Origin of the sequence: Agromyces sp. NPDC127015 (assembly GCF_042725165.1) — a bacterium.
Taxonomy (GTDB): domain Bacteria; phylum Actinomycetota; class Actinomycetes; order Actinomycetales; family Microbacteriaceae; genus Agromyces; species Agromyces chromiiresistens.
Genome location: NZ_JBHXDI010000004.1, coordinates 129,984 through 359,455, shown reverse-complemented (window position 1 = coordinate 359,455; position 229,472 = coordinate 129,984). Strand labels below are relative to the sequence as shown.

Below are 229,472 nucleotides of genomic sequence, written 5' to 3'. Positions count from 1 at the left end.
CGAATTCCGAGATGTACTCCGAGAGGTTGGGATGCGGAAGGAAGACGATGCCCAGCTTCCTGGACTCAGCGAACTCGTGGAGCGCAGGATCATGCAGGAGAGCCGTCCAGGCTCGTGCGAACTCGCTTTGCATGAATCCGTCTACGCGCTGGTGGCGTTGCGACCGGACGTCGAGCGGGCGGGAGAGGTACTTCCGCCAGGTCGGCGCGATGAGCAGGTTGCGAATCTCCGACTCGAGCAGAGCCTCGCTCCGCCGCTTCAGCGCATCGAATCGCGGCAGCCCCGTGAGGCGTACCTCACGGGTCGAATAGCGGTATGGCCCCACCCCGGTCAAGGCGCCGTACTCGTCCGGAGTCGAGGCGACGAACGTATCGATCGGCTTCGGGTTCAACCAGTTCGAGAGGTCTCCCTTGATGACGCCGTGCTGAAGGAAGGTGAATCGCCACCGTGGCGGTCCGTATCGGGTTCCGAACGGACTCACGATCGGCGCATCGGCATGACTCGATATGAGCTCCGAGGCCATGAGCATGAGTATCCGATATCGTCGGCTCCCGTACGGGACGAGCCGGAAGCCGTCGTCCTTCAGGCGGGACCACGTCGTCGTGTCTCGGCTCACGACGAACCAGGCGTTGATCTCAGGGTGTTCGACGCGCAGCCATCGGTAGAACTCCTCGGCGCTGTCATTGGCATCCCACTCGCGATCCATGAGTGCCCACGCATCGTAGAACCTGCGTCTGTTCCACGGCGCGCGGAGTTCGAGCGATACCAGCGTGTCGCTGAGTGAGCGCTTCCGGAGCGCGTGACGTATGCGCCGGAGTCCGTCACGGATGGAGCGGGCGACGAGTCGGGTCGCCGATGATTCGACGCGGAACTTCTTCGGCGTACGGTTGATACGCCGGCGCCGCAACGCGATGATCGCGTCGTTGCGAAGCTTGAAGAGCGATCCCGGGGATTCGAACGAGAAGATGGGCCGGGTTCGACCGTCCAGGTCGATCCGGATGACGTCGTGCGCACTGACCCAGAGGACCCGCTCAGTGAAGAACTCGCGGCCGAAGAGGACGACGCGACGCTCAGTCGCGTGCCGCGGGTGAACGATCGTTCGCTGGATCCGGACGAGCTCCGAGGGTCGGTCACCGCGGTAGCGGTAGCGCAGGCGGACGAGCCCGCGAGCGTCATCCGCCGCGTCCGCGTAGATGGGTGAGACGGCAGCCGCGTCGAATCCGTGCGCCAGCGCCCACTTGATTTCGGGATCGAAGTGCATCAGATCGAAGCCGAGCACGGTCTCCTGCTCGACGTTCGCCATCGTCTCGGCAACATCGAGGAGGAACTGCTCGAGCACGGCCGTCGATGTTGCACGCGACGCGGCATGCTCGGCGGCTTCCACCTTCGTGAGCCAGAGCAGATCGTAGACGATGAGCGTCTGGAGCCACCTCGGCACTCGTCCATTCGTGCGAACGGCCTCGCGCACGAGGGGCAGATAGCCGAACCGCGCTACCGTCGCGTATGTCCGCTCGTCGCTGCTCGCCCCCTGGACGCTCGAGCTGCCGTCCGCCCGTCGGCGATAGTGGTAGTGCGCGCCTGCAGCGAGTCCGACCAGTGGTCTGTCGAGTGTGAGGAGGTACTCCGCGACGAACTTCCCGTCCTCGAATCGGGTGCGCAGCCGGTCGTCGAATGACAACTCGTGTCGCCGAATCCGTTCCAACCGGAAGAAGCTGAGCGGCGCCTGTCCGTGGATGAAGTTCGGCTGCGTCTCGAGATCGGTGATCGAGTCGCCGATCATGAATCGGAACGCATTGGGGTGGTTGTCCACGCGCGTTCCGGCGGCCTCGTGCCACATGATGGTGTGGCCGGCGAAGAATTCGCAGTCATGGGCGTCTTCTCGGGCTATGACTGCGGCGATCTGCTCGAAGTATGCCTGATCCAGCACGTCATCGGGGTCGACGAATGTCACCCATTCGCCCGAGGCGATCTCAATGCCGGCATTGCGGGCCGCCCCCTGACCTTGATTGGGCTGCGTCAGGACGGTGACATTCGAATGGAGCTGCGCGAAGCGGCGACAGGCCGCGAGAGACCCATCGGTGGATCCGTCGTCGACGAGGACGACGTCGATGCCGCTGAACCCGATCGACTGGTCAACGAGCGATTCGAAGAACTCCTGCAGATAGGGTTCGACGTTGTACACGGCGCTGACCAGTGAGAATTTCGGGGACATTCGGCTCCTAAGCTGTCGACACCGAATCATCGGGGCCGCAGTGATGCTAACGCATGTTCGCCGGTCGCTTCGGACCTGCGAGCAGTGTGCGAACCTCATCTCGGAGGATCGACGCGGCGGACCCGGGGTCGGGCCCCAGATAGTCGCGACAGAGGCGCTCGCGTGCGGCGAAATGGCGGTCCGGCCCGAGGAGTGCTTCGATTCCGGCATGAAGGCCAGGGTGGCCGGAGCTCAGGACGACGCCGCCGGTAGCGAGCGGAAGTGTCTGCGCGTCACTGTCCGATGCTGACATCGCGATGGCGTACGGCTTCGCGGACGCGAGGAAGTCGGTGAGCACACTCGATACGTCGGTGATCAGCGCATCGGCGTCGTTGAAGCACTCCACGAGGTCAAGTCGTGCGGACTCCACCGAGAGGCGGTGACCCGTGCCGGTGCGGTCCCGATGGTTCCGGAGGAGTCCGTCGATGGTGCGGACGTCCTCCGCCGTCTTCGCCACGCGAAGCGCGTGCGGGTGAGGGCGGAAATGCACCGTCACGCCGGCAGCAAGCAGTTCCTCCACGATCGCCCGCCCATACCCCAACGACGAAACGGCCGTGTCGGCGTTGAATCCGGCCCACGTCGGCGCGTACAGCACGACCGTCGGATGATCGCGCGCCTCCTCGACGCGCACGACGTCGGCGAGCTGCGGACGCCCGACGATCCGGAAGTAGTCCGTCGTCGTCTCCACGGCGTGATCGGCGAATCGGCGAGCAGCAGCTGGTCCGGCGACGAAGTTGCGATCGTACTGACGTAGGGATGGGGCGTAACTGGGGGCCTTGTCACTGTCGCCGTGGTTGAGCTGGACGTGCCACAGATTCGAGAATCGAGTGCAATTGGTGTTGCTCGGAGCATTGTTCACATAGAAGATCGCGATCAGTGACGGCACGATGAGATCGTCCAATTCATCATGTCGCTCCAGCAGGACGACCGGTGGACCGCCGGGGCCGGCGGCGGTCGCCGCATCGTCGAATCCCTCCTGATTGCGAACGACGATGACGAACGGTTCGCCGATGCCCACCAGTTCATCCATCCACATCGTCAGCTGGTAGGCGGTACCCGTCGGCGCGTCCCAGTGCACCGCGAACTTCGGGGCGAGCCGTTGCAGCTCGGGGCGGAAGCGCTCGCGAGCCTCGGCCTGGCGTCGACGGGCGAGGAATGCGGCGCCCAGTTGGCCGGCGGACAGCAGCAGGCTCGCACCGCCGAGCACCAGCGCGAGCACCGCGACCATCGGCCAGCTCACCCCGAGGATGGTCGCGAGGGCGCACAGCAGTCCGACTCGAGCCGAGGCGATGACGGGCCACGTCCGGGGGCGGGGTGTGCTGCAGCCATCGAGTCCGGCCGCGAACGGGCGCAGGCTCGCGGCGCTCCGGAACGCGGCCGTTTCGAGCGCCAGCGCGAGGACGGCTACCGCGATCGAGGTGAGCTCCGGTCGCGTCGATGCCACGCCGAGCACGCCAGCGAGGACGACGATGCGCGGGACCGTCATGCTGCGGAGCTCCAGCTCCGAGAGGAAGCCGCCGATCGCCAGGATCGTGCTGCAGGTGACCAGCCCGACCAGCGCGGCCCCGGTGACCGAAGGATGGAGCCGGGAGGAACTCAGCGCGGCGACGGCGGAGACGCCGGCGAGCAGTGTGGCGGCGACCCGCAACGTTCGCAGACGCGACGCACGCTTCAGGCGCTCCGGGAGGCGGATGACGTAGCCACCTCGGCTCCGCCGAACGGAATCTGTCATGTCGTCGCTCGAGGCTCCAGTTCGAATACGCTGACGCCGGATGGCGTGGGACGCCGGCCAGTTGACTCGAACCCCAAGCATCCGCGATCGGGCGCAGAAGTTCAGCCGAAGAGGAAGTCTGCCGACTTCTCCAACTCGCGTTCCAACAGCGGTACGAGCGTAGTCGAGTACGAGGCGGTCATGTGGTCGTCGTCGCGATACGCCGTGACGTTTCCGACGATCGGTTCGCAGCGGGACGAGCAGAAGCCGTCCGCGACGTCGACCTCGACGAACGATTCCGGCAGATCCGGCATCGAACGTGACGGAGATTCGGCCGCATACACCCTGCTCCGCTCGAGTCCACACTCCGCAGGCGCTGCTGCGTGCTGCTCGAGGCACTCGGGAATACGCCATGGGAACCGTGGCGTGTCGCGCACACCCACGACGCGGATCCCGGCGTGATCGAGCGCCTTCCACGCCTCGACCTGCCCCGCGATGACGAGTTCGGCCTGATCGAGGTACGTCTTCGTGGAGACGGTGAACACGGCGTCGGGCTGCAGCCGGATGATCTCGTCGATCGCCGCCTTGTTCCATGCCACGCAGCTCGCGTTCGGATTCTTCTCATCGAGACTGAGACGGCATCCGTCCTTGTCAATGATCGTCAACCGCCAGTGGTGGCGCTCCGCGAGCGTGGTCATCGCGTCCGCCCATTGCTGCGTGTGGGATCCGCCTGCCATGACGATCTCGAGCGGTGAGTCGGCGTCACCTCGTGGTGCGCACGTCTTCACGATGGCGAATTCGGCCGTGTCGCGGTAGTTCTGGATGCACTTCTCCTGGTACACCTCGGGGAGATCGTCGAAGGCGATCGACGCATCGGGCGCGGGGTCGACCTTCTCGGGGGTCGAGGCGCCGTCCGTGAGTACGAGCGCTCCGGGATAGTCCGAGCCGGTTTCGGAGACGGCGGTGAGGGTCTCGCTCTGCGACTGCTGAACAGCGGCGGCACCGGTCGTGACGATGAGCGTGAGGGTCGCTGCGGCCCCGAGCGCGAGAATCGGATAACGCTTCCGAGGCCGCCGGTTCGCGACCTCGAGCACCGGTTCGGAGACGAATCGCTGGGTCAGCCAGGCGAGCAGGATCGCGGCAGCGAGCACGAACGCGCCCCCGAGGATGCCGACGCCGTCGTAGCCACGGACCGCGAGGTACGCGATGAGGATCGGCCAGTGCCAGAGATAGAGCGGGTACGAGATCCGCGCGAGCCAGCGGACCGGCGGAGTGGCGAGCGCGCGATCGACGCCAAGGCGCGTCGGGCTGCCCGAGCAGACGATGATGAGTGCGGCTCCGGCGACCGGGATGAGTGCGGCCGGGCCCGGGAATTGCTGCGCACCGTCCAGCACGAAGCCCGAAGCGATGATCAGAGCGGCCCCGGTCCAACCGAGTGCGACCCGCCAAGCGGTCGAGAACCGGTTCACGTGGCTGAAGGCGATCGCGAGCAACGCGCCAGCACCGAGTTCCCAGAACCTCGTGAATGAGTCGAAATAGGCGACAGCGGGTTCCGACGCGTTGAGGGACCACGCGTAAATGAAGGAGGCGACCGTCATCAGCAACACGATCCCCGCGACGAGATGCGTCGTCCACGACCGCCGGCCGCCGACACGGAGAACGAGAGCGAGGAGCAGTGGCCAGACGAGGAAGAACTGACCCTGCACCGACAGCGACCAGAAGTGCTGGACGGGACTCGTCGACGGCCCGGCCGCCCCGTAGGCGAGCTGCGAGGAGATCAGTTCCCAGTTCTCGTAGTACAGGGCCGAGGCCACGATCTCGTGTCCCGTCTGCGTCCAAGTCGATGCGGGGAGGACGGCGAGGGTCATCACGACCGTCGCGGTGAGCACCAGCAGAGCCGGCGGAGTCAACCGCATGACCATTCGCTCGTATCGGCGCCGGAGGTTCTGAGGACGCCCGGAGACATGACTCCTCAGCATCGCGAGCGTCAGGAGGAACCCCGAGACGAAGAGGAAGACATCGACGCCGCCCGACACGCGTCCCCGACCAAAGAGATGGAAGAGCACGACGAGGATGAGGGCGAGGCCGCGGATGCCTTCGATTTCGTCGATGCGGCGATGGGCGGTGTTGGACATCTGGGTCGTGTGATCCTCGGTCTTGGAATCGGGGGCAATCGAGTCTAAGAGCTGATCGGAGTGCGCTCGACCAGCGGGAGGAACCGACACCGCGGGCCGAGGGGCCCACCGACCGGCCGACCCCTCGATAGTGTGGGACCACGCCGACGAGAGGACCACGCACGGATGTTCGTGACGATCGACAACACCCCGCGCGACTACGCCTGGGGCTCGCGCACCGCGATCGCCGAATACCGCGGGCGCGCTGCGTCGGGTGACCCCGAGGCCGAGCTCTGGCTCGGTGCGCACGCCGGCTCGCCGTCGAAGATCGTCGATGCGGCATCCGTCGGCCACGCCGACCTCGCCGACTGGATCGCCGCCGACCCGGTGACCGCGCTGGGGCCCGAGCTCGCCGCTCAGGGTGCGAGACTGCCGTTCCTGCTCAAGGTGCTTGCCGCGGGTGCACCGCTGTCGCTGCAGGCGCACCCGACGCCTGCGCAGGCGCGTGCCGGCTTCGCGCGGGAGGAGGCCGAGGGCGTCGCGATCGACGCCTACGACCGCAACTACAAGGACGGGTTCCACAAGCCCGAGCTCATCGTCGCGGTGAGCGAGACGTTCGACGCCCTCTCGGGCTTCCGTCCGCTCGAAGAGGTGCAGGGCGTGCTCGCGGTGCTGCGTGCCGCCGACGCCGCATCGGCCGACCCGCAGCCGGGCGCGCTCGACCTGCTCGCAGCGCACCTCGCCGAACCCGAGCCGCTGCGGGCGACCGTCGAATGGCTGCTTCGCGACGGCCGCGGCGGCGACTCGGGCGAGGCGAGCTGGGTGATCGAGCGCGTCGTCGCGCTCGCCGCATCGACCGAGGCGGCGGCGTCACCGTATGCCCGGTCCTTCGAGACGGTCGGCGTGCTCGCCGAAGCTTACCCGGGCGACCCCGGCATCGTCATCTCGCTGTTGCTCAACCGCGTGCGGTTGCGGGCCGGAGAGTCGCTGTACCTCGCCGCCGGCAACATCCATGCCTACCTCGACGGCCTCGGCATCGAGCTCATGGCCGCGAGCGACAACGTGCTGCGCGGTGGGCTCACGCCCAAGCACATCGACGTCGCCGAGCTCGTCGACGTGCTCGACTTCACGCCGATGGCGCCGCCCCGGCTCGCCGCCGTCGACGTCTCGGCCGACGTGAGCGCGTACCGCCCCGGCGTTGCCGATTTCGAGCTGTACCGCGCGGAGCCGGGCGCGGGCGCATCGACGCTCGAGCTGCACGGCCCTGCCATCGTGCTCGCGGAGGCAGGGGCGCTCGACCTCTCGGGAGCGCGGAGCCGGACGCCGCTCGAGCGCGGTCGGGCTCTCTACGCAACCCCCGACGAGGTCGCGCTGCGCATCTCGGGTGCCGGGGTTGCCTGGGTCGCCACAGTCGGGCGATCCGCGCCGTCGGACGCCTGACCCCGCGAACCACGTCGACGATGGCGGGCAGCGATGGGCCATCATGGACGGGTGAAGGGAATCATCCTCGCCGGAGGATCGGGCAGTCGTCTTCACCCGATCACGCTCGGCGTCTCGAAACAGCTCGTGCCGGTCTACGACAAGCCGATGGTGTACTACCCACTGTCGACCCTGATCCTCGCGGGCATCCGCGAGGTGCTGGTCATCACCACGCCGCACGATGCCGCCCAGTTCCACCGCCTGCTGGCCGACGGGTCGCAGTTCGGCATCTCGATCGAGTATGCCGTGCAGGACGAACCGCGAGGCCTCGCGCAGGCGTTCACGATCGGGGCCGACTTCATCGGCGACGACGACGTCGCCCTCGTACTCGGCGACAATATCTTCTACGGCCCCGGCCTGGGCTCGCAGCTCGCACGGTTCGCCGGCCTCGACGGCGGCGCGGTCTTCGCCTACTGGGTTGCCGACCCCACGGCGTACGGCGTCGTCGAGTTCGACGCCGACGGTCGCGCCATCTCGCTCGAGGAGAAGCCTGTGGTGCCCAAGAGCAACTACGCGGTTCCGGGTCTCTACTTCTTCGACAGCTCGGTCGTCGAGGTCGCCGCGGGGCTCGTGCCCTCGGCCAGGGGGGAGCTCGAGATCACCGACGTCAACGCGCATTATCTTCGCCAGGGGCGCCTCGCCGTCGAGGTGCTGCCGCGCGGCACGGCCTGGCTCGACACCGGCACGCCCGACTCGCTGAACGACGCGAGCGACTTCGTGCGCACGATCGAACGGCGGCAGGGGCTGAAGGTGGGCGTGCCCGAGGAGGTCGCCTGGCGGCGCGGATTCCTCTCGGACGATGGGCTGCGCGAGCGCGCCGAGCCACTCGTGAAGTCGGGGTACGGCGCCTACTTGCTCGACGTGCTCGAACGGGGGCGCTGAGATGTCGATCCTCCTCGTGACCGGCGGCGCCGGCTTCATCGGATCGAACTTCGTGCGCCACGTGCTCGAGAGCACCGACCGATCGGTGATCGTGCTCGACAAGCTCACCTACGCGGGCGATCTCGGCGCGCTCGACGGCCTGCCGTCCGACCGGTACGAGTTCGTGCGGGGCGATATCGCCGATGCGGCACTCGTCGACGGACTGGCCGATCGGCTCGGCGCCGATGACGCCATCGTGCATTTCGCCGCGGAGTCGCACAACGACAACTCGCTGGCCGACCCGGCACCCTTCCTCGAGACGAACGTCGTCGGCACCTACACTCTGATCGAGGCGGCCCGTCGCCGCGGACTCCGGTTCCATCACGTGAGCACCGACGAGGTCTACGGCGACCTCGAACTCGACGCACCGGGCCGCTTCACCGAGGCGACGCCGTACAACCCCTCGAGTCCCTACTCATCGACGAAGGCCGCCTCCGACCTGCTCGTGCGCGCGTGGGTGCGCAGTTTCGGGCTCCGGGCCACGATCAGCAACTGCTCGAACAACTACGGGCCCTACCAGCACGTCGAGAAGTTCATCCCGCGCCAGATCACCAACCTGCTGCGCGGCGATCGGCCGAAGGTCTACGGCTCGGGTGAGAACGTGCGCGACTGGATCCACACCGACGACCATTCGTCAGCGGTGCTCGCGATCCTCGAGCGCGGGGCGATCGGCGAGACCTACCTCATCGGTGCCGACGGCGAGCGTTCGAACCGCGAGGTCGTCGAGTTGCTGCTGACGGCGTTCGGGCGCCGGCCCGACGAGTTCGACTTCGTCGGTGAGCGGCCCGGGCACGACCTCCGCTACGCGATCGACTCGACCAAGCTGCGCGAGGAGCTCGGCTGGCGGCCCGAGCGGGTCGACTTCGAGAAGGGGCTGCACGCGACCGTCGAATGGTATCGGGCGCACGAGACGTGGTGGGGCCCCCAGAAGGAGCGCACCGAGGCCGCGTACGCGAAAGTCGGCCGTTGAGCGGCGACGCGCTCCGCGTCGCGGAGACCGAGATCCCCGGGCTGCTCGTGCTCGACCTGCCCGTGCACGCCGACGCCAGAGGCTGGTTCAAGGAGAACTGGCAGCGCGAGAAGATGCTCGCCCTCGGGCTGCCAGACTTCCGACCGGTGCAGCAGAACGTGTCGTACAACGTCGCGGCGGGCACCACCCGCGGCATCCATGCCGAACCGTGGGACAAGCTCGTCTCGATCGCCTCGGGCCGGGCGTACTGCGTCTGGGTCGACCTGCGCGAGGGTCCGACCTTCGGGCGTAGGGTCGCACTCGAGCTCGGACCCGAGCGTGCGGTGTTCGTGCCGCGAGGCGTCGGCAACTCCTACCAGACGCTCGTGCCCGATACCGCGTACAGCTACCTCGTCAACGAGCACTGGCGCCCCGACGCCGCGTACACCTTCGTGAACCTCGCCGACGAGTCGCTTGCGATCGACTGGCCCTTCCCGCTCGACGAGGTCGAGCTCTCACCCGCCGATCGCGGTCACCCCGCCCTCCGAGACGTCGATCCGCTGCCGGCGCGCCGCGTCGTCGTGATCGGCGGCGACGGGCAACTCGGACGTGCGCTGCGGATCGAGCTGCCCGGGGCGCGCTTCGTCACGCGGCGCGAACTCGACCTCGGGGTGCCCGGTGCGATCGAGGCCCACGACTGGTCGGATGCTGCGGCCATCGTCGTCGCCGCGGCGTACACGGCCGTCGACGAGGCGGAGACGCCGGATGGGCGGCGCGCCGCCTGGCGGATCAACGCCGAGGCCGTTGCGGAGGCCGCCGACGTCGCCGAACGGCTGCGAGTGCCGCTGGTCACTGTCTCGAGCGACTACGTCTTCGATGGAGTGCGGACACGGCACGACGTCGATGAGGGCGTGGCTCCGCTCGGTGTGTACGGGCAGACGAAGGCGGCCGGCGAGTTCGCCGCCCGCCGCTGCGCACGTCACTACATCGTGCGGACGAGCTGGGTCGTCGGCGAGGGGGCGAACTTCGTGCGCACGATGGCGTCGCTCGCGGAACGGGGCGTCGATCCCTCGGTCGTCGACGACCAGTTCGGACGGCTCACGTTCGCGGGGGACCTCGCCGGCGGCATCCGGCACCTGCTCCAGACGCGGGCGCCGTACGGCACCTACCAGCTGAGCAACGGGGGCGCGCCGCAGAGCTGGTTCGAGATCGCGCGCGCGGTGTTCGAGATGCTCGGCCACGACCCGGACCGCGTGCGGCCCGTCTCGGGCGAAGAGTACGGGCGCGGACTCGCCGCAGCACCCCGCCCCCGGCACAGCACGCTCGACCTCGCGAAGATCGAGGCGACGGGGTTCCGCGTGCGTGATGCGAGAAAGGCGTTGCGCGAGTACCTCGGCGAGGGCCGAACGCCGTGACGCGAGCCGCAGGACCCCGCGGCGACCCCTCGGACTCAGCTCGCGACGCGCATGCCGAACAGGCGTCGGTAGGCCGTCGGGGTGGTCTGCAGCACCTTGACGAAATGGTGTCGCATGACGGCAGCGGTGCCGAAGCCGGTCTCGCGGGCGATCTCCTCGAGGTTGAGATCGCTCTCTTCGAGCAGCTGCTGCGCCCGCAGCAGTCGCTGACGGTTGAGCCATGCGTTCGGCGTCGTGCCGGTCTCGGCCCGGAATCGGCGGGCGAACGTGCGGGGCGACATCAGCGCCCTGCGCGCGAGCAGGTCGACGGTGAGGTCCTCGTCGAGGTGCTCGAGCATCCACGCGGTGATCGTGGCGAACGAGTCGCTGCGGCACTCGACCACCGGCGTCTGGATGAACTGCGACTGGCCGCCGTCGCGCTGCGGTGGCACCACCATGCGGCGGGCGATGATGTTCGCGGCGCTCGCCCCGAGCTCGGTGCGCACGACGTGCAGCGCGGCATCGATGCCGGCGGCCGTTCCAGCGCCGGTGACGACCTTGCCGTCTTGCACGAAGAGCACGTCGGGGTCGACCTCGGTGTCGGGGAAGTCGGCGGCGAGGCGGTCGGAGTACATCCAGTGGGTCGTGGCGCGGCGGCCGGCGAGCACGCCCGCCTTGCCGAGCATGAAGGCGCCCGAGCAGACGCTCAGCACCCAGGCGCCGCGGGCGACGGCGTCGCGGAGCACCTCGGCGATGCGCTCGTCGACCGGCTGGTCGATGAGCGCGGCCGGCACCGCGACGAGGTCGGCGGTGCGAGCGAAGTCGAGGCCCTCGTGCACCACGAGGTCGAAGCCGAGCTTCGTCGACACCGTGCCGGGGTCGGCGGCGACGACGTGGAAGTCGAAGACCGGTCCGCCGTGCTCGGATCGGTCGATGCCGAACACCTCGCAGATCACGCCGAACTCGAACGGCGCCATCTGGGGAACGGCGAGACAGGCGATGGAGCGGAGCATGCTGACCTCCGGTTGTCGGCGAGCCGATGGCAGGAATGGGATGATCTGTGTCAACTCTGCCACTGTCGGCAGGATCTTGCAATCCATACATTAACTGCCATGTCCATCATCATGATCCTCCTCATCGCCGTCCTCGTCGCGCTCGCCGTGTGGGGTGTCGTCGCCACCGTCGCGGGGCTCGGCCGCGACGGCTACGGCAGGCCCGAGATCCGGGACCGGGTACGGCACGTCGAGCGGCTCGGATGACCCGGGGCCTCGAGCCGTCCAGCCGCCACCCCTCGGCCCTGGCCTGCCGGGGTCTCGAGGCGCTCGCCGCGCTCGCTCCTCGGCCCGCTCGACGCCCCCGTTAGGATCGTGTGGGCGCCGGAGACACCGCCGCCGGAGAGGCGGAACATGAGCTGGCTGGTCACCGGGGGAGCAGGCTACATCGGTGCGCACGTCGTGCGGGCGTTCGCGGCGAAGGGCATCGACACGGTGGTCGTCGACGACCTGTCGTCGGGCCGGCGCGGCTTCGTCGCCGACGGCACGCCCTTCGTGCAGGGCTCGATCCTCGACGGACGCCTCCTCGAGTCCACCCTCGAGCGCTACGACGTGCGCGGCGTCGTGCACCTCGCCGGCTTCAAGTACGCCGGCGTCTCGGTGCAGCGCCCCCTTCACACGTACCAGCAGAACGTCACGGGCACGTCCACCCTGCTGGCGGCAATGGAGTCGAAGGACGTCTCGCGGATCGTGTTCTCGTCGAGCGCGGCCGTCTACGGCACGCCCGACGTCGACCTCGTCACGGAGTCGACCCCGAAGCATCCCGAATCGCCCTATGGCGAGTCCAAGCTCATCGGCGAGTGGCTCCTCGCCGACCAGGGCCGCGCGGCGGGGCTCGCGCACACGAGCCTGCGCTACTTCAACGTCGTCGGCTCGGGCACCCCCGAGATCTTCGACCCGAGCCCGCACAACCTCTTCCCGCTGGTGTTCGACGCGCTGCTCGACGGTCGTACGCCCCGCATCAACGGCGACGACTACCCGACGCCCGACGGAACATGCGTGCGCGACTACATCCACGTCGCCGACCTCGCCGAGGCGCACGTCGCGGCCGCACAGCGGCTCGACGCCGGCGAGCCGATCGAGCCGGTCTACAACCTGGGCTCGGGCGACGGCGTCTCGGTCGGGGAGATCATGCGCACCGTCGCCGACGTGACCGGCATCGAGTTCGCGCCCGAGATCGCGCCGCGCCGCGCCGGCGACCCGGCCCGCATCGTCGCCTCGGGCGAGCTCGCCGCCCGCGACCTCGACTGGAGGATGCGCCACACGCTCGCCGAGATGGTGCGCACGGCGTGGGAGGCTCGCCGCGCCGCTGCGTGAGCCGACGATTCATAACGTCTCCCCAACACACCGGCGTGTCGCGTGCCGCGTGAAGCCTCGACAGGTGATTGAGGGTTACCATCTGCGACTTGACTCGCGGGAATTACATGGGTGTAATTGTTCATGACACACCCTTCGGGTGGTCGGTACAACTGGGTGGGAGACGATATGGCGAGTCCTGAATATCGTTCTGGAGTACCTGACGATTGGTTCGTCGATCCGGTCAGGCTGGGAGTACCCGGTGTGCGCCCGGCGGTCGATGACGACAATCCGTTGGCGTGGCAGAGCGACGCATTGTGCGCGCAGACCGATCCCGAGGCGTTCTTCCCTGAGAAGGGCGGATCGACGAGGGACGCGAAGAAGATCTGCACCGGCTGCGAGGTCCGCGCCGAATGCCTTGAATACGCGCTCGGCAACGATGAGCGGTTCGGCATCTGGGGCGGGCTCTCCGAGCGCGAGCGGCGCAAGCTGCGCAAGCGAGCGGTGTGAGTCGCGGGGCCTGCTTCGGCAGGCCCCGCACTCGTCTTCGCCGGTTTCGAGGCGCGCCCGGGGGAGTCTCCCGACGAGCGGCGTGCGCCGCTTAGGCTGACTGCGATGTTCCCCAGAGTCACCGCCGTCCTCGTCGTGCACCACGGCGGCGACCACCTCCGTCAGACGCTCGAGGCGATCCGCTCCCAGGAGCGCGGCCCCGACGCGCTCGTCGTCGTACTCACCGAGGCCGACACCGTCGCGCGCGAGCAGATCGCGAAGATCTCGCCCACCCACCTCGTCGACCTCTCCCAGCGTCTCTCCTTCGGCGAAGCAGTGCGCGCTGCCGATCGCGTGCTCGACGAGCCCGACTCCGATGGCGACGCCCTCTGGCTGCTCGCCGAGGACAGCGCGCCCGCGCCAGATGCCCTGGCCCGCCTCGTGGCGACCCTCGAGACGGCCAAGTCGGTGGCGATCGCCGGGCCCAAGCTCGTCGAATGGCACGAGCCCGACCGCATCGCCCGCTTCGGCCGCTCCATCACGCGCCTCGGTCGCAGCGTCACCCTCGTCGCCGACGAACTCGACCAGGGGCAGCACGACGGCATGAGCGACGTGCTCGGGCTCGACCCGGCGGCGATCCTCGTGCGGCACTCGGTGTGGCGCACGCTCGGCGGCTTCGACCCGGGCCTGCCCACCGTCGACGACGCGCTCGACCTGTCGATCCGGGCCCGCCTCGCCGGGCATCGCGTCGAGGTCGTACCCGAGGCGAAGGTGCGATTCGCGGGCGCCGGCGTCGCCGGGCCCGAGACGGGCCCGAAGGCGCGGACGACGCGCCGGCGCGTCCGCAACACCCGCGCGGCGCAACTGCACCGGCGGCTCGTCTACGCGCCCCTCCTCCTCGCTCCGCTGCACTGGCTGACCTTCCTGCCGCTTGCGGTGCTCCGCTCGATCCGGCTGCTCCTCGTGAAGGCGCCCGGCGCCATCCCCGGCGAGTTCGCGGCTGCGGTGACGACGATGTTCTCGGGCGCCCGCGTGCCGCGTGCCCGCCGCAGGCTGAAGTCCGCCCGCACGGTCGGCTGGTCGGCGATCGCGCCGCTGCGCATGCAGCCCGACGAGATGCGCCGCCGCCGGCAGCACGCCGCGGAGGCCCGCCGCGAACGCGCGCGCGGGCGCAAGCACGAGCTCCAGTTCCTCGGCACGGGCGGTGGTTGGGTCCTGCTCGCCTCGATCGTCGCGTCGATCGCGCTGTTCTCCTGGCTCTTCGGCGCGGGCGGCGTGAGCGGAGGCGGCCTCGAGCCGCTCTCGAACGGCCTCGACGCACTCTGGCGCAACGCCGCCTACGGCTGGCGCGACATCGGCCCCGGATTCATGGGCGGCGCCGACCCGTTCGCCGGGGCGCTCGCCGTGCTCGGATCCGTGACCTTCTGGGCGCCGTCGACCGCGCTCCTGTTGCTGTGGCTCCTCGCGATCCCGGCGGCGGCGCTCGGCGCCTGGTTCGCGGCATCGCGACTGACCGAGCGCGGGTCGCTCCGGGCGGTCGCCGCATTGATGTGGGCGTTCGCCCCGCCGTTCCTGATCGCCCTCGGCGACGGGCGCCCCGGGGCCGTCCTCGCACACGTGCTGCTGGCATGGCTTGCGTTCGCGGCGTTCGGCGCCGCGACCTCGTGGGCGGCTGCCGCGACCGCATCGCTCCTGTTCGCCGCGGTCATCGCCGCGGCGCCGAGCCTCGCGCCGGCGCTGCTCATCGCCTGGATCGTCGCGCTCGCCGTGAGCGGGCGGGCCGCCGTCCGGCTCGTGGGCCTGCCCATCCCCGCGATCGTGCTCGCCGCGCCGCTCGTGATCGGGCAGATCGACCGGGGCAATCCGCTCGGCCTGCTCGCCGACCCCGGGCTGCCGACCGAGAGCACCGTGCCGTCGGTGTGGCAGCTCGCCCTCGGCCTGCCCGACGGCTCGTGGGGAGGCTGGAACAGCTTCTTCGCGACCACGAGCGTCGATTTCCGCATCGCCGTCAGCGCGCTCGTGCTGCCGCTCGTGATCGTCGCGCTCACCGCGGTGCTCGCGCCGGCCCTCCGCTCCGCCGTGCTCGCGCTCGGGACGGCGCTGCTCGGCTTCGCGACCGCCCTGCTCGCGACGCACCTCGCACTGTCGAGCTCGGGTGCGACCGCTGTGCCGCTGTGGTCGGGTGCCGGCCTCAGCCTCGCCTGGATCGGGCTCGTGCTCGCCGCCGTCGTCGCGCTCGACGCGCTGCGACGAGGCCGTGCGCTCGTTGCATGGGTCGTGCTCGCCGCCGTCGTCGCCGCCGTCGTGCCGACGGCGATCGACCTCGCCACGGGCACGGTCGCCGTACGGCCCGCCGCGGTGCGCACGCTGCCGGCGTTCGTCGGTGCCGAAGCCGAGAACGACTCCCGCGTCACGACGCTCCGCATGACGCCCGACGCCGACGGCAGCCTCCGCGCGACGCTCGAGCGCGGCGCGGGCACCACGCTCGACGAGCAGTCGACCCTCGACGCCACCGCACTGACGCTCTCGGCCGATGAGGAGCAGCTCGCCGAGATCGCGGGCAACCTCGCGTCGCGGAGTGGCTTCGACCCAGAGGCCGCGGTGCGCGAGTTCGGCGCTTCGTTCGTGCTGCTCGACGACCCCGAGGTCGACGACCGCGCCGCGGTCGCCACCGCCGAGCGAGCGCGTACCGCGCTCGACGGCAACGCGGCGCTCGTGGCCGTGGGCGAGACCGACTTCGGCACGCTCTGGCGGTTCACGTCGGCAGAACCGGATGCCTCGGCGGCGCAGATCCCGCCGGAGGCGAGCAGCTGGCTGGTCGGCGCGGTCGCCGTCGTGCAGCTCATCGTGCTCGGAGCGACGCTGCTGCTCTCGATTCCGACGGGTGCCGGCCGCGAAGCCGACCGGAGTACGCAGCGTCGACCCGCGCGGCGCCCGCTGATCCGTGCACGCAAGCCGAAGCCGGTCGCGGCAGCGGGCGGGGCGGAAGATGCGAGCGGCATCGTCGCCGCCGGATCCGACGACGAGATGACGTCGCCACCGGGGAGCGGATCGCTCGAGCCGGCCCCGAAGACCGAGCCCGTCGACGACGAGCCGCAGGCAGCGGCCTTCGACGACGAGCATCCCACGACGGCAACCGACGAGGTCGAGCCGCCCGCCGGGGCGACCGACGGCGGCGAGTCCGAGGCATCCGAACCGCCGCGAACCGAATCCGAGCCCGACGTGACCGAAGGAGACGACGATGGCCGCTGAGCGCTACTTCAGCCGCCGGCTCGCCCGGATCGGCGCACGCGGCCTCGCCCTCGTGATCGCGGCCGGCATCGCCGTCGGCGCTCTCGCGGCGGCCGCGCTGGTGCCGTGGCCGGAGCACCGCATCACGCCGCCGTCGCTCGTCGTGAAGCCTGCCGAGACGGGACAGCTGCGGGTGTGCCCCGGCCCGCTGCTCTCGCTCGGCGACGACCCCGATGAGGCGACGACCGCGAGCTCGGTCGGGACGACCTCCGTGACGCACGGCGCCGTCCCCGACGATGCCGAGGTCGCCGAGACCCCACTCGCCGCCCCCGAGAATCCCCGTGCCGACCGCGACGGCACCCCGCTCGCGCTGACCACCGAGGCCGGTGCGGTCGAGGCGGGCATGCTCGCCGGTGCGCAGGGGCAGCAGGTCTCGCGCGACACGATCGCCGGATACGCCGTGGCCGCCTGCGACGAAGTCGTCACCGAGGCGTGGCTCGTCGGCGGCGCCACCGACGTCGGGCGCTCGGGGCTCGTGCTGCTCTCGAACCCGACCGCCGTCGCGTCGACCGTCGATGTCCGCGTGATCGGCGAGGGCGGCGCGGTCGACGCGCCGTCGGGTCTCGGCATCACGGTGCCGGCCGGCGAACAGCGCGTCGTCTCGCTGGCCGGGCTCGCCCCGAACCTCGCCTCGCCCGTCGTGCACGTCACGAGCACCGGCGGTGGGATCGCCGCGTCGCTCGAGCACACCGTCGTCGAGGGGCTCACGCCGGCGGGCGTCGAACTCGTCGGGCCGACCGCGACGCCCGCCGAGGTCCAGATCATCCCCGGCTTCACCGTGCCGGTCGACGGCGGCGTCGACGCGACGGACGACCACGCCGAGGGCGACGCCTTCCCGGCAGTGAGGCTCCTCGCGACCGGCGACGATCCCGTGCAGGTCTCGATCGACATCGCTCCCGAGTCGGGCGGTGGAGGCGGAAGCATCGATGCGACGCTCGAGCCGGGGATCGTCAGCGACGTACCGCTCGGCGACCTCGATGCGGGGGAGTACACCATCGCGCTCGAGGCCGACGGGCCGATCGTCGCCGCCGCGCGCGCGACGACCGGCTCCCCGCAGGCGCAGACCGATCCCGACGGCGACGACCGTGAGGCATCCGTCGACCTCGCCTGGACCGCGGCGACGCTGCCGCTGCTCGACACGGCGGTCATCGCGGTTCCGCGCGGGCCGAACCCGGTGCTGCACCTCGCGAACCCCGGCGACGACGAGGTCGAGGCGATGCTCACGGTCGACGGCGACGAGCGTGAGGTGCGGATCGCCCCGGGTACGACCGAGGCGATCGAGGTCGAGGCACGCGGTGTCGTCGAACTCGCCGGGACGGCCGGATTGCACGCGACCGTGGCGTATTCGGGCGAACGGGCGCTGTCCTCGTTCCCGGTGCGCCCCCCGGGGCCGCTCGACTCGCCGTTGCGGGTGTTCCCCCACTAGCTGCCGCACGGGGGTCTCGATCAGCGCTTCGCGCCTCTCGACCACCGAGAGGTCAGAAGTGGCGGTACCGCCCGGGGGCGAGCTCCCACGGGTCGCGCCCGAGGAAGTCGGCGATCGCGCGGAACACGCAACTCTCGACGAGGAGCTTCTCGTCTTTGTCCTCACCCTCCTGCAACCGCAGGAACCGCACGATCGGCAACCGGAAGAAGACGATGCGCCGCTCGTCGTGGTAGACCTTCCACCGGTCGATGTGATCATCGTGGATGGCCTCGGCCGGCGCCTGGGCGACCTCGAAGACCACCCCCTCGAGCTCGGGCCACAGACCCCGCAGGTACGACACCGTCGTCGCGACCGTGAGCTCGAACTCGTCGACCCGGTTCGTGAGCATCGGGAGGTGCGGACCGGTCACCGGTGAGCGCATGCCGCGCCCGTGGCGGTCGCGGGCGAGCCGCCTCGGAGAGCGCGGTGCGGCGACACGACGAGAGCGGGGCATACCCTCCATCGTAATGGCGGGGGTCGTCGCTAATCTTGATCTGCCATGAGACGTTGTTCGCGCACCGCATGCGCCGCCGAGGCGGTCGCGACCCTGACCTTCGACTACGCCGATTCGATGGCCGTGCTCGGGCCGCTCGCGACCGTGCCAGAGCCGCACGGCTACGACCTGTGCGCCCGCCACGCCGAGCGCACGTCGGCACCGGTCGGCTGGCAGGTCGTGCGGCACGTCTCGCTCGGTGAGGTAGGTTTCAAGGCATGAATCCCGCTGCACCCTCCGGCGCTCGCGCGCGCCTCGACGCGATCGTGAAGGCCTACGACGTCCGCGGAATCGTGGGCGAGGGGCTGACTGAAGAGACCGTCGAGGCTCTCGGCGCGGCCTTCGTCGACGAGGTCGCCGCTGCAGGTAGCCGGATCGTCGTCGGCCATGACATGCGTGACTCCTCGCCCGGGTTCGCGGCGGCGTTCGCAGCGGGTGCCTCGGTACGCGGAGCCGACGTCGTCTCGATTGGGCTGTGCTCGACCGACGAGAGCTACTTCGCATCCGGTTCGTTCGACGCCCCGGCGGCGATGTTCACGGCCAGCCACAACCCCGCCGCCTACAACGGCATCAAGTTCTCCCGCGCCGGCGCGCAGGGCATCTCGCTCGACACCGGACTCGCCGCGATCCGCGATCGCGCCGCCGACTACCTCGAGGACGGCATCCCCACGGCTGAGACCGCCGGCGTCGTGAGCCAGGCCGATGTGCTCGCCGACTACGCGGCCTACCTGCGGTCGCTCGTCGACCTGTCGAGTGTTCGCCCGCTGAAGATCGTCGTCGACGCCGGCAACGGCATGGGCGGACTCACCGTGCCCGCCGTGCTCGGCGAGGCCGCCGGCCTGCCTGCGCTGCCGCTCGAGATCGTGCCCCTGTACTTCGAGCTCGACGGCACCTTCCCGAACCACGAGGCGAACCCGCTCGAGCCCGCGAACCTCGTCGACCTCCAGCGCGCCGTGGTCGAGCACGGCGCCGACCTCGGACTCGCGTTCGACGGCGACGCCGACCGGTGCTTCGTCGTCGACGAGCAGGGTGGCGCGGTCAGTCCCTCAGCCGTCGCAGCGATCGTCGCACTGCGCGAGATCGCACGCGTCACCGCGGCGGGCGAGACCGGGGTGAACGTCATCCACAACCTCATCACGTCGCGCTTCGTGCCCGAGACGATCGAGGCGGCCGGGGCGATCCCCGTGCGTACGCGCGTCGGGCACTCGCTCATCAAGGACCAGATGAAGGCGACCGGGGCGGTGTTCGGCGGCGAGCACTCGGCCCACTACTACTTCCGCGACTTCTGGGGCGCCGACAACGGCATGCTCGCCGCGATGCACGTGCTCGCCGAGTTCGGGGCGCAGTCGGCACCGCTGTCGGAGGTCGCCGCCCGCTTCACGCCGTACTCGCTCTCGGGCGAGATCAACTCGGTCGTCGACGACGTGCCCTCGGCCTACACGCGCGTGGTCGAGGCGTTCACCGGCCGCGGCGAGTTCGACGAGCTCGACGGCCTGACCGTCACGGGCGTCACGGCGGGAGACGAGCCGTTCTGGTGGTTCAACGTGCGCCCCTCGAACACTGAGCCGCTCCTGCGCCTCAACGTCGAGGGCGGCGACGAGCCGACCATGGCTGCTATCCGCGACGAGGTGCTCGCGCTCATCCGCGTCGAGTAGGTTCCCAGATCGTGGTGCCGGTGCCCGCTCGCTTCAGGTCCCGTCGGCGACGATCTCAAGGCGCGCACCGCGCAGTCCGACGACGAGCCGGAGCGGGAGCGCGATTTCGCGCGAACCGATCACCCCGGTAAGTCGAAATGTCCCGGGCCGCATTCGCGGGAACCCGATCCGGAGGACGGTTTCGCCGGACTCGCCGGAGGCGAACTCGATCTCGCCGGTCACGTCGGTCGAGGCGGAGGCGGTGAGCATCGGCCCGATAAGAGGTACGCGCGCGGCTCGGCGCCACCGTGGAACGTCCTCGTCGGGCCTCGCCTGCGCCGTTGCCACACCGACGACGGTCGTTGCACCGAAGACCGCGAGTGGTGGAACGACCGGTATCACGACATCGAACCGACCGAACGTTCTCGTCACGTCGGCCGAAGCCGCGTTCAGCGATACATGGTCGAGGATCTGCTCGGGGTCGCCAAGACTGATCATGAGGACACCGCGATCGTCGAATTGTGCGATCGCGGCGCGGCCATCGATCACCGCGGGCGCGGAGCTCAGGCTCCCGGCGACGGTTCTGTGATTGATGTGGGCTGCGAGCGACGTACGCGCGTTCACGCTCCACTCACCGTTCTGCATCGGCTTGCCGAGGATCGAACTGCGCGGATCGATGGCCGACGAGAACCGCAACTCGAGCGTCAGCCTGCCTTCGGAGTCGACACGACGCAGCCGCTCGACCTCCGTCGTCAGCAGCCAGACGGCCTTCGTGGCCTCGTCGCGCACACCGAGCTCGACGGAGGCGCGCGCGACGTCGTCTTCGGCATCTCGGAGCTCGGCGGGGAGAGCGGCCTCGAGTTCGGGCGGAAGATCTCGGACGACTCGGCCGTTGGCCCCAACCCGGAGGCGGGGGCCCGCGAGCTCTCTGCCGGCCCACGACGCGCTGCCGGTGAGCATGAGCCTCCCGTCCTGCCACGCCAGACGTTCGATCGTCGCTCGGCCGGACACACCGGCATCCACCGTCGCCAACATGCGTGCAAGATCGACCCTGCCGTCGGCGATGAGGAAGGTCTTCGCGCGTTCATCCACCGTCAGTTCGCGCTCGAGCTCCGGTGTGAGCAGGGAGTCCACGTATCTCCTCGCCATGGCGTCCGCCGTCGCGACGTCGGCCGGGTCGTCGATGCTCACCTTGGTCAACACGAAGCCGAGGATGCGTGCTCGGTACTGCACGAGCAGGAGCGCGTCGCGAAGCGGGTGGAGCCGCGGCTCCTGAAGCGTCGTCCTGATTCGATCGATGAGCTCGGAGAGCCGGTGCCAGTACTCGATACGGTCATCCTGGTACTCATCGGCCGAGGAGTTCGCGCCCGTCCAGACCCAGTGATAGAAAGCGGTGTCGGCGAGGACGGATACCGTCTTCGCTTTCGCATACACGTCCAGATTGAAGTGGATGTCCTCCCAGATCCGCCGACCGCCTTCGGGAAATCTGATGCGGTGTTCCTCGAGGAGCGCTCGCCGATACATCTTGTGCGGGGTCATCGGCATCAGTGCGACCGGCACCAGCGGGTCCATCGCGTTTCCGCGGTTCTCGGTGAAGACCGTCATCGCCCAGCCCAGGAGGTGGGTACGCGATTCCTTCCCGTTCACGACATCGGCGCCGTGCGCCTTCGCGAGTTCGTATCCGGCCTCAAGGGCATGTGGTCCCAATTCGTCATCGTGGTCGAGGAAGAGGACGTACTCGCCGCGCGCATGTTCCAGCGCCGTGTTGCGCGGGCGGGACGGCCAGCCCGACGGCGCGATGCGGTATGCCGACATGTGGTCGCGTTCACCGGTGATGCCTTGCAGGCGGAGCCAGGTGTCGTCGGGCGAACCGTCGTCGACGAAGATCACCTCGAACTCACGCTCAGGCATCGACTGCGCGTCGAGCGAGGAGACCAGGCGGTCGAGGCCCGGCCCGGAGCGGAACGTCGGCACGATGACGGTGACCTTCAGCATGCGGCTCCTCCAAGGGGTCGTCCTCACACGATCGGGGGCCGTCTCGTGCATCCGCATGCAAGGCTAGCGGGCCTGCGAGAATGGTCGGCATGAGCATCGAGCCCGCCACCATCGCCCTCCCGTTCAAGGTCGCCGACCTCTCGCTCGCCGAGGCGGGGCGACACCAGCTCCGGCTCGCCGAGAACGAGATGCCGGGGCTCATGGCGCTGCGCGCCGAGTTCGGCGCCGCGAAGCCGCTCGCCGGCGCGCGAATCGCGGGCAGCCTGCACATGACCGTGCAGACCGCGGTGCTCATCGAGACGCTCGTCGCACTCGGGGCGCAGGTGCGCTGGGCGAGCTGCAACATCTTCTCGACGCAGGACGAGGCGGCCGCCGCGGTCGTCGTCGGACCAGACGGCACGATCGACGAGCCCAAGGGCGTGCCGGTCTACGCGTGGAAGGGTGAGACCCTCGACGAGTACTGGTGGTGCACCGACCGCATCTTCGACTGGAGCGCCGAGGCGACGGCGGCCGGCGCCGACTGGATCGGGCCCAACATGATCCTCGACGATGGCGGCGACGCCACGCTGCTCGTGCACCGCGGTCGCGACGTCGAGGCCGCGGGCGCCGTGCCCGAGGCATCCCCGGGCGACAGCGCGGAGTACCGCGTGGTGCTCGACACCCTGCGCCGCTCGCTCGAGCTCAGCCCCGACCGCTGGACCCGTATCGCCGCCGAGCTCAAGGGCGTCACCGAAGAGACGACGACCGGCGTGCACCGGCTCTACGAGCTGCACGCCGCCGGCGGGCTGCTCTTCCCGGCGATCAACGTCAACGACTCGGTCACGAAGTCGAAATTCGACAACAAGTACGGCATCCGCCACTCGCTGCCCGACGGGCTCAACCGGGCCACCGACGTGCTCATGGGCGGCAAGGTCGCGTTCGTCGTCGGCTACGGCGACGTCGGCAAGGGCGCCGCCGAGGCGCTGCGCGGCCAGGGCGCGCGCGTCATCGTGAGCGAGGTCGACCCGATCTGCGCGTTGCAGGCCGCGATGGACGGCTACCAGGTCGCCCGCGTCGAGGACGCGGTCGGCGAGGTCGACATCTTCGTCACGTGCACGGGCAACAAGGACGTCATCCGCCTCGAGCACATGCTCGCGATGAAGCACCTCGCGATCGTCGCGAACGTGGGCCACTTCGACAACGAGATCGACATGGCCGCGCTCGAGTCGCTCGCGGGCGCCGAGAAGGTCGAGATCAAGCCCCAGGTGCACGAGTGGCGGCTGCCGACCGGCCGCTCGATCCTCGTGCTGAGCGAGGGACGCCTCATGAACCTCGGCAACGCCACCGGCCATCCCTCGTTCGTCATGTCGAACTCGTTCGCCAACCAGGTGCTCGCCCAGATCGAACTGTGGACCCGTCCCGACGCGTACCCGGTCGGCGTGTACGTGCTGCCGAAGCACCTCGACGAGAAGGTCGCCCGCCTGCACCTCGACTCGCTCGGCGTGCAGCTCACGACGCTGAGCCCCGAGCAGGCCGCCTACATCGGCGTGCCGGTCGAGGGCCCGTACAAGGTCGACCACTACCGGTACTGAGCGCGCGCATCCGCTCGTCGGCGAGCCGGCGGGCGGCGTGCGGCGCCACGCCGGAGTCCGACGTGCGTGCGGCGCGGATGCCTCGTGGCCGACGTCAGCGCTCGGGGAACCCGGCCGGGCGTGACGTGAGCACGGGCGCGAGTGCGGCGATGCGCGCATCTTCGAGCGAGAGCGCCGCGGCGTCGCGTTCGCGGCGGAGCGCGGCGACCCCGGCGAGGAAGAGCTCGGGCGGCGCGGCCGGCACCGGCGACACGTAGGGGGAGACCTCGGCGGCGAGCGACGCGGCGACGCGTGCGCGGCTCTCGGGCACGAGGTGCTCGACGTTCGCGAAGAACGACGCGACGCGTCGCGCGAGCGGGTCGGGCAGTCGTGCGACGTCGGCGGTCGTCGCCCACGCCGCGAGCTGCACCGGCACGCCGAAGGCGTTCGACGGCGGCGCAGGCACCCGCTCGACCTGCGAGTGGGTGCCGGCGAGGATGTCGCCGAGCCGCTTCGACGACGGATTGAGGAAGCCGACGAGCAGCGCGAGCCCGCCGAACGTCATGTAGATCTCGACGACGCCGACGAGCGCGCGGATGAACGCGTGCCGGAATCCGCTCGCGCCGCCGTCGTCGCGGACGACCCGGAGTCCGAGCGCGAGCTTGCCGAGGGAACGCCCGCTGGCCGCCGTCTCGACCGCCGTCGGCACGATCACGATGACGGTCACGATGCCCGCGATCATCGCCGCGCGCAGCGCCGCCTCGTCGGCGCCGAGGCTCGCGACGATCCAGAGCAGCCCGAGGATGAGCGCGATGCTCACGAGCACGTCGATCGCCGCACCGCCGGCGCGCATGAGCACGCTCGCGGGGCGCACGTCGAGCGAGACCGCCTCGCCGGTGAGCACGCCGTCGTCCTGGAACCGGCCGACCCGCACGAAGGCGGCCCCCTGGGGTGCCGTGCCGGTCGGAGACGCCATGGGTAGTATTCAAGCAGATGGACCTCGAAGCCCTCGCCGCCGCACGCCACGACGACTGGCAGCGGCTCGACGCGCTCGCGCGCGGATCGCGGCGCTTGTCCGGCCCCGAGACCGATGAGCTCATCGAGCGGTACCAGGCCGCGGCATCCGACCTGTCGCTCGTGAAGTCGACGGCGGGCTCGACCGCCCTCGGCGACCGTCTCTCGCTGAGCCTCTCGCGGTCGCGCCTGCGCTTCACGGCCGCGCCCGAGAATCCGCTGCGCCGGCTCGCCCGATTCGTCGCGGCCGACCTGCCTGCCGCCCTCTACCGGCTTCGCTGGCTGACGCTCGCGGTCGCCCTCGCGACGTTCGTGATCGCCGGGCTCTACACGTGGTGGATCATGGGCGATCCGCGCGTGCTCGCCTCGCTCGGCTCTGAGCGCGAGCTCCGCCAGATCGCGGAGGAGGGTTTCGTCGCATACTACTCCGAGCACCCGGCCGGCTCGTTCGCGGGATCGGTGTGGTCGAACAACTGGTGGGTCGCCGCACAGTGCGTCGCGTTCGGCATCCTCGGGGTGTGGGTGCCCTGGGTGATCATGCAGAACGCGCAGAACCTCGGCATCAACGCCGCCATCATGTTCACGTACGACGAGGGCGACACCTTCTTCCTCTACATCGCGCCGCACGGCCTGCTCGAGCTCACGTGCGTGTTCATCGCGGCGGCGGCGGGACTGCGCATCTTCTGGGCGTGGGTCGCACCGGGGCCGAGGCCGCGGGGCGTCGCGCTCGCCGAGGACGCGCGGGCGCTGTTCACGGTCGCGATCGGGCTCGTGTTCTTCCTCTTCGTCGCCGGCGTCATCGAGGGCTTCGTCACCCCGGCGCCGTGGCCGTGGCCCGTGAAGATCGGCATCGGCGCACTCGCGCTCGGCGCGCTCCTCTTCTACATGCTCGTCGTCGGTCGCCGTGCGTGGCGGGCCGGCGCGACCGGCGACCTCGTGGATTTCGAGGCGGGCGCGACCCGCATCGTCGCCGGCTGACGCGCGACCTCCGCCCAGGTCCGTTCCTTCAGCCTCCTCGGGTCGGGAGGCTGCCTCATCGGGTCGGGAGGGCGAGCACGACGAAGGCGGATGCCTCGGGGGCATCCGCCTTCGTGCGATCGCGGCCGTACGGCCGGGCGAACCTACGCCGTGAGGCGCGTCGGCCGGTCGAAGACCGCCTTGTAGATGATGCCGGCGAGCAGCGCACCGACGATCGGTGCGACGATCGACGCCCAGAGCTGGCTCAGGGCGAGCTGGCCGCCGAAGATCGCGGTCGCGATCGAGCGGGCCGGGTTGAACGAGCCGTTGGTGACGTACCCGGCGACGAGCACGAGCACCGTGAGGGTGAGGCCGATCGCGAGCGGGGCGAGGTTCGACGCGGCGCGGCCGGCCGAGGTGACGCCGAGGATCACGAACAGGAACACCGCGGTCGCGACGATCTCGGCGATGAAGAACGACACGAGGCCGAACCCGCCCGGGGAGAGCTCGTCGTAGCCGGTCGACACGCCCTGGAAGATCGCCATGTCGAACTTCGGCCCCGTGGAGAGGATGCCGAGCAGCACGACCGAGCCGAGGATGCCGCCGACGATCTGCGCGACGATGTAGCCGAGCGTGTCGCGCCAGGCGAACCGGCCGGCGATCGCGAGCCCGAGCGTGACGGCCGGGTTGAAGTGGCCGCCCGAGATCGGGCCGAAGGCGTAGATGCCCACGACGACGGAGAGGCCGAGGCCGAAGGCGACGCCGAGCAGGCCCACGCCGTCGGCCGCCGAGAAGATCGCCGTGCCGATCACGCCGAAGACGAGGATGAAGGTGCCGAGGAGCTCGGCGGTGAGCTTCTTGCCGGTCGAGGGTGCATCGACGGCGGGTGCTGTGTCGGACATCTGAGTGCCTTTCGTTGGGACCGGCTCGGCGGATCGAGCGGTCGGCGGACGCGGCGCACGGCCTCGACGGCGCCTTCCAGAGCGTAGCGACCCCGAACTCGTCGGCGCGTGAACCTCGGGCGAATGTCTCGAATCGAGTCGTCGTGCGACAGCGTGCGTCGCATCGCCTCAGAGCTGCCCGGAGGCCTTCAGGTCGAGGTAGCGGTCGGCGAGGGCCGGCGGCAGCTCGAGCGGCGACGCCGACACGGTCTGCCCGCCGAGCCTGCGGATCGCGGCGGCCACGCGTTCGCCGTCGTCGAGTCCGCGCTGGGCGGCCGCGGCCCGGTACACGGCGTCGAGGTCGTCGTGGAGACGGCCGGCCTCGATGAGCGCGGGGTCGGCGACCGACGCCACGACGACCGTGTGCCGCGACGTGAGCTGCGGCAGCATCGAGAGCAGACCGCGTGAGCTGCCGGGGGAGTCCGCGGCGGTGAGCAGCACGACGAGCGCGCGCCGGCTCGTGACCTGGCGGACGAGCCCCGGCACGAGCGACCAGTCGGCCTCGAGCAGCTCGGCGTCGATGCCCGCCATCGTGTCGACCATGCGGGCGAGCAGGTCGGGTCCGGTCGCGCCGTGCACGCGCCCGCGGAGACGCCGGTCGGTCGCGAGGAAGTCGACGCGGTCGCCCGCGTGCGTGGCGAGCGCGGCCAGCAGCAGGGATGCCTCGTAGGCGGTGTCGAGGCGAGGTTCGTCGGCGATCCGCGCGGCGGCGGTGCGTGAGGTGTCGGCGACGATGACGATGCGCCGATCGCGTTCGGGACGCCACGTGCGCACCATCAGCCGGGCGTTGCCCGGCACCTCGGGGTCGATGTGGCGCGCGGTCGCGCGCCAGTCGATCGAGCGCACGTCGTCGCCGCGCACGTACTCGCGGATCGAGTCGAACTCGGTGCCCTGGCCGCGGATCAGCAGCGGTGTGCGACCGTCGAGCTCCCGCAGGCGCGTGAGCCGCGACGGCAGGTGCACCCGCGAATGGAACGGCGGCAGCACCCGCACCCGGCCGGGTGCCGCGAGGGTCGCCTGGCGGGCCCAGAGCCCGAGCGGCCCGGCCGAACGGATCGTGACCTGCGCCGTCCGCCGGTCGCCCCGGCGCACCGGCACGAGCCGCAGGGTCATGCGGCGGCGCTCGGCGGGCGGGATGACGAGGCGAGTGCGGTTCGCACCGTCGACGCCGGCCGACGGCTCCCACCCGTCGCGCACGGTGGCGCGCATGGTCCGGCCGCCGAGATTCTGCACCACGAGCACCGAGGCGACCGGTTCACCGAGGCGGACGCGCTCGGGCAGCTCGCGCGCGAACGCCACCCGTCGCGGCGACGCCGCGATCGAGAGGTCGACGGCGCCGGCGCCGACCACGACGAACAGCCAGCCGACGAGCGCGAGCCAGGCCTCGGGCGCGCCGGTGAGCCCCGCGATCACCACGGGGACGACCCCGAGGGCGACGAGCAGGACGAAGCGGCCGGTCAGCGCCATCGGAACGGCTCCATCGTGATCGGCGTCGGGTGCACCCGCCCCGCGTTCAGAGCGGCACCTGCACCTGCTGCACGATGCCGCGCAGCACCTGGTCGACCGACACGCCCTCGAGCTCGGCCTCGGGGCGCAGCTGGACGCGATGGCGCCAGACCGGCAGCAGCATCGCCTGCACGTGATCGGGCGTGAGCGAGTCGTGGCCGGTGAGCCAGGCCCAGGCCTTCGCCGCCGCGAGCAGTCCGGTCGTGCCGCGCGGGCTCACGCCGAGCCGCATCGACGGGCTTCGGCGGGTCGCCCGGGCGAGGTCCACGAGGTAGGCGAGCACGTCGTCGGAGACGCGCACGGCGGCCGCGGCGGAGCGGGCACGGGCGAGCTCGGCGGCGCCGAGCACCGGCTCGACGCCGGCAGCGGCGAGGTCGTGCGGGTCGAACCCGTCGGCGTGCCGGCGCAGCAGCGAGATCTCGGCGTCGCGCTCGGGCACGTCGAGCACGAGCTTCAGCAGGAAGCGGTCGAGCTGTGCCTCGGGGAGGGCGTACGTGCCCTCGTACTCGATCGGGTTCTGGGTCGCGGCGACCATGAACGGATCGGGCAGCGGCCGGGTGATGCCGTCGGCCGAGACCTGGCGCTCCTCCATCGCCTCGAGCAGCGCCGACTGCGTCTTCGGCGGCGTTCGGTTGATCTCGTCGGCGAGCAGGATGTTCGTGAACACCGGTCCCTCGCGGAACGCGAACTCCCCGGTGCGCGGGTCGTAGGCGAGCGAGCCGGTCACGTCGCCCGGCATGAGGTCTGGCGTGAACTGCAGGCGACGCGTGTCGAGCTCCAGCGTGCGGCTGAGCGTGCGCACGAGCAGCGTCTTCGCGACGCCCGGCACGCCCTCGAGGAGGACGTGCCCACGCGTGAGGAGGGCGATGATGAGGCCGGTCACCGCGCCGTCCTGCCCGACGACGGCCTTGCCGACCTCGACGCGGACCCGGTTGAGGGCGGCGCGCAGCTCGGCGTCGGGCGAGGCCGCGGGCGCGACGGGTGCGGCTGGCGCAGCCGGGGTGGCGGGTGCCGCCGTGGCTTCGCGCGGGATCGGGTCGTTCGCGATCGGGTCGGTCATGGTCGCCTTCCTGGTCCGGTCTCGGGTGCGAGTCTCGCACGTACGTCTGCTTCGAGGTCGCCGAGCTCGCCCGCGAGGCGCACGAGGTCCGCGTCGCCGACGGGCTGCGCGTCGACGAGCAGCTGCCGCACGGCCACGGGGTCGCGCCCCGTCGATGCGGCGACCGCCTCGGCGAGGCTCGCGACGTCGACCGCGCGCGGGAGCCGCAACGCCTGCGCGAGCCGGCCGATGGAGCCGATGCGCAACTGGTCGAGTGCGTGCAGCCTCGCCGTGTTCCGCGCGTACAGGCGCGCGCGGCCCTCGCTGGTCTCGCCGGCGGGCACCTGCACGGGCAGGTTCTCCGCGACGAGCGGTCCGAACCGGCGACCGCGCCACACTCCTGCGGCGATCGTGAGGATGACGGCGAGGGCGAGCACGGGCGAGACCCAGCCGGGCGTGAGCTCGGCGATGGTGGGCGCTTCGCCTGCGGCGGCGTCCGTCGGCCCGGGCAGGTACCAGGCGAGGCGCTCGGACGCACCCGTCAGGCCGATCGCGAGCGCCGCATTGCCGTGCTCGGTGATGCGGCCGTTCTCGAACGACGTCGTCGCAGGGACGAGCGTGATCTCACCGCCCCGCCCCTCACCGGTGACGACGGCGAATGCGTCGCCCTCGTCGCGGAAGCATCCCTGCCATCCGTCGGCCGCCGCGTCGTCGTCGACCCTGAGCAGCCCCTGCCCGTCCGACAGCGAACCGGCCCGGCGCGCGGCGGGCACGTCGCAGGCGACGTCGTCGAGCGGCCCGCTCGCGAAGCCCGCGAGCCGGACGCCGGGCGCGAGCGCCTCGAGCGCGACGAAGTCGGGGGCGACGACGACGAGCCGGTCGGCGTACAGCCCGAGCTTCGAGTAGCGGTCGGCCGTGAGCACGCCGAGCTCGTCGTACACGAGCACCGTCGATCCGGACTTCGCCGCGTCCAGTGCGAGGTCGTAGCTGTCGACGGGAGTCACGTCGACGCCGTGTCCGCGCAGGACTTCGACGAGCGCCTTCGCGCCGCCGGGCGCCGCATTGTCGGAACCGAGGAGCGGGCCGCCGCCGCGGGCCGTGCCGCCGATGAGGTTGATCGCGAGCACCCCGAGCGCGACGAGGGCGGCGAAGACGATCCAGATGCGCCGGCGACGCAGTGTGGCGCGGATCGTGGGGGTGAGCGCGGTGGCTCCGGCCGGTGCAGCGGGGTCGTCCGGCGCGGTGGGGGGCGGCGCCTCGAGGGACGTCGTGGCGGGCGGGCTCATCGCACCGCCTCCGCCTCGACGTCCGCCGCTCCCGTCGGGCGCGTTTCGGCGATGCGGCGCTCGAGGCGGGTGAGCTCGTCGTAGCCGACGACGTCGCCCGTGCCGTCCGAGTAGCGGACGTCGTCGAACGCGGCTGCCGCGGAGGCGAGGGACCCGGCCTCGGAGGGGAAGGGTCGGGCCGCGGCATCCGCGAAGGCGCCGGCCGTCGTGCCGGGATGGACCTGGACCAGATCGCGGTCGACGATGCCGCGTACGAGCGCACGGAATCGCTCCTCGATCGCGCGCGGCCAGTCGCCGGCGCGGGCCGCGGCGTCGGCGGCCGCGCGGATCTCGCCGAGGTCGCGCACGTCGTGGTCGTCGAAGAGCGGCAGGGGGATGCGGCGTGCGCGTCGCAGGCGCGGCAGCCCGAACACGAGGAAGGCGACGACGACGAGCGCGACGACCACGAGCACCACGATGAGCGTGACGACTGGCGCGGGGACGCCGCCGGCTCCGCCGAGGAGGTCGGCGATCCAGTCGCGGATCGCCTGCATCGCGAGATCGAATGCCGTGGGCTTCGCGTTCTGGTACTCGGGTTTCTGCAGTTCGTCCTCGAGCCACCGGCGCGCCTCGGGCGCGTCGGGATCGAGCGGGGTCGCGAGGAGCACGATCAGCGCGGGGTCCAGGTCTCGCCAGCCGAGGCGTCGGGCACGGGGCCGTCGTGATGCGTCGCCGCCGGACCGGACATGGTCGGAGTGGCATACGGATCGCCGGTGGGCCGGCCCGCGTCGCGGTCCTCCACGTGGCGCGCGAGTTCGAGGTCGAGGCCCTCCCGGCGCATCCGCAGGTCGATGTAGATGACCGCGACGAGCGCCGCCTGCACGACGGCCGTGATCGCGCTGATCACGATCGTGAGCACGAGCGAGACGACGACGGTGGCGATCATGATGCCGATCGAGGCGCCCGAGCCGGTCGGGTCGATGACCCCCGCGAGGATCGTGCCGATCAGCGAGACCGGCTGCGTGACGAGCTGGCTCGCGAAGTAGAGGATGACCGCGACGAGGAGCAGCGTGCCGAACGTCCGCCAGAAGTAGCCGGTCGTCAGCCGCCACGAACGGCGCACGGCCTGTGCGACGCCGGCGCGCTCGAGCACGATCGCGCTCGGCACGACGGCGAGCTTCGTCGTGAGCCACGCTGAGAGGACGAGGAACCCGAGCCCGCCGACGAGCCCGATCACGAGTCCGCCGATGGCGCCGGCCGGGCCGCCCGTGATCGCGGTGCCCGCGACCGCCGCGGCCGCGATGAGGGCGACGAAGCCGATCACGGCCAGCAGTACCGCGCCCGTGACGATCGCCGTCCAGCCGAGCAGCGGGCCGAACCGGCGAGCGGCCCGTCGCCAGAGCGCACCGAACGCGAGGCGTTCGCCGATCGTGCCGCTCGCGACCTCGACGACCATGACGCCCTGCAGGAACGCGCTCGCGACGAGCGTGATCGCGATGGGTACGAGCATGAGGAGCAGGAACCCTCCGACCGCACCGGACGCGAGGGCGTCGGCGTCGTCGGAGGTCGCCGCGCTCTCGACGCGGTTGAAGATCAGGATCATGAACGGGACGATCACGGCGAGCGTCGCGACGACCGTGACGAGCTGCACGATGAGTCCGGAGCCGAAGGTCGCGGCCGGGTTGCGCCGCAACGTCTGGAACGGCGCCCACAGCAGGGTGCCGAACCCGAGCGGCCTCAGCGGCAGGAGCCCGGGCTTCGGCGGCGGCGCCCACCCCGGCATGGGCGGCGGGAATCCTCCGGCGGGCGGCAACCCGCCGTGGGGCGGGTACGGGGCGGGAGCCGGGTACGAACCCGGAGCCGGGTACGCGGGCGGCGGGTAGTCGCCGCCCGGAGGGACGGGGGCGACGGGCGGCGGGTACGCGGGCGGCGGGTAGTGCCCGGGTGGCGGATTCCCCCCGGCGGGTGGCACCGCCGTGGGCGGGACCGGTGGCTGGGCACCGTTCGCGCCACCCGGCGCCTGCCAGTCGTGATCCGACACGTCTACGCGCTCCTTCCGGCGGGGTGCCCCCATGCTCGCACATTCGGCCGATGCGCACGCCTGACCGGTTACGCTGGGGGACACCGGATTCCGCCGGGCGATCGGCTGCTGACAGGAACGAACGGGATGACTCCACGCGTACTCGTCGTCGACGACGACACGGCCCTCGCCGAGATGATCGGCATCGTGCTGCGCACCGAGGGCTTCGAGCCCGTCTTCTGCGCTGAGGGCGGCGCCGCGGTCGCCGCGTTCCGTGAGCACAAGCCCGACCTGGTGCTGCTCGACCTCATGCTGCCCGGCATGGACGGGATCGAGGTCTGCGGCCGGATCCGCGCGGAGTCGGGCACTCCGATCATCATGCTCACCGCGAAGAGCGACACGGCCGACGTGGTCAAGGGCCTCGAGACCGGCGCCGACGACTACATGGTGAAGCCGTTCAATCCGAAGGAGCTCGTCGCCCGCATCCGAACGCGGCTGCGGCCCACGCCCGAGACGGCGTCGGCGACGCTGCCGATCGGCGACCTCGTGATCGACGCGGCCGGCCACGAGGTGCGCCGCGGCGACACCCGCATCAACCTGACCCCGCTCGAGTTCGACCTGCTGCTGACGCTCGCCTCGAAACCTCAGCAGGTGTTCACGCGCGAGATGCTGCTCGAGCAGGTGTGGGGCTACCACTACAAGGCCGACACCCGCCTCGTGAACGTGCATGTGCAGCGGCTGCGTGCCAAGGTCGAGCACGACCCCGACAACCCCCGGATCGTGATGACGGTCCGCGGCGTCGGCTACCGCGCCGGCGCCACCACCTGAGGCCGGGCGACGGGCGGATGACGGAGGCCCACGCGGCGACGCCCTTCGCCGGATCGTGGCGCGAGCAACCGAGGCGGCTCGCGGCACTGTGGCGACGCTCCCTGCAGTTCCGCACGGTCGCGATCACCCTCGCCCTCTCATCCCTCGCCATCTTCGTGATCGGCCTCTACATCTCGTTCAGCGTCGCCTCGAACCTCTTCCAGAACCAGCTCGACGAGTCGCTCGGCGCTTCGAACAACGCGACCACCGCGGCGCAGCGCATCCTCAACTCGTCCGACGCGAGCGATCGAGCATCGTTGCAGACCCTGATGAGTTCGACGGCGCGCACGGTGCAGTCGGTGTCGGGGTCGACCGTGTTCGCCTATTTCCGGATCGATGACGAGCCGAGCCGGAATGCACCGCCCGACCGCGGTGCCCGCGTGCTCAACGGGGTCATCACGCCCGAACTCATGCAACGCGTCGCCGACAATCCCGAGGGCCAGTTCTGGCAGTCGGTCGCATTCGAGAACGAAGCCGGCGGCGACGACCCCGGCGTCGTGGTCGGCTCGACCATCACCGTGCCCCAGGCCGGCCGCTACGGGCTCTACATCGGCTACAACTTCGCCGACGCGCAGCAGACGCTCGCCTTCATGCAGACCGTCGGCACCATCGGGGCGGTCGCCCTGCTCGCCCTGCTCAGCGCGATCACGCTGCTGGTCGTCCGCTGGGTCATCGAACCGATCCGCTCCGCCGCGGCCACGAGCCGCCGACTCGCGGCGGGCGATCTCGGGGTGCGCATGCCCTCGAAGGGCGAAGACGAGCTGGCCACCCTCGCCGCCTCGTTCAACGGCATGGCCGACAGCCTTCAGGCCCGCATCCGCGAGCTCGCCGAGCTCTCGGTCATGCAGCAGCGATTCGTCTCCGACGTCTCGCACGAGCTGCGAACCCCGCTCACGACGATCCGGCTGGCGGGCGACGTGCTGTACGGCCAGCGCGGCGACTTCGCGGGGCCGACCTCGCGCACCGTCGAGCTGTTGCACACGCAGACCGACCGGTTCGAGACGCTCCTCGGCGACCTGCTCGAGATCAGTCGCTATGACGCCGGCTCGGTCGAGCTCACGACCCAGCCGACGAACCTCGTGCACCTCGCGGGCGACGCGATCGAGTCGATGCACGAACTCGCGCGCGAGCACGGCTCGGAGCTCCGGCTCGTCGCGCCCGGCGGGCACCTCGACGCCGACGTCGACCCGCGCCGGATCCGGCGCATCGTGCGCAACCTGCTCGGCAACGCGATCGAGCACGGCGAGGGCAAGCCGATCGTGGTCGCCGTCGACAGCAACGAGTCGGCGGTCGCGTTGTCGGTGCGCGACTACGGACTGGGAATGACCGAGGCGGAGAGCGCCCGCGTGTTCGACCGCTTCTGGCGCGCCGACCCGAGCCGCACCCGCACGATCGGCGGCACCGGGCTCGGGCTCGCGATCTCGCTCGAGGACGCCGTCGCCCACGGCGGCGTGCTCGACGTCTGGTCGAAGCCGGGCGCCGGCAGCGTGTTCCGACTCACCCTGCCGCGCACGCGCGACGCCGAGGCGGTGGTGTCGCCGCTGCCGCTCGAACCCGACGACGTCGACGCGACCGGACCGCCGCCCACGGGCGTCGTGACCGCGGTCGACCTGGATGCCTCGGACGGAGGTCGACACGGTGCGTAGACGCCCGCTCGCAGCATCCCTCGCGCTGCTCGTCACGGCCCTGCTGACGGGCTGCGTGGCCTTGCCGACGTCGGGTCCGGTGGGAGTCGGCAATCCCGACCCGATCGAGGAGTCGCTCGAACTCGACACGTTCGTGCGCCCTCCGCAGCCGGGCGATTCGCCCGAGGACATCGTTCAGGGTTTCATCGAGGCCGCGGCGAGCCCGCGCAACAACTACGCGGCGGCAAGCCAGTACCTGACGGACGAGTTCGCGGCGGACTGGCGTCCCGAGGCGGGGGCCACCATCGATGTGGGCGCCGAGCGCTCGATCGACGCACCCGATGTGCCCGACGGCGCGACCGAGTCGGAGGTCTCGGTCACGGCGACGCCCGCCGCAGCGCTCACGGCCACCGGGCAGTACGAGCTGCCCGAGACGACCGCCGAGGCGACGCTGCCGTACCGTCTCGTCACCGTCGACGGCGAGTGGCGCATCGCCGAGGCGCCGCAGGGCCTGCTGATCGACGAACTCACCTTCAGCGAGGTGTACCGCTCCTACGAGCTCTACTTCTACTCGGCCGACTTCCGCTACCTCGTGCCCGACCTGCGCTGGTTCGCACGCACCGATGCGGCGCAGACGAACGTCGTGCGGGCACTGCTCGCCGGACCGGCCGAATGGCTGCTCCCCGGAGTGAAGACCTCGTTCCCGGAGGGCACGGCGCTCGAGCAGAGTTCGGTGCCGATCGCGAACGGCACCGCGAGCGTCGACCTGTCCGGGGCGCAGTTCGAGGACACGCGCACGGTGCAGCGCATGCAGGAGCAGCTCGACGCGACCCTCGTCGGCAGCGTGCGAGACGTCAGCGACGTCGCCCTGTCGATCGACGGGGCGCCGCAGGACCCGCCGCCGCTCGCCGACCCGCCGATCCAGAATCCCGCGGTCGATCCGCGACCCGTCGTGTACGACGGCACGAGCTTCGGCCACCTGGCCTCGTCGAACGACGAGATCGAGCCGATCGACGGCGTCTCGCCCCAGGTCGAGGGACTCGCACCCGACGGAGCCGCGGTCGGCGCCGGCGGAACGTCGGTCGCGGTGCGGAACGATGCGGGGGTCTCCCTCGTGCGGGCGGGCGAGGAACTCGCCGAGCTCGACCCCCGCCCCGGCCTCATCGTGCCGGCGATCGACCCGCAGGGGGTCGTGTGGTCGGTGCCGGCGGCCGCGCCGGGCGAGCTGGTCGCGTACCCGCCGTCGGGCGACCCGATCCCGCTCGCCGTGCCGTGGGTCGGCTCGACGATCGCCGCGCTCGAGGTGTCGCGCGACGGCACGCGCATCATCGCGCTGCTCGGCGACGGCACACGCGCCCGGTTCGTCGCCGCGTCGATCGAGCGCGACGAGAACGGACTGCCGGTCGCGCTCGGCAAGACCGTGCTGCGACTCGCGAGCATCGCAGGCACGCCGCGCGACGTCGCCTGGCTCGATGCGAACCGGGTCGCCGCCCTCGTCGAGCTCCCGGGCGGCGACATCCGCGTGCTCGTGCAGGACCTCGGCGGCGTGCCCGACGACACCGCCGGTCCGGCCGACGGCCGTTCGCTCGACGCCGGCAACGGCGAGCGGAGCCTGCGCGTGCTCACCTCCGGCGGGGCCCTCGAGGTGCCGAGCGGCGTCACCTGGCAGGAGCAGGCGACCGGCCTCGGTTTCGTGTCGGTGCAGATGCCCGACTGAGCCGACCCGTCCTCCCCAGGCGCCGGCTGCCGACATCGTCCGCGTGCGGCTCGGCCCGCGGCCCCGACGCTCGTGATCCGGGACAGTCTGGTCGCATGAACGCCAGGCTTCGCACGCTCACCGCACTCGCCGCGGCCGCCGGGGGAGCCGTGCTTGACGCGCTCGCCGTGCTCGCGCCCGTCGTCTGCGCCGGGTGCGGACGGCCCGACCGGAGCGTCTGCGGCGAATGCCGCGTGCAGCTCGCCGGATCGCCGCGGGCGGTCCTCCGGGAAGGCCCAGAGGGCGCGTTCGCCGTGCACGCGGCGCTCGAGTACGAGGGGGTCGCGGCCGCGGTGATCGGCGCCTTCAAGGACGGCGGACGGACCGATGCCGCGCCCGTGCTCGCGACCGCCCTCGGCGATGCGATACGAGCGGCGCTCGACGCGGTCGCACCCCATCGGCCCGGCGGCGAGGTCGGCCACGCCGCGGCGAGCGGTCGAGACTCGAGCACGCCGATCGAGATCGCCGTCGTCCCGTCGACGCGACGCGCGATGCGCGAGCGCGGCTACGCCCCGGTCGAGTTGCTGCTCGCCCGGTGCGGCCTGCGCCCGGCCCGGGTGCTGCGACTCGCTCGCGAACGCGCCGACCAGGCGGCGCTCGGGGCCGACGCGCGACGCGCGAACGCCGCCGGGGGCCTCACCGCCGACCGTCCGCTCGACGACCGCTCGTTCCTGCTCGTCGACGACGTCCTGACGACGGGCGCGACCATGGCGGAGGCCGCCCGCGCGCTGCGTGCGGCAGGGGCGTCGACCGTCGGCGCGGCCGTGCTCGCCGAGACCCCGCTCCGCCATGTTCGGCTCTCGGCGAACTCGACGGAAACACTCCGTGACTTTGCCGGGCGGGCGGGCTACGGTGGCAGGACAGGCGTGGTCGATCCACCCTTCAGAACCGGGTGACACGCCGGTGAACGGAGGTCGTCATGGAACTGAACATCGTCGGACGAAACCTGGGGATCACGGACCGTTTCCGCGCCTATGCGACGGAGAAGTCCGAGAAGGTCACGCATTTGACCGACCGCGCCATCTCCCTCGACGTGAAGCTCAGCCGTCACAACGAGAAGAACGGCAACCCCGGGCTCGATCGCGTCGAGCTCACGCTCTTCGGCAAGGGGCCCGTCGTGCGGGCCGAGGCCGACGGCACCGACAAGTACGCGGCGTTCGACGTCGCACTCGGGCGATTGCTCGAGCGGATCCGCCGCGCGAAGGACCGGCGCAAGGTGCATCGCGGCGGCAACCACCGGCACACCTCGCTCCGCGAGGCGGCCGAGGCCGGCTTCAACGGGGTCGGCGTCCAGGCGGCCGGCGTCGAGGTGCTCGAACAGGTGCGCACCGGCAGCATCCCGGTGGTCGAGACGACCGACGAGATGGGCGACGACGAGGTCTACACGCCCGTCGTGATCCGTCGCAAGGTGTTCGCGTCGGCACCGATGACCGTCGACGAGGCGCTCTACTTCATGGAACTCGTCGGACACGACTTCTACCTCTTCATCGACTCCGAGACGAGCCGGCCGAGCGTGGTCTACCGCCGCAAGGGCTGGGACTACGGCGTCATCGGCCTCGACGAGCACGGCGAGGGTGCGATCGACACCCCCGTGACGAGCGGGCGCGAGCCCGTGGCATCCTGATCGGAACAGGCTTCGCCGACGACCCCGCCACCGCATCCGAGGATGCGGTGGCGGGGTCGCTCAGGTCGCGGCCCACTAGCATGGCTATGATGACCGCTGCACAGGCGGCAACGGGCGCCGAGGCCACCCGAGGCCTGCACCCGATGATGCGGCGCCGATGAAACAACAGGAGAACATTCGTGGCTTCGATTCTTGAAAAGGTCCTCCGCGTCGGCGAGGGTCGAACCCTCAAGCGGCTCGAGAACTACGCGGCGGCGGTCAACGCACTCGAAGAGGGCTTCAAGGCGCTCAGCGATGACGAGCTGAAGCACGAGACGGTCGAGCTGCGCGAGCGCTACGCGAGCGGCGAGTCGCTCGACGACCTGCTGCCCGAGGCCTTCGCAGCCGTGCGCGAGGCGAGCCGGCGGACCCTCGGCCTCCGCCACTTCGACGTGCAGCTCATGGGCGGCGCCGCCCTGCACCTCGGCAACATCGCCGAGATGAAGACCGGTGAGGGCAAGACCCTCGTCGCGACGACCGCGGCCTACCTCAACGCGCTCACCAGCCGCGGCGTGCACGTCATCACGGTCAACGACTTCCTCGCGAGCTACCAGTCCGAGCTGATGGGTCGCGTCTTCCGCGCCCTCGGCATGACGACGGGCTGCATCGTGGCCGGCCAGACGCCGCAGGTGCGACGCGAGCAGTACGCGGCCGACATCACCTACGGCACGAACAACGAGTTCGGCTTCGACTACCTGCGCGACAACATGGCCTGGCAGGCCTCCGACATGGTGCAGCGCGGCCACCACTTCGCGATCGTCGACGAGGTCGACTCGATCCTCATCGACGAGGCGCGTACGCCGCTCATCATCTCTGGCCCCGCGTCGGGCGAGGCGAACCGCTGGTTCGCGGAGTTCGCGCGCCTCGCCGACCGCCTCGTCGCGGGCGAGGACTACGAGGTCGACGAGAAGAAGCGCACCGTCGGCGTGCTCGAGCCCGGGATCGAGAAGGTCGAGGACTACCTCGGCATCGACAACCTGTACGAGTCGGCGAACACGCCGCTCATCTCGTTCCTCAACAACTCGATCAAGGCCAACGCGCTGTTCAAGCGCGACAAGGACTACGTGGTGATGAACGGCGAGGTGCTCATCGTCGACGAGCACACCGGCCGCATCCTCGTCGGCCGTCGCTACAACGAGGGCATCCACCAGGCGATCGAGGCGAAGGAGGGCGTACAGGTCAAGGCCGAGAACCAGACGCTCGCGACCGTCACGCTGCAGAACTACTTCCGCCTGTACGACAAGCTCTCCGGCATGACCGGTACCGCCGAGACCGAGGCGGCCGAGTTCATGTCGACGTACAAGCTCGGGGTCGTGCCGATCCCGACGAACAAGCCGATGGTGCGCATCGACCAGCCCGACCTCGTCTACAAGAACGAGGAGGCGAAGTTCGCGCAGGTCGTCGAGGACATCGTGGAGCGCCACAAGAAGGGCCAGCCCGTGCTCGTCGGCACGACGAGCGTCGAGAAGAGCGAGTACCTCTCGCGCCTGCTCGCGAAGAAGGGCGTGCGGCACGAGGTGCTGAACGCGAAGAACCACGCCCGTGAGGCGGCGATCGTCTCGCAGGCGGGCCGGCTCGGTGCGGTCACCGTCGCGACGAACATGGCCGGCCGCGGCACCGACATCATGCTCGGCGGCAATGCCGAGTTCATCGCCGTGCAGCAGATGCACGAGAAGGGGCTCTCGCCCGCCGAGACGCCCGACGAGTACGAAGCCGCCTGGGACGACGTGTTCGAGGCCGTGAAGGCCGAGGTCGCGGTCGAGGCCGAGAAGGTGCTGGCCGCCGGCGGTCTCTACGTGCTCGGCACCGAGCGCCACGAATCGCGCCGCATCGACAACCAGCTGCGCGGTCGATCGGGCCGTCAGGGCGACCCGGGCGAGAGCCGGTTCTACCTGTCGCTCACCGACGACCTCATGCGCCTCTTCAACGCGGGTGCCGCAGAGAGCCTCATGTCGCGCGGGGTGCCCGACGACGTCGCGATCGAGTCGAAGGTCGTGACGCGAGCGATTCGTTCGGCGCAGTCGCAGGTCGAGGCGCGCAACGCCGAGATCCGCAAGAACGTCCTCAAGTACGATGACGTGCTGAACCGCCAGCGCGAAGCGATCTACTCCGACCGCCGCCACATCCTCGAGGGCGACGACCTGCACGAGCGCACCCAGAAGTTCCTCGACGACGTCATCGACGAGGTGCTCGACCAGCACACCGCCGACGGCAACCCCGACGAGTGGGACTTCGACGCGCTGTGGGCCGAGCTCAAGACGCTCTACCCGATCGGCATCACGATCGACGAGGTCGTCGCCGAGGCCGGCGAGAAGGGCCGCGTGAACCGCGAGTTCGTGCGTCGCGAGATCATCTCCGACGCGAAGCTCGCCTACCAGCGCCGCGAGCAGCAGCTGGGCAGCCCCGCGATGCGAGAGCTCGAGCGCCGCGTCGTGCTCTCGGTGATCGACCGTCGCTGGCGCGACCACCTCTACGAGATGGACTACCTGAAGGACGGCATCGGGCTCCGTGCGATGGCCCAGCGCGACCCGCTGGTCGAGTACCAGCGCGAGGGCTACGCGATGTTCCAGCAGATGATGGGCTCGATCCGCGAGGAGACGGTCGGCTTCCTGTTCAACCTCGAGGTCGAGGTCGCCCCGCAGGCCGGAGCCGGCGCGGCGACCACGATCGAGGCCAAGGGACTCGCGCGCGAGTCGACGCCCGACGAGAAGCTCAGCTACACCGCGCCGAGCGACTCGGGCGGCGTCGAGGTGCGCAACCAGCGCGGCCAGGTGCAGCAGGCGGCGACGCAGCGCGCCCGTCGCGCCGTCGCCGAGAGCCAGTCGCCCCAGCAGGCCGTCGAGGGCGGAGAGCGCGGGGCGTTCGGCCAGCGGTCGGGCGGCGAGGCGCCGCAGAACCGCGCCGAGCGTCGTGCGCAGGAGCGCAAGGGTCGCTGAGCTCGGCGTGACCGACCCGATCGCCGTCGTCTCCGCGGGGAGGCTGCGCGGCACCCGCTCCGGCGGGGTCGCGCGCTTCCTCGGGGTGCCGTACGCAGCAGCGCCGTTCGGCGACCGCCGCTTCGCGGCCCCCGAGCCGCATGCGGGATGGGCGGGCGAACGGGATGCCTCGTCGCCCGGCGCCACCGCGCCGCAGGCGCCCTACGGCGGCGGCCTCGAGCGGGTGCTGCCCTCGATCGAGGTCGACGGCAGTGAGATCCTCAACCTGAACGTGTGGTCGCCGGATGTCTTCGGCTCGGGCGCCGTCGCCGATGCGCCCGGGTCGAGTCCGGTGATGGTGTGGGTGCACGGCGGCGCCCTGACACGCGGTGCGAACGCGCTCGACAGCTACGACGGAGCACCGTTCGCGCGCGACGGCATCGTCTTCGTCTCGGTGAACTACCGGCTCGGGTCCGAGGGGTTCTCGGTGCTCGACGGCGCACCGCTCGACCTCGGGCTCCTCGACGTCATCGCGGCGCTGCGCTGGGTGCGTCGTGAGATCTCGGCCTTCGGCGGCGACCCGGCCCGCGTCACCGTCGCGGGGCAGTCGGCCGGTGCGTCGCTCATCGCCGCCGTGCTCGCCCATCCCGAGGCATCCGGCCTCGTCGACCGGGCCATCCTGCAGAGCGGGCCGCTCGCGGCGCGACCGCGGGAGAAGGCCGGCCGCATCACACGGCTCATCGCCGCGGACCTCGGCATCGCCTCGACGCGAGACGCGTTCGCGGCGGTCGCGCCGAGCGACCTCGTGGCCGCGCAGCAGCGGGTGACGCAGGGAACGACCCCCGTCACGGGCGGGCCCGGGTTCGCGATCGCGATCGGCGACGGGCTGCCCGATCCCGAGCAGGCGCTCGTGGCCGGCTCGGCCGACGAGGTTCCGATGCTCATCGGGTGCACCGCTGAGGAGGCCCGGTTGTGGCTGCATCCGACGGGTCTCGTCGCGCGGATCGGCCGCCGGCATCTGCTCGCCGCGCGTCTCGCCTTCCGCATCCCTGCCGGCACGATGCGCCGTTACCGTCGCAACCGGCCCGGCATCGGACGGGGCGACCTGTTCGGCGTGCTCGCCACCGACCTCCTGCTGCGGTTGCCGATCAACCGGCTCGCCGACGCCCGGCTCGACCGCGGTGCCGCGACGTGGGTGTACGAGTTCGGCTGGCGGAGCCCGCGACTCGAGCTGGGCGCCGCGCACTGCATGGAACTGCCCGCCGTGTTCGACCGGCTCGACGCGCCCGACGCGTCGGCGCTGTCCGGGGGAGCGGCCCCGGTGTCCCTCGCGGTCGAGATGCACGGCGCATGGGTGTCGTTCTGCCGTGACGGCGACCCGGGGTGGGAGCGGTGGAGCCGCGAACGGCCGGTGCGCACCTTCGACGCTGAGACCCGCACCGTGCTCGCTCCGCGAGAGGACGAACGCGCCTCCTGGTCGTGACGACCGCGCACGCGGGGCGTCGCACGATCGCATGGCGATGACCCGGTGGTGCGGCGCACCCGAGATGCGCGGCGCACCGAAGCATGCGGCACCGGCTCGCGTGCTGGGCCCCGGCCGACGGATCGGGTGGTGCTAGAGCACGCCGATGGCGCTCGCGCGCCAGCGCTGGTCGAGCCCTTCGAGTCGGATCGCGACGGCGCGCGAGCGCGCCCGCTGGTGCACCATCACGACTGCCTCGACCACACCGTCGGCGGGTTCGCAGATATGCACGTTGCCGACCGAGAAGGCCGGGCGCTGGGGCGACTGGCCCTTCACGCGGCGGGCCCTGGCTGCGAGGACGACGCGCTTCGAGAGGTTGCGGTAGACCTCGTCGGTCACCCACCGGGCCAGCTGCTCGAGGTCGCGCGCCCCGGCGAGCGACTCGATCACGCAGTGCGTGAGATTGCGCAGCAGCTGCTCGGGGTCGGGCAGCTGGTCGCGCCGAGCCCGTTGCCGGGCGAAGTACTCGTCTTCGTCGTCGAGGTGGCGGGCTGCAGCGCCCTGCACGGCCGTCGTTCGGGCGGCGGCATCGCGTACGGTCATCTTCGCTCCAGTAGGGCTGGCGGTCGCGAGCCTCGCAGCGTCGCGACGGGAACCACCCCCACTCGGGGGACACGGTGGATTCCTGAAGCGAATGTAAGCATGCCTGCCGAAGGTGTCAAGAGAATTCTCCGGCTGTGGAGAACTCCGCGCGTCGTCGTCGTCGTCGAGGTACCGTCGCGGGTATGCGCTGGGACCAGCTGTTCGCCGACCTCGAGGGTCAGCTCGATCGCGAGCACCTCGACGAGCAGCGCGCGCTCGAGCTCGAGGAAGAACGGCTCCGCCTCGGCCGGCTGACCCTGCGCGACCGTATCGCGGCGCTCACGCGCTCGTCCGAGTCCGCCGCCGAGTCGGTCGTGCGCATCGAACTGCAGGGCGGCGGCGTCGTCGGCCTGCGGCCGCTCGCATTCGGGCGCGACTGGCTGAGCGCGGAGACCCGGCACCACGGCCGGGTACCCGACCAGGTGGTCGTGCCGTTCACGGCGATCGCCGCGATCCTTCCGGGTCGCGAGCAACTCGAGCCGAGCCTTGCTGCGGTACCGGAGGCTTCGGTGCGCCTCGCCGAGCGGATCGGGCTGCCGTTCGTGCTGCGCGACCTCTCGCGCCGCAGGACGGCCGTGCAGCTGACGACGGTCGACGGCATCGCGCACGGCACGATCGACCGCGTCGCACGCGACCACCTCGACCTCGCGCTCCACGAGCCGGGCGCTCCGCGTCGTGAGCGCGACGTGCACGGCTACCGGATCGTGCCCCTGGCGCGCCTGCTGCTGGTCCGGTTCGACTGATCGGCCGGGCGGCGCGGGGAGCTCGCCCGTGCCCGCTCCGCCCCTTGGCAGCTCCGCGCCGGGCCGGCGGGCGGTCGCGCCGGCCTTGCAGGGCGCGGGCGGATCAGTCGACCGGGCGGATGCGACCGGCTCGCACGCCGGAGAGCTCGGTGATGTTGGCGAACTCGCCCTCGTTCCACGCGACGTCGACGCGCGTCGCTTCGTACCGCAGCTCGATCCACACCTCGAGCTGGGCGCGCTCGATGCGCCACGGACCCGAGCTGCCCACGCGGATCGCGGGGAGCTCGCCGCTGCGGATGAGCGCGTCGACCGTCGCCACGTCGACGGCGAGGATCTCTGCCGCGTCGGCGATCGTGAGGAAGCGGCCGATCGCGTCGCCCGAACCTGGTGAGGTCATGTCTCGATTATCGACCCGTCGCGTCGACCGCAGGCGGCGCCGCGGCCGTTGTGGATAACTTCGGGACGAACTTCGCGGATGGGGTGACGATGGTGTCCGGCGCATGCGCGCCGGGAGGAGGAGCGAGACCAGATGACCGGTCGCAACCGACGTGAACGCGGCGCCGTTCGACTCGACCCGAGGCTGCTCATCGGGATCGTGCTCGTCGCCGGCTCGACCATCGGCGTCTGGGCGCTCGTCGACGGCCTCGACGACACCGTCGACGTCTACGTGGCACGGGAGACCCTCACACCGGGCGCCGAGCTCGAGCTCGATCGGCTGGACGTCGAGTCGGTCCGCCTCGGCACGGCCGAAGCAGGCTATCTCCGGGTCGACGACACCGACGACGGGCTCGTCGTCACCCGCACCGTCGGCAAGGGCGAGCTCGTGCCCGCCGCAGCCGTCGGCGATGCCGACGCCACCGGGCTCTCCGTCGTCGTGGTGCCGAGTCGAGGCACCCTCGCACGCGGTCTCGACGCAGGGTCGAGGGTCGACGTGTGGTCGGCGCGCGCGAAGGACCGCGGCGGATTCGAGGCGCCCAAGGTGCTCGTCGCCGACGCCGAGATCGCGGGCATCGTCGAGGACGACGGCATGGTCTCGTCGGGCGGGGCCTCGGTCGAGGTCCTCGTCCCGAGCGACCGGGTCGCCGCCGTGCTCGAGGCGCTCGCCACCGGCGATGCCATCGACCTCGTCGCATCCGGCTCGGGCGACTGAGATGGCGCGGATCGCACTCGCGCTCGACGCCGCGACCGAGGAACGGTTGCTCGCCGACCTCGTCGAGCACGGGCACACGGTCGTCGCGCGGCTCGTCGGCTGGCGCGACCTCGTCGACAGCCTCGACGTCCTCGCGCCCGAGGCGGTCGTCGTCGGCGCCGGGCGGGGCACGCTGAACGCCGAGCTCCTGCGTGCCTGCGACGAGCGCGGCATCCGGCTCGTCGCCGTCGCGGGCGATGACGCGGAGCGGGCGCAGGCGGCCGCCCTCGGCGTGCACGAGATCGCCGGCCGCGGCGCCGGATGGCCCGAGATCGAGCCGCTCGTCGCCGGGGCGGCACCGCTGCCGTCGCGGTTCGACTCCGGTTCCGCGGCACGGCCGGAGGCTGCGGTCATCGCCGTGTGGGGCCCGGCCGGCGCGCCCGGGCGCACGACGATCGCCGTCAACATCGCCGCGGAGCTCGCCGCGGCCGGCCATCGCGTCGCGCTCATCGACGCCGATCCGTACGGGGGTGCGGTCGCACCCGCGCTCGGCCTCCTCGACGAGACACCCGGGTTCGCCGCCGCGTGCCGCCTCGCCGGCGCCGGTTCGCTCGACCGGACCGAGCTCGAGCGCGTCGCGCAGCGTTACACCTCGCCGCGCGCGTCGTTCGACGTGTACTCGGGACTCGTCGGGCCCAACCGATGGCCCGAGCTCGCGCATGCGCGCGTGAGCTCGGCGCTCGAGGCGATGCGCGGGCAGTTCGAGTACCTCGTGGTCGACACCGGGTTCAGCCTCGAACGCGACGAGGAGCTCACGAGCGACCAGTTCGCGCCGCGACGCAATGCCGCGACGTTCGCGGTCCTCGAGGCGGCCGACCGTGTCGTCGCCGTCGGCCTCGCCGATCCCGTGGGCCTGTCGCGACTCCTCCGCGGCCACGGCGAACTGGTCGCGCTCGTCGACCCCGAGCGTGTCGACGTGATCGTGAACCGGGTCCGCCAGAGCGCCCTCGGCATCGATGCCCACGCCCAGGTGCGGCAGACCCTGCAGCGGTTCGCCGGCATCGACACGGCCACCCTGCTGCCGCATGACGGACGCGCCGCCGATGCGGCGATCCTCGGTGCACGCACCCTGCGCGACGCCGCGGGCCGGGCACCGCTGCGTGCGGCGCTCCGCGATTACGTGCTGCGTGCGATCCTCCCCGAGCCGGCGCCGCGTCGGCGAGGGTTCGCGCTGCCGGTGCTCCGCCGGGCCGAGCTCGGGTGAGGCCTGCGGCCCCGCTGCGTCGCGCGCCGCGAGCTCCGCCGCCGAGCGGCCAGGCCGATCGATCACGGCTCCGCCGGCTGCGTGGCGACGAGGCATCCGCGCACTACGCTGGGTCTGTGTCGACCCTCAGTGATCTCGTCCTCGCCCAGGGCCGCAGCAGTCAGGCCGACGTCGACTGGCTGCACATGCTCGTCGGCGACCTGCAGCTGCTCGCCGATCTCGCCTTCGCCGACATCGTGCTCTGGGTGCCGTCGGGCGACGACGACTTCGTCGCCGTCGCGCACTCGCGGCCGTCGAGCGCGGCGACGCTCTTCTACCGCGACTTCGTCGGCCAGGAGATCAAGCCGCAATGGCGCGACCTCGTGACGGCGGCGTTCGCGACCGCGACGATCGCCGACTCCTCAGCGCCCGACTGGTACGAGGAGATGCCGACCCGGGTTCGGGCCGTGCCCGTCATGCGACGCCTCACCGACACGGGGACCGCCATCGCCCCCGAGCCGGTGGCGGTCATCACCCGGCACACCAACCTCGGCGCGACGCGCACCCCGAGCCGGCAGGAGCTCACGTTCAACGAGTGCGCCGAAGAGCTCTTCCAGATGATCGCGTCGGGCGACTTCCCCGACCTCGGGGCGCCCACGGGCCCGCGACGGGGCGCGCCGCGGGCGTCCGACGGGCTGATCCGCCTCGACGTCGACGGCGTGACGACGTTCGCGAGCCCGAATGCGCTCTCGGCGTTCAACCGCATGGGCTTCGACGACGAGCTCGAGGGCGAGTCGCTCGCCGAGGTGACGACCGGACTCCTCGGCGGCAAGCTCGTGGTCGACGAGTCGCTGCCGCTCGTGGTCACCGGCCGCGCACCCTGGCGCACCGACGTCGAGTCCCGCGGGGTGACGGTGTCGCTCCGGGCGATCCCGATCCGCCGGCGCGGCGAGCGCATCGGTGCGATCGTGCTCACGCGCGACGTCACCGAACTGCGCCACCAGGAGCAGGAGCTCATCACGAAGGACGCGACGATCCGCGAGATCCACCACCGCGTCAAGAACAACCTGCAGACGGTCGCGTCGCTGCTGCGCATCCAGGCGCGTCGCACGCACTCCGACGAGGCGCGCGAGGCGCTCACGCAGGCGATGCGCCGCGTCGGGGCGATCGCCGTCGTGCACGACACGCTGTCGACCGGCCTCAGCCAGAACGTCGACTTCGACGAGGTGTTCGACCGGGCGCTGCTGCTCGTCGCCGAGGTCGCGTCGGCGCACAACACGACCGCGCACCCCAAGCGGCAGGGCTCGTTCGGCGTGCTGCCGAGCGAGTACGCGACGCCGCTCGCGCTCGCGCTCACCGAGCTCGTCACGAACGCGGTCGAGCACGGACTCGCGGGGCAGGAGGGCGATGTGGAGATCATCGCGAACCGCTCCGACACGATGCTCACCGTGCAGGTGCGCGACACGGGCGCCGGCCTGCCCGAGGGCAAGGTCGGCGAAGGTCTCGGCACGCAGATCGTGCGCACGCTCATCCAGGGCGAGCTCGGCGGCACGATCGACTGGCACACGGTCGTCGGCCGCGGCACCGAGGTGACGATCGACGTTCCGCTGCGCTGGATCACCCAGGCGTAGCGGGCGGCACCGACGCGGCGACAGGCCCGTCGTACCGTCGCGGCACTCGCACGCCGGTCAGGACGCGCTCGCGGAGACCGGCCCGACCGGCGTCCGAGCCTCTGAAGCGATGGTGCGCCGGGTGCGCGCGCGCTCGACGGCGCGGAGCGCGCGGGGTCTCAGCCCGCGCGGCGCGCGCGAGCGGCGCGGCGCTTGAGGGCGCGACGCTCGTCTTCGGAGAGGCCACCCCACACGCCCGAGTCCTGACCGGTCTCGAGGGCGTACTGCAGGCAGATCTCGGTGACGGTGCAGCGGGCGCAGACGGCCTTGGCCTTCTCGATCTGGTCGACGGCGGGGCCGGTGTTGCCGACCGGGAAGAAGAGTTCCGGGTCTGCGGTGAGGCAGGCGGCCTTGTCGCGCCAATCCATGGAGATGCTCCTTGCGGGTGTTCGTTCGCAGACGTGCGTGATTGCACGTGCCCGTTCGGGCTGCTGCAGGGGGAAAGTCGAATCTCGGGAAGTAGGATCATGACTGATCGGCTCACCACCCTGTGAGCATCAATTCGACCTTGTAAATGGTCGCATAGCCCCGAGTCCGAATCAATAGCCATGAATGGGATAACCCTGTGAATCGACGCGACGACCGGCCCGACGCGACAGGCGGCGTCCCGTCCGCGGCATCCTCGTCGGCCGTTGCCGACGGCGGGGCCCGCACCGCGCTCGTCGTCGTGAGCGCGCTGCTGTTCGCCGAGGCCCTGCTCGTCGCGGGCCTGCTGGGCTGGCTCGTGGTCGACCTCTTCTCGCTCGAGCCGTCGTCGATGGCGACGGCGATCGCGCTCATCGTGCTCGTCGCGATCGGTGCGATCTGGGTGTGGGCGGTCGCCGTCGCGTCGCTGCGTCGGGCCCCGTGGTCGCGTGCAGCGGCCATCGTGTGGCAGATCCTGCAGCTGTCGGTGGCCGTGGGGGCGTTCCAGGGCCTGTTCGCGCGGCCCGACGTCGGCTGGCTGCTGCTCGTGCCGGCCGTGACCGTGATCGGGCTCTTGCTGTGGACGCCCGTGCGCATCGCCTACTCGCGCCCCGAGGACCGCCCCGTCGAGGAGGCGCCACCCGGAGCCTGAGGCCGCGGGAGGCCGCCGACGCGGTGGGTCCGGCCCGGAGACACGGGAGCCCGGTCGCACGCGCGACCGGGCTCCTGGCGGATCAGGCGACGGACTCAGCCGTCGAGGCCGAGCTCGCGGCGCACGCGTGCCACGTGCCCCGTCGCCTTCACGTTGTACATGGCGCGCTGGATGCGGCCGTCCTCGTCGATGATGAAGGTCGAGCGGATCGAGCCGACGACGATCTTGCCGTAGAGCGACTTCTCGCCCCACACGCCGTACTGCTGCTGCACCGCGAGGTCGGGGTCGGAGAGGAGGGTGAAGTTCAGGCGGTCGCGCTCGGCGAAGCGGGCGAGCTTCGCGGCGTCGTCCTTCGAGACGCCGATCACCCGGATGCCGGCGCTCTTGAAGGAGTTGAGGCTGTCGCGGAAGTCGCACGCCTCGGTCGTGCAGCCGGGGGTCATCGCCTCCGGGTAGAAGTAGAGGACGACCTTCGACCCGCGCAGCGACGAGAGCGTGACGGGGTCGCCGTGCTGGTCGTCGAGCGTGAAGTCGGGGGCGAGGTCGCCAGGGCCAAGTCGTGCATCGGTCATGCCTTCCATCGTAGGCAGCCTTCGATGTGCGGATGCCTCGGCCGCTGCCGAGCGACCGCCGGAGCAGGTCAGGCGAAGGTCTCGAGCAGGCGCTGCAGCGAGTCGAGGCGGGCACGGCCCGTGTCGCCGAGCTCGCCGGCGTCGACGGCTTCGACGATCGCGCAGTCGGGCGCATCGGGCAGGTGCGTGCAGCCGCGCGGGCAGCGCTCCGCGATGCGCGCGAGGTCGGTGAACGCGCCGAGGATGTTCGCCGGATCGACGTGCCCGAGCCCGAACGAGCGCACTCCGGGGGTGTCGATCGCCCAGCCGGTGCGACCGTCGTGCTCGATGCGCAGCGACACCGTCGACGACGACGTGTGCCGTCCGCGGCCGGTCACCACGTTCACGTGCCCCGTCGCACGGTGCGCGCTCGGAACGAGCGCGTTCACGAGGGTCGACTTGCCGACGCCCGAGTGGCCGACGAACACCGTGCGATGGCCGACGAGCGCGTCGGCGATCTCGTCGAGCGGCATCGCGTCGGCACGCGAGCGGAACACGGGCAGGTCGAGCCCTGCGAAGTTCGCGAGGAACGCACCAGGATCGGCGAGGTCGGTCTTCGTCATGCAGAGCAGCGGCCGGATGCCGGCGTCGAAGGCGGCCACGAGGTACCGGTCGATGAGGCGGATACGGGGCTCGGGGTCGGCGGCGGCCACCACGATGAGCATCTGGTCGGCGTTCGCGACGATCACGCGCTCGACCTCGTCGGTGTCGTCGGCGCTGCGGCGCAGCAGCGTGGTGCGCTCCTGCACGCGCACGATGCGAGCGAGCGTGCCCTCGGAACCCGAGACATCGCCGACGAGATCGACCCGGTCGCCCGTGACGACCGACTTGCGGCGGAGCTCCGATGCGCGGGCGGCCGTCAGCTCGTGCTCGTCGGGTCCGCCGTCGTCGACGAGCACGGTGTAGCGCCCACGGTCGACGCCGAGCACGGTGCCGGTCACCGCGTCGGCGTGCTCCGGTCGCACCTTGGTGCGCGGGCGCGAGCCCCGGCGGTTGGGGCGCACGCGAACGTCGGACTCGTCGAACTCGGGCTCGTCGTCGTCATCGTCGGTGCTCCACCACGTCATGCCAGCAGCTGCTCCCAGAGCTCGGTGAACTGGGGCAGCGTCTTCGACGTCGAACCGATGTCGTCGACGACGACATCGTCGACGGCCAGCCCGACGATCGCGCCGGCGGTCGCCATGCGGTGGTCGGCGTAGGCGTGCCAGACTCCACCGTGGAGCTCGGCCGGCTCGACGCGCAGTCCGTCGTCGAGCTCGGTGAAGCGCCCGCCGAGGGCGTTGAGCTCCGCCGCGAGGGCCGCGAGGCGGTCGGTCTCGTGGTGGCGGATGTGGCCGATGCCCGTGAACGTCGACGGCTCGCCGGCGAAGGCGGCGAGGGCGACGAGGTTGGGCACGAGCTCGCCGGCCTCCGAGAGGTCGAGATCGACGCCGCGGATGCCGCGACCCGCGCCGTCGGCGGCCTTCGGTGCGTGCACGGTGAGCCGGTCGCCGTCGCGCTCGACGCGAGCCCCGAAGCGGGGGAGCAGCTCGGCCAGCTGCGCACCGACCTGCGTGGTCTCGCTCGGCCAGCCCGTGATCGTGACGGAACCGCCGGCCACGAGCGCCGCGACCAGGAAGGGGGCGGCGTTCGAGAGGTCGGGCTCGATGTCGACGTCGACGGCGTGGATCGGACCGGCGGCCACGGTCCAACGGCCGGTCTCGGGACTTTCGACCGCCACGCCGCGTGCCGCGAGGGTCGCGATCGTCATCTCGATGTGTGGCATGCTCGGCAGGCGGTCGCCGACGTGGCGCAGGTCGAGTCCGTCGTCGAACCGCGCTGCGGACAGCAGGAGACCGGAGACGAACTGGCTGGACGCCGACGCGTCGATCTCGAGGGAGCCCCCGGCGACGCGGCCCGTGCCGTGCACGGTGAACGGCAGGGTGCCCCGACGGTCGTCGTCGAGATCGACGCCGAGGCCCGTGAGTCCCTCGATCACGCCCGACATCGGTCGCTTGCGTGCGTACTCGTCGCCGTCGAAGGTCGTCGGGCCGAGCGCGAGCGCCGCGACCGGCGGAAGGAAGCGCATGACCGTGCCCGCCAGGCCGCAGTCGATCGTCGTCGAGCCGACCAGTTCCTCGGCGGGCGTCACCCGAAGGTCGTCGCCGAAGCCGCCGTGCCCGGGAGCGCGCTCGAATCGCGTGCCGAGTGCGCGCAGGCCCTCGATCATGAGCTCGCTGTCGCGCGACCAGAGCGGGGCGCGCAGGGTGGACGGGCCGTCGGCGAGGGCGGCGAGCACGAGCTCGCGGTTCGTGAGCGACTTCGAGCCGGGCAGCGCCAGTGCCGCGGTCAACGGGGCGGTCGCGCGCGGCGCGCGCCACGAGGCATCCGCATCGGTCTGTTTCATGTCGCCGTACGGGTCGAACTCGGGTTCGGAATACCTCGAAATCTGCATCGGTTATCAACAGTAGCGTCGCAGGGCCAGGGGAGCGCGACGCGGAAGGAGATGGTGCGCGTGTCGCTTGCCGTGCTCGAGCGCCCGACGAGGGCGGTCGCCGACGATCTAGGATTGCTCGTGATGACTGCCGACGAGATCGACCAGGCGCCCAGCGGTTCGGAAGCCCCCGAAGAGGCCCGACCGCTCGGCGAACTCTTCGAAGAGCAGGCGCTGCCGTTCCTCGACCAGCTCTACGCTGCTGCGTTGCGCATGACGAAGAACCCGGCCGACGCGCAGGACCTGGTGCAGGAGACCTTCGTCAAGGCCTACGCGGCGTTCGCGCAGTTCAAGCAGGGCACGAACCTGAAGGCGTGGCTCTACCGCATCCTCACCAACACCTTCATCAACAGCTACCGCAAGAAGCAGCGCGAGCCCTACCAGGGCACCATCGACGAGCTTGAGGACTGGCAGCTCGGCGGCGCCGAGTCGACGACCGCGCGGTCGAGCCGCTCGGCCGAGGCCGAGGCGATCGACCACCTGCCCGACAGCGCCGTGAAGGACGCGCTGCAGGCCCTGCCCGAGGACTTCCGGCTGGCCGTCTACTTCGCCGACGTCGAGGGATTCTCGTACCAGGAGATCGCCGACATGATGAACACCCCCATCGGGACCGTGATGAGCCGCCTGCACCGTGGCCGGCGGCTGCTGCGCGAGTCCCTCGCCGACTACGCCCGCGAACAGGGATTCGCCGCGGCCGAGAAGGCGCCGAAACCTGCGAGGAGCACGAAATGACCGACTGCGGTTGCGAGAAGGCCCGGGCCGAGCTCGAGGAGTTCCTGCACAACGAGCTGCAGGCCGCCGACGCGGTCGACATCCGCGAGCACGTCGAGAACTGCGTCGACTGCCAGGCGGAGCTGCGCGTGGGCGTCGCGATCACCGAGGTCGTGCAGCGCGCGTGCCGCGAGAGCGCGCCCGACGAGTTGCGGGTGCAGGTGCTGACGAAGATCCGGTTGTACCAGTCGACCCACACGGTGACCGTCGCCGAGTAGCGCGGGTTCAACCGTTCGTTCGATGTGCGACGGGTCTCGTCGCCCGTAGCGTCGGGGTGTGATCGAAACTCGTGCCCGTCGTCGCGTGCCCACGTGGCTGCGCGTCCTCATCCCCGTCGTCCTCATCCTCGTCTGGTTCGCCGCGTTCGGCGCCGGCGGCTCGTCGTTCGGCTCGCTGAGCAAGCTGTCGGTCAACGACCAGAGCCAGTTCCTGCCGTCCTCCGCCGAGGCGACCGAGGTCGACGCCCTGCAGGAGGCGTTCCGCGACACCGAGACGATCCCGGCGATCGTGGTCGTCGCGACCGACGACGGCACCGACCTCGACGACGCGCAGCTCGCCGCCGTCGACGACCTGCGCTCGGCGTTCGCCGACGTGCCGGGCGTCATCGATGACGAGGTATCGCCCGCGATCGCCTCAGACGACGGCGAGGCGGTCGAGATCGTCGTGCCGATCGAGTCGGGCGAGGGGGCCGAGCGCGCGTCGGACGTCGTCGGCGAGCTCCGCGCCGCCGTCGACGACGTGCCGATCGAGGGGGCGACGGTCGCCGTCGCCGGGCCGGCCGGCTTCAGCGCCGACATCGCGGGCGCCTTCAGCGGCATCGACGGCCTGCTGCTCGCGGTCGCGCTCGCCGCCGTCTTCGTCATCCTCATCGTGGTCTACCGCTCGCCGCTCCTGCCGCTCATCGTGCTGTTCACGAGCATGTCGGCCCTTTGCGCGGCCGTGCTCACGGTCGTCTCGCTCGCGAAGGCCGACGTCATCGTGCTCTCGGGGCAGACGCAGGGCATCCTCTTCATCCTCGTGATCGGCGCCGCGACCGACTATGCGCTGCTGTACATCGCGCGGTATCGCGAGACGCTCGCCCGGTACGAGCGCAAGTGGGATGCCACGTGGGCGGCGCTGCGCGGATCGTGGGAGCCGATCGTGGCGAGCGGCGGCACGGTCATCGTCGGCCTGCTCATCCTGCTCGTGAGCGAGCTGAACTCGAACAAGGCGCTCGGCCCCATCGCCGCGATCGGCATCGTGTTCGCGCTGCTGTCGGCCCTCACCCTGCTGCCGGCTCTCCTCCTCTGGGCCGGCCGTGCGGCGTTCTGGCCGCGCAGGGTCGCGCACGCGGGCGATCCCGACGCCGACCTCGCGCACGCGAAGCACGCGGCGGGCGTCGTGCACGATGCATCCGCCCCCGACGAGCGCGACCTGCCCGACCGCGGCCTGTGGGCCGGTGTCGGCCGCCTCGTCTCCCGCCGGCCGCGCACCGTCTGGATCGTGTCCGTGCTCGCGCTCGCCGGCATGTCGCTCGGCCTCGCCCAGCTCGACGCCGACGGCGTGCCGTCGAGCGAGTTCGTGCTCGGTGAATCGCAGGCGCGCGACGGGCAGGCGACGATCGGTGAGCACTTCCCGGCCGGGTCTGGCACCCCGGCGGTCATCATCGGACCGGAGGACGAGCTGCAGGCGATGGCCGACGTGGCGCTCGCGACCCCCGGCGTCGACTCGGTGTCGGTGGTCTCCGCCGATTCGCCGTCGGGCTCGGCACCCGTCACCGGGGACGGCGTGCAGGCGTTCGGCCCGCCTGGAACCCCCGCGCCGGCGCCCACCGTCGTGGACGGCCGCGTCCTCGTGCAGGCCACCCTGTCGGACGCCTCGGACTCGCTCGAGGCCGAGGCGACCGTCGCCTCGTTGCGCGACGCGCTCGACGAGGTCGGCACCGACGCGCTCGTCGGCGGCCAGACGGCGGTCGCGCTCGACACGAACGACGCGGCGATCGCCGATCGCACGCTCGTCATCCCGCTCGTGCTCGCGGCGATCCTCGTGATCCTCATGCTGCTGCTGCGCTCGATCGTGGCGCCGCTCATCCTCATCGGCAGCGTCGTGCTGTCGTTCGCCGCCGCGCTCGGCGCCTCGGCGCTCGTGTTCGAGCACGTCTTCCATTTCCCTGGCGCAGACCCGTCGGTGCCGCTCTTCGGATTCGTGTTCCTCGTCGCGCTCGGGGTGGACTACAACATCTTCCTGATGACGCGCGTGCGCGAGGAGTCGCTGCGGTTCGGCACGCGGCCCGGCATCATCCGCGGGCTGCGGCTCACGGGCGGCGTGATCACCTCGGCCGGGCTCGTGCTCGCCGCGACCTTCGCGGCGCTCGGGGTACTGCCGATCCTGTTCCTCGTGCAGATCTCGTTCATCGTCGCGTTCGGCGTGCTGCTCGACACGTTCCTCGTGCGCACGCTGCTCGTGCCGGCGCTCGCCTACGACCTCGGTCGCGCGATCTGGTGGCCGAGTCGCCTCGCGCGCGGCGAGCTCTGACCTCGATCCGACGCGAATACGACGAAGCGGGATGCCGTGGAGGCATCCCGCTTCGTCGTACCGGCCGATCGGCTAGAGCGTGGTGGCCCGGCGCACCAGCTCGGCCTGCTCGGCCGCGTGGCGCTTGGCCGACCCGGTCGCGGGCGACGCCGCGGGCTGTCGGGCGACGACCTCGACGGGGCGCGGCCCGAGCTTGTTCGTCTCGATGATGAAGTACGGCCAGGCGCCCTGGTTCTCGGGCTCGTCCTGCGCCCACATGAGCTCGGCGTCGGGGTAGGCGTCGACGACGGCCTTCAGCTCGACGGCCGGCAGCGGGTAGAGCTGCTCGACGCGGACGACGGCGACCTCGGTGTTCTGCTGCTTGTCGAGCTCGGCGATCAGGTCGTAGTAGATCTTGCCCGAGACGAAGACGACGCGCTTGACCTTCGAGCGATCGGTGATGCGCGCATCGTCGATCACCGGCTCGAACTTGCCCTGCGTGAAGTCGTCGACCGGGCTCGTCGCACCGCGCAGGCGCAGCATCGCCTTGGGCGTGAAGACCACGAGGGGCTTCCGCGGACGGGCGTACGCCTGCCGGCGCAGCAGGTGGAAGTACGATGCGGGCGTCGAGGGGCGCGCGACCGTCATGTTGTTCTCGGCGCAGAGCTGCAGGTAGCGCTCGATGCGGGCGCTCGAGTGGTCGGGGCCCTGGCCCTCGTAGCCGTGGGGGAGCAGCAGCACGACGCTCGAGCGCTGGCCCCACTTCTGCTCGGCCGAGGAGATGAACTCGTCGATGATGGTCTGCGCGCCGTTCGCGAAGTCGCCGAACTGCGCCTCCCACAGGACGAGCGCGTCGGCCCGCTCGACCGAGTAGCCGTACTCGAAGCCCATGGCCGCGTACTCGCTGAGGAGCGAGTCGTAGATCCAGAAGCGGGCCTGGTTCTCGGCGAGGTTCTGCAGCGGCAGCCACTCCTGGCCGTTCACGCGGTCGTGGAGCACCGCATGGCGCTGCACGAACGTGCCGCGGCGGGCGTCCTGGCCGGCGAAGCGCACCGGCGTGCCCTCGACGAGCAGCGATCCGAGCGCGAGCAGCTCGCCGAAGCCCCAGTCGATGTTGCCGTTGCGGCTCATGTCGTGGCGCTTCTGCAGCAGCTGCTGGATCTTCGGATGCACCGTGAACCCGGCGGGCTTGTTGTTGAAGGCGTCGCCGATGGCGTGCACGACCTCGAGCGAGACGCCGGTGGTCTCGAGCTCGCCGGTGGCGGGCTCGGGCGGGTGCACCTGTGCGGTCGCGCCGACCACGTCGATCGCGCCCGTCTGCACCGCGTGCGTCTCGGCGAAGGCGCGCTCCATGCGGTCCTGGAAGTCGCGGTGCGCCTCTTCGTACTCGGCCTCGGTGATGTCGCCGCGACCGACGAGCGCCTCGGTGTAGAGCTTGCGGACGCTGCGCTTGGCCTCGATCAGGTTGTACATGAGCGGCTGCGTCATCGAGGGGTCGTCGCCCTCGTTGTGGCCGCGGCGGCGGTAGCAGACGAGGTCGATGACGACATCGCGCTTGAACTCCTGGCGGTATCGGAACGCGAGCTCGGCCACCCGCACGACGGCCTCGGGATCGTCGCCGTTCACGTGGAAGATGGGCGCCTGGATGGTCTTGGCGACGTCGGTCGAGTAGATCGACGAGCGGGCGTCGCCCGGCACCGTCGTGAAGCCGACCTGGTTGTTGATGTTGACGTGGATGGTGCCGCCGGTGCGGTAGCCGCGCAGCTGCGACATCTGCATCGTCTCGACGACGACGCCCTGGCCGGCCATGGCTGCGTCGCCGTGCACGAGGATCGGCAGGGTCGAGAAGGTGCCGATCGGCTTGCGGTCCTGCTTCGCGCGCACGATGCCCTCGAGCACGCCGTCGACGGCCTCGAGGTGCGAGGGGTTCGCCGCGAGCGAGACGGGCACCTGGTGTCCGTCGTCGGCGGTGAAGGTGCCCTCGGTGCCGAGGTGGTACTTCACGTCGCCGGAGCCGTGCGCCGACGCCGTGCCCTCGAACTCGCGGAACACCTGGCCGTACGTCTTGCCGGCGATGTTGGTGAGCACGTTGAGCCGCCCGCGGTGGGCCATGCCGATGGCGACCTCGTCGAGGCCCTCTTTCGCGGCACCCTGGAGGATCTCGTCGAGGAGGGCGATGACGGACTCGCCGCCCTCGAGGCTGAATCGCTTCTGGCCGACGTACTTCGTCTGCAGGAAGGTCTCGAACGCCTCGGCCTCGTTGAGCTTGCGCAGGATGCGCATCTGCTCGTCGTGCGTCGGCTTCTCGTACGGGCGCTCGACCTCGTTCTGGATCCACTGGCGCTGCACCGGGTCCTGGATGTGCATGTACTCGATGCCGATGGTGCGGCAGTACGAGTCGCGCAGGACGCCGAGGATGTCGCGCAGCAGCGCCTTGCGCTTGGCGCCGAAGCCGCCGGTGACGAACTCGCGGTCGAGGTCCCAGAAGGTGAGCCCGTGGGTCGCGATGTCGAGGTCGGGGTGCGAGCGCTGCACGTACTCGAGCGGGTCGGTGTCGGCCATCATGTGACCGCGGACGCGGAACGAGTTGATGAGCTCCTGCACGCGGGCGGTCTTGTCGATCGCGCTCGCGACGTCGACGGCGATGTCGGGCGCCCATCGGATGGGCTCGTAGGGGAGGCGGAGCGCGGCGAAGATGCCCTCGTAGAAGTCGCGCTGGCCGATCAGCAGCTCGTGGACCTTCTTCAGGAACTCGCCCGAGCCGGCGCCCTGGATGACCCGGTGGTCGTAGGTCGACGTGAGGGTGATGGTCTTGCCGATCGCGAGGTTGGCGAGCGTCTTCTCGCTCGCGCCCTGGAATTCGGCCGGGTACTCGAGGGCGCCCGCACCGATGATGCAGCCCTGGCCCTTCATGAGGCGGGGCACCGAGTGCACGGTGCCGATGCCGCCGGGGTTCGTGAGCGAGATCGTGGCGCCCGAGAAGTCGTCGGCCTTGAGCTTGTTCTGGCGGGCCCGCGAGACGAGGTCTTCGTAGGCGGTCAGGTACTCGTTGAACGTCATCGTCTCGGCGCGCTTGATCGCGGGCACGAGGAGCGCACGGGTGCCGTCGGGCTTCGGGATGTCGATCGCGATGCCGAGGCCGATGTGCGCGGGCTTCACGAGGCTCGGCTTGCCGTCGACCTCGGAGTAGTAGACGTTCTGGCTCGGGAAGTCCTTGAGCGCCTGGATGAGCGCCCAGCCGATGAGGTGGGTGAAGCTGATCTTGCCGCCGCGGGTGCGCCGCAGGTGGTTGTTGATCACGATGCGGTTGTCGATCATGAGCTTCGCCGGCACGGTGCGCACGCTCGTCGCGGTCGGCACGGTGAGCGACGCGTCCATGTTCGCGGCGAGGGCCTTCGGCATGCCCTTGAGGGTGACGACCTGGTCTTCCTCGGGGGCCTCGGCGACGACCGGCTGCGGGCTCGTGACGGGCACGTCGGCCGGAACCGGCTGGGTGCGCGGCGCGACAGAGGTGGTCCGTGCCGCGGGGGTCTGGCCGATCACGGGGATCGGCGCGGTCGCCGGCGCGGGCTGCGCAGGGGCATCGGCGGCGGGGGCCGCCGGCTCGGCGCCCGTCTGGGTCGGCGCATCCGGCTGCGCGGAAGCGGCCGGTCCGGCCGGCGCGGGCGCTTCGGCTCCGACGCCGTTCGACGCGGCACCGCCGTCGGTCTGCACGCGGTGGTACTGCTCGAGCACCGGCCACCAGGTCTTGTCGACCGATTCGGGGTCGGCGAGGTACTTCTCGTACATCTCGTCGACGAGCCACTCATTGGCCCCGTATTCGCCCGACGCCGTCTCGTCGGCTCCCGCCCCGGTCAATTGGCTCGACACAGCCTCTCGCCCACTCTCTCCGTTGATGCTGGTTTGCGGAGATCGACCCGGCCGCGCACGCGAACGTGGCCGATCACCCACACAAGCCTAAACCCCGCGCGCGGCGCCCGGCGCACGTCGTCGCGCGCCGCCTACGCTGGGGGCATGGAGTTCTACCGAACCGCGCCGACGCACGACCTCACCTACTCCGACGTGTTCCTCGTTCCGAGCCGCTCGGGGGTCACGAGCCGGCTCGACGTCTCGCTCGCACCCGACGACGGTTCCGGTGCGTCGGTGCCGATCGTGTCGGCCAACATGAACTCCATCACTGGGCCCCGCCTCGCCGCGACGCTCGCCCGCCGCGGCGGCATCGGGGTCCTCCCGCAGGACCTCCACCTGCAAGACCTGGCGGAGTCGATCCGATGGGTGAAGGCGCAGTCGCCGGCGTTCGACACGCCGCACTCGTTCGCGCCGGGCACGACGGTCGCGGAGGCGCTCGAGGCGATTCCGCCCGTCGACGGCCACGGCATCGTGCTGCACGACGAGAGGGGCGATTATGCGGGATGCCTCGTGGCCACGCGTCTCGCGACCGCCCTTCCCGACGCCCGGCTCGGCGACCTCGTGCACGGCGGCATCCCGTCGCTCGACGCCGAGGACGTCGACACCCCGCGTCGCGCGTTCGATCTCATGGTCGATGCCGACCTCGAGTTCGCCCCCGTGCTGCAGCACGGCCGGGTGGTCGGCACGCTGAGCCGGCGCAGCGCCCTGCGCGGAACGATCTACTCGCCGAACGTCGATGCCGACGGTCGGCTCCGGGTCGCCGCCGCGGTCGGCATCAACGGCGACGTCGCGGCGAAGGCGACGGCGCTCGCCGCGGCCGGGGTCGACATGCTCGTCGTCGACACCGCGCACGGGCACCAGGAGGGCATGGTGCGCGCGGTGTCGATCGTGCGCGATCTCGACCTGGGGCTGCCGATCGTCGCGGGCAACATCGTCACCGAGGGCGCGGTCGCCGACCTCGTCGAGGCGGGCGCCGACGTGCTGAAGGTCGGTGTCGGACCGGGCGCGATGTGCACGACGCGCATGATGACGGCCGTCGGCCGCCCGCAGTTCTCGGCGGTGCTCGAGACGGCCGAGGCGGCCCGCGAGCTCGGCGCGCGGGTCTGGGCCGACGGCGGCGTGCGCTATCCGCGCGACGTGGCGCTCGCGCTCGCCGCGGGCGCCTCGTCGGTCATGATCGGCTCGTGGTTCGCCGGCACGATCGAGGCGCCCGGCACGCTCCGGCGCGACACGTCGGGTCGCCTGTTCAAGGAGAGCTGGGGCATGGCGTCGACGAAGGCGGTGCGCGAGCGGTTCGACCGGCTCTCCGCGTACGACCTCGCCCGCAAGGAGCTCTTCGCCGAGGGGATCTCGTCGTCGTCGATCTACCTCGATCCCCTGCGCCCGTCGCTCGAGGACCTGCTCGACATGATCACCTCGGGCGTGCGCAGCTCGTTCACCTACGCCGGCGCCCGCACGCTCGACGAGTTCCGCGAGCGCGCGCTCGTCGGCATCCAGTCGGCGGCCGGCTACGAGGAGGGCAAGGCGCTGCCGGTCAGCTGGTAGGCCGCTGCGCCGCGCTTCGGTGCGGTTCGCCCGGGATACCCGCGTCGTCGCCGATATACTGGATCGACAATGGACGATCCTCCCTCTGCGACTACGCCCGGCCATAGACCCTCGCCCGTGACCGTTCGGGGAGGTCGCGTTGTCTGAGTGGATACTCCTCGGCATCGGATTCCTCCTCACGATCGGCACGGGCTTGTTCGTTGCGAGCGAGTTCGCACTCGTCAATCTCGATCGCGCCGACCTCGAGGCTCGCCGCGAGCGCGGCGAGAGCCGGCTCGGCATGACGATCGCCGCGCTGAAGATCACCTCGACCCACCTGTCGAGCGCACAGCTCGGCATCACCCTCACGACGCTGCTCACCGGCTACACGATGGAGCCTGCGATCTCGTCGCTGCTCGCAGGTCCGCTCACGGCGGCCGGGCTGCCCGAGGCACTCGTCCGGCCGGTCGGGGCGACCACCGCGGTCGTGGTCGCGACGCTGCTGTCGATGGTGCTCGGCGAGCTCGTCCCGAAGAACTTCGCGCTCGCCCTCCCGCTCGCCACTGCGAAGCTGGTGATCCCGTTCCAGGCGGCGTTCACCTGGGTGTTCCGGCCGGCCGTGGTCCTGCTCAACGGCAGCGCGAACGCGCTCCTCCGGGCGATCGGCATCGAGCCGAAGGAGGAGCTCTCGGGGGCGCGCTCGGCCGAGGAGCTGTCGTCGCTCGTCCGGCGCTCCGCAAGCGCCGGGCTGCTCGAAGCGGACACCGCCACGCTGCTCGGTCGCACGTTGAGGTTCGCCGACCACGACGCATCCGACGTCATGACGCCGAGGCCCAGGGTCGCCGCCGTGCAGCGCCTCGAGCCCGCCGAGGCCGTGCTCGAGCTGGCCCGGCAGACCGGGTTCTCGCGCTTCCCCGTCTACGACGAGAATCTCGACGACATCGTCGGCGTGGTGCACGTCAAGCAGGCCGTCGCGGTGCCGCGCGAGCGGCGGAGCGACGTGCCGGCCTCGGCCCTCCAGTCCGACGCGCTGCGGGTGCCCGAGACGATCAAGCTCGACGCGCTGCTCGGCGAGCTCCGCGGACGCGGATTCCAGATGGCGGTCGTGGTCGACGAGTACGGCGGGACCGCGGGCGTCGCGACACTCGAGGACCTCGTGGAGGAGCTCGTCGGCGAGGTGGCCGACGAGCACGACCGCACACGCGCGGGCATCGTGCGCCGCGGCGACGTCGTGAGCTTCCCGGGCATCCTGCGTCCCGACGAGCTCGAGGAACGCACCGGCATCCACGTGCCCGAGAACGGCGACTACGAGACCGTCGCCGGATTCGTGATGTCGGCGCTCGGGCGGCTGCCCGTCGTCGGCGACGAGGTGACGATCGACGAGGGCACGCTCGTCGTGCAACGGCTCGACGGCCGGCGCATCGACCGGTTGCGGTTCGTGCCGAAGCCCGTGCCCGCCGAGCCCGGCGACGACGAGGAGGCGGGTCGATGAGCGACTGGATCGGAATCGTCTGGCTCGTGGTGCTCCTCATCGCGAACGCCTTCTTCGTCGGCGCGGAGTTCGCCGTCATCTCGGCGCGCCGCTCGCAGATCGAGCCGCTCGCCGACGGGGGGCGACGCAGCGCCAAGACGGCGCTCTGGGCCATGGAGCACGCGACGCTCATGCTCGCGATGAGCCAGCTCGGCATCACGGTCTGCTCGCTGCTCATCCTGAACGTCTCGGAGCCCGCGATCCACCACCTGCTCGAGGTGCCGCTGCACCTCACCGGGTGGTCGGAGGAGGTCGTGGCGACGGTCGCGTTCGTGGTGACGCTCGTGCTCGTCTCGTACCTGCACGTCGTGTTCGGCGAGATGGTGCCGAAGAACCTCTCCTTCTCGGTGCCCGACAAGGCGGTGCTCCTGCTCGCGCCGCCGCTCGTGTTCCTGGCGCGCATCTTCAAGCCGATCATCGTCGCGCTCAACGCGACGGCGAACGGGGTGCTGCGGCTGTTCGGCGTCCAGCCGAAGAACGAGGCCAACTCGACGTTCACGCTCGAGGAGGTGCAGACGATCGTCGACCAGTCGCGCCGCGAGGGCGTGCTCGACGATGCGAGCGGCACGCTCACTGCGGCGTTCGAGTTCACCGCGAAGCGCGTGAAGGACGTCGCGGTGCCGGTGTCGGCACTCGTGAGCCTCCCGCCGGGGGCGACGCCCGGCGACGTCGAGCGGGCGGTCGCCCGCCGCGGGTTCTCGCGGTATCCGATCCTCGATGCCGACGGCGAGCCCGACGGCTACGTGCACCTGAAAGACGTGATCGACCTCGACGACGACGAGTTCGACGATCCGATCCCGGCCAAGCGGGTGCGCCGGCTCGTGTCGATCTTCGACGGCACCGACCTCGAGGACGCACTCGCCACGATGCGGCGCCTCGGCACGCACGTCGCCCGCACCTTCGAGGAGGACGGCGCGACCAGCGGCGTGATCTTCCTCGAGGACATCATCGAGGAGCTCGTCGGCGAGGTGCAGGACGCGACTCGGCGCGGATAGGGGCGCGGGCGTCTCGACACGTCGCACCGTCCCCTCCTCGATCGCGATCGGAGGCGTAGACTTGGCTCGGCCCGAGGAACCCGAGGAAAGATCATGTTCGAGAAGATCATGGCGTCTGCGGTGCTGCCCGCCGCGGACATCGCCCGTTCGCGGCAATGGTGGCACGACGTGCTGGGCCGCGACCCGCTGATGGAGGACGACGAGTCGCTCTTCTACGAGATCGGCGGCGTCGTGGTGATGGTCTACCGCACCGACTACGCCGGTACCGCGCAGAACACCGCGTTCAACCTGTTCACCGACGATCTCGACCGCGACATGACGGCGCTGCGGACGCTGGGGGTCGTCTTCCACGACTACGACCTTCCCGGGCTCACGACCGTCGACGGCGTCGCCGACCTCGACGGCGAGCGTGCCGCCTGGTTCAGCGACAGCGAGGGGAACATCTTCGCCCTCGGCGAGATGTCGCCGGAGCGGAGCGAGGCGGCGGCGCGACTGCGGGAGGCGATGACGCGCGGCGCGTGATGGCGCCCGTCACCATTCGCCGTCGTTGAGCTCGGGCCGAGCCCGCAGGTACTGGCTCGGCCACATCGAGGTGCCCGCACCGAGTTCGTGCGCGGCCCGCATCGCGAAATGCGGGTCGCGCATCATGGCCTTGCCGAGCATCACCGCGTCGGCGCGGCCCTCCGCCACGAGCGCCTCGGCCTGCGCGGCGTTCGTGATGCGGCCGACGGCCGACACCGGGGCATCCGATCGTTCGCCGACGTACTCGGCGAACCGGGCCTGGTACCCGGGGCCGACGGGGATGTCGGCCGAGGCGACGAGGCCGCCGGTCGAGACGTCGAAGAAGTCGGCGCCGGCCTCCTCGGCCCAGCGGGCGACCTGCGCGGTCTGCGCCTCGTCCCAGCCGCCCGGGGTCCAGTCGGTTGCCGAGAATCGCACGAAGAGCGGCATCGCCTCGCCGATCTCGGCGCGGACCGCGCGCACGACCTCGAGCAACAGCCGGGCGCGGTTCTCGAGGGTTCCGCCCCACTCGTCGGTGCGCCCGTTCGACAGGGGCGAGAGGAACTGGTGCACGAGGTAGCCGTGGGCGGCGTGCACCTCGACGAGGTCGAAGCCCGCGCGAACGGCGCGCGCGGCGGCTCGACGGAAGTCGTCGACGACGCCCGCGATGCCGGCCGCGTCGAGGGCGACCGGCTCGCGCAGCCCGTCGAAGGCGATCGCCGATGCCGACACCGTCGTCCAGCCGCCCTCGTCGAGCGGCTGCGAGCCCCGGCGGCGCATGGGCTCGGGCCAGACCGAGGCCTTGCGGCCCGCGTGCGCGAGCTGCAGACCCGCAGCCGCGCCCTGCGACCGGATGAACCGGGTGATGCGCGCCCACGCCTCGACGTGCTCGTCGCCCCAGATGCCCGTGTCGTGATCGGAGATCCGTCCCTCGGGACTCACCGCCGTGGCCTCGGCCATGACGAGCCCGGCGCCGCCGGCCGCCATCGCGCCGAGGTGCACGAGATGCCAGTCGCCGGGCGCGCCGTCGCGGCCCGTGACCGAGTACTGGCAGAGCGGCGGCACCCACACCCGGTTGCGGATCTCGAGCCCGCGGATCGTGATGGGCCGGAAGAGCGCGGGCAGGTCGCCCTCGCTCACGCGAGGCTCCGGAGCCAGCGCTCGAGCCCCGAGGCATCCGTGAAGACGTGGCCGTCGCCGCCCACAGCTCGGGCGCCCTCGACGTTCTCCGACTTGTTGTCGACGAAGAGCAGGTCGGATGCCTGGATGCCGAGCTCGTCGATGACGTGCTCGTAGATCTCGGCGTCGGGTTTCACGAGGCGCAGCTCGCCGCTCACGAACACGCGCTCGAACAGCGGCGCGAACGAGCCGTGGCGAAGCCATCCCGCGTAGTCGGCGCCCGCGTTCGACAGCAGGGCGAGCCGGGTGCCGCCGGCAGCGAGGGCGTGCACGACCGCGAGCGTTCCCGGGTCGACCGAGAGCCACCCGCGGTGGTCGATCGCCCACAGCTCGTGCACGTCGATCTCGCTCCACTCGACACCGAGGTCGAGGGCGACGGCCCGCCAGTAGTCGGCGATCGAGGTCGTGCCGCGGTCGAGGCCGTCGCGGTGCGCCCAGTACGCCGACCAGAACGCGCCGGTCGCGGTGCCCGAACCCGGTTCGACGCCCGCCCGGGCCAGGAGGGCCGCACGGTCGGCTCCGCTCGGCTCGCGCGAGATGACCTCGCCGTAGTCGAACACGACGACTCGAGGGGACAGGCTGATCGGGGCGAGGGCTGTCGGAGACATCACCCTCCAACCTATCGTTGGAGCATGGGCACCGAGTGGCAGGACTGGACGGCCGCCGACGCGGCCCGCTGGGTGCGGGCACCCGGCATCGACGACGACAAGTACTCCCGCGGGGTGCTCGGCGTGATCACGGGATCGAGCGACTACCCGGGGGCCGCGGTCCTCGGTGTCGAGGCGGCCACTCGGGCCGGCGTCGGCATGGTGCGCTACACCGGGCCGAGGGGCGTGCGTGCCGCGGTGCTGCTGCGCAGGCCCGAGACCGTGACGGTCGCCGGCCGCGTGCAGGCGTGGCTGATCGGCTCGGGCATCGATCCGGGGCGGCGTTCGTTCGTGCTGCAGGGCGACCTGCAGCACGCGCTGGCGTCGCGGTTGCCCGTCGTGCTCGACGCGGGTGCGCTCGACCTCGTCGGGACGCACACGGCACCCACGGTCATCACGCCCCACGCGCGTGAACTCGCGACCCTGCTCACCTCGCGCGAGGTCGACACGACGGTCGAGGCGGTGCGCGCCGACCCGGGCGGGTGGGCCGAACGCGCCGCGCACGAACTCGGGGTCGCCGTGCTGCTGAAGGGCGCGGTCACGCGCATCGCCGACCCGGCGGGTTCCCGCATCGCGGTGACGGCGCCGACGCACTGGCTCGCCTCCGCGGGGACCGGCGACGTGCTCGGCGGGGTGCTCGGCGCCCTCGTTGCGACGCACCACGCCGAGCTCGCCGTCGACGCGGGCGTCATCACGAACCTCGCGGCGACCGCGGCCTGGATCCACGGCGAAGCGGCGCGACGTGCGAGCGAGGCCGTCGCGGGGGGCCCGGTCGCCGCGCTCGACATCGCCGCGGTCGTCCCGACCGTCGTGGGCGAGCTGATCGCGAGCTGAATCGGGGCGGCGAACCGCTTGGGCCCCCGCGCGGGGAGGCACGGCTCGGGTGAGCCCGGTCAGCTGGTGAGGTAGCGCGCGAGGAACTCGCGCGTACGGGACTCGCGCGGCGCTCCGAAGAACTCGGCGGGCGGCGCGGCCTCGATGATGCGACCGCCGTCGAGGAACACGACGCGATCGGCCACCTCGCGGGCGAAGGCCATCTCGTGCGTCGCCATCACGATCGTCGTGCCGCCCTCGGCGAGCGAGCGCACGAGCGCGAGGACCTCGCCGACGAGCTCGGGGTCGAGCGCGCTCGTGATCTCGTCGAGGAGCAGCAGCTCGGGTCCGGTCGCGATCGCGCGCACGATCGCGGCGCGCTGCTGCTGGCCGCCCGAGAGCCGGTCGGGGAACGCGCGGGCGTGCTCGGCGAGGCCGATGGAGGCGAGCAGCTCGAGCGCGCGCCGTTCGGCGTCGCGGCGAGGCATCCGGTGCACCAGTCGCGAGGCGAGCGCGACGTTGTCGAGCACGCTGAGGTGCGGGAACAGGTTGTAGTGCTGGAACACGACGCCGATGCGGGCCCGCACGGCGTCGGCGTCGACCCGCGGATCGCTCACGTCGTCGCCGCGGAGCCGGATCACGCCGTCGTCGATGGGTTCGAGGAGGTTGACCGTGCGGAGCAGCGTCGACTTGCCCGAGCCGCTCGCGCCCACGAGGGCGACGACCTCGTGCGCGGCGACGTCGAGGTCGATGCCGTCGAGCACCACCTTCTCGCCGAAGGCGCGGCGGACGCCGCGGAGGCTCAGCACGGTGCCGGTCGCGTCGGTGGCGACGATCGTGGGGTCGCCGCCGCTCATACGATGCTGCCGATCTGCTCGCGGGAGCGCATGCGGGCGGTCACCCAGTCGGTGAGCCGGATCATCGGCCACGCGAGCAGCACGAAGAGCAGGCCGGCCACGACGTACGGCGTGTAGTTGAAGTAGTGCGCCTGCTCGATCTGCGCCGCGCGAACGGCATCGACGGCGCCGAGCACGGAGATGAGCCCCACGTCCTTCTGCATGGCGACGAAGTCGTTCATGAGCGCCGGGGTCACCTTGCGCAGGGCCTGGGGCAGCACGACCCGGCGCATGGTCTGGCCGTGGCTGAGTCCGAGGGCGCGGGCGGCGAGGCGCTGCGAGGGGTGCACGGCCTCGATGCCCGCCCGGAACACCTCCGAGACGTACGCCGAGTAGGTGAGGATCAGCGCGATCGTGCCCCAGACCGCGACCGGCACGCGCGGGAAGAAGTCGAGCCCCGGCACGCCGAAGCCCACGAGGTAGAGCACGATGATGAGCGGCACCCCGCGGAACAGGTCGGTGTATCCGGCTGCGAGCGCCCGGAGCGGGAAGAACACCGGCCCGCGGAGGGTGCGCAGGCTCGCGAGCAGCAGTGCGAAGACGATGACGCCGATCGATGCCGCGACGAGCACCTGGATGTTGAGCCACAGCCCCTGGAGGATGCGCGGCAGCGAGGCGAGGGCGACCTCGGGGTCGAAGAAGGCGTGCTGCACGGCGGCCCAGCCGGGCGAGCCGATGAGCGCCCAGGCGATCAGCACCGCGAACACGACGGTCGAGAGCGCGCTGATGAGCACCGAACGACGCGTCTGGCGGCGCCGGTACCCGCGTCGCTCGAGCTCGAGCGCGCTCGGCTGCCATGCCGCGGCGGTACCGGAGGGCGCGCCGGTCGCGCCGTCGCCGGAGGAGGGGGTGGTGATCACGACAGCAACGCTATCGGCCCGTGCGCGCCGGGCGGCGCGTCACGCTGCCGTGCTCACTCGAGGACCGGTGCCGTGTCGTCGCCGCCGAGCCACTCGGCCGCGAGGTCGTCGAGCGTGCCGTCGGCGCGGAGCGCGTCGACCGCGGCCGTCACGTCGGCGGTGAGCGGGGAGTCCTTCGCGAGCACGATGCCGAACTCGTCGCCGCCCTCGGAGGTCTCGGGCAGCTGTCCGATGATCTCACCGCCGTCGAGCTCGGCCCCCGTGAGGTAGAACGCGGTGGGAAGGTCGACCACGATCGCGTCGACGGTGCCGCTCTGCAGCGCCAGCTTCGCGTCGTCGTTGGTGTTGAACACCATCGCGCCGGCGGCCGGCTGGATGACCTGCTCGATCGCGTCGAAGCTCGTGGTGCCGGTCTGCGCGCCGATGAGCAGCGGCTTGAGGTCGGCGATCGACGACGCGCCCGACGCGGGCGAGCCCTCGACCGTGATGACGACCTGGGTCGTCTCGTAGTACGGCGACGAGAAGTCGACGCTCTCGGCCCGCTCGTCGGTGATCGAGAACTGCTGCAGGTTGAGATCGAAGTCCTTCGGGCCGGGCGCGATGGCCTGGTCGAAGGTCGTGCGCACCCAGACGACGTCGTCGCGGGCATAGCCGAGCTCGTCGGCGACGGCGTAGGCGACCGCAGCTTCGAAGCCCTTGCCGCTCTCGGGGGCGTCGTCGAGCACCCAGGGGAAGTAGGCCGGTTCGCCGGTGCCGACCGTCAGCTTGCCGGGGGTGACGTGCCCGTCGTCGGCGGTGCCGTCGTCGCCGGCGCCCGTCGACGCGCAGGCGGCGAGGACGAACGCAGCAGCGCCGGCGCCGACCAGAGCTGCGATCGAGCGTGCGAACGGGCGCCGGGACGAGGTGCGTCGGGTCATGGGGGCCTCCGGGGTGGTCGTGGCATCCAGCATCGCGGATGTCGCCGACACTACGCCTGCGCGTGGCGGAATGTGACGCTCGGCTAGGATCTTCCGCGTGACGGGGGACGAACGCGGGGCGACGGGCGTCGCGTTCCGGCGGTGGCTCGGCGGGCGCGGGGCCCTGTGGGTGGGCTTCGTCCTCGCGCACGGCCTCGTCGTGTGGCTGAACCTCGAGGCGCCGGGCCTGCCGATGGGCGACGTCACCGGCGTCTACCGGATCTGGGCGGAGAACGCGGCGCACGGCTGGCTGCGCATGGGCATCGACGCCCCGTGGGTCTACCCGATCCTCGCCTTCGCGCCGATGTCCGCGGCGCTCGCATTCGGCGAGGCGTACGTCGCGCAGACCTGGCTCGCGATCGTCGTGCTGCTCGACGCGATCGCGTTCTCGATCCTGATCGGGCGCGCCGCGCTCTCGCGCCGGCGCCGGCTCGCGGCATGGTGGTGGCTCGCGTTCATCGCGCTGCTCGGCCCCATCGCGCTCGGGCGCATCGACGCGGTGACGGTGCCGTTCGCGATCACCGGCCTGCTGTGGGCCGCCGGCCGGCCGCGCGTCGCGGCGACCCTGCTCACGATCGGCGCCTGGGTGAAGGTCTGGCCGGCCGCGCTCGTCGCCGCGCTCGTCATCGCCGTGCGCCGGCGGCTCGAGGTCGTCACGGTCGCCGTCGTGCTCAGCATCGGCATCCTCGGGGTGAGCCTGCTCGCCGGTTCCGGCATGAACGCCGTCGGCTTCATCGCCGAGCAGGCCGGCCGCGGACTCCAGATCGAGGCACCCGCCGCGGTGTTCTGGCTGTGGCGGATCGTCGCCGGTGCCAAGGACGTCACGATCGTCTACGACCGTGACATCCTGACGTTCCAGATCGCCGGCCCGGGAGCCGGGACCGCGGCCGCGCTCACGACCCCGCTGATGATCGTCGGGGTGCTCGTCGTCGTCGCGTTCGGCATCCGCGCGGCGCGTCGCGGCGCGTACCTCGGGCGCCTGCTCGCGCCGCTCTCGCTCGCGTTCGTGGTCGTGCTCATGCTCGCGAACAAGGTCGGCTCGCCGCAGTTCGTGACGTGGCTCGCCGCGCCCGTCGTGCTCGGCCTCGTGCTGCGCCCGTCGCGCTTCGTCGTGCCGGCCGTGCTCGCGGCCGCGATCGCGCTGTTCACCCAGATCATCTACCCGTACTGGTACGGCTGGCTCCTCATCGCGAACCCCGCGTTCGTCTTCCTGCTCACCGCGAAGGTCGTTCTGCTCGTGGCCGTGCTCGTCTGGGCGCTGCGAGCCGTGTGGCAGGCTGGTTCCCGGCGGGACGGGGCGCCGACGATCGCGTGAGCGCCGGGCCGTGCCGCCGGAGGGATGGTCGAACATGCTGGTCGCATTCTCCGTCGCGCCGAGCGGCACGGGCCGTGCAGACGGGTCGGTGCACGACGCCGTCGCGGCGGCCGTGAAGATCGTGCGCGAGTCGGGGCTCCCGAACCGCACGACGTCGATGTTCACGGAGATCGAGGGGGAGTGGGACGAGGTCTTCGACGTCGTCCGTCGTGCCACCGAGGCCGTCGGGGCGTACGGGTCGCGGGTGTCACTCGTGCTGAAGGCCGACATCCGGCCGGGGTTCACGGGTGAGATCGACGGCAAGCTCGAGCGGCTCGAGGCGCAGCTCGACGGCTGAGTCCCACCTCACCGCGCCGGATCGGGCGCCGGTGGTCGCCCGCAGCGCGCGTGCTGGTCGGGGCAGTCGGTGCGGCCGGGTTGTCGAATCGATTCGATCCGTGCGAGAATCGGTCGGTGACCCCAGATCTCTCCGGGCCGACGACGTTGTCGCCGGCCCGCGTTCGTTTCGCGCTCCTCGCGCTCGCCCTCGGCGGCTTCGGCATCGGATCGACCGAGTTCGTGGCGATGGGCCTGCTGCCCGACCTCGCGCTCGACCTCCTGCCCGGCATCCACGCCGAATCGGCCGACGCGGCGAACGCGACGGCCGGCTGGATCATCTCGGCGTACGCGCTCGGGGTCGTCGTCGGCGCGCCGACCATCGCGGCCGTGGCCGCGCGCTGGCCGCGCAAGCGACTGCTGCTGGCCCTCGTCGCCGCGTTCACGATCGGCACCGTGGCGTCGGCGGTGCTGCCGTCGTTCGGGCTCGTGCTCGCCGCCCGATTCCTCTCGGCCCTCCCGCACGGCGCGTACTTCGGAATCGCCTCGCTCGTCGCCGCGAGCCTGATGGGTCCCGGCAAGCGCGGTCGCGGCGTCGCGCTCGTGCTGTCGGGCCTCACGATCGCGAACGTGATCGGCGTCCCCGCGATCACCTGGCTCGGGCAGGCCACGAGCTGGCGGGTGGCCTACCTCGCCGTCGCCGCGATCTTCGCGCTCACGTTCGTCGCGGTCGCCGTCGCGGTGCCGTGGCAGCCCGGCGACCCGGCGGCGAGCGTGCGCCGCGAGCTCGGCGCGTTCACCCGGCCGCAGGTGTGGTTCGCGATCGCCATCGGCGCGATCGGGTTCGGCGGCTTCTTCGCCATGTACAGCTACATCGCTCCGCTCGCGACCGAGGTCACCGGACTCGCGACGGCGGCCGTGCCGCTCGTGCTCGTCGCCACCGGCCTCGGAATGACGGTCGGCAACCTCGTCGGCGGCCGGCTCGCCGATTGGAGCGTGCGTCGCACGATGTACCTGTCGTTCGCGGCGCTCGCGGCCTCGCTCGCGCTGCTGGCCCTCACCGCGCAGTTCGCGGCGGGGCTCTTCGTCGGCGCGTTCCTCATCGGGGCGACCTCGTCGGCGCTCGCGCCGACCATCCAGACCAGGCTGATGGATGTCGCGCGCGACAGCCAGTCGATCGCAGCTGCGTTGAACCACTCGGCGCTGAACATCGGCAACAGCCTCGGCGCCCTGCTCGGCGGCACCGTGATCGCCGCCGGCTTCGGCTACGTCGCACCGATCTGGGTCGGACTCGTGCTCACGATCGCCGGCATCGGGCTCGCGCTCTGCAGCTTCGCGATGGACCGGGCCCTGCGCGGCCGCGGTGTTCACGTGCCCTACGCGACCGGAGCCACCCCGGCCGTCGACGTCTGAACGGGTGAGCGGCACCGGGCAGGTCACCGATGAAGGATGCCGCCGTCAGTCGGACTGCAGCAGGATGCCGTCGGCGATCGCGCGCTTGCGCAGCGCGACCTTCGTGCCGACGTCGTACCCGGCGGCACGGTACTTCTCGCGGATGCGCTTGAGATAGCTCTTCGCCGTCTCTTCCGAGATGCCGAGCTGGAAGGCGACGGCCTTGACCGGCTGGCCGGCGCCGTAGAGCGCCATCACGCGTCGCTCCTGCGCCGAGAGCTTCGGCACCGTGCCGTCGTCGAGCAGCGCGGCCTCGAGCTCGGGCGTCAGGTACGACTCGCCGAGCATCGCCGACCGGATCGCCTCGATGATCGATTCGACGGGCTCCGACTTGACGAGGTAGCCCATCGCACCGGCGCTGAGCGCCTCGCGAACGACGGCGGGTTCGGAGTAGTTGCTCATGAGCATCGTCTGCACTTCGGCGGACTTCAGCATCGAGAGCTTGAGCGAGATCGGGATGTTGTCGCGCAGGTCGAGGTCGAGCAGCACCACGTCGACCGGGAAGTCGGGGTGGGCGAGCAGCTCGGACCACGAGGGCACGGCCGCGACGAGCTCGATCTCGGCCGAGGCGCCGCGCAGCCACTCGGTGAGCGCACCGAGCAGCATTCGATGGTCGTCGACGATCGCGAGTCGGATCGGTGGAGCGGTGTCGGGCATTCAGCTTCCCCTCGGACGGGCCGCGGTGGCGGCCGACGCACTCGCCGGGACGGTCGGGTCCGCCCGGCACTCGATGTCGATGCGGAAGGCAGCGGGGCCGCCGACGACATCGTGTGTTCCGACATTACCGATAGCGTCCCACGTCGCGGCGTCCAGACGTCGGTGTGCGACGCCGTCGATCTCGATGCCGATGAGCACGACCGGTGCCGTTCGAGCCGCTTCCGACGTCGCGTGCTCTTCGTCGTCGACCTCGGAGTCGGACGTCGTGACGACCACCGAGATCGGCGTCGTCTGGCCCTTCCTGCGCTCGCCGCCCAGCAGCCAGAGCGCGAGCAGCAGGTTGTCGCGCTGCGTCTTGCCGAGGTAACCGGCGGCGCCCTCGGGATCGTCGACGACGACATGCTCGCTCAGATACGCGGACTCGGTCACGGCGTGTCGCAGCCAGGTGTCGGTGCGACCCTCGATGAGACGGGCTCGAAGCGCGGCGGCGAGCTGACCGGCCCGCTCCGCGGCCTCGGCGGGCAGCGGGATCGCGATGCGCCCCGATCCCACGTCGTCGAGCAGGGTCTCGGCGTCGAAATCGAGCTGCGCGAGCTCCTCCGAGGCGCGCATGCCGACGGGGGAGGGCGGCGTCGCGACGGTGCTCTGCACGAGCGAGAGATCGAGCTCGCGCACGACGAGCCGGCGGAACCCTCGGATCGTGACGACGGCGAGCACGAGCGGCAGCACTGCCGCCGCGGCCACCGCGAGGCCGGTGGCCGTGTACGGCCCGGCCGACGCGGCCTGCAGGAGGGCCGCAACGGCGAGCACCACGCCGGTGGTGATCGCGACGGCGAGCGGCACGCGCGTGCCGCGGATCGCCGCGACCGGCATGAGGACGGCCCCCGTCGCGGCCGCGGCCGTCGGCGTGACCCCGAGGTGGAGCAGCCCCCACGTCGCGGAGACGTCGAGCCAGATCGGTACGGCCAGTGCGACGAGCAGGAAGACGTAGAGCACGTCGGGCAGCGGCTGGTCGCGCGAGAAGATGCGCGAGACGACCCCGATGCCGATGATGACGGCGAGGGCGATCCAGGCCGGCCACGGCCCCGGCCCCGGTGGGAAGAGCGGCGCGAGGATGATCGCGCGCGCCAGGAACCACAGGATGACCACGCCGCCGGCGACCGCGATGCCGGTCGCGAGTCGACGCCCCCCGTGGCGGTCGCGCACATCGCCGACGGCGCGGACCGCCCGCGCCGTGCGCGACGGCCGCCGGAACCCGTTGGCGCCGGTCTGCTCGATCGTCCCCGTGGTCACGGCTTCGGCACCTCGAGCATGACGGTCGTCCCCGAGCCTGGCGACGAGAAGATGCGGGCGCGCCCGCCGACGGTGTGAAGTCGGCCGACGACCGACTCGGCGTAGCCGAGCCGGGCCGGGTCGACGGACTCCGGCGCGAATCCGTGGCCGGCGTCGGTCACCATGGCCCGAACCGTGCGGTCGTCGTCGCTGACGGTCACGTCGGCCTCGTTGACCCCGGAATGGCGGCGCACGTTCTCGAGGCACTCGCCGAGCGCGCCGAGCAGGGCATCGAGCGTCTCGCGCGGCAGCGCGAGCTGTCCGACGCCGTGCCAGTTGACATCGAGGCCCATCCGGGCGAAGCGCTGCCTGACCGACTCGAACGTCGTCGACAGCAGGTCCTCGTCGGAGTCGGGCGAGAAGATCGCGTTCGAGGTGTTGTCGAGGGAGGCGCCGAGGCGGAGCTGCTTCAGCAGCCGTGCGTCGTCGCCCGCCTGCTGCCGGAGCGCGGCGGCACCGACGCCGACGCCGGAGTGGGCGAGGAGGCTCAGCGTCGCGAGCACCGTGTCGTGCAGCACGCGGGCGTCCTGCCGCTGCCGGGCCTCGGTCTCGCTGGCGATGCGTTCGGCCTCGTGGGCCCGGCCGATCTCGTCGATGCGAGCCGCGGCGCCGGCGATGCCGTGGTCGAGGGCGAGGCCGATCGCCGAGCCGACCGACCAGCCGGCGATCGTCGCGACGATGATGGTCGGCTTCGTGTGCCCGCTGACCACGATGACGCCGGCGACGACCACCGAGAGCGCGCCGAGCGACACGACGAGCGGCACGCCGCCCGGACGCACGATGAGCGTGATCGCCACCGACGGCGCGGCGGCCGCGCCGGTGAGCGACATCGCGGCGAACGCGACCGGGTCGACCTCCGCCGACCCGAGCACGGCCACGGTCGCGAGCGAGCTCGCGACCACTCCGAGCGCCGCGGGGACGCTGCCGTGCGCGGTGTGCACGACGACGAGGACGGCGGTGACGAGGCCGAGCAGGACCACCACTCCGAGCTCGAGCGGCCCGGCCGAGCTCGGGATGAGCATGCACGCGAGCGCCCCGATCGCGCCGGAGAGTCCGGCGATCCTCGCGATTCGGCGGAGGAGCCGATCGCGCTCCTTGTGGATGCGCTTCATGTCACCCCCTCGGCACGACGAGCGCGCCCGCGCAGGCACCCGTCATCTCGAACACTAGTCCAGTAGTGGCTCGAAATGGGCTGCTCCGCGGCGAATCCGCGACGGCCGGCACGGCCCGCACCGGACGGGCGCGCCGGTCGGCGGCCCCTCCGCTCACGCGGCGAGCAGGCGGGCGAGCTCGGCGCCGACCGCGTCGCGCTCGATGAGGAACGCGTCGTGACCGAAGTCGCTCTCCACGACCACGGGCGTCGGACCGTGCACGCTCCGGGCGAGGCCGGCGGCGATCTCGACCTGCCCCGCGAGGGGGAAGTAGCGGTCGCTGTCGACGCCGAGCACGAGGCTCTTGGCCTGCACCCGGGCGAGGGCCGCGGCGACGCCGCCTCGCCCTCGGCCGATGTCGTGCGAGTTCATCGACTCGGTGAGCACGATGTAGCTGTTCGCGTCGAACCGACGGGTGAACTTGTTGCCGTGGAAGTCGAGGTACGACTCGACCGCGAAGCGGCCCTCGCCGCCGAGCGGGTCGAGACCGGACTGCCAGCTGCGCTCGAACCGGTCGTTGAGTTCGGCGGCCGTGCGGTAGTTGAGCATCGCCATGCGTCGCGCGAGCGCGAGCCCGCGCGTCGGGCCCTCCCCGTCGGGAGCGTCGTAGAAGGCGCCGGCGCGGAATGCGGGGTCGGTGCGGATCGCCTCGATCTGCACGGAATTGAGCGCGATCTGGTCGGCGGTGGTGGCCGCGGGAGCCGCCAGCACAGCGATGCGTTCGACGGCGTCGGGCGCCTCGATCGCCCACTCGAGCACGTGCATGGCGCCCATCGACCCGCCGATGACGGCGGCGAACCGCTCGATGCCGATCGAGCGTGCGAAGGCGATCTGCGCCCGCACCTGGTCTCGAATGGTGAGGAACGGGAAGCGAGCCCCCCACTCGCTGCGGTCGGGGGCGAGCGAGGCGGGCCCGGTCGAGCCCTGGCAGCCGCCCACGACGTTCGGCGCGACGACGAACCACCGGTCGGTGTCGACGGCGAGCCCCGGCCCGACGACGCCGTGCCACCACCCGGCGCTCGCATGCCCGGCGCCCGCCTCGCCGATGACGTGGCTGTCGCCGGTGAGCGCGTGCAGCACGAGCACGGCGTTGTCGCGCTCGGCCGACAGGGTGCCCCACTGCTCGTACGCGATGCGGACCCCCGGCAGGACCCCGCCCGACTCGAGCCCGAGGTCGCCGATGCCGACGAACCGACGATCGCCGACGGGGTCGCCCTCGCGCCAGGCGCCGGTCGCCGGCGCGCGCCCGAGCAGGGCGAGCGCGCCCGCCTCGGGCACGAATCCCGCCGGAACCACGTCGGCCGTCGTCTGCCAGTCCATGCCTTCGATTCTCCCGCGCCGGCCGAGCCGATCGTCCATTGTTACGACCCGGGCGCCGGCGGCACCGCACTGACGCGGTGCCGAAAGGGCGGATGCCTCGAGCCGGCGTGGGCTCGAGGCATCCGCCCCTCGGAACGATGTCAGACGCGAGCCGCGTCGGTCGCCGCGCGAGCGGCCGCGAGGCCCGCCTCGAGGTCGGCCTTGAGGTCGTCGATGTTCTCGATGCCGAGCGAGAGGCGCACGAGGCCGGGCGTCACGCCCGTCGTGAGCTGCTGCTCGGGCGTGAGCTGCGAGTGGGTCGTCGACGCCGGGTGGATGACGAGCGAGCGCACGTCGCCGATGTTCGCGAGGTGGCTGAACAGCGACAGGCCGTCGACGAGCGCGCGGCCGGCGTCGACGCCGCCCTTGAGCTCGAACGAGAGCACCGCCCCGACGCCCTTCGGGGCGTACTTGTTCGCCGCCGCGTACCACGGGCTCGAGGGCAGGCCCGAGTAGTTGACGCTCGCGACCTCGGGGTGGTTGTCGAGCCACTCCGCGATCTCCTGCGCGTTCTGCACGTGGCGCTCGACGCGCAGCGACAGCGTCTCGATGCCCTGGATCAGCTGCCACGCGCTCGCCGGGGCGATCGCCGCGCCGAGGTCGCGGAGCAGCTGCACGCGCGCCTTGATGACGTAGGCGAGGCCGTCGCCGACCGCGGTCGTGTAGCTCGCGCCGTGGTACGAGGGGTCGGGCTCGGTGAGGCCCGGGAACTTCGCGACGTTCTTCGACCACTCGAACCTGCCGCCGTCGACGATCACGCCGCCGATCACGGTGCCGTGGCCGCCGAGGAACTTCGTCGCCGAGTGGATGACGATGTCGGCGCCGTGCTCGAACGGGCGGATGAGGTACGGCGTCGCGATGGTGTTGTCGACGATGAGCGGGAGGCCGGCCTCGTGCGCGACGCCCGACACGAGCTCGATGTCGAGGATGTTGATCTTCGGGTTGCCGATCGTCTCGGCGAAGAAGAGCTTCGTGTTCGGCCGGACGGCGCGGCGCCACTCGTCGGGGTCGTCCTGGTTCTCGACGAACGTGGTCTCGATGCCGAGCTTCGCGAGCGTGTACTTGAAGAGGTTGTACGTGCCGCCGTAGATCGACGACGACGACACGATGTGGTCGCCGGCCTCGGCGATGTTCAGCACCGCGAACGTCGACGCCGACTGGCCCGATGCCAGCAGCAGCGCGCCCGTGCCGCCCTCGAGCGCCGCGATGCGCTCTTCGACGACGGCCTGGGTCGGGTTCTGGATGCGCGTGTAGATGTTGCCGAACTCGGCGAGCGCGAACAGGTTCTGCGCGTGCTCGGCGTTGTCGAACACGTACGACGTGGTCTGGTAGATCGGCGTCGCGCGGGCCTTCGTGACGGGGTCGGGCGCAGCGCCCGAGTGGACCTGCTTGGTCTCGAAGCGCCAGTCGGCGTTGCTGGTCATGGATGTCTCCTCGGAAGTCGTGCGCGGCCGGGTCGAGCTGGTCGTGCCAGTCGCGATGGCGTTGTCGAGTCACGTTAGGCGCGGCGGTGGAGTCGGGCAACGGAGCCCGCAACACGGCGTCACGGGCGAGGCAGGCGTGCGCCCGCTCCGTGCGGGCTCGGGGTCAGTGCCGCTCGGGGTCGGGCGGCAGCACGATCGTGCCGGTCGCGGTCGACGGCTCTGGGCGGAACAGCCACCGTGCGCGCGGTTCGACGAGCGGGCGGAAGACGCGCCGGACCGGTTTCAGGGAGAGCACGATCGCGATGCCGACGCAGAACGCGATCATCGCGGGCAGCACCCAGAACGGCTGGTCGCCCGCGAGGATGCCCGACTCGCGGAACGGGAAGAGCACGAACGGGTGCAGGAGGTAGATGTACATGGTCGCCCGGCCGAAGGGCGTGAACCAGTGGGCGCCCCGGGGCATGAGCACGAGGAACGCGACGGCGAGCACCATCGCGGACAGGAGCAGGACGAGGCGGATGGCGCCCGACCACGGCTCGTCGTAGCCGATCGCCTCGTAGGACTCGTCGTAGAGCATGAAGCGGCGGAGCTTCAGGTCGCGGAGCGTCTCGATCGTCATCGGCATGACGGCCAGCACGACGGCGAACAGCGCGATCGCGCCCGCTCGCCAGCGCCAGGTCACGGCCGGGCGGAGCTCCAGCCAGCGTCCGGTGACCTGCCACTGCCTGAGCTTCCAGCCGAACACGAAGAAGGGCAGCATGCCGAAGGTGCGTGTGAGCGCGAAGGTCGAGTCGATCGTCTCCGTGTAGCCGGCGCCGATCGAGATGACGATCGCGATCAGCAGGGGGTAGCGCAGCAGCACGAGGTACGGCAGCACGATGCGCCAGGCGGCGAGGGCGATGAGGAACCACAGGGTCCACGACGCGGTCGTGAAGTCGAGGTCGAAGTCCCCGCCGAGGAGCCAGCGGAGGACCGTCCAGATCGTCTCGAAGATGAAGTACGGGAAGACGATGTCGGTGAGGATCTGCCGCAGCGCCCTGGCGTTCGGCGGCCCCGACTTCGCGAAGTAGCCGCTCACGACGACGAAGACCGCGACATGGAACGAGTAGATGAACAGGTAGACGCTGTACGCGCTGTCGGACTCGGCGATGAGCGGCAGGATGCCGTGCCCGACGACGACGAGCGTGATCGCGATCCAGCGCGCGTTGTCCCACAGCGGCACCCGCTTGCGGGTCGGCCGGGGGTGGTCGATCCTCGTGTGCATCACTCCATTCAAGCGCACGGTTCCCGAAGACCGCGGCCGGTTGCGGGCAGAATGGGCGCATGGCGAAACTTCGTGCGGTCGTGACGGGTGCGAGTTCGGGCATCGGGGCGGCCACGGTACGGGCGCTCCGGGCGGCCGGATGGGACGTGGTGGGCGTGGCCCGCCGCGAGGAGCGCCTTCGGGTGCTCGAGGCCGAGACCGGGGCCTCCGTGTTCGTCGCCGACCTCACGCAGCAGTCCGACGTCGACGCGTTGCGCGACCACCTCGCCGCGACCGGCCCCGTCCACGCCCTCGTGAACAACGCGGGCGGGGCGAAGGGGCTCGACTCGGTCGAGGCTTCGGAGATCGACGACTGGGCGTGGATGTTCGAGGTCAACGTGCTCGCCCTCAAGCGCGTCACGAGCGCCCTGCTGCCGTTGCTGCGACAGGGCGCGATCTCGCGCGGCGTCGCCGACATCGTGAACGTCACGTCGATCGCCGGGCACACCGCCTACGTCGGCGGCGGCGGGTACAACGCGGCGAAGTTCGCCGCGCACGCGCTCACCGAGGTGCTGCGGCTCGAGCTCAACGGCGAGCCGCTGCGGGTGATCGAGGTCGCGCCGGGCCTCGTCAAGACCGACGAGTTCGCCCTCGTGCGCTTCGGGGGCGACCGCGCCCGGGCCGACGCCGTGTACGAGAACGTGCCGGATCCGCTCGTCGCCGAGGACATCGCCGGCGTGATCGTCGACGCCGTGCAGAAGCCCCGGCACGTCGACCTCGACCTCATCGTCGTGAAGCCGGTCGCGCAGGCCGCGCCGTACCGGCTGACGAAGGGCCCCCTCGCGGTCCGTGGAACGGATGCCCCATGACAACCGATGCCGCGTCAGCGGAGCGGCCGGCCCCGCGTCGGGATGCATGGGAACGGCGCACGACGATTCCGCTCGTGGTGCTCGGCGTCGTCTTCATCGTCGCCTACACGATCTACGTCCTCGCTCCGTGGATTCCGCGCGGGCCGGGTTCGCCGCTCTTCGTCGCGCTCGTGGTCGCCTGGCTCGTCTTCGTGACCGACGTGGTCGTGCGGATCTCGCTCACGCCCCGCGGCGGCCGCTGGGCGTTCATCCGCTCCCATCCGGTCGACGTCCTGTCGGCGATCGTGCCGCTGTTCCGCGCGTTCCGCGTGCTCGCCCTGTTGCGCAACGTGCCGTACCTGCAGCGACGCAGTGGTGCGGCGGTGCGCGCCAATATCATCATCTACGGCACGACCTATGCGATCGTCTTCGTCTACTTCATCGCGCTCGCGACCCTGCAGGCGGAACGGGGCGCACCGGGTGCGACGATCACGACGTTCGGCGATGCGATCTGGTGGGCGATCGTCACGGTCGCGACCGTCGGCTACGGCGACATGTACCCCATCACCACCGAGGGGCGGTTCTACGCCGTCTTCCTGATGGCCGGCGGCGTCGTGATCGTGGGCACCGCGTCGGCGACGATCATCTCGTACATCGGCGAGCGGGTCGGCCAGGCGCGGTCGGACCGCGAGGTCGAGGCGGCGGCGCGGCGGGCCGCCGCGCGCGATCGCCCGATCGGTCGGGACGAGTCGGGCGGGGGAGCGGCGCACGGATCGCCGGCCGACGGAGCGGATCGCTGACCCGCCCGCCGCGGCGGCCCGATACGATCTCCAGATGACGTTCGATGCGAATGACGCCGGCCTCGGAGTGCCCGAGATCCGCCGCGAGATCCTCGATTGGGACCGGTTCGGCGAGGCGGCTCGCTCGCTCGCCGGCGATGTGCTCGGCTCGGGCTTCAAGCCCGATGTCGTGATCGCGATCGCGCGCGGCGGGCTGCTGCTCGCGGGTGCGATCGCGTACGCGCTCGGCACGAAGCAGTGCGGCTCGATCAACGTCGAGTTCTACACCGACATCGAGCAGGTGCTGCCCGAGCCCATCGTGCACCCGCCGATGCTCGACGCGCCCGCGCTCGCGGGCCTCAAGGTGCTGCTCGTCGACGACGTCTCCGATTCGGGGCGCACGCTCGCGAAGGTGCTCGAACTGCTCACCGAGGTGGGCGCCGACGTGCGCACGGCGACGCTCTACACGAAGTCGCGCACCATCCTCGTGCCCGACTACAGCTACCGCGACACCGACGACTGGATCGTGTTCCCCTGGTCGGCGCTGCCGCCGGTCACCGCGCCGACCGTCGAGGGCACCGCGTGAGCGTCCACCTCGTGGGCGGCGGCTGGCCCGCCGACGGCGACACCGCGGTCTTCTCGCGCTTCATCGTCGAGGCCGCGCACCGGGCGGCGTCGGCCGGCCGCGCCGAGCCCCGCATCGCCGTGGTGGCGGTGCGCGACGGCGACGCCGAGGCGCATGCGGCGAAGCTCGTCGAGGTCGCTGCGGCGGTCGGCGCGTTCGTCCCGGTCGTGACGGCGGTCGCCCACGGCGGCGACGTGCCGCCGTCGGCCTTCGCCGACGTCGACGGCGTGATCGTCGGCGGCGGCAACACCCCCGCGTACCGCGACGCGCTCGAGCCGCGGTTCGGCGAACTGCGACGGCTCGTGGCCGCGGGCACCCCCTATCTCGGATTCTCGGCGGGCGCGATGATCGCCGCGGAACGGGCGCTGATCGGCGGCCGGGCCATCGGCGGGGTGACCGTGTCGCCCGAGTCGGGCGACCAGGGCCTCGACGAGGTCACCGTCGCGCCCGGCATCGGACTCGTGGACGTCGCGATCGACGTGCACGTCGCCCAGTGGGGTGCGCTCTCGCGTCTCGTCGCCGCGGTCGAGGCCGGCATCGCCGAAGGCGGCCTCGGCATCGACGAGGAGACGGTGCTCATCGTCGGCGAGGGCGGCCTCGAGGTGCAGGGCCGCGGCAGCGTCTGGCGGGTGCTGCCCGCCGAGCACGGCGTCGTCGTCTCGACGATCGGCGCGTGATGTCCGGGAAGCGCCTCGACGAACTCGCCGGAGCCGGGCCGATCGGCGCCGAGGCCGCCGGGCCGGGCAGCAGTGCGAACGTCCACCTGGTCGGCGGCGGTGCGCTCACCGGCGCCGATGCTCCGTTGTACGCGCCGTTCGTCGCCGAGGCCGCCGCACGCGGCCGGGCGATGGGTCGCACCCGCCCGCGCATCGCGGTGATCTCCGTGCATCCCGACGGCCCGGGCCGGGCCGCAGTGCTCGTCGACGTCATCTCCGCGGCAGGCGAGTTCGATCCGCACGTGACCGCCGTGCACGGCGGCGAGGAGATCGGGCTCGCCGCGCTCGCCGACGTCGACGGCATCGCCGTCGGCGGCGGCATCGTCGAAGAGGTGCGCGCGGGACTCGAGCCGCTGTTCGACGAACTGCGACGGCAGGTCGCCGACGGCGTGCCGTACCTCGGCGTCTCGGCCGGAGCGATGATCGCCGCCGAGGGCTCGCTCGACGGCGGCTCGCGCATCGACGGCATCGTCGTCTCGCCCGAGGACCCCGACGAGCCGGGCTCGGAGCTCGGGATCGGGGCGGGCATCGGGCTCGTCGACATCGCCGTCGAGGTGCACGTGGCCCAGCGCGGCATGCTCTCCCGCATCGTGGCCGCGGTGGAGTCGGGCCTCATCGACGGCGCGCTCGGCATCGACGAGCGCACGGTGCTCATCCTGGCCGAGGACGGACTCAGGGTCGAGGGTTCCGGCAGCGTCTGGCGGGTGCTTCCCGCCGAACACGGTGTCGTCGTCGCGACGGTCGGCGCGTGATGCCGGCGAAGAGCCTCAGCGAGCTCGCCGAAGCCGGCCTCATCGACCCGGGCTGGGCAGGCGCCCTCGCGCCGGTCGCCCCTCGCATCGCGGCGATGGGCGACTTCCTGCGTGCCGAGACGGCGGCCGGTCGCGGCTACCTGCCGTCCGGAGACCGCGTGCTGCGCGCATTCGGGGCGCCCTTCGCCGACGTGCGCGTGCTCATCGTCGGACAGGACCCGTACCCGACCCCAGGGCATCCCATCGGGCTCTCGTTCGCGGTCGACCCGCACGTGCGACCGGTGCCGCGGAGCCTCCAGAACATCTACCGCGAACTGCACGACGACCTCGGCGTCGCACCGCCGGCGCACGGCGACCTCACGCACTGGAGCCGGAACGGCGTGATGCTCCTGAACCGCGTGCTCACGGTACGGCCGGGCGAGGCCGCCTCGCACCGCGGCAAGGGCTGGGAGGAGGTGACCGACCACGCGATCAGGTCGCTCGTCGGCCGGGGCACCCCCCTCGTCGCCATCCTCTGGGGGCGCGATGCGCAGGGCCTGAAGCCGCTGCTCGGCGACACCCCGGTGATCGAGTCGGCGCATCCGAGTCCGTTGTCGGCGTCGCGCGGCTTCTTCGGATCGCGGCCGTTCAGCCGGGCGAACTCGCTGCTCGAGGCGCAGGGCGCCGACCCGGTCGACTGGCGCCTGCCGGCATGAGCGCCGCCATGGCTGCGGCGGCTCACGCCGAGGCATCCCGAAACCTGCTCGCAATCTCGCCGACGTAGTCTGACGGCATGCTCGAGGAGGAATACCAGGAACGCCGGGTGCTCCCGCATCACCTGCGGAAGCCCGCGCCCGTCGAGGCGCCGTTCGAGTACTCGTTGCGCGACGCCGTTCCGGCCGACCTGCCGAGCGTCCGCGAGATCTACAACCACTACGTCGCCAACTCGACGGTCACGTTCGACGAGGACCCGATGACGCTCGCCGAGTGGCGCGCGAAGTTCGTGCAGCTCGCCGACCTCGGCATGCCGTTCATCGTCGCCGAGTCGCCGACGGGGCAGCTGCTCGGCTACGCGCTCGTCGCGCCGTGGAAACCGAAGCGCGCCTACCGGTTCACCGTCGAGGACTCGATCTACCTCGGACCGGCGGCGACCGGCAAGGGCCTCGGTCGGGTGCTGCTCGGCGAGCTCATCGAACGCTCGAAGGCCGCCGGCATCAAGGAGATCATCGCCGTCATCGCCGACCAGGGCGCCGAGGGCTCGCTCGTGCTGCACGAGCGGTTCGGATTCACCGAGATCGGACGGATGGGCCGGGTCGGATTCAAGTTCGACCGGTGGCTCGGCACGATCCTCATGCAGCGTTCGCTGAAATAGGGCGGATGCCTCGCGGCCGCACCGCTCGGTCGACGGTGCCGCCGGCGGCGGGCCGGCACCGCCGTAGGCTCGGGGCATGACCGAGCTGCACGAGCACACCGCCCTCGACCAGTACCGGCTGCTCCAGGCGGGGGAGGTGTCGCCGACGGAACTCGCCGCTCACTACCTCGGGCGGGTCGAACGGCTGAACACCGAGGTCGGCGCATTCGCGACGGTGACGCCCGAGCTCGCCATCGCGCGAGCCGGCGTCGTCGAGCGCGACGTGCCGCGGTCGAGACCGCTGTGGGGGCTCCCGCTCGCCGACAAGGACCTGCAGCTCCGCGCGGGCGTGCCTGCGAAATTCGGATCGCGTGCGTTCACGGACTTCGTGCCCGACGAGTCCGACGAGTTGGTCCGCGCCGTCGACGCGGCGGGTGCCGTGAGCCTCGGCAAGACGGCGACGCCCGAGTTCGGCCTGCCGTCGTACACCGAGGGCCTCGCCTTCCCGCCGGCGCGGAACCCGTGGAACCTCGAGCTCGGGGCGGGCGGGTCGAGCGGGGGAGCGGCGGCCGCGGTCGCCGCCGGCATGCTGCCGTTCGCCCCCGGTTCCGACGGCGGCGGCTCGATCCGGATCCCGGCCGCCGCCTGCGGACTCGTCGGCGTCAAGCCGTCCCGCGGCCGGGTGCCGGCCGGGCCGGGCCTCGCGAGCCTCGCGGGCCTCGGCGTCGCGGGTCCGATCGCCCGCACGGTCGCCGACGCCGCGCTGCTGCTCGACGGGCTGATCGCGCCGCTCGGCTATCCCGCAGCGCACCGGTACGCACTGCGCGCGCCGGGCGACGACGGGCCGTTCCTCGGCGCGGCGATCCGCGGCGAGGGGCGCTACCAGCTCGGAGTGATGACCGATTCGCCGTGGGACGACTGGGTCGAGATCTCGATCGAAGCGCCGGCGATCGCCGCGCTCGACCAGGCGATCGGCGTGCTCGACGGAATGGGCCACGGCATCGAACGGGTGCCGGCCTCGCCGGAACCGGGCTACGCCGACGCGTTCCGCACGGTCTGGCAGGCGGGCGCGGCGACGATCCCGGTCGACGGCGACCGCGAGGCGCTGCTCGAGCCGCTCACCCGCTGGCTGGTCGAGCGCGGACGCACGGTGCCCGCCCGGCAGCTCGCCGAGGCGCTCGCCTGGCTCGCGGGATTCGAGGAGCGGGTGATCCGCCGCTTCGCGTCGTTCGACGCGATCGTGACCCCGGCGCTCGCGCTGACCCCGAGGCCGGTGGGCTGGTACGACGCGGTCGACGGCGAGCGCAACTTCGCCCAGCAGGTGCAGTTCACTCCGTTCACCTCGTTCGTGAACGTCTCGGGGCTGCCGGCGATCACGGTGCCCGTCGCGGAGACCGACGACGGGGTGCCGCTCGGCGTGCAGCTCATCGGCCGACCCGGCGGCGAGGCCGTGCTGTTCTCGATCGCCGCGCAGCTCGAGCGTCGGAGCGGCCGCAGCACGCGGCATCCCGCCCTCTGGGCATCATGACGAAGCGGATTTGACGAGGTTAGGTAAGCCTCACCTATAGTGGAGGCATGCTCGGTCTCGACCTCACGATCTCCTACAACGGCACGCCAGTCGTGCACGGCGCGGAGCTCCACCTCGAACCGGGCAAGGTCACCGCCCTCGTCGGACCGAACGGCAGCGGCAAGTCGACGCTGCTGCGTGCGCTCGCACGGCTGCACCGACCCGACTCGGGGCGCGTGCTGCTCGCCGGCGGCGACGCGCACACCGTCTCCGACGGGGCGCCGGGAACGGCCGACGACCTCGCCGAGCGGGGCGTCGACGCCGCAACGCTCAGCGCGCGCGAGTTCGCCCGGCGGGTCACGCTGCTCGCCCAGAGCCGCCCGACGCCGGGCGGGCTCTCGGTGCGCGAGCTCGTCGAGTTCGGGCGCCACCCGCACCGCGGCCGCTTCATCGCGGGCGATGCCGACGGTGCCGCGATCGTCGACCGGGCGATGGAGCTGACGGGCGTCGCGGACCTCGCGGCGCACGCCGTGGACGAGCTCTCGGGCGGACAGCTGCAGCGCGTGTGGCTCGCCGCCTGCCTCGCGCAGGACACCGGGGTGCTCCTCCTCGACGAGCCGACCACCTACCTCGACCTGCGCTACCAGGTCGAGCTCCTCGACCTCATCCGCGAACTCGCCGACGAGCACGGCGTGACGATCGGCGTCGTGCTGCACGACCTCGACCAGGCGGCGGCGATCGCCGACCGCATCGTGCTCCTCGAGTCCGGCCGCGTACGTGCCGTCGGCACCCCGGCCGAGGTCCTCGTCAGCGACGTGCTGAGCTCGGCCTACGGCATCCGGGTCGACGTCGACGTCGACGAACGCGGCTGCATCACCACGTGCCCCATCGGCCGCTACAACACCAGGCAGCGCAGTCCGCGCCTTGCCGTCGCCTGACCCGAATCCCCGACCACCCCCCATGCGCGGGCACCGCTGTGCCTGCGCGCCCGACCATGAGGAATCCTCTGCCATGAGAACACCCGCCATCGCCCTCAGCGCCGTCGCCGCGGCATCCCTGCTGCTCCTCACCGGATGCGGCACGACCGAGGCGCCCGAAGCGGCGACCGACGCCGACGCAGCGATCACCGTGACCGACGACCGCGGCGAGGAGATCACGCTCGACGCGCCCGCGGAGAAGGTCGTCGCGCTCGAATGGAACACGGCAGAGAACCTCGTCGCCCTCGGCGTCATGCCCGCGGGCGTCGCCGACGTCGCCGGCTACACGGCCTGGGTGCAGTCCGAGCCGCTCGACGAGGGCGTCACCGACGTGGGCATGCGCGGCGAGCCCTCCGTCGACGCGATCGCGGGCCTCGCCCCCGACCTCGTCGTCACCACGACCGACCTGCCAGAGACCGTGATCGCGCAGGTCGAGGAGTTCGCTCCCGTGCTCGTGGTGCGCGGTGCCGACGCCTCGAACCCGATCGGCCAGATGGAGTCGAACCTCGAGCGCATCGCCACGGCGACCGGTACCGAGGAGGAGGGCGAGGCGCTCCTCGACGGGTTCCACGCCAAGATCGACGAGGGCAGGGCCGCGATCGAGGAGGCGGGACTCGCCGGCACGCCGTTCATGATGAGCGACTCGTGGGCCTCGGGCGGCCAGGTCTCGATCCGACCGTTCACCGAGGGCGCCCTGCTCACCGCCGTCACCGAGGAGCTCGGCCTCGAGAACGCCTGGACGGGCGAGGGCGACGCCGACTACGGCCTCGGCTCGACCGACGTCGAAGGGCTCACCGGCCTCGGCGACCTGCAGTTCCTGTACATCACGAACGGCGAGGCCGACGCATACGCGGTCGACCTGGCCGACAACGCGGTCTGGAAGTCGCTGCCGTTCGTGCAGTCGGGCAACGTGCACCGCCTGCCCGACGGCATCTGGATGTTCGGCGGCCCCTCGTCGATGAACGACTACATCGATGCGGTCGTCGACACCCTCGCGGGCTGAGACGACCGTGTCGTCCGCCGCGCCGGCGGGGAGCCGTGAGCGCCCCCGGCTCGGCGCGGTCCTGCTGCTGGCCGTCGGGGTCGTCGTCGCGACGCTCCTGGCCGCAGTCCACGTCACCCAGGGGTCGTCGGGTGTCGGGCTGCCCGAACTCGTCGGCCTCATCACGGGCACCGGCGGCGACGACCAGTCGGCCGCGATCTTCCTCGCCTCCCGGATGCCGCGGCTCGCAGCCGGCGTCGTCGTCGGCATCGCGCTCGGGGTCGCCGGCCTCATCCTGCAGTCGGTCTCGCGCAACGTGCTCGCCTCGCCCGACACGCTCGCGGTCAACGCCGGCTCGTACCTCTCGGTCGTCGTCGTCGCCGCATTCGGCATCTCCCTGCCCGTGATCGGCGGCGGTGCCGTGGCCTTCATCGGCGGCCTCGCCGCCGCGGGGCTCGTGCTGGCGCTCTCGGCGAGCGGCTCGCGCGGCGCGACCGGCGGCTCCGGCGGATCGGGCGGCACCGTCCGCCTCGTGCTGGCGGGCTCCGCCATCGCGCTCGCCCTGACGGCGCTCACGACCATGCTGCTGCTGCTCTTCCCGGAGCGGACGACCGGGCTCTACGCGTGGAGCCAGGGCACCCTCGCGCAGACCGGTATCGGCCCCGCCGCGCAGCTCGCGCCGGTCGTCGGCGTCGCCGTCGCGGCACTCTTCGTGCTCGCACGCCAGTTCGACCTCGTCGCGCTCGGCGACGACACCGCGACGGTGCTCGGCGTCGACGTGCGGCGCACCCGCCTCGTCGGCGTCGTCATCGCCGTGCTGCTGTCGGCCTCGGCCGTCGCCCTCGTCGGTCCGATCGGCTTCGTCGGCCTCGCCGCGCCCGCGATCGTGCGGCTCATCGCCGTGCGGGTGCCGGGCATGCAGCGGCACGTCCTGCTCATCCCTGCGGCGGCGCTCATGGGCGTCATCGTCGTGCTGGGCGCCGACGTGCTGCTCCGGCTCGCCTTCGGCGGGGAGGCGGCCGTCGAAGTGCCGACGGGCGTCGTCACCACCATCTTCGGCGCGGTGTTCCTCATCGCGCTCGCGCTGCGGTCGCGCGCGACGAGCGAGGCCGCGAGCGGGTTCGTGATCGGCACCGGGCTCTCACGGCGGGGGCGCGCATTCGTGATCGCCGGGGCCGCCGTGCTCCTCGTCATCCTCGCGTTCGTGTCGCTGCTCCTCGGCGACGCGAAGCTGCTCGGCGGCGACGTGCTCAACTGGGCCACCGGGCAGGCGGGCCCGCTCGTCGAGTTCGTCATGAACACGCGCGCCCCGCGCGTCGCCGCCGCGATCCTCGCGGGCGCGGCCCTCGCCGTCGCCGGCACGGTCGTGCAGGCGGTCTCGCGCAACCCGCTGGCCGAACCCGCGATCCTCGGCGTGACGGGCGGCGCGGGAGTCGGCGCGGTGCTCGTCATCACCTTCTGGCCGCTCGCGAGCTTCGTCGCGGTCACGACCGGCGGATTCGTCGGCGCGGCGGCCGCGGCCCTCATCGTGTTCGGCCTGTCGCTTCGCGGCGGGCTCGCGACGAGCCGGCTCATCCTGGTCGGGCTCGGCGTCTCGGCTGCGGCCTCGGCGATGGTCGCGATGCTCATCATCGCGACCGACCCGTACAACGCCGCGAAGGCGCTGACCTGGCTCTCGGGGTCGACCTACGGGCGGACGTTCCCGCAGCTCATCCCGCTCGTCGTCGTGCTCGCCGTCGCGCTGCCCTTGCTGGTCGCGACCCGGCGCGAACTCGACCTGCTCGCGTTCGACGACGACACCCCTCGGGTGCTCGGCGTGCGACTCGGCAACGCACGGCTCGGCCTGCTCGCGATCGCGGTCGCGCTGACCGCGACCGCCGTCTCGGCGGTCGGCGTCATCGGCTTCGTCGGGCTCGTCGCGCCGCACGCCGCACGAGCCCTCGTGGGCGCCCGCCATGCGCTCGTGCTGCCGCTCGCGGCGCTCCTCGGCGCACTGCTCGTGACCGTCGCCGACACGATCGGCCGCACCGTCATCGCGCCCGGGCAGCTGCCCGCGGGACTCGTGACGGCCGTCGTCGGCGCGCCGTACTTCGTGTGGCTGCTCTGGCGCTCGCGCCGTACCGCCTGACGAACCGGCGGGCCGCTGCGCGACCCGCTCCCGCTCGATCCGACCCCGACCCCACGACAGGAGCCAGCTCCATGGCCAAGCCCGGATACCGCGTCTTCGAGACCGTCGTCGGCGAGATCCGAAGGATGTCGCCGCACTTCGTGCGGGTGACCTTCCGCGGCGATGATCTCAACGACGTCGGCTGGGACGGACCCGACCAGCGCATCAAGGTCGTCCTCCCGCTCGAAGGCGTCCCGGAGGGGGACGACGGGTTCGGCTGCTTCCCGAGGGGCGACGACTGGTTCGGCGACTGGCGCGCGCTGCCAGACGAACGGCGCAACCCGATCCGCACGTACACGATCCGCGACGCGCGCCCCGAGACCGGTGAGCTCGACGTCGACTTCGTCGCGCATGGCGACTCGGGGCCGGCATCGCGCTGGATCGCACGTGCTGAGCCGGGGGAGCGGATGCTGCTCGTCGCGCCCGATGCGACGAGCGACGAGCCGCCCGGCGGGTGGGAGTGGCACCCCGGCACGGCCGGCACGCTGCTCATCGCCGGCGACGAGACGGCGGTGCCGGCGATGAGCGCCATCCTCGCGCAGCTTCCGGCATCCGCGCGCGGCGCCGCGTTCCTCGAAGTGCCCGCCGCGGGCGACGTGCTCGACATCGAGGCGCCGCCCGGGGTCGTCGTGCAGTGGTTGCACCGCGGTGGCGACGAGCACGCTGAAGCGACCTACGGTGCCCGGCTCGTCGAGGCGGTCCGAGCCTGGGCCGACGACGAGCTCGGCGCTCGGGGCGCCGCCCGGGCGGAGGCCGCCGCCCCCGCCGATGCCGAGCTGCCCGCACTCGCCGACGACGAGATCCTCTGGGAGGTGCCCGAGGCCACGGCCGACGACGGCGTCTACGCCTGGCTCGCCGGCGAGGCGACGGCGATCACGACGCTCCGCCGCCATCTCGTCAAGGGCCTCGGCGTCGACCGCCGGCGCGTGGCCTTCATGGGGTACTGGAAGCTCGGCCGCGCCGAGGGGTAGCGCGCAGGTAGCCGCCCGCCTCGAGCCCGGCTTCGATCTCGAAGCCGTTGCGCAGCGGATCGCGCCCGGCGATGAGGTAGAGCACGGGCAGCAGCATGCCGTACTTGCGCCACTGGGCCTGGTGCACCGCCTCGTGGCCGAGCACCCGGTCGCCGTCGTTCGACCCCGTGAGGTAGCACCCGCCGACGCACGACCCGCCGCGACCGTAGGTCCACTTCGGCATGCCGGTGAACACGACGAGGCCGTTGCGGACGGTCACGGGGCCGGTGCTCCAGAGGAAGCCCCACGTGAAGCCGACCGCGGTCGCCCACCAGTAGCCGAGGCGGCTGATCCGCGAGTCGGTGAGTCGCACGCGGAGGGTGCGACTCGATGCGGGTGCGGTCATGCGGCGGGCTCCTCGTCGGTCGTCCCGGTGCGTCGCGAACCCCGAGGTTCCCCTCCCGCTGCGGCCGCGACGCCCTGTTCGGCCGCCTCCGGACGGCCGAGGGCCTCGAGGAGCCGAAGCCAGACCTCGCTCATCGTCGGGAACGCGGGAACGGCGTGCCACAGCCGGTCGACCGGCACCTCGCCGACGATCGCGATCGTCGCCGGATGCACGAGCTCCGCGACGTCGGGCCCGACGAACGTGGCGCCGATCACCGTGCCGAGCTCGCCGTCGACGACGAGCCGCGCCCGACCGGTGAAGCCGTCGGCGTGGATGCCCGCGCCGCTCACGGCGGCGAAGTCGACGTCCGCGACGCGGACGTCCCGTCCGGTGCGACGGGCGGCCTCGGCGGTCATGCCCACGGCCGCGCACTCGGGCTCGGCGAAGACGATCTCGGGAACGGCCGAGTGGTCGGCGGTCGCGGTGTGCGCGCCCCACGGCGCGAGGTCGAGCGGGCGACCGGTGGCGCGTGCGCCGATGAGGTCGCCGACGGCGCGGGCCTGGTACTTGCCCTGGTGCGTCAGGAGCGCACGGTGATTGACGTCGCCGACCGCGTACAGCCACGGCGTCTCGTCGTTGACGGCCGCCAGCACGAGCAGGCTGTCGTCGACATCGAGCCAGGCACCCGGCTCGAGCCCGACGGTCTCGAGCCCGAGCGAGCCGGTTCGAGGGCGTCGGCCGGTGGCGACGAGCACCTCATCGGCGACGAGCTCGTCGCCGTCGTCGGTCATGATGCGGACCGCCCCCTGCTCGTCGCGGGCGACGCGCACGGGTTCGACGCCGAGACGCACCGTCGCCCCCAGTCCGCGCAGACCCTCGGCCACCGCCTCGCCCACGAAGGGCTCCATCGCACCGAGCAGCCGGTGGCGGGCGAGCAGCACGACCTCCGTGCCGAAGCCGGCGAAGGCCGTGGCCGCCTCGACCGCGACGGCGCCGCCGCCGATGATCGCCAGGCGGCGCGGCGGACGCTCGACCGACGTCGCCTCCCGGCTCGCCCACGGCGCGGCCTCGACGAGTCCGTCGACCTCCGGGATCAGGGGATCCGACCCGGTCGCGACCACCACCGCATGTCGGGCCACGAGGGTGAGGTCCGAACCGGCGGGGCGCTCGACGACGACCCGGCGCGGCCCGTCGAGCCTGCCGTGTCCGCGTTCGAGCGCGATGCCGACGCTCTCGAGCCACCCGACGGCGCCGTGGTCGTCCCAGTCCGAGACCCACTCGTCGCGCCGGCGCAGCACCGCCGGCACGTCGAGCGCGCCGGTCACGGCCTCGGCCGCGCCGGGGACCCGTTGCGCCGCCCGCAGCGCCGCGGCACTCCGCAGCAGGGTCTTCGACGGGATGCACGCCCAGTACGAGCATTCGCCGCCGACGAGCTCGTGTTCGACGAGGACCACCTCGAGTCCGGCCGCCCTCGCCCGGTCGGCGACGTTCTCGCCGACCGGCCCGCCGCCGATCACGACGACATCCGTCTCGCGCTGCATCCCCGTCATCGGCGCCTCCCGTCGCGGCCGCAGTCGTCCTTCGCCACGGCCGACGAACCCCAGCCTAGGCCCGCCCGGGGGCGGGTCGCCGCGGATCAGGAACCCTGACGGCTGCCCGACGTCAACGCCCCGACGAGGCGCAGGATCGTCGGCAGGTCGTCGACCGCCGTCTCCGGACTCGCGGGGGTGAAGCCCGCGATGGCGGCACCCGCGAGCGGGAACCGACCGGCCACCTCGCGCAGGAGGGTCGCGAGCTCCGCGGCTCCGACACCGAACGGCATCGGGTACGAGAGTCCCGCGAGCGCCGACGGGTCGAGCACGTCGAGGTCGACGTGGACGAAGACGTGCGAGGCCCCCGTCGCCTCGAGCTCGCCGATCACGACGGTCGGGTCGGAGAGGTCCTCGACCGTGAGCACGGGGATCTCGTGCTCGTCGATGAACCGGCGCTCCTCGTCGTCGATGGCGCGCACGCCGCCGAGCACGAGCCGTGCGGGGGGCACCCGGGTCGCCTCGTCGAGCGCGAGTCCGTCGGCGCCCTCGCCGGTGATGGCGCGGAGCGCCATGCCGCCGAAGCCGCCCGACGGCGAGGTCTCCGGCGTGTTGAGGTCGGGGTGCGCGTCGAGCCAGAGCACGGCGAGGTCGCCACCGGTGCGTTCGACGGCGTGGGCGACGGCGGCGAGCGAGGTGCCGCAGTCCCCGCCGATCGTCAGGGCCCAGTCGGGCACGAGCGCGAGCGCCTCGGCCGCCGCATCCCGGACCCGCCGGATGGTGCTGTAGCGACGAACCCCGGTGCCGAGCGATTCACCCGCTTCGACCGGCACGTCGACGGTGACGGTCGCGGAGCTCGGCAGGTCGCCGAGGATCGCGGCCGCGCCGTCGGCGAGGCTCATCGCACGGGACGACACCGAGCCCTGCCAGAGCGGGACGACGACGAAGGTTGCTGGCATGCCTTCCAGTATCGCGCCGCCTGGCGCCGCACGACCAGCGCGACGGCCGATGTCGCCGACCATCGGGGGCGGGCCACACGATCGCATCGGCGGCCGACGGCTCCGACGACGGGGCGGATGCCTCGGGGCCGACCCCGAGGCATCCGCCCCGTCGCGCCTCGTGCGTCAGCCGCCGATGGCGCCCTGCGAGCCGCCCGCCTTCAACGCGGCGAGCCGCGCGTCGACCTCGGTGAGCTCGCCGAGGTCGTCGAGCTCGTTGAACTGGGCGTCGAGGCTCGACGCAGCGAGCTCGGCCTGTCCGCGAACGACGGCCTCCTCGCGCCGGATCTTGTCCTCGAAGCGGCCGATCTCGCTCGTCGGGTCGAGGATGTCGATCGACTTGACGGCGTCATGCACCTGCTTCTGCGCCTGCGCGGTCTTCGCCCGGGCGACGAGCTCCGATCGCTTGTTCTGCAGCTGGACGAGCTTCTCCTTCATGCCGTTGAGGCCCGCCTTGAGCTTGTCGACGACGTCGGTCTGCGCGGCGATCTGCGGTTCGGCGGCCCTCGCCTCGTTCTCCGACGAGATCTGGCGACTGAGCGCCACCTTCGCGAGGTTGTCGAACTTGTCGGCGCCCGCGGCATCGCCAGCGGCGCGCAGCTCGTCGCCCTTGCGGCTCGCGGCGACCGCCTTCTCGCCCCATTCGCGGGCGGCCTCGACGTCTTCGCGGTGGTCGTCCTCGAGGAGGCGCAGGTTGCCGATCGTCTCGGCGATGGCGGCTTCGGCGTCGGCGATCGAGTTGGTGTAGTCGCGCACCATCTGGTCGAGCATCAGCTGCGGGTCTTCCGCCTGGTCGATGAGCGCGTTGATGTTGGCTCGCACGAGCTGCGAGATCCGTCCGAAGATGGACTGCTTGGTCATGGTTACTCCCTCGTTCGTTGGCTGGTTTCGGTCGTCGGGCGGCCTGGGCGGCCGTGGGGTGATGCCGTGCTCGGCGATGCGTGGCGGTTCAGAATCGGCCTCCGCTTCCGCGGCGGCCGCTCGAGCCCGAGCCGCCGAAGCCGCCGCCGAATCCGCGCGATCGGCCCGAGCCGCCGAAGCCGCCGAACCCGCCCGATCCCGTGAACCCGCCGAACCCGCCCGAGCTGCGGGAGCCGCGTGGGCCGCCGCCCATCGAGCCGCCGATGATGCCGCCGATCACGGCGGCGAGCAGTTCGCCGCCGTCGACGCCGAAGTCGCCGGCCCCGCCCTGGTCGAAACCGCCGACGTCCTGCTGGGCGATGGCCAACGCCGAGGCGGCGAGTTGCTGGGCGCGCTCGGCGGTGGCGAGTGCGGCGGCGGGGTCGGTCGGTGCGGTCTGTTCGGCCTGCACGATGAGGCGGCCGGCCTCGGCGAGGCGGGTGCGCGCGTCGGCGCCGACGGCGCCGCGCCGGGCGACCATGTAGTCCTCGGCCGACTGCGCCTGGGCCCTCGCGGCCTGCAGCGTCCGCTGGAGCTGCGTCCCGAGCTTCGCCGCTGCAGCGGCGGCGTCGCGGGCACCCTGGATCGCGCCGTCGATCTCGGCATCGGCCTTGGTGAACCGCGCCTGGAGCTCGATCGGGTCTCGCCCGGTCGCGGCGACCGCGGTTCGCAGGGCGGATGCCTCGGCGGCGACCCGTTCGGCGACCGCAGCCGCGTCGGCGCCGAGCGAGCGAGCCGTCTCGACGTCGGCATCGAGCTCGTCGACGCCCGCCGCGACCGTCCGGTCGGCCGCGGCGAGCTCGTCGGCGAGCCGGTGGACCGCTGCGGCGAGGAGCTTCGCCTGGTCGACTGCCGCCTCGGCGGTCCGGATGCCGAGTGCGGCGGGGCCGGACTCGCCACGGGAGAGCGCCGCCGTCGCCTCGGCCAGCGTCGTGCGGGCGAAGGCCATGCGCGCCTCGGCCTGTGCCGGGTTGTCCGCGACCGGCGCGAGCGCCGAGGCGGCGTAGACGCCCTGCAGCTCGGCGAGCCGCTGCCCGGCGGGTGCGATGCCGGCTTCGACCGTGCCGGCGAGGGCGTCGACGCGGGCGAGCGCCTCCGGGGCGTTGCGCTCGACGTCGCGCAGGGCGTCGAACTGCTCGACCTGCGCGTCGAGGATGCCGTCGGCCTCGCCGGCGAGTCGGGCGATGTCCTGATACCAGCCGCGACGTTCGTCGTCGGTGTCGGGCTCGGCGTCGTCGAGTCGCTGCTGCAGTGCGAACGCCTCGCCGAGCTTCGCCTTCGCCTGGTCGAGCGCGGTGCGGAAGTCGGCCGTCGCCTGCTCGCCGAACGACGCGACGGCGAAGCCGAGCTCCTCCTCGCTCGTCCGCACGGCGTCGTCGGCCTGGACGAGCGCGGTGCCGGCCTGGCGCCGCAGCTCGTCGATCGACGGTGCCGGCGGTGCCGGCGGGATTCCGGGCTTCCCGGAGCCGGCCGCAGCGCGCCGCTTGCGACGGGCGAGGACGAACCAGACGATGAGGACTGCGGCGCCGGCGATCACGAGCAACCAGATCGCGCCCGTGCCCCCGCCCTGTCCCGTCGACGGCTCGTCACCGGGATCGGCTCCGGGCGCGACCGGACCGCCGTCGGCGTTCGCGTCGGCGATCGCCGACGCGCCGGCGATCGCGGCGCCGGCCCAGTCCTCTGCGCGGAGCTCGGGTTCGATGACCTGCGTCGAGATGCGCTGCAGCTCGGCGTCGCTCAGTGCGGCGTCGCTCGAGGCCGAGAGGTAGTACTGCCGGCCGTCGACCGCGACCGCGAGCAGGTAGTCCTCGGTGCCGAGGCCGTTGTCGATCGCCGTCTGCTCGGCCCACGCCTCGGCCGTCGCGGGATTCGTGAACTCGCCCACGTAGGCGACGAAGAGCTGGCGACCGCTGCGGTCCGCGAGGTCGCCGAGCGCGCGCTCGACGTCGTCGAGGTCGCCGCCGAGCACCCCCGCCTCGTCGACGACGGGGGAGGAGCCGAACGAGACCGGGTCGTCAGCCCACGCGGCGCCCGCGCCCGACAGGGCGACCAGCGCTCCCGCGACCATCGCGACGATCACGGACCACGTGCGCTTCGAAAGCATGCACCAGCGCCTTCCCCACTCCGAACGGACGAGTCCGAGTCTATGGCGGGGCGTGGCCGATCGTCCATGCGGTTGCATCGGGCACGGCGGCCGGCGGCGCATCCGCTTCAGGGGCCCCGGAACGCATTCGAGCGGGGAGCCGGAACCGGCTCGACCCGCTCGATCGCAACGTGCCCCCGGAGGGATTCGAACCCCCGACCTACGGTACCGGAAACCGGCGCTCTATCCCCTGAGCTACGGAGGCGCACAGTTGAAAACCCTACCATCATCCGGGCCCCGTCGACGCCCGTCGAGGAGCCCTCGGGGGTCAGGGCAATGCGAGTCGCGCGACCGTGCCGAGCAGGTCCTCGCGCACCTTCGCGGTGACGAACGCGGTCGTGCCCTGCAGCACGGCGTCGCCGTCGACGTGGGTGGCCACGACCTCGGGGTACCAGCGGCTGAGACGCCGGATGTCGCGCTCCACGGCCTCGGCGAGGCGGCTGCCGCCCACCGCCGCCGTCGGCCCGGCGAGCACCACGAGTCCCGGGTCGAGCATCGCGAGCACCGGCAGGGCGATGTGCGCGATCCGCTCGCCGAGTTCGTCGACGATGGCGTCCGTCGCGTCGCTCGCGGCGATCGCGGCGAGGAGCCCGGGGAAGTCGTCGGCCTCGACGCCGTGCGCCGCCGCCAGCCGGCGCAGGCCGATCGCCCCGACGAGGTCGCCGCTCGTCGTGGCTCGGTCGTCGAGCTCGCGCGCCTCGGCCGACAGCGGCAGGAAGCCGATCTCGCCCGCGCCGCCGAACGTGCCGCGGTAGAGGTCGCCCGCCACGTCGAACGAGGCGCCGACGCCGTTGCCGAGCCAGAGCAGCACGAACACGTCGCGGCCCTCGCCGGCTCCGGTCTCGCGCTCGGCGACCGCGGCGAGGTTCACGTCGTTCTCGATGTAGACGGTGACGCCGAGCGCCGCCTCGAGCGTCGCCCGCAGACCGGTCGTCGGCCAGCCGGGCAGGGTCTCGCTGAACAGCGCCCCCTCGCCGCCCGGGTCGACGTAGCCCGCGGTGCCGATGCCGACGGTGTGGACCGCGGCCGGGTCGGTGCCCGCCGCCGCACTCGCCTCGAGGATCGCCCGGCGCACCTCGTCGACCGCCGACCGCTCGCCGACGTCGCGCGGGAGCCCGATGGTGACGAGCGGCCGATCGCTGCCCGCGGCGTCGACGACCCGTGCGCGCAGTTCGAAGGCGTCGATCGCGATGGCGACCCCGAGCGGCCGATCGATGCGCGCCGCGTACAGGGTGGCGTTGCGGCCGGGGCTGCCCGCGACCTGGCCGCGCTCCTCGACCACGCCCGCCGCGATCAGCCGGCTCATCATCATCGATGCCGTCGGCTTCGAGACGCCGACGAGCTCGCAGATCCGGTTCCGCGTCAGCGGGCCGTGGTCGAGGAGGGCGGACAGGCCGACGCGGTCGTTGACGGCTCCCAGCCAGGAGGGAGTGCCCTGCGTCTGTCGCGTGGGCCCGGCCATCACGCGGCCTCGAGATTCGCGATGACCGCGCTCACGAGCGTCTGGGCGTCGCCCGGCTCCACGAGCTCGGTCGAGGCGATCACGATCCAGTAGGGGCCCGTGAACACCTGCGCCTCGCCGTTCTCGCCCGTGCGCTCGAAGTACCCCTCGACGTCGGGCGGCGTGCCGTAGGTCGGGACCGGGTGCGACGAGAGCGCTGCGTCGTTCTTGCGCGCCTCCAGGGCCGACTCCGGCGGCGTGGCGACGGCGACCTCGATGAGCGCGCCGTTCGTCTGGTTGACGAGGCCGCACGTGGTGCCCGCCTCGTCTGCGACGCCCGTGATGCCGTCGGCCTGCGGTTCATAGCCGGGTGCCGGGCTGTAGTTTGGGTTGAAGGCGTAGACGTCGTCGGGGGTGAGCAGCACGTCGCACGCGATCTCGAACGGGGTGGCGGGCTCCTCGGTCGGGACCGGGCTCTCGCTCGCGCCGGGCTCGGGCGCCTCGGACGCCGGGGGAGGCGTGGCGGAGCCGCTGGGATCGGGAGCGTCCTGGGCGCACCCGGTGAGCGCGAGCGCGGCCGCCGCGACGATCACCGCGAGGACGGTCGGGCGGTGACGGAGCGGGTGGGGCGAGCGCGGCATGTGACGAACCTTATCAATGAGGCGGATAGGATTTGCGGGTGACTCCCGCCGATCTCGCGAACGCCCTGTACGACCTCGTCCTCGCCCTGGTCGAGCGACGTCGTGCCGCCGGCGTCGAGGTCGACCTCCGGCTCGAGCCGGGCGACGTCGTGCTCGAGCGACCGAAGCTCCGCGAGCACGGCGACTGGGCGTCGTCGATCGCCCTGCGCATCGCCAAGCCGCTCGGAATGAACCCGCGCGAGGTCGCGGGCGAGCTCGCGCCCGCGCTCGCCGGAATCGACGGCGTGGCCAGTGCGGAGATCGCGGGCCCGGGCTTCATCAACATCCGCCTCGACGCCGCGGCCGCCGGGGCGCTCGCGAAGACGATCGTCGAGCAGGGCGCCGACTACGGGCGCAGCGACTCGCTCGCCGGCTCCGTCATCAACCTCGAGTTCGTCTCCGCGAACCCGACGGGGCCGCTCCACATCGGCCACACCCGCTGGGCCGCACTCGGCGACTCGATCAGCCGCGTGCTGCGCGCAGCCGGCGCCGAGGTGGCGAACGAGTACTACATCAACGACGCCGGCAACCAGATGCAGATCTTCGGCGCCTCGGTGCTCGCAGCGGCCAAGGGCGAGCCGACCCCGGAGGGCGGCTACCCGGGCAGCTACATCGCCGACCTCGCCGCCCGCGTGCTCGAGCGCGAGCCGAGGCTCGCCGAGTTCGAGCACGATGTCGCCCTGCACACCGCGACCGAGATCGCGTACGAGCTGCAGCTCGCCGAGATCAAGGCCTCGCTCGAGCGCTTCAACGTGCACTTCGACGTCTGGACGAGCGAGCGCCGACTGCACGCGAAGGGCGACGACGGCCTCAGCGACATCGACACGGCGCTCGCCCGGCTTCGGGCGCAGGGCCACGTCTACGACGCCGACGACGCGGTGTGGGTGAAGACGACCGACTTCGGCGACGACAAGGACCGGGTGTTCGTGCGCGGCAACGGCGTGCCGACCTACTTCGCGGCCGACTCCGCGCTCTACCTCGACAAGGGGGACCGCGGCTTCAAGCACAAGATCTACCTGCTCGGTGCCGACCACCACGGCTACGTGCACCGGCTCAGGGCCCTCGCGGGCGCCGCGGGCGACGACCCCGAGCGCGATGTCGAGGTGCTCATCGGCCAGCTGGTGAGCGTGAACGGCGCCCGGCTGTCGAAGCGCGCGGGCAACATCATCGAGCTCGACGATCTCCAGGCGTGGCTCGGCACCGACGCGCTGCGGTACACGCTCGCCCGGTACCCGGCCGACTCGCCGCTCACGATCGACCCCGAGATCCTGCAGCGTCGCGGCAACGACAATCCCGTGTTCTACGTGCAGTACGTGCACGCCCGCACGACGCAGCTCGCGCTGAACGCGCAGGCGTCCGGCGTCGACCGTTCCGCGTTCGCGCCCGAGCTGCTCGAGCACGAGACCGAGTCGGCGCTGCTCGGCGCGCTGCAGGAGTTCCCGCGCATCGTGGCCCAGGCGGCCGAGCTGCGCGAGCCGCACCGCGTCGCTCGCTATCTCGAGGAGCTCGCGGGGCTGTTCCACCGCTGGTACGACAACTGCCGCGTGCTGCCGCTCGGCGACGAGCCGGTGGGCGACCTGCACCGCACCCGTCTCTGGCTCAACGACGCGACCGGCCAGGTCATCCGCAACGGCCTCGACCTGCTCGGCGTCTCGGCGCCCGAGCGCATGTAGCACTCCGCATCCGAACGAGGGGGCACCGATGAGCGACGAGCAGCCGACGATCCCACTGGACGTCGAAGACCCGGAACCCGCGCCCCGCAAGCGCCTCGGCCGAGGGGCGAAGATCGGCATCGTCGTGGCGGCGGTCGTCGTCGGCCTCGTGGCGATCGCCGTGGTGGCCGACGTGATCGCGCGGGGCGTCGCCGAACAACGGGTCGCCGAGGAGATCCGTGCGAACCTGCCCGACCAGGTCGATGGCGACGTCGACGTGACGATCGGCGGCTTCTCGGTCATCGCGCAGTACCTCTCGGGCTCGATGGACGAGGTCGCGCTCAGCGCACCCGACCTCGAGGTCGACGGCGCGCCGATCGATGCGCAGGTCACGTTGCAGCAGGTGCCGGTCGACCTCGCATCGCCCGTCGGGCACCTGACTGCGACCGTCTCGACCGACGAAGCCTCGCTCAACCGGCTGATCGACGTCCCGGGTGCGACCGGCACCGTGACGCTCGGCGACGGGACGGTGGGCTACGAGGGCAGCGTCGAGGTGCTCGGCGCCCCCATCTCCTATCAGGTCACCGCGGCGCCGACCGCCGCGGGCGACCGGATCCTGCTCGAACCGGTCGGCGTCGAGGTCGGCGCGGGCGGTGCATCGTTCGACGTGTCCGGGCTCATCCAGCGGCTCATCGGCGACGACCCCGTGCCGGTGTGCGTCGCCGAGCACCTGCCCGAGGGCATCGAGGTGACGGGCGTCGCGGTCGCACCGGGCGCGGTGCGGGTCGACCTCGCGGGCGACGACGTAGAGCTCGACGGCGATGCGCTCGGCCGCACCGGCCACTGCGACTGACCGCCGATTCGGCCGGGCCCGCACGCCTCGGTAGACTCGCGGGTAGTCCGACCCACAAGGTCGGCACGCATCAGGCTTCAGGGACCGATCCGGGTTCGCTCGCCGCGAGCGACCGTCGATTCGTTCCCTCCTGTGAGGTTCCCGTGGCATCCGTTCCCGCAGACCCCGGCGCGCAGCGCGCGCCGGCCGACGTCAACGCGCTCGTGCCGCAGGTCTGGCCCGCGAGCGCACGTCGCGACCCCGCGGGCCGCATCGAGATCGCCGGCCTCGACGCCGTGTCGCTGGCCGAGCGGTTCGGCACCCCCCTCTACGTCGTCGACGAGTCCGAGGCGCGTTCGCGCGCCCGACGGACGCGGCTCGCGTTCGAGGCGGCGGCACGCGCGGCGGGCACCGATGTGACCGTCTATTACGCCGGCAAGGCGTTCCTGTCCGGCGAGGTCGTGCGCTGGGTCGTCGATGAGGGGCTGGCGGTCGACGTCTGCACCGGTGGCGAGCTCGCGGTCGCGCTCGCGGCCGGGGCCGAGCCCGCCCGATTGGGCTTCCACGGCAACAACAAGTCGCTAGCCGAGATCGCCCGCGCGGTCGAGGTGGGCGTCGGTGCGCTCATCATCGACAGCGAGGTCGAGATCGAACGCGTCGCGGGCGCGGCGGCGCGCGCCGGGCGCCGGCAGCGGGTGCGGCTGCGGGTCAACAGCGGGGTGCACGCATCGACGCACGAGTTCCTCGCAACCTCGCACGAGGACCAGAAGTTCGGCGTGCCGCTCGAACGCGCGGTCGAGCTCGGCGAGCGCATCCGCGCGCACGACTCGCTCGAGTTCCTCGGGCTCCACTGCCACATCGGCTCGCAGATCTTCGACGCCGAGGGCTTCGCCGAGTCGGCCGCCCGGCTGCTCGCCGCGCACGCCGACCTCTCGGCCGTCGAGCCGCTGCCCGAACTCAATCTCGGCGGCGGGTTCGGCATCGCCTACACGGCCGCCGACACCCCGCAGCCGATCGAGGAGATCGCCGACGGGATCGTCGCCGCGGTCGTCGCGGGGTGCCGCGAACGGGGCATCGCAGTGCCGCGGCTCGCGTTCGAGCCGGGCCGGTCGATCGTCGGCCCCGCCGGCGTCACGCTCTACACCGTCGGCACGGTCAAGCCCGTGCCGATCGAGGGGGGCGCACGGCGCTACGTGAGCGTCGACGGCGGCATGAGCGACAACGCCCGCACGGCGCTCTACGGCGCGGCGTACTCGGCCAGGGTCGCGAACCGCGTCTCCGACGCCGCCCCCGCGCTCAGCCGGGTCGTCGGCAAGCACTGCGAGGCGGGCGACGTCGTCGTCGACGTCGAGCACCTGCCGGCCGACACGGCGCCCGGCGACCTCGTCGCCGTCGCGGCCACCGGCGCGTACTGCTGGTCGCTCGCCTCGAACTACAACCACGTGCCCCGCCCGCCCGTCGTCGCCGTGCGCGACGGTGAGGCCCGCGTCATCGTGCGCGGCGAGTCGATCGACGACCTGCTCGCCCGTGATCTCGGGTTCGAGGCATCCACCGTCGCGACGAGGACCGTCGCGACGAGCACCGTCGAAGGGAACCCCGCATGATCGAGTACCGGTCCATCCGAGTCGGACTGCTCGGGGCGGGCTCGGTCGGCTCGCAGGTCGCACGGCTGCTGCTCGACCACGCCGACGAGCTCGCGCAGCGGGTCGGCGCGCGCCTCGAACTCGTCGGCATCGCCGTGCGCGACCTCGGGGCGCGGCGCGACACCGACCTGCCCGCCGAGCTGCTGACGACCGACGCAGAGGCCCTCATCCTCGGCTCCGACGTCGTGATCGAGCTCATGGGCGGCATCGAGCCCGCCCGCACGCTCGTGCACCAGGCGATCGCCTCGGGCGCCGACGTGGTCACGGGCAACAAGGCGCTGCTCGCCTCCCACGGCCCCGAGCTCTTCGCCGCGGCCGAGCAGGTCGGCGCGCAGCTCTCGTACGAAGCCGCGGTCGCCGGGGCGATCCCGATCATCCGGCCGCTGCGGGAGTCGCTCGCGGGCGACCGCATCGAGCGCATCCTCGGCATCGTGAACGGCACGACGAACTTCATCCTCGACCGGATGGACCAGACCGGCGCCTCCCTCGAGGACGCGCTCGCGACCGCGACCGAGCTCGGCTACGCCGAGGCCGACCCGACGGCCGACATCGGCGGCTACGACGCAGCGCAGAAGGCGGCCATCCTCGCGAGCCTCGCGTTCCACACGAGCGTGCCGGTCGAGGCCGTGCACCGCGAGGGCATCACCGGCGTCTCGGCGGCCCAGGTCGAATCGGCGCGCCGGGCCGGGTACGTCGTGAAGCTGCTCGCGATCTGCGAGCGCCTCATCGACGCCGAGACCGGCGACGAGGGCGTCTCGGCCCGCGTCTACCCGGCGCTCGTTCCGCGCAGCCATCCGCTCGCCGCCGTGCACGGGGCGAACAACGCCGTGTTCGTCGAGGCCTCCGCCGCAGGGCCGCTCATGTTCTACGGCGCGGGCGCCGGGGGAGTGCAGACCGCCTCCGCCGTGCTCGGCGACCTCGTCGCCATCGCCCGGCGCCGGGTCTCGGGCGGGCCCGGCACGGCCGAGTCGACGCACGCCGAACTGCCCCTGCTGCCGATCGGGCGCATCACGACGCGGTACGCGATCACCCTCGAGGTCACCGACGAACCGGGCGTGCTCGAGCAGATCGCGCGCACGTTCGCCGAGCACGGCGTCTCGGTCGAGCAGCTGCAGCAGACCGTCAGCGAGGGGTCGCGGCGCGCGACGCTCGTGATCGGCACCCACGAGGCCACCGAGTCGGCGCTCGCCGACACGGTCGCCTCGCTCGCCGAGAGCCCCGTCGTCGCCTCCGTCGCATCCGTCCTCCGAGTCGAAGGAGCCCAGTGAACACCCCGAACCCGACGCCCACCCCCAAGCCCGGCTCGCGCCAGTGGCGCGGTGTCATCCGCGAGTACGCCGACCGTCTCGACGTGACCGACGCGACCCCGATCGTGACGCTCGGCGAGGGCGGCACGCCGCTGCTGCCGGCCCCCGCACTGTCGCGTCGCACCGGCGCGGACGTCTGGGTGAAGTTCGAGGGCATGAACCCGACCGGCTCCTTCAAGGACCGGGGCATGACGATGGCGGTCACGAAGGCCGTCGAGCACGGGGCGAAGGTCGTGATCTGCGCCTCGACCGGCAACACCTCCGCATCGGCCGCCGCCTACGCGACCCACGCCGGCATCGGCGCGGCCGTGCTGCTGCCCGAGGGCAAGGTGGCGATGGGCAAGCTCAGCCAGGCGATCGCGCACGACGCGAAGCTCATCCAGGTGCAGGGCACGTTCGACGACTGCCTCGACATCGCGCGCGACCTCGCCGCGAACTACCCCGTGCACCTCGTCAACTCGGTGAACAACGACCGCATCGAGGGCCAGAAGACCGCGGCGTTCGAGGTCGTCGAGGTGCTCGGCGACGCACCCGACCTGCACGTCGTGCCGGTCGGCAACGCCGGCAACTACACGGCGTACACGCGCGGTTACCGCGAGGACATCGCGGCGGGCAACGCGACCCGGATGCCGCGCATATTCGGCTTCCAGGCCGCGGGCTCCGCGCCCATCGTGCGCGGCGAGCCCGTGCGCGACCCCGACACCATCGCGAGCGCGATCCGCATCGGCAATCCGGCGTCGTGGGAGCTCGCCCTCCAGGCGCGCGACGAGACCGACGGGTACTTCGGCGCCATCGAGGACGCCGCGATCCTCGAGGCGCAGCGCATCCTCTCGGCCGAGGTCGGGATCTTCGTCGAGCCGGCCTCGGCGATCTCGGTCGCCGGCCTGCTCGAGCGAGCGGCCGCCGGCGCCGTGCCGCGGGGTGCGCGCGTCGTGCTCACGGTCACCGGCCACGGCCTGAAGGACCCGCAGTGGGCCCTCCGCACGGCCGACGGCTCCGACGTCGAGCCGACGGTCGTGCCGGTCGACACCGCACAGGTCGCCGCGGCGTTGGGACTCGCCTCATGACGGGCACGCTCGTCGCCGACGCGACCACATCGCTCGTCGGCCGTACCGTCCACGTCAAGGTGCCCGCCACCTCGGCGAACCTCGGGCCCGGCTTCGACACCCTCGGGCTCGCCCTCGCGCGCTACGACGAGCTCGAGGTCTCGGCGACGCCGGCGGGCGTCGAGGTCGAGGTGCACGGCGTCGGCGAGGGCGAGGTGCCGCTGGACGCGTCCCACCTCGTCGTGCGCGCGATCGCGCACGCGTTCGAGCGCGCGGGCGTCGCGCTGCCCGGGCTGCGGCTCGTCGCGCACAACGCGATCCCGCACGGCCGCGGCCTCGGCTCGTCGGGCGCGGCGATCGTCGCAGGGGTGATGGCGGCGAAGGGCCTGCTCGACGGGGTCGTCGACTTCTCGGCCGACGACCTGCTCGAGCTCGCGACGGAGCTCGAGGGCCACCCCGACAACGTGGCGCCGGCGCTCTTCGGCGGACTCACGATCGCGTGGGTCACCCCCGAGGGACCCCGCCACAAGAAGCTCATCGTGCACCGCGGCGTCTCGCCGCTCGTGCTCGTGCCCGAGCACGAGATGTCGACGGCGCTCGCGCGTTCGCTGCAGCCCGAGCAGGTGCCGCACGAAGACGCGGTCTTCAACGTCTCGCGCTCGGCGCTGCTTGTCGCGGCGCTCATCCAGAGCCCCGAGCTGCTCTTCCAGGCCACGGAGGACAAGCTGCACCAGCACTACCGCGCGGCGGCCATGCCCGAGACCGACCGGCTCATCCGGGCACTGCGCGAGGCGGGACACCCCGCCGTCGTGTCGGGTGCCGGCCCGTCGATCCTCGTCCTCGCGAACGACCCGAGCGCCCGTGCAGCGGCGATCGACCTCGTCGAGCGGACGGCCGACACGGTGTGGCAGGCGCTGCCGCTCGCGGTCGACTTCAAGGGCGCGACGGTCACCGCCGCCTGAGCCGCGCTGCCCGCCGACGGCCGGCACGCCGCGACGTGCGCCGCTGCTGCTCGGTCGCGCTCGTCGCAGTCGGATGCCTCCACGCGATGTTTCTCCACAACGGGGCGTCGCGTGGCAGGCTGGGCGGCCGCACGGTGTTAGACTGACTGCGCACCCGGCGGGTGAAGCGGCTGATACGTCAGACCCGACACCGCTCACGAGCCGCATCGTGCAATTCCCGGCAATCTCTTGCTTTCGCACTTGCGCAGTCTGCGCCGCGCGCGCCGACCTCGCTCGAGTCTGCGATCAACTCTCCTGCCGCGCAACCACATGCGCCAGGGGAAAGGACAACACCCAGTGACCAACGCATCCGACCACGCCGCGCGCGTGGCGAACGGCGCCCCCCTCACCGGCCTCAAGGTCGCCGAGCTCCAGGAGCTCGCCGCCTCGCTCGGCATCGTGGGCGCATCCAAGCTCCGCAAGGGCGAACTCGTCGAGGCGATCACCGCGCGTCAGGCCGAGGGCGACGCCGCCCCCACGCTCGACGTCGACGGCACCGCCCCCGTCGAGGCCGCGCCCGTCGAGGCGGCCCCGGTGGCCGACGCACCGAGCGCGCCGGCCGAGGCGGCTCCGTCGACCGACCCCGCGCCCGCTGACGTCGCCCCGGTCGACGGCGCCCAGGCGGCGACGGCCGAGCCCGTCGCCGCGGAGGCATCCGCCCAGCCGCGTCGCGGCCGCCAGCCCCGTCGCGCGACGAGCGCGACGACCGCAGCCGTGCAGCACGTGAACGGCGGCGGTGCCGGTGTCGGCCTCGTGCCGACCGCGAACGACGACGACGCCCGCGAGGCCGCCCGTGCGGCCGTGCGCGAGGAGCTCGCCGCCGCGACCGGCGAGAGCGCCCGCGATGGCGCCCGCACCGAGGGCGCCGACGGCGAGCAGCCCGCAGAGGAGCCGCGGCAGGGCGGCCGCCGCAACCGCGGCCGTCGCGGCGGCGGCGACCGTGCCGAGCGCGGCGAGCGCGCCGAGCGCGCCGAGCGCGGTGACGACGCCCAGAAGGCCGAGGCCCAGAAGGGCGAGGCCCAGAAGGGCGGCCGCCAGAACGGCAACGGCCAGAACCAGAACGGCGACGCGCGCAAGGGCGACGACCAGAAGTCCGCCGACCGCCAGGGCGACGCCGACAAGGGCAAGCAGGGCGACAAGGCCCAGGGCGGGCAGGGCGGCCAGAACCAGGCCGACAAGGGCGAGGGCGAGGGCGGCCGTCGCAGCCGCTACCGCGACCGCAAGCGCCGCGGCCAGGGCGGTACCGGCGACGAGCTCGAGCCCGAGATCCTCGACGACGACGTGCTCATCCCGATCGCGGGCATCCTCGACGTCCTCGACAACTACGCGTTCGTGCGCACGACGGGCTACCTGCCCGGCCCGAGCGACGTCTACGTCTCGCTCGGCCAGGTGAAGAAGTACCACCTGCGCAAGGGCGACGCCGTCGTCGGTGCGATCAAGCAGCCGCGCGACGGCGAGCAGTCGAGCCGCCAGAAGTACAACGCGCTCGTCAAGGTCGACTCGGTCAACGGCCAGTCCATCGACGAGGCCGCCGCACGCGTCGACTTCCAGAAGCTGACGCCGCTCTACCCGCAGGAGCGCCTGCGCCTCGAGACCGAGCCGACGAAGCTCACGCAGCGCATCATCGACCTCGTCGCCCCGATCGGCAAGGGCCAGCGCGGCCTCATCGTCGCGCCGCCGAAGGCCGGCAAGACGATCGTGCTGCAGCAGATCGCCAACGCGATCTCGCAGAACAACCCCGAGGTCCACCTCATGGTCGTGCTCGTCGACGAGCGCCCCGAAGAGGTCACCGACATGCAGCGCACGGTCAAGGGCGAGGTCATCGCCTCGACCTTCGACCGTCCGGCAGAAGACCACACGACGGTCGCCGAGCTCGCGATCGAGCGGGCGAAGCGCCTCGTCGAGCTGGGCCACGACGTCGTCGTGCTGCTCGACTCGATCACGCGACTCGGCCGCGCCTACAACCTGGCCGCACCCGCCTCGGGTCGCATCCTCTCGGGCGGCGTCGACGCGTCGGCGCTCTACCCGCCGAAGCGGTTCTTCGGTGCCGCGCGCAACATCGAGAACGGCGGCTCGCTCACCATCCTCGCGACCGCGCTCGTGGAGACCGGCTCGAAGATGGACGAGGTGATCTTCGAGGAGTTCAAGGGCACGGGCAACAGCGAACTGCGCCTCTCGCGCCAGCTCGCCGACAAGCGCATCTTCCCGGCCGTCGACGTCAACGCGTCGTCGACCCGGCGTGAGGAGATGCTGCTCAGCCCCGACGAGGTCAAGATCACGTGGAAGCTGCGTCGCGCGCTCGCGGGCCTCGACCAGCAGCCCGCGCTCGAGGCCGTGCTGGGCCGCCTGAAGGAGACGCAGTCGAACGCCGAGTTCCTGCTGCTCATGCAGAAGTCGATGCCGGTCGCCGGCCACGGCAACTCGCACGGGCACGAGACCGACCACCGCTGAGGCCGAGGTGTTCGAATCGGTTCAGCCGCTGCTCGATGAGCACGCGCAGCTCCAGGAGGAGCTCGCCGACCCGGCGCTGCACGCCGACGCCGCGCGTGCGAAGAAGGTCAACCGGCGCTACGCCGAGCTGAGCCGGATCGTCGCGGCGAACCGGGCGTGGCACGAGGCGCAGGACGACCTCGACGCGGCGCGCGAGCTCGCCAAGGAGGACGACGCCTTCGCAGAAGAGGTGCCCGCCCTCGAGGAGGGGCTCGCGCAGGCGCAGGAGAAGCTCAGGCGCCTGCTGATCCCGCGCGACCCCGACGACGGGCGTGACGTCATCATGGAGATCAAGGGCGGCGAGGGGGGCGCGGAGAGCGCCCTCTTCGCGGCCGACCTCCTGCGCATGTACATCCAGTACGCGCAGTCGAAGGGGTGGAAGACCGAGCTCCTCGAGCGCAACGAGTCCGACCTCGGCGGGTACAAGGACGTGCAGGTCGCGATCAAGTCGAACGCGACCGATCCGGCGCAGGGCGTCTGGGCGCATCTCAAGTACGAGGGCGGCGTGCACCGCGTGCAGCGGGTGCCCGTCACCGAGACCCAGGGCCGTATCCACACCTCCACGACGGGCGTGCTCGTCTTCCCCGAGGTCGACGAGCCCGAAGAGGTCGACATCAACCAGAACGACCTCAAGATCGACGTGTACCGCTCGAGCGGGCCCGGCGGCCAGTCGGTCAACACGACCGACTCGGCGGTCCGCATCACCCACCTGCCGACGGGCATCGTCGTGTCGATGCAGAACGAGAAGTCGCAGCTGCAGAACCGCGAGGCGGCGATGCGCGTGCTGCGGGCCCGCCTGCTGGCGCGCCAGCAGGAGGAGCTCGCCGCGGCGGCCTCCGACGCGCGCAAGTCGCAGATCCGGTCGATGGACCGGTCCGAGCGCATCCGCACGTACAACTTCCCCGAGAACCGCATCGCCGACCACCGCACCGGCTACAAGGCGTACAACCTCGACCAGGTCATGAACGGCGCGCTCGACCCGCTCATCGAGTCGGCGATCCACGCCGACGAGGAGGCCAGGCTCGCCGATCTCGGCACCGAGTAGGCGCGCCGGCGCGATCGAACGACGACGGATGCCTCGGGGCCGGCCCCGAGGCATCCGTCGTCTGCGATCAGATGTGCCAGTCGTGCACGCCGCGCGCCGCGTCGGCCGTCGCGTGCGAGAGCGGGCGCACGGTCGCGGGCACGCCGACGACGAGCGAGTGCGGGGGAGCGCCGCGGGTCACCACGGCGTTCGCGCCGACGGCGCTCCACGCGCCGATCGTGATGTCGCCGAGGATCTTCGCCCCGGCCCCCACGGTGACGCCCTCCTCGAGGGTCGGGTGGCGCTTGGTGCCCGGCGGGGTGTGCCTGGGCGCCTTCCCGCCGAGGGTGACGCCGTGGTAGAGCATCACGTCGTCGCCGACGACGGCGGTCTCGCCGATGACGACGCCCATTCCGTGGTCGATGAAGAACCGGCGCCCGATGGACGCGCCGGGGTGGATCTCGATGCCCGTCAGGAATCGGGCGAACTGCGAGATGAGCCGGGCTGGGAACCGCCAGCCGGCGACCCACATGCGATGGGTGAGCCGGTATGTCCAGATGGCGTGCAGGCCCGAGTACACGAGGAAGACCTCGAGGCCGCTCCGTGCCGCGGGGTCGTGGGCACGGGCGGTCTTGAGGTCTTCCTTCAGGCGCGAGCGGATCGTCACGCGATCAGTCAAGCAGACCCTCGTACAGGACGGTCGAGAGATACCGCTCGCCGTAGCTCGCGACGATCACGACGATGGTCTTGCCGGCGTTCTCGGGACGCTTGGCGAGCTCGAGGGCGGCGTACACCGTCGCACCCGACGAGATGCCGCCGAGGATGCCCTCCTCCTGACCGAGCCGGCGCGCGGTCGCGACGGCCTGGTCGATGTTGACGTCGAGCACCTCGTCGTAGACGGTGCGGTCGAGCACGTCGGGTACGAAGTTCGCGCCGATGCCCTGGATCTTGTGCGGGCCGGGCTGGCCGCCGTTGAGGATGGGCGACTCGGCCGGCTCGACCGCGACGACCTGCACCTCGGGCTTCCGCTCCTTGAGCACCTGGCCGACGCCCGAGATGGTGCCGCCGGTGCCGATGCCCGCGACGAAGATGTCGACGCCGCCGTCGGTGTCGTCCCAGACCTCCTCGGCCGTCGTGCGGCGGTGGATCTCGACGTTGGCCTGGTTCTCGAACTGGCGGGCGAGGATCGCGCCGGGGGTCGAGGCGGCGAGCTCCTCGGCCTTCGCGACGGCGCCCTTCATGCCCTCGGAGCCCGGGGTGAGCACGAGCTCGGCGCCGTACGCCTTGAGCAGCGACTTGCGCTCCTTCGACATGGTCTCGGGCATCGCGAGGATGACCTTGTAGCCCCGCGCCGCGCCGATCGCGGCGAGGGCGATGCCCGTGTTGCCGCTCGTGCCCTCGACGATGGTGCCGCCGGGCTTCAGCTCGCCCGATGCCTCGGCGGCGTCGACGATGCCCACGCCCAGGCGGTCCTTGACGCTCGCGGAGGGATTGTAGAACTCGAGCTTCGCGAGCACGGTCGCACCGGCGCCCTCGGTGAGGCGGTTCAGTCGGACGAGCGGCGTGCGGCCGAACGCCTGCGTGATGTTGTCGTAGATCTGAGCCATGGTCGGGCCTTTCTCGAGGGGCGGTGCGAGCGTGCCCAGCCTATGGGCGCGGCCGGGGCCGTGGGCGTGCGTTACATTCCATTGCGTGGATGCACCCGTTGAACAGCCAGGCCGGTCGCTGCGCGAGGTGCGCGACGAGATCGCGGCGACGCTCGCCTCGGCGGGCGTGCCCGACCCCGACGTCGACGCGGAGCTCCTCATCGGGCACGTGCTCGGGCTGAGCCGAGGCGGGGTGCAGGCGCGTCTCGTCGTCGGCGCCACGATCGAGACCGAGGATGCCTCGGCGCTCGCGTCGCTCGTCGCGCGGCGTGCCCGGCGCGAGCCGCTGCAGCACCTGACCGGCCGGGCGGCGTTCCGTTCGCTCGAGCTCTCGGTCGGCCCCGGCGTGTTCGTGCCGCGGCCGGAGACCGAGGGCGTCGCGCAGCTCGCGATCGACGCGCTGCGGGCGGCGGCCGAGCCAGAGCCGATCGGCGTCGACCTCGGCACGGGATCGGGCGCCATCGCGCTCGCGCTCGCGACCGAGGTGCCGCACGCGCGGGTCTGGGCGGTCGAGAAGTCGCCCGAGGCGTACGTGTGGACGCGCCGCAACGTCGAGGAAGTGGGGGCGCCGAACCTCGAGCTCGTCTTCGGCGACCTCGCCGACGCGCTGCCCGAGCTCGACGGCCGGGTCTCGGTCGTCGCGTCGAATCCGCCGTACATCCCGCTCGGCGCGATCCCGCGCGATCCCGAGGTGCGCCTCCACGACCCCGAGGCCGCGCTCTACGGCGGGGTCGACGGGCTCGACGTCGTGCGGGTGCTCTCGCAGCGCGCGCTCGCGCTGCTCCGGCCGGGCGGCGTGCTCGTGATCGAGCACGGCGAGGCGCAGTCGGCCGACATCGCCGCGATCCTCGCCGCCGACGGATGGCGCGCGATCGCCCACCACCGGGACCTGACGGGGCGCGACCGGGCGACGACCGCCCTGCGCTGAGCTACTTCGCCCGTTCGGCCTTCTCGCGCGCGGCCTTCTCGCGCTCGAGGGCGTGCTTGATCGCCTCGCGCTCGCGCTTCTGCGCCTCACGGAGCGCCTTCTGCGCCTCGCGCACCGACTTCTCGGCCTCGCGCCTGGCCTTCGCGGCGTCGCGCACGCGCTGGTCGCGGGGCAGGTCGAGCTGCGGTGGGAGCTCGGGAAGCGGCTCGGGCTCGGCGGGGGCGGTCGTGCCGCCCTGGTGGTCGACGTGGTGCTCGATGCCGTCGAGGATGCGGAGGAGCCCGAACGAGAAGTCCTCGTCCGTCTCGCCGGGGTGGGTGCCGGGCTCGGCGACGTACCCGCCGGCGGCGAGGAGCGGGCTCAGGTACGGGAATCGCTCAGGGGTCACGAGCTCCGAGAGTGCGGCGAAGGCGCTCTCGCCGGTGACCTCGCGCGGGTCTGCGGCCGCCTCGGCGGCGGCCCGGAGGTCGCGGTCCTGCGCACTGGTCGCGCGGGCGTAGCTCGTGAGCAGCAGCAGGGCCGACATCTTCTCGCCGTCGCTGAGCGGGAGGTCGCGGACCTCGCGCAGGAACCAGTCCACGATGAGCAGGCTGTTCGGCGTGATTGGGGCTCCCGAGATCGGGATGTCGACGAGCCACGGGTGCTCGCGGTAGGCGGCGCGCATGGCGAGCACCCACGCGGTCACGCCATCGCGCCAGGCGCGCTCGACGTGCTCGTCCGGCACGGGCGGCTCGACGGCGCCCTCCTGCATCAGCAGGATCAGGTCGTCCTTGCTCGTCACGTACCGGTAGAGCGACATCGTGGTGAATCCGAGCGACGCGGCGACCCGGCTCATCGACACCGCCCCGATGCCCTCGGCATCCGCGATCTCGATCGCGGCGTCGACGATGCGCTCGATCGAGAGCTCGCGCTTCGGGCCGCGCTGCGGGTGGGCGGCGACGCCCCAGGCCAGGGCGACGCCGCGGGGGAGTTCGGGGTCGGCTCGCTCGTCGCTCATTCGGCTCCAGTCGGTCGGCGTCGGCCGGCTCGGGCCGGCTTCGGGTTGACCTCAGTCTAGAACTGTGTATTACTTAAACAACAGTGCATGACATAAACAGTTTGCGCCATACGCAACAGTGGTGCGAATCCCGACCGACAGGAGCACGACATGCAACTCGCCATCGAAGCGCGGGGCCTGCGCAAGGCCTTCGGCCGCACCGAGGTGCTCGCGGGCCTCGACCTCGCGGTCCCCGCCGGCAGCGTCTTCGCGCTGCTCGGGCCGAACGGCGCCGGCAAGACGACGACCATCAACATCCTCACGACCCTCGTGGCGCCCGACTCCGGCACCGCCGCGGTCATGGGTCGCGATCTGCTGCGCGAGCCGGCCGCGGTGCAGCAGTGCATCGCCCTGACGGGCCAGGCGGCCGCCGTCGACGAGGTGCTCACGGCGCGCGAGAACCTCGTGATGATGGGCCGGCTCTCGGGGCTCGCCCGGCGCGACGCCCGGCTCCGCGCGACCGAGCTCATCGCGCGCTTCGACCTCGAGCAGGCCGCCGACCGCCGGGTCGCCACCTACTCCGGCGGCATGCGTCGCCGCCTCGACCTCGCCCTGAGCCTCGTCGTGCAGGTGCCGGTGCTCTTCCTCGACGAGCCGACGACCGGTCTCGACACCCGCAGCCGCCAGGAGCTCTGGGCCGTCATCCGCTCGCTCGCCGACGCGGGTACGACCATCTTCCTCACGACGCAGTACCTGGAGGAGGCCGACCGGCTGGCCGATCGCATCGCCGTGCTCGACCGCGGACGCATCGCCGCCGAGGGCACGGCCGACGAGCTCAAGTCGCGGGTCGGCGGCGATGTGGTCGAGCTGCGCGACGCCGACGGCGTGCTGCTCCGCGAACTGCCCACCGACGGCAGCGTGCACGGCCTGCGGGCCGCCATCGACGAGCTCGACCGGGCCGCCCTCGCCGGGGCCGACGGCGTCCAGGTGACCATCCGCCGGCCGAGCCTCGACGACGTGTTCCTCGCCATCACGGCCGATCGTCCGGCGGCGGCGGCCGAGGCATCCGCCCCCGAACTCATCGCCACGAACTGAACGGAGCCCGACATGACCACGCTCACCGCACCCCGTGCCGCCGCCGGGCCCGACGCCGTCGCACATCGTCCGCGCGTGCGCGGCTTCACCGCCGAGCGGGTGTTCATCACCCGCAGCTTCATCCACACCGTCCGCGACGTCGACACCATGATGATGGCCGTCCTGCTGCCGACGATGCTCATGCTGATGTTCACCTACATCTTCGGCAACGCGATCGACCCGTCGGGCGGGTACGTCGACTACGTCGTTCCCGGCATCATCCTGCTGTGCGCGGGATTCGGCGCCTCCACGACCGCGATCTCCGTCTCGCGAGACATGTCGACGGGCATCATCGACCGGTTCCGCACGATGCCGCTGCGCAGCGGCGCGGTGCTCACGGGCCACGTCGCCGTGAGCCTCGTGCGAAACCTCATCGCCACGGCGATCGTGATCGGCGTGGCCCTGCTCGTCGGGTTCCGGCCGTCGGCGACCCCGCTCGAATGGCTCGCCGCCTTCGGCATGGTCGCGCTGTACATCCTCACGATCACGTACCTCTTCGCCGCGATCGGGCTCGCCGCACCGTCACCGGAGGCGGCGAGCGGCTACGGCTTCATCCTGCTGTTCCTGCCGTACGTGTCGAGCGCGTTCGTGCCGGTCGACACGATGCCCGAGTGGCTCCAGTGGGTCGCCGAGAACCAGCCGATCACCCCGGTCATCGAGACGATCCGCGCCCTGCTCATGGGCACGCCGGTCGGCGATTCCGCGTGGTGGGCGGTCGGCTGGTGCGCCGCGATCATCGCGATCGCCGCGGCCTGGGGAGCGTGGCTGTTCCGCCGCAAGTCCGGCCGCCGCTGAGCGGCGCGGCGTCGCGTCGGATGCCTCGGGCCCGTGCGGCCCGAGGCATCCGATCGTGGCCCGGCGCTGGTCTAGAATCGGGCAGGTCATGACTGCCACCTACGACTGCTCGGTCGACTCCCAGCTGCTCACCGGCATGCGACTCGCGCGGGGCGCGATCGGGCGCGGCGAACTCGTCGTGCTGCCGACCGACACGGTGTACGGCGTCGCCGCCGACGCGTTCAACGCGAAAGCGGTCGCGCGCCTGCTCGAGGCCAAGGGCCGCGAGCGCACGTCGCCGCCGCCCGTGCTCATCCCCGGACTGCCGACCCTCGACGCACTGGCGACCGAGGTGCCGCCCGCCGTGCGCGACCTGGTCGCCGAGTTCTGGCCGGGCGGGCTCACCGTCATCCTCCGCGCCCAGCCGTCGCTCCAGTGGGACCTCGGCGAGACCCGCGGCACCGTCGCGCTGCGCATGCCCGCGAACCCGATCGCCCTCGAGCTCCTCTCCGAGACCGGTCCGCTCGCGGTCTCGTCGGCCAACCTCTCGGGCATGCCGTCGGCGACCACCGCCGGGGCCGCGGTCGAGATGCTCGGCGAATCGGTCGCCGTCTATCTCGACGGGGGCGAGGCCGGCACCGGCTACGAGGCCATCGGCGACCGGCCGGGCGACACGTCGTCGACGATCGTCGACGCCACCGGGCTCACCGAGTCGGGCGGCGTGCTGCGCATCGTGCGCGCGGGCGTCGTGTCGCGCGAGCGCATCGCCGCGGTCGTGGGGGAGGAGCTGCTCGAGCCCGCCGACGACGAGCCCGAGGCGTCCGAGCAGCTCGCGGACGAGGCATCCGCGCCCGTTGACGGTGGCGCGCCCGCTGACGGTGCCGCGCCCGCCGAGGGTTCCGCGCCCGCCGACGACGCGGACGCCGCCGTCTCATGACCCTGTTCCTCACCCTCGCGCTGCTCGCCGCGCTCGTCACGTTCGGCGGCTCGATCCTCGTCTGGAAGCTGAGCCTCAAGTACCGGCTGTACCCGAAGATCCGCGAGCGCGACGTGCACACCCGTCCGACGCCCCGGCTCGGCGGCGTCGCGATGTTCGTCGGCGTGCTCGTGGCGATCGGCGCGGCGGCGTTCATCTCGACGCTCGGCATCCAGCGGTTCGCGAACGTCGCGATCATCTTCCAGAACCCCGCGCAGATGCTCGCGATCCTCGGCGCGGCGCTGCTCATCGTGCTCATCGGCGTCGCCGACGACATCTGGGACCTCGACTGGACGACGAAGCTCGCCGGGCAGTTCATCGCCGCCGGGCTGATCGCCTGGCAGGGCGTGTCCATCGTGTCGCTGCCGATCGCCGGCATCACGCTCATCCCGTCGTGGGTCAGTGCGACGCTCACCGTGTTCACGATCGTGCTCGTGATGAACGCGGTCAACTTCATCGACGGCCTCGACGGGCTCGTCGCAGGCGTCTCGCTCATCGCGAACGGCGTGTTCTTCCTCTACACCTACCTGCTCGTGCAGCAGACGTCGCCCCTCAACTACTTCAACCTCGCGTCGCTGCTCGCGGTCGTCGTCGTGGGGGCGTGCGCCGGGTTCCTGCCGCTCAACTGGCACCCCGCGAAGCTCTTCATGGGCGACGCGGGGGCCCTCCTCATCGGCCTGCTCATGGCGACCTCGGCGATCGCGGTGACCGGCCAGATCAACCCGGTCGGCGTCGGCTTCAGCGAGCTGTTCGCCGCGTTCATGCCGATCATCCTGCCGTTCGTGGTGCTGATCATCCCGTTGCTCGATTTCGGCATGGCCGTCATCCGGCGCCTGCGCGCGGGCAAGTCGCCGTTCGCGGCCGACCGGAAGCACCTCCACCACCGGCTGCTCGACATGGGGCACTCCCACCTCAACGCGGTGCTCATCCTGTACGGCTGGACGGCGGTCGCCTCGGTCGGATGCCTCCTGACGTACGTGCTGCCCGTCTACTTCCACCTCAGCACGTGGTGGGCGTTCGTGTTCCTCGGCGTGGGCTTCCTCGCGTGCACGATCATCACGCTCGCCCCGCTCGGGCGGCGCAAGCGGCTGACGGTCGCCGCCGAGGAGCGCCCGTCGACGGCGACGCCCGCTGGGCCCGCCGCTACCGGGCCCGACGCCCCGATCGACGAACTCGCAGGTTCGTCCTCGGTAGAATCGGGCGACCCCTCGACTGGAGCATGATGACCGACGCCCGGCCCGAACCCGCCGACCGAACCCCCACCTCGAACCCCGTGCTGAAGCGCGCACTCGCGTGGGGTGGAGTGCTCGCGGCGGTGATCCTCGTCGTGAGCGCCGTGCTCGGCTACGTCTTCGCCGGCATGCCCGGCCTCTGGGGTGGTCTCATCGGCACGCTCATGGCGGTCGTGTTCATGGGCATCACCGCGGGCAGCATCCTCGTGGCGAACCGGTTCGCCGGGAGCGACCTATTCGTCGGCATCTTCTTCGGAATCGTGCTCGGCGGATGGTTGCTCAAGTTCGTCCTCTTCATCGTGCTCGTGTTCGTCCTGCGAGGCGCCTCATGGCTCGACCCGATGGTCGTGTTCCTGAGCCTCGTGGCGGGCGTCATCGCCTCGCTCGTGGTCGACGTGCTCGTCGTCGCGAAGTCGCGACTGCCGTACGCGAGCGACGTCGAACTGCCGAAGGCGCCCGAGGACGAATAAGCTTCGATTCCGAATTCGTCTGCTCGTAGAAGTCTTGCTAGAGTAATGGCGATCCCCCACGGTTTTCGCCCTGCTCAGGCCTGTGCGAAATCCGTTTCCGATGTTCGTCGTCGCGAGAGCCCCTGCTCCACGCCCCGAAACAGGAGAGAGCCCTGCTAGCACACGCTCTGAACCAGCTGGTTCTGACCGCCGCCGACGAAGGCGGATTCCACGGGCCCAGTCTCGACGAGTTCTTCCCCGAAATCTTCCTCTTCGAGGGCACGCCGTTCGCGATCAACCGGGTCATGATGGTCCGCATCATCGCGATCATCGCGCTGCTCGTGATCTTCTGGCTCGGCACCCGCCGCATGCGGGTCGTGCCCGGGCGCTTCCAGAGCCTCGTGGAGATGGGCCTCGACCTCGTCCGCGTGAACATCTCCGACGATCTGCTCGGCAAGAAGGACGGCAAGCGGTTCCTGCCGATCCTCACGACGATGTTCTTCATGATCCTGTTCATGAACCTGACGGGCATCTTCCCCGGCCTGAACATCGCGGGCACCTCGGTCATCGGCGTGCCGTTCGTGCTCGCGGCGATCTCGTACGTCACGTTCATCTACGCGGGCGTCAAGAAGAGTCCCGCGAACTTCTTCAAGAACGCGCTGTTCCCCGCGGGCGTGCCGTGGCCGGTGTACTTCATCGTCACCCCGATCGAGTTCATCTCGACGTTCATCATCCGACCGGTGACGCTGACGCTCCGACTCCTGATGAACATGCTCGTCGGCCACATGCTGCTCGTGCTCTGCTTCTCGGCGACCTGGTTCTTCCTGTTCTCGGCGCCCGGCTGGTTCAAGCTCATGGGCGTCGGCACCTTCGCCTTCGGGTTCGCCTTCACGGTGTTCGAGATCCTCGTCGCGGTGCTCCAGGCGTACGTCTTCACCGTGCTGACGGCGGTCTACATCCAGCTGGCCGTCGCCGAAGAGCACTGATCGCACGACTCGGGCATCCCCGCCCATAACTCCACCACAACGAAAGGTAAACAACGTGGACGCAACGACCGTTCTCGCGGAGATCAACGGACACATCGCCTCGGTCGGTTACGGCCTCGCAGCCATCGGCCCGGCCATCGGCGTGGGCATCGTCGTCGGCAAGACGATCGAGGGCGTCGCTCGCCAGCCCGAGCTCGCCGGCCGCCTGCAGGTCCTGATGTGGATCGGTATCGCCTTCACCGAGGCGCTCGCCTTCGTCGGCATCGCCGTCGCCTTCATCCCGTTCCCGTAAACCCTCCAGCCCCGCGAGGAGTCAACACATGCTTCACTCTGTAGTGAGCGCCGCGGAGGAGAGTACGACGCGCAACCCGCTGATCCCCGAGGTCTACGACCTCGTCTGGTCGGGGGTCATCTTCGTCATCCTCCTCCTCTTCTTCTGGAAGTACGTGCTTCCGCGCGTCCAGAAGCTGCTCGACGAGCGTGCTGAGGCGATCGAAGGCAACATCGCGAAGGCCGACGAGGCCCAGCGCAAGGCCGAGGCGGCCCTCGAGGAGTACACCGCCCAGCTCGCCGACGCGCGCACCGAGGCCGGACGCATCCGCGAGACGGCCCGCGAAGACGGCAAGAAGATCGTCGCCGAGGCGAAGGACACCGCCGTCGCCGAAGCCGCTCGCGTCACCGCGAGCGCCCAGGCGCAGATCGAGGCCGAGCGCCAGAGCGCGCTCGTCTCGCTCCGCTCCGAGGTGGGCACGCTGGCGATCGACCTCGCGTCGGGCGTCATCGGCGAGTCGCTCTCCGACGACGCGAAGGCGACCGCGGTCGTCGATCGCTTCCTCGCCGACCTGGAGGCCTCCGAGGCGGCCGCCGGAGGGAAGAAGTAATCCATGGGTAGCGCTACGAGAGAGGCCCTGGCCGGGTCGCGGGCTGCGCTCGCCGAGCTCGGCCGGGCCGAACTTCCGGTCGCCGAGGGCCTCCTCGCCGCCGGCCGGGTGATCGGTTCGTCCGCGCAGCTGCGCACGGCGCTCACCGACGCCGAAGCCGACGTCGCCCAGAAGCGCGCGCTCGTCGAGCGCGTGTTCGGATCGCAGCTTCCGGCCGAGTCGGTCGCACTGCTCGTGACCGCGGCGACGCGCCGCTGGTCATCGGGCGACGACTTCCTCGCGGGCGTCGAAGACCTCGGCTACCGCGTCGCGGCCGACTCCGCCGCGAAGGGCGTCGACATCGACGCCGAGCTCTTCGCGTTCGACCGTACGGTCGCGTCCGACTCCGAGCTCGAGCTCGCGCTCGGTTCGAAGCTCAGCGCGCCCGAGGCGAAGACGCGGCTCGTCAACCGGCTGCTCGACGGCAAGGCCGCGCCGCAGACCGTCGCGATCGTGCGCCATCTCGTCGAGCAGCCCCGCGGCCGTCGCATCGGCGAGGCGCTCAGGCACGCGGCATCCGTCGTGGCCGACCAGCGCGGGTTCGACGTGGCGACCGTCACGACCGCCGTCCCGCTCTCGGCCGAGCAGCTCGGTCGCCTCGAGCAGGGCCTCGCCGCCCAGGCCGGGCGCCCCATCCGATTCGACACGATCGTCGACCCCGCCCTCATCGGCGGAGTCCGCATCCAGATCGGCGACGACGTCATCGACGGCAGCGTCGCCAGCCGCCTCGGCTCGCTGAGGCAGAAGCTTGCCGGCTGACGCCGGTTGAAACCACGACCGGCGTGCAGCGCCGCCACACAGAGAAGCTGAAACCGGCGCCCACACGGCCCGGCCCAGAAAAGGAAATGGCAATGGCAGAACTCTCCATCAGCCCCGACGAGATCCGTTCGGCTCTCTCGGAGTTCGTCTCGTCGTACGAGCCGGGCCAGGCGCAGAAGACCGAGGTCGGGTACGTCACCGACGCCGCCGACGGCATCGCGCACGTGGGCGGTCTCCCGTCGGTCATGGCGAACGAGCTCGTGCGCTTCGCCGACGGCACGCTCGGCCTCGCGCTCAACCTCGAAGAGGACGAGATCGGCGTCGTCGTGCTCGGCGAGTTCACCGGCATCGAAGAGGGCATGGAGGTGACCCGCACCGGCGAGGTCCTCTCGGTGCCCGTGGGCGAGGGCTACCTCGGCCGCGTCGTCGACCCGCTCGGCAACCCGATCGACGGTCTCGGCGAGATCACCGGCATCGAGGGCCGCCGCGCCCTCGAGCTGCAGGCGCCCGGCGTCATGCAGCGCAAGTCGGTGCACGAGCCGCTCCAGACCGGCATCAAGGCCATCGACGCGATGATTCCGGTCGGCCGCGGCCAGCGCCAGCTCATCATCGGCGACCGCCAGACCGGCAAGACCGCGATCGCGATCGACACGATCATCAACCAGAAGGCGAACTGGGAGTCGGGCGACCCGTCGAAGCAGGTCCGCTGCATCTACGTCGCGATCGGCCAGAAGGGCTCGACCATCGCCTCGGTGAAGGGCGCCCTCGAAGACGCCGGCGCGATGGAGTACACCACCATCGTCGCCGCCCCGGCCTCCGACCCGGCGGGCTTCAAGTACCTCGCGCCGTACACCGGCTCGGCCATCGGCCAGCACTGGATGTACGACTCGAAGCACGTCCTCATCATCTTCGACGACCTGTCGAAGCAGGCCGAGGCGTACCGCGCCGTGTCGCTCCTCCTCCGCCGCCCGCCGGGCCGTGAGGCGTACCCCGGTGACGTCTTCTACCTGCACTCGCGTCTCCTCGAGCGTTGCGCCAAGCTCTCCGACGAGCTCGGCGCCGGTTCGATGACGGGCCTCCCGATCATCGAGACCAAGGCGAACGACGTCTCGGCCTACATCCCGACGAACGTGATCTCGATCACCGACGGCCAGATCTTCCTCCAGTCCGACCTCTTCAACGCGAACCAGCGACCGGCCGTCGACGTCGGCATCTCGGTCTCGCGAGTCGGTGGCGACGCACAGGTCAAGTCGATCAAGTCGGTCTCGGGCACGCTGAAGCTCGAGCTCGCCCAGTACCGCTCGCTCGAGGCCTTCGCGATGTTCGCCTCCGACCTCGACGCGGCGAGCCGTCGCCAGCTCGCCCGCGGCGCGCGCCTGACCGAGCTGCTCAAGCAGCCGCAGTACTCGCCGTACCCCGTCGAAGACCAGGTCGTCTCGATCTGGGCCGGCACGAAGGGCCACCTCGACGAGGTTCCGGTCGAGGACATCCTCCGCTTCGAGGCCGAGTTCCTCGACTACCTGCGCCGCAACACCGACGTGCTCGACGTGCTCCGCTCGACGAACAAGCTCGAGGACGAGACCATCTCGAAGCTCGAGTCGTCGGTCTCGACCTTCAAGGGCGAGTTCCAGACCGGCGAGGGCAAGCCGCTCGCCTCGGTCGGCTCGGAGCAGTTCGAGGCCATCGCCGCCGAAGACGTCAACCAGGAGAAGATCGTCAAGGGTCGCCGCTGAGGCGATCGGACGATCTGAACCGCTGACGTAGGGATACAGGAGAGACATGGGAGCGCAACTTCGGGTCTACCGGCAGAAGATCAAGTCTGCCCAGACGACGAAGAAGATCACCAAGGCGATGGAGCTCATCGCCGCCTCGCGCATCCAGAAGGCGCAGGCGAGGGTGGCGGCTTCGACGCCGTACTCGCGGGCGATCACCCGTGCCGTCTCGGCCGTGGCGACGTACTCGAACGTCGACCACGTGCTGACGACCGAGCCCGAGAAGATCGAGCGTGCGGCGATCGTGATCCTCACGAGCGACCGCGGCCTCGCCGGTGCGTTCAACTCGCAGGTGCTTCGCGAAGCGGAGGAGCTCGCCGAGCTCCTCCGCTCGCAGGGCAAGGAGGTCGTGTACTTCCTCGTCGGGCGCAAGGCGGTCGGGTACTTCCAGTTCCGGCACCGCGAGTTCGAGCAGGACTGGGTCGGATCGAGCGAGAGCCCCGAGTTCGAGCTGGCCAAGGAGATCGCGGACGCGGTGCTCGAGTCGTTCCTGCGCGACGCCTCCGACGGCGGCGTCGACGAGATCCACGTCGTCTACAACACCTTCGTCAGCATGATGACGCAGACCCCCACGGTCGTGCGCCTCCTGCCGCTCGAGGTCGTCGAAGGCGTCGAAGAGCCCGATGCCACGGTGCAGCCGCTGTACGAGTTCGAGCCCGACGTCGAGACCGTGCTCGACGGCCTGTTGCCGGTGTACATCGAGAGCCGCATCTTCAACGCCCTGCTGCAGTCGGCCGCCGCCAAGCACGCGGCCACGCAGAAGGCGATGAAGTCGGCGTCCGACAACGCCGACAAGCTCATCACCGACTACACCCGCCTGGCGAACAATGCCCGCCAGGCCGAGATCACGCAGCAGATCTCCGAGATCGTGGGCGGCGCGGACGCGCTCGTCGCCGCCAAGTAGCAATCCAGAAAGAGTGAGCAGAAATGACTGACACCATCGACATGGTCGCCGACCAGGCCGTCGCCGTCGGCCGCATCGCCCGCGTGACGGGCCCCGTCGTCGACATCGAGTTCCCGCACGACTCGATCCCCGAGATCTACAACGCCCTCCAGACCGACGTCACCATCGGCGGCACGACCACGACCCTGAACCTCGAGGTCGCGCAGCACCTGGGCGACGACGTCGTGCGTGCGATCGCCCTCAAGCCGACCGACGGCCTGGTCCGCGGCCAGGAGGTTCGCGACACCGGCGCCCCCATCTCGGTGCCCGTCGGCGACGTCACCAAGGGCAAGGTCTTCAACGTCATGGGCGAGGTGCTGAACCTCGAGCCCGGCGAGACCATCGAGGTCACCGAGCGCTGGCCGATCCACCGCAAGCCCCCGGCCTTCGACCAGCTCGAGTCGAAGACGCAGCTCTTCGAGACCGGCATCAAGTCGATCGACCTCCTCACCCCGTACGTGCAGGGTGGAAAGATCGGCCTCTTCGGCGGTGCGGGCGTCGGCAAGACCGTCCTCATCCAGGAGATGATCCAGCGCGTCGCGCAGGACCACGGCGGCGTGTCGGTGTTCGCCGGCGTCGGCGAGCGCACCCGTGAGGGCAACGACCTCATCCATGAGATGGAGGAGGCGGGCGTCTTCGACAAGACCGCCCTCGTCTTCGGCCAGATGGACGAGCCGCCCGGGACGCGTCTGCGCGTCGCCCTCTCGGCCCTCACCATGGCCGAGTACTTCCGCGACGTGCAGAAGCAGGACGTGCTGCTCTTCATCGACAACATCTTCCGCTTCACCCAGGCGGGCTCCGAGGTGTCGACGCTGCTCGGCCGCATGCCCTCCGCTGTGGGCTACCAGCCGAACCTCGCCGACGAGATGGGCATCCTGCAGGAGCGCATCACCTCGACGCGCGGCCACTCGATCACCTCGCTGCAGGCGATCTACGTCCCGGCCGACGACTACACCGACCCGGCCCCGGCGACCACGTTCGCCCACCTCGACGCCACGACCGAGCTCTCGCGTGAGATCGCGTCGAAGGGTCTGTACCCCGCGATCGACCCGCTGACGTCGACGTCGCGCATCATGGACCCGCGCTACCTGGGCGCCGACCACTACCGCGTCGCGACCACGGTCAAGCAGATCCTCCAGAAGAACAAGGAACTGCAGGAGATCATCGCCATCCTCGGTGTCGACGAGCTCTCCGAGGAAGACAAGATCACCGTGGCCCGCGCGCGCCGGATCCAGCAGTTCCTCTCGCAGAACACCTACATGGCGAAGAAGTTCACGGGTGTCGAGGGTTCGACGGTCCCGCTGAAGGACACCATCGAGTCGTTCGACGCGATCGCCCGGGGCGACTTCGACCACGTCGCCGAGCAGGCGTTCTTCAACGTCGGCCCGATCTCCGACGTGGAAGAGAAGTGGGCGCAGATCCAGAAGGAGAACGGCTGAGCATGGCCGCCCTCAACGTGAGCGTCGTCTCGGCCGACCGCGAAGTGTGGTCGGGCGAGGCGGCCATGGTGGTCGCCAAGACCGTCGAAGGCGAGATCGGCATCCTCCCGGGGCACGAGCCGATGCTCGCGATCCTCGCGAGCGGCGAGGTGCGCGTCACCCTGCCGGGCGGCGAGAAGATCACCGCCTCGGCGGAAGACGGATTCCTCTCAGTCCAGTCCGATCAGGTGCAGGTCGTCGCGTCCCGCGCCGAACTCGCCTGAGGGGGAGCGGATGCCGGGGGAGCAACCGTTCGACCGTCAGTTCGGTGACCTGAGCGTCACCCAGCTCATCGTCATGGCCGGGCTGCCGGGTGCGGGCAAGTCGACGATCGCCCAGATCGTCGGCGCCCGCCTCGGCGCCACGGTCGTGTCGGTCGACCCGATCGAGTCGGCCATTCTGAAGGCCGGGATCGACGCCGACCAGCCCACCGGCCTCGCCGCGTACCTGGTCGCCGAGGAGATCGCCGAGAAGGAGCTCGCCTCCGGCCGAACCGTCATCGTCGACGCGGTGAACGCCGCGGAGGCGGCGCGACTGCAGTGGCGGGACCTCGCAGCCCGCACCGACGCCCGGCTCCGGGTGATCGAGGTCGTCTGCTCCGACGAGGCGCTGCACCGCTCGAGGCTCGAGAAGCGCGAGCGCGGCCTGCCGCATCTCGAGGAGACCACCTGGCGAGCCGTCGAGCAGAGCCTCGAGGGCTACGCCGCCTGGACCGGCCCGTCGTCGGCGCTTCCGCGCGTCACCATCGACAGCATCGAATCGCTGGGCACGAACGTCGAAGCCGCACTCGCATTCATCGGTTCGTAGTGCTGCTGCTTCTCCCGCCGTCCGAGACGAAGCGCGACGGCGGCCCCGGTGCGCCATTGTCGCTCGGCGCGCTCTCCTTCGACGGCCTCCGAGAGCCGCGGGAGCAGCTGACCAGCGCTCTCGTCGACCTCGCGGCCGACCACGACGCGACGATGCGGGCGCTCAAGCTCGGACCGCGCCAAGCCGCCGAGGTCGCGCGCAACCGCGAGCTCGCCACGGCCCCGACGATGCCCGCGATCGACCGCTACACCGGCGTGCTCTTCGACGCCCTCGACGCGCCGACGCTCGACGACGCGGCTCGCGAGTTCGCCGCTCGCACGGTCATCGTGCATTCCGCACTCTTCGGCCTCGTCGGTGCGCTCGACCCGATTCCCGCATATCGGCTCTCGCACGACTCGCGAGTGCCCGGCGTGCGCCTCAAGTCGTTCTGGCGCGATCACCTCGCCGGCGTGCTGGAGCGCGAACCCGGTCTGATCATCGACCTCCGGTCGGAGGGCTATGCGGAGCTCGGCCCGGCGCCCGCCCGCCGGGACAGCGTGTACGTGCGCGTCGTCTCGATCGACGGCGCCGGCCGCAAGCGCGCCCTCAACCACTTCAACAAGCAGGCGAAGGGGCGCTTCACGCGGGCCGTGCTCGCTCGGCGCCCCGAACTCGCCACCGTCGACGACCTGATCGACTGGGCAGAGGTCGAGGGGTTCTCGATGCGGCTCGGCGAAGACCGCGGGGCGACCCAGCCGCGCGAGGTCGAACTCGTCGCCTGAATCGCCGCCTCGCGATCGCGGGTCCGCCATCTCGCGAGTGCGACGGCTTCCTGCACCACTGACGCGTGCAGCCGCGCCCTGTGGCCCGCCACCGCGCACCGTGCACGAGGAGGAAGACCGGGGCGGGCCCGTTGCGCATCGCCTCGAGCTGACCGCTGGGTCCGGTCGAACACGACCGGACCCAGCGGACTCAGACGGGAGACCTCAGAAGCGGTGTCTCAGTTGCCGTAGAGTGCGACGACGCCCGCGCGGTCGCTGCTCGTCATGGACAGGTCGTCGGACGAGCCGTTGCACTGCGGGTAGTGCATGATCGACGCCGAGTCGTACGGCGTCAGCGGACGCCAGTTGTTGTCTTCGAAGCACGTGCCCGATTCGGGGCGCGTGTGCTCGTGCCGGAAGCCGAGGGTGTGTCCGAGCTCGTGGCCGAGGATGTTGGTCGGCGTCCAAGCGCCCGAGCTCCAGATCGAGTCGTCGATGAGCACGTTCTGCTGTCGGTCGGGCGAGCTCGGGAAGAAGGCGCGAGCGATGTACTGCGAGGTCTGCACCGGCTCGACCGAGAACAGGACCGACTTGTTGCGCGTCGTGCACTGGCTGTCGGCGCTGCTCACGTAGACGAAGTCGATCTTCGACGACGCGGACTCCCAAAGGGCGGCGCCGCTCGCCATCGCACTGACGACGTCGGCGTGACGAGTGCCGAACTTCGTGCTGACGCAATAGGTGAGGTTGCCCACCTGCGAAGCGGACCACTTGTCGTCGGCGCCGTTGACCGTGTTGACGATGAGGCCGTCGGTCGGCGTCTCGGGTCCGACGAGCTGCTCGTAGAACGACCGCAGGTCGCTCTGGCCCGAGATCAGTTCGTCTCCGTTGACGATGTAGCCGCCGTCGATGTCTCGGTACGTCGATGCCGCGAACTCCTGGTAGGAGGGGACGTCGGAATCGAGCGGGGTTGCGCCGGCAGCCGGGATGACCGTGCCGACAGTGAGCGCGGCAGCCGCGGTGGCGGCCAGCGCGAGCGTTCTCGTGAATCGCATGCAGTGCTCCTTCTGTGATGAGCGTCTCCGCTCGCCCAGCCGGCGAGCGGCTTCGGATCGATGGTCCGGGCGTCGTTGCCTGTCCCCCGAAGTGGGCTCAACGTAGCCTGCGGGATTCGACGGTGTCAAGGATCTCAGGGGCGTGCCGCGCGCCCGGCCCGGCGGCCGTCAGGCGCCGCCGTGATGCCTCGCCCTGAAGCAGCCGGCGACGTGATCGTCGACCATTCCCGCGGCCTGCATGAGCGCGTACATCGTGGTCGGGCCTACGAAGGCGAACCCGCGGCGGCGCAGTTCTCGGCTCATGGCGATGGACTCCGGCGTCGTCGCCGGGACCTCGGCGAACGAGGCCGGCGCGATCGTTCGCGGTGGCGGTGCGAACCCCCAGAGCAGCTCGTCGAGGGAGCGATCGAGGGCGAGGGTGGCGCGGGCGTTCGTGATCGTCGCCCGGATCTTGCCGCGGTGCCGGATGATGCGGGCGTCCCCGAGCAGGCGCTCGACATCGTGGTCGGTCATCTCCGCCACGCGTGCGGGATCGAATCCGTGGAACACCTCCCGGAACGCCTCGCGGCGGCGCAGGATCGTGATCCACGACAGTCCGGCCTGGAATCCCTCGAGGCAGACCTTCTCGTAGAGCCGTACCGGATCGTGTTGCGGCGTGCCCCACTCCTCGTCGTGGTAGCGGCGGTACTCGGGGTCGCTCGCGCCCCACGCGCAGCGGGCACGACCGTCGTCGCCGACGACGACGTCGGGGCGGGGGATGACGCTCACGCGGCGAAGCCGATGCGCTCGTGCCCGAGCAGCCAGAGCTTGGTCGGGATGCCCTCACCGGCCGAGTAGCCGGTGATCCGGCCGTCGGCCGCGAGCACGCGATGGCAGCCGACGAGGATCGGCACCGGATTGGCCCCCACCGCACCACCGATCGCACGCGACGCGCCGGGCCGGCCGACGGCCGCGGCCAGCGATCCGTACGAGGTCGCCTCGCCCCAGCCGAGTCTCGAGAGCTCGCGCCACACCGACTCCTGGAACGGGGTGCCGTGCCACCGGACGGGCACGTCGAATTCGGTGCGCGTGCCGGCGAAGTACTCGTCGAGCTCGCGCCTCGCGTGTTCGAGGACGGGATTGGAGCGCTCGGGCTCGCCGTCGCGGGGGAGGACGCCGTCTCGTTCGATCGTCAGCGCGGTCACGGCCGCATCGTCGGCGACGACCTCGAGCCGGCCGATCGGGCTGTCGAGGCGGATGAGGTACTCGTTGGTCATGCGTCGAGCGTAACTGCGGCCGCTGACGGCGGCTCGCGGAATTCAGACATCGCGGAACACCCGAGTGAGGCCGCGACGGTCGAGGACGGGTGGCCGTCCCGTCCTCCACACCTCCGTGGGCGGCGACCGAACCTGCGCGGCGAGCCTCAAGTGGTCGACGGCAGCCAGTCTCGGTCCATGACCACGATCATCCGCGCCGGTTCGGCGCAAGAGTTCCTCGCCCTCGTGCCGAGGCTCGCAGGCTTCATGCCGGCGCAGTCGCTCGTGTGCGTCGCGTTCGAGGGGCGCCGCACCCTCGGCGTCCTGCGTCACGACCTGCCACGCCGGTCGCGCGATCGCACTGCGCTCGTCTCGGCCGTCATCTCGTCCCTGTGCAGGATGCCGGGCGTCGATGCGATCGCACCGGTCGTCTACACCGACGAGGGGTTCGCCGACCACGGCGGCGCGCCCGAACGGAGGCTCGTCGAACTGCTGTGCCGTCGCGCCGCGGAAGCCGGCTTCGGCGTGCGCGACGCGCTCTGCCGTGCCGCCGACGGTTGGGGGTCCTTCCTCGACGCAGAGCTGCCGTCCGGCGGGCGGCCGCTCGAGGAGCTCGACGTCGTGCCGGCGCGCGGCCTCCATCCGCACGACGAGCTCGCCGAGGGGCCGTGGGCGCCGGCGAGGCTGCCGGAACCCGACGAGCACCGCGCCGCGGCGATCGCGCGCGAGCTGCGACGGATCGATCGAGCCGACGCCGGCGACACGATCTTCCGTGCGCTGGGCGACGACGTCGACCCCGTCGAGCTCGTCGAACGGCTGCTCGCACCGCGGGCGTCCTCGGCGCTGCGGCGGGCGTGGTTCCTGCACCTCGCTTCGCGACCGGTGTTCCGCGACGGGATGATGCTGCAGTTCGCCTTCGGCCCCGTCGTCGGCGCCGCGGCGCACGACGACGCCGTCGACCTCGCCGAACGCGCAGAGGCCCAGGGCGAGTCGGTCGATGCGCTCATCCGCCGAGAGTTCGCCGGGCACGGCCCGGGGCTCGAGGTCAGCGAGTTCCTCTCGCGGCTCATGCTCGGCAGGACTGGCCTGCAACCGGATCGCGCGCGGCTCGAGCGCGCACTCGTCGTCGTGCGCGAGGTCGTCGCAGACGCCCCGGCGAGCCATCGCTCGGGCCCGCTCTGCATCGCCGCATGGCTCTGCTGGGCGCTCGGGCGCGGATCGGCCGCCGGTGCGCTGCTCGACGCCGTGCTCACTGCGGACCCCGACTACTCGATGGCTCGGCTGCTCGAACACTACCTCGGCACGGGAGCGCTGCCGGACTGGGCGTTCACTCGACCCCCGCGACTCGATGAGGCGTGACGGCCGAAGACGACGAACCCGGTGGCGGACTCACGGGAGCCCGCCACCGGGTTCGAAGGACGAAGGGGCAGCGATCAGATGCGGTTCGACGCCTCGGTCAGCACGCTCCGGAGGATCTGCTCGATCTCCTGGAACTCGGGCACGCCGATCGTGAGCGGCGGCGAGAGCTGGATCACGGGATCGCCTCGGTCGTCGGCGCGGCAGTAGAGGCCGGCGTCGAACAGCGCCGTCGAGAGGAAGCCGCGGAGCAGCCGCTCGGACTCGTCCTCGTTGAAGGTCTCGCGCGTGGCCTTGTCCTTCACGAGCTCGACGGCGAAGAAGTAGCCGGCACCGCGCACGTCGCCGACGATCGGCAGGTCGCTGAGCTTCTCGAGCTCGGCGCGGAACAACGGCGAGTTCTCCCGCACGTGCTCGAGGAGGTGCTCCTCTTCGAAGATGTCGAGGTTCTCCAGTGCGACCGCGGCCGAGACCGGGTGACCCGCCCAGGTGTAGCCGTGGTAGAAGGTCGTGTCGCCCTTCGAGAACGGCTCGTAGATGCGCTCGTTGATGATCGTCGCGCCCATCGGGGCGTAGCCCGAGGTCATCGCCTTGGCGCAGGTGATCATGTCGGGCACGTAGCCGTACTCGTCGCAGGCGAACATGTGGCCGATGCGGCCGAAGGCGCAGATGACCTCGTCCGAGACGAGCAGCACGTCGTACTTGTCGCAGATCTCGCGCACGCGCTGGAAGTAACCGGCGGGCGGCGGGAAGCACCCGCCGGAGTTCTGCACGGGCTCGAGGAAGACGGCCGCGACGGTGTCGGGGTCCTCCATGAGGATCTGCTCCTCGATGCGGTTGGCAGCCCAGATGCCGAACGCCTCTTCGCTCTCGGTCGGCGCGCCCATGTCGGCGGCGCGGTAGAAGTTCGTGTTCGGCACGCGCAGGCCACCGGGGGTGATCGGCTCGAACGGCGCCTTGATCGGCAGTCCGGTCACGGCGAGAGCGCCCTGCGGCGTGCCGTGGTACGCGAGGGCGCGCGAGATGACCTTGTACTTGCTCGGCTTGCCCATGAGCTTCCAGTAGTTCTTCGCGAGCTTGTAGGCGGTCTCGACCGCCTCGCCGCCGCCGGTCGAGAAGAACACGTGGTTGAGGTCGCCGGGTGCGTAGCCGGCGAGGCGGTCGGCGAGCTCGATCGCCTTCGGGTGCGCGTACGACCAGATCGGGAAGAACGCGAGCTCCTCCGCCTGCTTGGCGCCCGCCTGCGCGAGACGCTTGCGGCCGTGGCCGGCGTTGACCACGAAGAGTCCCGCGAGGCCGTCGATGTAGCTCTTGCCGTTGATGTCGAAGACGCGGTGGCCCTCGCCGCGGGTGATGATCGGCACGCCCGAGGTCTCCATCGTGGACTGCCGGGCGAAGTGCATCCAGAGATGGTCCTTCGCCTGTTGCTGCAGTGCAGCGTTGTCGTAGACCGTGTCGGTCATGTTCTTCCCTTCTTAGCGAGTGCCCCAGTTGTAGAACTGCTTCTGGAGCTTGAGGTAGACGAACGTCTCGGTCGCGTTCACGCCGTCGAGGCTGCGGATGCGCGTGTTGAGCAGGGTGATGAGTTCCTCGTCGTTCTCGCACACCACCTCGGCGAGCAGGTCGAAGCTGCCCGCGGTGAGCACGACGTAGTCGATCTCGGGGATCTCGCCCAGCTGTTCGGCCAGGACGCGGGTGTCGCCGGACGCGCGGATGCCGATCATCGCCTGCCGGGTGAAGCCGAGCTGCATGGGGTCGGTGACCGCGACGATCTGCATCACCCCCGACTCGGTGAGTCGTTGCACGCGCTGGCGCACGGCCGCCTCGGACAGTCCGACCGCCTTGCCGATGTCGGCGTACGACCGACGGCCATCGGCCTGCAGCTGCTCGATGATCGCCTTCGACACCTCGTCGAGCTGCACGGGTCGATGCCCGTTGGAACGACCTGCGTTCGTCATGGCTCGATTGTGACAGTGAAGGATGCCTCTGGCAAGTGATTCCGTCGATTCTCGAGCCATTCACGACTGATTCCATGGTGCTGGCTGGTAATCGAGGTCCATCTCGGGCGTGCGCCGCGGCCTCGGCCGGTGGTTGCGCGTCGCGCGGCGCGGTCCGGTCGGTGGAAGACTGGACGACATGCCACGAGGGACGGTGTCGAGCCACGCGATCCCGGGCGCCGCAGCCTGGGACGCCATCGTCGGCGAGCGCTTCGTCGTCGTGCTCGCCGCCCCCGCAGCCGATGACGTCCTCGCGGCGCTCGCCGGTGTCGCCGCCGACCACGGGCTGGCGCTCGAGTCGCTCGTGGCTGCGATCCCGGCGCGGCTCGATGACGACGAGCAGGATTTCGCGCTCGTGTGGTGGATGGGCGACGACCCCGGATCCGTGACCGCCGTCGTGCGCGGGGGAGCGGTCGTCGACCTCGAGTCGCCCGGCGGCAGTCGACGATTCGACGGGCGAGGCATCAAGCCCTGGCATCTCGCGGAGTTCCACGACGTGTCGGCCGTTCGACTCACCGGCGCCGCATCCGTGCTCGAACCCGTCACGGGTGGCACGGTCGTCGCGCACGCGCGGGCGAGGCTGCGAGCGTCCGCCGTCGAATGGCAGCGCGCCGTCGCCTCGGCCGACGCGGACACGATCTACAGCGCGAGCGCGGCGGCCATCGACGCCGAGGACGGCGGCACGGGACCGGATGGCACGATCGCGGGGTCGGCCCCGGAGCTCCCGGCCCCCGCGCTCCCGCAGGTGCGCGTGGCCGGGGGAGACCCGTTCGTGCCGCATGGCTCGGTGCTCATCGGCCGGAGGCCCGGTGCCCCGAGGATCCCGGGCGTCCACGGCGTGCCCCGGCTCATCGCCGTCGACTCGCCGGGCAGGATCGTCTCGTCGACCCACCTCGAGCTCAGGGTCGAGGGCGCACGTCTGGTCGCGAGCGACCTGCGCTCGACGAACGGCACGACCGTGATCGGGCCGCGCGCGCCCCGGCGATTGCGTGCGGGCGAGTCGATCGTCGTCGTGCCGGGCATGAGCCTCGATCTCGGAGACGATACGATCGTCGAGATCCTCCCACCCCCCGGAGTCGATCACCCCACGCGAGACAGGCCGAACACGTGACGCAGATAGGCAACGGCAACGCGCGCCATCGGATCGCGCTGCCCGACGGCACCGAGATCACCCTCGCGTGGGCCGCGATCACCGACACCGGCCTGCGGCGCGAGGTCAATGAGGACAGCTACGTGGCGCAGGCACCCGTCTTCGCGGTGGCGGACGGCATGGGCGGACATGCGGCGGGCGATTTCGCGAGCGCCGCCGTCGTGACGCGGCTCGCCGAGCACGGCGGCAAGCCGGTCATCGGCACGGCCGAGATCGACGCGTCGCTGCATCGCGCCGTGCAGGACATGGGGCGGGGCGCCGGCGTCACCGACGAGGGCAGCGGGACCACGGTGACCGGCGCGGCCCTCGGGCTCATCTCGGGCGAACCGGCATGGATCGTCTTCAACATCGGAGACTCGCGGGTCTACCGCCTCGTCGGCGGCGTCCTCGAGCAGCTCACGGTCGACCACTCGATCGTGCAGGAGCTCGTCGATGCCGGGCAGATCACGCGCGAAGAGGCCGACACGCACCCGCACTCGAACGTCATCACGCGGGCGGTCGGATTCCACGAGGCGCCCATCCCCGACTATCGGGCGATCGCCGTCGAGGAGGGCATGCGGCTGCTCGTCTGCTCCGACGGGCTCACGAAGGAGCTCACGTCCTACGGCATCCGCCACTTCCTCGTCGCCAATCCGAAGGCCGAGAAGGCCGCCACCCAGCTGGTCGACGCCGCGCTCGGAAACGGCGGGCGCGACAACGTGACGGTCGTCGTGATCGACGTCGTCGAGGTCGTTCCGCCCCCGTCCGAGCCCGGCGAGCACGACGACGACGCAGGTGAGACCGCGAGGGCCTGACCGCCCCGCGGCGGTGCGCCCGCGGCGACCTACAATGGGGGGCAGCGGGCCCACGTCGGCACCGAACCCTGCCGCGCCGTCCCGATGAGCGCTGTCCCGATGAGCACTGGGAGGATCGTGTCGCGACGACTGCCGTCCACCCCGCCGACCCTTCCGGGCTTCGAGTTCATCCGCGTGCTCGGTTCGGGCGGCTTCGCCGACGTGTTCCTCTACGAGCAGAACATGCCGCGCCGGCTCGTCGCCGTGAAGGTGCTGCTCGCCGGCGTGGTCAACGACGACCTCCGGCAGATGTTCCAGGCCGAGGCGAATCTGATGGCCCAGCTGAGCTCGCACCCCTCGATCCTCACGGTGTACCAGGCGAGCGTTGCCGCCGACGGACGCCCGTATCTCGTGATGGAGTACTGCTCGGCTTCGATCGGCCAGCGCTACCGTGCCGTGCAACTGCCGCTCGGTGAGGTGCTCTCGATCGGGGTGCGCGTCGCGAGCGCCGTCGAGACGGCCCACCGATCCGGTGTGCTGCATCGCGACATCAAGCCGTCGAACATCCTGACGACCGCGTACGGTCACCCGGTGCTCAGCGACTTCGGCATCGCGGCAACGCTCGGCCAGGCCGAGACCACCGAGGCGGTCGGACTCTCGGTGCCGTGGTCGGCACCCGAGGTGCTCCGCGACGAGACCAGCGGCACCGTCGCGAGCGAGGTCTGGGCCCTCGGAGCGACGGTCTACTCGCTGCTCGCCGGGCGGAGCCCGTTCGAGGTCCCAGGCGGCGACAACTCGCCGCAGGCGATCACGGCACGCATCGGGAAGTCGAAGCTCGCGCCGACCGGCCGCATCGACGTGCCGGCGAGCCTCGAGGCGGTGCTCGCCCGGGCGATGTCGAAGCAGCCGAAGGCGCGACAGTCCGGGGCGCTCGAGTTCATCCGCGACCTGCAGGCCGTGGAGGAGGAGCTCGGGCTCCCGCAGACGCCGATCGAGGTGGCCATGGACGACTGGGCGCTCGCGACCGCCGTCGACCTCGACGAGCGGACCCGCGTGAGTCCCGCCCGCTCCGGCATCGACCAGGCGCGGCGTCGTCGGCGATCAGCCGCGCGAACCACCGTCGATCCGGCGTCGGCGGAGACGACCGCGGGTCGCGCGCGATCGACACCACCCACCGCTCGCCGACTCGCATGGGGCATCTCGATCGCGGCCGTGCTGCTCGTCGCGCTCGTCGGGGCGGGCATCGCGACGGTGATCCAGAACACCAGAACGATTCCGGTCGTCACCGATCTGCGCGGCGCCGCCGCGGGCGAAGAGGTGACGTTCGAGTGGAGCGATCCGGGTCTCCGCCAAGGTGACGCGTACCTCGTGCTCGTCGACGGCGAGGCATCGCCGATCCAGCGCGCGACGATCCTGTCGGTCGATGCGGCGGGTCGCGACCGTGTGTGCGCGAGCGTGACCGTCACACGCGACGGGAAGCCGGGCACGCCGAGCGCCGAGCGCTGCGTCGATGTCGAAGGGGTCGGGTGATGCGACTCGCGATCCCGCGTCGTCATCGGTCCGCCATCGTCACCGCGGCCGCGGTCACGGCCGTCGTCGCGGTCGTCGCCACGATCGCGGTCACGAGCGGCGGGTATGCGGCGCAGCGCGTCGAGCTCGGCGACGCCGCCGTCTGGGTCGCGAACGAGCGCTTGCAGTCGGTCGGCCGCGCGAGCACCGCCGCGCTCGAGCTCAACTCGATGGTCGAGACGGGCGGCGGCTCGACGATCGTGCAGCGCGGCGCGACCGTGCTCGTGTTCGACCCCGACCGATCGAGCGTCGGCGTCGTCGACGCCGCGGACTCGACCCTCACCGACACCGTGCCGGTTCCCCCCGATGCCTCGACCATCGCGCTCGCGGGCGACCAGGTCGTGATCGCCGCCGACGGCGAGCTCTGGACGACCCCGATCGACGACTTCGCCGATTTCGAGGAGAGCGCGGACTCCGATCTCAACTTCGGACCGGGCGCCGTCATCTCGGCCGCGCCGTCCGGCCTGCTGTTCGCGTACACGCCGTCGACCGGCGACCTCGCGGAGGTCTCGGCCGCCGACGGCGACCAGATCGCCGCCGACTGGTCGCTCGAACCGTTCCCGACCGACCACGAGGTGCAGCTGACCTCGGTCGGTGGTCGCTGGGCCGTCTTCGACGCGGACGACCGGGTGCTCGAGCTCGACGGTCGCCGGGTCGAGCTCGCCGACGAGATCGGTGCGTCGGCGGCGCCTCGGCTGCAGGTCCCGGCCGACGAGGGCCATGAGGTCTGGATCGCGCATCGAGGCGGGCTCGTCGCGGTTGATCTCGACAGCGGTGCAGTGCGCTCGGCCGTGACGGATCTCGACGGGACGCCCGCGGCGCCCGTCGTGCACTCGGGCTGCGTGTACGCGGCCTGGGCCGGCGGTTCGGCGTGGCGCTCGTGCGACGACGGCGACCGGCCCGTCGAACTCGGCGCGGCGAGCGACGAGCTCGCATTCGCCGAGAACGGCCGGGCCATCGTGCTCAACGACCGCGCCAACGGTCGGACCTGGGTCGCCGATCGCGGCTTCGAGCGCATCGACGACTGGCAGCGACTGATGAAGGCCGAGCGCGATGATCGCGAGGTCGAGCGCAACGACCCCGACCGCGATCCCGAGATCGAGAAGCGCCGGACGCCGCCCGTCACCGAGGACGACGAGTTCGGCGCGCGACCGGGCCGGACGACGGTGCTGCCCGTCCTCCTGAACGATTACGACGCGAACGGCGACGTGCTCGCGATCGCCGGGGTGGACGCGGAGCTGCCCGAGTGGGCGCGGCTGGACGTCATCTCCGACGACCAGCAGCTCCAGCTGACCCTCGATGCGGACGCAGCGGGCACCGTGCGCTTCGACTACTCCGCCGACGACGGGCACGGCGGTTCGAGCCGGGCCTCGGTGGCGGTCTTGGTACGCGCCGCGGAGGAGAATGCGCCGCCGGTCCAGCGTCGATCGATCCGTGCCGACGTCGGAGTCGGCGAGCGGGTGTCGACAGCGGTGCTCGGCGACTGGGTCGATCCCGATGGCGACCCGATGTTCCTCCGGCGCGCCGAGGTCGCGGAGCCCGATCAGGTCTCGTCGACGGCCGAGGGCACGGTCGGGTTCATCGAGCGCGGCGGGACGGGCGACGGCCGCACGGTCTCGCTCGTCGTCTCGGACGGCCGGGACGAGACGGTCGGCACGCTCGAGGTCGACGTGCATCCGGCCGGCGCCGTCCCGCTCGAAGCCGAGCCGTTCATCGCCCTGGCCACGGCCGGCCGCGAGATCGTCATCGATCCGCTGCGTCACGTGCGAGGCGGCGGCGGCCGGGTCGAGCTCAGCGCGGTGCCGGCGAAGCCCGACGTGACGATCACCCCCGACTACGACGGCGGCACCTTCCGGTTCACGAGCGACGAGATCGGCACCCACTACCTCGAGTACACCGTCACCGACGGAGCCACGCCGGCCACGGGCTTCGTCCGCGTCGAGGTGCAGGCGCCACCCGACCGCGACACCACTCCGGTCACCGTGCCGCACACGGCCTTCGTGCGAGTTGGGCAGCCGGCGGACATCGACGTGCTCGCGACCGACATCGACCCGACCGGCGGCGTCCTCGTCGTGACGGATGCGGAGCGGTCCCGGCCGGGCGACGGATTCCGCGTCGAGGTCGTCGACCACCGGCTGCTGCGGGTGACGCTCATCGCACCGCTCGAGACCGGCTCGACCGTGTTCGGGTACCGGGTCAGCAACGGGCTCGCCGAGGCGGCCGGCCAGGTGACGCTGGTCGAGATACCGGAACCCGAGGCCGCCCAGCCTCCGGTCGCGGCGCCCGACACGATCTCGATGCGCACGGGCGACGTCATCGACATCCCCGTGCTCGAGAACGACGAGCAGCCCGACGGGCTGCCGTTCGAACTCGTTCCCGACCTCGTGGAGGAGCCCGACGCCGGACTGCTCTTCGCGTCGGGCGAACGGTTGCGCTACTTCGCCCCCGAGGTGGCGGGCGACTACCGTGCGCGCTACCGCATCGAGTCGGGCGGCCAGGTCGCCGATGCCGTCGTCACGATCTCCGTCCGCGAGGCCGAACCCGAGACGAACACACCGCCCGTACCGGAGACGGTGACGGCGCGCGTCATCGCGGGTGAGAAGGTGCGCATCCCCGTCCCGCTGTCTGGCGTCGACCCCGACGGCGACTCCGTGCAACTGCTCGGCCAGCAGTCGAATCCAGAACGCGGTGTCGTCGAAGCGACGGGCCCGGACTGGCTCGACTACCGGGCCGGCGTCTACGCGTCCGGCACCGAGGAATTCGCCTACTCGGTCGTCGACGCCCTCGGTGCCCGCGCGGAGGGCACGGTGCGCGTCGGCATCGCTCCGCGCGTCGACCGGCCTGCCGCCCCGATCGCGGTCGAAGACCTCGTCACCGTGCGTCCGGACCGCACTGTGACGGTGCAGGTGCTCGACAACGACTCCGATCCCGGTGGCGGCGATCTGCGCGTCATCCGCGTCACGAGGAACCGCGGCGACGCGACGGCCCGCACCGTCGAGGAGGGGCGTATCGAGGTCGACGTCCCGCCCGGCTCCGGCAAGTCCTCCTTCATCTACACGATCGAGAACGAGGCGCTCGGACAGGCCACGGCCTTCCTCACGGTGGTCGCGGACCCGGATGCCCCGCTCGCCCGGCCCGAGGCATCCGACACGGTGCTCGGCCTCACCGACATCGTCGGCGAGGAGTCCGTCGTCGTCCCGGTGCTGGAGAACGTCTTCCTCGCCGACGGCGACGTCGACGACGTCGGCGTCGACCTCGTCGACGGGTACCGGCGTGGCGCCCAGGTGCTGCGTGACGGGTCGATCAGGGTCGAGATCGAAGACCGTCGACGGGTCGTGCCGTTCGTCGTGAGTCACCCGGAGGACCCGAGCCTGGTGGCCTATGCCTTCATCAGGGTCCCCGGACGAGACGACGCCCTGCCGCAGCTGCGCGCCGATGCGCCCGATGTCGAGGTCGCGAGCGGCGAGAGCGTCGAACTCGAACTCGCCGACTTCGTCATCGCCGCGTCCGGCAAGCCCGTCCACATCACGGACGAGGCGAGCGTGCTCGCCTCGCACAGCGACGGGACCTCGCTCGTGGTCGATCGCGACACCCTGAGGTTCCGAAGCGAGCAGGGCTACTCCGGTCCGGCCTCGATCTCGTTCACCGTGACGGACGGCGACGGCCCCGATGACCCGACCGCGCGCACGGGCACGATCGTGATCCCCATCGAAGTGCGTGCGAACGACGACGAGCCGCCGGCCATCACCGGCACCGTGATCGACTTCGAGCCGGGCCAGACGAAGCAGATCGACCTGCGCCGACTGACGAGCCCGCCCGCCGCGACGGCGTCGGCGGACCTCAGCTACCGTGTGCTGCCGCCGCAGGCCGAGGGCTTCGACGTGCGTCTCGACGGCGACGAGCTCACGGTCGCAGCGCGCGCCGACACCCCGATCGGCGCGCGGTCCGCCGTCGTCGTCGACGTCGCCGATGCGTCGGGATCCGGCTCGGGCGGGCGCATCGAGCTGCGCGTCGTGCCCTCGACGAAGCCCGTCGCCAGCCCGATCGACGACCGGGCGATCGCAGCCCGCGGGCGGACGACGACGATCGACGTGCTCGCGAACGACGAGGAGACGAACCCGTTCCCCGAGACGCCGCTGCGCGTCGTCGCCGTCGACCTCGAGGGAATCGGCGACGGCATCGAGATCACGCCGAGCGCCGATCGTTCGACGCTCACCGTGACGGCGGCAGCCGATGCGCCGCCCGTCAACACGACGGTGCGGTATCAGGTCGAGGACGCGACGGGCGAGGCGTCGCGACGAGCCTGGGGCTCCGTGACCGTTTCGGTCCAGGACCGCCCGGATCCCGTCGTCGCGCCGACCGTGACGGGCTTCGGCGACGGCACGCTCGACGTCGCCTTCGGGGCCGGCGGTTTCAACAACTCGCCCATCACGGGCTACGAGATCGCGCTCACCGACCCCGGCACGGGCGATGCGCTCGCCACCACGATGTGCCAGGCCACGACCTGCACCGTCGACACCCCGGGCAACGGCCGCGGGAACGCCGTCGACGTACGCATCCGGGCGCGCAACGGCATCGGCTTCTCCGATCCCCAGGTCGCGCCCGGACCCGTCTGGTCCGACGTCATCCCCGCCCCTCCCGGCGGCCTCACCGCGCTCCCGCTGGACGGGCGGCTCGGCATCGAATGGGACCCGGTCGCGACGGGATCGGGGAGCCCCGTGCACTCGTACGTGGTCACGGTCGCCGGAGTCGCGACGGAGGTGGCCGCGGCATCGGCCTGCACGCCGAGCGAATGCCGCGTCGACTCGCAGGCCCTCGCGAACGGCAGCCGGGTACCCGTCAGCGTCAGCGCACGCAACGAGGCGTATCCCGCGCTCGCCGTGTGGACTGCGGCATCGACCGCCGGCACGCCCTTCGGGCCGCCCGTCGCCGGATCGATCGATGTCGCGGGCGACGCGGCCGCGGGCGCGGTGACCGTCACCTGGTCGCCGTTCGCGGCGAACGGCGACGCCGTCGCGGGCTATTTCGTGCAGCGGCTCGTCGACGGCGCGACCGGGGTTCCGAGCGGGGCGCAGTCATGCCAGGTCACCTCGCCGGCGCCCGGCAGCGTCGTACCGCCGTCGTCGGGAGGCAGCGTCGCCGAGACGGTCCGCGTCGGCCCCGAGGCATCCAGCCTGCGGTTCTCGGGGACTGCCGCGGAGTCGACCCGCTACTCGTTCATCGTCTGGGGCTACAACCGGGCGGGGTGCGCGCACACCGCGGTCGCCGGGACCGTCGTGCGGCCGGGCCCCGGGGGCGTCGACGGCGTCGACAGCGAGATGGCGTGGAACGGGCCGGAGGTCTGGGACCGCTACATCGACGACGTCGACGTCGCGGCCTCGCGGATCGAGATCGTGGGCGTCGACGAGCAGGGGACGCAGATCGCCGGAACGAAGCGCGAGTTCCGCGGATCCGGCTGGCTGCGGGAGCTGCTGAACGAGCGGTTCGACTTCGGCGAGACCGGCCGGTTCCAGGTGCGCGGGTGCACCGTCTGGGGAAGCTGCGGACGCTGGTCGGACATCCTGCCCGCCGGAGAGTCGCCCACCCTCACGTTCGCGCTGCCGAGCCGGCAGTGGGACTCCCGCCGCTCGACGTGGTCGTGGACGGACGCGCCCGACAATTCTGGCCTCCCGGTCGAATTCAGCTGCGGAGTGGACGGCGATGCGCGGGGTCGCCCCGCGCAGACCCCGACGAGCTGCGAGATCGTCGGGGCCGGGCCAGGGGACACGGTCTGGTTGGATGTCAGGATCGCCGGCGTGAGCGCGCGATACGAGGCGAAGAACGAGGAGAAGCAATGACGATGACCCCCGACGAGGCCGCCGGCTTCGCTGCGACGCTCGACCGGCTGGTCGGCGCCGTGGAGGAGGTGCTGCTCGGCAAGAACCGCGTCGTGCGGCTCGCGTTCACCGCCCTCCTCAGCGAAGGCCACCTGCTCCTCGATGACGTGCCGGGAACCGGCAAGACCTCGCTCGCCCGCGCGATGGCGCAGTCGGTGTCGGGCACGAGCAATCGCGTGCAGTTCACGCCCGACCTGCTGCCGGGCGACATCACGGGCGTCACGGTGTACGACCAGCGCGAGGGGGTGTTCGAGTTCCACCCCGGCCCGGTGTTCGCGAGCATCGTGCTGGCGGACGAGATCAACCGGGCGAGCCCGAAGACCCAGTCGGCGCTCCTCGAGGTGATGGAGGAGGGACAGGTCACGGTCGACGGGCAGACGCATCCCGTCGGGCACCCGTTCATGGTGATCGCCACCCAGAACCCGGTCGAGCAGGCCGGCACCTATCGGCTGCCCGAGGCCCAGCTCGACCGCTTCGTCATGCGCACGTCGATCGGCTACCCCGACCACGCGTCGACGATCCGGATCCTCGAGGGGGCCGACCAGCGCGCGCACGACCAGCGGGTCGAGCCGGTCGTCGACGCGGAAGAGGTCGTCGCCCTCGCAGCGCTCGCGCGCACGGTGTACGTCGATCCGACGATCCACGACTACGTCTCGCGCCTCGTCGACGCGACCCGCACGGCCCGCGAGGTGCGACTCGGCGTGAGCGTGCGCGGCGCGCTCGCGCTCATCCGGACGGCGAAGACGCATGCGGCCGGCCGCGGCCGGCACTACGTCGTGCCCGACGACGTGAAAGCGCTCGCCGAGCCGGTGCTCGCGCACCGGCTCATCCTCGATCCCGAGGCCGAGTTCGACGGCGTGACGACGTCGAACCTGGTCGCGCAGGTGCTCATCGAGACCCCGCCGCCATCGACGAAGCAGGTCGTGTGAGCCTTTCCGCGACGCGAACGACGATCCCCGAGGAGGCACGGAAGCAGGGCCTGCTCGCGGTCGTCATCGCGCGTGCGGTGCTCGGCGGTCGAGCCGCCGCCGGCGCGGCGATGCGGTGGACCGCCGCCGTGCGCGGCGTGGTCACGCCGCTCGGCTGGTCCGTCGCCGCAGCGGCGGCCGTCTCGCTCGTCGTGGGCTACAGCTGGGGGCTCGTCGAGATCATCGCGCTCGGCTGGGCCTTCGTCGTGCTCGTCGCGGTCGCGGCGCTGTGGCTCGTCGGGCGCGGCGCCGGCGAGGTCCGCCTGTCGTTGCCGACGCCTCGCGTCGTCGTCGGCGATCACGCCGAGGCGCGCCTCGTCGCGAGCAACCCCGGTCCGCGGCGCTTCGGCGGCGTGCAGCTCGAGGTCCCGGTCGGCGAACGGGTGATCGAGCGCGTGCTGCCGGGCCTGCCGCGCGGCGGCACGGTCGACGAGGTGCTCCGCATCCCGACCGAACGGCGCGGGATCGTTCCGATCGGACCGGCGCGGACGGTGCGCGCCGACCCGATCGGGCTCATGCGGCGCGAGATCGTCTGGTCCGACACGGCCGAGCTCCGGGTGCACCCGCGCACGGTGGCGGTGTCGGCGCTCAGCACGGGGTTCATCCGCGACCTCGAGGGATCGCCGACCCGCGACCTCACGACGAGCGACATCGCGTTCCACGCGCTCCGCGAGTACCTGCCGGGCGATGACCGCCGATACATCCACTGGCGGTCGAGCGCGAAGACCGGCACGTTCATGGTGCGCCAGTTCGAGGAGTCGAGGCGAAGCCGGCTGATGGTGCTGCTCGACCGCGAGCCCGGCGCGTACACCGACGACGCCGAGTTCGAGCTCGCGGTGGGCGCCGCGGCATCGGTCGGGGCGCGCGCCATCCGGGACGCGCGGAGCGTCGCGTTCGTGGTGTCCGGGCGCCACGCCGGTCGCACGGGTGCGATGCGCGAGCTGCCGACCGTCTCCCGCGACCGGCTCGTCGACGCCCTCTGCGTCGTCGAGCGCGACGACCGCGTCGCGCCGCTGCCAGACGTCGCGCGGAGCGCGGCCGAGACGCTGCACGGGCTCTCGCTCGCCTTCCTCGTCACCGGCTCGGCACGCGGGGTCGGTCCGCTGCGCTCGGCGGCGAGCCGGGTACCGGCCGGCGTCGAGGTGGTCGCCGTGCAGTGCGCGCCGGAGTCGCAGCCGACGGCACGCACCGTCGGCGGCCTCACCGTGTTCGGCATCGGCTACCTCGAGGACCTGCGTGCGATGCTCGCGAGATCGGCCTCGGTCGCATGACGGCGCGGATGGGACCCGGACCGGGTCGGGGTTGGTCGGTCGCGATCAGCATCGCGCTCGTCGCGGCGATGCTCGCGGCGGCGATGATCCCGTGGTGGCCGATCTACGAGAGCCCCGCGTTCTTCGCCGCCGCGGGAGCGGCGATCCTCGCCGGTTGCGGGATCGGCCTCGCCGGGGCGCGCTGGTCGTGGCCCGCCTGGCTCGTCGCCGTCGCCGTCGTGGCCGCGTATCTCGTGCTGGGGGTTCCGGTCGCGGTGCCCGACCGGGCGCTCTTCGGCGTGCTGCCGACGCCCGACGGACTCGTCGAGCTCGTCGCAGGCGCCGCCCTGTCGTGGAAGCAGCTCGTCACGATCGCGGTGCCGGTCGGCTCGTATCAGGCGCTGCTCGTGCCGCCGTTCCTGCTCGGTCTCGTCGCCTCGACCGTCGCCGTCACGATCGCGTTGCGCACGAACCGCCCCGCCGCCGCGGCGCTGCCGCCCGCGCTGCTGCTCGTCGCGGGCATCGCGCTCGGCGTCGTGCACGACGACTTCGCCCTCGAGGCCGGCCTCGCATTCTTCGTCGCTGCCGTCGCGTGGTTCGTGCGGATCGGGATCGCCGACCGGCGGGCGATCGCGGGCGGCCGCCGAGTCGAGACGACGCTCGCCGACGCACGGCGCGTGCTCGGGGCATCCGCGCTCGTCGCCGTCGCGCTCGTCGGGGCGACCGCTGCGGCGGTGGCGCTGCCGACGCCGCCGCGCAGCGTCGTCCGCGCCGAGCTGCAGCCGCCGTTCGAGCCGAACGATCACGACAGCCCGCTCGCGGGGTTCCGCACGGCCTTCGCCCCCGACTCCGCCGATGAGCCGATGCTCGACGTGCGCGGCCTGCCGGAGGGTGCGGGACTCGTGGTCGCGGTGCTCGACACGTACGACGGCATCGTGTACTCGGTCGGCGGCTCCGACGGCTCGGGTCCGTCGGGCCGGTTCAGCCGCGTGCCGTACCGGCTCGACCAGCCCGTCGACGGCGGCACGACCGAACGCATCGATGTCGCCGTCGAGGGCTACCGCGACGTCTGGGTGCCGGGCATCGGCCGGCTCGAGCGCATCGAGTTCGCCGGGCCCCGCGCCGACCGGCTCGCCGAGTCGTACTTCTACAACGACGCCACTGGCACCGGTGCGGTCGTCGACGGCCTCCGGTCGGGCGACCGGTACGTCGCGGACTCGGTGGTCCCGGCGTCGCCGTCCGACCTCGCATCACTCGAACCCGGTACGAGCGTGATGCCGCCCCTTCCCGAACTGCCTGCTCGCGTCGTCGACCTCATCGACGAGTGGGCGCCGGCGACCGCGACGCCGGGCGAACGGCTCGCCGGGGTGATCGAGGGATTCCATCGCGACGGATACGTCAGCCACGGGCTCGAGGGCGAGGAGCCGAGCCGGTCGGGGCACGCGCTCGACCGGATCGAGGAGCTCGTGACGGAGCAGCCGATGGTCGGCGACGGCGAGCAGTATGCCGTCGCCGCAGCGCTCATGGCCCGCGAGATCGGCTTCCCGGCACGCGTCGTCGTCGGCTACCTGCCGGGTCCAGGTTCCGAACGGGATGCCTCGACAGGGAGCGTGCGCTTCACGAGCGCCGACCGTCAGGCGTGGATCGAGGTGCAGACCTCCGACGGGGCGTGGCTGCCGATCGATCCGAATCCCGTGCCACGACCCATCCCCGAGCGCGAGCCCGAGCAGGCCAAGGTCGTGTCGCGCCCCGAGTCGGTGCTGCCGCCGCCCGCGGAGCGCACGCCGCTCGTCGACGACGATGCCGGTCCCGGCTCGACGCCGGATGGCGGCGACGACGGCGACGATTGGCTGCAAGCCATGTTCGCAGGCCTTGAGATCACCGGTATCGTGCTCGTCGGCGCGGTCGCCCTGTGCAGCCCCTTCCTCGCGATCGTGGTGGCGAAACTCCGGCGGCGTCGCCTGCGCCGACGCGCGCCGACGGCGGTCGAGCGCATCGAGGGCGGCTGGCTCGAGTTCGCCGACTCGGCCGCGGACTACGGGTACGCGATCGTGCCGACCGCGACGCGCGCCGAGCAGGCGGCGACGGTGGGCGGGCTCGCCCCGCTCGTCCTCGCGTCCGTCGTCGACCGTGCGGTCTACGCACCCGGGGGACCGGGTCACGGCGACGACCACCGCGTGTGGGAGACGGTCGACGAGCTCCGCCGTCGACTCGGCGTTTCGCGGAGTACTCGCGACCGGCTCCGGGCGGCGATCTCGCTCAACTCGCTCGGCGGGTACGCTGTCAGCCGGAGAGGAGTGCGTTCGTGAACTGCCGGATCTGCGGTGCCGAGTTGCCCGCCGACGCGATGTTCTGCGGCGAGTGCGGCAGTTCGACGAGCGCGACCCCGGAGTCGCGCCGCAGGCCCGATCCGCGTCCGGGCGACACGACCCGGGTCGAGCGGCTGCCGCGCACGTCGCAGCGCAACAGCGGGGTGATCAGCGTTCCGATCGAGGGATTCCGGCCGGCCGAGCCCATCGAGGATGCACCGGCTCCGGCCGACCCGTCGGTCGCCGAGCCCGGTCGCCCGCGCTTCTCGCTTCGGTTCAGCACCGGCGAGACGCGCACGGTGTTCGGCTCGGGGCTCATCGGCCGGAAGCCGATGCCGCAGCCCGGCGAACGGTTCGACCACCTCGTGCAGATCGCCGATCACACGCTCTCGGTCTCCAAGACCCATCTCGAGTTCGGCGAGCACGAAGGAACGATGTGGGTCGCCGACCGGTTCTCGAGCAACGGCACCGTCGTGCGACGTCCCGACGACGGCGCGCTCCGGTGCGAGCCCGGCCGCCGCTATCTCGTGCCTCGCGGCAGCCGGGTGGAGCTCGCCGAGCAGTACTTCTCGGTGGACTGACCCGTCCTCCACAGTCGCGTCGCGGCCGGATCGGTGCACGGCGGGCGGCGGACGCACGACGACCGGGGTGCACGGATGTTCGGATGACCGGGTGGACCAGACCGAGCTCGCCGAACCCGTCGTGCATCTGCCGCTGAGCCTGCCGCCGGCGCCGGCCGAGCCGGAGCGACCCGGCTTCCCGCTGCTCGCGGCGGTCGCGCCCGTCGCCGGGGCCATCGCGCTGTGGGCGGTCACCGGGTCGATGTACTCGCTCATGTTCGCGGCGCTGGGGCCGCTGGTGGCGGTCGCCTCGGTGCTCGACGCTCGTCGGCAGGTCCGCCGTCGCCGGCGCCGTGCGGAGCTCGAACGTGCTGGGCTGCTCGCGTCGCTCGAGGCGGAGATCCACGCCCGTCACGATGAGGAGCGCCGTGCGGCCTGGCGGGCGACCCCATCGGCTGCCGCACTGGTCGAGCGCGCGGTCCGGCCTGCCTGGGCAGGCGAGCGCCCGGGGCCGGTCGTCGTCGGCGTCGGCGCCGTGCGCAGCGCGGTCCGCGTCGACGGCGTGGTCGCCGATGCCCGCGACCGCGCCGTGCTCGAAGCGGCTGCCCGGCTCGGCGGCGCACCGGTGGTGGTCGACGCGTCGCAGGGCATCGCGTTCGTCGGGTCGCCCGGACTCGCGCGGGCGGCTGCCCGCGCGGCCCTCGTGTCGTGCGCGCACCACGCCGATCCGCGCACGGTGGAGCTCGACCTCCCCGACGCGCCCGAGTGGGCGTGGGCCGCTCGACTGCCGCACGCGGGCGACGGCGGCGACCGGGACCGCTCGGTGCGGCATGCGGTGCGCGTCGGCGCACCGGCCTCCGGGCGCGCGGCGGGTCCGATCCGCGTCGTCGACCAGGTGGCCGATCCCGAACAGGCGAAGCGCGTCGGTGCGCCGGCCGCGGCGCACATCGTGATCGCGAGCGACGTCGGGTCGCTTCCGCCGGGCCTCGGAGCCGTCGTGCGACTGCTGGGCCCGGGGCGCGCCCGCCTCGAGACGACGACGGGCGCCGCGCCGGCGACGATCGAGCCCGTGCTCGTGTCGCGCGCGGCGGCGCGCGGGTGGAGCGAGTCGGCCGCCGCGCTCGCCGAGCGGATCGCAGGTCCGCAGGCGTCGCTGCTGCCCAGTCGCGTCGCGCTCACCGAGTTGCCTGCGCCGGCAGCCGGTCGCAGAGGCGTCGAGCGTGCGAGCCTGGCCGTCGCGGTCGGGTGCACGGCGACCGGCCCGCTCGAGCTCGACCTCGTGCGGCATGGCCCGCATGCACTCGTCGGCGGGACGACCGGCAGCGGCAAGAGCGAGTTCCTGCTCGCCTGGCTCACCGCGCTCGCGCGCGCGTACGCGCCGGATGAGGTGTCGTTCCTGCTCGTCGACTTCAAGGGCGGCGCCGCGTTCGAGCCGATCCGCGAGCTGCCGCATGTGACCGGTGTGGTCACGGACCTGGACGGTGCGGAGGCGCGACGCGCCGTCGAGAGCCTGCGCGCGGAGCTGCGCCATCGTGAGTCGGTGCTCGCCGACGCCGGAGCGCGCGACGTGCGCGAACTGGCCGACGCGGTCGATCTCCCGAGGCTCGTGATCGTCGTGGACGAGTTCCAGGCGATGATCGAGCAGTTCGGGGAGCTCGGCGCGGTCGTCGCCGACATCGCGGGGCGGGGACGCTCGCTCGGCGTGCACCTCGTGCTCGCCTCGCAGCGACCGAACGGCGTCGTGCGCGAGCAGATCACGGCGAACTGCGCGATCCGGGTATCGCTCCGAGTCATGCAGCGATCCGACAGCCTCGCGGTCGTCGGCACCGAGGCCGCGGCCGCGATCCCGCCCGACGCGCCCGGTCGTGGCGTCATCGATCGGGGCGACGGCGACGCCATGCTGTTCCAGTCGGCCGTCGCCGACCAGGCCGCCGTGCTCGGGGCGAAGGTCGCCGCCGCGGGCCTCGGCAGGGCGCGCCGCCCGTGGCTCGATCCGCTCCCGGCGGTGATCACGAGCGAGGAGCTCGCAGCGTTCACCGCCTCGATCGCAGGCCGATCCGCGGCGGGAGGCTCAGAGGCCGGACTCGTCTTCGGCATCGTCGACGAACCCGATCGGCAGCGGCGCGGTGCTGCCGAGTGGCGCGCGGGGTCCGACGGGCACCTGCTCGTCGCCGGGACGCCCGGCAGCGGGCGGTCGAGCGTGCTCGCCTCGCTCGGCGAATCAGCGACGCGGCGTAGCGGTCCCGGGTCGGTCGTCCGATTGACCGGCGCCCGCAGCGAGGTGTGGGACACGCTCGAGTCGCTCGAGCATGCGATCGCCGCGCACTCGGCCGTCCGGTTGCCGCACCTCGTGATCATCGACGACCTCGATCGGCGATTCCGCACCTGGCCCGACGACTACCGCGCGCTCGCTCTCGAGCGAATCGGCCGTCTCGCGCGAGAGGGCCGCGGCCGCGGCGTCGCGGTGGTCGCGTCGGTCGTGCAATGGCTCGGCGTCCCGCACGAGCTGCGCGATGCGTTCGGCGCGCGCCTGCTCCTGCGCCAGCCCACGAAGGCCGACCTGCTGCAGGCGGGGGGAGTGGGGGAGCTGTGGCGGGCCGACGACGTCCCCGGGGCGGGGCAGTGGCGCGGTCATCGCGTGCAGTGCGCCCTGCCTGCGGCCGCATCGGCCGCGGCCGGCCCTCGTCCCGTCGACCCTCGCCCGGACGCTCACGAGTTCGGGGTCTCGCCCGCCGGTGCGGCGCCACCCGTCGAACTCGCCGAGGGCGGTCGGTACGCCGTCGTGACGGTCGACCCCGCCGGCGACGCCGAGCGGTTCGGAGCGCTCGGCGCGATCGTCGTCCCGGTGGTGCCGGGCTCGCCTGTCGCGCCGGTCGACGTGGGCCCGGCGACCGCGACGTCCGCGACGCCCACGGTCTTCGTGGGTAGTGCCGACGGGTGGTCCGCGAACTGGTCGCTGGCCGCCCCCGTCCGCGAGCGGGCCGTCGTGCTCGTCCGAGGCGGGGCGACCGAGTACCGCGCGCTCGTGACCGAGCGGGGCCTGCCGCCGCTTCTCGACGACGGCGCCGGGCAGGGGTGGATGCGACCGCCGGGCGGCCCTGCACGTCGGATCAGTTGGCCTGCAGGCGGGTCGGCAACCGAATCCGCTGTCCCGGGCGCGATCCGGAACTGATTCCGTGCAGAACGTTCTCAGAAATTAACGATTCGGACACCATGTACTGCACAACCGGTGCACCCTGTGTCAGGATCATCCCACCCCGTATGCGCTTGCCACCGAAATGGAGTCCCCCGTGAGCTCTCGGCCCCTGCCTCAAGACCCGATGATCCGTGCACTGATCGCGAAGGCGCGCCAGTCGCAGCTGAATCGCCGAACCCTCCTCGCCGGCGCCGGCGCCGGCGCGACCGCCCTCGCGCTCGCCGCCTGTTCGACCGGCGGCGGCAAGGCGAAGCCGACTCCCGCCGCCGACAAGTCGGAGACGGACAAGACCCTCAACTGGGCCAACTGGGCCGCGTACATCGACGAAGACGACGCGGGCAACTACCCGACGCTCCAGGCGTTCACCGAGCAGACGGGCATCGAGGTCAACTACGACGTCGCCGTCGACGACAACAACACCTACTACGGCAAGGTGAAGGACCAGCTCGCGCTCGGCCAGGACATCGACGCCGACCTCGCGGTGCTCACCGACTGGATGGCCGCCCGATGGATCCGCCTCGGCTACACCCAGGCGCTCGACCACGCGAACATCCCGAACCTCGCGAACCTCAACCCGGCGCTCCGCGACCCCGACTTCGACAAGGGCCGCGAGTTCACCGTGCCCTGGCAGGGCGGCTTCGCCGGCATCGCCTGGAACAAGGAGGCGATCCCCGGCGGGCTCACGAGCGTGTCCGACCTGTGGGACCCGTCGCTCAAGGGCCGCATCGGCGTGCTCTCCGAGATGCGCGACACGATGGGTTGCATCATGCTCGAGAACGGCACCGACATCGCCGGCGACTGGGGCGACGACGAGTACACCGCCGCCATCGAGATCCTGCGCGAGCAGGTCGAGAACGGCCAGGTCCGCAACATCAAGGGCAACTCGTACCTCGAGGACCTGAAGAGCGAGGACACCCTCGCCGCCATCGTGTGGTCGGGCGACATCACCGTGATCAACGCCGAGGCCGGCGACAAGTGGGAGTTCGCCCTCCCGTCGGCCGGCGGCACGCTGTGGAACGACAACTTCCTCGTGCCGATCGGGTCGCCCCGCAAGACGAACGCCGAGACGCTCATCAACTACTACTACGAGCCCGAGGTCGCCGCCGAGGTCGCCGCGTGGGTGAACTACATCACGCCGGTCGTCGGCGCGAAGGAGGCCGCCGCCGCGATCGACCCCGAACTCGCCGAGAACCAGCTCATCTTCCCGAACGAGGAGACGCTGCAGCAGGCGCACATCTTCCGCTCGCTGTCGGGTGCCGAGGAGCAGAAGTACCAGGCCGAGTTCCAGAGCATCCTGCTGGGGTCGTGACGATGGCGATCCGAGAATTCGCCGAACGCGGGGCCGACCTCGAACTCGTCGGCATCCAGAAGCGGTTCCCCGGCTTCACGGCCATCGAGAACCTCGACCTGAAGATCCCCGCCGGCTCGTTCTTCGCCCTGCTCGGTCCGTCGGGCTGCGGCAAGACGACGACGCTCCGACTCGTCGCCGGCCTCGAGGAGCCGACGCAGGGCCGCATCCTCATCGGCGGCAGCGATGTCACGAGCACGCGGGCGCACGAGCGCCCCGTGAACACGGTCTTCCAGAGCTACGCGCTCTTCCCGCACATGACGATCATCGAGAACGTCGCGTTCGGGCTCAAGCGCCGCAAGATCGCCGACCCGATGGCGAAGGCCCACGAAGCGCTGAAGCTCGTCGAGCTCGATCACATCGCGCAACGCAAGCCCCAGCAGCTCTCGGGCGGTCAGCAGCAGCGCGTCGCGCTCGCCCGTGCGATCGTGAACCGCCCGGCGCTGTTGCTGCTCGACGAGCCGCTCGGCGCACTCGACCTCAAGCTGCGCCGCCAGATGCAGCTCGAGCTCAAGGCCATCCAGGAGGAGGTGGGCCTCACCTTCCTCCACGTGACCCACGACCAGGAGGAGGCCATGACCATGGCCGACACCGTCGCGGTCATGAACAAGGGCGCGATCGAGCAGATGGGCGCTCCCGAGGAGCTCTACGAACTGCCTCGCACGGCGTTCGTCGCGAACTTCCTCGGTCAGTCGAACCTGTTCACCGGCCAGGTCGTCTCGACGACCGCCGACGCGATCACCGTCGAGTCGGCCGGGGCGCGCATCGTCGTGCCCGCGGCTCGCGCGCAGCGCCATCAGGGCGAGGTCACGGTCGGCGTCCGGCCTGAGAAGGTCTCGCTGCACCGGGAGGCGCCCGCCGCCGACGCGAACCGCAACGTCCTCGCTCCCGGTCGTGTCGTGGACGTGTCGTTCTCGGGTGTGAGCACCCAGTACCTCGTCGAGATCCCGGGCCACGGCACGGTCATGGTGTTCGCCCAGAACATCGGCTTCGGGCCCGTCGCCGGCCTCGGCAGCGAGGTGTGGATCAGCTGGGCCGTCGAGCACGGCTTCGGCCTCGAAGACGGCCCCGACGAGACCCGCTTCCAGGACGACGCGTCGACGACCTCGCTCGCCGCGCTGCACCGCGAGGCGCTCGTCTCGGAGCTCGAGGAGCACTGACATGGCCTTCGCAGCGTTCTCGACCGCCGAGGCGCAGCCGCAGGCACAGCGAAAGCGCAGCCCCATCGCGCTGTTCCTGCTGCTGCCCGGCATCGCCTACCTGGTGCTGTTCTTCCTGACCCCGCTGGTCTCGCTCATCCTCACCTCGCTGCAGGCGCCGAGCGAGTTCGGCGACATCGGCGTCTACGACTACGCCTTCAACTGGCAGAACTACGTCGACGTCGTCACCCTGTACTGGCCGCACATCCTGCGTTCGTTCGGCTACGCGCTCGTCGCCACGATCGCGGCGCTCGTGATCAGCTACCCGCTGGCGTACTTCATCGGCGTCAAGGCGCGCCGCTGGCCGCTCCTGCAGAGCCTCATGCTCGTGCTCGTGATCGCCCCGTTCTTCATCAGCTTCCTGCTGCGCACGCTCGCATGGAAGCAGATCCTGTCGGACGAGTCGTTCATCATCACCTCGCTCAAGGCCCTGTCGCTGATGGCCCCCGACGCCCACTTCACGGGCACGCCGTTCGCCGTGATCTTCGGTCTGACGTACAACTTCATCCCGTTCATGACGCTGCCGCTGTACACCACGCTCGAGCGCCTCGACGTGCGGTACCTCGAGGCGGGCAGCGACCTGTACGCGAACCCGTTCCACGTGTTCCGCAAGGTCACCATCCCGCTGTCGATGCCCGGCATCGTCGCGGGCACGCTGCTCACCTTCATCCCCGCCGCGGGCGACTACGTGAACGCGAGCCGCGACTTCCTCGGCGGTCCAGACACCCAGATGATGGGCAACGTGATCGAGGCGAACTTCCTCGTGCTGCTCAACTATCCGGCAGCGGCGGCGTTGTCGATCATCCTCATGGCGGCGATCCTCGTGCTCGTCGGCATCTACGTGAAGCGCTCTGGGACGGAGGACCTGCTGTGAGCGGAGAAGTCCAGGCGGCCGCCGTCCTCGGCGGGCTCAGCGAGAACGAGCAGCTCGACGCGAACAAGCCGGCCGGCGGCCGGGTCCGCCCGCGCCGGCTCGGGCTCGGCGACTGGCTGCTGCCGGTCTACACGGTCATCGCCTTCGTGTTCCTGCTGATCCCGATCGCGTACACGTTCGTGTTCAGCTTCAACGACTCGATCAAGTCGAACATCTCGTGGCGCGGCTTCACCTTCGACAAGTGGATCAACGTCTGCAACGTCGAGGGCGGCGCGGTGTGCGAGGCCTTCGCGAACAGCATCGTGATCGGCCTCGTCGCGACGGTCGCCGCGACGGTGCTCGGCACGATGATCGCCATCGCGATCGTGCGCTACCGGTTCCGGGCACGCTCGGCGATCAGCCTGCTGCTGTTCCTGCCGATGGCGACCCCCGAGGTCGTGCTCGGTGCCGGCCTCGCCGCCCAGTTCCTCGCGGCCGGGGTGGCGAAGGACATGACGACGATCATCCTGGCGCACACGATGTTCTGCATCAGCTTCGTCGTGGTGACGGTGAAGGCCCGCGTGGCGAGCCTCGACCCGGCCCTCGAAGAGGCCGGTCGAGACCTCTACGGTTCGCCCGCACAGGTGTTCTGGCGGGTCACCTTCCCGCTCCTCATGCCGGGCATCGCGGCGGCCGCACTGCTGTCGTTCGCGCTGAGCTTCGACGACTTCATCATCACGAACTTCAACTCCGGTTCGGTGTCGACGTTCCCGAAGTACATCTACATCTCGGCGGCGCGCGGCATCCCTGCGGAGGCGAACGTCATCGCGTCGGCGGTGTTCATCATCGCCCTCGTGCTCGTGGTCGGCGCCCAGGTCTCCCGGGCGGCGCGCCAGAAGCGTCTCGCCAGGCTGGGCTGACGACCGGCTGCTGCGCCGCCGGTCGCCGGCGGCGCGGCAGTAACGAACGAGGGATGCCTCGGCGGGATGGATCCGGCCGAGGCATCCCCGTTCGTCGTGCGCGCGGCGCGGCTCAGACGGTCGCGCGGACCTCGCCGACGCGCCGCTCGCCGCCCATGACCCAGAGGTCGAGCTCGGTCTGCACGTCGTCGATCGCGGCGTCGTCGACCGCGCCCGCAGCGGCGAGCAGCCGCAGTGCGATGATCGTCGACGCGCGGTTCGAGCCGTCGAGCACCTTGACGGCGGTCGTCGTGCCGTCGGGGGCCGACATGATCATGACGCCCTCGGCGCCGAACTTCGCGAACACGCCGAGGCGCTCGATCGCGACCGTGTCGGGCTGGCCCGGGCCGGCCACGGCCCAGCCGTGCTCGCGCGCCGCGGCGGTGAGCGCCGCGGATTCGCGGTACAGCGCGAACGGCGATCCGGCCTGGGCGGTCGTGATCTTGTGGACCCCGCGGGCGAGCCCCGTGAGGCTCACCGCGTGCACGGGGGCTCCGCACCCGTCGATCGCGGTCGCAGCCGGCCGTTCGCCCGTGAGGCGTTCGAGCACGTCGAGGATGCGCTTCTGCAACGGATGCTCGGGGTCGAGGTAGCCGCCCGGCGGCCACTCGTTCGCCGCGCATGCCAGCAGCATGGCGGCGTGCTTGCCCGAACAGGTCATGTAGCCGCGACGCTTCGGCGAGCCGCGGCGGATGAGCTCGTCGCGGGCGACGCGGTCGCCCGGCATGGCGGGCGGGCAGCCGAGCGACGACTCGGGGATGCCGGCACGGGCGAGCAGACCCTCGACGAGGGCGACGTGCGCGGCCGTGCCGGAGTGGCTGGCCATCGCGATCGCCGCGTCCTCGCCGCGGAGCGCGACGCCCGACGTCATCACGGCGACGGCCTGGAACGGCTTCATCGCCGAGCGAGGGAAGACGGGGGTCGCGACGTCGCCGAGCGAGCGCACGACCTCACCTTCTGGGGAGAGCACGACGGCGGAGCCGGCGTGCCGGGACTCGATGAAACCACTGCGTTCGACCACGGCGAGCTGGACGGAATCGGCGACGGAGAAGGTACCGGACACGGGCTCAGCCGAGGGCCGCGAGGCCGTCGTCGAGCACGCGCAGGCCGTCTTCGATGAGCTCGTCGCTCATGGCGAGGCTGGGCAGGAATCGCAGCACGTTGCCGTACGTGCCGGCGCTGAGGAACAGGACGCCCTGCTGCGCGGCGTAGGCGACGAGCGACGCGACCGCCTCGGGGTTCGGACGCTTCGACGTGTCGCGGGTGCCGGGCTCGACGAGCTCGATCGCGATCATCGCGCCCTTGCCGCGGATGTCGCCGATCGTGTCGTAGCGCTGCTGCAGCCGCTCGAGCCCCGACATGAGCGTCGCCTCGATGCGGCGGCCCTCGGCGAGCAGGTCGTTCTCCTCGATCGCCTCGAAGACCGCGATCGCTGCCGCGCACGCCACGGGGTTGCCGCCGAACGTGCCGCCGAGGCCGCCGGGGTGGGAGGCATCCATGATCTCGGCCCGGCCGGTGACCGCCGCGAGCGGGAGGCCGCCCGCGATGCCCTTCGCGCTGAGGACGAGGTCGGGCTCCCACCCGAAGTGCTCGCTCGCGTAGTAGCGGCCGGTGCGGGCCATGCCCGACTGGATCTCGTCGGCGATCATGACGACGCCGTGCTCGGTGCACCACGCCTGCAGCGTCGGCAGGAAGCCCTCGGCCGGCACCATGAATCCGCCTTCGCCCTGGATCGGTTCGACCACGAGGCAGGCGAGGTCGGCGGCGCCGACGACCTTCTCGAGATAGCCGATGGTGCGGGCGGCCGCGTCGGCGCCCGAGAGGCCGTCTCGGTAGGGGTACGAGCCCGGCGCGTGGTAGACGTCGCCGGCGAAGGGGCCGAAGCCCGCACCGTACGGCATGGCCTTGTAGTTCATCGCCATCGTGAGGTTCGTTCGGCCGTGGTACGCGTGGTCGAGCACCGCGACGGCGCGGCGACCGGTGTGCTTGCGGGCGATCTTCACGCCGTTCTCGACGGCCTCGGCGCCCGAGTTCACGAGCACCGACTTCTTCGCCCAGTTGCCGGGCGTGTGCTCGGCCAGCAGCTCGGCCACGCGCACGTACTCCTCGTAGGGCGTGACGGTGAAGAGCGTGTGGATGACGTCCTGCAGCTGCGCGGCGGCCGCGGCGACGACGCGCTCCTCCGTGTGGCCGATCGTCGTGACGCCGATGCCGGCGCCGAAGTCGAGGAACCGGTTGCCGTCGACGTCGACGAGGATCGCGCCGTTCGCACGCTCGATGAAGACGGGCAGTGCGCTCGACACGCCGGCCGAGACGACGTTCGCGCGACGGGCCTGCAGCTCCTGCGACTTGGGGCCGGGAACGGCGGTGACGATCTTGCGCTCCTGCGGCACGGTGTACACCGGCGCGGCTGCGGTCTGGGCGGGCATCTGGGAGTCAGTCATGGTGCCTCCACCATATCGCCGCAGGCCCCCGCGCTTCGAGGCCGGGAGCGGTCGGGACCGCCGGTGGAGGCGGCAGAATCGGAGGAGGAGTCGGGAGGAGACGGCATGCTCGGGCGGCACGAGTACGAGGTCGAGGTCGAGTGGCAGGGCGACCGCGGCACGGGCACCAGCGGGTACCGCGCGTACAGCAGGCGCCACGTGGTCCGGGTCGCGGGCAAGGAGCACGAGATCGCGGGGTCGAGCGATCGGGTGTTCCACGGCGATGCCGAACGCTGGAACCCCGAGGATCTCCTCATCGCGGCGCTCAGCCAGTGCCACATGCTCTCGTACCTGCACGTCGCGACCAACCACGGCGTCGTCGTGCGCGGCTATGCCGACGTCGCGGCTGGGATCATGCAGGAGGACGGCCGCGGTGGCGGCCGGTTCACCGAGGTCGTCCTGCGGCCACGGGTCGTGGTGGCGGATGCCTCGATGCGCGAGCTCGCGCTCGAGCTGCACGCCGAGGCATCCGAGAAGTGCTTCATCGCCGCCTCGGTCGCGTTCCCGGTGCGGCACGAGCCGACCGTCGTCGTCGCCGGCTGAGCCGCGGCCGTGCGGTGGCCGGGCGCCCCCGCGGCGCGACCAGCGGCGCGCCCGAGGCCGGCGCGGTCAGGCGCCGGGGCCGTCGGAGGCGGGTCGCGCGGGCAGCGTGGGACCGGGCGGGCACGTGTGACCGCCGACCAGTCGCGTGCACTCCGGCAGGAAGCCGGGATAGCGCTCGGCCTCGGGGTCGCCGAACCAGCGGTGCCAGAGACGCCAGAAGTTGAGGTTGCCGAACGCCGAGCAGTCATCGCCCGCCTCGGGATCGGCGAGGGTCGTGTCGCTCGGCTGGTAGGGCGTGTAGTTGTAGAGGTTGGCGGTCGCCTGGTTGCGGATCGCGACCTTCGCCGCACCGCAGGCCGCATCGGGATTGAACGCGACGCGGACGTTGCCGATGCGGTACTGGCGCTTCGGCTCCTCGGTGTACTGCCGGAACTGCCACGCCGCGTTGTACACCTGGTTGAAGAACCCGAAGTACTCCTGGTCGCAGTCCGCGGTGTCGGGACAGCCGTACCCGGTCGCCCGCAGGTACCCGTCGGCGCTCGGACGGGTGAGCAGCGACTGCTCCTTCTGCAGCAGTACGAGCAGTGTGCGCGGGCTGATGCCGCACGCCCGCGCGGCCTTCGCGATGATCGCCGACGCGCGCTCGCGATACTCGCCCTCGTACGCGGCGCAGTGCTCGCCGCCCACGGCGGGCTGCGTCGTGGTCGTCTGCCGGTAGTCGGCGAGGCACGGCACATCGCCGTCGGGGCGGCAGTCGATGCCCTCGAGGAAGGCCTGGATCTCACCCGCCGACATCGCTGCGCTGTCGTAGAACGCGTCGTCGCTGACGATGAAGCCGGGGTCGAACCCGGTCGTCGCGTCGGGGATCGCGAACTCGGGTGTCGGCGTCGCACGGTTCGCCGCGCCGCCCTCCCACGTCGCGTCCCGACCGTCGGGCGGGGCGCACGCCGCGAGCCCGACCACGGCGAACAGGGCAGCGGCCGCGAGCCCGGCGGCGCGCACGATGCGCGTGCGCGCGGCGGTGCGGGCACGGGCGACGGGCTTCGCGGAGGTCACCGGAGCGACGATACCGGGTGCGTGCGCGGCCGGGCTGGGAATCGCGTCAGATCCGCTCGCGCGGCACGACCTTGTCGGCGAGCTTCGCCAGCGCGCCCTGCGGCGGGGCCTCGTTGTAGACGCCCGCGAGCTCCTGGCCGCTGAGCGCGTGGATCGCGGCCATGATCTCGTCGGTCGCCGCGCGTCGGGCGCGCCCGCTCGTGGCGGCGCCGTGGCGGGAGACGTCGATGGGTTCGCCGAACCGCACGGTGACGGGGCGCACCCGGGGGAACTTGGCGCCGACCGGCTGGATCTCCTGCGTGCCGATGAGCCCGACGGGCACCACCGTGGCCCCCGTCATGAGCGCGAGCCACGCGACGCCCGTGCGGCCGCGGTACAGGCGGCCGTCGAGCGATCGCGTGCCCTCGGGGTAGAGGGCGAAGGCGTTGCCGCCCTCGAGGATGCCGCGGCCCGCGTCGAGCGCCTCCTGCGCCTGCGATCCGGCGCCGCGCTCGACCGGCACCGCGCCGATCGCGCCGAAGAAGGTGCGCGAGAGCCAGCCCGAGAACCCGGTGCCGGTGAAGTACGTCGACTTCGCGAGGAACTGCACGGGTCGCGGCGATGCGAGCGGGATCACGATGCTGTCGACGAACGACAGATGGTTCGAGGCCAGGATCACCGGTCCGGTGGCGGGCACGTGCTCGGCGCCCGTGATCTTCGGGCGGTACACGAGCCGCACGAGCGGTTTCAGGATGCCTCGGAAGATGCGGTAGACCGGACCCTGTCGCACCTGCTTGATCGACGGAGCACTCACCATCCGACCATACGAGCCGCGATATGCGACCGGCGGCATATTGCCCCGGCGGTGCGGAAAGCCGGACATGCGGGAGAATCGGGGCATGGAAGCGATCGGCGACGACGAGCTCATCGAGCTCGCGGGCGGCGACACGCGCGTGCTGGTGGCCACACGGGGCCGCCGCGGGCCGGCCGCCGATGCGGTGCTGCGCCGGCTGGTGGCGCACGGATCGGGCGTGCCGTCCGAGGACGTCGAGCTCGTGCACGCGTGCGAGGTCTGCGGCAACCGGCACGGTCGGCCTTCGGTCGGGTACCCGACGACGCCGACCGGGGCGCCGTGGTTCGTCGACGTGGGCGTGGCCGGCGAGGTCGTCGTCGCCGCGGCCGCCACGAGTCGCAGGGTCGGCGTCGGCATCGAGCCCGCGGGCGACAGCGTGCGCGAATCGGTCGACGAGGCCGCCCTCCATGCGAGCGAGCGCGCCGCGCTCGCGGCGCTCGACCCGGCCGAGCGGCCGCGGGCGCGGGCGCTCATCTGGGCGCGCAAGTCGGCGCTGCTGCGCGCGATGGGGCACACCGGCTTCATCGAGCCCTCGACGCTCGCGGTCACGATGCCGGGCGATGACGGCGGAATCGGTCGCATCGAGCGCACGGTGCCCGAGTTCGGGCCGGGCTGGCGCGGCGTCCGATTCCACGACCTGCCCGTCCCCGAGCCGGTGGTCGCGTCGGTCGCCGTACTCGTGTGACGGCCGGCCGTCGGTCACCGTCGTCGACGGCGCAGGTCCCGCGAGGCCGGCGCGCCGTAGGCTGTGCTCGTGCGCAGCGTCATCATCCTCGGGTCCTCGGGTTCCATCGGCGTCCAAGCCCTCGACGTCATCAGGGCGAACCCGCGCCGGTTCGAACTCGTCGGCCTCGGCGTCGGCTCGAACCGGGCGCTCCTCGCCGAACAGGCCGCGGAGTTCGGGGTCGAGCACACCGCCGTCGGCATCGACGAGGCCGTGCAGCTCGTGCGCGACGTCGACGCCGACGTCGTGCTCAACGGCATCACCGGGTCCGTCGGCCTCGGACCGACCCTCGCCGCGCTCGAACGCGGCGCCACACTCGCCCTCGCCAACAAGGAGTCGCTCATCGTCGGCGGCGACCTCGTCACCCGGCTCGCGAAGCCGGGGCAGATCGTTCCGGTCGACTCCGAGCACTCGGCGATCGCGCAGGCGCTGCGCTCGGGCACCGACGACGAGGTGCGCCGGCTCGTGCTCACGGCGTCGGGCGGCCCGTTCCGCGGCCGCCGCCGCGAGGACCTCGCCGGCGTCACGCCGGCGCAGGCGCTCGCGCACCCCACCTGGGACATGGGCCTCGTGATCACGACGAACTCGGCGACCCTCGTGAACAAGGGCCTCGAGGTCATCGAGGCGCACCTGCTGTTCGACGTCGACTACGACCGCATCGACGTCGTGGTGCACCCGCAGTCGATGATCCACTCGATGGTCGAGTTCGTCGACGGCTCGACGATCGCGCAGGCCTCGCCGCCCGACATGCGCCTCCCGATCTCGCTCGGCCTCGACTGGCCGAACCGCGTCGCCGCCGCGGGCCGCCCGATCGACTGGACGCAGGCGCAGGCCTGGACGTTCGAGCCCCTCGACGAGGAGGCGTTCCCCGCGATCCGACTGGCCAAGCAGGTCGGTCGCGCCGGCGGCGAGTATCCGGCCGTCTTCAACGCGGCGAACGAGCAGGCGGTCGCGGCGTTCCACGCGGGCCGCATCGGCTTCCTCGACATCGTCGACACCGTGCGCGACGTGGTCGAGCACCACGAGGCGTCCGGCCCGGTGACCCTGGCGTCGCTCGCGGCCGCCGAGTCGGCGGCCCGGCGCGCCGCCGACGCGCGGATCGCCCGCTCAGCGGATCGATAGCGCTCGCCCAGCGCGCTCCGAGCCGCCCGCAGTACGCTGTCGACCGTGGATTCCGTGCTCGCGTTCGTCATCGGCGTCGCCATCATCGTCGTCGGCCTCGCCGTGTCGATCGGCCTGCACGAGATCGGGCACCTGGTGCCCGCGAAGCTCTTCGGGGTCAAGGTGACCCAGTACATGATCGGCTTCGGGCCGACGGTGTGGTCCCGACGCAAGGGCGAGACCGAGTACGGCGTGAAGGCCATCCCGCTCGGCGGCTACATCTCGATGATCGGCATGTTCCCGCCCGGCAGGAAGGGCGAGGTGAAGGCCGACTCGACGGGCTTCTTCCGCGGGCTCGTGCAGGACGCGCGCGACTCGAGCGCGGAGTCGATCACGCCGGGCGACGAGGATCGGGCGTTCTACCGGCTCCCGGTGTGGAAGCGCATCGTCGTGATGTTCGGCGGCCCGTTCATGAACCTCGTGCTCGCGACCGTGCTGTTCGGCGTGCTGCTCATGGGCTTCGGCGTGACGCAGGCCTCGACGACGGTCGGCACCGTCTCGGAGTGCGCACTGCCCGCGACGAGCGAGCGCCAGACGTGCGAGCCCGGTGATCCGAAGGCGCCGGGCGCCGCTGCCGGCATCGAGCCCGGCGACCGCATCGTCTCCGTCGCCGGCGAGCCGATCGACTCGTGGTCGGAGTCGACCGCGATCATCCGCGAGCACCCCGGCGACCCGGTCGCGCTCGTCGTCGAGCGCGACGGCGCCGAGGTCGCGCTCACCGTCACGCCCATGCTCAGCACCCAGTACGCGATCGGCGAGAACGGCCAGGTCGTGAAGGACGCCTCGGGCGAGCCGGTCACGGTCGACGTCGGGTTCGTCGGCATCGGCGCGGCATCCGAGACGGTGCAGCAGCCGATCACGGCCGTGCTGCCGGCCGTCGGCGACCAGATGAACGCCGTCGCCGGAGTCATCTTCAACCTGCCGCAGCGCATGGTCGACGTCGCACAGGCGGCGTTCGGCCCCGAGGAGCGCGACCCGAACGGGCCGATGTCGGTCGTCGGCGTCGGCCGAGTCGCCGGCGAGGTCGCCGCGCTCGACGACGTCGCCGTCGTCGACAAGGCGGCCTGGATGGTCGGCATCCTCGCCGCGCTGAACGTCATGCTCTTCGTGTTCAACATGATCCCGCTGCTCCCGCTCGACGGCGGGCACATCGCCGGGGCGCTCTGGGAGGGCATCAGGCGGGGCTTCGCGAAGCTGTTCCACCGACCGGATCCCGGGCCCGTCGACCTCGCCAAGCTCATGCCCGTGACACTCGCGGTCGTCGTCGTGTTCGGCGCGATGAGCGCGCTGCTCATCTACGCCGACATCGTGAAGCCGGTCTCGCTCTTCTGATGCCCGCGCGCGTCGAGCGGGCCGGCGCGTACTCCCGCGGGAGTACCCGATGAGCCGCCGCCGGGCAGACGCCGCCCGGCCGGGCCGGCGATACGATCGGGCCGTGCCCGATCCACGCAGCCCCGTCGAGACCTGGAACGGCCGTCCGCCGTGGGCGGGCGGCGAGCGCCGGCCGCCGGCCGGGTTCGTGCTCTGGGCGCCCGTCGTCGTCAGCCTGCTCGTGCAGCTGCCCGCGGCGATCGGCATCGCGTTCTGGCTCCGGCTCGACGGGGGCACGGCCGCGCTGCAGATCGCCCTCGCCGTCATCGGGCCGTTCGCCCTGCTCGCCTCGCGGCGGTTCCCGGGTCCGACGGTCGCCGTCGTGACGCTCGCGGCGCTCGCCGACGTGCTGCTGACCCCCGATGCAGGGCCGCCCTACGCGGCCCTCGCGTTCGCCATCGTGCTCGGCGTCGCGCGCGGCGCCGTCGTCTGGGCCGCGGCCTCGGTCGTCACGGGCTGGGCCGCGGCGATCGCACTCGGCCCCGTGCTCGGCGTGTCGTGGCATCCGGCACGGATCGCGATCACGACGCTCGCGCTCGCGGCGTGCTTCGGCATCGGCTGGTTCGCCCGGGCCCGCCGGGCACGCTTCGCCGCCATGCGCGCCGAGGCGGCGAACCGCCGGCGCACCGCCGAGGAGCGGGAACGGGTGCGCATCGCCCGCGAGCTGCACGACGTGATCGGGCACGCCCTCTCGCAGATCAACGTGCAGGCGAGCGTGGGACTGCACCTCATGGACCGCGATGCAGAGCAGGCTCGCACCGCGCTCGCGAACATCAAGGAGACGTCGAAGACCGCGCTCGACGAGGTGCGGAGCGTGCTCGGCGTCATCCGCGACGGCGACGGCGGGGCGCCCCTCGTGCCTCAGGCCGAGCTGGCCGAGCTCCCGCGCCTCGTGCGCGGGCTCGCGTCGCCCGGATTCTCGGTCGCGCTCGACGACCGGCTCGACGCGCCGCCGGGGCGGGCCGTGCAGTTCGCCGCCTACCGCATCGTGCAGGAGGCGCTCACGAACGTCGTGCGGCACGCGGGCGCACGGCACGCGGACGTCGTGCTCGAGCGGGCGGACGACCTGCTCGTCGTGACGGTCGACGACGACGGGAGCGGACTCGGCGCCGCCGCGGACGAGGCCGGCGAAGGCCGCGGCATCCTCGGCATGCGCGAACGCGCCGCACTCCTCGGCGGCACCGTCGAACTCGGTCGCGGCCCGCTCGGCGGCACGCGGGTGCGTGCCGAACTGCCCTGGGGAGGCACCGCATGACGATCCGCGTCGCACTCGCCGACGACCAGGTGCTCGTGCGCGCCGGCTTCCGCGCGCTGCTCGACGCGGAGCCCGACCTCGACGTCGTCGGCGAGGCGTCGACCGGCGAGGAGCTCCTCGGCCTCGTGCGCCGCGAACCCGTCGACGTCGTGCTCATGGACATCAGGATGCCGGGCGGCGACGGGCTGTGGGCCACCGAGCAGATCGCCGCGGACCCCGCCCTCGCAGGAGTGCACGTCGTGATCGTGACGACGTTCGAGCTCGACGAGTACGTCGCGCGGGCCGTACGAGCGGGGGCGAGCGGCTTCCTCGTGAAGGACACCGAGCCGGTCGACCTCATCCGTGCGGTTCGGGTGGTCGCAAGCGGGGAGGCGCTGCTCTCGCCGGGCGTGACCAAGCGGCTCCTCGCGCGCTTCGCGACCGGCCTGCGCGATGCCGACGAGGCATCCCTCTCGGTGCTCACCGAGCGCGAGCGCGAGGTGCTGCGCCTCGTCGGCCAGGGGCTCACGAACGACGAGATCGCCGAGCGGCTCGTGCTGAGCCCGCTGACCGCGAAGACCCACGTGTCGCGCATCATGCAGAAGCTGCACGCTCGCGACCGGGTGCAGCTCGTGGTCGTCGCGTACGAATCGGGCCTCGTCGCGCCCGGCTGGCAGGAGTAGCCGAGCCGCTCCGGCCCGGCGGCGGCGGGTCGTACCCCGCGGCGGCGCGGATGCTCCCGGGGGAGCAGTCGAAGTGCCTCCGCCGGGCGGATTCGCCGCGGCCCCGTGGTCGCGAGACTCGAATCGACGGTCGAGACGCGACCGCACGAATCAACCGGGAGCACCTCATGTTCACGACCCTCGCCGCCACCGCGGCCACCCACGCCGGCCCCTGGGCCGCCGGGTTCGGGTGGGTCTTCTTCCTCATCCCGATCTTCTGGATCCTCGTCATCGGGCTCATCGTCTTCCTCGTGAGCCGCAATCGCCGCCGCTACTGGGCCGAGGCCCAGGCGTCGGGCTACGGGCCGCCGTGGGCGCGCGGCGCCCGCACGGCCGAGCAGACGTTGGCCGAGCGATTCGCGCAGGGCGACATCGACGAGACCGAGTACCGCGCACGCCTCGAGGTGCTGCGCGCGAACCGGCCGAACGCCTGACGCCGAAGGACGACGCGGATGCCGCGGCCGAGTGCCGCGGCATCCGCGTCGCCGTGCGGCCTCAGCGCAGGATCTCCTCGAGCGCCGCGCGCTGGTGGCGGTGGCCGACGGTCTCGTAGCCGACCACGACGACGATCGGCGCGCACGCGGCGATGACGATGCCGACGGGCAGGCTCGCGCCGGCCGCGACGGCGACGAGCGCGAGTGCGAGCACGACGATGCTGCCCAGGAAGAGCCCGATGTGGAAGGGGTCGAACCGACCCATCAGGAAGCTGTAGAGCGTGAACAGCGCCGTGAGGAAGATCGCGACCGGCACGACGACGGTGCCGAGTGCCGCGACGTCGTCGATCGGCGCATGGCCGGCGATCTCGTTCGCCGCGACGTGCAGTCCCGCGCCCGTCGCCGCGAGCGCCCCGAACACGATCATGTGCCCGTAGCCCCACACGTACGAGCGGCGACGGAACCGGGCGAGCAGCTTGCCGGAGGGCATCGTGAAGTAGGTCCACCACAGGCCGAACGCGAGCAGGGTGCCGCCGAACGCGACGAGGCCCGCGTCGAGCGACCATCCCTCCGCCTCGACGGCCGCAGAGATCGCGAGGATCGTGCCGAGCACGACCTCGCCGAGCGTGATGATGACGAGCAGCCCGTAGCGCTCGGCGATGTGGTGCGGATGCCACGGCGTCGAGCCGCCGCCGCGCTCGGCGAGCGGCGGGATCGCCATCTCGCAGATGCCGAGCAGCAGCCAGATCCACAGCGTGAGCGCGAAGGGCAGGTTCACGACGATGAGCACGATCCACGCCGCCTGCACGATCGCGAGATAGCCCGCGTAGCGCAGCGCCGTGCGCCTGGAGGACGGGTCGTGCCGGGCGATGCGCAGCCACAGGGCGATCGTCGCGAGGCGCATGATGACGTACCCCGCGATGATGACGCCGTTGTCGACGTGCTCTCCGCCCTCGATCGAGTGGAAGAACTCGGGCATGCCGAGCGCCATCACGAGCACGCCGACCATCTGCACCATGGTGGCGACGCGCACGTAGGCGTCGTCGTTGTCGTACGCGCTCGCGAGCCATGTGTAGTTGATCCACGCCCAGCAGATCGCGAAGACCGCGAGCGAGAACGCGATGATCGCCGAGGAGAAGTGCCCGAGCTCGAGCAGGTGCGCGGCCTGGGTGCCGGCCTGGCTGAACGCGACGACGAAGGTGAGGTCGAAGAGCAGCTCGAGCGGGGTCGCGGCGCGATGCGGCTCCGACGGGTCGCGCCCGACCATGCGGCGCAGGCGGTGGTCGAGCGGGGGGTGCGCTGGCGTCGTCATGCGCCTATCGTTTCAGGATTTCGCAGGCTCGTCAGGACGATTCGGCCGGGATCGTCCTCAGCGCTGGACGATCCCCTTGAAACGGTGTCGTGATGGATGCCTCGGCGCGGGGCCGAGGCATCCATCACGATCGTGTCAGCGGCTGAGCAGGAGCGCCTCGCCCTGCCCGCCGCCGCCGCAGAGGGCGACCGCGGCGTTGCCGCCGCCGCGGCGGGAGAGCTCGAGCGCCGCGTGCAGCGCGAGTCGCGCGCCCGAGGCGCCGATCGGGTGTCCGAGGGCGATCGCGCCGCCGTGCACGTTCACCCGTTCGAGGTCGAGGTCGAGGTCGCGCGCCGACTGCAGCGACACGGCGGCGAAGGCCTCGTTGATCTCGACGAGGTCGAGGTCGCTCGCCGCGACCCCGCCCTTCTCGAGCGCGGCGGCGATCGCGTTCGACGGCTGCGAGTGCAGCGAGTTGTCGGGCCCCGCGACCTGGCCGGCCGAACCCACGAGCGCGAGCCACGGGAGGCCCCGCGACTCGGCCCACTGGCGGCTCGCGACGACGACCGCCGCGGCCCCGTCGGAGAGCGGCGAGGAGTTGCCCGCAGTGATGGTGCCCTCGGCGGCGAACGCCGGACGCAGCTTCGCGAGCACCTCGACGGTCGAGTCGGGGCGAACGCCCTGGTCTTCGGCGACGACCACGGGGTCGCCCTTGCGCTGCGGGATCTCGACCGCGACGATCTCGTCGGCGAAGACGCCAGAGGCCTGCGCGGCGCCGGCGCGTGCGTGCGAGGCGGCGGCGATCTCGTCCTGCTCGGGACGCTCGATGCCGTAGCGCGTGTTGACCCGCTCGGTCGAGGCGCCCATCGACTCGTGGTCGAACGCGTCGGTGAGGCCGTCGTGCGCGGCGTGGTCGACCATCGTCCAGTCGCCGTAGGTCTTGCCGGCCCGGGAGCCGGGCAGCAGGTGCGGCGCGTTCGTCATGGACTCCTGGCCGCCGGCCACGACGACGTCGGCCTCGCCGAGCCGGATGAGGCGCGCCGCATCGGTGATGGCCACGAGCCCCGAGAGGCAGACCTTGTTGACGGTCGTGGCCGGCACGCGCCAGGGGATGCCCGCAGCGACGGCCGACTGCTTGGCGGGGTTCTGGCCCGCACCGGCCTGCAGCACCTGGCCCATGATGACGGCGTCGACGTCGTCGGGGGAGACGCCGGCCCGCTCGAGCGCGCCGCGGATCGCGACGGTTCCGAGCTCGACGGCGGACTGCGAGGCGAGGTTGCCGTTGATGCGGGCGAACGGGGTGCGGGCGCCGGCGATGATGACGACGTCGGGCGTGCTCATGGTGGGTGACTCCTTCGTCAGCAGGTGGGGTGTGCTTCCAGTCTAGGTTCCCCGGGCGGGGCCGCCGCCGCTCGGGCGATGTGCAGAACTGCACATCGAGGCTGCGATTCTCGGCATCGACGCTGCAGGCGTGCGCATCGAATACTGGGGAGCGCAATCCGGGCGCCGCACCTGTCGCGGGCCCGTCACCACAGCCGTTCACCGTTGAGAGGCACACACACCATGCGGGTTACGAAGAGGTATCTCGCGACGGCCGTCATCGCCGCCGCATCCATCGCCCTGGTCGGTTGCGCACCGACCGCCACCGCGGGCGGAGGCGATGCGTCGGGCGACGCAGCTCCCGTGAAGGTCGCGATGATCACGAGCCAGTCGGGTCCGCTCGCCGCCTACGGCGAGGCCTACACCGCGGGCTTCGAGGCCGGCCTCGACTACGCCACCGACGGCACGGGCGCCGTCGACGGGCGCGAGCTCGACATCGAGTGGCTCGACGACCAGGGCAACCCCGACACGGCCGTCTCGCTCGCGAAGGACGTCATCGGCCAGGGCACGCAGATCATCGCAGGCACCGTCGTCTCGGGCATCGCGACCGCGCTCGCCGAGCAGGCCGAGCAGAACAAGATCCTCTACATCTCGGGCCCCGCCGCGGCCGACGCGATCACCGGTGTCAACGACTACACCTTCCGCTCCGGCCGGCAGACCTACCAGGACGTCGCGACGGCCGGCACCTTCATCGGCGACCCGGCCGGCAAGAAGGTCGTCGTGTTCGCGCAGGACAACGCGTTCGGCCAGGGCAACCTCGCAGGGGTGCAGGCGGTGCTCGGCGGCCAGGGCGCGACGGTCGAGGGCGTGCTCGTCGCCGAGGACGCCACCGAGTTCACGCCCTTCGCCCAGCAGCTCGTCGCCGCCTCGCCCGACCTCGTCTTCGTCGCGTGGGCCGGCGCCTCGTCGGGCGCGATGTGGACGGCACTCGCCCAGCAGGGCGTCTTCGACGCCGCGCCCGTCGTGACCGGCCTCGGCGACGTCGCGACCTACGGTGCCTACGGGGATGCCTCGAGCGACATCTCGTTCCTCAACCACTACTTCGCCGGCGCGTCGGGCACCGACGTCGAGACCGCCATGATCGAGCACCTCGACGAGGCCGGAGCGACGCCCGACCTGTTCTCGCCCGACGGCTTCGTCGCCGCGCAGATGCTCGTGCAGGCGGTCCGCGAGGGCGGCGACAGCGTCGACGGCATGGTCGACGCGCTCGAGGGCTGGACGTTCGACTCGGTCAAGGGCGAGATCACCGTCCGCGAGGAGGACCACGCAATGATCCAGCCGATGTACCAGGCGAAGCTCGTGCAGGACGGCGACGCCTGGGTGCCCGAGCTCGTCGACACCGTCGACGCCGAGACGGTCGCCCCGCCCGTCGCCGGCGAGTGACCGCATGACGAGCGACCACGCGATGCTCGCACTCGAGGGGATCGGGCTCCGCATCGGCGGGGCCCGCATCCTCGAGGGGGTCTCGCTCGAGGTGCCCGCGGGCCAGATGCTCGGGGTGATCGGGCCGAACGGCGCCGGCAAGACGACGCTCTTCAACGTCGTCTCGGGCGTCGTCCGCCCCACCGCCGGGCGGGTGGTCCTGGACGGCGTCGACGTCACCCGCGAGCCCGTCCACCGACGAGCCACGGCCGGGCTCGGCCGCACCTTCCAGACCTCGAGCCTCTTCCCCGAGCTCAGCGTGCTCGAGAACGTGCGGCTCGCCGCGCAGGCCCGCCTCGGCGGCGCCACGAGCCTCGTGCGCATCCCGCGCGCAGGCGACGCGGCGACGACGCGCGCCCTCGACTGCCTCGAGGAGGTCGGCCTCGCGCACCGCGCCGACGCCGAGGCGTCGGGTCTCGCCCACGGCGAGAAGCGCAAGGTCGAGATCGCGATGCTCCTCGCACAGGACCCGAAGGCGATCCTGCTCGACGAGCCGATGGCCGGCGTCGCCTCCGGCGATGTCCCCGCGATCACCGAGGTCATCCGCCGGCTGCACCGCGGCGGGCGCACCGTGCTCATGGTCGAGCACCACATGGAGGTCGTGCTCGGCCTCGTCGACCGCGTCGCGGTCATGCACCACGGCGAACTGCTCGCCGTCGACACCCCGGAGGCCGTCATGGCGAACCCCACCGTGCAGTCCGCCTACCTCGGGGAGGCGATGTGACCGAGTCGATCCTCGACGTCCGCGGCCTCACCGGGCGCATCGCCGGGCAGCAGGTCATCGAGGACGTCACGTTCGAGGTGCCCGCGACCGGGGTCACCGCCCTCCTCGGGCGCAACGGCGTCGGCAAGACGTCGACCGTGAAGTCGGTGCTCGGCCTCATCGAGCGTTCGGGCGAGGTCCGACTCGCGGGGGAGCGCATCGACGGCCTTCCGACCCATCGCATCGTGCAGCGCGGCGTGGGCTACGTGCCCGAGGACCGCGAGGTGTTCGGCGGCCTCACGGTGGCCGAGAACCTCCGGCTCGCCGAGCGCGACGCGGCACCGCGGCGCGAACTGGTCGAGCGGCTCTTCCCCGACCTCGTCGAGCGCCGCGCGCAGCGCGCGGGCACCCTCTCGGGCGGGCAGCAGCAGATGGTCTCGCTCGCCCGGGCCCTCGTGAACGACAACCGGCTGCTGCTCGTCGACGAGCCCACGAAAGGGCTCGCGCCGCGCATCGTCGACGAGGTCGCCGCGGCCCTCGCGACGGCGGCCGAGACGGTGCCGATCCTCCTCGTCGAGCAGAACCTCCACGTGATCCGCCGGCTCGCCGAGCGCGTCGTCGTGCTCTCGGGCGGCACGGTCGTGTTCACGGGCACGGCGCACGAGTTCCTCGACGACGAGGCGCTCGTGCAGCGCCACCTCGGGGTGCACGACGCGAGCGAGGCCGCCTGATGAGCACCGTCGTCCTCCTCGTCATCACCGGCCTCGGACTCGGGGCCCTGTACTTCCTCGTCGCGAGCGGGCTCTCGCTCATCTACGGGCTCATGGGCGTCCTGAACTTCGCGCACGGCGCGTTCCTCACGATCTCCGCGTTCCTCGGCTGGGAGGCCGGGCGGAGGGTCTCCGACGGAACATGGTGGGGACTCGCCGTCTCTGCGCTGGTCGGCATGGCCGTCGGCGCGCTCGTCGCGGCCCTCACCGAGTACTTCCTGATCCGGCGGCTCTACGAGCGGCACATCGAGCAGGCGCTCGTCACCGTCGGGCTCTCGCTCGCCGCCGTCGCCCTCTTCGAGGGCATCTGGGGCACCGACCCGATCTACACCGCGAAGCCCGAATGGCTCACGGAGACGACCGAGATCCTCGGCGCGAGGATCCCGAACGACCGGTTCCTGCTCATCGCGTGCGCCCTGGTCGTGCTCGGCGGCATCGTGCTCTTCCTGCACCGCACCCGCTACGGCCTCATCATCCGGGCCGGCGTGGAGAACCGGCAGATGGTGTCGGCGCTCGGCATCGACGTGCGGCGGTCGTTCACGCTCGTCTTCGCGATCGGGGGCGCCGCAGCCGGACTCGGCGGGGTGCTCGCCTCGGTCTACTACGGCTACGTGTCGGCCCACCTCGGCAGCGTGCTGCTCATCTTCGCGTTCATCGTGACGGTCATCGGCGGGCTCGGATCGCTCACGGGCGCGGCCGTCGCCTCGGTGCTCGTCGCCGTGCTGCAGCAGTTCGCCAACTTCTACCTCGGCGGCACCGGCGACCTCGTCGTCGTCGTCGCGCTCGCCGTGGTGCTGCTCATCCGCCCGCGTGGGCTCATGGGGAAGGTCGCATGATGTCGAGACGGACCCGTTGGCAGAACACGGCCCTCCTGCCGGTGATCGGCGGCGTGCTCGCCGTCGTGGGGCTCGCCGTGCTGCCGCTGCTCGCGATCGACGTCCCGGGCGTCCTGCCCGGCCCCACCTACACCCCGGGCACCCTGCAGCTCCTCGCCTACGCGATGCTCATCGCCGCACTCGCCCTCGGCTACCGCATGATGTTCGGCCTCGCCGGCCTGTTGTCGTTCGGGCACGCGCTCTTCTTCGCCGCGGGCGCGTACGGCCTCGGCATGACGCTCGAGGCGTTCGCACCGCCCGAGTGGCCCGGCGACCTCATCTTCGTCGTGTCGATCCTCGTGACGCTCGTCGGCGGGCTCGTCCTCGCGATGACCGTCGGCGCGCTCGCCCTGCGGGTCACCGGCATCTCGTTCGCGATGGTGACCCTCGCGTTCGCCCAGGCCGGCTCGGTGCTCATCCGCCGCAACCCCGGCGGGGCGACGGGCGGCGACGAAGGGCTGTCGCTCGACATCGAGCACGTGCCCAGCGCGCTCGTCGGCGTGGTGAACACCCGCAACCTCTACTGGCTCGCGCTCGCGGTGCTCGTCGTCGTGTACCTCGTCGTGCTGTGGGTCGAGCGGAGTCGCGCCGGGCACGTCGCCGCTGCGACGCGCGAGAACGAACTGCGCGTGCGCGTGCTGGGCCTCCGCCCCTTCACCGTGAAGCTCCTCGTGTTCGTCGTGGCCTCGGTGCTCGCCGTCGTCGTCGGCATGGCCTACCTGCTGCTGCAGTCGGGCGCGTCGCCGCGCATCGCGACCGCCGACTTCACGCTCACGCTGCTCGTCATCGTCGTGCTCGGCGGAGTCGGGTACCGCTGGGGCGCGATCGTGGGCGGCATCGTCTACACGCTCCTCGACCAGCGGCTCACTGCGTTCGCCGGTTCCGACGCCGTCGCCGGCCTGCCCGCCGTGCTGCGGGTGCCGCTCAGCGAGCCGCTGTTCATCCTCGGCACGTTGTTCGTCCTCGTCGTGCTGTTCCTGCCGGGCGGCATCGCGGGCCTGCCGCAGCGCATCCGGTCGGGCCGCGTCCGGCATCCGCTCGAGGCGGAGGAGGCGACCGATGCGTGAGCACGAGACATCCCACCAGACCCACGACGCCGCGCGGGAGCGCGGCCGACAAGGAGGAAACGTGACCGATCTCACTGGGCGACGCGCCGTCGTCACCGGGGGAGCGAGCGGCATCGGCGCCGCCTGCGCGCGTGCGTTCGCGAGCGCGGGTGCGCACGTCGTGATCGCCGACGTCGACGCCGACGCCGCCGCCGCGCTCGCGGACGAGCTCGGCGGCGAGTCGTGGGCGGTCGACCTCGCCGACACCGCGGCGCTCGCCGGCCTCTCGCTCGAAGCCGACATCCTCGTCAACAACGCGGGCATTCAGCACGTCCGCCCGATCGAGGAGTTCGAGCCCGAGCGGTTCTCGTTCATCCTCCGGCTCATGCTCGAGTCGCCGTTCCTGCTCATCCGCGCCGCGCTGCCCGGCATGTACGAGCGGGGCTTCGGACGGGTCATCAACCTCTCGAGCGTGCACGGCCTGCGGGCGTCGCCGTTCAAGTCGGCCTACGTGGCCGCCAAGCACGGGCTCGAGGGGCTCTCGAAGGTCACCGCGCTCGAGGGCGGCCCGCACGGCGTCACGTCGAACTGCATCGACCCCGGCTACGTGCGCACGCCGCTCGTCGAGAAGCAGATCGCCGACCAGGCGCGGCTGCACGGCATCACCGAGGAGGAGGTGCTGCCGAAGATCATGCTCACCGAGTCGGCCGTCAAGCGGCTCGTGGAGCCCGCCGAGGTGGCGAGCCTCGCGCTCTGGCTCGCGGGGCCCGACGCGGGCATGGTGACGGGGGCGAGCTACACGATGGACGGCGGATGGAGCGCACGATGACAGGCGCCGCCTTCACCGCAGCGGTCGCGGGTGGCGCGCTCGCGGGCGGCCAGTGGCGCGAGGATGCCTCGGGGCTGCCGATCCTCGCGGTGCACGGCATCACCGCCAGCCATCGCGCATGGGACCTGCTCGCCGACGGCCTGCCCGACCGCCGGGTGATCGCCCCCGACCTGCGCGGTCGCGGTCGCAGCAACCGGCTGCCTGCGCCGTACGGACTCGAGCAGCACGCCGACGATCTCGCGGGCGTGCTCGACGCGCTCGGCGTCCCGCGCGCGTTCGTCGTCGGGCACTCGATGGGCGCGTTCGTCACCGTGCGCCTCGCCGAGCGCCACCCCGACCGCGTCGCGGGCGTCGTCCTCGTCGACGGCGGACTGCCGATCCCGGCGCCCGCGGGCGTCGCGCCCGAGGACCTGCCGGCGCTCCTGCTCGGCCCGGCGCTCGAGCGGCTGGCGATGACGTTCCCCGACCGGGCGGCGTACCTCGCGTTCTGGCGGCGCCATCCCGCGATGGGTCCGTACTGGAGCGACGCGATCGAGGCGTACGTCGACTACGACCTCGAAGGGGAGCCGCCGGCACTGCGCAGCGCGGCGAATGCCGATGCGGTCGCCGTCGACGCGCTCGAACTCGACGGGTCGGCGGGGTACGCCGAGGCGCTCGCCGCGCTGCCCGGTCCGGTCGACTTCCTCAGGGCGCCGCGGGGCCTGCTGGACGGCGCGCCCCTGTACGCCGCGCCGCTCGTCGCTGCGGCGACGGAACGGCTCCCGCAGCTCGTCGTCCACGAGGTCGACGACGTCAACCACTACACGATCCTCATGACGGCCCTCGGCACCGGTAGCGTGATCGATGTGATCCGCACCCGCATCCAGGCCGCGGAGACACAGGAAGGTGCATCGTGACACTCGACAAAGTCGTCGGGTCCGCCCAAGAAGCGGTCGCCGACATCCCCTCAGGAGCCAGTCTCGCCGTCGGCGGGTTCGGGCTCTGCGGCATCCCGATGGTGCTGATCCAGGCCCTGCTGGACGCAGGGGTCGACGGGCTCTCCGTCGTCTCGAACAACTGCGGCGTCGACGATTGGGGGCTCGGCGTGCTGCTCGCGAAGCAGCGCATCGCCAAGATGACCTCCTCGTACGTCGGCGAGAACAAGGAGTTCGAGCGGCAGTACCTCTCGGGCGAGCTCGAGCTCGAGCTGACCCCGCAGGGCACGCTCGCCGAGAAGCTGCGGGCGGGGGGCAGCGGCATCGCCGCGTTCTTCACGCAGACCGGCGTCGGCACGCAGGTCGCCGAGGGCGGCCTGCCGCGGCGCTATCACGCCGACGGCACCGTCGCCGTCGCGAGTCCGCCGAAGCCCGTGCAGACCTTCGAGGTCGCGGGGGAGCCGCGCGAGTTCGTCATGGAGGAGGCGATCACGACGGACTTCTCGCTCGTGCACGCGCTGAAGGCCGACCGGTTCGGCAACCTCGTCTTCGACAAGTCGGCGCGAAACTTCTCGCCGCTCGCGGCGATGGCCGGGCGCATCTGCATCGCCCAGGTCGAGGAGCTCGTCGAGCCCGGCGACATCGATCCTGACGCCGTGCACCTGCCCGGCGTGTACGTCGACCGTGTGGTCGTGGTCGGCCCCGAGATCGAGAAGCGGATCGAACGCCGAACGGTGTCGGTCGAGAAGGCGGCATCGCGCGAGATGCCGGAAGGAGCCTGAGCCATGGCACTCACCCGCCTCGAGATGGCGGCCCGCGCCGCCCGTGAACTCAGCGACGGATCGTACGTGAACCTCGGCATCGGCCTGCCGACGCTGGTGCCGAACTACGTGCCCGAGGGCACGACGATCCTGCTGCAGTCGGAGAACGGCATCCTCGGCGTCGGGCCGTACCCGACGGAGGACGCGGTCGACCCCGACCTCATCAACGCCGGCAAGGAGACCGTCACCGTGCTCCCCGGCGCCGCGTACTTCGACTCGGCCCTGAGCTTCGGCATGATCCGCGGCGGCAAGATCGACGCCGCCATCCTCGGCGCCATGCAGGTCTCGGCGCGCGGCGATCTCGCCAACTGGATGATCCCCGGCAAGATGGTGAAAGGACCCGGCGGCGCGATGGACCTCGTGCACGGCGCCCGCCGGCGCATCGTGCTCATGGAGCACGTCGCGAAGGACGGCTCGCCGAAGATCGTGGACGAGTGCTCGCTGCCGCTCACCGGCAAGGGCGTCGTCGACCGCATCATCACGGACCTCGCGGTGATCGACGTCACGGCCGACGGGCTCGTGCTCGTGGAGTGCGCGCCGGGCGTCACGGTCGCCGAGGTCGTCGCCGCGACGGAGCCGCCCCTCGACACCTCCGCGGTGGGGTAGCCGTGGTCGACACGATCCTGCCCGGCATCCTGGCCCGGCAGGTGGCCACGCCGCGCCTTCGCGCCGGGGTGCTCGAGCGCCCCGCGGTGCCGGGCGAGCAGTCCGCGACCGTCGTCTTCGTCCACGGCAACGTCTCGTCGTCGTTGTTCTGGCAGCCCGTCATGCTCGCGCTGCCGGCCTCGGTGCGCGCGATCGCGATCGACCTGCGCGGCTTCGGCGACAGCGAGACGCTGCCGGTCGACGCCACGCGAGGGGTGCGCGACTTCTCCGACGACGTCGCATCGGTGATCGACGAGCTCGGCCTCGGCGCCGTGCACCTCGTCGGCTGGAGCATGGGCGGCGGGGTCGCCATGCAGCTCGTCATCGACCGCCCAGAGCTCGTCGCGAGCCTCACCCTGCAGTCGACGGTCTCGCCGTACGGCTTCGGCGGCACCCGGCTCGACGGGACGCTGCTGGTCGACGATGCGGCGGGCACGGGCGGCGGGGGAGCGAACCCCGATTTCGTCGCCCGGCTCGCCGCGGGCGACCGCACCGAGGAGTCGCCGACCTCGCCGCTCACGGTGTACCGGTCGAGCTACGTCGCGCCCGGTTTCGCCTCCGAGCTCGAGTCGATCTGGGTCGCCTCGATGCTGTCGACCGCCACCGGCGTCGACCACTACCCCGGGGATGCCTCGAGCTCGGCGAACTGGCCGGGGTTCGCGCCCGGCGGGCGGGGCGTGCTGAACACGATGGCGCCGACCCACTTCGATACCTCGGCCATCGTCGACGTCGCCGAGAAGCCGCCCGTGCTGTGGATCCACGGTGCACAGGACGCGATCGTCGGCGACGCCTCGTTCTTCGACCTCAACCAGCTCGGCAAGGCCGGCATCATCCCGGGCTGGCCGGGCGACGAGGTCGCACCGCCGCAGCCGATGGTGTCGCAGACCCGCGCCGTGCTCGCCCGCTACGCCGAGCGCGGCGGGGCGGTCACCGAGGTCGAGCTGGACGGCTGCGGGCATTCGCCCCATCTCGAGCGGCCGGCCGAGTTCCTGGAGGCGCTCGTCGCGCTCATCGCGACTGAGGGCAAAGGGATGCCTCGGGCTGCATCCGCCTGAGGCATCCACTCGCGGCCGACGCTCGGCCTCGCGCAACTAGACTTGCCTCGTGCCTGCTGTGAATCTCGGAATGCCGAAGGTCCCCGAAGTCCTGGCCCCCCGACGCAAGTCGCGCCAGATCAAGGTGGGCAAGGTGCTCGTGGGCGGCAACGCCCAGGTGAGCGTCCAGTCGATGACCACGACGCCGACGACGAACATCAACGCGACGCTCCAGCAGATCGCCGAGCTCACGGCGTCGGGCTGCGACATCGTGCGCGTCGCCGTGCCGAGCCGCGACGACGCCGAGGCGCTGCCGATCATCGCGAAGAAGAGCCAGATCCCGGTCATCGCCGACATCCACTTCCAGCCGAACTACGTGTTCGCCGCGATCGACGCCGGCTGCGCGGCGGTGCGCGTCAACCCGGGCAACATCCGCAAGTTCGACGACCGCGTCGGCGAGATCGCGGCCCGTGCGAAGGCTGCTGGAGTGTCGCTCCGCATCGGGGTCAACGCCGGCTCGCTCGACCCTCGCCTGCTCGAGAAGTACGGCAAGGCGACTCCCGAGGCGCTCGTCGAGTCGGCCGTGTGGGAGGCGTCGCTCTTCGAGGAGCACGACTTCCACGACTTCAAGATCTCGGTCAAGCACAACGACCCGATCGTCATGGTGAAGGCGTACCGCATGCTCGCCGAGCGCGGCGACTGGCCGCTGCACCTCGGTGTCACCGAGGCGGGTCCCGCGTTCCAGGGCACGATCAAGTCGGCGACGGCGTTCGGCATCCTGCTCGGCGAGGGCATCGGCGACACCATCCGCGTCTCGCTCTCCGCGCCGCCCGTCGAAGAGGTCAAGGTCGGGCTGCAGATCCTGCAGTCGCTGAACCTGCGCGAGCGCAAGCTCGAGATCGTGTCGTGCCCGTCGTGCGGGCGTGCGCAGGTCGACGTGTACACGCTCGCCAACGACGTGACCGAGGGCCTCAAGCACGTCACCGTGCCGCTCCGCGTCGCCGTCATGGGCTGCGTCGTGAACGGCCCCGGCGAGGCGCGCGAGGCCGACCTCGGCGTCGCGAGCGGCAACGGCAAGGGGCAGATCTTCGTGAAGGGCGAGGTCATCAAGACCGTGCCCGAGGCCGAGATCGTCGAGACGCTCATCGCCGAGGCCCAGCGCATCGCCGACGAGATGGGCACCGACGCCCCGGTGGGCGCACCGACGGTCGTCACGCCCTAGCGTCGTTCGGCACGCCCTGCGCGTGAGCCGTCGCCCGTTCGGCGCCGCTGCTTGTGGGAGTGCTCAGGCCGCGCCGAACCGCACCGTGCCGGTGCCGATGTCGGCCGCCTCGAGCACGACCTCGATCGCGCCGCCCGGCGCGGCGTCGGCCGGCGCGGGGCAGCTCGCCGTCACCGCGGGCGTCTCGAGCTGGAAGACCGCGCGCTCGCCCCTGAGCTCGAGCACGGTCGCGGTGAACCGCTCGCCGACCCGGTCGCGCAGGAGCGCCGCCTCGACCCGTGCGATCGACTCCGCGCCGAGGCGCCCCGCCCGCTGCTCGGAGGCGGCCATGATCGCAGGCAGCTCGGCGAGCGACGCACGCGCCCAGGCGGGCACCTCGCGCCCGGCGACGATCGCCTCGCACACGACGAGGCCCCATCGGTCCACGAGCCGGCGGATCGGCGCCGTCACGTGAGCGTACGGCGCGGCGAGCGCCGCCTGCATCGTCTCCGCGGGCGGTGCGCCGTCGAACGCGGCGTAGCCGGCACCGCGGAAGAGCCCGCTCGCGGCCTGCAGGACCGCGAGCGCCACGGGGTCGGCGCGGTCGAGTCGACGCAGGTACTCGCCGTACGACTCGTCCTCGGGCCACGGAAGCCCGAGCGCGACGGTCTGCCGGCGGAAGGCGGCGAGCCGCTCGTCGTCGGGGCTCGGCATGGTGCGCAGGATGCCGACACCCGCACCCAGCATGATCGACGCGGCGGCCATGCCGGTCAGCAGAGAGAGCTGCGCGTTCCAGTCCTCGACCGGCAGCGGCGTGCGGCGCGCGAGGTCGTAGCCGCCGTCGCTGCGCACGATCTCCTCGTCGGGGGTGTTGAGGCTCGCGCCGCCGCGGCGGCGTTCCTGCTCGATGCGGGCGCGCCCGATCTCGCCGAGGAGGGCGACCGGCGACTCCCGGTCGCCGTCGTCGATGAGCGCCTGCGCCCCGGAGTAGTCGAGGCGCGCCCGGGAGCGAACGAGCGCTCGCTCGACCGCCGTCGTCCCGAGGGTGCCGTCGGCGGCGAGCTCGAAGCGCCACACGTAGGCGGTACGGTCGACGCCGGGCAGGAGGGACGCCCGGTCGTCGCCGATGACTGGCGGGTGCAGGGGCACCCGACCGTCGGGAGCATAGAGCGTCTGCCCGCGCTCACGCGCAGCCCGGTCGACCGATCCGCCGGGCCGCACGAAACCGGGCAGGTCTGCGATCGCATAGTGCACGAGGAAGCCGTCGCCTCGGCGCGCGAGGTGCATCGCCTGGTCGAGGTCGGTCGACCCCGCCGGGTCGATCGTCGCGAACGGCAGGTCGCGCAGGTCGCGACCGGGTGCCTCGGGCCGGGATGCCTCGGCCTCGGCCACGACCTCGGGTGCGAAGCCGTCGGGCAGCGCCATCGACGCACGCAGGTCGGCGAGGGACGCGGCGAGCTCGCTCTGCGCGACGGACGGAGCCAGGTGCGGTCGGCGGGCGGGCATGCGCCCAGCCTACGAGTCGCCGGACGGACCGAGCACCCGCGAGAGGTGCCGCAGCACCGCCTCACCCCACTCCGCGGTCTCGTCGTCGGTGGCCTGCGCGAGGCATCCCCACCACGTGTGCGCCCGGTTCACCGCGTGCGTCGTCTCGGCCGCGGCGACGAGCCGGGCCCACTCGGCGTCGTCGAACCGCGCGACGTCGGCCCAGGCCTCGCGGAATCCCGCGACGACGGGCTCTGGGTCGATGCCGCGGTACTCCATCACGGCGCGGGGCACGAGCAGGGCCTCGACCGGGTGCGCCCACTGCGCGTCGCCGAAGTCGAAGAGGCGCAGCCCGTCAGAGGCGTCGTCCGAGGCGAACACGTTGCCGGGGTGCAGGTCGCCGTGCTGGAGGGTCGCGGGCAGGCCGCCCTCGTCGAGCGCCTCGGCGGCGAGCGCCACGCGGTCGGCCGCGGCCACGAGCGAGGCCGCGGTCGCCGCATCGGGCGCCGAGGGATGACCGGTGGGCAGGGCGAGCACGAGCCCGAGCAGCTCGGCGAAGCGGGCCGGCACGGTTCCGGGGGAGCAGTCGGGCACGCCGGCGCCGAGCACTTCGGCCGAGCGCCCGGCCAAGGAGCGCTGCACGCGCGCCCACTCGTCGATGACGCGCGACCAGTCCTCGGCGGCGGGGTCGTGCCGATCTGCGAGCGTCGCTCCGCGGTCGGCGGTGAGCATCCAGCCCCTGGAGGGGTCGGCCGCGATCGGGGCGTCGACATCGCCCGGAAGGAGCGTTGCGAGTCGCGCTTGGAGGGCGGGCTCGAACGACTGCGCGCGGCAGTTCGCCTTGAACCAGTACCGGGCGGCTCCCGACGGTCCTGCCACCTCGACGACGAGTTGCGTCGACCACGGGCGCACCCGCGGCTGTCGGGTCCCGACGACGACGACGTCGCGCCCGGCGAGCGACTCCGCGATCCAGCGGTCGGCTTCGGCCCGCCAGGCCTCGGAGGAGACCTCGACGGAGAACGGTGCGTTCGACTCACCCATGCGAGCACATTAGGCCATGCGCGAGCCGTCGGGCCGAGGCCTCAGGTCAGGGGTGCCTACGCAGTCGCCTACGCAGGATTGCGAATGCGGTCGTCCGCCCCGACCCCTACCGTGTGCGCTGGCGCGGGGCGTCCGCGCCGAGGCACTCGATCGAAGGAGCACGTCATGAAGCATCCGCGTCGCCTGGCCCTCGTCATCGCCCTCGCAGGAGGGCTCGTCCTCCCGTTCGCCGGCGCCGCCGCCGCGAGCGGCCACGGCTGGGTCGACGACCCGCCGAGCCGGCAGGACTACTGCTCGCAGGGGCTGACCTCGTTCGCCTGCGGTCAGGTCGAATACGAGCCGCAGAGCGTCGAGGCGCCCAAAGGGTCGCTCCGGTGCAGTGGCGGCAACCCTGCGTTCGCGATCCTCGACGACGCGACGAAGCCGTGGCCGCGCAAGGGCGTCGACGACACCGTCACCATCCAGTGGCACCTCACCGCGCGCCACGCCACGGAGAGCTGGGAGTACTTCGTCGACGGTGCGCTGTGGAAGCGCGTCAACGACTTCGGCGCCCAGCCGGCCGCGACCGTGCAGCACATCCTCACGGGGCTGCCGGCGGGCGAGCACACCATCCTCGCCCGCTGGAACGTCGCCGACACGACGAACGCCTTCTACGGCTGCATCGACGTGAACGTCGGCGGCCCCTCGAGCGGCGGCGGCTCGGGCGACGACTGCCCGGTCGCGTGGCAGGCCGACCAGGTGTACACGGCCGGCCAGCAGGCGAGCTCGGGCGGCCGCACGTGGGCGGCGAAGTGGTGGACCCGCGGCGAGGTGCCGGGCTCGGGCGGCGAGTGGGGCGCCTGGCGCGACCTCGGGCCCTGCCCGGCCTGACGCGCGAGCACGCCGCGGAGACCTCCCTCCGTCGCGCGATCGCGGCGGCCGGATGCCTCGGGGCCGCGCTGCCCCGAGGCATCCGGCCTTCTCAGTAGAATCGTCGGGTGCCCACACGCCTTTCGAACTTCTTCCTCCGCACGCTCCGCGAAGACCCCGCCGACGCCGAGGTCACGAGCCACCGACTGCTCGTCCGCGCCGGCTACATCCGGCGCCAGGCGCCGGGCATCTTCGCGTGGTTGCCGCTCGGCCTGCGCGTGAAGGCGAAGATCGAGCGCATCGTGCGCGAAGAGATGGAGGCGGCCGGCGCCCACGAGGTGCACTTCCCGGCGCTGCTGCCGCGCGAGCCCTACGAAGTCACCGGCCGGTGGACGGAGTACGGCGACGCGCTCTTCCGCCTGCAGGACCGCAAGGAGGCCGACCTGCTGCTGGCCCCCACGCACGAAGAGGTCTTCACCCTGCTCGTGAAAGACCTGTACTCGTCGTACAAGGACCTTCCGCTCACGATCTACCAGATCCAGGACAAGTACCGCGACGAGGCGCGCCCCCGTGCGGGGCTCCTGCGCGGTCGCGAGTTCACCATGAAGGACGCGTACTCGTTCGATGTCTCCGACGAGGGGCTGGATGCCTCGTACCAGGCGCAGCGCGACGCGTACGAGCGCATCTTCACCAGGCTCGGCCTCGAGTACGTCATCGTGAAGGCCGACGCAGGCGCCATGGGCGGCTCGAAGAGCGAGGAGTTCCTGCACCCGACGCCCGTCGGCGAAGACACCTTCGTGCGCTCGGCCGGCGGCTACGCAGCGAACGTCGAGGCGTTCGAGACGCTCGCGCCCGAGCCGCTGCCGATCGAGGGCCGGCCCGAGGCGCGCATCTTCGACTCGCCGAACACCCCGACGATCCTGAGCCTCGTCGACCACGTCAACGACCACGAGCCGCGCGCCGACCGGCCCTGGCACGCAGCCGACACGCTGAAGTGCGTCGTGCTCGCGTTGACCCACCTCGACGGCACACGCGAACTCGTCGCCGTGGGCATGCCCGGCGACCGCGAGGTCGAGCTGAAGCGCGCCGAGGTGGCGTTCGCCCCGGCCGAGGTCGAGGCCGCGACCGAGTCCGACTTCGCGAAGCACCCCGCGCTCGTCAAGGGCTACATCGGGCCGTGGTCGCCCGAGGGCCCCGTGCTCGGCGAGCAGTCGGCGAGCGGCATCCGCTTCCTCGTCGACCCGCGCGTGGTCGACGGCACCGCCTGGGTGACCGGCGCCAACCTGCACGAGAAGCACGTGCTCTCGCTCGTCGCGGGCCGCGACTTCGTCGCCGACGGCGTCATCGACATCGCCGACGTGCGCGCCGGCGACCCCGCTCCCGACGGCTCCGGCCCGGTCGAGCTCGCGCGGGGCATGGAGATCGGGCACGTCTTCCAGCTCGGCCGCAAGTACGCCGAGGCGCTCGGACTCAAGGTGCTCGACGAGAACGGCAAGCTCGCGACGGTGACGATGGGCTCGTACGGCATCGGCGTCACGCGCATCCTCGCGATCATCGCCGAGCTGCACAACGACGACAAGGGCCTCATCTGGCCGCCGTCGGTCGCCCCGTTCGACGTGCACGTCGTCGCCACCGGCAAGGACCAGGCGGCGTTCGAGGCGGCGGACCGCATCGTGGCCGACCTCGAGGCGTCCGGCCGCGACGTGCTCTACGACGACCGGCCCAAGGTGTCGCCCGGCGTGAAGTTCGGCGACGCCGAGCTCATCGGCGTGCCGACGATCGTGATCGCGGGCCGCGGTGTCGCCGACGGCGTCGTCGAGGTCTGGGACCGGGCGACCGGCGATCGCTCCCAGGTGCCGATCGACGGCGTGGTCGCCGCGCTCGACGCCTGAGCCCGCTCGTTCGCCGGGAGCGGGCGCTCGTTCGGCCCGCGCCGGCGGCCGCGGCGCCCAGCGAACGTCGGCTCAGCGCCCCGGCGCGGCATCCGCGAGCAGGCGGCGGAGTTCGGCGGCCGTCTCCTCCGACTGGGCGATCAACGCCTCGAGCCGCGCACTGAGCTCGGCGGGTGAGGCGGCGCCGGCCGCCTCCCGGGCGGCGACGGGCTCGGTCTCGTCGACGACGGCATCGGCGTCGCCCGCCGCCGTCGTGCCCGTGTCGACGGGCGCCGCGACCGCGCCTCCGGCGACGTCGTCCACGGTCGCATCGGCGGGTGCCGTCTCCGGCTCGAGTGCGGCGTCGGCGGCCTCCGCCGCCTTCTGCGGCCCGAGGAAGAGGTTCGCGAGGTAGCCCGTGAACGTGCCGAAGATGCCGACGCCGACGATGATGATGAGGGCGCCGATCAGGCGGCCCGGGTTGGTGACGGGGTACTGGTCGCCGTAGCCGACGGTCGAGATCGTGACGATCGTGTACCAGATCGCATCGGACGCCGAGGTGATGTTGGCGCCCTCGGCATCCTCTTCGACGGCCAGGATCGAGATGCTGCCGAACTGCAGCACGAGCACGCCGAGCAGCAGGAGCGTCATGAGCGTGCTGTTCGCCCGGTCGTGGATGAGCGTGCGCCAGATCGTGCGGAGGCCGAGCTCCCGCAGCAGCCGGATCACGCGGAGCACGCGGAACAGCCGCAATACCTTCAGCTCCGCGAACGGCAGGCTCGCGAGCAGGTCGGCCCACCCGAATCCGCGGAAGAAGTAGCCCGATGCGGACGGTGCCGTCGAGATGCGGTAGATGAAGTCGGCGAGGAAGATCGCGCTGAACAACGCGTTCATGACGGAGAGGATGAGCTGCAGCGACTCCTCCGCGTGGAAGAGGTACATCAGCACGAGGTTCGCGATCGAGAGGATCGAGAGCAGGCCGATGAAGATCTCGTAGGCGGTGTTCTTGAGTTCGCTGCGCTGGCGCTGGATGCGCCGCTTCGCGCGGGAGCTGGGCATTCGGGCGTCCTCCGGCTCTGGCGGCCCATCGGCCGCGCGGTCTCGATCGTGGGCGATACCGATTCTTCAGGATCGCGGGGGCACGGCGTGGGAGGCGCGGCTCGTCGTCCGGGTCGTGCCGGACCCGATCGTTCGGACGGCGTTCATGTTCCGGACACCCCCCATCCCGTGGGGCTTCGGTTTCGGCGTGCAGCCTGCACTCGACCCCCTTGACCGACGGCGTGAGGAACGATCCGTGACGATCACCGACATCCAGCTGCTCCCGATGGCCGACCACGTGCGCGGCAAGCGCTCGGCCGTGACCTGCCATTTCAAGTGCGCCAATGCCTGCATCGGGCCGGAGTGCAACACGACGACCAACGCGCACTTCCGCGATATCGCCTCGGCCGCGCTGACGCGCCGGGCTCTGCTCGGCTTCGGCGCGGCCGGCGCAGTGGGCATCGCGCTCGCCGCGGCGTCGCCGAGCGGCTCGGCGTTCGCCGCTCCCGGCGGCGGGGCGTCCGGCGCGACGGGCGGGCTTCCGTTCGACGCGATCGACCCGGTGCCGATGCTCGTCGACGACGTGACGGTGCCGGCGGGCTACACGTGGCAGCCGATCATCCGCTGGGGCGACCCGCTCTTCTCGAGCGTGCCCGCCCTCGACTTCGAACACCAGACGCCGGAGGCGCAGGCCGGCCAGTTCGGCTACAACTGCGACTACCTCGACATCCTGCAGGACCGCAGCGGCCGCACGGGCGTGCTCGTGAACAACCACGAGTACGTGAACCCCACCATCATGTTCGCCCCCTCGACCGACGCCGCCGTGCTCGACGAGCGCGCGGCGATCGCGAAGGCTGCGCACGGCTTCTCGGTCGTCGAGCTGCGCCGCTCGAAGCTCGGGCAGCCGTGGCGCTACCTCATCGACGGACGCCGCAACCGCCGCATCACCGCGGACACCGTGTTCGAGGTCACCGGTCCCGCCGCAGGCAGCGTCCTCCTTCAGACCGCGGAGGACGCCGAGGGTCGCTGGGTGAAGGGCACGCTCGGCAACTGCGCGGGCGGCACGACGCCGTGGGGCACGGTGCTCTCCGGTGAGGAGAACTTCGACGGCTACTTCGTCTGGGCGGCCGACACCGCCGGGCAGAAGCGCTACCGGGCCACGCCGAGCACGAAGTCGACCTACACGTTCGAACGCATCGATCCGCGCTTCAACGCGAAGGACCCCGGATTCGTCAACGAGCCGAACCGGTTCGGCTGGATCGTCGAGATCGACCCCGAGGATCCGACCTCGACGCCGCGAAAGCACACGGCGATGGGCCGGTTCAAGCACGAGGGCGCGAACGTCATCATCGGCGAGGACGGTCGCGCGGTCGCCTACATGGGCGACGACCAGGCGAACGACTACATGTACAAGTTCGTCTCGAAGCGCGTGTTCGACCCCTCGGGCTCGAAGGCCGCGCGGCGTCGCAACATGACCCTCCTCGAGGAGGGCGACCTCTACGTCGCGAAGTTCACCGGCGACTCGCCCGCGGCCGAGATCATCGGCACGGGTGCACTGCCGAGCGACGGCGCCTTCGACGGCTCCGGCGTGTGGATCCCGCTCACGCAGGACGGCGAGAGCGTCATCCCCGGCATGTCGACCGAGGAGGTGCTCGTCTACACGAGGCTCGCGGCCGACACCGTCGGAGCGACGAAGATGGACCGGCCCGAGGACGTGCAGCCCAACCCGCGCACCGGCAAGGTCTACGCGGCCCTCACGAACAACTCGGGCCGCACCCGCGCGCAGGTCGACGAGGCGAACCCGGTCTCGCTCGTCTCTCCGACCGGGTCGGTCACGGGCAACCGCCACGGTCACGTGCTCGAGCTCACCGAGACGGCAGGGCAGTCGGGCACCACGTTCGGCTGGACCATCCTGCTGCTCTGCGGCGACCCGTCGATCGACGGCGAACGGCCCTACTTCTCGGGGTTCCCCGCCGAGCTCGTCTCGCCGATCTCGTGCCCCGACAACATCGCGTTCGACTCGGTCGGCGACCTCTGGATCTCGACCGACGGCGCGCCGAGCAAGATCGGCTACAACGACGGGCTCTTCAAGGTGGGACTCGAGGGGGAGGAGCGCGGGCGCGTGCAGCAGTTCCTCTCGGTGCCGCGCGACGCGGAGACGTGCGGGCCCGTCATCCACGATCGCGAAGGCATGGTGTTCGTCGCGGTCCAGCACCCGGGCGAGGAGGGCACGGTCGCCGAGCCGCATTCGTACTTCCCCGACTACGTGCCGACCCACCGCCGCGACTCCGGTCTGGTCGCGGCGCCGCGACCGTCGGTCATCCAGGTGTGGCGCGGCTGAGGGGGTTCGCCGCGTCATGGGGGGATGCCGCGTGGTCGGGGGGCCACGCGGCATCCGGTTCGTCAGTGGCGTCGGACGGGATGTCTCTGCGGCCGACCGTTGCGGGCGTGGCAGGCTGGCCTCGTGAGTGAGTTCGTCGCGTCGTCGCCCGATGCCCTGCCCGACTCCGTCGGCGAGGCGGTCGCCGCCCTCGTCGCCGAGATCGGCGCCGGGCGGAACCGAGCGCTCATCGAGCGCATCCTCGCGTCGGGGGCGCGGCTCGGGCTCGACGGCACCGACCGGCTCGACCTGAAGATCACCGCGGCGGCCCTCGAGGAGATGCGGCAGGCGTTCCGTTTGTTCGCGCCGTACACCGCCGTTCCCAAGGTCACCGTCTTCGGGTCGGCACGCATCGCCGCCGACGACCCGCTGTACCGCCAGGCGCAGGGCGTCGCCGCCTCGCTCGCCGATGACGGCTGGATGGTCGTCACCGGGGCAGGACCGGGCATCATGCAGGCGGCGGCCGAGGGCGCCGGTCCCGCGCTCGCGATCGGCGTGTCGATCCGACTGCCGTTCGAGGAGAAGCCGAGCGCCGCGATCGCCGTCGACGAGCGGCTCGTCACGATGAAGTACTTCTTCACCCGCAAGCTCATGCTCATGAAGGAGTCGCGCGGATTCGTCTGCCTGCCCGGCGGGTTCGGCACGCTCGACGAGACGTTCGAGCTCCTCACCCTGCAGCAGACCGGCAAGGCCGAACCCATGCCGATCGTGCTGCTCGACGCCGAGGGGGGCACCTACTGGACGAGCCTGCGGCGGTACGTCGAGACCGAGCTCGCACCGCTCGGCATGGTCTCGCCGGGCGACCTCGATCGCGTGCTGATCACCGACTCGGTGGATGAGGCGGTCGCCGAGATCACCGGCTTCTGGCGCAACTACGACTCGCTCCGCTGGGTCGGCGACCGCCTCGTGCTCCGGCTCAACGCCGAACCGAGCGATGCCGAGGTCGCCGAGCTCGACCGTCGCTTCGGGCGGCTGCTCACGAGCGGGCGCTTCGCCCGCTCCGAGCCGCTCGCCCCGGAGCAGGCCGACCGCGACGCGCTCGACAAGCCGCGACTCGTGTTCGAGCTCGACCCGCACCGGGTCGGCGAGCTGCACGAGGTGATCCGGGCGATCAACGCGCTGCCCTCGGCGCCCGCCAGGGCGACCCCGCCATCGGTGCCGGGGGACTGACCGCCGGGTTGCGGATGCCTCGAACGGACCCGTTCCGCGGGTGACGGCGGCTCGCGGCATCCGATAGGCTTGAATGTCCGCTCCGAGGGGAAGCGGCCTGAGAGCTGAATAGAGGAGGCCGGAGATGGATATCGACCTCAGCATGCTTCGCATGGTGGAGCGCGAGAAGGAGATCCCGTTCGAGGAACTGGTGCAGATCATCGAGCAGGCGATCCTGATGGCCTACCTCAAGCACCAGAACCCGAACCAGCACGGGCATTCGAACCCGAACGGCGCCCGCGCCGAGCTCGACCGCAAGTCGGGGCACGTCACGATCTACGTGCCCGAGCTCGACGACGAGGGCAACGTGATCGGCGAGGCCGACGACACTCCGAACGACTTCGGTCGCATCGCGGCGTTCGCCGCGAAGCAGGTCATCATGCAGCGCCTGCGCGACATCGCCGACGATGCGGTGCTCGGCGAGTTCCGCGGCCGTGAGGGCGACATCGTGGCGGGCATCATCCAGCAGGGGCCGAACCCGAAGATGGTGCACATCGACCTCGGGACGGTCGAGGCGATCCTGCCTCCCGAAGAGCAGGTTCCGGGCGAGGAGTACCCGCACGGCCAGCGCATCCGCGTGTACGTCACGAGCGTCGCGAAGGGGGCGAAGGGTCCGTCGATCACGGTCTCGCGCACGCACCCCGCGCTCGTGCGCAAGCTCTTCGCGCTCGAGGTGCCCGAGATCGCCTCGGGTGTCGTCGAGATCGTCTCCCTCGCACGTGAGGCCGGCCACCGCACCAAGATCGCGGTGCGTGCGAACCAGCCCGGTGTGAACGCGAAGGGCGCAGCGATCGGCGAACTCGGCCAGCGCGTGCGCGCCGTGACCGCCGAGCTCGGCGCCGAGAAGATCGACATCGTCGACTGGTCCGACGACCTCGCGACCTTCGTCGCCTCCGCCCTCTCGCCGGCGAAGGTGACGAGCGCCTACGTGATCGACGAGCAGACGCGCGCGGTGCGCGCCCTCGTGCCCGACTACCAGCTGTCGCTGGCGATCGGGAAAGAGGGGCAGAACGCCCGGCTCGCCGCGAAGCTCACGGGAGCGAAGATCGACATCCAGCCCGACTCGATCCTCGAGCAGGGCTGACCGCCGCGAGGCGGTTTCGACCCCGGTCGGTGGCCCCGTCGGCGGGGCATGAGCGCAGAGTGTAAGATGGAACCCGTCAGAACGTGCATCGGATGCCGTTCGCACGCCCCGCGATCCTCGCTTCTGAGGGTCGTTCTCCAGGAATCCCAGGTGGTCGCAGACGATGCGGCCGTGCTTCCGGGGAGAGGCGCGTGGTTGCATCCGACGCTCGAGTGCTACCGCCTCGCAGTCCGGCGTCGTGCTTTCGCGCGGGCGCTCCGCATCCGCGGCGAGGTGAGCACCACCAACGTAGAGAACAGGCTGAACGGCTAGTGATCACCAATGAGTGACAAGTAATGAGCGGCTCGAAATGAGTCCCGTCCGCCATTGATGGTCTGCCCCTGTCCGGGTGCAGGCCCGGAACAGGAGAGAAGTGGCTGCCAAACCACGCGTACACGAGATCGCATCCGAACTCGGTGTCGACAGCAAGATCGCCCTTGAGAAGCTCAAGGAGATGGGCGAGTACGTCAAGGGACCCTCGTCGTCCATCGAACCCCCCGTCGCACGTCGCCTGAAGGCGGCGCTCGAGGCCGACGGCGCCGCGAAGGGCGCCGCACCGGCGGCCCCGGCCGCGCCCGCCAAGGCCGGGGTGAAGCCCGGTCCCAAGCCGGGCCCCAAGCCCCCCGCGGTTCCGGCCCCCGAAGCTCCGGCTCCCGCCGCGCCCGCGCCGGCCGACGCGCCGCTGACCGTCGCCGAGCGCCAGGCCCAGGCCGAGGAGAAGGCGGCGCAGGCCGCCGCCGAGAAGGCCGCCGCCGAGCAGACGGCTGCCGAGAGCACGCCCGCCCCGGCGAAGTCCGGCGATGCGGTGAAGCCCGGCGGCGCCGCGAAGCCCGGCGGCGCGGCGCCCCGCCCCGCCCCGAAGCCCGGCGCCCCGCGCCCCGGCAACAACCCGTTCTCGAGCTCGCAGGGCATGGGCTCCCGCCCCGCCCAGCCGCGCCCGGGCAACAACCCGTTCTCGAGCTCGCAGGGCATGGGCCAGCGCCCGAGCCCCGGCAACATCCCGCGGCCCCAGGCGCCGCGGCCCGGTTCGCCGCGCATCGGCGCCCCGCGTCCCGCGGGCGGAGGCCGCCCCGGCGGCTTCCAGCGCCCCGGCGGTGCCGGAGCACGTCCCGGCGGTCCCGGCGGTGCCGGTGCCGGTGCGGGCGGCGGCTTCCAGCGGCCCGGCGGCGGCTTCGGCGGCCCGCGTCCCGCGGGTGGCGGCGGTCGCGGACGTGGTCCCGGCGGCGGCACGGCCGGTGCGTTCGGTCGTGGCGGCGGCAAGTCGAAGTCGCGCAAGTCGAAGCGGACGAAGCGGGCCGAGTTCGAGATGCGGGAGGCTCCGTCGCTCGGCGGCGTGAGCGTTCCCCGCGGCGACGGCAACACCGTCATCCGTCTGCGTCGAGGCTCCTCGATCTCCGACTTCGCCGACAAGATCGACGCGAACCCCGGTTCGCTCGTGACGGTGCTGTTCCACCTCGGTGAGATGGCGACCGCGACCGAGTCGCTCGACGAGGCCACCTTCGAGGTGCTCGGCGCCGAGCTCGGCTACAAGATCCAGGTCGTCTCGCCCGAGGACGAGGACCGCGAGCTCCTCGAGGGCTTCGACATCGACCTCGACCAGGAGCTCGAGGACGAGACCGACGAGGACCTCGCGCAGCGGCCCCCGGTCGTCACCGTCATGGGCCACGTCGACCACGGCAAGACCCGACTGCTCGACGCCATCCGCAACGCGAACGTCGTCGCGGGCGAGGCCGGCGGCATCACCCAGCACATCGGTGCGTACCAGGTGCACACCGAGCACGAGGGCATCGACCGTGCGATCACCTTCATCGACACCCCGGGTCACGAGGCGTTCACCGCCATGCGTGCCCGCGGTGCGCAGGTGACCGACATCGCGATCCTCGTGGTCGCCGCCGACGACGGCATCATGCCGCAGACGATCGAGGCGCTGAACCACGCCCAGTCGGCCAACGTGCCGATCGTGGTCGCGGTGAACAAGATCGACAAGCCCGACGCCAACCCGGCGAAGGTGCGCCAGCAGCTCACCGAGTTCGGCCTCGTGGCCGAGGAGTACGGCGGCGACGTCATGTTCGTCGACGTGTCGGCTCGCGAGGGCATCGGCATCCAGGAGCTGCTCGACGCGGTCCTGCTCACCGCCGACGCCGGCCTCGACCTGCGTGCGAACCCGAACAAGGCCGCGCGCGGTGTCGCGATCGAGGCGAAGCTCGACAAGGGGCGTGGCGCCGTGGCGACCGTGCTCATCCAGTCGGGCACGCTCAAGGTCGGCGACGCGATCGTGGCCGGTACGGCCTACGGCCGCGTGCGCGCCATGGCCGACGAGAACGGCGACCCCGTGACCGCCGCGACCCCGTCGCGTCCGGTGCAGGTGCAGGGCCTCTCGAGCGTTCCGCGCGCCGGCGACACGTTCCTCGTCACCGACGAGGACCGCACCGCCCGCCAGATCGCCGAGAAGCGCGAGGCCGCCGAGCGCAACGCGCAGCTCGCCAAGGCCCGCAAGCGCATCTCGCTGGAGGACTTCACGCGTGCACTCGAAGAGGGCAAGGTCGAGGCGCTCAACCTCATCATCAAGGGCGACGTGTCGGGTGCCGTCGAGGCGCTCGAGGAGTCGCTCATGAAGATCGAGGTCGACGACTCGGTGCAGCTGCGCATCCTCCACCGCGGTGTGGGTGCGATCACCGAGAGCGACATCGACCTGGCCACGATCGACAACGCGATCGTCATCGGGTTCAACGTGCGTCCCGACGTGAAGGCGCGCGAGCGCGCCGCCCGCGAGGGCGTCGACGTGCGCTTCTACTCGGTCATCTACAACGCGATCGACGACATCGAGAACTCGCTCAAGGGCATGCTCAAGCCCGAGTACGAGGAGGTCCAGTCGGGTGTCGCCGAGATCCGCGAGGTGTTCCGCTCCTCGAAGTTCGGCAACATCGCCGGTGTCATCGTGCGCAGCGGTACCATCACGCGCAACGCGAAGGCCCGTGTCATCCGCGACGGCGTCGTGGTCGGCGACAACCTCGCCATCGAGTCGCTCCGCCGGTTCAAGGACGACGTCACCGAGGTCCGTACGGACTTCGAGGCGGGCATCGGCCTCGGCAAGTACAACGACATCCAGGTCGGCGACGAGATCGAGACCATCGAGATGCGCGAGAAGCCTCGCGTGTGACCGAACGGCCCGGGGCGGCTCGCCGCCCCGGGCTTCGCTCGGAAGGAGCACTGACCACCATGGCTGATCCGGCACGTGCCAGGAAGATGGCCGACCGCATCAAGGAGATCGTCGCCCGGCGTCTCGACAAGGGCCTTCGCGACCCGCGTCTGGGCTTCGTGACGATCACCGACGTGCGCGTCACGGGCGACCTGCAGCACGCGAGCATCTTCTACACCGTGTACGGCACGGACGAGGAGCGTCGCGACTCCGCGCTCGCGCTCAAGGCGGCCACCGGGATGCTTCGCAGCGAGGTCGGCCGCAACATCACGGCGCGGCTCACCCCGTCGCTCGAGTTCATCGCCGATGCGATCCCCGAGAACGCCGAGCACATCGAGGAGCTGCTGCGCGAGGCGCGCACGCGCGACGAGGAGACGACTGCGCTCGCGGCGACCGCCGAGTATGCGGGGGAGGCCGACCCCTACGTCAAGCCGCGCGAGCTCGACGACGAGGCGGACGACGAGTTCGACGAGGCCGAGGCGCGCTGATCGCGGGCGGCTGCCGTCCGGTCAGCCGTGCCGTGGTCCGCGCACGCCGAGCAGTGCGCCCTGCACCTCGGCGACCCGGGCGCGCAGCGCTGCGATGAAGGCGAGCACCGTCGGCTGCCGCAACGCCTCGGGGCGGCAGACCAGCCAGTAGGGGAGCCGCTCCTCGATCGCATCGGGGAACAGTCGAACGAGATCGTCGTGCCGGTCGGCGAGGAACGCGGGCAGCAGGCCGAGGCCGGCGCCGGCGCGGGTCGCGTCGACCTGGACGTACACGTTCGTGCTCGAGACGGTGTCGACCATGCCCTGCGTCGGGCGGCGCGCCTCGTCGAGCGCGTCGACCTGCAGCATCGACTCGATGAAGTAGACGAGCGGGGCGCCCGCGAGCTCGCGCGGTGAGGCCGGGGTTCCGTTCGCCGCGAGGTAGTCGCGGCTCGCGTAGAGCCCGAGCACGTAGTCGGCGACGTGGATCGCCTCGGCCTTCTGCACGTGCGGCTTGCCGACGACGACCTCGAGGTCGATGCCGACGCGCTGCTGCGTCGCACGGCGCTGCGCCGCGACGATCTCGAGCGTGACTCCGGGATGCTCGCGGCGCACCGCCACGATCGCAGGCGACGCGATGAACCCGCTGAACCCGTCGGTCGCCGAGAGCCGGACGACGCCCGTGAGGGTCGTGCCGCCGGGTCGCAGGCCGTTCATCGCCTGCTCGACGGCCTCCGCCGATGCCACGGCGTGCTCGCCGAGCGGTGTGAGCACCCACCCCGAGGCGCTGCGCGCGAGCACGCGCCCGCCGAGGGCGTTCTCGAGCGCGTCGATCCGCCGAGCCACCGTCGTGTGGTTGAGGCCGAGCTCGGCGGCGGCGAGGGTGTAACGGCCGGCCCTGGCGACCGCGAGCAGCACGAGCAGGTCGTCGGGGCTCGGTGCGGGGCGCGGGTCGGAGGCGAGGGTCATCCCTGCATGCTCGCACACCCGACCGGTGCGTGCAGGCGGCGGTTCCGCGGTTCAGGCGTCGGGCAGCGCGAGGCCGCCGTCGACCTCGACGGCGAGGCCGTCGGCGACGAGTCCCGAGACGGCGCGGTCGAGCTGGCCGCGGTCGGCCCAGACGACCGACAGCTCGTCGCGCGTCACGGGACGGTGGGCGGCGCGGAGCTCGCGCATGACGAGGCCGCGCACCTGCCGGTCGGAGCCCTCGAATCTCGCCTGCCGGGGCTTGCGCGGCCCGACGTACGGCGGGTGGCCGGCGGCGCGCCACGCGCATCGATCGCGAATGGGACACGAGCCGCACTGCGGCGCGCGCGCCGTGCAGACGGTCGCCCCGAGCTCCATGGCGGCCGCGTTGAACGCCCGCGCCGCGTCATCCGCCTCGGGAAGCAGTGCGGTCATCGCGGCGAGGTCGCGCACCGTCGACGGGGGAGCGGGCTCAGCCCGGCCGTCGACGGCGCGGGCGATCACGCGCCGGGTGTTCGTGTCGACGACGGGTACGCGAACGCCGAACGCGAACGCGGCGACCGCGCGTGCCGTGTACGGGCCGACGCCCTGCAGGGCGAGGAGCGCATCGACGTCACGCGGCACCTCGCCGCCGTGCCGCTCGACGATCTCGACCGCGGCCCGGTGCAGCCACAGCGCCCGGCGCGGGTAACCGAGGCGGCCCCACGCGCGCACCGCTTCGGACGCGGGCTCCGCGGCGAGGCTCGCCGGGGTCGGCCAGCGCTCGACCCACGCCTCCCAGCGCGGGACGACCCGGTCGACCTGGGTCTGCTGCAGCATGAACTCGCTGACCAGCACGGCCCAGGGCGAGACGTCGGCGGCGCGCCACGGCAGCGGGCGGGCGGCGCCGTCGAACCACGCGACGACCACGTCGGCGATCGAGGAGGCATGCGCGCGAGGCATCCCTCCAGCCTAGGGCGACCCGGACGCCCCGCGGCTATGCTCGCTCGTATGCGCCTCGTCACCACGCCTCGGGTCGCGTTCCTCCGCGAACTCGCCGCGGAGATCGCGCAGCGGTACGGCCGCGGCCGGATGATCGTCGCCGTCGACGGTCCCGTGCAGAGCGGCAAGACCGCCCTGGCGGACGATCTCGGAGCGGTGCTCGAAGAGGCGGGGCACGCGGTGTTCCGCGCGCGCATGGAGGGGTTCCATCGTTCCCGCGCCGCACAGGACGCGTTCGGCGACGACACCGCGGAGCGCTACTACCGGTACGGCTTCGACGAGTCGGCGCTGAAGCGCGTGCTCGTCGAGCCGTTCCGCATGGCCGGCTCGACCGCGTTCGTCACGCGCGTGCTCGACCCCGATCGCGACGCATGGGTCGAGCCGAGGTGGATCACCGGCCCCGCCGACGCCATCCTCGTGCTCGACGGGCGCTTCGTGCTGCGCGAGCGGCTCGACGACCTCTGGGACTACCGCATCGTCGTCGACGGCGAGCCGGTCGATGCCGCCGACCGGCTCGCCTACGCCGATCGCGACCCGCGCGCCGTCGCCGACGCGCTCGTCGATCTCACCGAGCCCGAGCGGCCGATCAGGCGCTGATTCGCACCTCACGAAGGCCTTCTGCGATGTACCCCGATCGGAGTACCCCGTCTTCGGGGGACATCTGTGCCGATCTGTGCCCGAAACGGTAGCGCGTCCCCCTCTTTGAGGACATAATGAACTGATTGCCCAAGCCCCCGGCAGGCAGCGAAACCCGACGCAACACCCGAGCACCACCCGAATTACCCGAACATCCCGCAGAGATCGGCGCGACCACCCGTTCGCGCCGATCGTCGCTGCGCGATCGACCCGACCCCGCGCGTGCACCGCACGCCGCCCGTCGGGTCGATCGCCCAGCGACCGCGCCCTGACGCGCTCTCCGCTCGTTCGCTCCACCCGGTTTTCGCCGCCCCCGCTGGGCCGAACCCAGGAGATATCCCGAATGAGCAAGCTCGGCGTCGGTCTGACGCACGATGCCCACGGCGACGTCCGCATGCGGAAGCGCCCCACTCACAACCCGGTGCGGCGCCTCGCCGCGGCCGTGGCCGCGCTCGCGCTCGGCGCGGGCCTCGCGCTCGTCGGCGTTGCCGCCCCCGCGTCGGCGCACCACAACACGATCACGGCCGAGGCCGTGTGTTCGACGGACGGCACGACGGCCGACATCACGTGGACCGTCGCGAACTCCGAGGATCTCCAGGAGACGATCACGAAGTCGTCCGACGAGTCGATCGTCGCGACCGGGACGACGATCCCGGCGAGCGGCGAGGTCACGTTCGTGCAGCAGGGCGCCGCGCTCGGCGAGACGCACGAGCTGAAGCTGTCGGCGAAGTGGTCGAACAACCAGAAGGCGAACAACGCCGGCGCCATCACGCTCGACAGCGCGCTCTGCGGCGACGGGGGCGGCGAGGGCGAGATGAAGGTCTGCCCGAGCTACCTCCCGAACGGGACCGACAAGATCGACACGACCGGCGACCCGAAGACCGTGACGGTCACGGCGCCCGACGGCAAGCTCATCGACTACTACTGCGTGAAGGCCGGCTCCGTCAAGAACGGCAACGGTCCGCAGATCATCGACGTCGAACCGCCGGCGAAGACGGTGACGATCACCTACCCCGGCGGCAAGGCGATCAGCCACTACTCGGTGCACTACGTCGACGAGCCCGGGCAGCCGCAGATCGTCACGATCGAGGCGGCGCCGTCGCACATCGACCTGTGCGGCATCGGCAACGACACGTTCCAGCTCCCCTCCGACACGCAGGCGATCGACTGGTCCTTCATCGGATCGGTCGCATCCGGTGAGGTCACCGTGAGCGCCGCGGCGAAGCTCGGCTACATCTTCGCCGAAGGCGCGAAGACCTCGTGGACGTTCACGTTCACCGACGAGCCGTGCGAGGAGGAGCCCGAGGTCATCACGATCGACGTCGTTCCCACGTCGGCCGACCTCTGCGGCACCGCGAACGACGGCTACACCCTGCCGAGCGACACCGACGCCATCGCCTGGTCCGAGTCGGGCTCGGTCGCCGAGGGCGAGGTCGTGGTCACTGCGACCGCCAAGGACGGCTACCGATTCGCCGACGACGCGACGACCTCCTGGACGTTCGCCTTCACGGACGAGCCGTGCGAAGAGGAGCCCGAGGTCGGCGTCATCGAGGTCGTCCCGACCATGGTCGACCTCTGCGGCACCGCGAACGACGGCTACACGGTTCCGAGCGACACCGACGACTACAGCTGGTCGACGACCGGTTCTGTGGCCGAGGGCAAGGTCGTCGTGACCGCGACCCCGGCCGAGGGCTACGTCTTCGAAGAGGGTTCGCAGAGCGAATGGACGTTCGTCTTCACGAACGAGCCGTGCGCCGAGCAGCCCGAGGTCGTCACGATCGAGATCGGGCCGCGGTCCGTGGACGCCTGCGGTACGGCGAACGACGGCCACTACCTCCCCGAGGACACCGACGCCATCACCTGGAACGTGACCTCGGTCGAGCCCGGCGTGGTGACCGTCACCGCGACCGCCAACCCCGGCTACGTCTTCGCCGAGGGCGTGCAGACGAGCTGGACGTTCACCTACACCGACGAGCCCTGCCGCGCCACGCTCGAGGGCTCGGTCGCGACGGGGGTCTGCGAGGCGAACGCGCCGTGGATCTTCTTCACCGTGCAGCTCGACGACCCCGACGGCACCGTGCAGAACCGTGCCGTGCAGCTGGTGCTGAGCGACGGAACGAACACCGAGACGCTCGAACTGGGCGAACTCGATGAGGACGGCACCCTCGAGGGCCGCACGCTGTGGCCGGGCGCCTCGGTCGACGACGAGGGCAACGCCGACGGCTGGCCCGGCTGGGAGCAGCTCGAGGACGGGACGTGGGCCGAGACCGACGGCAACTTCGCCTGGACCCGCGACCTCACGAGCGCCACGCTCGTCGTGAACCCCGAGCTCTCGGTCGCGCTCAGCTACCCGCCGGCGACGCCGGACTGCGTGGCCGCTCCGCCGGTGCCCGAGACCCCGGGCGAGCCCGGTGGCGAGGGCGAGGCGCCGTCGACCCCGACCGCGTCCGGTGGCTCCGACCTCGCCGAGACCGGCTTCGCCGGCACCTCGATCGCGATCGTCGCGGGAGTGATCGTGCTCGCGGGCGCCGCCTTCGTGGTCGTCGCACGCCTGCGCCGCAAGAAGGCCTGAGGCCCGAGCGGCGCTGATCAGGCGCACTGAAGGAGGGGGTCCGGTTCGCCGGGCCCCCTTCGTCGTCGCTCGGACCGGGCGGGATGCCTCGGGCGGCAGGCGCCCGAGGCATCCGCGTCAGACGGGCACTGCCGCGAGCACGCGCTCGTCGGGAAGGGGAGCACCCGCCGCCTCGACCTCGTGCACGAGTGCCGTGAGCGCTCGACTCACGGGCGCGTCGCGGCCGACGACGGCCGCCTCGCGCACGACGGCGCCGTTGAGGAAGTCGATCTCCGTCGGCTGCCCGCGACGTACGCTCTGCTGGGTGGAGCCGAGGTTCGGCACCGAACCCATGCGCACGCGCATGAGCCACGGCAGCACCTGCCCGAGTGCGAGCGGCAGCCGGGCGAAGAGCCGCAGCCGCCGGTCGCCCAACCCTTGGAGTGAACCGAACCGCACGCCGCGTGCGATGCCGACGCGCACCGTCTCCCGCATCGACGCGGCGACCACCCGGCGCAGCCTGCGATCGTCGATGACCGCCTGCACGCTGCGGCCGACGATGGCGGGCACCGCGTTGACCATGTTCACGACGAGCTTCGTCCACTGGGCGCCTCGGAATCCGGCGATCGCGACGACCGGCACGGCGTCGGAGAGGATGCGCGCCAGGCGAACCGACTCGGCGTCGGGTGCTCCGTCGCCGCGGCCGAGGTAGCTCGTCGCCGGCGTCGTCACCCGCACGACCCCCGGCTCGGTGTAGTTCGCCGCGATGATCGAGAGCAGGCCGACGCACGTCGACGACGGGAGCAGGCGCTCCGCCGTCGCGACGCCGTCGAGGCCGTTCTGCACGACGACGACGGGGACGCCGTCGACGAGCGCCGCATTGGCCTCGATGGCCGCGGCCGCGTCCTGCGCCTTCGTGCAGACGAGCACCAGATCCGGGCGCACCGACAGCGTCTCGGCAGCCGCGACGCTCACGTGCGCATCACCGTATCCGCCGCTCAGCCGGATCCCGTGCTCCCGGATCGCCGCGAGCCCCGCGCCCCGCGCGGTGACCTCGACGTCGTGTCCCGCCCTGGCGAGCAGCGCCGCGAACGTCCCGCCGAGCGCGCCCGCGCCGATGATGCCGATCTTCACGGCATCCAGCGTAGGGCCGCGGACCTCGTCGGCCCGCTGGGCGGCGCGGCCGCCCCGTCGGCCGCGGCCGTCCCGGCTGTTAGCCTGTAGGGCGTGAACAGCGGCATCCTCCTCGTCGACAAGCCGCAGGGAATCACCAGCCACGACGTGGTCGCCCGCATGCGCCGGCTCGCCGGCACCCGCAAGATCGGGCACGCGGGCACGCTCGACCCCATGGCGACCGGCCTGCTCGTGCTCGGCGTCGACAGTGCCACCCGGCTGCTGCACTACCTCGTGGGCCTCGACAAGGAGTACTTCGCGACGGTGCGCCTCGGCTTCGGCACGACGACCGACGACGCCGAGGGCGACCCGCTGCCGCGAACGCCGGAGGGCGATGCCGTCGTCGCGGCGCTCTCCGAGGCCGGCGACGGCGGCGCCGAGGAGATCCGCACCGCCATGCACGCCTTCACGGGCGAGATCGACCAGGTGCCGAGCTCGGTGAGCGCCGTCAAGATCGACGGCAAGCGCGCCTACCAGCGGGTGCGCGACGGCGAGACGGTCGAGATCACGCCCCGCCGGGTGACGGTGTCGGCCTACGACCTGCTCGCGGCCCGGCCCGCGGGCGACGGATGCCTCGACCTCGACGTGCGCGTCGAATGCTCCTCCGGGACCTACGTGCGGGCGCTCGCCCGCGACCTGGGCGCTGCGCTCGGCACTGCGGCCCACCTCACCGCGCTGCGACGCAGCCGCATCGGCCGATTCGCGGTGGACGAAGCCGGAACGCTCGAGGGATTCGACGTCGCGGAACGGCTCATCGCCCCCGCCGACGCGGCCCGGCGCGCCCTCCCGATCCTCGACATCACCGACGGCGAGGCCGTCGACCTCGGCCACGGCAAGCGCATCGCCGCGGGGGCCGCTGCCGCCGAGTCATCCGAAGCCGTCGCCGCGATCGCGCCGGGCGACCGCCTCGTCGCGATCGTCGAGCGCCGCGGCGCGCAGTGGAAGGTCGTCACCGGATTCCCGCAGGAGCAGAGCGCATGATCGACTGGTTCACCTGGCTGCAGCTCGCGGTCGCCGTCGCAGCCGGCCTGCTGTGCCTTGCGCTCGGCCTCGCCGGACGCAAGCCCAGCGACCTCAGCCTGGGATCGGTCGCGGTCGTCGAAGTGCTGCTCGTGGCGCAGGTCGTGATCGCGATCGTCGCGCCGCTCGTCGGCAACGCACCGACCGGGAGCGCCCTCGAGTTCTGGGTGTACCTCGTTGCGGCCGCACTCGTGCCGCCCGCCGCCGCCTTCTGGGCACTGCTGGAACCGAACCGGTGGTCGACGGTCGTGCTCGGCGTGGCGGCGCTCGCGGTCGCCGTGATGGTCTATCGCATGTACCAGATCTGGACCGTGCAGGGCATCTGAGGTCCTGTGCTTCTGAGAGAATCGAACGTCATGGAACGACTGCAGAGCGCCCCCGCCCCGACCGGACCGGCCGGCACCCGCACCCGCATGAGCGGCGTCGGTCGCGTGCTCGTCGCCGTCTACGGGGTGCTCGCCCTCGCGGCGCTCGGCCGGTCGTTCGTGCAGATCGTGTCCAAGTTCGACGAGGCCCCGCTCGCGTACGCGCTCTCGGCGCTCGCGGCGGCCGTCTACGTGGTCGCGACCATCGCGCTCGTGCGGCCGGGGCGGGCCTGGTACCGCGTCGCCTGGGTGACGCTCACCTTCGAGCTCACCGGCGTGCTCGTCGTCGGCGCGCTGAGCATCATCGATCCGGCCCTCTTCCCGCACGACACCGTGTGGTCGTGGTTCGGGCGCGGGTACCTGTTCATCCCGCTCGTGTTGCCCGTGCTGGGCATGTGGTGGCTCGCGAAGCACCGGCCGGTCGAGGCGGGCGCCGCGTGAAGACCTTCAAGGGACTCGATGCGGTGCCGCACGGCTTCGGGCCGACGGCGGTCACGATCGGCAAGTTCGACGGCGTGCACCGCGGCCACCGCGAGATCATCGCGCGGCTGCGCACGATCGCCGAAGCGCAGGACCTGGCGACGGCGGTCGTCACCTTCGACCGCAACCCGCTCGCGCTCCTCGCGCCCGACAAGTGCCCCGAGTCGCTCGTGAGCAACCGGCAGAAGCTCGAGCTGCTCGCGACGACGGGCCTCGACGCCACCGTGCTGCTGCCGTTCGATCGTGCGCTGGCGTCGGTGCCGGCGACGGAGTTCGTCGAGCGGGTGCTCGTCGACACCCTGCACGCGAAGGCCGTGCTGGTCGGCCGCGACTTCCGCTACGGCGCCCGCGGCGCGGGCGACGTGGCGCTCCTCGCCGACCTCGGCGCGACGTTCGGGTTCACGGTCGAGGTCGTCGACGACGTCGCCCCCGACGGAGAACGTCGCGTCTCGTCGAGCTGGGTGCGCGAGCTCCTCGCCGAGGGCGACGTGCGCCGCGCGACCGAGCTCCTCGGCCACACGCCGACCGTCTCGGGCATCGTCGTGCACGGCGCCGCCCGCGGGCGCGAGCTCGGGTTCCCGACCGCGAACCTGACGCCCGAGTCGGAGGGGCTCATCCCGGCCGACGGCGTGTACGCGGGCTGGCTCACCGACGCCGGCACGCGCTATCCGGCGGCGATCTCGGTCGGTGACAACCCGACCTTCGAGGGCGTGCCGAAGAAGCAGGTCGAGGCGTACGTGCTCGACCGCGAGCTCGACCTCTACGACCATGTCGTCGACGTCGAGTTCGTCGAGCGGATCCGTGGGATGGTCGCGTTCACGACCATCCCGGCGCTGATCGACACCATCCGCGACGACGTCGAGCGCACGCGCGGCATCCTCGGCCTGTGACCGGCGCCGCACGGCCGCTCTGGGCGGGCCGCGCCCTCGCCCTGATCGGCATCGCGCTCGTCGCGTTCAACCTGCGCACCGGCGTCGCGTCGCTCTCGCCGATCATCGTGCGGGTCGAGCACGAGATCGCGTTGGCGCCCGTCGTCGTGGGCCTGCTCGGCATGCTGCCGCCGCTCTGCTTCGCCGTGTTCGGCATCGCGACGCCCCCGCTCGTGAAGCGCTTCGGGCTCGAGCCGCTGCTCGTCGGCGCGCTCATCGCCCTCACGGCGGGTCTCGCCTGGCGCGGTCTCGCCGACTCGGCGCTCGCCCTCGTCGCGGCCGGAGCCGTGATCTTCGCCACGACCGGAATCGGCAACGTGCTGCTTCCGCCGCTCGTGAAGCGGTACTTCCCCGATCGCATCGGACTCGTGACGACGATCTACGTGACGGCGATGTCGATCAGCACGTTCGTTCCGCCCCTCGTCGCGGTGCCGGTCGCGGATGCGGCGGGCTGGCGCGTCTCGATCGGCGCCTGGGCCCTCGTGGCGGTCGTCTCGGTCGTGCCCTGGATCGCGCTGCTCGTGCACCCGAAGCGGGACGCCCGCGACGCGCTCCCGGAGGAGCCGGCCGCGGGCGGTCTCGGGCGCGTCGTGCGTTCCCCCGTCGCGTGGGCGCTCGCCGTCATCTTCATCGTGAGCTCGTTCAACGCCTACTCGGCATTCGCCTGGCTGCCCCGGGTGCTCGTCGACATCGCGGGTGTGACGCCGGCGCAGGCCGGCGCCCTGCTGTCGCTGTACGCGGCGATGGGGCTGCCGGCGGGCATCGTCGTGCCGATCGTCGCGGCCCGGTACGGCCGGGTCCGCCTGCTCGTCGCGGTCTCGATGGCGGCCTTCGTGCTCGGCTACCTCGGGCTGCTGCTCGCGCCCGAGACGGCCACCTGGCTCTGGGTGGCGCTCGCGGGGATCGGTCCGCTGATGTTCCCGCTCGCACTCGTGCTCATCAACCTGCGTTCGCGCACCCACGCCGGCGCGGTCGCGCTGTCGGGCTTCGTGCAGTCGATCGGGTATCTCGTGGCCGCCGCGGGGCCGCTGCTGGTCGGCTTCGTGCACGCGACGACGGGCGACTGGACGGTGCCGATCATCCTGCTGCTCCTGTCGATCGTGCCCGGTGCGATCGCTGGCGTCGTCGCCGCGAAGCCGCGCTACGTCGAGGACGCCGGCCCGCGCTGACCGCCCGCGCGGCGGCCGAGCGGCGGCCGAGCGGCGCCGGCGGTCGGGAACCCCCCTCACGCTCCTGCGGTGCCACGCGCCGACGGCAGCTGAACCCGTGCCCGGGAGACGGCGTCCGGGGGCGCGTCGGGCATGCTCGACGCGCCGCGAACCGGTGCGGCGTCAGACGACGAGGTCGGGACGGTGCACGAGCGCGGCCGCGCCGATGAGCGGGCCCTCGTCGGAGAGGCCCGAGGGCACGATGTCGACCCTGGTCGCGAAGCTGAACGCGGTGCGCTCGGCGACGGCGGCGCGGGCATGGTCGAACAGCACGGGGGACACCCGGGAGAAGCCGCCGCCGATCGCGACGAGATCGAGGTCGAGCAGGTTCGTCGCCGAGGCGATCGCCTGGCCGATCGCTCGGCCCGAGCGTTCGACGGCGGCGATGGCGACCGCATCGCCAGCCGCGTGGGCGCGGGCGAGATCTTCGCCCGTGGTGCCCTGGAAGCCCTGCGAGCGCGCCCAGGACACGGTTCGCGGACCGGATGCGACGGCCTCGAGGCAGCCGCGGCCGCCGCACGCGCACCGGTCGTCGAAGCCGCCGACCTCGATGTGGCCGATGTGGCCGCCGTTGCCGGTCGGGCTCGCGACGGCGCGACCGCCGATCACGATGCCGCCGCCGACGCCCGTCGAGACGACCATTCCGAGCAGGTTCTCGGCCTGCTGGCCCGCGCCGACCCAGTGCTCGGCGAGGGCGATGCACAGCCCGTCGATGCGGAGGGTGACGGGAACGCCCGGCACCGCCTCGACGAGCAGGTCGCGCAGGGGGTGCCCGCGCCAGGCCGGCACGTTCAGCGGCGACACGCGACCGGTCGCCACATCGATGGGCCCGGCCGACCCTGCGCCGACGCCGACGAGCCCGGCATCGCCCGGCAGGGAGGCGAGGGCGTCCGCCACGACCGTGCGCACGGCGTCGTCGAGTTCGGCCGCTGCGGCGGTCGGGCCGGTGGGGCGGCGGTGGCGGGAGCCGGGCACGAGGCGGCCGGTCTCGTCGACGAGGGCGGCTTCGACCTTGGTGCCGCCGAAGTCCACGGCGAGCGCGAGGGGCGTGGGCATTGCACCAGCATAGGCGCGCAGCATCCGTGCCCGGAATGCTCATATGAGCAGGAAGGCCCGCGAGTGTTGCCGCTGAGCACCGCGCTGCCTACGCTGGGAGGGAGGCGGACGGAGGCGCATGGACGAGATCGACGAACTCCTCTCGATCAGGGCGGCCGAGCTCTACTACGAGGAGAACAAGACGCAGGACGAGATCGGGCAGGCACTGAACCTCACCCGGTGGAAGGTCGGTCGACTTCTCGCGCAGGCGAAGCATCGGGGGTTCATCCGCATCGAGATCGTGCACCCGCGCGCGAGGCGTCTCCCGATCGAGCGACGCCTGCGCGACGAGCGCGGCCTCGACGACGCGATCGTCGTGTCGTCAGCCGGCGTCGCATCGATCGAAGAACTGCAGGCCCGCACGGCCCAGGCGGCCGCCGACTACCTCACCGCGCTCCGGCCCGTTCCGCGCACCCTCGGCGTGAGCTGGGGGCGCACCCTGTTCGAGATCTCGCAGCACCTGCGCAACGGCTGGGCCACCGGCGTCAACGTCGTGCAGATCAACGGCGGTGTGAGCCTCAACCGTCGCGCGGGCACCGCCGCGGCGACGGCGGTCTCGATCGCGCAGAAGGGCGGCGGCCAGGCGACGCTCCTGCCGAGCCCCGCGATCCTCGAGCGGCTCGAGACGAAAGAGGCGATCGAGTCCGACCGCGTCGTCGCCGGAGTGATCGAGCTCGCCAGGTCGGCCGACGCGTACCTCTTCAGCGCCGGCGCGGCCGACCACAACTCCGTGCACGTCGAGAGCGGCTACCTGTCGCCGACCGACGTCGACCTGCTCGTCGCCAAGGGTGCGGTGGGCGACGTCGTGGGGCGCTACATCGACTCCGACGGCAACATCGTCGACCCGGCGCTCGACGCGCGCACGGTCGGGCTCACGCTCGACGAACTCCGCGCCGCACGGCTCGCGATCGCAGTGGTGGCCGGCCCGGCCAAGCACGCCGTGGCCGACGCCGTCGTGCGCAGCGGCCTCTGCTCGGTGCTCGTCACCGACGAGGCGACCGCACTCCATCTCCTCGACGGCTGACGCCGTCCACCCATGAACGAAAGCCAGGTCACCCCCATGTCAGCTCCGGTCAACCCCGGCACCGCGCTCGTCACCGCGCGCGAGCGAGCGCTCGCCGTGCTCGGCGGCGAGCCCGACGACCAGACCCTGGGCCGCTACCTCCACGGCATCCCCGGGGTCGACGCGGTCGGGCTCGAGCAGCGCGCCGCCGCCCTCGGCACCCGGTCGATCAAGACGACCTCGAAGCGCTGGGCGCTCGACAAGATCATCTCGCTCATCGACCTCACGACGCTCGAGGGCGCCGACACCCCGGGCAAGGTGCGCTCGCTCGTCGCAAAGGCGATGAACCCCGACCCGGCCGACCCCACGGTGCCGCGCGTCGCCGCGGTGTGCGTGTACGGCGACATGGTGCCGTTCGCGATCGAGGCCCTCGGCGCCGCGCACGGCGACCCCGACGACGGGCTCATCTCGGTCGCCGCGGTCGCGACCGCCTTCCCGTCGGGCCGCTCGTCGCTCGAGATCAAGCTCGCCGACACCGCCGAGGCGGTCGCCGCGGGCGCCGACGAGATCGACATGGTGATCGACCGCGGCGCCTTCCTCGCCGGCCGATACGGCGAGGTCTTCGACCAGATCGCGGCCGTGAAGGAGGCCTGCCGTCGCCCCGACGGCACGAGCGCGAGCCTCAAGGTGATCCTCGAGACGGGTGAGCTCGTGACGTACGACAACGTGCGTCGCGCGTCGTGGCTCGCGATCCTCGCGGGCGGCGACTTCATCAAGACCTCGACCGGCAAGGTGGCCCCGGCGGCGACGCTGCCGGTGACGCTGCTCATGCTCGAGGTCGTGCGCGACTGGCACCGCCTCACCGGCCACCGCGTCGGCGTGAAGCCGGCGGGCGGCATCCGCTCCTCCAAGGACGCGATCAAGTACCTCGTCACGGTCGCCGAGACCGTCGGCGAAGAGTGGCTCGTGCCGCACCTGTTCCGCTTCGGCGCCTCGAGCCTCCTCAACGACGTGCTGCTGCAGCGGCAGAAGATGACCTCCGGGCACTACTCGGGCGCCGACTACGTGACGATCGACTGACTGGACTGAACATGAGCTTCCTCGACTACGCGCCGGCCCCCGAGTCGCGCGCGATCCTGTCCCTCCGCGACAGCTACGGCCTCTTCATCGACGGCGAGTTCGTCGACGGCCGCGGTACTCCCTTCCAGACCATCTCGCCCTCGAGCGAAGAACGCATCGCCATGATCGCGAACGCGAACGAGGCCGACATCGACGACGCGGTCGCCGCGGCCCGTCGCGCCTACGACCGGGTCTGGTCGAAGATGAGCGGCCGCGACCGCGGCAAGTACCTCTTCCGCATCGCGCGCCTCGTTCAGGAGCGAGCCCGCGAGCTGGCCGTCGCCGAGTCGCTCGACAACGGCAAGCCCATCAAGGAGTCGCGCGACGTCGACGTGCCGCTCGTCGCCGCCTGGTTCTTCTACTACGCGGGCTGGGCCGACAAGCTCGACCACGCCGGTCTCGGCGCCGATCCGCGTTCGCTGGGCGTCGCCGCGCAGGTGATCCCGTGGAACTTCCCGCTGCTCATGCTCGCGTGGAAGATCGCGCCGGCGCTCGCCGCCGGCAACACGGTCGTGCTGAAGCCGGCCGAGACGACGCCGCTCACGGCGCTCATCTTCGCTGAGATCCTGCAGCAGGCCGACCTGCCCGCGGGCGTCGTGAACATCGTCACGGGCGCGGGCGACACGGGCGCGGCGCTCGTCGCCCACGAGGGCGTCGACAAGGTCGCCTTCACGGGGTCGACCGCAGTCGGCCGCGCCATCGCGAAGCAGATCGCCGGCACCGACAAGCGCGCGACCCTCGAGCTCGGCGGCAAGGCCGCGAACATCGTCTTCGACGACGCGCCGATCGACCAGGCGATCGAGGGCATCGTCAACGGCATCTTCTTCAACCAGGGCCACGTCTGCTGCGCCGGCAGCCGCCTGCTCGTGCAGGAGAACATCCACGACGAGGTCGTGGAGCGGCTGAAGACCCGCCTCTCGACGCTGCGCCTCGGCGACCCGCTCGACAAGAACACCGACATCGGCGCCATCAACTCGCGCGAGCAGCTCGACCGCATCCGCGCGCTGAGCGACGCGGGCGTCGAGGAGGGCGCCGAGCGCTGGAGCGTTCCGTGCGAGATCCCCGAGAACGGGTTCTGGTACGCGCCGACCATCTTCACGAACGTGCAGACCTCGAGCCGCATCGCGCGAGAGGAGATCTTCGGTCCGGTGCTCTCGGTGCTGACCTTCCGTACGCCGCAGGAGGCGATCGCGAAGGCCAACAACACGCCGTACGGCCTGTCGGCGGGCATCTGGACCGACAAGGGCAGTCGCATCCTCGCGGTCGCCGACCAGTTGCGCGCGGGCGTGATCTGGGCGAACACGTTCAACCGCTTCGACCCGAGCTCGCCCTTCGGCGGCTACAAGGAGTCGGGCTACGGTCGCGAGGGCGGCCGGCACGGCCTCGCCGCCTACCTGTCGCCCGCCCCGATCGGCCGTTCGGCCGCGCAGGTCACGGCCGGCCGGTCGGGCGCGCAGCGCCGCATCGAGGGCGCGGATGCCTCGGCTGAGGCATCCGCGTCGAAGCCGAAGCCGCGCGCTCGACGAGCGGGCGCCGTGAAGAAGGGAGCTGCGAAGTGAGCCGCCTCGCCGTGCCGAAGACGTACAAGCTCTACATCGGCGGCGCGTTCCCGCGCAGCGAGTCGGGGCGCACCTACGAGGTGGTCGCGGCCGACGGCCGCTTCCTCGCGAATGCCGCGAAGGCGTCGCGGAAGGACGCGCGCGACGCGGTCGTCGCCGCACGCGGCGCCGTCGCCGGCTGGGCCGGCGCGACCGCGTACAACCGCGGCCAGGTGCTGTACCGCATCGCCGAGGTGCTCGAGGGCCGTCGCGCCCAGTTCGCCGCCGAGATCGAGGAGGCCGAGGGCGTCTCCCGCGCCGTCGCCGCCGCGCAGGTCGACGAGGCGATCGACCGCTGGGTCTGGTACGCCGGCTGGGCCGACAAGTTCGCCCAGGTCGCGGGCAACGCGAACCCGGTCGCGGGCCCGTACTTCAACATCTCGGTGCCCGAGCCGAGCGGTGTCATCGCGGTCATCGCACCGCAGGACTCGTCGCTCGTCGGCTTCGTCTCGGCGCTCGCGCCGGCGCTGGTGGCGGGCAACTCCGTCGTGATCGTGGCGAGCGAGCGCTTCCCGCTGTCGTCGATCAGCCTCGCCGAGGTGCTCGCCACGAGCGACGTGCCGAAGGGCGTCGTGAACGTGCTCACCGGCTCGCCCGCCGAGATCGCGCCATGGCTCGCGAGCCACGCCGACGTCAACGCGATCGACCTCGTCGGCGCGGGCGGGCTCGACTGGGTCTCGCTCGAGATCGACGCGGCCGACACGCTCAAGCGCGTGCTGCGTCCCGAAAACGGGCCGGATGCCGCGGCTCCCGCCCTCGGCCGCATCACGGCATTCACCGAGACGAAGACCGTCTGGCACACGAAGAGCCTGCGCTAGGCGGCGCGCGATGTCGGGCCGGCGAGGCGCGTCGGACGAGCGGGGTCGCCTCGTCTCCGACCCGTTCGAGTACCGCGTCGCGAAGGACGGCGCGGTCCTCGTGTCGCGCGGCGGCCGGGTCGTCGTGACGGTCGGCGGCTCGACCGCGGCCCGGCTCACGGCCGGGCTCGAGCGAGCCGAGGCCGCCGGCGACGACATGGCGGCGCAGCACCTGCTTGCCCGGGTCACCGGCAACTACCGCCGAGGCAATGAGCGGCGGTGACGGGTGCGCGGCGGTCGCGCTCGGCGGCCGCCGCCGATCTCCCGCGCACGAGCGCGACGATGCAGGCGGTCGTGCCGGCGGAGGGCTGAGTCCGCTCGCCGACCGGCCCGTTGCGCGGTGGTGCGCGTGCGGCCGCGGCATGCCCGCGGCACGAGGCATCCTCGGCCGAATCGCATGGTAACGAAACGGTAACGGTGGTGCTAAAGTTTCCTGCACCGGTCGCCCGACGAAGCGTGATCGGTGGAAAGGCCCGAACCCGTGACGCACGCCTCGCGTGCGGTCGCCCCGACGACCGCACGTCGGCGGCCGAGTGCCGCCGCACCCGCGACCCCGACCCGATTCCGATTCATCGCCGCCCTCGCCCACCCGCCCCGACGTACGCTCCGCGCCGTCCTCGCGGCGGTCGCCGTAGCGGTCATGGCGACGGTGCTGTTCATCGCCCAGTCGCCGCCCGTCGTCTACGCGATCGACGTGTTCGGCGCGCTCCGCCAGCCCGGCGAGCCGGCGTTCACCGTCGGGCATCGCGGTGATCGGGCGACCGCGCCCGAGAACACGATGCCCTCGCTCGAGCTCGCGATGGACGAACTCGAATTCGTCGAGACCGATGTGCAGCTCAGCCGAGACGGCGTGCCGGTGCTCTTCCACGACACGACCCTCGAGCGCATCACCGGCGACCGTCGCAGTGTCGGCGATCTCGGCCTCGACGAGCTCGAACGGCTCGACGTCGGCGGTTGGTACGCGCCCGAGTACGCCGGCGCGAAGATCCCGACCCTCGATGCGTTCCTCGCGGAGCTCGCCTCGCGCGACCAGGCCCGGGCGCTCGTCGAACTCAAGGCCGACTGGAGGCCCGACGAGGTGCGGCTCGTGACCGACCTCGTCGAGCGTCACGGCCTGCGCGGCCGGGTCGTGTTCCAGAGCTTCAGCATCGAGACGCTCACCTCGCTCCAGGCCGCAGCGCCAACGCTGCCGCGCATCATGCTCATCCGCGAGCTGCCGGCGAACCCGGTGCCGCTCGCCGAGCACCTCGGGCTCATCGGGTTTGCCACGACCGTCGACTCCGTCACGGCCGTGCCGGGGGCGCTCGAGCGTGCGCACGAGGCCGGGATCGCCGTGCTCTGCTACACGCTCAACAAGCTCGAGCACTGGGAGGCGGTGAATGCGCTCGGGGTCGACGGCATCATCACCGATGAGCCGAGCGAGCTCGACGCCTGGCTCGCGGAGACCGCGCCCGGCACCTGAGGTCGAGTCGGGCCGGTGGCGCTCGGCGGCAGCGCTCGCACCCGCGGCGGGATCGCGGTGCGAGCGTTCAGCCGCGGTTGGAGAGCTCGAAGATGCGCACGAGCTCGGCGACCGCCGCCTCGCGCTCGTCGCCGCCCGCCTCGTACTGGTGGGTGACGTGCGTGCGCAGGTGGTTCTCGACCAGCAGCTTGTTGAGCGACCCGAGCGACTTCTGCACGGCGAGCGACAGGGTGATGATGTCGACGCAGTAGTCGTCGTTCTCGATCATCTTCTCGATGCCGCGCAGCTGGCCCTCGATGATCTTCGTGCGGTGCAGGGCGCGCTTCTTGATGTCCTCGATCACCATCTCAGGATAGCGCGTTTGCACCCGATACCCCTAGGGGGTATATTCGAGCCCATGACCACGCTCGACGACTCCCAGGTGCGCACGATCGACCTCGACATCGAGGGCATGACCTGTGCGAGCTGCGTGGGGCGCGTCGAGAAGCGCCTCGGCCGGCTCGACGGCGTCGAGGCCGCCGTCAACCTCGCGACCGAGCGGGCACGCGTGCGATTCCCGTCGACGACCTCGATCGACGCGCTCGTCGACGCGGTTCGACAGGCGGGCTATACGGCGACCCCGGTCGAGCGCGATGCGGGGCGGGATGCCGCGGCGCCGGCGCGGACGGGGGAGTCGCCGATCGCGGCCGAAGGGCCCCGCACGTCCACCGCGACGCGCTCGCCCCGAACGGCGGAGGCGCCGGCGCTCGGCGCCGGCGCCGAGACATCCATCGCGGACGACCCGCTGCGCACCCGGCTGATCGTCTCTGCGGTGCTCACGGTGCCGGTCGTCGCGATCGCGATGATCCCGGCGCTGCAGTTCACCTACTGGCAGTGGCTGTCGCTCGCGCTCGCCGCACCGGTCGTCGTGTGGGGCGGCTGGCCGTTCCACGGCGCCGCCTGGGTGAACCTGCGGCACGGCTCGCTCACGATGGACACCCTGGTCTCGCTCGGCACGCTCACGGCGTTCGCCTGGTCGCTGTGGGCGCTCTTCCTCGGGCACGCCGGCATGCCCGGCATGACGCACGAGTGGACCTTCGGCGTGCGGGGCACGCCCGGCGGCGACGTGTACCTCGAGGTCGCGGCGGGCGTCATCACGATCATCCTGCTCGGGCGGTACATCGAGGCGCGCTCGAAGCGCCGCGCCGGCCGCGCGCTGCGCACCCTGCTCGAACTCGCCCCGCGCGAGGTGACCGTGCTGCGCGGTGCGGCCGGCGCGACGGTCGAGACCCGCGTGCCGATCGCCGACCTCCACCCCGGCGACCGCTTCGTCGTGCGCCCGGGCGAGCGCATCGCCGCCGACGGCACCGTCGTCGACGGCGAGGCGAGTGTCGACGAGTCGATGCTCACGGGGGAGCCCGCGCCGGTCGACGCCGCGCCCGGCAGCGAGGTCACGGCGGCGACCATCGTGCACGGCGGCAGCCTCGTCGTCGAGGCGTCGCGGGTCGGCGCCGACACCCGGCTCGCCCAGATCGCCCGCCTCGTCGAAGACGCGCAGCTCGGCAAGTCGCGCGCTCAACGGCTCGCCGACCGCATCTCCGCCGTGTTCGTGCCGATCGTGATCGCGATCGCCCTCGGCACCGCGATCGCGTGGATCGCGACCGGCAGCCCGGTCGAACAGGCGATCACCGCCGCCGTCGCCGTGCTCGTCATCGCGTGCCCGTGCGCGCTCGGACTCGCGACGCCCATGGCGATCCTCGTCGGAACGGGACGCGGGGCGGAGCGCGGCATCCTCATCACGGGGCCTGAGACCCTCGACCGCATCGCCGGCATCGACACGATCCTGCTCGACAAGACCGGCACGCTCACGACCGGGCGCATGCGGCTCGGCGAGGTCGTGACGGCCGGGTCCGTCGTCGTCGCCGCCGGCGGAGGCGGGTCGGCCCGCATCACGGGCGACGGTGAGCGAGCGGCGGATGCTGCGACCGACGCGACGACGGCGCTCGCCGTCGCCGCCGCGCTCGAGCAGCGGTCCGAGCACCCGATCGCGCGCGCCGTCGTCGCCGGCGCCGCCGAGCGCGGCGTCTCCGTGCCCGTCGTGCGCGACTTCCGCGCCCACGCGGGCCTCGGAGTGACCGGCGTCGTCGACGGGCGGAGTGCCGCGGTCGGTCGACCGGCGTTCCTCGAGGAGTCGGGGCTGCGCCTGCCGACGGAGCTCGCGCGCCGCATCGCCGACTCCGACGCGACGGCCGTCGCCGTCGGCTGGGACGGCGAGGTGCGCGCCGTGCTCGAGGTCGGCGACGCCACCCGACCAGGCGCCCGCGCCGCGATCGACCGGCTGCGGGGCCAGGGGCTGACCCCGGTGCTCCTCACGGGCGACGCCGAACGACCCGCCCGTCGCATCGCCGCAGAGCTCGGGATCGACGAGGTGCACGCCGGCGCGAGCCCCGAGGACAAGCTCGCGGTCGTCACCGGCCTGCAGTCCGGCGGCCACAAGACGGCAATGGTCGGCGACGGCGTGAACGACGCCGCAGCGCTCGCCGCGGCCGACCTCGGCATCGCGATGGGCGGCGGCACCGACGCGGCGGCGAGCGCGAGCGACCTCGCGCTCACCCGCGACGAGCCGGGAGCCATCCCCGACGCGATCTCACTCGCGCGCGCGACGCTGGGAACGATCCGCGGCAACCTGTTCTGGGCGTTCGCCTACAACGTCGCGGCGATCCCGCTCGCCGCCGCCGGGTTCCTCAACCCGATGATCGCGGGCGCCGCGATGGCGTTCTCGAGCGTGTTCGTCGTGCTCAACAGCCTGCGGCTGCGCCGCGCCTGAGCTCCGAGCCCGGGCCGACGTCCGAGCACGCGCCCGACGGCGACGAGGCGGCGGACTCCCGCGCGCTCTGGGGATCACCACGCACGATGCGGGCCGCTAGCGTGGGAGGCATGCCGCTTCGTCGTCCGCTCCGCCGGGCCCTCACCGCCGTGGTCGCCGCGATGGTCGCGACCGGGCCGTTGCTCGTCGGCGTCGGGGCCGGCCATGCGGATGCGGCGCCGTCGGCGCCGTCGGCGTCGAAGGCCTCGTCCTCCGCCGCCGGCCAGGGCGGAGCGCCGGCGCCCGTCTCGGCGATCGGTCCTCGCGCAGGCGTCGACGACTTCACGTTCTCGTCGTTCGACGCCGTGTACGAGCTCTCGCTCGACGCCGAGGGGCGCTCGATGCTCGGGACCACCGAGACCCTCGTCGCCGAGTTCCCCGAGTTCGACCAGAACCGGGGCATCCGCCGCGCCATCCCGCTCGACTACGACGGCCACCCGACCGACCTCGTCATCGAATCGGTCACCGACGGCACCGGTACCCCGCGCGCGTTCGAGACGGAGACCGACGAGGACGGCGAGTTCCTGCTCGTCACGATCCGGGCCGACGACTTCGTGCACGGCCGGCAGACGTACGTCATCGACTACCGCCAGCGCAACGTCACCCACGTGCCCGACGACGCCGCGATCGACGAGTTCTACTGGGACGTCAACGGCACCGGATGGGCGCAGCCGTTCGGCGTCGTGCGCGCCGAACTCCGGTTCGGGGGAGCACTCGCCGACGGCTTCACCGGCGCGGTGGCCTGCTACCGCGGCTGGAGCGGTTCGAGCACCCCGTGCGACGGCATCACCACCGACGAGGGCGCCGACGGTGAGACGGTCGTCGTCGCGCAGGCGGCGTCGATCGGACCCTACGAGAACCTCACGATCGCGGCGGGCTTCCGCGCGGGCACCGTCGTGCCGCGCGACGACGCCTTCTGGTCGTCGCCCGCCGCGGTCGGCGGCGGCATCGCGGCCCTCGTCGCCGTCGGCGCCGCACTCGCAGCCCTCATCGCCCGGCTCACCCGGTGGCGCGACCATCCCGGCCGCGGCACGATCGTGGCGCAGTACGAACCGCCCGAGGGCGTGTCCGCATTCGTCTCCGCAGATCTCGTTGGACAGCCCGGCAAGGGGGTGACCTCGACCATCCTCGAGCGCGCTGTGGCCGGCGAGGTGCGCATCGTCGAGACGGGTCGGCGCCGTTACGCCGTCGAGTACGTCGGCGGCACCACGCCGGCCGACGAGCACGCGAGCGCCGTCACGCGGGCGCTGTTCGGGTCTCCGCCCGCGCGCGGCGCCGTGCGCGACCTGAAGTCGCGCGACACCGCGCTCGGGCGACGCCTGCTCGCGATCCGGCAGCGGGTGACGAAGGGCGTCGTCGCCGCCGGTCTCCGCCGCCGCCCCGACCGCGGCCTGCGCGTGCTGCTCGGGCTCATCGCCGTCGTCGCGGCGGCGTTGAGCGTCGTCCTGGGCATCGTCGCCCTCGAGGGCGTCATGGGCGGCGCGTGGCCTGCGATCTGCTTCGTCGTGGCGCTCGCCGCCTCGCTCATGACGCTCGGCCTGGTCATCGACGTACGCCCGCTCACCGAGCACGGGCGCGAGCTTCGCGACCACCTCGAGGGCCTCCGGCTCTACATCCGGCTCGCCGAGGCCGACCGACTGCGCGTGCTGCAGAGCCCGAGCGGTGCCCTTCGGGTCGACGCGACCGATCAGCGCGCCGTGCTGAAGCTGAACGAACGCCTGCTGCCGTACGCCGTGCTGTTCGGCCTCGAGCGCGACTGGAGCCGCGAACTCGCCGTGCTCTACGAGCGCGAGGGCAGCGCTCCCGAGTGGTACTCGGGCCGCGACGGCTTCAACGCGGCGTGGTTCGCGGCGGGCGTCTCGTCGTTCTCATCGGCGTCGAGCAGTTCGTGGTCGGGCTCGAGCTCGAGTTCGTCGTCGAGCGGCTCGGGCGGCGGCGGCTCCTCCGGCGGTGGTGGTGGCGGCGGCGGGGGTGGCGGCGTCTGAGCCCCGCTCGCCTCGGTCACTCGTCGTCGGCCGCGGGCACCCGCTCGTCGCGCAGGTCGACGCGGCGCTCGGCGTCGACGCCCGGCAGTTCGTCGTCGAGCGCGTCGTCGAGCGAGCGTTCGTCGTCGTCGTGCGCCTCGTCGGCCTCATCGAACTCGGTGTCCTGCGACACCGTGAAGTCGTCGTCCTCGGGCGCGAACTCCGCGCCCGCCCCCGCGAGCTCGTCCATACTCCAAGGGTAGGCGGGTCGGCGCCTCAGGGGTAGCCCTCCGCCATATGCTCGCCCCATGGCCGACTGGATGCTGGCGGGTCTCGCGGGCCTCATCGCGGGCGGCGCACTGCTCGCCGGCGCCGTCATCGCCTGGTTCGTCGACGTGCCGACGCGCATCGTCGCCGGCATCATGGCGTTCGGTTCGGGCGTGCTCGTCTCGGCGCTCGCCTACGATCTCGTACTCGAGGCGCAGGACGAGGGCGGTTTCTGGCCGACGGTCGTCGGCTTCGCGGTCGGCGCCGTGGTGTACGTGCTCGCGAACCGCCTGCTCGACCGGTTCGACCAGCGCAACCCGCGCGGCACCGGGCAGGACCCGGGCACCGGCACCGGTATCGCGATCGGGGCGCTGCTCGACGGCCTCCCCGAGTCGGCGGTGCTCGGGCTCAGCATGGTCGGCGGCGCAGGGGTGAGCGTCCCGGTGTTCGTCGCGGTCGTCATCTCGAACCTGCCCGAAGGACTCAGCTCGACCGCCGAGCTGAAGGCGAACGGCCGTTCGCGCGCCTACGTCTTCCTGTTGTGGACGGGCATCGCCCTCGCGAGCGGGCTCGCCTCGCTCGCCGGCTACACGCTGCTCGACGACGCATCGGGCGAACTCACGGCGTTCATCACGGCGATCGCAGCGGGGGCGATCCTCGCGATGATCTGCGACACGATGATCCCCGAGGCGTTCCGCACCGCACACGCCTTCACGGGGCTCCTCGCGACCGCGGGCTTCCTGCTGAGCTACGCCGTGCATGTCGCCGGGTGAAGCCCCGGTTTCCCGTTCTGAGCCCCGGTCCCGCTAGAATGGGCACCGCGCCCGACGAATCCGTTCTTCGGCCGACCGTGCGAGCCCCGCTCGCCGCTGCTCGGTTCGGGATTCGGCGTACCGCGTCGCGCGGCCTCCGAGCCGTGGCAGTCGGCCCGATCACCCATCGGTGCCGCAGGGGGCGTGCCGGGCTCCGGCACGAACGAACGGGAGAACAATGGCCCAGCAGAGGCAGCGGCAGCGCACGCGTTCGCGCGACGACGACGCGCCCATCATCCCGATCCTCGCCCGCAAGGTGCGAGAGGTCGAGCAGAAGGCGCAGAAGGGCAAGCTCGGCCCGACCAACCGGCAGAAGTTCCAAGTGATCGCCCTGCTCATGCGCGAGGAGCGAGCCCGGGTGAAGGCCGACTCCGAGATCACCGACGCCGCCCGCGCCGAACTGCTCAAGCGCCTCGACGGCATCGCGCAGATCCTCGCGAAGACCGCGGCGCGCGACACGAGCCTCATCCAGCTGCTCGAGCCCGACGCCTCGATCTCGACGGTCGCGCAGCGATTCCGCCGCGACTGGCTGCTCGAGTCGGGCGCCGAGCTCAGCCCCGACGAGCTCATCATCACCCGTGAGGCCGAGCCGGTCGTGCCGCAGCTGTCCGAGAACCAGGTCGTGCCGCGCTCCGTGAAGTCCCGCCAGCTCGCGAACCCGTTCCTCGCCCCCGACTTCTCGAAGGCCGTCGCGCCCGTCGTGCCCGTGCGCCGGCTCGCGAACTGGGAGCTGCTCGGCCCCCTCTTCAAGGCGTTCGAGCAGGGCTCCGGCGGCCAGGCCGCCACGATGGAGCTGCCCGAGGCGCCGAAGGTCGACCGGCTCGCACCCCGCGGCCTCGAGCTCATGAAGCACCAGGCGCGCTTCATCGAGAGCGCCCGCAACGGGCACCGCACGTTCCTGCTCGCCGACGAGCCCGGCCTCGGCAAGACGGCCCAGTCCGTGCTCGCGGCATCCGTCTCGAACGCCTACCCGCTGCTCGCGGTCGTGCCCAACGTCGTGAAGATGAACTGGGCTCGCGAGGTCGAGCGCTGGACCCCGCACCGTCGCGCGACCGTCATCCACGGCGACGGCGACACCCTCGACGCCTTCGCCGACGTCGTCGTCGTGAACTACGACGTGCTCGACCGGCACATGGCGTGGCTCTCGACGCTCGGTTTCCGCGGCATGGTCGTCGACGAGGCGCACTTCATCAAGAACCTGCAGTCGCAGCGCTCGCGCAACGTGCTCGCGCTCGCCGACCGCATCCGGCGCGCCACGCCCGGCGGCGACCCGCTGCTGCTCGCGCTCACGGGCACCCCGCTCATCAACGACGTCGACGACTTCCGCGCGATCTGGCAGTTCCTCGGCTGGATCGAAGGCGACAAGCCCTCGCCCGAGCTCCTCGGCAAGCTCGAGGAGACGGGGCTCACCCCCGCCGAACCCGGCTTCTACGCCGAGGCGCGGCGCACCGTCATCGACCTCGGCATCGTGCGACGTCGCAAGGTGGATGTCGCGGCCGACCTTCCGGCCAAGCGCATCGCCGACCTCCCCGTCGAACTCGACGACGAGCTCGGCCGCTCCGTGCGCGCCGCGGAGCGCGAGCTCGGCAACCGCCTCGCCTCGCGCTTCCGTGCGCTCGTCGAGGCGCGCCACCTGCGCATCGGCGACCTCGACGAGGACACCCGCGACCAGTTCATCCGGGCGGTCGCGAGCGCCGAGCTCGAGGAGTCGAAGTCGGCGAAGTCCGGCGAGAACGTGTTCACGATGGTGCGGCGCATCGGCCAGGCGAAGGCCGGCCTCGCGGCGGACTACGCGGCGCAGCTCGCCCGGTCCGTCGGCAAGGTGGTGTTCTTCGCGAAGCACATCGACGTCATGGACCAGGCCGAGGCGGCGTTCGCGTCGCGGGAGCTCCGCACCGTGTCGCTCCGCGGCGACCAGACCGCCCTGCAGCGCCAGGCCGCGATCGACGCGTTCAACAAGGACCCCGAGGTGCACGTCGCCGTCTGCTCGCTCACCGCGGCCGGCGTCGGCGTCAACCTGCAGGCCGCGTCGAACGTCGTGCTCGCCGAGCTCAGCTGGACGGCCGCCGAGCAGACCCAGGCGATCGACCGCGTGCACCGCATCGGCCAGGAGGAGCCCGTGACCGCGTGGCGCATCATCGCCGCGCACACGATCGACGCCCGCATCGCCGAGCTGATCGACTCGAAGCAGGGCCTCGCGGCGCGCGCGCTCGACGGCCAGGACGTCGAGCCGGGCTCGGCCGATTCCGTGCAGCTCGACGCTCTCCAGCACCTGCTGCGCCAGGCCCTCGACGGGGCGCTGTGACGCGGACTCGGTGCAGCACCGTGCTTCTGCACGCCCGTGCCGGGCGCGCGGACGGGGCGCTGTGACGCGGACTCGGTGCAGCACCGTGCTTCTGCACGCCTGTGCCGGGCGCGCGGACGGGGTGCTGTGACGCGGACTCGGTGCAGCACCGTGCTTCTGCACGCCCGTGCCGGGCGCGCGGACGGGGTGCTGTGACGCCGGTGCCGACGCGGTTGGCGTGATGCTTGCGCCATTTGGCGACCTCGATTCGAGTGCCCGACCGAAACGTCTCACCAGAGTCGAGGTTCGCTAGACTTCCGAACGTCGTGCCCCGATGAAGCGGCTCCACCGACGATTCCCCCCTCACCCCCAAGGAGTCCAGCGAGCATGAAGATCGGCATCCTCACCTCCGGCGGCGACTGCCCCGGCCTGAATGCGGTGATCCGCGGCGCCGTGCTCAACGGCGTGATCTCGCACGACACCGAGTTCGTCGGGTTCCGCTGGGGCTGGAAGGGCGTCGTCGAGGCCGACATCATGCCGATCACCCGTCACGACGTGCGCGGCCTCTCGAAGCAGGGCGGCACGATCCTCGGCTCGAGCCGTACCAACCCGTTCGAGGGCGAGGGCGGCGGCCCCGAGAACATCCAGCGCATGCTCGACGAGCACGGCATCGACGCGATCATCGCGATCGGCGGCGAGGGCACTCTCACGGCCGCCCGCCGGCTCCACGACGAGGGCGGCATCAAGGTCGTCGGCGTGCCCAAGACGATCGACAACGACCTCGCCGCCACCGACTACTCGTTCGGCTTCGACACGGCCGTCGAGATCGCGACCGAGGCGATCGACCGCCTGCGCACGACCGCCGACTCCCACGGCCGCTGCATGGTGCTCGAGGTCATGGGCCGCCACGTCGGCTGGATCGCGCTGCACTCGGGCATGGCCGGGGGAGCGCACGCCATCCTCATCCCCGAGCAGCCGCAGTCGATCGAGCAGATCTGCGAGTGGGTCGAGTCGGTCCGCGACCGAGGCCGTGCCCCGCTCGTCGTCGTCGCAGAGGGGTTCACGCTCGACGGCATGGACGAGGCGCACTCGCACAAGGGCCTCGACGCCTTCAACCGCCCGCGGCTCGGCGGAATCGCCGACATCCTCGCGCCGATGATCGAGGAGCGCACCGGCATCGAGTCGCGCGCGACCGTGCTCGGCCACATCCAGCGCGGCGGTGCGCCATCGGCCTACGACCGCGTGCTCGCGACCCGCCTCGGCATGGCCGCCATCGACGCGGTCTACGCCCACGCATGGGGCTCGATGGTGACGCTGCGCGGCACCGACATCGAGACGGTGTCGATCGCCGAGGCCGTGGGCACGCTCAACCGGGTGCCGCAGTCGCGGTACGACGAGGCGCGCATCCTCTTCGGCTGAATCCGTGTACGACGTCTGCGTCTGCTACCTGCTCCGCGAGCGCGACGGGGTCACCGAGGTGCTCCTGGGCCGCAAGAAGCAGGGTCTCGGCAAGGGGCGCATCGTCGCACCCGGTGGCAAGCTCGAGCCCGGTGAGACCGCGGCGGATGCCTCGGTGCGGGAGATCCTCGAAGAGGTCGGCCTCGTCGTGGCCGCCGAGGACCTCGAGCCGCGCGGGCTCATGACGTACCACTTCCCCCACCGCGAGGGGTGGAGCCAGCGCTCCCACGTGTTCGTCGCCCGTGCCTGGCGGGGCGAGCCCGAGGCATCCGTCGAACTCGACCCCGAGTGGTTCGCGCTCGAAGCGGTGCCGTACGAGGCGATGTGGGACGACGCCCGGCTCTGGCTGCCGGGCGTGCTCGCCGGCGGGCTGGCCCGGCGCACCTTCGTCTTCGGCGAGGATCTCGCGACGGTGGTGTCAGAGGGGCCTCCCGTCGCGTAGGATCGACGCGGCCCTGAACTCCAGGTGAACCGCTCCCTCTCGCAAGAAAGACGCCGGTGGATACGCCCCTCATCGTCGTGCTGGTCATCGCACTGGCGCTCTTCTTCGACTTCACGAACGGCTTCCACGACACGGCGAACGCCATGGCGACGCCGATCGCGACCGGTGCGCTCCGGCCGAAGGTGGCGGTCGCCCTCGCGGCGGTGCTGAACCTCGTCGGCGCGTTCCTCTCGACCGAGGTCGCCATGACGATCTCGGGCGGCATCATCAAAGAGGGGCCGGGGGGCGTGCTCATCACGCCCGAGCTCATCTTCGCGGGCCTCATCGGCGCGATCGTGTGGAACATGATCACCTGGCTGCTCGGCCTGCCGTCGTCGTCGAGCCACGCCCTGTTCGGCGGGCTCATCGGCGCAGCGCTCGTCGGCTTCGGCGTCGGCGCGATCGACTTCTCGGTCGTGCTGTCGAAGGTGATCCTGCCGGCGCTGCTCGCCCCGCTGACCGCGGGCCTCATCGCCTACATCGCGACGAAGCTCGCCTACGCCATCACGCGCCGCCACGACGGCAAGCCCGACGGCCGCGACGGCTTCCGGCACGCGCAGATCTTCTCCTCGTCGCTCGTCGCACTCGCCCACGGCACCAACGATGCGCAGAAGACGATGGGCATCATCACGCTCACGCTCGTCGCCGCGGGCGTGCAGGCGGTCGGCAGCGACGTGCAGCCCTGGGTCATCGTGACCTGCGCCGTCGCGATCGCGCTCGGCACCTACATGGGCGGCTGGCGCATCATCAAGACGCTCGGCACCGGCCTGACCGACGTCAAGCCCGCGCAGGGCTTCGCCGCCGAGACGGCGACCGCCGCGACGATCCTCGCGTCGAGCCACGTCGGCTTCGCGCTCTCGACCACGCAGGTCGCCTCGGGCTCGGTGATCGGCTCCGGCCTCGGTCGTCGGGGTTCGAAGGTGCGCTGGCGCACCGCCGGCCGCATCGGCATCGGCTGGCTCATGACCCTGCCGGCCGCCGGTGCCGTCGGCGCGCTCGCCGCGTTCGTCGCCCTGCAGCTCGGCGTCGTCGGCATCATCATCGACACCGTCGTCGGCGTCGCCGTCATCGCCGGCATCTTCCTCTGGTCGCGGCGCAGCGAGGTCTCGGCGAACAACGTCGTCAGCGAGGTGGCCGACTCCGGCCGCGCCGTCAAGATCAAGCGCAACCCGAAGCCGAAGAAGAAGGTCAAGAAGTGATCGACTGGCTGGCATTCGTCCTCGTCCTCGTGTCCGCCCTCGTCGGCACCGCGGTCGTCGTCTCCGCGTACTCGCTCGGCATCCGGCTGCTCACCATCTCGGGACGCACGCCGATCGTCACGCCCGCAGAGTTCACCGACGCCATCACGATCGTCACGCCCGCTGAGATCAAGGCCGCGGAGAAGCGCGCCAAGAAGGCGGCGAAGAAGAGCCCGCTCTCCGAAGGCCAGAAGCGCGCCGCCCTCGTGGGTGCGTGGGCCTGCTTCGCGGTGAGCGCCATCGCCGTCGTCTACGGCATCTACCTGATCGTCGGCGACCACGTCATCAAGCTGCTGGGCGGGTGATGCCGGCGGGGCGACCCGCCGCACCCGGTCACGGCCGTGACGTCATGACAGTCCACCCGTCGTGCGACCCTGCCGCACGTCCCTCATCGAAGGTTCCCGGATGACCACTGCAACGCCTCCCACGACCGACCCGACCGAGCCCGCCGGCGAGAAGCCGGTCGGTGCGTTCGACCGCTACTTCGAGATCTCCGCGCGCGGCTCGAACCTCCTGACCGAGGTACGCGGCGGCATCGTCACGTTCGTCACGATGGCCTACATCGTGATCCTCAACCCGATCATCCTGTCGAGCGGCACCGACATCGACGGGCAGCAGCTCGACTTCATGCAGCTCTCGGCCGTCACGGGGCTCACCGCCGGTGTGATGACGATCCTGTTCGGCGTCGTCGCGCGACTGCCGTTCGGCTTCGCGGCGGGCCTCGGCATCAACTCGTTCCTCGCGGTGTCGGTCGTCGGGCAGGTGACCTGGCCCGAGGCCATGGGCCTCGTCGTCATCAACGGCCTCATCATCGTGGTGCTCGCGGCGACCGGTCTGCGCCGGTTGATCTTCGATGCCGTGCCGATCCAGCTGAAGCTCGCGATCACCGTCGGCATCGGCCTGTTCATCGCGTTCATCGGCTTCGTCGACGCCGGCTTCGTGACGGCGACCGGTGTCGGTTCGCCGCCCGTGGGCCTGGGCGTCGGCGGTTCGGTCGCGACCGTTCCGTCGCTCATCTTCGTCTTCACCCTGCTGCTCACCGGGCTCCTCGTCGCGCGCAAGGTGCGCGGCGGCATCCTCATCGGCCTCGTCTCCGGAACCGTCGTCTCGGTCGTCGTCGAGGCGATCATGAACCTCGGGCCCAGGGTCGCCGGCGGCGAGGTCGTGAACCCCGGCGGCTGGGGCCTCTCGGTGCCCGAGCTGTCGGGATCGCCCGTGAGCGTGCCCGACCTCTCGCTCGTCGGCCAGGTCTCGTTCGGCAGCTTCGAGCGCATCGGGGTGCTCGCCGCGGTCATGCTCGTCTTCACCCTCGTCTTCACGAACTTCTTCGACGCGATGGGCACGATGACCGGCCTCTCGAAGGAGGCGGAGCTCGCCGACGCGAAGGGCAACTTCCCGCGGCTGAAGTCGGCGCTCGTCGTCGAGGGCGTCGGAGCCGTCGTCGGCGGCTACACCTCGGCCTCGTCGAACACGGTGTTCATCGAGTCGGGCGCCGGCATCGGCGAGGGGGCGCGCACGGGCGTCGCGAACCTCGTGACCGGCGCGCTGTTCCTGATCGCGATGTTCTTCACGCCGCTCGTGTCGATCGTGCCCACCGAGGTCGCCGCGGCGGCCCTCGTCATCGTCGGTGCGCTCATGATGTCGCAGATCAAGGGCATCGACTTCAGCGAGTTCTCGGTGCTGCTGCCGGTGTTCCTCACGGTCACGGTCATGCCGCTCACCTACTCGATCGCGAACGGCATCGGCGCCGGCTTCATCAGCTGGGTCGTGATCCGGTCGCTGTCGGGCCGGGCGAAGGAGATCAGCCCGTTGCTCTGGGTGGTCGCCGCCGGCTTCCTGATCTACTTCGCGCGCGGGCCGATCGAGGCGCTTCTCGGGGGCTGACCCGCCTGCGTGTTGCCGGGTTCGGGGACCCTCCCGGAGCGCAGGGGTCGACCCCGGCTTCGGCGTACGCCTGGGACTCCGAGTCCGGCGACAGCACGCGGATGCCTCGTGCCGCATGCGGCACGAGGCATCCGCGTGGCCATCGCGACTCGAGTGGCGTCAGTTCGTGCCGCGCACCTTCGAGATCGCGTTCATGCCGTGGTAGACGACGAGCGCCGCGATCGTGCCGAGCGCGATGCCGCCGAAGACGACGTTGCCGAACTCGATGGTGAAGTTGGCGATGCCGATGACGAGCGCCACGGCGGCCGTGAACTGGTTCACCGGTCGCGTGAAGTCGACCTTGTTGTCGACCCAGATCTTCACGCCGATGATGCCGATGAGGCCGTAGAGCGCGACGGTCGCCCCACCCAGCACGCCCTGCGGGATCGTCGCGACGAGCGCGCCGAACTTGGGGGAGAGGCCGAGCAGCACGGCGACGATGCCCGCGATCCAGTACGCCGCGGTCGAGTACACGCGCGTCGCGGCCATGACGCCGATGTTCTCGCCGTACGTCGTCGTGCCCGAGCCGCCGAACATGCCTGCGATCGTGGTGGCGAGGCCGTCGGCGAACAGCGCGCGGCCGGTCTGCTTGTTGACCGAGGCGTCGGTCATCTGGGCGACACCGCGCACGTGGCCCACGTTCTCGGCGATGAGCACGAGCACGACCGGGAGGAACGCGGGCAGGAGGCCCCACACCGCCGGGTCGGCGAACGGGTTCGTCGCGAGGTGGAAGTCCGGCAGGCCCACCCACGCCGCCTTCTCGAGGGCCGCGAAGTCGACTTGTCCCTGGATGACGGCGGCGATGTAGCCGACGACGACGCCGACGAGGATCGAGATTCGGCCCAGCATGCCCCGGAAGAGCACGGTCGTGAGCAGGATCGCCGTGAGCGTGATCAGGGCGGTGAGCGGGGCGGCGTCGAAATTGACCTTCGCGACCGGGGCGAGGTTGAGGCCGATCAGAGCGACGATCGCACCGGCGACCACCGGCGGCATGAGCACGTCGATCCAGCCCGTGCCCGTCCACAGCACGAGTGCGCCGATCGCGGCGAGCAGGAGCCCGACGCTGACGATGCCGAAGAGGGCGGCGCCCATCGGGTCGTCGAGCTGCGTCGAGCCGAGCGCCGCGAGCATCGGGGCGATGAACGCGAACGACGAACCGAGGTAGCTCGGCAGCCTGTTCTGCGTGATCACGAGGAACAGGAGCGTGCCGATGCCCGAGAACAGCACCGTGGTGGCCGGCGGGAACCCGGTCAGCAGCGGCACCAGGAACGTCGCACCGAACATCGCGACCACGTGCTGCGCACCGATGCCGATCGTGCGCGGCCAGCTGAGGCGTTCGCCGGGGGCGACGACCTCGCCCGGTGCGACGTGCTTGCCGTCGCCGTGCAGGGTCCAGGGCAGGTTCATGGGTCTCCGATCGACATCGAGGGGCGGAAGTCCTCAGATCGTATCGGGGGGATACCCCCATACCGCCAGCCCCGGCGCGCTTCTAGCGTTGAAGTACAACCGAGAAGGAGCACACACCATGACCACCGTCACCGACACCGCAACCCAGGCGCCGTACCAGGGGCAGCCCGCCGCGCCCGTCGCGGAGTCGCGCGGCTTCAGCATCGCGAGCCTCGTGCTCGGCATCGTCTCGATCGTCGCGAGCTACAGCTTCGTCGTCCCGATCGTCGGGCTCGTGCTCGGCATCATGGCCCTCAAGCGCGAGCCCGCGACCCGCACGACGGCGATCTGGGGCATCGTGCTGAACGCCGTCATGCTCGCGGGTGCCGTGGTCGTCGCGCTCGGCGCCGCCGTCTTCGGCCTCGTGATGCTGCCGTTCGCGTTCCTCTGAGCCGAACGCCGATCCGACCCGCGCGGGGCCCGAGCACAGCTCGGGCCCCGCTCGTCGTCGGGGCGTTCAGGCGTAGAAGCCGCGCAGCAGCGCCTCGGTGCCCGTGAGGTGCTCGGCCATCGCCGCGGCGGCCTCGTCGGCGGATCCGCGCAGGATGGCGCTCACGATCGCCCGGTGCTGCTCATCGGAGTGCGCGATGTTCGGTGCGAGCAGCGGGATGCCGTCGAGCAGCTCGTTGACTCGCATGCGCACCTCGGCCACGAGCGGCGTCACCGACTCGGCGCCGATGACCTCGGCGATGACGAGGTGCAGCCGCGAGTCGGCGACGCGGTACTGGCCGGGTTCGGCGGCGGCGCACTCCTCGCACGCCTGCCAGAGGCGATCGCGATCGCCCGCGGTGAGCTCGCTCTCGGCTGCGCGGCGGGCGACGCCGACCTCGACGACCGCGCGCAGCGCGAGCGTGTCCTCGAGCCGGGCGCGGTCGACCGTGCGCGCGCCCGTCGTCGACCGCTCGGGCAGCGGATCGGAGACGAACGTGCCGCCGTAGCGGCCGCGCCGCGAGACGACCCACCCGGCCTCGGCGAGCGAGCCGATCGCCTCGCGCAGGGTGTCGCGGCTCACCTCGAGGGTGACGGCGAGCTCGCGCTCGGCGGGCAGCCGCTCGCCGGGCGGGATGAGCCCGAGGCGGATGGTCTGCAGCAGGCGCTGCACCGTCTCCTCGAACGCGTTCGCGGGCCGGGCGGGCCGCAGGAGGAGCCCGGCGTCGAGGACGTCGGGGCTCTCCTGCGGTACCTGGTCCATGCTCCGAGCTTAGAGCGGCGTCACGTACGCGGCGCTGATGCCGCCGTCGACGAGGAAGGTCGAGCCGGTGATGAACGAGGCGTCGTCGCTCGCAAGGAACGCGACCGCCGCGGCGAGCTCCTCGGGCTTCGCGAAGCGGCCGACCGGCACGTGCACGAGGCGTCGCTGGGCGCGCTCGGGGTCCTTCGCGAACAGCTCCTGCAGGAGCGGCGTGTTCACCGGCCCCGGGCAGAGCGCGTTGACCCGGATGCCCTGGCGGGCGAACTGCACGCCCAGCTCGCGGCTCATCGCGAGCACGCCGCCCTTCGAGGCCGTGTACGAGATCTGCGAGGTGGCCGACCCGAGCACGGCGACGAACGAGGCGGTGTTGATGATCGAGCCGCGACCCTGCGAGACCATGTGCCGCAGCGCAGCCCGGGAGCACAGGTAGACGCTCTTGAGGTTGACGTCCTGCACCTTCTGCCACGCGGGCAGCTCGGTGGTCTCGATCGAGTCGTCGTCGGGCGGCGAGATGCCCGCGTTGTTGAACGCGACGTCGACCGACCCGTAGACGCGGGCCGCCTCGTCGAAGAGGTGGTTCACCTGCTCCTCGTCGGTGACGTCGACCTGCACGAACAGCCCGTCGACGTCGGCGGCCGCTGCGGCGCCGGTCACGGGGTCGAGGTCGCCGATGACGACCTTCGCGCCCTCGGCGGCGAAGCGCTTCGCGGTCGCGAAACCGATGCCGGAGGCGCCGCCCGTGACGACGGCGACGCGGCCGGCGAGGCGCTGGGTGAGATCGATCGGTGCGGTGGCCATGGTGCTCCTTGCTGGTTCGGCGGCGGGTGCCCGGTGCGGGCGCGGTGGGTGGGCGGTATCAGTCGACGGCGATGAAGACGTTCTTGGTCTCGGTGAACGCGAGCGGCGCGTCGGGGCCGAGCTCCCGGCCGAGCCCCGACTGCTTGAACCCGCCGAACGGCGTGGCGTAGCGCACGGAGGAGTGCGAGTTGACCGAGAGGTTGCCCGACTCGACACTCCGGGCGACCCGGATGCCGCGGCCGATGTCGCGCGTCCAGATGGACCCGGAGAGCCCGTACCGCGACGCGTTCGCGAACGACACGGCGTCGGCCTCGTCATCGAAGGGGAAGACCGTCACGACGGGTCCGAAGATCTCCTCGGTCGCGGTCGGCGCGGTGCGCGAGGGCGTCAGCACCGTCGGCGGGTACCAGAATCCCGGGCCGTCGGGTGCGCTGCCGCGGAACGCGACGTCGGCGTCGTCGGGCACGAACGAGCGCACCCGGTCGCGGTGGGCGGCAGCGACGAGCGGCCCCATCTCGGTCGCCTCGTCGGTCGGGTCGCCGACGACCACGCCCTTGACGGCGGGCTCGAGCAGTTCCATGAAGCGTTCGTAGACGCTCCGCTCGACGAGGATCCGGCTGCGGGCGCAGCAGTCCTGGCCGGCGTTCTCGAACACGCCGTACGGCGCGGTCGCCGCGGCCTTCTCGAGGTCGGCGTCGGCGAACACGATGTTCGCGCTCTTGCCGCCGAGCTCGAGGGTCACGCGCTTCACCTGCTCGGCGCAGCCGGCCATGATGCGCGTGCCGACCTCGGTCGAGCCCGTGAAGACGACCTTGCGCACGGTCTCGTTCGTGACGAACCGCTCACCGACGACCGACCCCTTGCCGGGGATCACCTGGAAGAGCCCTTCGGGCAGGCCCGACTCGAGCGCCAGCTCGGCGAGCCGGAGGCTCGTGAGCGGCGTCCACTCGGCGGGTTTCAGCACGACGGCGTTGCCGGCCGCGAGTGCAGGGGCGAAGCCCCACGAGGCGATCGTCATCGGGAAGTTCCACGGCGTGATGACGCCGACGACACCGAGCGGCTCCTGGAAGGTGACGTCGAGGCCGCCGGCGACCGGGATCTGGCGGCCGAAGAGGCGCTCGGGTGCGGCCGAGTAGTACTCGAGCACATCACGGACGTGCCCGGCCTCCCACCGCGCCTGCACGATCGGGTGACCGGAGTTGCGCACCTCGAGCGCGGCGAGCTCCTCGAGTGCACCGTCGACCGCCGCGGCGAAACGACGGAGGGCCCGAGCCCGGTCGACGGGTGCCACGGCCGCCCAGTCGCGCTGCGCGACGGCGGCCCGTGCGATCGCGGCGTCGGCCTCCTCGACCGTGGCCGGCTCGACGGTCGCGACGATGCGTTCGTCGGCGGGGTTGACGATCGTGCGGGTCATGGTCGGGTCCTCTCGCGGTCGGTGCGGGCGGCGCGGTGCGATCGGGCGGCCTCGACGAGGCCGGCGAACAGGCGACGGTCGGCGGCGTTCTCCTCGGGGTGCCATTGCACGCCCACGCCGAAGGCCGCATCGGGCAGTTCGACCGCCTCGATCACCCCTTCGGCGGTGCGGGCCGTGACGACGAGCCCGTCGGCGACCTCGTCGAGCGCCTGGTGGTGGTAGACGTGCACGGGCAGGTCGCCCGTGTCGCCGACGAGGCTCGCGAGCCGGGAGCCGGGTGCGACCTCGACGGTCGTCTCGCCGAACACGGCGGGGCCGGGTTGGTACGCCTCGGTGCCGACGACCTCTGGCAGGTGCTGGTGCAGCGTGCCGCCGAGCGCGACGTTGAGCATCTGGGCGCCGCGGCAGATGCCGAGGAACGGCAGGTCGGCCTCGATGGCGGCGGTGAGCAGCGCATCCTCCCAGTCGTCGCGGTCGATGCGCGGCGCGCCGGTGCGCTCGTGCGGCGCCTGGCCGTAACGCGCCGGGTCGACGTCGGCGCCGCCGGCCACGATGAGACCGTCGAGACCGGCGAGCACGGCACGCGCGATTCCGGGGGAGACGGGCTGCGGCGGCAGCAGCACGGCGATGCCGCCGGCGTCGGTGACGGCGTCGAGGTACACCTTCGGCAGGAACGAGGCGGGCACGTCCCACACTCCGGTCTGCGCCTGCTCCAGGTAGGTGGTCACCCCGATCACCGGCGCGGGTGGCGCGGGCCGCGCCCCCGCCACCCCCCCGGCCCCCCGCCCCCCCCCCGCCTGCGGGGAGTGAGCGACGGTGGACACCCCCGCACCCCGCCCCCGCCCGGGCGGGCCCGGCGGGTGCGGGGCGCGGGC

200 protein-coding genes, 1 tRNA gene and 1 pseudogene (1 of these 202 only partly in view) are annotated in these 229,472 nt (G+C 71.7%); 135 read left to right on the top strand and 67 right to left on the bottom strand.

What is annotated here, in order from left to right:
• From ACFWGP_RS13850 to ACFWGP_RS13840, 3 genes are all read right to left on the bottom strand, one after another.
• Positions 1-2,212, bottom strand: partial view of a CDP-glycerol glycerophosphotransferase family protein gene (locus ACFWGP_RS13850; RefSeq protein ID WP_376931161.1) — the 5' portion only. 431 nt of this gene lie to the left of the window's left edge; the window shows 2,212 of its 2,643 coding nt (coding positions 1-2,212); the start codon lies at positions 2,210-2,212; the stop codon falls past the left edge of the window.
• 46 nt (positions 2,213-2,258) lie between these two features.
• On the bottom strand, positions 2,259-3,983 hold the full coding sequence (locus ACFWGP_RS13845; protein WP_275506598.1) for a CDP-glycerol glycerophosphotransferase family protein: 1,725 nt from the start codon (positions 3,981-3,983) through the stop codon (positions 2,259-2,261).
• Positions 3,984-4,084: 101 nt separating this feature from the next.
• A complete protein-coding gene (locus tag ACFWGP_RS13840; protein ID WP_376931160.1) occupies positions 4,085-6,385 on the bottom strand; it encodes an acyltransferase family protein in 2,301 nt (766 codons plus the stop codon).
• On the opposite strand from ACFWGP_RS13840, the gene manA reads away from it, so the two are divergent.
• From manA to ACFWGP_RS13820, 4 genes are read left to right on the top strand one after another with little or no spacing between them, the layout of a single operon-like run.
• Positions 6,269-7,516, top strand: coding sequence for a mannose-6-phosphate isomerase, class I (gene manA / locus ACFWGP_RS13835; protein WP_376931159.1), 1,248 nt, complete (start codon positions 6,269-6,271; stop codon positions 7,514-7,516). The two genes, ACFWGP_RS13840 and manA, sit on opposite strands and share 117 nt — an antisense overlap.
• Before the next feature lie 51 nt (positions 7,517-7,567).
• Positions 7,568-8,437, top strand: a complete 870-nt coding sequence (gene rfbA / locus ACFWGP_RS13830) for a glucose-1-phosphate thymidylyltransferase RfbA (protein ID WP_275506601.1) — start codon at positions 7,568-7,570, stop codon at positions 8,435-8,437.
• A 1-nt stretch (position 8,438) separates the two neighbouring features.
• Complete coding sequence (gene rfbB / locus ACFWGP_RS13825; RefSeq protein WP_376931158.1) at positions 8,439-9,446, top strand: dTDP-glucose 4,6-dehydratase; 1,008 nt, start codon at positions 8,439-8,441, stop codon at positions 9,444-9,446.
• Positions 9,443-10,840 carry a bifunctional dTDP-4-dehydrorhamnose 3,5-epimerase family protein/NAD(P)-dependent oxidoreductase gene (locus ACFWGP_RS13820; RefSeq protein ID WP_275506603.1) on the top strand — a complete coding sequence of 466 codons (1,398 nt, stop codon included), beginning with the start codon at positions 9,443-9,445 and terminating at the stop codon, positions 10,838-10,840. The genes rfbB and ACFWGP_RS13820 overlap by 4 nt, the downstream gene beginning before the upstream one ends.
• Positions 10,841-10,875: 35 nt before the next feature.
• Here ACFWGP_RS13820 and ACFWGP_RS13815 read toward each other — a convergent pair whose 3' ends face one another.
• Positions 10,876-11,832, bottom strand: coding sequence for a GlxA family transcriptional regulator (locus tag ACFWGP_RS13815; RefSeq protein ID WP_231431569.1), 957 nt, complete (start codon positions 11,830-11,832; stop codon positions 10,876-10,878).
• A 99-nt stretch (positions 11,833-11,931) separates the two neighbouring features.
• On the opposite strand from ACFWGP_RS13815, the gene ACFWGP_RS13810 reads away from it, so the two are divergent.
• The 5 genes from ACFWGP_RS13810 to ACFWGP_RS13790 all read left to right on the top strand — a co-directional run bounded on the left by ACFWGP_RS13810 (position 11,932) and on the right by ACFWGP_RS13790 (position 18,373).
• Positions 11,932-12,078: a hypothetical protein gene (locus ACFWGP_RS13810; RefSeq protein WP_275506604.1), complete on the top strand. Its 147-nt coding sequence runs from the start codon at positions 11,932-11,934 to the stop codon at positions 12,076-12,078.
• A gap of 147 nt (positions 12,079-12,225) precedes the next feature.
• Positions 12,226-13,188 (top strand): UDP-glucose 4-epimerase GalE, encoded by a 963-nt coding sequence (galE, locus tag ACFWGP_RS13805; protein WP_376931157.1) that lies wholly within the window; start codon positions 12,226-12,228, stop codon positions 13,186-13,188.
• A 168-nt stretch (positions 13,189-13,356) separates the two neighbouring features.
• The gene (locus ACFWGP_RS13800) at positions 13,357-13,677 is read left to right on the top strand and encodes a WhiB family transcriptional regulator (protein WP_231431566.1); all 321 of its coding nucleotides are present in this window, start codon (positions 13,357-13,359) and stop codon (positions 13,675-13,677) included.
• Positions 13,678-13,782: 105 nt separating this feature from the next.
• Positions 13,783-16,908 carry a glycosyltransferase gene (locus ACFWGP_RS13795; RefSeq protein ID WP_275506606.1) on the top strand — a complete coding sequence of 1,042 codons (3,126 nt, stop codon included), beginning with the start codon at positions 13,783-13,785 and terminating at the stop codon, positions 16,906-16,908.
• Positions 16,898-18,373 carry a DUF5719 family protein gene (locus tag ACFWGP_RS13790; protein ID WP_376931156.1) on the top strand — a complete coding sequence of 492 codons (1,476 nt, stop codon included), beginning with the start codon at positions 16,898-16,900 and terminating at the stop codon, positions 18,371-18,373. The genes ACFWGP_RS13795 and ACFWGP_RS13790 overlap by 11 nt, the downstream gene beginning before the upstream one ends.
• Before the next feature lie 52 nt (positions 18,374-18,425).
• Here ACFWGP_RS13790 and ACFWGP_RS13785 read toward each other — a convergent pair whose 3' ends face one another.
• A complete protein-coding gene (locus ACFWGP_RS13785; protein ID WP_376931155.1) occupies positions 18,426-18,866 on the bottom strand; it encodes a hypothetical protein in 441 nt (146 codons plus the stop codon).
• A 45-nt stretch (positions 18,867-18,911) separates the two neighbouring features.
• Here ACFWGP_RS13785 and ACFWGP_RS13780 point away from each other — a divergent pair.
• Positions 18,912-19,091 (top strand): annotated as a pseudogene (locus ACFWGP_RS13780) (DUF3499 family protein); the annotation flags it as partial.
• A 32-nt stretch (positions 19,092-19,123) separates the two neighbouring features.
• On the top strand, positions 19,124-20,560 hold the full coding sequence (locus ACFWGP_RS13775; protein ID WP_376931154.1) for a phosphomannomutase/phosphoglucomutase: 1,437 nt from the start codon (positions 19,124-19,126) through the stop codon (positions 20,558-20,560).
• A gap of 33 nt (positions 20,561-20,593) precedes the next feature.
• Here the strand turns inward: ACFWGP_RS13775 and ACFWGP_RS13770 are convergent, their stop codons facing one another.
• Complete coding sequence (locus ACFWGP_RS13770) at positions 20,594-22,534, bottom strand: glycosyltransferase family 2 protein (RefSeq protein WP_376931153.1); 1,941 nt, start codon at positions 22,532-22,534, stop codon at positions 20,594-20,596.
• Positions 22,535-22,623: 89 nt separating this feature from the next.
• Between ACFWGP_RS13770 and ahcY the strand changes: the two genes are divergently transcribed.
• The gene (ahcY, locus tag ACFWGP_RS13765) at positions 22,624-24,105 is read left to right on the top strand and encodes an adenosylhomocysteinase (RefSeq protein ID WP_376931152.1); all 1,482 of its coding nucleotides are present in this window, start codon (positions 22,624-22,626) and stop codon (positions 24,103-24,105) included.
• Positions 24,106-24,199: 94 nt separating this feature from the next.
• Here ahcY and ACFWGP_RS13760 read toward each other — a convergent pair whose 3' ends face one another.
• Positions 24,200-25,060, bottom strand: coding sequence for an RDD family protein (locus ACFWGP_RS13760; RefSeq protein ID WP_376931151.1), 861 nt, complete (start codon positions 25,058-25,060; stop codon positions 24,200-24,202).
• A gap of 17 nt (positions 25,061-25,077) precedes the next feature.
• Here ACFWGP_RS13760 and ACFWGP_RS13755 point away from each other — a divergent pair, with 17 nt between their 5' ends.
• Entirely contained in the window at positions 25,078-26,076 is a 999-nt protein-coding gene (locus ACFWGP_RS13755; RefSeq protein WP_376931150.1) for a stage II sporulation protein M, read from the top strand.
• 143 nt (positions 26,077-26,219) lie between these two features.
• Here ACFWGP_RS13755 and ACFWGP_RS13750 read toward each other — a convergent pair whose 3' ends face one another.
• The 6 genes from ACFWGP_RS13750 to ACFWGP_RS13725 all read right to left on the bottom strand — a co-directional run bounded on the left by ACFWGP_RS13750 (position 26,220) and on the right by ACFWGP_RS13725 (position 32,589).
• Entirely contained in the window at positions 26,220-26,957 is a 738-nt protein-coding gene (locus ACFWGP_RS13750; RefSeq protein WP_275506613.1) for an aquaporin, read from the bottom strand.
• Between the two features lie 168 nt (positions 26,958-27,125).
• Positions 27,126-28,463, bottom strand: a complete 1,338-nt coding sequence (locus ACFWGP_RS13745; protein WP_376931149.1) for a DUF58 domain-containing protein — start codon at positions 28,461-28,463, stop codon at positions 27,126-27,128.
• A 46-nt stretch (positions 28,464-28,509) separates the two neighbouring features.
• Entirely contained in the window at positions 28,510-29,562 is a 1,053-nt protein-coding gene (locus tag ACFWGP_RS13740; protein ID WP_376931148.1) for an AAA family ATPase, read from the bottom strand.
• Complete coding sequence (locus ACFWGP_RS13735) at positions 29,559-30,827, bottom strand: DUF4350 domain-containing protein (protein WP_376931147.1); 1,269 nt, start codon at positions 30,825-30,827, stop codon at positions 29,559-29,561. Before ACFWGP_RS13735 ends, ACFWGP_RS13740 begins: the two co-directional genes overlap by 4 nt.
• Positions 30,824-31,474, bottom strand: coding sequence for a DUF4129 domain-containing protein (locus ACFWGP_RS13730; protein WP_376931146.1), 651 nt, complete (start codon positions 31,472-31,474; stop codon positions 30,824-30,826). The genes ACFWGP_RS13735 and ACFWGP_RS13730 overlap by 4 nt, the downstream gene beginning before the upstream one ends.
• A gap of 2 nt (positions 31,475-31,476) precedes the next feature.
• Positions 31,477-32,589, bottom strand: a complete 1,113-nt coding sequence (locus ACFWGP_RS13725; protein ID WP_376931145.1) for a glycerophosphoryl diester phosphodiesterase membrane domain-containing protein — start codon at positions 32,587-32,589, stop codon at positions 31,477-31,479.
• Between the two features lie 384 nt (positions 32,590-32,973).
• Here ACFWGP_RS13725 and mtrA point away from each other — a divergent pair, with 384 nt between their 5' ends.
• The 7 genes from mtrA (at position 32,974) to ACFWGP_RS13690 (ending at position 43,135) form a co-directional block, all read left to right on the top strand.
• On the top strand, positions 32,974-33,654 hold the full coding sequence (mtrA, locus tag ACFWGP_RS13720; RefSeq protein WP_376931144.1) for an MtrAB system response regulator MtrA: 681 nt from the start codon (positions 32,974-32,976) through the stop codon (positions 33,652-33,654).
• A 17-nt stretch (positions 33,655-33,671) separates the two neighbouring features.
• Positions 33,672-35,339 carry an MtrAB system histidine kinase MtrB gene (gene mtrB / locus ACFWGP_RS13715; RefSeq protein ID WP_376931143.1) on the top strand — a complete coding sequence of 556 codons (1,668 nt, stop codon included), beginning with the start codon at positions 33,672-33,674 and terminating at the stop codon, positions 35,337-35,339.
• Positions 35,332-37,035: a GerMN domain-containing protein gene (locus tag ACFWGP_RS13710; RefSeq protein WP_376931142.1), complete on the top strand. Its 1,704-nt coding sequence runs from the start codon at positions 35,332-35,334 to the stop codon at positions 37,033-37,035. Before mtrB ends, ACFWGP_RS13710 begins: the two co-directional genes overlap by 8 nt.
• A gap of 95 nt (positions 37,036-37,130) precedes the next feature.
• A complete protein-coding gene (locus tag ACFWGP_RS13705) occupies positions 37,131-37,970 on the top strand; it encodes a ComF family protein (protein WP_376931141.1) in 840 nt (279 codons plus the stop codon).
• A 23-nt stretch (positions 37,971-37,993) separates the two neighbouring features.
• Positions 37,994-38,698, top strand: coding sequence for a ribosome hibernation-promoting factor, HPF/YfiA family (gene hpf / locus ACFWGP_RS13700; protein ID WP_231431547.1), 705 nt, complete (start codon positions 37,994-37,996; stop codon positions 38,696-38,698).
• A gap of 179 nt (positions 38,699-38,877) precedes the next feature.
• Positions 38,878-41,673, top strand: coding sequence for a preprotein translocase subunit SecA (gene secA / locus ACFWGP_RS13695; protein ID WP_231431546.1), 2,796 nt, complete (start codon positions 38,878-38,880; stop codon positions 41,671-41,673).
• A 7-nt stretch (positions 41,674-41,680) separates the two neighbouring features.
• Positions 41,681-43,135, top strand: a complete 1,455-nt coding sequence (locus ACFWGP_RS13690; protein ID WP_376931140.1) for a carboxylesterase/lipase family protein — start codon at positions 41,681-41,683, stop codon at positions 43,133-43,135.
• A 132-nt stretch (positions 43,136-43,267) separates the two neighbouring features.
• Here the strand turns inward: ACFWGP_RS13690 and ACFWGP_RS13685 are convergent, their stop codons facing one another.
• Positions 43,268-43,717 carry an Rv3235 family protein gene (locus tag ACFWGP_RS13685; protein WP_231431544.1) on the bottom strand — a complete coding sequence of 150 codons (450 nt, stop codon included), beginning with the start codon at positions 43,715-43,717 and terminating at the stop codon, positions 43,268-43,270.
• Positions 43,718-43,899: 182 nt separating this feature from the next.
• Here ACFWGP_RS13685 and ACFWGP_RS13680 point away from each other — a divergent pair, with 182 nt between their 5' ends.
• Complete coding sequence (locus ACFWGP_RS13680; protein WP_231431543.1) at positions 43,900-44,499, top strand: hypothetical protein; 600 nt, start codon at positions 43,900-43,902, stop codon at positions 44,497-44,499.
• Positions 44,500-44,602: 103 nt separating this feature from the next.
• On the opposite strand, the gene ACFWGP_RS13675 is transcribed toward ACFWGP_RS13680, so the two are convergent.
• Positions 44,603-44,896 carry a helix-turn-helix domain-containing protein gene (locus tag ACFWGP_RS13675; protein WP_275506620.1) on the bottom strand — a complete coding sequence of 98 codons (294 nt, stop codon included), beginning with the start codon at positions 44,894-44,896 and terminating at the stop codon, positions 44,603-44,605.
• Between the two features lie 132 nt (positions 44,897-45,028).
• Between ACFWGP_RS13675 and ACFWGP_RS13670 the strand changes: the two genes are divergently transcribed.
• The 3 genes from ACFWGP_RS13670 (at position 45,029) to ACFWGP_RS13660 (ending at position 48,502) form a co-directional block, all read left to right on the top strand.
• A complete protein-coding gene (locus ACFWGP_RS13670; protein ID WP_231431541.1) occupies positions 45,029-45,649 on the top strand; it encodes a hypothetical protein in 621 nt (206 codons plus the stop codon).
• A 1-nt stretch (position 45,650) separates the two neighbouring features.
• The gene (locus ACFWGP_RS13665; RefSeq protein WP_231431540.1) at positions 45,651-46,892 is read left to right on the top strand and encodes a P-loop NTPase; all 1,242 of its coding nucleotides are present in this window, start codon (positions 45,651-45,653) and stop codon (positions 46,890-46,892) included.
• Positions 46,893-47,008: 116 nt separating this feature from the next.
• Positions 47,009-48,502 (top strand): sensor histidine kinase, encoded by a 1,494-nt coding sequence (locus ACFWGP_RS13660; RefSeq protein ID WP_231431539.1) that lies wholly within the window; start codon positions 47,009-47,011, stop codon positions 48,500-48,502.
• Between the two features lie 158 nt (positions 48,503-48,660).
• Here the strand turns inward: ACFWGP_RS13660 and ACFWGP_RS13655 are convergent, their stop codons facing one another.
• On the bottom strand, positions 48,661-48,909 hold the full coding sequence (locus ACFWGP_RS13655; RefSeq protein ID WP_055859573.1) for a WhiB family transcriptional regulator: 249 nt from the start codon (positions 48,907-48,909) through the stop codon (positions 48,661-48,663).
• A 197-nt stretch (positions 48,910-49,106) separates the two neighbouring features.
• On the opposite strand from ACFWGP_RS13655, the gene ACFWGP_RS13650 reads away from it, so the two are divergent.
• Positions 49,107-49,598 carry a hypothetical protein gene (locus ACFWGP_RS13650; protein WP_231431538.1) on the top strand — a complete coding sequence of 164 codons (492 nt, stop codon included), beginning with the start codon at positions 49,107-49,109 and terminating at the stop codon, positions 49,596-49,598.
• Between the two features lie 95 nt (positions 49,599-49,693).
• Here the strand turns inward: ACFWGP_RS13650 and bcp are convergent, their stop codons facing one another.
• The 3 genes from bcp to aroA all read right to left on the bottom strand — a co-directional run bounded on the left by bcp (position 49,694) and on the right by aroA (position 52,643).
• Positions 49,694-50,170, bottom strand: coding sequence for a thioredoxin-dependent thiol peroxidase (gene bcp, locus ACFWGP_RS13645; RefSeq protein ID WP_231431537.1), 477 nt, complete (start codon positions 50,168-50,170; stop codon positions 49,694-49,696).
• A 68-nt stretch (positions 50,171-50,238) separates the two neighbouring features.
• Complete coding sequence (gene rsgA, locus ACFWGP_RS13640; protein WP_231431536.1) at positions 50,239-51,276, bottom strand: ribosome small subunit-dependent GTPase A; 1,038 nt, start codon at positions 51,274-51,276, stop codon at positions 50,239-50,241.
• Positions 51,273-52,643 carry a 3-phosphoshikimate 1-carboxyvinyltransferase gene (gene aroA, locus ACFWGP_RS13635; protein WP_376931139.1) on the bottom strand — a complete coding sequence of 457 codons (1,371 nt, stop codon included), beginning with the start codon at positions 52,641-52,643 and terminating at the stop codon, positions 51,273-51,275. The genes rsgA and aroA overlap by 4 nt, the downstream gene beginning before the upstream one ends.
• A 51-nt stretch (positions 52,644-52,694) precedes the next feature.
• On the opposite strand from aroA, the gene ACFWGP_RS13630 reads away from it, so the two are divergent.
• The 3 genes from ACFWGP_RS13630 to ACFWGP_RS13620 are packed head-to-tail and all read left to right on the top strand — an operon-like array spanning position 52,695 to position 55,967.
• Positions 52,695-53,414, top strand: a complete 720-nt coding sequence (locus ACFWGP_RS13630) for a sigma-70 family RNA polymerase sigma factor (RefSeq protein ID WP_374201136.1) — start codon at positions 52,695-52,697, stop codon at positions 53,412-53,414.
• Positions 53,411-53,671 carry a zf-HC2 domain-containing protein gene (locus tag ACFWGP_RS13625; protein WP_231431534.1) on the top strand — a complete coding sequence of 87 codons (261 nt, stop codon included), beginning with the start codon at positions 53,411-53,413 and terminating at the stop codon, positions 53,669-53,671. Before ACFWGP_RS13630 ends, ACFWGP_RS13625 begins: the two co-directional genes overlap by 4 nt.
• Positions 53,672-53,729: 58 nt before the next feature.
• Positions 53,730-55,967, top strand: a complete 2,238-nt coding sequence (locus tag ACFWGP_RS13620) for an MMPL family transporter (RefSeq protein WP_376931138.1) — start codon at positions 53,730-53,732, stop codon at positions 55,965-55,967.
• A gap of 72 nt (positions 55,968-56,039) precedes the next feature.
• Here ACFWGP_RS13620 and ACFWGP_RS13615 read toward each other — a convergent pair whose 3' ends face one another.
• Positions 56,040-59,816, bottom strand: coding sequence for a multifunctional oxoglutarate decarboxylase/oxoglutarate dehydrogenase thiamine pyrophosphate-binding subunit/dihydrolipoyllysine-residue succinyltransferase subunit (locus ACFWGP_RS13615; RefSeq protein ID WP_231431532.1), 3,777 nt, complete (start codon positions 59,814-59,816; stop codon positions 56,040-56,042).
• Positions 59,817-59,960: 144 nt separating this feature from the next.
• Here ACFWGP_RS13615 and ACFWGP_RS13610 point away from each other — a divergent pair, with 144 nt between their 5' ends.
• From ACFWGP_RS13610 to ACFWGP_RS13595, 4 genes are all read left to right on the top strand, one after another.
• A complete protein-coding gene (locus ACFWGP_RS13610; protein WP_376931137.1) occupies positions 59,961-61,400 on the top strand; it encodes a GuaB1 family IMP dehydrogenase-related protein in 1,440 nt (479 codons plus the stop codon).
• Positions 61,401-61,539: 139 nt separating this feature from the next.
• A complete protein-coding gene (locus ACFWGP_RS13605) occupies positions 61,540-62,871 on the top strand; it encodes a hemolysin family protein (protein WP_231431530.1) in 1,332 nt (443 codons plus the stop codon).
• Positions 62,868-63,905 (top strand): hemolysin family protein, encoded by a 1,038-nt coding sequence (locus ACFWGP_RS13600; protein WP_231431529.1) that lies wholly within the window; start codon positions 62,868-62,870, stop codon positions 63,903-63,905. Before ACFWGP_RS13605 ends, ACFWGP_RS13600 begins: the two co-directional genes overlap by 4 nt.
• Before the next feature lie 93 nt (positions 63,906-63,998).
• On the top strand, positions 63,999-64,427 hold the full coding sequence (locus tag ACFWGP_RS13595; protein ID WP_231431528.1) for a VOC family protein: 429 nt from the start codon (positions 63,999-64,001) through the stop codon (positions 64,425-64,427).
• 9 nt (positions 64,428-64,436) lie between these two features.
• Here ACFWGP_RS13595 and ACFWGP_RS13590 read toward each other — a convergent pair whose 3' ends face one another.
• Both ACFWGP_RS13590 and ACFWGP_RS13585 read right to left on the bottom strand, forming a co-directional pair.
• Entirely contained in the window at positions 64,437-65,531 is a 1,095-nt protein-coding gene (locus tag ACFWGP_RS13590; RefSeq protein ID WP_231432366.1) for an NADH:flavin oxidoreductase/NADH oxidase, read from the bottom strand.
• Positions 65,532-65,542: 11 nt separating this feature from the next.
• Positions 65,543-66,193, bottom strand: coding sequence for an HAD family phosphatase (locus tag ACFWGP_RS13585; protein WP_275506626.1), 651 nt, complete (start codon positions 66,191-66,193; stop codon positions 65,543-65,545).
• Between the two features lie 24 nt (positions 66,194-66,217).
• On the opposite strand from ACFWGP_RS13585, the gene ACFWGP_RS13580 reads away from it, so the two are divergent.
• On the top strand, positions 66,218-67,066 hold the full coding sequence (locus ACFWGP_RS13580) for an ADP/ATP-dependent (S)-NAD(P)H-hydrate dehydratase (RefSeq protein ID WP_231431526.1): 849 nt from the start codon (positions 66,218-66,220) through the stop codon (positions 67,064-67,066).
• A gap of 59 nt (positions 67,067-67,125) precedes the next feature.
• On the opposite strand, the gene ACFWGP_RS13575 is transcribed toward ACFWGP_RS13580, so the two are convergent.
• From ACFWGP_RS13575 to ACFWGP_RS13565, 3 genes are read right to left on the bottom strand one after another with little or no spacing between them, the layout of a single operon-like run.
• Entirely contained in the window at positions 67,126-67,902 is a 777-nt protein-coding gene (locus ACFWGP_RS13575; RefSeq protein WP_376931136.1) for an amino acid ABC transporter ATP-binding protein, read from the bottom strand.
• A complete protein-coding gene (locus tag ACFWGP_RS13570; protein WP_376931135.1) occupies positions 67,899-68,801 on the bottom strand; it encodes an amino acid ABC transporter permease in 903 nt (300 codons plus the stop codon). Before ACFWGP_RS13570 ends, ACFWGP_RS13575 begins: the two co-directional genes overlap by 4 nt.
• 53 nt (positions 68,802-68,854) lie before the next feature.
• Positions 68,855-69,718, bottom strand: coding sequence for an ABC transporter substrate-binding protein (locus ACFWGP_RS13565; protein WP_376931134.1), 864 nt, complete (start codon positions 69,716-69,718; stop codon positions 68,855-68,857).
• 97 nt (positions 69,719-69,815) lie between these two features.
• Here ACFWGP_RS13565 and ACFWGP_RS13560 point away from each other — a divergent pair, with 97 nt between their 5' ends.
• The 3 genes from ACFWGP_RS13560 (at position 69,816) to ACFWGP_RS13550 (ending at position 72,800) form a co-directional block, all read left to right on the top strand.
• The gene (locus ACFWGP_RS13560) at positions 69,816-71,072 is read left to right on the top strand and encodes a hypothetical protein (protein WP_376931133.1); all 1,257 of its coding nucleotides are present in this window, start codon (positions 69,816-69,818) and stop codon (positions 71,070-71,072) included.
• Between the two features lie 34 nt (positions 71,073-71,106).
• Positions 71,107-71,409 (top strand): thiamine-binding protein, encoded by a 303-nt coding sequence (locus ACFWGP_RS13555; RefSeq protein WP_231431522.1) that lies wholly within the window; start codon positions 71,107-71,109, stop codon positions 71,407-71,409.
• Between the two features lie 116 nt (positions 71,410-71,525).
• The gene (locus ACFWGP_RS13550; protein WP_376931132.1) at positions 71,526-72,800 is read left to right on the top strand and encodes an MFS transporter; all 1,275 of its coding nucleotides are present in this window, start codon (positions 71,526-71,528) and stop codon (positions 72,798-72,800) included.
• A gap of 45 nt (positions 72,801-72,845) precedes the next feature.
• On the opposite strand, the gene ACFWGP_RS13545 is transcribed toward ACFWGP_RS13550, so the two are convergent.
• The 6 genes from ACFWGP_RS13545 to ACFWGP_RS13520 form a co-directional block, all read right to left on the bottom strand.
• Positions 72,846-73,496 carry a response regulator transcription factor gene (locus ACFWGP_RS13545; protein ID WP_231431520.1) on the bottom strand — a complete coding sequence of 217 codons (651 nt, stop codon included), beginning with the start codon at positions 73,494-73,496 and terminating at the stop codon, positions 72,846-72,848.
• Entirely contained in the window at positions 73,497-74,789 is a 1,293-nt protein-coding gene (locus tag ACFWGP_RS13540; protein WP_231431519.1) for a hypothetical protein, read from the bottom strand.
• On the bottom strand, positions 74,786-75,940 hold the full coding sequence (locus ACFWGP_RS13535; protein ID WP_231431518.1) for a sensor histidine kinase: 1,155 nt from the start codon (positions 75,938-75,940) through the stop codon (positions 74,786-74,788). The genes ACFWGP_RS13540 and ACFWGP_RS13535 overlap by 4 nt, the downstream gene beginning before the upstream one ends.
• 153 nt (positions 75,941-76,093) lie before the next feature.
• The gene (locus tag ACFWGP_RS13530; protein ID WP_231431517.1) at positions 76,094-77,299 is read right to left on the bottom strand and encodes a homoserine O-acetyltransferase; all 1,206 of its coding nucleotides are present in this window, start codon (positions 77,297-77,299) and stop codon (positions 76,094-76,096) included.
• A 140-nt stretch (positions 77,300-77,439) separates the two neighbouring features.
• Positions 77,440-78,819 carry a bifunctional o-acetylhomoserine/o-acetylserine sulfhydrylase gene (locus tag ACFWGP_RS13525; RefSeq protein WP_308191677.1) on the bottom strand — a complete coding sequence of 460 codons (1,380 nt, stop codon included), beginning with the start codon at positions 78,817-78,819 and terminating at the stop codon, positions 77,440-77,442.
• A gap of 106 nt (positions 78,820-78,925) precedes the next feature.
• Complete coding sequence (locus ACFWGP_RS13520) at positions 78,926-80,026, bottom strand: acyltransferase family protein (protein ID WP_231431515.1); 1,101 nt, start codon at positions 80,024-80,026, stop codon at positions 78,926-78,928.
• 59 nt (positions 80,027-80,085) lie between these two features.
• On the opposite strand from ACFWGP_RS13520, the gene ACFWGP_RS13515 reads away from it, so the two are divergent.
• The 12 genes from ACFWGP_RS13515 to ACFWGP_RS13460 all read left to right on the top strand — a co-directional run bounded on the left by ACFWGP_RS13515 (position 80,086) and on the right by ACFWGP_RS13460 (position 91,659).
• Entirely contained in the window at positions 80,086-80,874 is a 789-nt protein-coding gene (locus tag ACFWGP_RS13515; protein WP_231431514.1) for an SDR family NAD(P)-dependent oxidoreductase, read from the top strand.
• Positions 80,871-81,653 carry a potassium channel family protein gene (locus ACFWGP_RS13510; RefSeq protein WP_231431513.1) on the top strand — a complete coding sequence of 261 codons (783 nt, stop codon included), beginning with the start codon at positions 80,871-80,873 and terminating at the stop codon, positions 81,651-81,653. The genes ACFWGP_RS13515 and ACFWGP_RS13510 overlap by 4 nt, the downstream gene beginning before the upstream one ends.
• A 34-nt stretch (positions 81,654-81,687) precedes the next feature.
• Positions 81,688-82,218: a phosphoribosyltransferase gene (locus tag ACFWGP_RS13505; RefSeq protein ID WP_275506641.1), complete on the top strand. Its 531-nt coding sequence runs from the start codon at positions 81,688-81,690 to the stop codon at positions 82,216-82,218.
• Positions 82,215-82,934: a Type 1 glutamine amidotransferase-like domain-containing protein gene (locus ACFWGP_RS13500; protein ID WP_231431511.1), complete on the top strand. Its 720-nt coding sequence runs from the start codon at positions 82,215-82,217 to the stop codon at positions 82,932-82,934. Before ACFWGP_RS13505 ends, ACFWGP_RS13500 begins: the two co-directional genes overlap by 4 nt.
• Entirely contained in the window at positions 82,934-83,725 is a 792-nt protein-coding gene (locus ACFWGP_RS13495; RefSeq protein WP_376931255.1) for a Type 1 glutamine amidotransferase-like domain-containing protein, read from the top strand. Before ACFWGP_RS13500 ends, ACFWGP_RS13495 begins: the two co-directional genes overlap by 1 nt.
• A complete protein-coding gene (locus ACFWGP_RS13490) occupies positions 83,725-84,420 on the top strand; it encodes a uracil-DNA glycosylase (protein ID WP_376931254.1) in 696 nt (231 codons plus the stop codon). Before ACFWGP_RS13495 ends, ACFWGP_RS13490 begins: the two co-directional genes overlap by 1 nt.
• Before the next feature lie 77 nt (positions 84,421-84,497).
• Entirely contained in the window at positions 84,498-85,076 is a 579-nt protein-coding gene (locus tag ACFWGP_RS13485) for a GNAT family N-acetyltransferase (RefSeq protein ID WP_231431509.1), read from the top strand.
• 76 nt (positions 85,077-85,152) lie between these two features.
• On the top strand, positions 85,153-86,583 hold the full coding sequence (locus ACFWGP_RS13480; protein WP_376931131.1) for an amidase: 1,431 nt from the start codon (positions 85,153-85,155) through the stop codon (positions 86,581-86,583).
• Positions 86,584-86,630: 47 nt separating this feature from the next.
• A complete protein-coding gene (locus ACFWGP_RS13475) occupies positions 86,631-87,500 on the top strand; it encodes an ABC transporter ATP-binding protein (protein ID WP_376931130.1) in 870 nt (289 codons plus the stop codon).
• A 73-nt stretch (positions 87,501-87,573) separates the two neighbouring features.
• A complete protein-coding gene (locus ACFWGP_RS13470; protein WP_376931129.1) occupies positions 87,574-88,542 on the top strand; it encodes an iron-siderophore ABC transporter substrate-binding protein in 969 nt (322 codons plus the stop codon).
• Positions 88,514-90,649 carry an iron ABC transporter permease gene (locus tag ACFWGP_RS13465; RefSeq protein WP_376931128.1) on the top strand — a complete coding sequence of 712 codons (2,136 nt, stop codon included), beginning with the start codon at positions 88,514-88,516 and terminating at the stop codon, positions 90,647-90,649. Before ACFWGP_RS13470 ends, ACFWGP_RS13465 begins: the two co-directional genes overlap by 29 nt.
• 71 nt (positions 90,650-90,720) lie before the next feature.
• Entirely contained in the window at positions 90,721-91,659 is a 939-nt protein-coding gene (locus ACFWGP_RS13460; protein WP_231431504.1) for a siderophore-interacting protein, read from the top strand.
• Here the strand turns inward: ACFWGP_RS13460 and ACFWGP_RS13455 are convergent.
• The 8 genes from ACFWGP_RS13455 to ACFWGP_RS13420 form a co-directional block, all read right to left on the bottom strand.
• Positions 91,622-92,044: a Fe-S oxidoreductase gene (locus ACFWGP_RS13455; RefSeq protein WP_376931127.1), complete on the bottom strand. Its 423-nt coding sequence runs from the start codon at positions 92,042-92,044 to the stop codon at positions 91,622-91,624. The two genes, ACFWGP_RS13460 and ACFWGP_RS13455, sit on opposite strands and share 38 nt — an antisense overlap.
• Entirely contained in the window at positions 92,041-93,564 is a 1,524-nt protein-coding gene (locus tag ACFWGP_RS13450; protein ID WP_376931253.1) for a dihydrolipoyl dehydrogenase family protein, read from the bottom strand. Before ACFWGP_RS13450 ends, ACFWGP_RS13455 begins: the two co-directional genes overlap by 4 nt.
• A gap of 95 nt (positions 93,565-93,659) precedes the next feature.
• Positions 93,660-94,511 (bottom strand): arginase family protein, encoded by an 852-nt coding sequence (locus ACFWGP_RS13445; protein WP_376931126.1) that lies wholly within the window; start codon positions 94,509-94,511, stop codon positions 93,660-93,662.
• Between the two features lie 165 nt (positions 94,512-94,676).
• Complete coding sequence (locus tag ACFWGP_RS13440) at positions 94,677-95,411, bottom strand: PspA/IM30 family protein (protein WP_275506650.1); 735 nt, start codon at positions 95,409-95,411, stop codon at positions 94,677-94,679.
• Between the two features lie 88 nt (positions 95,412-95,499).
• On the bottom strand, positions 95,500-97,554 hold the full coding sequence (locus ACFWGP_RS13435; RefSeq protein WP_376931125.1) for a TPM domain-containing protein: 2,055 nt from the start codon (positions 97,552-97,554) through the stop codon (positions 95,500-95,502).
• A 171-nt stretch (positions 97,555-97,725) separates the two neighbouring features.
• Positions 97,726-97,798: transfer RNA gene (locus ACFWGP_RS13430), tRNA-Arg, on the bottom strand.
• A 63-nt stretch (positions 97,799-97,861) separates the two neighbouring features.
• The gene (locus tag ACFWGP_RS13425; RefSeq protein ID WP_376931124.1) at positions 97,862-99,055 is read right to left on the bottom strand and encodes an ROK family protein; all 1,194 of its coding nucleotides are present in this window, start codon (positions 99,053-99,055) and stop codon (positions 97,862-97,864) included.
• Positions 99,055-99,675, bottom strand: coding sequence for an iron ABC transporter ATP-binding protein (locus ACFWGP_RS13420; RefSeq protein WP_275506653.1), 621 nt, complete (start codon positions 99,673-99,675; stop codon positions 99,055-99,057). Before ACFWGP_RS13420 ends, ACFWGP_RS13425 begins: the two co-directional genes overlap by 1 nt.
• 38 nt (positions 99,676-99,713) lie before the next feature.
• Here ACFWGP_RS13420 and ACFWGP_RS13415 point away from each other — a divergent pair, with 38 nt between their 5' ends.
• From ACFWGP_RS13415 to prfA, 8 genes are all read left to right on the top strand, one after another.
• Positions 99,714-101,387 (top strand): arginine--tRNA ligase, encoded by a 1,674-nt coding sequence (locus ACFWGP_RS13415; protein WP_231431497.1) that lies wholly within the window; start codon positions 99,714-99,716, stop codon positions 101,385-101,387.
• A gap of 28 nt (positions 101,388-101,415) precedes the next feature.
• A complete protein-coding gene (locus ACFWGP_RS13410; protein WP_376931123.1) occupies positions 101,416-102,219 on the top strand; it encodes a DUF2993 domain-containing protein in 804 nt (267 codons plus the stop codon).
• A 143-nt stretch (positions 102,220-102,362) separates the two neighbouring features.
• A complete protein-coding gene (gene lysA / locus ACFWGP_RS13405) occupies positions 102,363-103,802 on the top strand; it encodes a diaminopimelate decarboxylase (protein WP_376931122.1) in 1,440 nt (479 codons plus the stop codon).
• Positions 103,799-105,109: a homoserine dehydrogenase gene (locus ACFWGP_RS13400; RefSeq protein ID WP_231431494.1), complete on the top strand. Its 1,311-nt coding sequence runs from the start codon at positions 103,799-103,801 to the stop codon at positions 105,107-105,109. The genes lysA and ACFWGP_RS13400 overlap by 4 nt, the downstream gene beginning before the upstream one ends.
• Positions 105,106-106,215: a threonine synthase gene (gene thrC, locus ACFWGP_RS13395; RefSeq protein WP_376931121.1), complete on the top strand. Its 1,110-nt coding sequence runs from the start codon at positions 105,106-105,108 to the stop codon at positions 106,213-106,215. Before ACFWGP_RS13400 ends, thrC begins: the two co-directional genes overlap by 4 nt.
• A complete protein-coding gene (thrB, locus tag ACFWGP_RS13390; RefSeq protein WP_275506655.1) occupies positions 106,212-107,156 on the top strand; it encodes a homoserine kinase in 945 nt (314 codons plus the stop codon). Before thrC ends, thrB begins: the two co-directional genes overlap by 4 nt.
• A gap of 336 nt (positions 107,157-107,492) precedes the next feature.
• Positions 107,493-109,646, top strand: coding sequence for a transcription termination factor Rho (rho, locus tag ACFWGP_RS13385; RefSeq protein WP_376931120.1), 2,154 nt, complete (start codon positions 107,493-107,495; stop codon positions 109,644-109,646).
• A 7-nt stretch (positions 109,647-109,653) separates the two neighbouring features.
• Entirely contained in the window at positions 109,654-110,730 is a 1,077-nt protein-coding gene (gene prfA / locus ACFWGP_RS13380; RefSeq protein WP_275506657.1) for a peptide chain release factor 1, read from the top strand.
• Between the two features lie 67 nt (positions 110,731-110,797).
• Here prfA and epsC read toward each other — a convergent pair whose 3' ends face one another.
• Together epsC and cysK are read right to left on the bottom strand one after the other, a co-directional pair.
• Positions 110,798-111,376, bottom strand: a complete 579-nt coding sequence (epsC, locus tag ACFWGP_RS13375) for a serine O-acetyltransferase EpsC (protein ID WP_376931119.1) — start codon at positions 111,374-111,376, stop codon at positions 110,798-110,800.
• Between the two features lie 4 nt (positions 111,377-111,380).
• Complete coding sequence (gene cysK, locus ACFWGP_RS13370) at positions 111,381-112,316, bottom strand: cysteine synthase A (RefSeq protein WP_231431488.1); 936 nt, start codon at positions 112,314-112,316, stop codon at positions 111,381-111,383.
• An 85-nt stretch (positions 112,317-112,401) separates the two neighbouring features.
• Here cysK and prmC point away from each other — a divergent pair, with 85 nt between their 5' ends.
• A complete protein-coding gene (gene prmC / locus ACFWGP_RS13365; RefSeq protein WP_376931118.1) occupies positions 112,402-113,283 on the top strand; it encodes a peptide chain release factor N(5)-glutamine methyltransferase in 882 nt (293 codons plus the stop codon).
• Between the two features lies 1 nt (position 113,284).
• Here prmC and ACFWGP_RS13360 read toward each other — a convergent pair whose 3' ends face one another.
• Positions 113,285-114,280 (bottom strand): TetR/AcrR family transcriptional regulator, encoded by a 996-nt coding sequence (locus ACFWGP_RS13360; protein WP_231431486.1) that lies wholly within the window; start codon positions 114,278-114,280, stop codon positions 113,285-113,287.
• Positions 114,281-114,430: 150 nt separating this feature from the next.
• Here ACFWGP_RS13360 and ACFWGP_RS13355 point away from each other — a divergent pair, with 150 nt between their 5' ends.
• From ACFWGP_RS13355 to ACFWGP_RS13285, 15 genes are all read left to right on the top strand, one after another.
• Positions 114,431-115,354, top strand: a complete 924-nt coding sequence (locus ACFWGP_RS13355; protein WP_231431485.1) for an ATP-binding cassette domain-containing protein — start codon at positions 114,431-114,433, stop codon at positions 115,352-115,354.
• Between the two features lie 12 nt (positions 115,355-115,366).
• Entirely contained in the window at positions 115,367-116,188 is an 822-nt protein-coding gene (locus ACFWGP_RS13350) for an ABC transporter permease (protein ID WP_275506659.1), read from the top strand.
• Positions 116,189-116,276: 88 nt separating this feature from the next.
• Positions 116,277-117,104: an L-threonylcarbamoyladenylate synthase gene (locus tag ACFWGP_RS13345; RefSeq protein WP_275506660.1), complete on the top strand. Its 828-nt coding sequence runs from the start codon at positions 116,277-116,279 to the stop codon at positions 117,102-117,104.
• Complete coding sequence (locus tag ACFWGP_RS13340; RefSeq protein WP_231431482.1) at positions 117,101-118,366, top strand: MraY family glycosyltransferase; 1,266 nt, start codon at positions 117,101-117,103, stop codon at positions 118,364-118,366. Before ACFWGP_RS13345 ends, ACFWGP_RS13340 begins: the two co-directional genes overlap by 4 nt.
• Positions 118,363-118,845, top strand: a complete 483-nt coding sequence (locus tag ACFWGP_RS13335) for a hypothetical protein (protein WP_376931117.1) — start codon at positions 118,363-118,365, stop codon at positions 118,843-118,845. The genes ACFWGP_RS13340 and ACFWGP_RS13335 overlap by 4 nt, the downstream gene beginning before the upstream one ends.
• A gap of 167 nt (positions 118,846-119,012) precedes the next feature.
• Entirely contained in the window at positions 119,013-119,810 is a 798-nt protein-coding gene (gene atpB / locus ACFWGP_RS13330) for a F0F1 ATP synthase subunit A (RefSeq protein ID WP_231432362.1), read from the top strand.
• A 55-nt stretch (positions 119,811-119,865) separates the two neighbouring features.
• Complete coding sequence (gene atpE, locus ACFWGP_RS13325) at positions 119,866-120,102, top strand: ATP synthase F0 subunit C (RefSeq protein WP_231431480.1); 237 nt, start codon at positions 119,866-119,868, stop codon at positions 120,100-120,102.
• Positions 120,103-120,130: 28 nt separating this feature from the next.
• The gene (locus ACFWGP_RS13320; protein ID WP_231431479.1) at positions 120,131-120,691 is read left to right on the top strand and encodes a F0F1 ATP synthase subunit B; all 561 of its coding nucleotides are present in this window, start codon (positions 120,131-120,133) and stop codon (positions 120,689-120,691) included.
• Between the two features lie 3 nt (positions 120,692-120,694).
• Positions 120,695-121,489 (top strand): F0F1 ATP synthase subunit delta, encoded by a 795-nt coding sequence (locus tag ACFWGP_RS13315; protein ID WP_231431478.1) that lies wholly within the window; start codon positions 120,695-120,697, stop codon positions 121,487-121,489.
• Between the two features lie 92 nt (positions 121,490-121,581).
• The gene (atpA, locus tag ACFWGP_RS13310; protein WP_231431477.1) at positions 121,582-123,222 is read left to right on the top strand and encodes a F0F1 ATP synthase subunit alpha; all 1,641 of its coding nucleotides are present in this window, start codon (positions 121,582-121,584) and stop codon (positions 123,220-123,222) included.
• Positions 123,223-123,268: 46 nt separating this feature from the next.
• Positions 123,269-124,165: a F0F1 ATP synthase subunit gamma gene (locus tag ACFWGP_RS13305; RefSeq protein WP_231431476.1), complete on the top strand. Its 897-nt coding sequence runs from the start codon at positions 123,269-123,271 to the stop codon at positions 124,163-124,165.
• Positions 124,166-124,188: 23 nt separating this feature from the next.
• The gene (gene atpD, locus ACFWGP_RS13300; RefSeq protein ID WP_231431475.1) at positions 124,189-125,643 is read left to right on the top strand and encodes a F0F1 ATP synthase subunit beta; all 1,455 of its coding nucleotides are present in this window, start codon (positions 124,189-124,191) and stop codon (positions 125,641-125,643) included.
• Positions 125,644-125,645: 2 nt separating this feature from the next.
• Positions 125,646-125,906 (top strand): F0F1 ATP synthase subunit epsilon, encoded by a 261-nt coding sequence (locus ACFWGP_RS13295; protein ID WP_231431474.1) that lies wholly within the window; start codon positions 125,646-125,648, stop codon positions 125,904-125,906.
• A 10-nt stretch (positions 125,907-125,916) separates the two neighbouring features.
• On the top strand, positions 125,917-126,489 hold the full coding sequence (locus ACFWGP_RS13290) for an ATP-binding protein (protein WP_231431473.1): 573 nt from the start codon (positions 125,917-125,919) through the stop codon (positions 126,487-126,489).
• Entirely contained in the window at positions 126,489-127,250 is a 762-nt protein-coding gene (locus tag ACFWGP_RS13285; protein ID WP_376931116.1) for a YaaA family protein, read from the top strand. Before ACFWGP_RS13290 ends, ACFWGP_RS13285 begins: the two co-directional genes overlap by 1 nt.
• 218 nt (positions 127,251-127,468) lie before the next feature.
• Here the strand turns inward: ACFWGP_RS13285 and ACFWGP_RS13280 are convergent, their stop codons facing one another.
• The 3 genes from ACFWGP_RS13280 to ACFWGP_RS13270 form a co-directional block, all read right to left on the bottom strand.
• A complete protein-coding gene (locus tag ACFWGP_RS13280) occupies positions 127,469-128,281 on the bottom strand; it encodes a M57 family metalloprotease (protein WP_231431471.1) in 813 nt (270 codons plus the stop codon).
• A gap of 168 nt (positions 128,282-128,449) precedes the next feature.
• The gene (locus ACFWGP_RS13275; RefSeq protein ID WP_231432361.1) at positions 128,450-129,040 is read right to left on the bottom strand and encodes a DNA-3-methyladenine glycosylase I; all 591 of its coding nucleotides are present in this window, start codon (positions 129,038-129,040) and stop codon (positions 128,450-128,452) included.
• Between the two features lie 5 nt (positions 129,041-129,045).
• Positions 129,046-129,537 (bottom strand): methylated-DNA--[protein]-cysteine S-methyltransferase, encoded by a 492-nt coding sequence (locus ACFWGP_RS13270; protein WP_231431470.1) that lies wholly within the window; start codon positions 129,535-129,537, stop codon positions 129,046-129,048.
• Positions 129,538-129,714: 177 nt separating this feature from the next.
• Here ACFWGP_RS13270 and ACFWGP_RS13265 point away from each other — a divergent pair, with 177 nt between their 5' ends.
• Positions 129,715-130,875, top strand: a complete 1,161-nt coding sequence (locus tag ACFWGP_RS13265; protein WP_376931115.1) for a DUF4192 family protein — start codon at positions 129,715-129,717, stop codon at positions 130,873-130,875.
• Between the two features lie 74 nt (positions 130,876-130,949).
• Here ACFWGP_RS13265 and ACFWGP_RS13260 read toward each other — a convergent pair whose 3' ends face one another.
• Both ACFWGP_RS13260 and ACFWGP_RS13255 read right to left on the bottom strand, forming a co-directional pair.
• The gene (locus ACFWGP_RS13260) at positions 130,950-132,335 is read right to left on the bottom strand and encodes an aspartate aminotransferase family protein (RefSeq protein ID WP_231431468.1); all 1,386 of its coding nucleotides are present in this window, start codon (positions 132,333-132,335) and stop codon (positions 130,950-130,952) included.
• 12 nt (positions 132,336-132,347) lie between these two features.
• Positions 132,348-132,830 carry an Lrp/AsnC family transcriptional regulator gene (locus ACFWGP_RS13255; protein ID WP_231431467.1) on the bottom strand — a complete coding sequence of 161 codons (483 nt, stop codon included), beginning with the start codon at positions 132,828-132,830 and terminating at the stop codon, positions 132,348-132,350.
• A gap of 178 nt (positions 132,831-133,008) precedes the next feature.
• On the opposite strand from ACFWGP_RS13255, the gene ACFWGP_RS13250 reads away from it, so the two are divergent.
• The 13 genes from ACFWGP_RS13250 to ACFWGP_RS13190 all read left to right on the top strand — a co-directional run bounded on the left by ACFWGP_RS13250 (position 133,009) and on the right by ACFWGP_RS13190 (position 154,840).
• On the top strand, positions 133,009-133,980 hold the full coding sequence (locus tag ACFWGP_RS13250; RefSeq protein WP_376931114.1) for an FHA domain-containing protein: 972 nt from the start codon (positions 133,009-133,011) through the stop codon (positions 133,978-133,980).
• On the top strand, positions 133,977-134,813 hold the full coding sequence (locus ACFWGP_RS13245) for a PP2C family serine/threonine-protein phosphatase (RefSeq protein WP_231431465.1): 837 nt from the start codon (positions 133,977-133,979) through the stop codon (positions 134,811-134,813). Before ACFWGP_RS13250 ends, ACFWGP_RS13245 begins: the two co-directional genes overlap by 4 nt.
• Before the next feature lie 117 nt (positions 134,814-134,930).
• The gene (locus ACFWGP_RS13240; protein ID WP_231431464.1) at positions 134,931-136,322 is read left to right on the top strand and encodes a serine/threonine-protein kinase; all 1,392 of its coding nucleotides are present in this window, start codon (positions 134,931-134,933) and stop codon (positions 136,320-136,322) included.
• The gene (locus ACFWGP_RS13235) at positions 136,322-142,198 is read left to right on the top strand and encodes an Ig-like domain-containing protein (RefSeq protein WP_376931113.1); all 5,877 of its coding nucleotides are present in this window, start codon (positions 136,322-136,324) and stop codon (positions 142,196-142,198) included. Before ACFWGP_RS13240 ends, ACFWGP_RS13235 begins: the two co-directional genes overlap by 1 nt.
• A complete protein-coding gene (locus ACFWGP_RS13230) occupies positions 142,195-143,166 on the top strand; it encodes a MoxR family ATPase (protein WP_231431462.1) in 972 nt (323 codons plus the stop codon). The genes ACFWGP_RS13235 and ACFWGP_RS13230 overlap by 4 nt, the downstream gene beginning before the upstream one ends.
• Positions 143,163-144,476, top strand: coding sequence for a DUF58 domain-containing protein (locus ACFWGP_RS13225; protein ID WP_376931112.1), 1,314 nt, complete (start codon positions 143,163-143,165; stop codon positions 144,474-144,476). The genes ACFWGP_RS13230 and ACFWGP_RS13225 overlap by 4 nt, the downstream gene beginning before the upstream one ends.
• Before the next feature lie 8 nt (positions 144,477-144,484).
• A complete protein-coding gene (locus tag ACFWGP_RS13220) occupies positions 144,485-146,764 on the top strand; it encodes a transglutaminaseTgpA domain-containing protein (protein ID WP_376931111.1) in 2,280 nt (759 codons plus the stop codon).
• Positions 146,761-147,345 carry a zinc-ribbon domain-containing protein gene (locus ACFWGP_RS13215; RefSeq protein ID WP_231431459.1) on the top strand — a complete coding sequence of 195 codons (585 nt, stop codon included), beginning with the start codon at positions 146,761-146,763 and terminating at the stop codon, positions 147,343-147,345. Before ACFWGP_RS13220 ends, ACFWGP_RS13215 begins: the two co-directional genes overlap by 4 nt.
• A 91-nt stretch (positions 147,346-147,436) precedes the next feature.
• Positions 147,437-150,496: an FtsK/SpoIIIE domain-containing protein gene (locus ACFWGP_RS13210; protein ID WP_376931110.1), complete on the top strand. Its 3,060-nt coding sequence runs from the start codon at positions 147,437-147,439 to the stop codon at positions 150,494-150,496.
• 118 nt (positions 150,497-150,614) lie between these two features.
• On the top strand, positions 150,615-151,829 hold the full coding sequence (locus ACFWGP_RS13205; RefSeq protein ID WP_231431457.1) for a spermidine/putrescine ABC transporter substrate-binding protein: 1,215 nt from the start codon (positions 150,615-150,617) through the stop codon (positions 151,827-151,829).
• Positions 151,830-151,831: 2 nt separating this feature from the next.
• A complete protein-coding gene (locus ACFWGP_RS13200) occupies positions 151,832-153,028 on the top strand; it encodes an ABC transporter ATP-binding protein (protein ID WP_231431456.1) in 1,197 nt (398 codons plus the stop codon).
• Between the two features lies 1 nt (position 153,029).
• A complete protein-coding gene (locus ACFWGP_RS13195; RefSeq protein WP_231431455.1) occupies positions 153,030-153,941 on the top strand; it encodes an ABC transporter permease in 912 nt (303 codons plus the stop codon).
• A 116-nt stretch (positions 153,942-154,057) separates the two neighbouring features.
• The gene (locus ACFWGP_RS13190) at positions 154,058-154,840 is read left to right on the top strand and encodes an ABC transporter permease (protein ID WP_231432360.1); all 783 of its coding nucleotides are present in this window, start codon (positions 154,058-154,060) and stop codon (positions 154,838-154,840) included.
• Between the two features lie 112 nt (positions 154,841-154,952).
• On the opposite strand, the gene ACFWGP_RS13185 is transcribed toward ACFWGP_RS13190, so the two are convergent.
• Both ACFWGP_RS13185 and gabT read right to left on the bottom strand, forming a co-directional pair.
• Positions 154,953-155,942, bottom strand: coding sequence for an asparaginase (locus ACFWGP_RS13185; protein ID WP_231431454.1), 990 nt, complete (start codon positions 155,940-155,942; stop codon positions 154,953-154,955).
• Positions 155,943-155,946: 4 nt separating this feature from the next.
• Entirely contained in the window at positions 155,947-157,323 is a 1,377-nt protein-coding gene (gene gabT / locus ACFWGP_RS13180; RefSeq protein ID WP_376931109.1) for a 4-aminobutyrate--2-oxoglutarate transaminase, read from the bottom strand.
• 105 nt (positions 157,324-157,428) lie between these two features.
• Between gabT and ACFWGP_RS13175 the strand changes: the two genes are divergently transcribed.
• A complete protein-coding gene (locus ACFWGP_RS13175) occupies positions 157,429-157,905 on the top strand; it encodes an OsmC family protein (protein WP_231431452.1) in 477 nt (158 codons plus the stop codon).
• Between the two features lie 66 nt (positions 157,906-157,971).
• On the opposite strand, the gene ACFWGP_RS13170 is transcribed toward ACFWGP_RS13175, so the two are convergent.
• Together ACFWGP_RS13170 and ACFWGP_RS13165 are read right to left on the bottom strand one after the other, a co-directional pair.
• Positions 157,972-158,961 (bottom strand): hypothetical protein, encoded by a 990-nt coding sequence (locus ACFWGP_RS13170; RefSeq protein ID WP_231431451.1) that lies wholly within the window; start codon positions 158,959-158,961, stop codon positions 157,972-157,974.
• 46 nt (positions 158,962-159,007) lie between these two features.
• On the bottom strand, positions 159,008-159,757 hold the full coding sequence (locus tag ACFWGP_RS13165) for a 1-acyl-sn-glycerol-3-phosphate acyltransferase (RefSeq protein ID WP_275506671.1): 750 nt from the start codon (positions 159,755-159,757) through the stop codon (positions 159,008-159,010).
• Positions 159,758-159,839: 82 nt separating this feature from the next.
• Here ACFWGP_RS13165 and ACFWGP_RS13160 point away from each other — a divergent pair, with 82 nt between their 5' ends.
• The 6 genes from ACFWGP_RS13160 to ACFWGP_RS13135 all read left to right on the top strand — a co-directional run bounded on the left by ACFWGP_RS13160 (position 159,840) and on the right by ACFWGP_RS13135 (position 165,439).
• Positions 159,840-160,478 carry a 4'-phosphopantetheinyl transferase superfamily protein gene (locus tag ACFWGP_RS13160; RefSeq protein ID WP_231431449.1) on the top strand — a complete coding sequence of 213 codons (639 nt, stop codon included), beginning with the start codon at positions 159,840-159,842 and terminating at the stop codon, positions 160,476-160,478.
• A gap of 69 nt (positions 160,479-160,547) precedes the next feature.
• The gene (dxr, locus tag ACFWGP_RS13155) at positions 160,548-161,639 is read left to right on the top strand and encodes a 1-deoxy-D-xylulose-5-phosphate reductoisomerase (protein ID WP_231431448.1); all 1,092 of its coding nucleotides are present in this window, start codon (positions 160,548-160,550) and stop codon (positions 161,637-161,639) included.
• Between the two features lie 45 nt (positions 161,640-161,684).
• A complete protein-coding gene (locus ACFWGP_RS13150) occupies positions 161,685-163,010 on the top strand; it encodes a M50 family metallopeptidase (protein ID WP_376931108.1) in 1,326 nt (441 codons plus the stop codon).
• A gap of 103 nt (positions 163,011-163,113) precedes the next feature.
• The gene (locus ACFWGP_RS13145) at positions 163,114-164,304 is read left to right on the top strand and encodes a sensor histidine kinase (protein WP_376931107.1); all 1,191 of its coding nucleotides are present in this window, start codon (positions 163,114-163,116) and stop codon (positions 164,302-164,304) included.
• Complete coding sequence (locus ACFWGP_RS13140) at positions 164,301-164,966, top strand: response regulator transcription factor (protein ID WP_231431445.1); 666 nt, start codon at positions 164,301-164,303, stop codon at positions 164,964-164,966. Before ACFWGP_RS13145 ends, ACFWGP_RS13140 begins: the two co-directional genes overlap by 4 nt.
• Positions 164,967-165,133: 167 nt before the next feature.
• Complete coding sequence (locus ACFWGP_RS13135; RefSeq protein WP_231431444.1) at positions 165,134-165,439, top strand: SHOCT domain-containing protein; 306 nt, start codon at positions 165,134-165,136, stop codon at positions 165,437-165,439.
• 61 nt (positions 165,440-165,500) lie between these two features.
• Here ACFWGP_RS13135 and ACFWGP_RS13130 read toward each other — a convergent pair whose 3' ends face one another.
• Both ACFWGP_RS13130 and ACFWGP_RS13125 read right to left on the bottom strand, forming a co-directional pair.
• Entirely contained in the window at positions 165,501-166,751 is a 1,251-nt protein-coding gene (locus ACFWGP_RS13130; protein ID WP_275506675.1) for a low temperature requirement protein A, read from the bottom strand.
• Between the two features lie 135 nt (positions 166,752-166,886).
• The gene (locus ACFWGP_RS13125; RefSeq protein WP_231431442.1) at positions 166,887-168,071 is read right to left on the bottom strand and encodes an acetyl-CoA C-acetyltransferase; all 1,185 of its coding nucleotides are present in this window, start codon (positions 168,069-168,071) and stop codon (positions 166,887-166,889) included.
• A 222-nt stretch (positions 168,072-168,293) separates the two neighbouring features.
• Here ACFWGP_RS13125 and ACFWGP_RS13120 point away from each other — a divergent pair, with 222 nt between their 5' ends.
• From ACFWGP_RS13120 to ispG, 11 genes are all read left to right on the top strand, one after another.
• Positions 168,294-169,493 (top strand): substrate-binding domain-containing protein, encoded by a 1,200-nt coding sequence (locus ACFWGP_RS13120; RefSeq protein ID WP_275506676.1) that lies wholly within the window; start codon positions 168,294-168,296, stop codon positions 169,491-169,493.
• Between the two features lie 4 nt (positions 169,494-169,497).
• A complete protein-coding gene (locus tag ACFWGP_RS13115; protein ID WP_231431440.1) occupies positions 169,498-170,256 on the top strand; it encodes an ABC transporter ATP-binding protein in 759 nt (252 codons plus the stop codon).
• On the top strand, positions 170,253-170,966 hold the full coding sequence (locus ACFWGP_RS13110; RefSeq protein ID WP_231431439.1) for an ABC transporter ATP-binding protein: 714 nt from the start codon (positions 170,253-170,255) through the stop codon (positions 170,964-170,966). Before ACFWGP_RS13115 ends, ACFWGP_RS13110 begins: the two co-directional genes overlap by 4 nt.
• Positions 170,966-171,841, top strand: coding sequence for a branched-chain amino acid ABC transporter permease (locus ACFWGP_RS13105; protein WP_231431438.1), 876 nt, complete (start codon positions 170,966-170,968; stop codon positions 171,839-171,841). Before ACFWGP_RS13110 ends, ACFWGP_RS13105 begins: the two co-directional genes overlap by 1 nt.
• Positions 171,838-172,947, top strand: coding sequence for a branched-chain amino acid ABC transporter permease (locus tag ACFWGP_RS13100; RefSeq protein WP_376931106.1), 1,110 nt, complete (start codon positions 171,838-171,840; stop codon positions 172,945-172,947). Before ACFWGP_RS13105 ends, ACFWGP_RS13100 begins: the two co-directional genes overlap by 4 nt.
• Before the next feature lie 61 nt (positions 172,948-173,008).
• Positions 173,009-173,755 (top strand): 3-hydroxybutyrate dehydrogenase, encoded by a 747-nt coding sequence (locus tag ACFWGP_RS13095; RefSeq protein ID WP_376931105.1) that lies wholly within the window; start codon positions 173,009-173,011, stop codon positions 173,753-173,755.
• Positions 173,752-174,651 (top strand): alpha/beta hydrolase, encoded by a 900-nt coding sequence (locus ACFWGP_RS13090; protein WP_376931104.1) that lies wholly within the window; start codon positions 173,752-173,754, stop codon positions 174,649-174,651. Before ACFWGP_RS13095 ends, ACFWGP_RS13090 begins: the two co-directional genes overlap by 4 nt.
• Positions 174,648-175,451, top strand: a complete 804-nt coding sequence (locus ACFWGP_RS13085; RefSeq protein ID WP_231431435.1) for a CoA transferase subunit A — start codon at positions 174,648-174,650, stop codon at positions 175,449-175,451. Before ACFWGP_RS13090 ends, ACFWGP_RS13085 begins: the two co-directional genes overlap by 4 nt.
• Before the next feature lie 3 nt (positions 175,452-175,454).
• The gene (locus tag ACFWGP_RS13080) at positions 175,455-176,096 is read left to right on the top strand and encodes a CoA transferase subunit B (protein ID WP_275506682.1); all 642 of its coding nucleotides are present in this window, start codon (positions 175,455-175,457) and stop codon (positions 176,094-176,096) included.
• A gap of 2 nt (positions 176,097-176,098) precedes the next feature.
• Positions 176,099-177,190 (top strand): alpha/beta fold hydrolase, encoded by a 1,092-nt coding sequence (locus ACFWGP_RS13075; RefSeq protein ID WP_376931103.1) that lies wholly within the window; start codon positions 176,099-176,101, stop codon positions 177,188-177,190.
• A gap of 70 nt (positions 177,191-177,260) precedes the next feature.
• Positions 177,261-178,391, top strand: coding sequence for a flavodoxin-dependent (E)-4-hydroxy-3-methylbut-2-enyl-diphosphate synthase (gene ispG, locus ACFWGP_RS13070; protein ID WP_231432358.1), 1,131 nt, complete (start codon positions 177,261-177,263; stop codon positions 178,389-178,391).
• 63 nt (positions 178,392-178,454) lie between these two features.
• Here ispG and ACFWGP_RS13065 read toward each other — a convergent pair whose 3' ends face one another.
• Both ACFWGP_RS13065 and ACFWGP_RS13060 read right to left on the bottom strand, forming a co-directional pair.
• The gene (locus ACFWGP_RS13065) at positions 178,455-179,876 is read right to left on the bottom strand and encodes an RNB domain-containing ribonuclease (RefSeq protein WP_376931102.1); all 1,422 of its coding nucleotides are present in this window, start codon (positions 179,874-179,876) and stop codon (positions 178,455-178,457) included.
• A 9-nt stretch (positions 179,877-179,885) separates the two neighbouring features.
• Entirely contained in the window at positions 179,886-180,896 is a 1,011-nt protein-coding gene (locus tag ACFWGP_RS13060; protein WP_231431431.1) for a phosphotransferase, read from the bottom strand.
• A gap of 165 nt (positions 180,897-181,061) precedes the next feature.
• On the opposite strand from ACFWGP_RS13060, the gene ACFWGP_RS13055 reads away from it, so the two are divergent.
• Positions 181,062-181,766 carry a lytic polysaccharide monooxygenase gene (locus ACFWGP_RS13055; RefSeq protein ID WP_376931101.1) on the top strand — a complete coding sequence of 235 codons (705 nt, stop codon included), beginning with the start codon at positions 181,062-181,064 and terminating at the stop codon, positions 181,764-181,766.
• A gap of 107 nt (positions 181,767-181,873) precedes the next feature.
• Positions 181,874-183,637: a proline--tRNA ligase gene (locus ACFWGP_RS13050; protein WP_376931100.1), complete on the top strand. Its 1,764-nt coding sequence runs from the start codon at positions 181,874-181,876 to the stop codon at positions 183,635-183,637.
• 72 nt (positions 183,638-183,709) lie between these two features.
• Here ACFWGP_RS13050 and ACFWGP_RS13045 read toward each other — a convergent pair whose 3' ends face one another.
• Positions 183,710-184,675: an ion transporter gene (locus tag ACFWGP_RS13045; protein ID WP_376931099.1), complete on the bottom strand. Its 966-nt coding sequence runs from the start codon at positions 184,673-184,675 to the stop codon at positions 183,710-183,712.
• A 265-nt stretch (positions 184,676-184,940) separates the two neighbouring features.
• Between ACFWGP_RS13045 and ACFWGP_RS13040 the strand changes: the two genes are divergently transcribed.
• From ACFWGP_RS13040 to rbfA, 6 genes are all read left to right on the top strand, one after another.
• Positions 184,941-186,995, top strand: a complete 2,055-nt coding sequence (locus tag ACFWGP_RS13040) for a PhoX family protein (RefSeq protein ID WP_376931252.1) — start codon at positions 184,941-184,943, stop codon at positions 186,993-186,995.
• Positions 186,996-187,118: 123 nt separating this feature from the next.
• On the top strand, positions 187,119-188,204 hold the full coding sequence (locus ACFWGP_RS13035) for a TIGR00730 family Rossman fold protein (RefSeq protein ID WP_376931098.1): 1,086 nt from the start codon (positions 187,119-187,121) through the stop codon (positions 188,202-188,204).
• A gap of 124 nt (positions 188,205-188,328) precedes the next feature.
• Positions 188,329-189,327: a transcription termination factor NusA gene (gene nusA / locus ACFWGP_RS13030; protein ID WP_231431426.1), complete on the top strand. Its 999-nt coding sequence runs from the start codon at positions 188,329-188,331 to the stop codon at positions 189,325-189,327.
• 48 nt (positions 189,328-189,375) lie between these two features.
• Positions 189,376-189,639, top strand: a complete 264-nt coding sequence (locus ACFWGP_RS13025; RefSeq protein WP_308191657.1) for a YlxR family protein — start codon at positions 189,376-189,378, stop codon at positions 189,637-189,639.
• Between the two features lie 100 nt (positions 189,640-189,739).
• On the top strand, positions 189,740-192,526 hold the full coding sequence (gene infB, locus ACFWGP_RS13020; RefSeq protein ID WP_376931097.1) for a translation initiation factor IF-2: 2,787 nt from the start codon (positions 189,740-189,742) through the stop codon (positions 192,524-192,526).
• A 59-nt stretch (positions 192,527-192,585) separates the two neighbouring features.
• A complete protein-coding gene (rbfA, locus tag ACFWGP_RS13015; RefSeq protein WP_231431423.1) occupies positions 192,586-193,053 on the top strand; it encodes a 30S ribosome-binding factor RbfA in 468 nt (155 codons plus the stop codon).
• A 21-nt stretch (positions 193,054-193,074) separates the two neighbouring features.
• Here the strand turns inward: rbfA and ACFWGP_RS13010 are convergent, their stop codons facing one another.
• Both ACFWGP_RS13010 and ACFWGP_RS13005 read right to left on the bottom strand, forming a co-directional pair.
• On the bottom strand, positions 193,075-194,001 hold the full coding sequence (locus ACFWGP_RS13010) for a LysR family transcriptional regulator (RefSeq protein ID WP_231431422.1): 927 nt from the start codon (positions 193,999-194,001) through the stop codon (positions 193,075-193,077).
• Positions 194,002-194,052: 51 nt separating this feature from the next.
• Entirely contained in the window at positions 194,053-194,940 is an 888-nt protein-coding gene (locus tag ACFWGP_RS13005; protein WP_231431421.1) for an A/G-specific adenine glycosylase, read from the bottom strand.
• Between the two features lie 48 nt (positions 194,941-194,988).
• On the opposite strand from ACFWGP_RS13005, the gene ACFWGP_RS13000 reads away from it, so the two are divergent.
• Together ACFWGP_RS13000 and ACFWGP_RS12995 are read left to right on the top strand one after the other, a co-directional pair.
• The gene (locus ACFWGP_RS13000; RefSeq protein WP_376931096.1) at positions 194,989-195,576 is read left to right on the top strand and encodes a hypothetical protein; all 588 of its coding nucleotides are present in this window, start codon (positions 194,989-194,991) and stop codon (positions 195,574-195,576) included.
• A gap of 382 nt (positions 195,577-195,958) precedes the next feature.
• Positions 195,959-198,187 (top strand): hypothetical protein, encoded by a 2,229-nt coding sequence (locus ACFWGP_RS12995; RefSeq protein WP_376931095.1) that lies wholly within the window; start codon positions 195,959-195,961, stop codon positions 198,185-198,187.
• Between the two features lie 117 nt (positions 198,188-198,304).
• Here the strand turns inward: ACFWGP_RS12995 and ACFWGP_RS12990 are convergent, their stop codons facing one another.
• Positions 198,305-199,300, bottom strand: coding sequence for a ketopantoate reductase family protein (locus ACFWGP_RS12990; protein WP_376931094.1), 996 nt, complete (start codon positions 199,298-199,300; stop codon positions 198,305-198,307).
• A 93-nt stretch (positions 199,301-199,393) separates the two neighbouring features.
• Here ACFWGP_RS12990 and truB point away from each other — a divergent pair, with 93 nt between their 5' ends.
• The 5 genes from truB to ACFWGP_RS12965 are packed head-to-tail and all read left to right on the top strand — an operon-like array spanning position 199,394 to position 203,302.
• A complete protein-coding gene (gene truB, locus ACFWGP_RS12985) occupies positions 199,394-200,320 on the top strand; it encodes a tRNA pseudouridine(55) synthase TruB (RefSeq protein ID WP_275506695.1) in 927 nt (308 codons plus the stop codon).
• Complete coding sequence (locus tag ACFWGP_RS12980; RefSeq protein ID WP_231431416.1) at positions 200,317-200,685, top strand: hypothetical protein; 369 nt, start codon at positions 200,317-200,319, stop codon at positions 200,683-200,685. The genes truB and ACFWGP_RS12980 overlap by 4 nt, the downstream gene beginning before the upstream one ends.
• A gap of 30 nt (positions 200,686-200,715) precedes the next feature.
• On the top strand, positions 200,716-201,165 hold the full coding sequence (locus ACFWGP_RS12975) for a hypothetical protein (protein ID WP_231431415.1): 450 nt from the start codon (positions 200,716-200,718) through the stop codon (positions 201,163-201,165).
• Positions 201,162-202,094 carry a bifunctional riboflavin kinase/FAD synthetase gene (locus ACFWGP_RS12970; RefSeq protein WP_275506696.1) on the top strand — a complete coding sequence of 311 codons (933 nt, stop codon included), beginning with the start codon at positions 201,162-201,164 and terminating at the stop codon, positions 202,092-202,094. Before ACFWGP_RS12975 ends, ACFWGP_RS12970 begins: the two co-directional genes overlap by 4 nt.
• Positions 202,091-203,302: an MFS transporter gene (locus tag ACFWGP_RS12965; RefSeq protein WP_376931093.1), complete on the top strand. Its 1,212-nt coding sequence runs from the start codon at positions 202,091-202,093 to the stop codon at positions 203,300-203,302. Before ACFWGP_RS12970 ends, ACFWGP_RS12965 begins: the two co-directional genes overlap by 4 nt.
• A 162-nt stretch (positions 203,303-203,464) precedes the next feature.
• Here the strand turns inward: ACFWGP_RS12965 and ACFWGP_RS12960 are convergent, their stop codons facing one another.
• Positions 203,465-204,397, bottom strand: coding sequence for an ROK family protein (locus ACFWGP_RS12960; RefSeq protein ID WP_275506698.1), 933 nt, complete (start codon positions 204,395-204,397; stop codon positions 203,465-203,467).
• Positions 204,398-204,515: 118 nt separating this feature from the next.
• On the opposite strand from ACFWGP_RS12960, the gene ACFWGP_RS12955 reads away from it, so the two are divergent.
• From ACFWGP_RS12955 to ACFWGP_RS12930, 6 genes are all read left to right on the top strand, one after another.
• The gene (locus tag ACFWGP_RS12955) at positions 204,516-205,460 is read left to right on the top strand and encodes a sugar-binding transcriptional regulator (RefSeq protein ID WP_231431411.1); all 945 of its coding nucleotides are present in this window, start codon (positions 204,516-204,518) and stop codon (positions 205,458-205,460) included.
• Between the two features lie 36 nt (positions 205,461-205,496).
• Entirely contained in the window at positions 205,497-206,519 is a 1,023-nt protein-coding gene (gene deoC / locus ACFWGP_RS12950) for a deoxyribose-phosphate aldolase (RefSeq protein WP_231431410.1), read from the top strand.
• A gap of 11 nt (positions 206,520-206,530) precedes the next feature.
• Positions 206,531-208,117, top strand: a complete 1,587-nt coding sequence (locus tag ACFWGP_RS12945) for an aldehyde dehydrogenase family protein (protein WP_275506699.1) — start codon at positions 206,531-206,533, stop codon at positions 208,115-208,117.
• A complete protein-coding gene (locus ACFWGP_RS12940; protein WP_275506700.1) occupies positions 208,114-208,974 on the top strand; it encodes an aldehyde dehydrogenase family protein in 861 nt (286 codons plus the stop codon). Before ACFWGP_RS12945 ends, ACFWGP_RS12940 begins: the two co-directional genes overlap by 4 nt.
• 10 nt (positions 208,975-208,984) lie before the next feature.
• Positions 208,985-209,236 carry a hypothetical protein gene (locus ACFWGP_RS12935; protein WP_275506701.1) on the top strand — a complete coding sequence of 84 codons (252 nt, stop codon included), beginning with the start codon at positions 208,985-208,987 and terminating at the stop codon, positions 209,234-209,236.
• A gap of 258 nt (positions 209,237-209,494) precedes the next feature.
• Positions 209,495-210,475 carry a glycerophosphodiester phosphodiesterase family protein gene (locus tag ACFWGP_RS12930; RefSeq protein ID WP_275506702.1) on the top strand — a complete coding sequence of 327 codons (981 nt, stop codon included), beginning with the start codon at positions 209,495-209,497 and terminating at the stop codon, positions 210,473-210,475.
• A 67-nt stretch (positions 210,476-210,542) separates the two neighbouring features.
• Here the strand turns inward: ACFWGP_RS12930 and ACFWGP_RS12925 are convergent, their stop codons facing one another.
• The gene (locus tag ACFWGP_RS12925) at positions 210,543-210,818 is read right to left on the bottom strand and encodes a metal-sensitive transcriptional regulator (protein WP_275506703.1); all 276 of its coding nucleotides are present in this window, start codon (positions 210,816-210,818) and stop codon (positions 210,543-210,545) included.
• A gap of 54 nt (positions 210,819-210,872) precedes the next feature.
• On the opposite strand from ACFWGP_RS12925, the gene ACFWGP_RS12920 reads away from it, so the two are divergent.
• Together ACFWGP_RS12920 and ACFWGP_RS12915 are read left to right on the top strand one after the other, a co-directional pair.
• Positions 210,873-213,281: a cation-translocating P-type ATPase gene (locus ACFWGP_RS12920; protein WP_275506704.1), complete on the top strand. Its 2,409-nt coding sequence runs from the start codon at positions 210,873-210,875 to the stop codon at positions 213,279-213,281.
• Between the two features lie 110 nt (positions 213,282-213,391).
• Positions 213,392-215,305, top strand: a complete 1,914-nt coding sequence (locus tag ACFWGP_RS12915) for a DUF2207 family protein (protein ID WP_376931092.1) — start codon at positions 213,392-213,394, stop codon at positions 215,303-215,305.
• A gap of 16 nt (positions 215,306-215,321) precedes the next feature.
• Here ACFWGP_RS12915 and ACFWGP_RS12910 read toward each other — a convergent pair whose 3' ends face one another.
• On the bottom strand, positions 215,322-215,534 hold the full coding sequence (locus tag ACFWGP_RS12910) for a hypothetical protein (protein ID WP_231431403.1): 213 nt from the start codon (positions 215,532-215,534) through the stop codon (positions 215,322-215,324).
• A 58-nt stretch (positions 215,535-215,592) separates the two neighbouring features.
• Between ACFWGP_RS12910 and ACFWGP_RS12905 the strand changes: the two genes are divergently transcribed.
• The 7 genes from ACFWGP_RS12905 to ACFWGP_RS12875 all read left to right on the top strand — a co-directional run bounded on the left by ACFWGP_RS12905 (position 215,593) and on the right by ACFWGP_RS12875 (position 223,708).
• Complete coding sequence (locus ACFWGP_RS12905; protein ID WP_231431402.1) at positions 215,593-216,324, top strand: ZIP family metal transporter; 732 nt, start codon at positions 215,593-215,595, stop codon at positions 216,322-216,324.
• Positions 216,325-216,541: 217 nt separating this feature from the next.
• Positions 216,542-218,668, top strand: coding sequence for a DEAD/DEAH box helicase (locus ACFWGP_RS12900; protein WP_231431401.1), 2,127 nt, complete (start codon positions 216,542-216,544; stop codon positions 218,666-218,668).
• 366 nt (positions 218,669-219,034) lie between these two features.
• On the top strand, positions 219,035-220,066 hold the full coding sequence (locus ACFWGP_RS12895; protein ID WP_231431399.1) for a 6-phosphofructokinase: 1,032 nt from the start codon (positions 219,035-219,037) through the stop codon (positions 220,064-220,066).
• 4 nt (positions 220,067-220,070) lie between these two features.
• Positions 220,071-220,547, top strand: a complete 477-nt coding sequence (locus tag ACFWGP_RS12890; protein ID WP_275506708.1) for an 8-oxo-dGTP diphosphatase — start codon at positions 220,071-220,073, stop codon at positions 220,545-220,547.
• 56 nt (positions 220,548-220,603) lie between these two features.
• On the top strand, positions 220,604-221,785 hold the full coding sequence (locus ACFWGP_RS12885) for an inorganic phosphate transporter (RefSeq protein ID WP_231431397.1): 1,182 nt from the start codon (positions 220,604-220,606) through the stop codon (positions 221,783-221,785).
• Positions 221,782-222,129 (top strand): peptidase, encoded by a 348-nt coding sequence (locus ACFWGP_RS12880; RefSeq protein ID WP_231431396.1) that lies wholly within the window; start codon positions 221,782-221,784, stop codon positions 222,127-222,129. The genes ACFWGP_RS12885 and ACFWGP_RS12880 overlap by 4 nt, the downstream gene beginning before the upstream one ends.
• A gap of 100 nt (positions 222,130-222,229) precedes the next feature.
• Positions 222,230-223,708, top strand: a complete 1,479-nt coding sequence (locus ACFWGP_RS12875; RefSeq protein WP_231431395.1) for an NCS2 family permease — start codon at positions 222,230-222,232, stop codon at positions 223,706-223,708.
• Between the two features lie 159 nt (positions 223,709-223,867).
• Here ACFWGP_RS12875 and ACFWGP_RS12870 read toward each other — a convergent pair whose 3' ends face one another.
• On the bottom strand, positions 223,868-225,154 hold the full coding sequence (locus tag ACFWGP_RS12870) for a uracil-xanthine permease family protein (protein ID WP_231431394.1): 1,287 nt from the start codon (positions 225,152-225,154) through the stop codon (positions 223,868-223,870).
• Positions 225,155-225,272: 118 nt separating this feature from the next.
• Here ACFWGP_RS12870 and ACFWGP_RS12865 point away from each other — a divergent pair, with 118 nt between their 5' ends.
• Positions 225,273-225,584, top strand: a complete 312-nt coding sequence (locus ACFWGP_RS12865) for a DUF4190 domain-containing protein (RefSeq protein ID WP_231431393.1) — start codon at positions 225,273-225,275, stop codon at positions 225,582-225,584.
• Between the two features lie 66 nt (positions 225,585-225,650).
• On the opposite strand, the gene ACFWGP_RS12860 is transcribed toward ACFWGP_RS12865, so the two are convergent.
• Genes ACFWGP_RS12860 through ACFWGP_RS12845 form a run of 4 tightly spaced genes read right to left on the bottom strand, consistent with a single transcriptional unit; the run spans position 225,651 to position 229,325 of the window.
• On the bottom strand, positions 225,651-226,385 hold the full coding sequence (locus ACFWGP_RS12860) for a FadR/GntR family transcriptional regulator (RefSeq protein WP_231431392.1): 735 nt from the start codon (positions 226,383-226,385) through the stop codon (positions 225,651-225,653).
• 9 nt (positions 226,386-226,394) lie between these two features.
• Positions 226,395-227,183 carry a 3-oxoacyl-ACP reductase gene (locus tag ACFWGP_RS12855; RefSeq protein WP_376931091.1) on the bottom strand — a complete coding sequence of 263 codons (789 nt, stop codon included), beginning with the start codon at positions 227,181-227,183 and terminating at the stop codon, positions 226,395-226,397.
• 58 nt (positions 227,184-227,241) lie between these two features.
• Positions 227,242-228,597 (bottom strand): aldehyde dehydrogenase, encoded by a 1,356-nt coding sequence (locus ACFWGP_RS12850; RefSeq protein WP_231431390.1) that lies wholly within the window; start codon positions 228,595-228,597, stop codon positions 227,242-227,244.
• Positions 228,594-229,325, bottom strand: a complete 732-nt coding sequence (locus ACFWGP_RS12845; protein ID WP_376931090.1) for a gamma-glutamyl-gamma-aminobutyrate hydrolase family protein — start codon at positions 229,323-229,325, stop codon at positions 228,594-228,596. The genes ACFWGP_RS12850 and ACFWGP_RS12845 overlap by 4 nt, the downstream gene beginning before the upstream one ends.
• Positions 229,326-229,472 lie beyond the last annotated feature (147 nt).

Excerpts from the sequence above, each read along its gene's own strand:
- ACFWGP_RS13845 (WP_275506598.1), bottom strand. The coding sequence starts at position 3,983 with ATGACAGATTCCGTTCGGCGGAGCCGAGGTGGCTACGTCATCCGCCTC.
- rfbB (WP_376931158.1), top strand. The coding sequence starts at position 8,439 with ATGTCGATCCTCCTCGTGACCGGCGGCGCCGGCTTCATCGGATCGAAC.
- ACFWGP_RS13815 (WP_231431569.1), bottom strand. The coding sequence starts at position 11,832 with ATGCTCCGCTCCATCGCCTGTCTCGCCGTTCCCCAGATGGCGCCGTTC.
- ACFWGP_RS13810 (WP_275506604.1), top strand. The coding sequence starts at position 11,932 with ATGTCCATCATCATGATCCTCCTCATCGCCGTCCTCGTCGCGCTCGCC.
- galE (WP_376931157.1), top strand. The coding sequence starts at position 12,226 with ATGAGCTGGCTGGTCACCGGGGGAGCAGGCTACATCGGTGCGCACGTC.
- ACFWGP_RS13800 (WP_231431566.1), top strand. The coding sequence starts at position 13,357 with ATGGCGAGTCCTGAATATCGTTCTGGAGTACCTGACGATTGGTTCGTC.
- ACFWGP_RS13795 (WP_275506606.1), top strand. The coding sequence starts at position 13,783 with ATGTTCCCCAGAGTCACCGCCGTCCTCGTCGTGCACCACGGCGGCGAC.
- ACFWGP_RS13790 (WP_376931156.1), top strand. The coding sequence starts at position 16,898 with ATGGCCGCTGAGCGCTACTTCAGCCGCCGGCTCGCCCGGATCGGCGCA.
- ACFWGP_RS13785 (WP_376931155.1), bottom strand. The coding sequence starts at position 18,866 with ATGCCCCGCTCTCGTCGTGTCGCCGCACCGCGCTCTCCGAGGCGGCTC.
- ACFWGP_RS13775 (WP_376931154.1), top strand. The coding sequence starts at position 19,124 with ATGAATCCCGCTGCACCCTCCGGCGCTCGCGCGCGCCTCGACGCGATC.
- ACFWGP_RS13770 (WP_376931153.1), bottom strand. The coding sequence starts at position 22,534 with ATGCTGAAGGTCACCGTCATCGTGCCGACGTTCCGCTCCGGGCCGGGC.
- ahcY (WP_376931152.1), top strand. The coding sequence starts at position 22,624 with ATGAGCATCGAGCCCGCCACCATCGCCCTCCCGTTCAAGGTCGCCGAC.
- ACFWGP_RS13760 (WP_376931151.1), bottom strand. The coding sequence starts at position 25,060 with ATGGCGTCTCCGACCGGCACGGCACCCCAGGGGGCCGCCTTCGTGCGG.
- ACFWGP_RS13755 (WP_376931150.1), top strand. The coding sequence starts at position 25,078 with ATGGACCTCGAAGCCCTCGCCGCCGCACGCCACGACGACTGGCAGCGG.
- ACFWGP_RS13750 (WP_275506613.1), bottom strand. The coding sequence starts at position 26,957 with ATGTCCGACACAGCACCCGCCGTCGATGCACCCTCGACCGGCAAGAAG.
- ACFWGP_RS13745 (WP_376931149.1), bottom strand. The coding sequence starts at position 28,463 with ATGGCGCTGACCGGCCGCTTCGTCCTGCTCGTCGCCCTCGGGGTCGTC.
- ACFWGP_RS13740 (WP_376931148.1), bottom strand. The coding sequence starts at position 29,562 with ATGACCGACCCGATCGCGAACGACCCGATCCCGCGCGAAGCCACGGCG.
- ACFWGP_RS13735 (WP_376931147.1), bottom strand. The coding sequence starts at position 30,827 with ATGAGCCCGCCCGCCACGACGTCCCTCGAGGCGCCGCCCCCCACCGCG.
- ACFWGP_RS13725 (WP_376931145.1), bottom strand. The coding sequence starts at position 32,589 with ATGCCGGGGTGGGCGCCGCCGCCGAAGCCCGGGCTCCTGCCGCTGAGG.
- mtrA (WP_376931144.1), top strand. The coding sequence starts at position 32,974 with ATGACTCCACGCGTACTCGTCGTCGACGACGACACGGCCCTCGCCGAG.
- mtrB (WP_376931143.1), top strand. The coding sequence starts at position 33,672 with ATGACGGAGGCCCACGCGGCGACGCCCTTCGCCGGATCGTGGCGCGAG.
- ACFWGP_RS13705 (WP_376931141.1), top strand. The coding sequence starts at position 37,131 with ATGAACGCCAGGCTTCGCACGCTCACCGCACTCGCCGCGGCCGCCGGG.
- hpf (WP_231431547.1), top strand. The coding sequence starts at position 37,994 with ATGGAACTGAACATCGTCGGACGAAACCTGGGGATCACGGACCGTTTC.
- ACFWGP_RS13685 (WP_231431544.1), bottom strand. The coding sequence starts at position 43,717 with ATGACCGTACGCGATGCCGCCGCCCGAACGACGGCCGTGCAGGGCGCT.
- ACFWGP_RS13680 (WP_231431543.1), top strand. The coding sequence starts at position 43,900 with ATGCGCTGGGACCAGCTGTTCGCCGACCTCGAGGGTCAGCTCGATCGC.
- ACFWGP_RS13675 (WP_275506620.1), bottom strand. The coding sequence starts at position 44,896 with ATGACCTCACCAGGTTCGGGCGACGCGATCGGCCGCTTCCTCACGATC.
- ACFWGP_RS13670 (WP_231431541.1), top strand. The coding sequence starts at position 45,029 with ATGACCGGTCGCAACCGACGTGAACGCGGCGCCGTTCGACTCGACCCG.
- ACFWGP_RS13665 (WP_231431540.1), top strand. The coding sequence starts at position 45,651 with ATGGCGCGGATCGCACTCGCGCTCGACGCCGCGACCGAGGAACGGTTG.
- ACFWGP_RS13655 (WP_055859573.1), bottom strand. The coding sequence starts at position 48,909 with ATGGATTGGCGCGACAAGGCCGCCTGCCTCACCGCAGACCCGGAACTC.
- bcp (WP_231431537.1), bottom strand. The coding sequence starts at position 50,170 with ATGACCGATGCACGACTTGGCCCTGGCGACCTCGCCCCCGACTTCACG.
- rsgA (WP_231431536.1), bottom strand. The coding sequence starts at position 51,276 with ATGACGTGGTGGAGCACCGACGATGACGACGACGAGCCCGAGTTCGAC.
- aroA (WP_376931139.1), bottom strand. The coding sequence starts at position 52,643 with ATGCAGATTTCGAGGTATTCCGAACCCGAGTTCGACCCGTACGGCGAC.
- ACFWGP_RS13630 (WP_374201136.1), top strand. The coding sequence starts at position 52,695 with ATGGTGCGCGTGTCGCTTGCCGTGCTCGAGCGCCCGACGAGGGCGGTC.
- ACFWGP_RS13625 (WP_231431534.1), top strand. The coding sequence starts at position 53,411 with ATGACCGACTGCGGTTGCGAGAAGGCCCGGGCCGAGCTCGAGGAGTTC.
- ACFWGP_RS13610 (WP_376931137.1), top strand. The coding sequence starts at position 59,961 with ATGGAGTTCTACCGAACCGCGCCGACGCACGACCTCACCTACTCCGAC.
- ACFWGP_RS13600 (WP_231431529.1), top strand. The coding sequence starts at position 62,868 with ATGAGCGACTGGATCGGAATCGTCTGGCTCGTGGTGCTCCTCATCGCG.
- ACFWGP_RS13595 (WP_231431528.1), top strand. The coding sequence starts at position 63,999 with ATGTTCGAGAAGATCATGGCGTCTGCGGTGCTGCCCGCCGCGGACATC.
- ACFWGP_RS13585 (WP_275506626.1), bottom strand. The coding sequence starts at position 66,193 with ATGTCTCCGACAGCCCTCGCCCCGATCAGCCTGTCCCCTCGAGTCGTC.
- ACFWGP_RS13580 (WP_231431526.1), top strand. The coding sequence starts at position 66,218 with ATGGGCACCGAGTGGCAGGACTGGACGGCCGCCGACGCGGCCCGCTGG.
- ACFWGP_RS13575 (WP_376931136.1), bottom strand. The coding sequence starts at position 67,902 with ATGAGCGGCGGCGACCCCACGATCGTCGCCACCGACGCGACCGGCACC.
- ACFWGP_RS13565 (WP_376931134.1), bottom strand. The coding sequence starts at position 69,718 with ATGACCCGACGCACCTCGTCCCGGCGCCCGTTCGCACGCTCGATCGCA.
- ACFWGP_RS13555 (WP_231431522.1), top strand. The coding sequence starts at position 71,107 with ATGCTGGTCGCATTCTCCGTCGCGCCGAGCGGCACGGGCCGTGCAGAC.
- ACFWGP_RS13545 (WP_231431520.1), bottom strand. The coding sequence starts at position 73,496 with ATGCCCGACACCGCTCCACCGATCCGACTCGCGATCGTCGACGACCAT.
- ACFWGP_RS13535 (WP_231431518.1), bottom strand. The coding sequence starts at position 75,940 with ATGAAGCGCATCCACAAGGAGCGCGATCGGCTCCTCCGCCGAATCGCG.
- ACFWGP_RS13530 (WP_231431517.1), bottom strand. The coding sequence starts at position 77,299 with ATGGACTGGCAGACGACGGCCGACGTGGTTCCGGCGGGATTCGTGCCC.
- ACFWGP_RS13520 (WP_231431515.1), bottom strand. The coding sequence starts at position 80,026 with ATGCACACGAGGATCGACCACCCCCGGCCGACCCGCAAGCGGGTGCCG.
- ACFWGP_RS13515 (WP_231431514.1), top strand. The coding sequence starts at position 80,086 with ATGGCGAAACTTCGTGCGGTCGTGACGGGTGCGAGTTCGGGCATCGGG.
- ACFWGP_RS13510 (WP_231431513.1), top strand. The coding sequence starts at position 80,871 with ATGACAACCGATGCCGCGTCAGCGGAGCGGCCGGCCCCGCGTCGGGAT.
- ACFWGP_RS13505 (WP_275506641.1), top strand. The coding sequence starts at position 81,688 with ATGACGTTCGATGCGAATGACGCCGGCCTCGGAGTGCCCGAGATCCGC.
- ACFWGP_RS13495 (WP_376931255.1), top strand. The coding sequence starts at position 82,934 with ATGTCCGGGAAGCGCCTCGACGAACTCGCCGGAGCCGGGCCGATCGGC.
- ACFWGP_RS13490 (WP_376931254.1), top strand. The coding sequence starts at position 83,725 with ATGCCGGCGAAGAGCCTCAGCGAGCTCGCCGAAGCCGGCCTCATCGAC.
- ACFWGP_RS13485 (WP_231431509.1), top strand. The coding sequence starts at position 84,498 with ATGCTCGAGGAGGAATACCAGGAACGCCGGGTGCTCCCGCATCACCTG.
- ACFWGP_RS13480 (WP_376931131.1), top strand. The coding sequence starts at position 85,153 with ATGACCGAGCTGCACGAGCACACCGCCCTCGACCAGTACCGGCTGCTC.
- ACFWGP_RS13475 (WP_376931130.1), top strand. The coding sequence starts at position 86,631 with ATGCTCGGTCTCGACCTCACGATCTCCTACAACGGCACGCCAGTCGTG.
- ACFWGP_RS13470 (WP_376931129.1), top strand. The coding sequence starts at position 87,574 with ATGAGAACACCCGCCATCGCCCTCAGCGCCGTCGCCGCGGCATCCCTG.
- ACFWGP_RS13465 (WP_376931128.1), top strand. The coding sequence starts at position 88,514 with ATGCGGTCGTCGACACCCTCGCGGGCTGAGACGACCGTGTCGTCCGCC.
- ACFWGP_RS13460 (WP_231431504.1), top strand. The coding sequence starts at position 90,721 with ATGGCCAAGCCCGGATACCGCGTCTTCGAGACCGTCGTCGGCGAGATC.
- ACFWGP_RS13455 (WP_376931127.1), bottom strand. The coding sequence starts at position 92,044 with ATGACCGCACCCGCATCGAGTCGCACCCTCCGCGTGCGACTCACCGAC.
- ACFWGP_RS13450 (WP_376931253.1), bottom strand. The coding sequence starts at position 93,564 with ATGCAGCGCGAGACGGATGTCGTCGTGATCGGCGGCGGGCCGGTCGGC.
- ACFWGP_RS13445 (WP_376931126.1), bottom strand. The coding sequence starts at position 94,511 with ATGCCAGCAACCTTCGTCGTCGTCCCGCTCTGGCAGGGCTCGGTGTCG.
- ACFWGP_RS13440 (WP_275506650.1), bottom strand. The coding sequence starts at position 95,411 with ATGACCAAGCAGTCCATCTTCGGACGGATCTCGCAGCTCGTGCGAGCC.
- ACFWGP_RS13435 (WP_376931125.1), bottom strand. The coding sequence starts at position 97,554 with ATGCTTTCGAAGCGCACGTGGTCCGTGATCGTCGCGATGGTCGCGGGA.
- ACFWGP_RS13425 (WP_376931124.1), bottom strand. The coding sequence starts at position 99,055 with ATGGCCGGGCCCACGCGACAGACGCAGGGCACTCCCTCCTGGCTGGGA.
- ACFWGP_RS13420 (WP_275506653.1), bottom strand. The coding sequence starts at position 99,675 with ATGCCGCGCTCGCCCCACCCGCTCCGTCACCGCCCGACCGTCCTCGCG.
- ACFWGP_RS13410 (WP_376931123.1), top strand. The coding sequence starts at position 101,416 with ATGAGCGACGAGCAGCCGACGATCCCACTGGACGTCGAAGACCCGGAA.
- ACFWGP_RS13400 (WP_231431494.1), top strand. The coding sequence starts at position 103,799 with ATGATCGAGTACCGGTCCATCCGAGTCGGACTGCTCGGGGCGGGCTCG.
- thrB (WP_275506655.1), top strand. The coding sequence starts at position 106,212 with ATGACGGGCACGCTCGTCGCCGACGCGACCACATCGCTCGTCGGCCGT.
- cysK (WP_231431488.1), bottom strand. The coding sequence starts at position 112,316 with ATGGCTCAGATCTACGACAACATCACGCAGGCGTTCGGCCGCACGCCG.
- ACFWGP_RS13360 (WP_231431486.1), bottom strand. The coding sequence starts at position 114,280 with ATGAGCGACGAGCGAGCCGACCCCGAACTCCCCCGCGGCGTCGCCCTG.
- ACFWGP_RS13355 (WP_231431485.1), top strand. The coding sequence starts at position 114,431 with ATGCAACTCGCCATCGAAGCGCGGGGCCTGCGCAAGGCCTTCGGCCGC.
- ACFWGP_RS13350 (WP_275506659.1), top strand. The coding sequence starts at position 115,367 with ATGACCACGCTCACCGCACCCCGTGCCGCCGCCGGGCCCGACGCCGTC.
- ACFWGP_RS13345 (WP_275506660.1), top strand. The coding sequence starts at position 116,277 with ATGACTGCCACCTACGACTGCTCGGTCGACTCCCAGCTGCTCACCGGC.
- ACFWGP_RS13340 (WP_231431482.1), top strand. The coding sequence starts at position 117,101 with ATGACCCTGTTCCTCACCCTCGCGCTGCTCGCCGCGCTCGTCACGTTC.
- ACFWGP_RS13335 (WP_376931117.1), top strand. The coding sequence starts at position 118,363 with ATGATGACCGACGCCCGGCCCGAACCCGCCGACCGAACCCCCACCTCG.
- ACFWGP_RS13320 (WP_231431479.1), top strand. The coding sequence starts at position 120,131 with ATGCTTCACTCTGTAGTGAGCGCCGCGGAGGAGAGTACGACGCGCAAC.
- ACFWGP_RS13315 (WP_231431478.1), top strand. The coding sequence starts at position 120,695 with ATGGGTAGCGCTACGAGAGAGGCCCTGGCCGGGTCGCGGGCTGCGCTC.
- atpA (WP_231431477.1), top strand. The coding sequence starts at position 121,582 with ATGGCAGAACTCTCCATCAGCCCCGACGAGATCCGTTCGGCTCTCTCG.
- ACFWGP_RS13305 (WP_231431476.1), top strand. The coding sequence starts at position 123,269 with ATGGGAGCGCAACTTCGGGTCTACCGGCAGAAGATCAAGTCTGCCCAG.
- atpD (WP_231431475.1), top strand. The coding sequence starts at position 124,189 with ATGACTGACACCATCGACATGGTCGCCGACCAGGCCGTCGCCGTCGGC.
- ACFWGP_RS13295 (WP_231431474.1), top strand. The coding sequence starts at position 125,646 with ATGGCCGCCCTCAACGTGAGCGTCGTCTCGGCCGACCGCGAAGTGTGG.
- ACFWGP_RS13290 (WP_231431473.1), top strand. The coding sequence starts at position 125,917 with ATGCCGGGGGAGCAACCGTTCGACCGTCAGTTCGGTGACCTGAGCGTC.
- ACFWGP_RS13280 (WP_231431471.1), bottom strand. The coding sequence starts at position 128,281 with ATGCGATTCACGAGAACGCTCGCGCTGGCCGCCACCGCGGCTGCCGCG.
- ACFWGP_RS13270 (WP_231431470.1), bottom strand. The coding sequence starts at position 129,537 with ATGACCAACGAGTACCTCATCCGCCTCGACAGCCCGATCGGCCGGCTC.
- ACFWGP_RS13265 (WP_376931115.1), top strand. The coding sequence starts at position 129,715 with ATGACCACGATCATCCGCGCCGGTTCGGCGCAAGAGTTCCTCGCCCTC.
- ACFWGP_RS13260 (WP_231431468.1), bottom strand. The coding sequence starts at position 132,335 with ATGACCGACACGGTCTACGACAACGCTGCACTGCAGCAACAGGCGAAG.
- ACFWGP_RS13255 (WP_231431467.1), bottom strand. The coding sequence starts at position 132,830 with ATGACGAACGCAGGTCGTTCCAACGGGCATCGACCCGTGCAGCTCGAC.
- ACFWGP_RS13250 (WP_376931114.1), top strand. The coding sequence starts at position 133,009 with ATGCCACGAGGGACGGTGTCGAGCCACGCGATCCCGGGCGCCGCAGCC.
- ACFWGP_RS13235 (WP_376931113.1), top strand. The coding sequence starts at position 136,322 with ATGCGACTCGCGATCCCGCGTCGTCATCGGTCCGCCATCGTCACCGCG.
- ACFWGP_RS13230 (WP_231431462.1), top strand. The coding sequence starts at position 142,195 with ATGACGATGACCCCCGACGAGGCCGCCGGCTTCGCTGCGACGCTCGAC.
- ACFWGP_RS13220 (WP_376931111.1), top strand. The coding sequence starts at position 144,485 with ATGGGACCCGGACCGGGTCGGGGTTGGTCGGTCGCGATCAGCATCGCG.
- ACFWGP_RS13200 (WP_231431456.1), top strand. The coding sequence starts at position 151,832 with ATGGCGATCCGAGAATTCGCCGAACGCGGGGCCGACCTCGAACTCGTC.
- ACFWGP_RS13195 (WP_231431455.1), top strand. The coding sequence starts at position 153,030 with ATGGCCTTCGCAGCGTTCTCGACCGCCGAGGCGCAGCCGCAGGCACAG.
- gabT (WP_376931109.1), bottom strand. The coding sequence starts at position 157,323 with ATGACTGACTCCCAGATGCCCGCCCAGACCGCAGCCGCGCCGGTGTAC.
- ACFWGP_RS13175 (WP_231431452.1), top strand. The coding sequence starts at position 157,429 with ATGCTCGGGCGGCACGAGTACGAGGTCGAGGTCGAGTGGCAGGGCGAC.
- ACFWGP_RS13165 (WP_275506671.1), bottom strand. The coding sequence starts at position 159,757 with ATGGTGAGTGCTCCGTCGATCAAGCAGGTGCGACAGGGTCCGGTCTAC.
- ACFWGP_RS13160 (WP_231431449.1), top strand. The coding sequence starts at position 159,840 with ATGGAAGCGATCGGCGACGACGAGCTCATCGAGCTCGCGGGCGGCGAC.
- ACFWGP_RS13140 (WP_231431445.1), top strand. The coding sequence starts at position 164,301 with ATGACGATCCGCGTCGCACTCGCCGACGACCAGGTGCTCGTGCGCGCC.
- ACFWGP_RS13135 (WP_231431444.1), top strand. The coding sequence starts at position 165,134 with ATGTTCACGACCCTCGCCGCCACCGCGGCCACCCACGCCGGCCCCTGG.
- ACFWGP_RS13130 (WP_275506675.1), bottom strand. The coding sequence starts at position 166,751 with ATGACGACGCCAGCGCACCCCCCGCTCGACCACCGCCTGCGCCGCATG.
- ACFWGP_RS13125 (WP_231431442.1), bottom strand. The coding sequence starts at position 168,071 with ATGAGCACGCCCGACGTCGTCATCATCGCCGGCGCCCGCACCCCGTTC.
- ACFWGP_RS13120 (WP_275506676.1), top strand. The coding sequence starts at position 168,294 with ATGCGGGTTACGAAGAGGTATCTCGCGACGGCCGTCATCGCCGCCGCA.
- ACFWGP_RS13115 (WP_231431440.1), top strand. The coding sequence starts at position 169,498 with ATGACGAGCGACCACGCGATGCTCGCACTCGAGGGGATCGGGCTCCGC.
- ACFWGP_RS13105 (WP_231431438.1), top strand. The coding sequence starts at position 170,966 with ATGAGCACCGTCGTCCTCCTCGTCATCACCGGCCTCGGACTCGGGGCC.
- ACFWGP_RS13100 (WP_376931106.1), top strand. The coding sequence starts at position 171,838 with ATGATGTCGAGACGGACCCGTTGGCAGAACACGGCCCTCCTGCCGGTG.
- ACFWGP_RS13090 (WP_376931104.1), top strand. The coding sequence starts at position 173,752 with ATGACAGGCGCCGCCTTCACCGCAGCGGTCGCGGGTGGCGCGCTCGCG.
- ACFWGP_RS13080 (WP_275506682.1), top strand. The coding sequence starts at position 175,455 with ATGGCACTCACCCGCCTCGAGATGGCGGCCCGCGCCGCCCGTGAACTC.
- ispG (WP_231432358.1), top strand. The coding sequence starts at position 177,261 with ATGCCGAAGGTCCCCGAAGTCCTGGCCCCCCGACGCAAGTCGCGCCAG.
- ACFWGP_RS13065 (WP_376931102.1), bottom strand. The coding sequence starts at position 179,876 with ATGCCCGCCCGCCGACCGCACCTGGCTCCGTCCGTCGCGCAGAGCGAG.
- ACFWGP_RS13060 (WP_231431431.1), bottom strand. The coding sequence starts at position 180,896 with ATGGGTGAGTCGAACGCACCGTTCTCCGTCGAGGTCTCCTCCGAGGCC.
- ACFWGP_RS13055 (WP_376931101.1), top strand. The coding sequence starts at position 181,062 with ATGAAGCATCCGCGTCGCCTGGCCCTCGTCATCGCCCTCGCAGGAGGG.
- ACFWGP_RS13045 (WP_376931099.1), bottom strand. The coding sequence starts at position 184,675 with ATGCCCAGCTCCCGCGCGAAGCGGCGCATCCAGCGCCAGCGCAGCGAA.
- ACFWGP_RS13040 (WP_376931252.1), top strand. The coding sequence starts at position 184,941 with ATGGCCGACCACGTGCGCGGCAAGCGCTCGGCCGTGACCTGCCATTTC.
- nusA (WP_231431426.1), top strand. The coding sequence starts at position 188,329 with ATGGATATCGACCTCAGCATGCTTCGCATGGTGGAGCGCGAGAAGGAG.
- ACFWGP_RS13025 (WP_308191657.1), top strand. The coding sequence starts at position 189,376 with ATGAGCGCAGAGTGTAAGATGGAACCCGTCAGAACGTGCATCGGATGC.
- rbfA (WP_231431423.1), top strand. The coding sequence starts at position 192,586 with ATGGCTGATCCGGCACGTGCCAGGAAGATGGCCGACCGCATCAAGGAG.
- ACFWGP_RS13010 (WP_231431422.1), bottom strand. The coding sequence starts at position 194,001 with ATGACCCTCGCCTCCGACCCGCGCCCCGCACCGAGCCCCGACGACCTG.
- ACFWGP_RS13005 (WP_231431421.1), bottom strand. The coding sequence starts at position 194,940 with ATGCCTCGCGCGCATGCCTCCTCGATCGCCGACGTGGTCGTCGCGTGG.
- ACFWGP_RS13000 (WP_376931096.1), top strand. The coding sequence starts at position 194,989 with ATGCGCCTCGTCACCACGCCTCGGGTCGCGTTCCTCCGCGAACTCGCC.
- ACFWGP_RS12995 (WP_376931095.1), top strand. The coding sequence starts at position 195,959 with ATGAGCAAGCTCGGCGTCGGTCTGACGCACGATGCCCACGGCGACGTC.
- ACFWGP_RS12980 (WP_231431416.1), top strand. The coding sequence starts at position 200,317 with ATGATCGACTGGTTCACCTGGCTGCAGCTCGCGGTCGCCGTCGCAGCC.
- ACFWGP_RS12975 (WP_231431415.1), top strand. The coding sequence starts at position 200,716 with ATGGAACGACTGCAGAGCGCCCCCGCCCCGACCGGACCGGCCGGCACC.
- ACFWGP_RS12960 (WP_275506698.1), bottom strand. The coding sequence starts at position 204,397 with ATGCCCACGCCCCTCGCGCTCGCCGTGGACTTCGGCGGCACCAAGGTC.
- ACFWGP_RS12955 (WP_231431411.1), top strand. The coding sequence starts at position 204,516 with ATGGACGAGATCGACGAACTCCTCTCGATCAGGGCGGCCGAGCTCTAC.
- deoC (WP_231431410.1), top strand. The coding sequence starts at position 205,497 with ATGTCAGCTCCGGTCAACCCCGGCACCGCGCTCGTCACCGCGCGCGAG.
- ACFWGP_RS12945 (WP_275506699.1), top strand. The coding sequence starts at position 206,531 with ATGAGCTTCCTCGACTACGCGCCGGCCCCCGAGTCGCGCGCGATCCTG.
- ACFWGP_RS12935 (WP_275506701.1), top strand. The coding sequence starts at position 208,985 with ATGTCGGGCCGGCGAGGCGCGTCGGACGAGCGGGGTCGCCTCGTCTCC.
- ACFWGP_RS12920 (WP_275506704.1), top strand. The coding sequence starts at position 210,873 with ATGACCACGCTCGACGACTCCCAGGTGCGCACGATCGACCTCGACATC.
- ACFWGP_RS12915 (WP_376931092.1), top strand. The coding sequence starts at position 213,392 with ATGCCGCTTCGTCGTCCGCTCCGCCGGGCCCTCACCGCCGTGGTCGCC.
- ACFWGP_RS12910 (WP_231431403.1), bottom strand. The coding sequence starts at position 215,534 with ATGGACGAGCTCGCGGGGGCGGGCGCGGAGTTCGCGCCCGAGGACGAC.
- ACFWGP_RS12905 (WP_231431402.1), top strand. The coding sequence starts at position 215,593 with ATGGCCGACTGGATGCTGGCGGGTCTCGCGGGCCTCATCGCGGGCGGC.
- ACFWGP_RS12900 (WP_231431401.1), top strand. The coding sequence starts at position 216,542 with ATGGCCCAGCAGAGGCAGCGGCAGCGCACGCGTTCGCGCGACGACGAC.
- ACFWGP_RS12895 (WP_231431399.1), top strand. The coding sequence starts at position 219,035 with ATGAAGATCGGCATCCTCACCTCCGGCGGCGACTGCCCCGGCCTGAAT.
- ACFWGP_RS12875 (WP_231431395.1), top strand. The coding sequence starts at position 222,230 with ATGACCACTGCAACGCCTCCCACGACCGACCCGACCGAGCCCGCCGGC.
- ACFWGP_RS12870 (WP_231431394.1), bottom strand. The coding sequence starts at position 225,154 with ATGAACCTGCCCTGGACCCTGCACGGCGACGGCAAGCACGTCGCACCG.
- ACFWGP_RS12865 (WP_231431393.1), top strand. The coding sequence starts at position 225,273 with ATGACCACCGTCACCGACACCGCAACCCAGGCGCCGTACCAGGGGCAG.
- ACFWGP_RS12860 (WP_231431392.1), bottom strand. The coding sequence starts at position 226,385 with ATGGACCAGGTACCGCAGGAGAGCCCCGACGTCCTCGACGCCGGGCTC.
- ACFWGP_RS12855 (WP_376931091.1), bottom strand. The coding sequence starts at position 227,183 with ATGGCCACCGCACCGATCGATCTCACCCAGCGCCTCGCCGGCCGCGTC.
- ACFWGP_RS12850 (WP_231431390.1), bottom strand. The coding sequence starts at position 228,597 with ATGACCCGCACGATCGTCAACCCCGCCGACGAACGCATCGTCGCGACC.